This window comes from Pseudozobellia sp. WGM2 (genome assembly GCF_017810075.1).
GTDB lineage: Bacteria > Bacteroidota > Bacteroidia > Flavobacteriales > Flavobacteriaceae > JADNYK01.
This window is the reverse complement of the sequence record NZ_JADNYK010000001.1, coordinates 403,699-634,384: the sequence shown is the minus strand read 5'-3', so window position 1 is coordinate 634,384 and position 230,686 is coordinate 403,699. Positions and strand designations below refer to the sequence as shown.

At 38.2% G+C, this 230,686-nt stretch carries 221 protein-coding genes and 1 pseudogene (2 of these 222 running past the window's edge); 97 read left to right on the top strand and 125 right to left on the bottom strand.

Annotated elements, in window-relative coordinates:
- Positions 1 to 1,194, top strand: the 3' portion of a protein-coding gene (locus tag IV512_RS02820) for a DUF3526 domain-containing protein (RefSeq protein WP_209400399.1). Its footprint begins 147 nt before the window's first position; 1,194 of the gene's 1,341 nt are visible here — the last part of the coding sequence; its start codon lies off the left edge, out of view; the stop codon is at positions 1,192 to 1,194.
- A 119-nt stretch (positions 1,195 to 1,313) separates the two neighbouring features.
- Here IV512_RS02820 and IV512_RS02815 read toward each other — a convergent pair whose 3' ends face one another.
- Entirely contained in the window at positions 1,314 to 2,786 is a 1,473-nt protein-coding gene (locus IV512_RS02815; protein ID WP_209400397.1) for a VWA domain-containing protein, read from the bottom strand.
- Between the two features lie 335 nt (positions 2,787 to 3,121).
- Here IV512_RS02815 and IV512_RS02810 point away from each other — a divergent pair, with 335 nt between their 5' ends.
- On the top strand, positions 3,122 to 3,682 hold the full coding sequence (locus IV512_RS02810) for a DUF4494 domain-containing protein (protein WP_209400395.1): 561 nt from the start codon (positions 3,122 to 3,124) through the stop codon (positions 3,680 to 3,682).
- Between the two features lie 175 nt (positions 3,683 to 3,857).
- Positions 3,858 to 4,220, top strand: a complete 363-nt coding sequence (locus IV512_RS02805) for a hypothetical protein (RefSeq protein WP_209400392.1) — start codon at positions 3,858 to 3,860, stop codon at positions 4,218 to 4,220.
- Positions 4,221 to 4,323: 103 nt separating this feature from the next.
- Here the strand turns inward: IV512_RS02805 and IV512_RS02800 are convergent, their stop codons facing one another.
- Complete coding sequence (locus IV512_RS02800) at positions 4,324 to 5,538, bottom strand: patatin-like phospholipase family protein (protein WP_209400390.1); 1,215 nt, start codon at positions 5,536 to 5,538, stop codon at positions 4,324 to 4,326.
- Positions 5,539 to 5,765: 227 nt separating this feature from the next.
- Here IV512_RS02800 and IV512_RS02795 point away from each other — a divergent pair, with 227 nt between their 5' ends.
- Positions 5,766 to 6,665, top strand: a complete 900-nt coding sequence (locus IV512_RS02795; RefSeq protein ID WP_209400389.1) for a DMT family transporter — start codon at positions 5,766 to 5,768, stop codon at positions 6,663 to 6,665.
- A gap of 10 nt (positions 6,666 to 6,675) precedes the next feature.
- On the opposite strand, the gene IV512_RS02790 is transcribed toward IV512_RS02795, so the two are convergent.
- From IV512_RS02790 to IV512_RS02770, 5 genes are all read right to left on the bottom strand, one after another.
- A complete protein-coding gene (locus IV512_RS02790) occupies positions 6,676 to 7,521 on the bottom strand; it encodes a universal stress protein (protein ID WP_209400387.1) in 846 nt (281 codons plus the stop codon).
- 444 nt (positions 7,522 to 7,965) lie between these two features.
- Positions 7,966 to 8,997: a phosphotriesterase gene (locus IV512_RS02785; protein ID WP_209400385.1), complete on the bottom strand. Its 1,032-nt coding sequence runs from the start codon at positions 8,995 to 8,997 to the stop codon at positions 7,966 to 7,968.
- Positions 8,998 to 9,122: 125 nt separating this feature from the next.
- Entirely contained in the window at positions 9,123 to 10,238 is a 1,116-nt protein-coding gene (locus IV512_RS02780; RefSeq protein ID WP_209400383.1) for a DUF2914 domain-containing protein, read from the bottom strand.
- A gap of 192 nt (positions 10,239 to 10,430) precedes the next feature.
- Positions 10,431 to 10,883 carry a PA2169 family four-helix-bundle protein gene (locus tag IV512_RS02775; protein ID WP_209400381.1) on the bottom strand — a complete coding sequence of 151 codons (453 nt, stop codon included), beginning with the start codon at positions 10,881 to 10,883 and terminating at the stop codon, positions 10,431 to 10,433.
- 106 nt (positions 10,884 to 10,989) lie between these two features.
- Positions 10,990 to 11,856, bottom strand: coding sequence for a helix-turn-helix transcriptional regulator (locus IV512_RS02770; protein ID WP_209400380.1), 867 nt, complete (start codon positions 11,854 to 11,856; stop codon positions 10,990 to 10,992).
- Positions 11,857 to 12,074: 218 nt separating this feature from the next.
- Between IV512_RS02770 and IV512_RS02765 the strand changes: the two genes are divergently transcribed.
- Both IV512_RS02765 and IV512_RS02760 read left to right on the top strand, forming a co-directional pair.
- Positions 12,075 to 14,495 carry a carboxypeptidase-like regulatory domain-containing protein gene (locus tag IV512_RS02765; protein WP_371743249.1) on the top strand — a complete coding sequence of 807 codons (2,421 nt, stop codon included), beginning with the start codon at positions 12,075 to 12,077 and terminating at the stop codon, positions 14,493 to 14,495.
- Between the two features lie 20 nt (positions 14,496 to 14,515).
- Positions 14,516 to 15,940: a hypothetical protein gene (locus IV512_RS02760; RefSeq protein ID WP_209400378.1), complete on the top strand. Its 1,425-nt coding sequence runs from the start codon at positions 14,516 to 14,518 to the stop codon at positions 15,938 to 15,940.
- A 309-nt stretch (positions 15,941 to 16,249) separates the two neighbouring features.
- Here IV512_RS02760 and IV512_RS02755 read toward each other — a convergent pair whose 3' ends face one another.
- On the bottom strand, positions 16,250 to 16,924 hold the full coding sequence (locus tag IV512_RS02755; RefSeq protein ID WP_209400377.1) for an NAD(P)H-dependent oxidoreductase: 675 nt from the start codon (positions 16,922 to 16,924) through the stop codon (positions 16,250 to 16,252).
- Between the two features lie 166 nt (positions 16,925 to 17,090).
- Between IV512_RS02755 and IV512_RS02750 the strand changes: the two genes are divergently transcribed.
- From IV512_RS02750 to IV512_RS02740, 3 genes are all read left to right on the top strand, one after another.
- Positions 17,091 to 17,975: an AraC family transcriptional regulator gene (locus IV512_RS02750; RefSeq protein ID WP_209400375.1), complete on the top strand. Its 885-nt coding sequence runs from the start codon at positions 17,091 to 17,093 to the stop codon at positions 17,973 to 17,975.
- Positions 17,976 to 18,150: 175 nt separating this feature from the next.
- Positions 18,151 to 18,837: a guanitoxin biosynthesis heme-dependent pre-guanitoxin N-hydroxylase GntA gene (gntA, locus tag IV512_RS02745; RefSeq protein ID WP_209400373.1), complete on the top strand. Its 687-nt coding sequence runs from the start codon at positions 18,151 to 18,153 to the stop codon at positions 18,835 to 18,837.
- 2 nt (positions 18,838 to 18,839) lie between these two features.
- Positions 18,840 to 19,427 carry a DUF1989 domain-containing protein gene (locus tag IV512_RS02740; RefSeq protein WP_209400370.1) on the top strand — a complete coding sequence of 196 codons (588 nt, stop codon included), beginning with the start codon at positions 18,840 to 18,842 and terminating at the stop codon, positions 19,425 to 19,427.
- 85 nt (positions 19,428 to 19,512) lie between these two features.
- Here IV512_RS02740 and IV512_RS02735 read toward each other — a convergent pair whose 3' ends face one another.
- The 4 genes from IV512_RS02735 to IV512_RS02720 all read right to left on the bottom strand — a co-directional run bounded on the left by IV512_RS02735 (position 19,513) and on the right by IV512_RS02720 (position 24,213).
- Positions 19,513 to 20,361 carry a hypothetical protein gene (locus IV512_RS02735; protein WP_209400368.1) on the bottom strand — a complete coding sequence of 283 codons (849 nt, stop codon included), beginning with the start codon at positions 20,359 to 20,361 and terminating at the stop codon, positions 19,513 to 19,515.
- Positions 20,362 to 20,393: 32 nt separating this feature from the next.
- Positions 20,394 to 21,224 carry a DUF2490 domain-containing protein gene (locus tag IV512_RS02730; RefSeq protein WP_209400366.1) on the bottom strand — a complete coding sequence of 277 codons (831 nt, stop codon included), beginning with the start codon at positions 21,222 to 21,224 and terminating at the stop codon, positions 20,394 to 20,396.
- Positions 21,214 to 23,160 (bottom strand): hypothetical protein, encoded by a 1,947-nt coding sequence (locus IV512_RS02725; RefSeq protein ID WP_209400364.1) that lies wholly within the window; start codon positions 23,158 to 23,160, stop codon positions 21,214 to 21,216. Before IV512_RS02725 ends, IV512_RS02730 begins: the two co-directional genes overlap by 11 nt.
- Positions 23,161 to 23,271: 111 nt before the next feature.
- Positions 23,272 to 24,213, bottom strand: a complete 942-nt coding sequence (locus IV512_RS02720; protein ID WP_209400362.1) for an AraC family transcriptional regulator — start codon at positions 24,211 to 24,213, stop codon at positions 23,272 to 23,274.
- A 200-nt stretch (positions 24,214 to 24,413) separates the two neighbouring features.
- Between IV512_RS02720 and IV512_RS02715 the strand changes: the two genes are divergently transcribed.
- The 5 genes from IV512_RS02715 to IV512_RS02695 all read left to right on the top strand — a co-directional run bounded on the left by IV512_RS02715 (position 24,414) and on the right by IV512_RS02695 (position 28,943).
- Positions 24,414 to 25,937, top strand: a complete 1,524-nt coding sequence (locus IV512_RS02715; protein ID WP_209400360.1) for an aldehyde dehydrogenase family protein — start codon at positions 24,414 to 24,416, stop codon at positions 25,935 to 25,937.
- Positions 25,938 to 25,940: 3 nt separating this feature from the next.
- Positions 25,941 to 26,309, top strand: a complete 369-nt coding sequence (locus IV512_RS02710; protein WP_209400358.1) for a DUF779 domain-containing protein — start codon at positions 25,941 to 25,943, stop codon at positions 26,307 to 26,309.
- 164 nt (positions 26,310 to 26,473) lie between these two features.
- A complete protein-coding gene (locus IV512_RS02705; RefSeq protein ID WP_209400356.1) occupies positions 26,474 to 27,052 on the top strand; it encodes a TetR/AcrR family transcriptional regulator in 579 nt (192 codons plus the stop codon).
- A 176-nt stretch (positions 27,053 to 27,228) separates the two neighbouring features.
- Positions 27,229 to 28,227: an NADP-dependent oxidoreductase gene (locus IV512_RS02700; RefSeq protein ID WP_209400354.1), complete on the top strand. Its 999-nt coding sequence runs from the start codon at positions 27,229 to 27,231 to the stop codon at positions 28,225 to 28,227.
- A gap of 38 nt (positions 28,228 to 28,265) precedes the next feature.
- On the top strand, positions 28,266 to 28,943 hold the full coding sequence (locus IV512_RS02695) for a type 1 glutamine amidotransferase domain-containing protein (protein ID WP_209400352.1): 678 nt from the start codon (positions 28,266 to 28,268) through the stop codon (positions 28,941 to 28,943).
- 70 nt (positions 28,944 to 29,013) lie between these two features.
- On the opposite strand, the gene IV512_RS02690 is transcribed toward IV512_RS02695, so the two are convergent.
- The 5 genes from IV512_RS02690 to IV512_RS02670 form a co-directional block, all read right to left on the bottom strand.
- Complete coding sequence (locus tag IV512_RS02690; protein WP_209400350.1) at positions 29,014 to 29,694, bottom strand: metal-dependent hydrolase; 681 nt, start codon at positions 29,692 to 29,694, stop codon at positions 29,014 to 29,016.
- A gap of 151 nt (positions 29,695 to 29,845) precedes the next feature.
- The gene (locus IV512_RS02685) at positions 29,846 to 31,237 is read right to left on the bottom strand and encodes an NAD-dependent succinate-semialdehyde dehydrogenase (protein ID WP_209400348.1); all 1,392 of its coding nucleotides are present in this window, start codon (positions 31,235 to 31,237) and stop codon (positions 29,846 to 29,848) included.
- Positions 31,238 to 31,278: 41 nt separating this feature from the next.
- On the bottom strand, positions 31,279 to 32,397 hold the full coding sequence (locus IV512_RS02680) for an alkene reductase (RefSeq protein ID WP_209400346.1): 1,119 nt from the start codon (positions 32,395 to 32,397) through the stop codon (positions 31,279 to 31,281).
- A 128-nt stretch (positions 32,398 to 32,525) separates the two neighbouring features.
- Positions 32,526 to 33,098, bottom strand: a complete 573-nt coding sequence (locus IV512_RS02675) for a DUF4251 domain-containing protein (protein ID WP_209400344.1) — start codon at positions 33,096 to 33,098, stop codon at positions 32,526 to 32,528.
- 63 nt (positions 33,099 to 33,161) lie between these two features.
- On the bottom strand, positions 33,162 to 33,788 hold the full coding sequence (locus IV512_RS02670) for an SDR family oxidoreductase (RefSeq protein ID WP_209400342.1): 627 nt from the start codon (positions 33,786 to 33,788) through the stop codon (positions 33,162 to 33,164).
- A gap of 174 nt (positions 33,789 to 33,962) precedes the next feature.
- On the opposite strand from IV512_RS02670, the gene IV512_RS02665 reads away from it, so the two are divergent.
- Both IV512_RS02665 and IV512_RS02660 read left to right on the top strand, forming a co-directional pair.
- Positions 33,963 to 34,700: a phytanoyl-CoA dioxygenase family protein gene (locus tag IV512_RS02665; RefSeq protein WP_209400339.1), complete on the top strand. Its 738-nt coding sequence runs from the start codon at positions 33,963 to 33,965 to the stop codon at positions 34,698 to 34,700.
- 26 nt (positions 34,701 to 34,726) lie between these two features.
- Positions 34,727 to 35,320, top strand: a complete 594-nt coding sequence (locus IV512_RS02660) for a pseudouridine synthase (protein ID WP_209400337.1) — start codon at positions 34,727 to 34,729, stop codon at positions 35,318 to 35,320.
- A gap of 3 nt (positions 35,321 to 35,323) precedes the next feature.
- On the opposite strand, the gene IV512_RS02655 is transcribed toward IV512_RS02660, so the two are convergent.
- Complete coding sequence (locus IV512_RS02655; protein WP_209400335.1) at positions 35,324 to 35,776, bottom strand: cold-shock protein; 453 nt, start codon at positions 35,774 to 35,776, stop codon at positions 35,324 to 35,326.
- 188 nt (positions 35,777 to 35,964) lie between these two features.
- Positions 35,965 to 36,180 carry a hypothetical protein gene (locus tag IV512_RS02650; protein ID WP_100868627.1) on the bottom strand — a complete coding sequence of 72 codons (216 nt, stop codon included), beginning with the start codon at positions 36,178 to 36,180 and terminating at the stop codon, positions 35,965 to 35,967.
- Positions 36,181 to 36,525: 345 nt separating this feature from the next.
- Between IV512_RS02650 and IV512_RS02645 the strand changes: the two genes are divergently transcribed.
- Entirely contained in the window at positions 36,526 to 37,956 is a 1,431-nt protein-coding gene (locus IV512_RS02645; RefSeq protein WP_209400333.1) for a c-type cytochrome, read from the top strand.
- Positions 37,957 to 38,045: 89 nt separating this feature from the next.
- Here IV512_RS02645 and IV512_RS02640 read toward each other — a convergent pair whose 3' ends face one another.
- A complete protein-coding gene (locus IV512_RS02640) occupies positions 38,046 to 38,855 on the bottom strand; it encodes a hypothetical protein (protein WP_209400331.1) in 810 nt (269 codons plus the stop codon).
- Between the two features lie 232 nt (positions 38,856 to 39,087).
- Between IV512_RS02640 and IV512_RS02635 the strand changes: the two genes are divergently transcribed.
- Together IV512_RS02635 and IV512_RS02630 are read left to right on the top strand one after the other, a co-directional pair.
- Positions 39,088 to 39,711 carry a GntR family transcriptional regulator gene (locus tag IV512_RS02635; RefSeq protein ID WP_100868630.1) on the top strand — a complete coding sequence of 208 codons (624 nt, stop codon included), beginning with the start codon at positions 39,088 to 39,090 and terminating at the stop codon, positions 39,709 to 39,711.
- Positions 39,712 to 39,917: 206 nt separating this feature from the next.
- Positions 39,918 to 40,067: a hypothetical protein gene (locus IV512_RS02630; protein WP_209400329.1), complete on the top strand. Its 150-nt coding sequence runs from the start codon at positions 39,918 to 39,920 to the stop codon at positions 40,065 to 40,067.
- A 22-nt stretch (positions 40,068 to 40,089) separates the two neighbouring features.
- Here the strand turns inward: IV512_RS02630 and IV512_RS02625 are convergent, their stop codons facing one another.
- The 5 genes from IV512_RS02625 to IV512_RS02605 all read right to left on the bottom strand — a co-directional run bounded on the left by IV512_RS02625 (position 40,090) and on the right by IV512_RS02605 (position 44,184).
- Positions 40,090 to 40,350, bottom strand: coding sequence for a protealysin inhibitor emfourin (locus IV512_RS02625; protein ID WP_209400327.1), 261 nt, complete (start codon positions 40,348 to 40,350; stop codon positions 40,090 to 40,092).
- Between the two features lies 1 nt (position 40,351).
- Complete coding sequence (locus IV512_RS02620; RefSeq protein WP_100868632.1) at positions 40,352 to 41,365, bottom strand: M4 family metallopeptidase; 1,014 nt, start codon at positions 41,363 to 41,365, stop codon at positions 40,352 to 40,354.
- Between the two features lie 95 nt (positions 41,366 to 41,460).
- A complete protein-coding gene (locus IV512_RS02615) occupies positions 41,461 to 42,573 on the bottom strand; it encodes an amidohydrolase family protein (protein ID WP_209400325.1) in 1,113 nt (370 codons plus the stop codon).
- Positions 42,566 to 43,174, bottom strand: coding sequence for an NTP transferase domain-containing protein (locus IV512_RS02610; RefSeq protein ID WP_209400323.1), 609 nt, complete (start codon positions 43,172 to 43,174; stop codon positions 42,566 to 42,568). The genes IV512_RS02615 and IV512_RS02610 overlap by 8 nt, the downstream gene beginning before the upstream one ends.
- A complete protein-coding gene (locus IV512_RS02605) occupies positions 43,174 to 44,184 on the bottom strand; it encodes an XdhC family protein (RefSeq protein WP_209400321.1) in 1,011 nt (336 codons plus the stop codon). Before IV512_RS02605 ends, IV512_RS02610 begins: the two co-directional genes overlap by 1 nt.
- A gap of 270 nt (positions 44,185 to 44,454) precedes the next feature.
- Here IV512_RS02605 and IV512_RS02600 point away from each other — a divergent pair, with 270 nt between their 5' ends.
- The 3 genes from IV512_RS02600 (at position 44,455) to IV512_RS02590 (ending at position 46,986) form a co-directional block, all read left to right on the top strand.
- Positions 44,455 to 45,546 (top strand): VWA domain-containing protein, encoded by a 1,092-nt coding sequence (locus IV512_RS02600; RefSeq protein ID WP_209400318.1) that lies wholly within the window; start codon positions 44,455 to 44,457, stop codon positions 45,544 to 45,546.
- Positions 45,547 to 45,772: 226 nt separating this feature from the next.
- The gene (locus tag IV512_RS02595) at positions 45,773 to 46,600 is read left to right on the top strand and encodes an OmpA family protein (protein WP_209400316.1); all 828 of its coding nucleotides are present in this window, start codon (positions 45,773 to 45,775) and stop codon (positions 46,598 to 46,600) included.
- 218 nt (positions 46,601 to 46,818) lie between these two features.
- Positions 46,819 to 46,986 carry a hypothetical protein gene (locus IV512_RS02590; protein ID WP_209400314.1) on the top strand — a complete coding sequence of 56 codons (168 nt, stop codon included), beginning with the start codon at positions 46,819 to 46,821 and terminating at the stop codon, positions 46,984 to 46,986.
- A gap of 19 nt (positions 46,987 to 47,005) precedes the next feature.
- On the opposite strand, the gene IV512_RS02585 is transcribed toward IV512_RS02590, so the two are convergent.
- The 4 genes from IV512_RS02585 to IV512_RS02570 form a co-directional block, all read right to left on the bottom strand.
- Complete coding sequence (locus tag IV512_RS02585; protein WP_209400312.1) at positions 47,006 to 48,472, bottom strand: M14 metallopeptidase family protein; 1,467 nt, start codon at positions 48,470 to 48,472, stop codon at positions 47,006 to 47,008.
- Positions 48,473 to 48,484: 12 nt separating this feature from the next.
- Positions 48,485 to 49,141 (bottom strand): peptidoglycan recognition family protein, encoded by a 657-nt coding sequence (locus IV512_RS02580; RefSeq protein ID WP_209400310.1) that lies wholly within the window; start codon positions 49,139 to 49,141, stop codon positions 48,485 to 48,487.
- Between the two features lie 5 nt (positions 49,142 to 49,146).
- The gene (locus IV512_RS02575; protein WP_209400308.1) at positions 49,147 to 49,563 is read right to left on the bottom strand and encodes a 3D domain-containing protein; all 417 of its coding nucleotides are present in this window, start codon (positions 49,561 to 49,563) and stop codon (positions 49,147 to 49,149) included.
- A 95-nt stretch (positions 49,564 to 49,658) separates the two neighbouring features.
- On the bottom strand, positions 49,659 to 50,636 hold the full coding sequence (locus IV512_RS02570) for a D-glycerate dehydrogenase (protein WP_209400305.1): 978 nt from the start codon (positions 50,634 to 50,636) through the stop codon (positions 49,659 to 49,661).
- A gap of 82 nt (positions 50,637 to 50,718) precedes the next feature.
- On the opposite strand from IV512_RS02570, the gene IV512_RS02565 reads away from it, so the two are divergent.
- The gene (locus tag IV512_RS02565) at positions 50,719 to 52,047 is read left to right on the top strand and encodes a serine hydrolase (protein WP_209400303.1); all 1,329 of its coding nucleotides are present in this window, start codon (positions 50,719 to 50,721) and stop codon (positions 52,045 to 52,047) included.
- Between the two features lie 234 nt (positions 52,048 to 52,281).
- On the opposite strand, the gene IV512_RS02560 is transcribed toward IV512_RS02565, so the two are convergent.
- Positions 52,282 to 53,127 carry a 1,4-dihydroxy-2-naphthoyl-CoA synthase gene (locus IV512_RS02560; protein ID WP_209400301.1) on the bottom strand — a complete coding sequence of 282 codons (846 nt, stop codon included), beginning with the start codon at positions 53,125 to 53,127 and terminating at the stop codon, positions 52,282 to 52,284.
- Positions 53,128 to 53,507: 380 nt separating this feature from the next.
- Here IV512_RS02560 and IV512_RS02555 point away from each other — a divergent pair, with 380 nt between their 5' ends.
- Complete coding sequence (locus IV512_RS02555; protein ID WP_209400299.1) at positions 53,508 to 55,760, top strand: PAS domain S-box protein; 2,253 nt, start codon at positions 53,508 to 53,510, stop codon at positions 55,758 to 55,760.
- Positions 55,761 to 55,801: 41 nt separating this feature from the next.
- Here the strand turns inward: IV512_RS02555 and IV512_RS02550 are convergent, their stop codons facing one another.
- From IV512_RS02550 to IV512_RS02535, 4 genes are all read right to left on the bottom strand, one after another.
- Positions 55,802 to 56,341: a hypothetical protein gene (locus tag IV512_RS02550; protein WP_209400297.1), complete on the bottom strand. Its 540-nt coding sequence runs from the start codon at positions 56,339 to 56,341 to the stop codon at positions 55,802 to 55,804.
- Positions 56,342 to 56,466: 125 nt separating this feature from the next.
- A complete protein-coding gene (locus IV512_RS02545) occupies positions 56,467 to 57,648 on the bottom strand; it encodes a glycosyltransferase (protein WP_371743248.1) in 1,182 nt (393 codons plus the stop codon).
- Positions 57,649 to 57,763: 115 nt separating this feature from the next.
- The gene (locus IV512_RS02540) at positions 57,764 to 59,275 is read right to left on the bottom strand and encodes a DEAD/DEAH box helicase (RefSeq protein ID WP_209400293.1); all 1,512 of its coding nucleotides are present in this window, start codon (positions 59,273 to 59,275) and stop codon (positions 57,764 to 57,766) included.
- A gap of 202 nt (positions 59,276 to 59,477) precedes the next feature.
- Positions 59,478 to 59,987, bottom strand: a complete 510-nt coding sequence (locus IV512_RS02535; protein ID WP_209400292.1) for a DUF6155 family protein — start codon at positions 59,985 to 59,987, stop codon at positions 59,478 to 59,480.
- A gap of 175 nt (positions 59,988 to 60,162) precedes the next feature.
- On the opposite strand from IV512_RS02535, the gene IV512_RS02530 reads away from it, so the two are divergent.
- Together IV512_RS02530 and IV512_RS02525 are read left to right on the top strand one after the other, a co-directional pair.
- Entirely contained in the window at positions 60,163 to 61,026 is an 864-nt protein-coding gene (locus IV512_RS02530; protein ID WP_100868648.1) for an RNA polymerase sigma factor RpoD/SigA, read from the top strand.
- A 717-nt stretch (positions 61,027 to 61,743) separates the two neighbouring features.
- Positions 61,744 to 63,039, top strand: coding sequence for a hypothetical protein (locus tag IV512_RS02525; protein ID WP_209400291.1), 1,296 nt, complete (start codon positions 61,744 to 61,746; stop codon positions 63,037 to 63,039).
- An 81-nt stretch (positions 63,040 to 63,120) separates the two neighbouring features.
- On the opposite strand, the gene IV512_RS02520 is transcribed toward IV512_RS02525, so the two are convergent.
- Genes IV512_RS02520 through IV512_RS02495 form a run of 6 tightly spaced genes read right to left on the bottom strand, consistent with a single transcriptional unit; the run spans position 63,121 to position 72,359 of the window.
- Complete coding sequence (locus IV512_RS02520) at positions 63,121 to 64,437, bottom strand: YaiO family outer membrane beta-barrel protein (RefSeq protein WP_209400290.1); 1,317 nt, start codon at positions 64,435 to 64,437, stop codon at positions 63,121 to 63,123.
- Positions 64,437 to 66,809, bottom strand: a complete 2,373-nt coding sequence (locus tag IV512_RS02515) for a sulfatase-like hydrolase/transferase (RefSeq protein ID WP_209400289.1) — start codon at positions 66,807 to 66,809, stop codon at positions 64,437 to 64,439. The genes IV512_RS02520 and IV512_RS02515 overlap by 1 nt, the downstream gene beginning before the upstream one ends.
- 8 nt (positions 66,810 to 66,817) lie before the next feature.
- On the bottom strand, positions 66,818 to 68,248 hold the full coding sequence (locus IV512_RS02510) for a glycosyltransferase (protein ID WP_209400288.1): 1,431 nt from the start codon (positions 68,246 to 68,248) through the stop codon (positions 66,818 to 66,820).
- Positions 68,241 to 71,225 (bottom strand): HEAT repeat domain-containing protein, encoded by a 2,985-nt coding sequence (locus IV512_RS02505; protein ID WP_209400286.1) that lies wholly within the window; start codon positions 71,223 to 71,225, stop codon positions 68,241 to 68,243. Before IV512_RS02505 ends, IV512_RS02510 begins: the two co-directional genes overlap by 8 nt.
- Position 71,226: 1 nt before the next feature.
- Positions 71,227 to 71,598: a PleD family two-component system response regulator gene (locus tag IV512_RS02500; protein ID WP_209400284.1), complete on the bottom strand. Its 372-nt coding sequence runs from the start codon at positions 71,596 to 71,598 to the stop codon at positions 71,227 to 71,229.
- 2 nt (positions 71,599 to 71,600) lie between these two features.
- Positions 71,601 to 72,359 (bottom strand): hypothetical protein, encoded by a 759-nt coding sequence (locus IV512_RS02495; RefSeq protein ID WP_209400281.1) that lies wholly within the window; start codon positions 72,357 to 72,359, stop codon positions 71,601 to 71,603.
- Positions 72,360 to 72,556: 197 nt separating this feature from the next.
- On the opposite strand from IV512_RS02495, the gene IV512_RS02490 reads away from it, so the two are divergent.
- Entirely contained in the window at positions 72,557 to 73,837 is a 1,281-nt protein-coding gene (locus IV512_RS02490) for a dipeptidase (RefSeq protein ID WP_209400279.1), read from the top strand.
- Position 73,838: 1 nt separating this feature from the next.
- On the opposite strand, the gene IV512_RS02485 is transcribed toward IV512_RS02490, so the two are convergent.
- From IV512_RS02485 to IV512_RS02475, 3 genes are read right to left on the bottom strand one after another with little or no spacing between them, the layout of a single operon-like run.
- Positions 73,839 to 74,237 carry an acyl-CoA thioesterase gene (locus IV512_RS02485; protein ID WP_209400277.1) on the bottom strand — a complete coding sequence of 133 codons (399 nt, stop codon included), beginning with the start codon at positions 74,235 to 74,237 and terminating at the stop codon, positions 73,839 to 73,841.
- A gap of 56 nt (positions 74,238 to 74,293) precedes the next feature.
- Positions 74,294 to 75,190, bottom strand: a complete 897-nt coding sequence (locus tag IV512_RS02480) for a DUF72 domain-containing protein (protein WP_209400276.1) — start codon at positions 75,188 to 75,190, stop codon at positions 74,294 to 74,296.
- A 54-nt stretch (positions 75,191 to 75,244) separates the two neighbouring features.
- Positions 75,245 to 76,600, bottom strand: coding sequence for an NAD-dependent succinate-semialdehyde dehydrogenase (locus IV512_RS02475; protein WP_209400275.1), 1,356 nt, complete (start codon positions 76,598 to 76,600; stop codon positions 75,245 to 75,247).
- Positions 76,601 to 76,822: 222 nt separating this feature from the next.
- Here IV512_RS02475 and IV512_RS02470 point away from each other — a divergent pair, with 222 nt between their 5' ends.
- Entirely contained in the window at positions 76,823 to 77,230 is a 408-nt protein-coding gene (locus IV512_RS02470) for a glyoxalase (protein ID WP_209400274.1), read from the top strand.
- Here the strand turns inward: IV512_RS02470 and IV512_RS02465 are convergent.
- Entirely contained in the window at positions 77,222 to 77,902 is a 681-nt protein-coding gene (locus IV512_RS02465; RefSeq protein WP_209400273.1) for a DUF2461 domain-containing protein, read from the bottom strand. The genes IV512_RS02470 and IV512_RS02465 overlap by 9 nt on opposite strands.
- Positions 77,903 to 77,996: 94 nt before the next feature.
- Here IV512_RS02465 and epsC point away from each other — a divergent pair, with 94 nt between their 5' ends.
- Together epsC and cysM are read left to right on the top strand one after the other, a co-directional pair.
- Entirely contained in the window at positions 77,997 to 78,791 is a 795-nt protein-coding gene (epsC, locus tag IV512_RS02460; protein WP_209400272.1) for a serine O-acetyltransferase EpsC, read from the top strand.
- Complete coding sequence (cysM, locus tag IV512_RS02455) at positions 78,781 to 79,665, top strand: cysteine synthase CysM (protein WP_209400270.1); 885 nt, start codon at positions 78,781 to 78,783, stop codon at positions 79,663 to 79,665. The genes epsC and cysM overlap by 11 nt, the downstream gene beginning before the upstream one ends.
- A 10-nt stretch (positions 79,666 to 79,675) precedes the next feature.
- Here cysM and IV512_RS02450 read toward each other — a convergent pair whose 3' ends face one another.
- From IV512_RS02450 to IV512_RS02435, 4 genes are all read right to left on the bottom strand, one after another.
- Positions 79,676 to 80,473, bottom strand: coding sequence for an alpha/beta hydrolase (locus IV512_RS02450; protein ID WP_209400268.1), 798 nt, complete (start codon positions 80,471 to 80,473; stop codon positions 79,676 to 79,678).
- Positions 80,474 to 80,584: 111 nt separating this feature from the next.
- Entirely contained in the window at positions 80,585 to 81,088 is a 504-nt protein-coding gene (locus IV512_RS02445) for a hypothetical protein (protein WP_209400266.1), read from the bottom strand.
- A 100-nt stretch (positions 81,089 to 81,188) separates the two neighbouring features.
- The gene (gene corA, locus IV512_RS02440) at positions 81,189 to 82,292 is read right to left on the bottom strand and encodes a magnesium/cobalt transporter CorA (protein WP_209400264.1); all 1,104 of its coding nucleotides are present in this window, start codon (positions 82,290 to 82,292) and stop codon (positions 81,189 to 81,191) included.
- Positions 82,293 to 82,337: 45 nt separating this feature from the next.
- Positions 82,338 to 83,129, bottom strand: a complete 792-nt coding sequence (locus IV512_RS02435) for a tRNA pseudouridine(38-40) synthase TruA (RefSeq protein WP_209400262.1) — start codon at positions 83,127 to 83,129, stop codon at positions 82,338 to 82,340.
- Positions 83,130 to 83,197: 68 nt separating this feature from the next.
- On the opposite strand from IV512_RS02435, the gene IV512_RS02430 reads away from it, so the two are divergent.
- Complete coding sequence (locus IV512_RS02430) at positions 83,198 to 83,632, top strand: hypothetical protein (RefSeq protein WP_209400260.1); 435 nt, start codon at positions 83,198 to 83,200, stop codon at positions 83,630 to 83,632.
- A 193-nt stretch (positions 83,633 to 83,825) separates the two neighbouring features.
- Complete coding sequence (locus IV512_RS02425; RefSeq protein ID WP_209400258.1) at positions 83,826 to 84,308, top strand: hypothetical protein; 483 nt, start codon at positions 83,826 to 83,828, stop codon at positions 84,306 to 84,308.
- Between the two features lie 69 nt (positions 84,309 to 84,377).
- Here IV512_RS02425 and IV512_RS02420 read toward each other — a convergent pair whose 3' ends face one another.
- Positions 84,378 to 85,877: a spondin domain-containing protein gene (locus tag IV512_RS02420; protein WP_245224647.1), complete on the bottom strand. Its 1,500-nt coding sequence runs from the start codon at positions 85,875 to 85,877 to the stop codon at positions 84,378 to 84,380.
- A 234-nt stretch (positions 85,878 to 86,111) separates the two neighbouring features.
- Between IV512_RS02420 and IV512_RS02415 the strand changes: the two genes are divergently transcribed.
- From IV512_RS02415 to IV512_RS02405, 3 genes are all read left to right on the top strand, one after another.
- A complete protein-coding gene (locus tag IV512_RS02415; RefSeq protein ID WP_209400256.1) occupies positions 86,112 to 86,810 on the top strand; it encodes a response regulator transcription factor in 699 nt (232 codons plus the stop codon).
- The gene (locus tag IV512_RS02410) at positions 86,807 to 88,300 is read left to right on the top strand and encodes a HAMP domain-containing sensor histidine kinase (RefSeq protein ID WP_209400253.1); all 1,494 of its coding nucleotides are present in this window, start codon (positions 86,807 to 86,809) and stop codon (positions 88,298 to 88,300) included. Before IV512_RS02415 ends, IV512_RS02410 begins: the two co-directional genes overlap by 4 nt.
- Before the next feature lie 109 nt (positions 88,301 to 88,409).
- Positions 88,410 to 89,780, top strand: coding sequence for a kelch repeat-containing protein (locus IV512_RS02405; protein ID WP_209400251.1), 1,371 nt, complete (start codon positions 88,410 to 88,412; stop codon positions 89,778 to 89,780).
- Between the two features lie 66 nt (positions 89,781 to 89,846).
- Here IV512_RS02405 and IV512_RS02400 read toward each other — a convergent pair whose 3' ends face one another.
- From IV512_RS02400 to IV512_RS02385, 4 genes are all read right to left on the bottom strand, one after another.
- Positions 89,847 to 91,316 carry a magnesium chelatase gene (locus IV512_RS02400; RefSeq protein WP_209400249.1) on the bottom strand — a complete coding sequence of 490 codons (1,470 nt, stop codon included), beginning with the start codon at positions 91,314 to 91,316 and terminating at the stop codon, positions 89,847 to 89,849.
- Between the two features lie 16 nt (positions 91,317 to 91,332).
- Positions 91,333 to 91,773: a hypothetical protein gene (locus tag IV512_RS02395; RefSeq protein WP_209400247.1), complete on the bottom strand. Its 441-nt coding sequence runs from the start codon at positions 91,771 to 91,773 to the stop codon at positions 91,333 to 91,335.
- A gap of 47 nt (positions 91,774 to 91,820) precedes the next feature.
- Positions 91,821 to 92,987, bottom strand: coding sequence for a VWA domain-containing protein (locus IV512_RS02390; protein WP_209400246.1), 1,167 nt, complete (start codon positions 92,985 to 92,987; stop codon positions 91,821 to 91,823).
- A gap of 116 nt (positions 92,988 to 93,103) precedes the next feature.
- Positions 93,104 to 94,501 (bottom strand): Gfo/Idh/MocA family protein, encoded by a 1,398-nt coding sequence (locus tag IV512_RS02385; RefSeq protein WP_209400245.1) that lies wholly within the window; start codon positions 94,499 to 94,501, stop codon positions 93,104 to 93,106.
- A gap of 145 nt (positions 94,502 to 94,646) precedes the next feature.
- Between IV512_RS02385 and IV512_RS02380 the strand changes: the two genes are divergently transcribed.
- A complete protein-coding gene (locus IV512_RS02380; RefSeq protein ID WP_209400244.1) occupies positions 94,647 to 95,453 on the top strand; it encodes a DUF1853 family protein in 807 nt (268 codons plus the stop codon).
- A 53-nt stretch (positions 95,454 to 95,506) separates the two neighbouring features.
- Here IV512_RS02380 and IV512_RS02375 read toward each other — a convergent pair whose 3' ends face one another.
- Both IV512_RS02375 and IV512_RS02370 read right to left on the bottom strand, forming a co-directional pair.
- Complete coding sequence (locus IV512_RS02375) at positions 95,507 to 96,355, bottom strand: DUF4249 family protein (RefSeq protein WP_209400243.1); 849 nt, start codon at positions 96,353 to 96,355, stop codon at positions 95,507 to 95,509.
- A gap of 4 nt (positions 96,356 to 96,359) precedes the next feature.
- Positions 96,360 to 98,768 carry a TonB-dependent receptor gene (locus IV512_RS02370; protein ID WP_209400242.1) on the bottom strand — a complete coding sequence of 803 codons (2,409 nt, stop codon included), beginning with the start codon at positions 98,766 to 98,768 and terminating at the stop codon, positions 96,360 to 96,362.
- Positions 98,769 to 99,003: 235 nt separating this feature from the next.
- Here IV512_RS02370 and IV512_RS02365 point away from each other — a divergent pair, with 235 nt between their 5' ends.
- The 3 genes from IV512_RS02365 to IV512_RS02355 are packed head-to-tail and all read left to right on the top strand — an operon-like array spanning position 99,004 to position 101,160.
- A complete protein-coding gene (locus tag IV512_RS02365; protein WP_245224646.1) occupies positions 99,004 to 99,546 on the top strand; it encodes an RNA polymerase sigma factor in 543 nt (180 codons plus the stop codon).
- Positions 99,546 to 100,088: a hypothetical protein gene (locus IV512_RS02360; protein WP_209400241.1), complete on the top strand. Its 543-nt coding sequence runs from the start codon at positions 99,546 to 99,548 to the stop codon at positions 100,086 to 100,088. Before IV512_RS02365 ends, IV512_RS02360 begins: the two co-directional genes overlap by 1 nt.
- Positions 100,072 to 101,160 carry a hypothetical protein gene (locus IV512_RS02355; RefSeq protein ID WP_209400239.1) on the top strand — a complete coding sequence of 363 codons (1,089 nt, stop codon included), beginning with the start codon at positions 100,072 to 100,074 and terminating at the stop codon, positions 101,158 to 101,160. The genes IV512_RS02360 and IV512_RS02355 overlap by 17 nt, the downstream gene beginning before the upstream one ends.
- Before the next feature lie 51 nt (positions 101,161 to 101,211).
- Here the strand turns inward: IV512_RS02355 and IV512_RS02350 are convergent, their stop codons facing one another.
- From IV512_RS02350 to IV512_RS02340, 3 genes are all read right to left on the bottom strand, one after another.
- On the bottom strand, positions 101,212 to 101,664 hold the full coding sequence (locus IV512_RS02350; RefSeq protein WP_209400238.1) for a hypothetical protein: 453 nt from the start codon (positions 101,662 to 101,664) through the stop codon (positions 101,212 to 101,214).
- A gap of 55 nt (positions 101,665 to 101,719) precedes the next feature.
- Positions 101,720 to 102,286: a Crp/Fnr family transcriptional regulator gene (locus IV512_RS02345; RefSeq protein ID WP_209400237.1), complete on the bottom strand. Its 567-nt coding sequence runs from the start codon at positions 102,284 to 102,286 to the stop codon at positions 101,720 to 101,722.
- Positions 102,287 to 102,485: 199 nt separating this feature from the next.
- Complete coding sequence (locus IV512_RS02340) at positions 102,486 to 103,010, bottom strand: ester cyclase (RefSeq protein WP_209400236.1); 525 nt, start codon at positions 103,008 to 103,010, stop codon at positions 102,486 to 102,488.
- A gap of 408 nt (positions 103,011 to 103,418) precedes the next feature.
- On the opposite strand from IV512_RS02340, the gene IV512_RS02335 reads away from it, so the two are divergent.
- Both IV512_RS02335 and IV512_RS02330 read left to right on the top strand, forming a co-directional pair.
- Positions 103,419 to 104,078 (top strand): hypothetical protein, encoded by a 660-nt coding sequence (locus IV512_RS02335; RefSeq protein ID WP_209400234.1) that lies wholly within the window; start codon positions 103,419 to 103,421, stop codon positions 104,076 to 104,078.
- Between the two features lie 238 nt (positions 104,079 to 104,316).
- A complete protein-coding gene (locus tag IV512_RS02330; RefSeq protein ID WP_209400232.1) occupies positions 104,317 to 105,036 on the top strand; it encodes a head GIN domain-containing protein in 720 nt (239 codons plus the stop codon).
- Between the two features lie 2 nt (positions 105,037 to 105,038).
- Here IV512_RS02330 and hisIE read toward each other — a convergent pair whose 3' ends face one another.
- The 20 genes from hisIE to IV512_RS02230 form a co-directional block, all read right to left on the bottom strand.
- Positions 105,039 to 105,638 (bottom strand): bifunctional phosphoribosyl-AMP cyclohydrolase/phosphoribosyl-ATP diphosphatase HisIE, encoded by a 600-nt coding sequence (gene hisIE, locus IV512_RS02325; protein ID WP_209400230.1) that lies wholly within the window; start codon positions 105,636 to 105,638, stop codon positions 105,039 to 105,041.
- Positions 105,639 to 105,656: 18 nt separating this feature from the next.
- Complete coding sequence (locus IV512_RS02320) at positions 105,657 to 106,262, bottom strand: GNAT family N-acetyltransferase (protein WP_209400228.1); 606 nt, start codon at positions 106,260 to 106,262, stop codon at positions 105,657 to 105,659.
- Between the two features lie 14 nt (positions 106,263 to 106,276).
- Complete coding sequence (gene hisF / locus IV512_RS02315) at positions 106,277 to 107,032, bottom strand: imidazole glycerol phosphate synthase subunit HisF (protein WP_209400226.1); 756 nt, start codon at positions 107,030 to 107,032, stop codon at positions 106,277 to 106,279.
- A 140-nt stretch (positions 107,033 to 107,172) separates the two neighbouring features.
- Positions 107,173 to 107,904, bottom strand: a complete 732-nt coding sequence (hisA, locus tag IV512_RS02310) for a 1-(5-phosphoribosyl)-5-[(5-phosphoribosylamino)methylideneamino]imidazole-4-carboxamide isomerase (RefSeq protein ID WP_209400224.1) — start codon at positions 107,902 to 107,904, stop codon at positions 107,173 to 107,175.
- Between the two features lie 52 nt (positions 107,905 to 107,956).
- Positions 107,957 to 108,541: an imidazole glycerol phosphate synthase subunit HisH gene (hisH, locus tag IV512_RS02305; RefSeq protein ID WP_209400222.1), complete on the bottom strand. Its 585-nt coding sequence runs from the start codon at positions 108,539 to 108,541 to the stop codon at positions 107,957 to 107,959.
- Between the two features lie 12 nt (positions 108,542 to 108,553).
- Entirely contained in the window at positions 108,554 to 109,690 is a 1,137-nt protein-coding gene (hisB, locus tag IV512_RS02300; protein ID WP_209400220.1) for a bifunctional histidinol-phosphatase/imidazoleglycerol-phosphate dehydratase HisB, read from the bottom strand.
- Positions 109,687 to 110,733, bottom strand: coding sequence for a histidinol-phosphate transaminase (gene hisC, locus IV512_RS02295; RefSeq protein WP_209400218.1), 1,047 nt, complete (start codon positions 110,731 to 110,733; stop codon positions 109,687 to 109,689). Before hisC ends, hisB begins: the two co-directional genes overlap by 4 nt.
- Positions 110,734 to 110,744: 11 nt before the next feature.
- Positions 110,745 to 112,031 (bottom strand): histidinol dehydrogenase, encoded by a 1,287-nt coding sequence (hisD, locus tag IV512_RS02290; protein WP_209400216.1) that lies wholly within the window; start codon positions 112,029 to 112,031, stop codon positions 110,745 to 110,747.
- A gap of 4 nt (positions 112,032 to 112,035) precedes the next feature.
- Positions 112,036 to 112,473, bottom strand: a complete 438-nt coding sequence (locus IV512_RS02285) for a GNAT family N-acetyltransferase (RefSeq protein ID WP_209400214.1) — start codon at positions 112,471 to 112,473, stop codon at positions 112,036 to 112,038.
- 9 nt (positions 112,474 to 112,482) lie between these two features.
- Positions 112,483 to 113,340 (bottom strand): ATP phosphoribosyltransferase, encoded by an 858-nt coding sequence (gene hisG / locus IV512_RS02280; RefSeq protein ID WP_209400212.1) that lies wholly within the window; start codon positions 113,338 to 113,340, stop codon positions 112,483 to 112,485.
- Positions 113,341 to 113,588: 248 nt separating this feature from the next.
- Positions 113,589 to 114,404 carry a prohibitin family protein gene (locus IV512_RS02275; protein WP_100868695.1) on the bottom strand — a complete coding sequence of 272 codons (816 nt, stop codon included), beginning with the start codon at positions 114,402 to 114,404 and terminating at the stop codon, positions 113,589 to 113,591.
- A 13-nt stretch (positions 114,405 to 114,417) separates the two neighbouring features.
- On the bottom strand, positions 114,418 to 116,442 hold the full coding sequence (locus IV512_RS02270; protein WP_209400211.1) for a VWA domain-containing protein: 2,025 nt from the start codon (positions 116,440 to 116,442) through the stop codon (positions 114,418 to 114,420).
- Positions 116,443 to 116,531: 89 nt separating this feature from the next.
- Positions 116,532 to 117,278, bottom strand: coding sequence for a 3-oxoacyl-[acyl-carrier-protein] reductase (gene fabG, locus IV512_RS02265; protein WP_209400210.1), 747 nt, complete (start codon positions 117,276 to 117,278; stop codon positions 116,532 to 116,534).
- 115 nt (positions 117,279 to 117,393) lie between these two features.
- A complete protein-coding gene (sucD, locus tag IV512_RS02260) occupies positions 117,394 to 118,266 on the bottom strand; it encodes a succinate--CoA ligase subunit alpha (protein ID WP_209400209.1) in 873 nt (290 codons plus the stop codon).
- A 103-nt stretch (positions 118,267 to 118,369) separates the two neighbouring features.
- Positions 118,370 to 119,302, bottom strand: a complete 933-nt coding sequence (locus tag IV512_RS02255; RefSeq protein WP_209400208.1) for a UDP-3-O-(3-hydroxymyristoyl)glucosamine N-acyltransferase — start codon at positions 119,300 to 119,302, stop codon at positions 118,370 to 118,372.
- 46 nt (positions 119,303 to 119,348) lie between these two features.
- The gene (efp, locus tag IV512_RS02250) at positions 119,349 to 119,915 is read right to left on the bottom strand and encodes an elongation factor P (protein ID WP_100868700.1); all 567 of its coding nucleotides are present in this window, start codon (positions 119,913 to 119,915) and stop codon (positions 119,349 to 119,351) included.
- 86 nt (positions 119,916 to 120,001) lie between these two features.
- Positions 120,002 to 120,787 (bottom strand): acyl-ACP--UDP-N-acetylglucosamine O-acyltransferase, encoded by a 786-nt coding sequence (lpxA, locus tag IV512_RS02245; RefSeq protein ID WP_100868701.1) that lies wholly within the window; start codon positions 120,785 to 120,787, stop codon positions 120,002 to 120,004.
- Between the two features lie 5 nt (positions 120,788 to 120,792).
- Positions 120,793 to 122,178: a bifunctional UDP-3-O-[3-hydroxymyristoyl] N-acetylglucosamine deacetylase/3-hydroxyacyl-ACP dehydratase gene (locus IV512_RS02240; protein ID WP_209400207.1), complete on the bottom strand. Its 1,386-nt coding sequence runs from the start codon at positions 122,176 to 122,178 to the stop codon at positions 120,793 to 120,795.
- Positions 122,159 to 123,208 carry a UDP-3-O-(3-hydroxymyristoyl)glucosamine N-acyltransferase gene (gene lpxD, locus IV512_RS02235; RefSeq protein ID WP_209400697.1) on the bottom strand — a complete coding sequence of 350 codons (1,050 nt, stop codon included), beginning with the start codon at positions 123,206 to 123,208 and terminating at the stop codon, positions 122,159 to 122,161. Before lpxD ends, IV512_RS02240 begins: the two co-directional genes overlap by 20 nt.
- A gap of 23 nt (positions 123,209 to 123,231) precedes the next feature.
- Positions 123,232 to 124,461 (bottom strand): HD domain-containing protein, encoded by a 1,230-nt coding sequence (locus IV512_RS02230; RefSeq protein ID WP_209400206.1) that lies wholly within the window; start codon positions 124,459 to 124,461, stop codon positions 123,232 to 123,234.
- A gap of 161 nt (positions 124,462 to 124,622) precedes the next feature.
- Between IV512_RS02230 and IV512_RS02225 the strand changes: the two genes are divergently transcribed.
- From IV512_RS02225 to IV512_RS02205, 6 genes are all read left to right on the top strand, one after another.
- Entirely contained in the window at positions 124,623 to 126,164 is a 1,542-nt protein-coding gene (locus tag IV512_RS02225) for a bifunctional response regulator/alkaline phosphatase family protein (RefSeq protein WP_209400204.1), read from the top strand.
- A 13-nt stretch (positions 126,165 to 126,177) separates the two neighbouring features.
- The gene (tsaE, locus tag IV512_RS02220) at positions 126,178 to 126,588 is read left to right on the top strand and encodes a tRNA (adenosine(37)-N6)-threonylcarbamoyltransferase complex ATPase subunit type 1 TsaE (RefSeq protein ID WP_209400202.1); all 411 of its coding nucleotides are present in this window, start codon (positions 126,178 to 126,180) and stop codon (positions 126,586 to 126,588) included.
- 201 nt (positions 126,589 to 126,789) lie between these two features.
- Positions 126,790 to 126,924 (top strand): hypothetical protein, encoded by a 135-nt coding sequence (locus IV512_RS19945; RefSeq protein WP_256439252.1) that lies wholly within the window; start codon positions 126,790 to 126,792, stop codon positions 126,922 to 126,924.
- Between the two features lie 80 nt (positions 126,925 to 127,004).
- Positions 127,005 to 127,643 carry a hypothetical protein gene (locus tag IV512_RS02215; RefSeq protein ID WP_209400200.1) on the top strand — a complete coding sequence of 213 codons (639 nt, stop codon included), beginning with the start codon at positions 127,005 to 127,007 and terminating at the stop codon, positions 127,641 to 127,643.
- A gap of 135 nt (positions 127,644 to 127,778) precedes the next feature.
- Positions 127,779 to 128,978: an alanine dehydrogenase gene (locus IV512_RS02210; protein WP_209400198.1), complete on the top strand. Its 1,200-nt coding sequence runs from the start codon at positions 127,779 to 127,781 to the stop codon at positions 128,976 to 128,978.
- A gap of 119 nt (positions 128,979 to 129,097) precedes the next feature.
- Entirely contained in the window at positions 129,098 to 129,478 is a 381-nt protein-coding gene (locus IV512_RS02205; RefSeq protein ID WP_209400196.1) for a DUF4258 domain-containing protein, read from the top strand.
- 5 nt (positions 129,479 to 129,483) lie between these two features.
- Here the strand turns inward: IV512_RS02205 and IV512_RS02200 are convergent, their stop codons facing one another.
- Complete coding sequence (locus tag IV512_RS02200) at positions 129,484 to 130,650, bottom strand: proline dehydrogenase family protein (protein WP_209400195.1); 1,167 nt, start codon at positions 130,648 to 130,650, stop codon at positions 129,484 to 129,486.
- 129 nt (positions 130,651 to 130,779) lie between these two features.
- Here IV512_RS02200 and aroB point away from each other — a divergent pair, with 129 nt between their 5' ends.
- Positions 130,780 to 131,844, top strand: coding sequence for a 3-dehydroquinate synthase (aroB, locus tag IV512_RS02195; protein ID WP_209400194.1), 1,065 nt, complete (start codon positions 130,780 to 130,782; stop codon positions 131,842 to 131,844).
- A 128-nt stretch (positions 131,845 to 131,972) separates the two neighbouring features.
- Positions 131,973 to 132,302 carry a hypothetical protein gene (locus IV512_RS02190; RefSeq protein WP_209400193.1) on the top strand — a complete coding sequence of 110 codons (330 nt, stop codon included), beginning with the start codon at positions 131,973 to 131,975 and terminating at the stop codon, positions 132,300 to 132,302.
- 11 nt (positions 132,303 to 132,313) lie between these two features.
- On the opposite strand, the gene IV512_RS02185 is transcribed toward IV512_RS02190, so the two are convergent.
- From IV512_RS02185 to IV512_RS02170, 4 genes are all read right to left on the bottom strand, one after another.
- The gene (locus IV512_RS02185; protein ID WP_209400192.1) at positions 132,314 to 133,201 is read right to left on the bottom strand and encodes a YihY/virulence factor BrkB family protein; all 888 of its coding nucleotides are present in this window, start codon (positions 133,199 to 133,201) and stop codon (positions 132,314 to 132,316) included.
- A complete protein-coding gene (locus tag IV512_RS02180; protein ID WP_371743244.1) occupies positions 133,198 to 133,707 on the bottom strand; it encodes a DinB family protein in 510 nt (169 codons plus the stop codon). Before IV512_RS02180 ends, IV512_RS02185 begins: the two co-directional genes overlap by 4 nt.
- 76 nt (positions 133,708 to 133,783) lie before the next feature.
- The gene (locus IV512_RS02175; protein WP_100868714.1) at positions 133,784 to 134,263 is read right to left on the bottom strand and encodes an Lrp/AsnC family transcriptional regulator; all 480 of its coding nucleotides are present in this window, start codon (positions 134,261 to 134,263) and stop codon (positions 133,784 to 133,786) included.
- 92 nt (positions 134,264 to 134,355) lie between these two features.
- The gene (locus IV512_RS02170) at positions 134,356 to 135,483 is read right to left on the bottom strand and encodes a M14 metallopeptidase family protein (RefSeq protein ID WP_209400189.1); all 1,128 of its coding nucleotides are present in this window, start codon (positions 135,481 to 135,483) and stop codon (positions 134,356 to 134,358) included.
- Between the two features lie 288 nt (positions 135,484 to 135,771).
- Between IV512_RS02170 and IV512_RS02165 the strand changes: the two genes are divergently transcribed.
- From IV512_RS02165 to IV512_RS02155, 3 genes are all read left to right on the top strand, one after another.
- The gene (locus IV512_RS02165; protein ID WP_209400187.1) at positions 135,772 to 136,176 is read left to right on the top strand and encodes a helix-turn-helix transcriptional regulator; all 405 of its coding nucleotides are present in this window, start codon (positions 135,772 to 135,774) and stop codon (positions 136,174 to 136,176) included.
- Between the two features lie 65 nt (positions 136,177 to 136,241).
- The gene (locus IV512_RS02160) at positions 136,242 to 136,619 is read left to right on the top strand and encodes a DNA topoisomerase IV (RefSeq protein ID WP_209400185.1); all 378 of its coding nucleotides are present in this window, start codon (positions 136,242 to 136,244) and stop codon (positions 136,617 to 136,619) included.
- A 10-nt stretch (positions 136,620 to 136,629) separates the two neighbouring features.
- Positions 136,630 to 137,445, top strand: a complete 816-nt coding sequence (locus tag IV512_RS02155) for a TerC family protein (protein WP_209400183.1) — start codon at positions 136,630 to 136,632, stop codon at positions 137,443 to 137,445.
- A 75-nt stretch (positions 137,446 to 137,520) separates the two neighbouring features.
- Here the strand turns inward: IV512_RS02155 and IV512_RS02150 are convergent, their stop codons facing one another.
- The 6 genes and pseudogenes from IV512_RS02150 to IV512_RS02125 form a co-directional block, all read right to left on the bottom strand.
- Complete coding sequence (locus tag IV512_RS02150) at positions 137,521 to 138,477, bottom strand: sterol desaturase family protein (protein ID WP_209400181.1); 957 nt, start codon at positions 138,475 to 138,477, stop codon at positions 137,521 to 137,523.
- Positions 138,478 to 138,587: 110 nt separating this feature from the next.
- Entirely contained in the window at positions 138,588 to 139,019 is a 432-nt protein-coding gene (mscL, locus tag IV512_RS02145) for a large conductance mechanosensitive channel protein MscL (protein ID WP_209400179.1), read from the bottom strand.
- A gap of 3 nt (positions 139,020 to 139,022) precedes the next feature.
- Positions 139,023 to 141,755 carry a DNA gyrase/topoisomerase IV subunit A gene (locus IV512_RS02140; protein WP_209400177.1) on the bottom strand — a complete coding sequence of 911 codons (2,733 nt, stop codon included), beginning with the start codon at positions 141,753 to 141,755 and terminating at the stop codon, positions 139,023 to 139,025.
- A gap of 25 nt (positions 141,756 to 141,780) precedes the next feature.
- Entirely contained in the window at positions 141,781 to 143,643 is a 1,863-nt protein-coding gene (locus tag IV512_RS02135) for a DNA topoisomerase IV subunit B (protein WP_209400175.1), read from the bottom strand.
- Between the two features lie 156 nt (positions 143,644 to 143,799).
- Positions 143,800 to 144,693, bottom strand: coding sequence for a DMT family transporter (locus IV512_RS02130; protein WP_209400173.1), 894 nt, complete (start codon positions 144,691 to 144,693; stop codon positions 143,800 to 143,802).
- Positions 144,694 to 144,772: 79 nt separating this feature from the next.
- Positions 144,773 to 144,886: pseudogene (locus tag IV512_RS02125) on the bottom strand (DUF933 domain-containing protein); the annotation flags it as partial.
- A 107-nt stretch (positions 144,887 to 144,993) separates the two neighbouring features.
- Between IV512_RS02125 and IV512_RS02120 the strand changes: the two are divergent.
- Positions 144,994 to 145,287 carry a chaperone modulator CbpM gene (locus IV512_RS02120; protein ID WP_209400171.1) on the top strand — a complete coding sequence of 98 codons (294 nt, stop codon included), beginning with the start codon at positions 144,994 to 144,996 and terminating at the stop codon, positions 145,285 to 145,287.
- A gap of 63 nt (positions 145,288 to 145,350) precedes the next feature.
- Here the strand turns inward: IV512_RS02120 and IV512_RS02115 are convergent, their stop codons facing one another.
- Both IV512_RS02115 and ychF read right to left on the bottom strand, forming a co-directional pair.
- On the bottom strand, positions 145,351 to 146,955 hold the full coding sequence (locus IV512_RS02115) for a hypothetical protein (protein ID WP_209400169.1): 1,605 nt from the start codon (positions 146,953 to 146,955) through the stop codon (positions 145,351 to 145,353).
- A gap of 172 nt (positions 146,956 to 147,127) precedes the next feature.
- Positions 147,128 to 148,222: a redox-regulated ATPase YchF gene (gene ychF, locus IV512_RS02110; protein ID WP_209400167.1), complete on the bottom strand. Its 1,095-nt coding sequence runs from the start codon at positions 148,220 to 148,222 to the stop codon at positions 147,128 to 147,130.
- Positions 148,223 to 148,352: 130 nt separating this feature from the next.
- Here ychF and IV512_RS02105 point away from each other — a divergent pair, with 130 nt between their 5' ends.
- Positions 148,353 to 151,025 carry a TonB-dependent receptor gene (locus IV512_RS02105; RefSeq protein WP_209400695.1) on the top strand — a complete coding sequence of 891 codons (2,673 nt, stop codon included), beginning with the start codon at positions 148,353 to 148,355 and terminating at the stop codon, positions 151,023 to 151,025.
- A gap of 69 nt (positions 151,026 to 151,094) precedes the next feature.
- Here IV512_RS02105 and IV512_RS02100 read toward each other — a convergent pair whose 3' ends face one another.
- Positions 151,095 to 151,448, bottom strand: a complete 354-nt coding sequence (locus IV512_RS02100) for a 4Fe-4S dicluster domain-containing protein (protein WP_209400165.1) — start codon at positions 151,446 to 151,448, stop codon at positions 151,095 to 151,097.
- A gap of 111 nt (positions 151,449 to 151,559) precedes the next feature.
- On the opposite strand from IV512_RS02100, the gene IV512_RS02095 reads away from it, so the two are divergent.
- From IV512_RS02095 to IV512_RS02070, 6 genes are all read left to right on the top strand, one after another.
- Complete coding sequence (locus IV512_RS02095) at positions 151,560 to 152,600, top strand: acyl-CoA reductase (protein WP_209400163.1); 1,041 nt, start codon at positions 151,560 to 151,562, stop codon at positions 152,598 to 152,600.
- A 225-nt stretch (positions 152,601 to 152,825) separates the two neighbouring features.
- Complete coding sequence (gene serC / locus IV512_RS02090) at positions 152,826 to 153,890, top strand: 3-phosphoserine/phosphohydroxythreonine transaminase (protein ID WP_209400161.1); 1,065 nt, start codon at positions 152,826 to 152,828, stop codon at positions 153,888 to 153,890.
- A 59-nt stretch (positions 153,891 to 153,949) separates the two neighbouring features.
- Entirely contained in the window at positions 153,950 to 154,900 is a 951-nt protein-coding gene (locus tag IV512_RS02085; RefSeq protein ID WP_209400160.1) for a D-2-hydroxyacid dehydrogenase, read from the top strand.
- Positions 154,901 to 155,043: 143 nt separating this feature from the next.
- Complete coding sequence (locus IV512_RS02080) at positions 155,044 to 155,664, top strand: DUF937 domain-containing protein (protein ID WP_209400159.1); 621 nt, start codon at positions 155,044 to 155,046, stop codon at positions 155,662 to 155,664.
- Between the two features lie 102 nt (positions 155,665 to 155,766).
- Complete coding sequence (locus tag IV512_RS02075; RefSeq protein ID WP_209400157.1) at positions 155,767 to 156,225, top strand: DUF6146 family protein; 459 nt, start codon at positions 155,767 to 155,769, stop codon at positions 156,223 to 156,225.
- Between the two features lie 28 nt (positions 156,226 to 156,253).
- Positions 156,254 to 156,556: a DUF6787 family protein gene (locus tag IV512_RS02070; protein ID WP_209400156.1), complete on the top strand. Its 303-nt coding sequence runs from the start codon at positions 156,254 to 156,256 to the stop codon at positions 156,554 to 156,556.
- Between the two features lie 2 nt (positions 156,557 to 156,558).
- Here the strand turns inward: IV512_RS02070 and IV512_RS02065 are convergent, their stop codons facing one another.
- The 5 genes from IV512_RS02065 to folE form a co-directional block, all read right to left on the bottom strand.
- Positions 156,559 to 157,434, bottom strand: a complete 876-nt coding sequence (locus tag IV512_RS02065) for a sterol desaturase family protein (protein ID WP_209400155.1) — start codon at positions 157,432 to 157,434, stop codon at positions 156,559 to 156,561.
- 38 nt (positions 157,435 to 157,472) lie between these two features.
- Entirely contained in the window at positions 157,473 to 157,955 is a 483-nt protein-coding gene (locus IV512_RS02060; RefSeq protein WP_209400154.1) for a monoheme cytochrome C, read from the bottom strand.
- Positions 157,956 to 159,176 (bottom strand): sulfite oxidase, encoded by a 1,221-nt coding sequence (locus tag IV512_RS02055; RefSeq protein WP_209400153.1) that lies wholly within the window; start codon positions 159,174 to 159,176, stop codon positions 157,956 to 157,958.
- A gap of 161 nt (positions 159,177 to 159,337) precedes the next feature.
- Positions 159,338 to 159,637 (bottom strand): hypothetical protein, encoded by a 300-nt coding sequence (locus IV512_RS02050; protein WP_209400152.1) that lies wholly within the window; start codon positions 159,635 to 159,637, stop codon positions 159,338 to 159,340.
- A 102-nt stretch (positions 159,638 to 159,739) separates the two neighbouring features.
- Positions 159,740 to 160,339, bottom strand: a complete 600-nt coding sequence (gene folE / locus IV512_RS02045) for a GTP cyclohydrolase I FolE (RefSeq protein WP_100868734.1) — start codon at positions 160,337 to 160,339, stop codon at positions 159,740 to 159,742.
- A gap of 173 nt (positions 160,340 to 160,512) precedes the next feature.
- Here folE and IV512_RS02040 point away from each other — a divergent pair, with 173 nt between their 5' ends.
- The 10 genes from IV512_RS02040 (at position 160,513) to IV512_RS01995 (ending at position 167,251) form a co-directional block, all read left to right on the top strand.
- Positions 160,513 to 161,190 (top strand): ABC transporter ATP-binding protein, encoded by a 678-nt coding sequence (locus IV512_RS02040; RefSeq protein WP_209400151.1) that lies wholly within the window; start codon positions 160,513 to 160,515, stop codon positions 161,188 to 161,190.
- Between the two features lie 14 nt (positions 161,191 to 161,204).
- The gene (locus tag IV512_RS02035; protein WP_209400150.1) at positions 161,205 to 161,759 is read left to right on the top strand and encodes a CPBP family intramembrane glutamic endopeptidase; all 555 of its coding nucleotides are present in this window, start codon (positions 161,205 to 161,207) and stop codon (positions 161,757 to 161,759) included.
- Positions 161,756 to 162,520, top strand: coding sequence for a TIGR02757 family protein (locus IV512_RS02030; RefSeq protein ID WP_209400147.1), 765 nt, complete (start codon positions 161,756 to 161,758; stop codon positions 162,518 to 162,520). The genes IV512_RS02035 and IV512_RS02030 overlap by 4 nt, the downstream gene beginning before the upstream one ends.
- Positions 162,521 to 162,587: 67 nt before the next feature.
- On the top strand, positions 162,588 to 163,055 hold the full coding sequence (locus IV512_RS02025) for a GyrI-like domain-containing protein (protein WP_209400145.1): 468 nt from the start codon (positions 162,588 to 162,590) through the stop codon (positions 163,053 to 163,055).
- 3 nt (positions 163,056 to 163,058) lie between these two features.
- Positions 163,059 to 163,490 (top strand): DUF1801 domain-containing protein, encoded by a 432-nt coding sequence (locus IV512_RS02020; RefSeq protein ID WP_209400143.1) that lies wholly within the window; start codon positions 163,059 to 163,061, stop codon positions 163,488 to 163,490.
- A gap of 78 nt (positions 163,491 to 163,568) precedes the next feature.
- A complete protein-coding gene (locus IV512_RS02015) occupies positions 163,569 to 164,330 on the top strand; it encodes an SDR family NAD(P)-dependent oxidoreductase (RefSeq protein ID WP_209400141.1) in 762 nt (253 codons plus the stop codon).
- Between the two features lie 9 nt (positions 164,331 to 164,339).
- Positions 164,340 to 165,071: a carbon-nitrogen hydrolase family protein gene (locus IV512_RS02010; RefSeq protein ID WP_209400139.1), complete on the top strand. Its 732-nt coding sequence runs from the start codon at positions 164,340 to 164,342 to the stop codon at positions 165,069 to 165,071.
- A 2-nt stretch (positions 165,072 to 165,073) separates the two neighbouring features.
- Positions 165,074 to 165,409 (top strand): n-acetylglutamate synthase, encoded by a 336-nt coding sequence (locus IV512_RS02005; protein WP_245224645.1) that lies wholly within the window; start codon positions 165,074 to 165,076, stop codon positions 165,407 to 165,409.
- 152 nt (positions 165,410 to 165,561) lie between these two features.
- Positions 165,562 to 166,557 (top strand): YhdH/YhfP family quinone oxidoreductase, encoded by a 996-nt coding sequence (locus IV512_RS02000; protein WP_209400137.1) that lies wholly within the window; start codon positions 165,562 to 165,564, stop codon positions 166,555 to 166,557.
- Between the two features lie 52 nt (positions 166,558 to 166,609).
- Positions 166,610 to 167,251: a DUF1801 domain-containing protein gene (locus tag IV512_RS01995; RefSeq protein WP_209400135.1), complete on the top strand. Its 642-nt coding sequence runs from the start codon at positions 166,610 to 166,612 to the stop codon at positions 167,249 to 167,251.
- 16 nt (positions 167,252 to 167,267) lie between these two features.
- Here IV512_RS01995 and IV512_RS01990 read toward each other — a convergent pair whose 3' ends face one another.
- The 3 genes from IV512_RS01990 to IV512_RS01980 form a co-directional block, all read right to left on the bottom strand.
- Positions 167,268 to 168,371, bottom strand: coding sequence for a fasciclin domain-containing protein (locus IV512_RS01990; protein WP_209400133.1), 1,104 nt, complete (start codon positions 168,369 to 168,371; stop codon positions 167,268 to 167,270).
- Positions 168,372 to 168,461: 90 nt separating this feature from the next.
- Positions 168,462 to 170,339, bottom strand: coding sequence for a cytochrome-c peroxidase (locus IV512_RS01985; protein ID WP_245224644.1), 1,878 nt, complete (start codon positions 170,337 to 170,339; stop codon positions 168,462 to 168,464).
- An 86-nt stretch (positions 170,340 to 170,425) separates the two neighbouring features.
- Positions 170,426 to 171,967, bottom strand: a complete 1,542-nt coding sequence (locus IV512_RS01980) for a hypothetical protein (protein WP_209400131.1) — start codon at positions 171,965 to 171,967, stop codon at positions 170,426 to 170,428.
- 301 nt (positions 171,968 to 172,268) lie between these two features.
- Here IV512_RS01980 and IV512_RS01975 point away from each other — a divergent pair, with 301 nt between their 5' ends.
- From IV512_RS01975 to IV512_RS01960, 4 genes are read left to right on the top strand one after another with little or no spacing between them, the layout of a single operon-like run.
- Entirely contained in the window at positions 172,269 to 172,682 is a 414-nt protein-coding gene (locus tag IV512_RS01975; protein ID WP_209400129.1) for a hypothetical protein, read from the top strand.
- Between the two features lie 48 nt (positions 172,683 to 172,730).
- Entirely contained in the window at positions 172,731 to 173,378 is a 648-nt protein-coding gene (locus IV512_RS01970; RefSeq protein ID WP_209400127.1) for an SGNH/GDSL hydrolase family protein, read from the top strand.
- 4 nt (positions 173,379 to 173,382) lie between these two features.
- The gene (locus IV512_RS01965; RefSeq protein ID WP_209400125.1) at positions 173,383 to 174,510 is read left to right on the top strand and encodes a Gfo/Idh/MocA family protein; all 1,128 of its coding nucleotides are present in this window, start codon (positions 173,383 to 173,385) and stop codon (positions 174,508 to 174,510) included.
- A 55-nt stretch (positions 174,511 to 174,565) separates the two neighbouring features.
- Positions 174,566 to 176,320, top strand: coding sequence for an NAD(P)/FAD-dependent oxidoreductase (locus IV512_RS01960; RefSeq protein ID WP_245224643.1), 1,755 nt, complete (start codon positions 174,566 to 174,568; stop codon positions 176,318 to 176,320).
- 79 nt (positions 176,321 to 176,399) lie between these two features.
- Here IV512_RS01960 and IV512_RS01955 read toward each other — a convergent pair whose 3' ends face one another.
- The 4 genes from IV512_RS01955 to IV512_RS01940 all read right to left on the bottom strand — a co-directional run bounded on the left by IV512_RS01955 (position 176,400) and on the right by IV512_RS01940 (position 179,496).
- Positions 176,400 to 177,164, bottom strand: a complete 765-nt coding sequence (locus IV512_RS01955; protein WP_209400686.1) for an SDR family oxidoreductase — start codon at positions 177,162 to 177,164, stop codon at positions 176,400 to 176,402.
- 42 nt (positions 177,165 to 177,206) lie between these two features.
- A complete protein-coding gene (locus tag IV512_RS01950; protein ID WP_209400123.1) occupies positions 177,207 to 178,223 on the bottom strand; it encodes a zinc-binding dehydrogenase in 1,017 nt (338 codons plus the stop codon).
- 31 nt (positions 178,224 to 178,254) lie between these two features.
- A complete protein-coding gene (locus IV512_RS01945) occupies positions 178,255 to 178,395 on the bottom strand; it encodes a hypothetical protein (protein WP_209400121.1) in 141 nt (46 codons plus the stop codon).
- Between the two features lie 216 nt (positions 178,396 to 178,611).
- Positions 178,612 to 179,496 carry a phytanoyl-CoA dioxygenase family protein gene (locus tag IV512_RS01940; protein ID WP_209400119.1) on the bottom strand — a complete coding sequence of 295 codons (885 nt, stop codon included), beginning with the start codon at positions 179,494 to 179,496 and terminating at the stop codon, positions 178,612 to 178,614.
- Positions 179,497 to 179,620: 124 nt separating this feature from the next.
- Between IV512_RS01940 and IV512_RS01935 the strand changes: the two genes are divergently transcribed.
- Genes IV512_RS01935 through IV512_RS01915 form a run of 5 tightly spaced genes read left to right on the top strand, consistent with a single transcriptional unit; the run spans position 179,621 to position 184,025 of the window.
- Positions 179,621 to 180,634 (top strand): zinc-binding alcohol dehydrogenase family protein, encoded by a 1,014-nt coding sequence (locus tag IV512_RS01935; protein ID WP_209400117.1) that lies wholly within the window; start codon positions 179,621 to 179,623, stop codon positions 180,632 to 180,634.
- A gap of 16 nt (positions 180,635 to 180,650) precedes the next feature.
- On the top strand, positions 180,651 to 181,484 hold the full coding sequence (locus tag IV512_RS01930; protein ID WP_209400115.1) for an amidohydrolase: 834 nt from the start codon (positions 180,651 to 180,653) through the stop codon (positions 181,482 to 181,484).
- 46 nt (positions 181,485 to 181,530) lie between these two features.
- Positions 181,531 to 182,325 (top strand): SDR family oxidoreductase, encoded by a 795-nt coding sequence (locus tag IV512_RS01925; RefSeq protein WP_209400113.1) that lies wholly within the window; start codon positions 181,531 to 181,533, stop codon positions 182,323 to 182,325.
- A gap of 25 nt (positions 182,326 to 182,350) precedes the next feature.
- Entirely contained in the window at positions 182,351 to 183,685 is a 1,335-nt protein-coding gene (fucP, locus tag IV512_RS01920; RefSeq protein ID WP_209400111.1) for an L-fucose:H+ symporter permease, read from the top strand.
- Positions 183,678 to 184,025, top strand: a complete 348-nt coding sequence (locus IV512_RS01915; protein ID WP_209400109.1) for an L-rhamnose mutarotase — start codon at positions 183,678 to 183,680, stop codon at positions 184,023 to 184,025. The genes fucP and IV512_RS01915 overlap by 8 nt, the downstream gene beginning before the upstream one ends.
- A 10-nt stretch (positions 184,026 to 184,035) precedes the next feature.
- Here IV512_RS01915 and IV512_RS01910 read toward each other — a convergent pair whose 3' ends face one another.
- Entirely contained in the window at positions 184,036 to 184,866 is an 831-nt protein-coding gene (locus IV512_RS01910) for a fumarylacetoacetate hydrolase family protein (protein ID WP_209400107.1), read from the bottom strand.
- Between the two features lie 133 nt (positions 184,867 to 184,999).
- On the opposite strand from IV512_RS01910, the gene IV512_RS01905 reads away from it, so the two are divergent.
- Positions 185,000 to 185,806: an SDR family oxidoreductase gene (locus tag IV512_RS01905; RefSeq protein ID WP_209400105.1), complete on the top strand. Its 807-nt coding sequence runs from the start codon at positions 185,000 to 185,002 to the stop codon at positions 185,804 to 185,806.
- Between the two features lie 42 nt (positions 185,807 to 185,848).
- The gene (gene uxuA, locus IV512_RS01900) at positions 185,849 to 187,054 is read left to right on the top strand and encodes a mannonate dehydratase (RefSeq protein ID WP_209400103.1); all 1,206 of its coding nucleotides are present in this window, start codon (positions 185,849 to 185,851) and stop codon (positions 187,052 to 187,054) included.
- Here uxuA and IV512_RS01895 read toward each other — a convergent pair.
- The 9 genes from IV512_RS01895 to IV512_RS01855 form a co-directional block, all read right to left on the bottom strand.
- A complete protein-coding gene (locus IV512_RS01895; protein WP_100868760.1) occupies positions 187,051 to 187,719 on the bottom strand; it encodes a bifunctional 4-hydroxy-2-oxoglutarate aldolase/2-dehydro-3-deoxy-phosphogluconate aldolase in 669 nt (222 codons plus the stop codon). The genes uxuA and IV512_RS01895 overlap by 4 nt on opposite strands.
- Positions 187,720 to 187,765: 46 nt before the next feature.
- Complete coding sequence (locus tag IV512_RS01890) at positions 187,766 to 188,806, bottom strand: sugar kinase (protein WP_209400101.1); 1,041 nt, start codon at positions 188,804 to 188,806, stop codon at positions 187,766 to 187,768.
- A gap of 198 nt (positions 188,807 to 189,004) precedes the next feature.
- Entirely contained in the window at positions 189,005 to 190,105 is a 1,101-nt protein-coding gene (locus tag IV512_RS01885) for a bile acid:sodium symporter family protein (RefSeq protein WP_245224642.1), read from the bottom strand.
- Between the two features lie 15 nt (positions 190,106 to 190,120).
- The gene (locus IV512_RS01880) at positions 190,121 to 190,552 is read right to left on the bottom strand and encodes a nuclear transport factor 2 family protein (RefSeq protein ID WP_209400099.1); all 432 of its coding nucleotides are present in this window, start codon (positions 190,550 to 190,552) and stop codon (positions 190,121 to 190,123) included.
- Between the two features lie 29 nt (positions 190,553 to 190,581).
- Positions 190,582 to 191,517, bottom strand: a complete 936-nt coding sequence (locus IV512_RS01875) for an RraA family protein (RefSeq protein WP_209400097.1) — start codon at positions 191,515 to 191,517, stop codon at positions 190,582 to 190,584.
- 197 nt (positions 191,518 to 191,714) lie between these two features.
- Positions 191,715 to 193,214: a mandelate racemase/muconate lactonizing enzyme family protein gene (locus IV512_RS01870; protein WP_209400095.1), complete on the bottom strand. Its 1,500-nt coding sequence runs from the start codon at positions 193,212 to 193,214 to the stop codon at positions 191,715 to 191,717.
- A gap of 33 nt (positions 193,215 to 193,247) precedes the next feature.
- Positions 193,248 to 194,780, bottom strand: coding sequence for a SusD/RagB family nutrient-binding outer membrane lipoprotein (locus tag IV512_RS01865; RefSeq protein WP_209400093.1), 1,533 nt, complete (start codon positions 194,778 to 194,780; stop codon positions 193,248 to 193,250).
- 11 nt (positions 194,781 to 194,791) lie between these two features.
- Positions 194,792 to 198,280 carry a SusC/RagA family TonB-linked outer membrane protein gene (locus tag IV512_RS01860; protein ID WP_209400090.1) on the bottom strand — a complete coding sequence of 1,163 codons (3,489 nt, stop codon included), beginning with the start codon at positions 198,278 to 198,280 and terminating at the stop codon, positions 194,792 to 194,794.
- Positions 198,281 to 198,416: 136 nt separating this feature from the next.
- Positions 198,417 to 199,577, bottom strand: a complete 1,161-nt coding sequence (locus tag IV512_RS01855; RefSeq protein ID WP_209400088.1) for a FecR family protein — start codon at positions 199,575 to 199,577, stop codon at positions 198,417 to 198,419.
- Positions 199,578 to 199,688: 111 nt separating this feature from the next.
- Between IV512_RS01855 and IV512_RS01850 the strand changes: the two genes are divergently transcribed.
- Positions 199,689 to 200,288: an RNA polymerase sigma factor gene (locus tag IV512_RS01850; protein ID WP_209400086.1), complete on the top strand. Its 600-nt coding sequence runs from the start codon at positions 199,689 to 199,691 to the stop codon at positions 200,286 to 200,288.
- 11 nt (positions 200,289 to 200,299) lie between these two features.
- Here the strand turns inward: IV512_RS01850 and IV512_RS01845 are convergent, their stop codons facing one another.
- Positions 200,300 to 201,871: a sulfatase gene (locus IV512_RS01845; RefSeq protein WP_209400084.1), complete on the bottom strand. Its 1,572-nt coding sequence runs from the start codon at positions 201,869 to 201,871 to the stop codon at positions 200,300 to 200,302.
- Positions 201,872 to 202,005: 134 nt separating this feature from the next.
- On the opposite strand from IV512_RS01845, the gene IV512_RS01840 reads away from it, so the two are divergent.
- A complete protein-coding gene (locus IV512_RS01840) occupies positions 202,006 to 202,434 on the top strand; it encodes a DUF4440 domain-containing protein (protein ID WP_209400082.1) in 429 nt (142 codons plus the stop codon).
- 1 nt (position 202,435) lies between these two features.
- On the opposite strand, the gene IV512_RS01835 is transcribed toward IV512_RS01840, so the two are convergent.
- Positions 202,436 to 203,371 carry a hypothetical protein gene (locus IV512_RS01835; RefSeq protein ID WP_209400080.1) on the bottom strand — a complete coding sequence of 312 codons (936 nt, stop codon included), beginning with the start codon at positions 203,369 to 203,371 and terminating at the stop codon, positions 202,436 to 202,438.
- Positions 203,372 to 203,497: 126 nt separating this feature from the next.
- Positions 203,498 to 205,408 (bottom strand): molecular chaperone DnaK, encoded by a 1,911-nt coding sequence (gene dnaK, locus IV512_RS01830; protein ID WP_209400078.1) that lies wholly within the window; start codon positions 205,406 to 205,408, stop codon positions 203,498 to 203,500.
- A gap of 210 nt (positions 205,409 to 205,618) precedes the next feature.
- Between dnaK and IV512_RS01825 the strand changes: the two genes are divergently transcribed.
- From IV512_RS01825 to IV512_RS01810, 4 genes are all read left to right on the top strand, one after another.
- On the top strand, positions 205,619 to 206,788 hold the full coding sequence (locus IV512_RS01825) for a Gfo/Idh/MocA family protein (protein WP_209400077.1): 1,170 nt from the start codon (positions 205,619 to 205,621) through the stop codon (positions 206,786 to 206,788).
- 67 nt (positions 206,789 to 206,855) lie between these two features.
- Positions 206,856 to 208,226 carry a glycoside hydrolase family 28 protein gene (locus IV512_RS01820; RefSeq protein ID WP_209400076.1) on the top strand — a complete coding sequence of 457 codons (1,371 nt, stop codon included), beginning with the start codon at positions 206,856 to 206,858 and terminating at the stop codon, positions 208,224 to 208,226.
- A 128-nt stretch (positions 208,227 to 208,354) separates the two neighbouring features.
- A complete protein-coding gene (locus IV512_RS01815) occupies positions 208,355 to 209,593 on the top strand; it encodes a hypothetical protein (RefSeq protein WP_209400074.1) in 1,239 nt (412 codons plus the stop codon).
- Positions 209,594 to 209,656: 63 nt separating this feature from the next.
- Positions 209,657 to 211,087, top strand: coding sequence for an L-serine ammonia-lyase (locus IV512_RS01810; RefSeq protein WP_209400072.1), 1,431 nt, complete (start codon positions 209,657 to 209,659; stop codon positions 211,085 to 211,087).
- 1 nt (position 211,088) lies between these two features.
- On the opposite strand, the gene IV512_RS01805 is transcribed toward IV512_RS01810, so the two are convergent.
- Positions 211,089 to 212,018, bottom strand: a complete 930-nt coding sequence (locus IV512_RS01805) for a DUF1080 domain-containing protein (protein ID WP_209400070.1) — start codon at positions 212,016 to 212,018, stop codon at positions 211,089 to 211,091.
- Positions 212,019 to 212,185: 167 nt separating this feature from the next.
- Between IV512_RS01805 and IV512_RS01800 the strand changes: the two genes are divergently transcribed.
- Entirely contained in the window at positions 212,186 to 213,652 is a 1,467-nt protein-coding gene (locus IV512_RS01800) for a Gfo/Idh/MocA family protein (protein WP_209400067.1), read from the top strand.
- A gap of 50 nt (positions 213,653 to 213,702) precedes the next feature.
- Here IV512_RS01800 and IV512_RS01795 read toward each other — a convergent pair whose 3' ends face one another.
- Positions 213,703 to 214,161 carry a nuclear transport factor 2 family protein gene (locus IV512_RS01795; RefSeq protein WP_209400065.1) on the bottom strand — a complete coding sequence of 153 codons (459 nt, stop codon included), beginning with the start codon at positions 214,159 to 214,161 and terminating at the stop codon, positions 213,703 to 213,705.
- Positions 214,162 to 214,296: 135 nt separating this feature from the next.
- On the opposite strand from IV512_RS01795, the gene panB reads away from it, so the two are divergent.
- From panB to IV512_RS01775, 4 genes are read left to right on the top strand one after another with little or no spacing between them, the layout of a single operon-like run.
- Entirely contained in the window at positions 214,297 to 215,115 is an 819-nt protein-coding gene (gene panB, locus IV512_RS01790; protein WP_209400063.1) for a 3-methyl-2-oxobutanoate hydroxymethyltransferase, read from the top strand.
- An 18-nt stretch (positions 215,116 to 215,133) separates the two neighbouring features.
- The gene (lspA, locus tag IV512_RS01785; RefSeq protein WP_209400061.1) at positions 215,134 to 215,628 is read left to right on the top strand and encodes a signal peptidase II; all 495 of its coding nucleotides are present in this window, start codon (positions 215,134 to 215,136) and stop codon (positions 215,626 to 215,628) included.
- Entirely contained in the window at positions 215,628 to 216,326 is a 699-nt protein-coding gene (locus IV512_RS01780) for an RNA pseudouridine synthase (RefSeq protein WP_209400059.1), read from the top strand. The genes lspA and IV512_RS01780 overlap by 1 nt, the downstream gene beginning before the upstream one ends.
- 33 nt (positions 216,327 to 216,359) lie before the next feature.
- Complete coding sequence (locus tag IV512_RS01775) at positions 216,360 to 216,908, top strand: DUF4252 domain-containing protein (RefSeq protein WP_209400057.1); 549 nt, start codon at positions 216,360 to 216,362, stop codon at positions 216,906 to 216,908.
- A 5-nt stretch (positions 216,909 to 216,913) separates the two neighbouring features.
- Here IV512_RS01775 and IV512_RS01770 read toward each other — a convergent pair whose 3' ends face one another.
- Positions 216,914 to 217,771: a DMT family transporter gene (locus IV512_RS01770; RefSeq protein WP_209400055.1), complete on the bottom strand. Its 858-nt coding sequence runs from the start codon at positions 217,769 to 217,771 to the stop codon at positions 216,914 to 216,916.
- 8 nt (positions 217,772 to 217,779) lie between these two features.
- Positions 217,780 to 219,324, bottom strand: coding sequence for a hypothetical protein (locus tag IV512_RS01765; RefSeq protein WP_209400053.1), 1,545 nt, complete (start codon positions 219,322 to 219,324; stop codon positions 217,780 to 217,782).
- Between the two features lie 147 nt (positions 219,325 to 219,471).
- On the opposite strand from IV512_RS01765, the gene IV512_RS01760 reads away from it, so the two are divergent.
- The 3 genes from IV512_RS01760 to pheT all read left to right on the top strand — a co-directional run bounded on the left by IV512_RS01760 (position 219,472) and on the right by pheT (position 224,473).
- Positions 219,472 to 220,644, top strand: a complete 1,173-nt coding sequence (locus tag IV512_RS01760; protein WP_209400051.1) for a 2-isopropylmalate synthase — start codon at positions 219,472 to 219,474, stop codon at positions 220,642 to 220,644.
- Between the two features lie 150 nt (positions 220,645 to 220,794).
- A complete protein-coding gene (gene leuB, locus IV512_RS01755; protein WP_209400049.1) occupies positions 220,795 to 221,913 on the top strand; it encodes a 3-isopropylmalate dehydrogenase in 1,119 nt (372 codons plus the stop codon).
- A 133-nt stretch (positions 221,914 to 222,046) separates the two neighbouring features.
- Complete coding sequence (gene pheT / locus IV512_RS01750) at positions 222,047 to 224,473, top strand: phenylalanine--tRNA ligase subunit beta (RefSeq protein WP_209400047.1); 2,427 nt, start codon at positions 222,047 to 222,049, stop codon at positions 224,471 to 224,473.
- On the opposite strand, the gene IV512_RS01745 is transcribed toward pheT, so the two are convergent.
- Positions 224,470 to 225,015 carry a fasciclin domain-containing protein gene (locus tag IV512_RS01745; protein WP_209400044.1) on the bottom strand — a complete coding sequence of 182 codons (546 nt, stop codon included), beginning with the start codon at positions 225,013 to 225,015 and terminating at the stop codon, positions 224,470 to 224,472. The two genes, pheT and IV512_RS01745, sit on opposite strands and share 4 nt — an antisense overlap.
- Before the next feature lie 197 nt (positions 225,016 to 225,212).
- Here IV512_RS01745 and IV512_RS01740 point away from each other — a divergent pair, with 197 nt between their 5' ends.
- Complete coding sequence (locus IV512_RS01740; protein WP_209400042.1) at positions 225,213 to 225,929, top strand: hypothetical protein; 717 nt, start codon at positions 225,213 to 225,215, stop codon at positions 225,927 to 225,929.
- A gap of 42 nt (positions 225,930 to 225,971) precedes the next feature.
- Here the strand turns inward: IV512_RS01740 and IV512_RS01735 are convergent, their stop codons facing one another.
- Both IV512_RS01735 and IV512_RS01730 read right to left on the bottom strand, forming a co-directional pair.
- The gene (locus IV512_RS01735) at positions 225,972 to 227,102 is read right to left on the bottom strand and encodes a hypothetical protein (protein WP_209400040.1); all 1,131 of its coding nucleotides are present in this window, start codon (positions 227,100 to 227,102) and stop codon (positions 225,972 to 225,974) included.
- Between the two features lie 27 nt (positions 227,103 to 227,129).
- Positions 227,130 to 228,758, bottom strand: a complete 1,629-nt coding sequence (locus IV512_RS01730) for an ABC-F family ATP-binding cassette domain-containing protein (protein ID WP_209400038.1) — start codon at positions 228,756 to 228,758, stop codon at positions 227,130 to 227,132.
- Positions 228,759 to 228,936: 178 nt separating this feature from the next.
- Between IV512_RS01730 and IV512_RS01725 the strand changes: the two genes are divergently transcribed.
- Complete coding sequence (locus tag IV512_RS01725; RefSeq protein WP_209400036.1) at positions 228,937 to 230,319, top strand: transaldolase; 1,383 nt, start codon at positions 228,937 to 228,939, stop codon at positions 230,317 to 230,319.
- Positions 230,320 to 230,378: 59 nt separating this feature from the next.
- Here the strand turns inward: IV512_RS01725 and fsa are convergent, their stop codons facing one another.
- Positions 230,379 to 230,686 carry the final stretch of a fructose-6-phosphate aldolase gene (gene fsa, locus IV512_RS01720; RefSeq protein WP_100868789.1) on the bottom strand. Its footprint extends 349 nt past the window's final position, so the window shows 308 of its 657 coding nt (coding positions 350–657); its start codon lies off the right edge, out of view; the stop codon is at positions 230,379 to 230,381.

Here is a 230,686-nt window from a genome sequence, read left to right as displayed (position 1 = left end):
TATCAAGAAGAAAGCATTGAAAAGAATGTTGCGTATCACAGAGAAGACTTAGGGTTGCTTCTCTACTATTTACGTTTTACCCTAATAAAGAGACCTCAAAACATAAACGCTATTTCCATTGGGCAGAGCGATGTTAATCCGCTATTGCAGGCCGTAACCATTCGTGCTTTAGAGGCACAGAAATATGATACCGATTTTGAGAATCCGTCATTATTGATGTCCGGTAACCTAGATTTAGGGTTCGTAATTATTTACCTGTTTCCGTTGGTGCTGATCGCCATGACCTTCAATTTATATTCTGAAGAAAAGGAGTTGGGTACCTGGCGTATTTTGGCGGCACAAACATCGGCTAAAGCAGGTTTTTTGTTTAAAAAGCTATTGGTGAGAATTCTTTTTGTTTTTGTTGTTTTGGTGTTCCTCCTGTTTCTGGCAAGTGCTATATTACAAATTCCCATGAATACTAATTTCTGGGCCATTTTTGTACAGAGTGTTCTATATGTGCTGTTTTGGAGTGCCCTCTGTCTTTGGATGGTTTCCCTGTTGAGAAACTCCAGTTTTAATGCCTTGGCTCTAATTTCTATTTGGGTGGTATTGACCATATTGATACCGGCGTTGGTCAACAACTACGTAATTAATGCCTTCCAAGTGCCGGAAGCTTTAGATGCCATGGTAGAGCAAAGAGATGGCTACCATGAAAAGTGGGATTTGGAAAAGGATGCAACCATGACGGAGTTTATAAAAGCCTATCCGCAATATAAAAACTACCCAGTGCCAGAAGATGAATTCAGTTGGATCTGGTATTATGGTATGCAATACATGGGAGACTTTGCGGCAAAGGATACAAGTGCCGAAATGACCGAAAAAATCATGTTACGTAATACAGTGAGTGAGAAGATAGCGCTTTTCGTGCCTACAATGCATGCTCAACTAAGCCTAAATAGTCTGGCGGGCACCGATGTGCTTAGTCATTTGGATTTCTTGAAATCATTGACCGAATTCCATAAGAATTTACGCGAAGGCTTTTACACCAAAATTTTTGATCATAAATCTGCCGATGCGGTGGATTGGAAAAATCATGAAGCTAAATTTTATGAACAGGATTATAGTTTTAGTTGGCTGAAATTGTTACTACCCACTTTATTGATAACGCTTATAATAGCTGTTTTAGCAGGATTAAATCTTCGGAAATTATAATATAGAAGGGCTTGATATGGCTTCAAGCCCTTTAGTATTTCAGTAGATATTGATTTTTAGCTGAAGTCTGGTAAAAGATCAGGTTTGTCTAGCTGATAGCCCCTCGTAGTTTTGAAAATTTAATTGCTATTAGTAACTAGCGTGCGAAATTCCGTTCGATAACCAAATTCATCGGTACCTATTGCATTTTCGGTCAGGTCTAAAATCATTTCTTTTGAGGCTGTGCCGCTAAATTCGGATTGTTTCATCAATAAACCAAAAGCGGTAACCCCAGCTGCAAAACGCATGTTTTCTGAACTACTTTCAATCGACGATGGCGTATTGGCAATATCAAGTGATAACGGACGACTTTCTTCGGTATCGGGCTTTTTATATCTGAAATCGAAAGTCCCTAGAGGCCCATTAGGGGTATTCTCGGTCAATACAATTTCATAAAGCGCGGTAATGGTTTGTGCCGAACCGATTTCACCGGCATCGACCGTATCATCTTCAAAATCATCTTCGTTTAAAGAGCGGTTTTCATACCCGATCAGTCGATACGACTGCACGACATCGGCGTTGAAAGTCACCTGTATTTTTGAATCTTTGGCTACGGCATAGAATTTTCCCCTTTCATGAATAAAGACCTTTTTTAGCTGTGCTATGTTGTCGATGTATTCATAATTTCCATTTCCTTTATTGGCAATTTGTTCCATCGAAGCATCATTAAGGTTACCGGTACCTACTCCGAGAACGGTCAAATAAACACCATTATCCCTTTTGTCCTCAATCAGTTCAACCAGTTCTTCGGTGGATGATGGCCCGACATTAAAATCTCCATCGGAACCCAAAATGATTCGATTGTTACCCTGGGGAATGAAGTTCTTTTCTGCAATTTCATAGGCCGTTAATATACCCTCCGCCCCAGCGGTAGAACCTCCGGCACCCAATTGGTCTATGGCGGCCTTGATCTGGTCTTTCTCGTCTCCAAAGGTCGACTCAAGCAAAACGCCTGCCTCACCCGCATAGGTGACGATGGCCATTTTATCGGTATCGCGCATTTCATCGACCATAAGCTTAAATCCGGTCTTTAAAAGTTCCAGCTTTTCGGGACTAGACATGGAGCCTGATACGTCGATAAGAAAAACATAATTGGCATCGGGAATTTCAGAAGCGGCGATAGTTTTGCCTTTCATGCCCAAACGCATCAAATAGTGATCATCGGCCCAAGGGCAATCGGCAATCTCACCATTAATCGAAACGGTTTCCTCCCCCAGTGGTTCTTCATAATCAAAGGTGAAATAATTTAAAAACTCCTCGATTCGTACCGCAGCAGGGGGCGGATTTTGCCCTAATTCTAAAAAGCGCCTGGTATTGGAGTAAGATGCCCCATCGGCATCGACAGAAAATGTAGAAACGGACTCATCAGAGGTGTTGATAAAAGCATTTTCTCCGTACTCTGTATATTTTTCAACCTGCGGTAACTCTTTAAATGATGGGGATGGCGCAAAATTCTCTGAAAAGGTACTATCGAGCAAAACATCGCCTTCGGAGTCTTCCTCACAACCTATGACTAATAAAAATACAACTAGATACCCTGCTAACTTTCTCATAATGTTTTTCTTATCAGATAGAGAATCTTGAAAAACGTTGCTTATTTTAATGTTATGAAAATGTTTTCCTGTGAGAATATTTAATTTTTTAATAAGTTTTAGCGCTTTTTCCAACGCTCTTAACCCCAAAAGTATTTACTTAATTTTTCTCTATCGAAATTGATTTCTTCCTTTAATGTTAAACCTCTTAGTACACTACTTCAAAAATAAAAGTATAACTATCTGAGGCTCAAAAGTGAGCATTCGGCAGCTCTGAATTGTGAATATCTATTGCGGTATTTAGTTGTTCGGGGCTAAAGGTTAGAAGTATATTTGGCACCCCAAAAACAATAGATATGAGTGCAACTTGGTATGAGTGTAAAGTAAAATATAGAAAGCTTGATGAGGCATCTGGCATGCAAAAGGTAAAAACGGAACCCTTTCTCGTCGATGCGATTTCGTATACGGAGGCCGAAAGTAGAATTACAGAAGAAATGCAGGCGTATTTAAGCGATAGCGAAGAAATTAAGATTACCAATATTAAGGTGGCCAATTATGCGGAAATCCATCCGTTCGAGAATTCCGATCGCTGGTTCAAATCAAAAGTTTCGTTGATTGCTTTTGACGAAGAAAGTGGAAAAGAACGTAAAACAAACCAGTATTTATTGGTTCAGGCCAACGATGTAAAAGAAGCCTATGACAATACCGTCGGTGTTATGAAAGATACTATGGGCGAATACACGATACCTGCCATTGCAGAATCTCCCGTGATGGATGTGTTCCCCTATTTTTCAGGTGAGGAAGACGAGCTGGAACGTTTGGAAAAATTCAATGCCGCAAAAGAATCGGTACCGGTGAATTTAGAATATGATGAAGATTTAGAAATGGCCGATGCCATGGCTACCGAAGAAGAATAGAATATTTTACAAACACTTGAAAAAAGGCTATCTAACTACTTGTTTGATAGCCTTTTTTGTTTCATCCAATTCTTGAAAGGATTACAAAATTCTCTGAATGAGCCGCTAGTTGTGAGGACTAAATTCTATTTTCTCACAGATTTAAGCGATATAACATTCACGTTAAAACCAAGATATGACTAGAGACGATTTATTAGGAAAAGAGATGAGCAACCTCTACGCCATTGCAAAACAAGTGAACCACTATTTTAATGATAGTGATATCAGCTTTTTAAAGAAGAGAATGCAAAATCTATTGAGCAATTATGTAAAGTTTAGCTGTAATCATGAGGAACAGACCGCTGAGATGCTAAGAAACTTACAGGTAAACCCGGGTAATACGACAGATTCCATTGTAAACGAAATGACCGAAAACCTTGATCAGATAGTCAAAAGCGACCTTAGTGATTCATTAAAGCAATTAAGCTATGAACTATCGTTAAATCGATTAATTTCATATCATAAAGCCAATATTGAAAATATTGAGCATTTATTGTAAAATTCAATCAGAATTATGAGACTTGGTCTAAACAAAATTTGGACATTTCTTATCTATTCGAACCATATAAATATTACTCAAAAATAACCTTCTTTCTTGGGTATTATATTTTCGGCCGCCCATTCTCTCCACTTATCCATTCATCTTGGTAACATAGGTCGATCAAGCGAAATAACTGGTCATTGTTTCGTTCTACTTCGAACTCAATAGGTTGATTATAGATTTTGCCAGCTTTCCAGGCGTTAAAACATTGTAAAAGCAAGTCTATCTGGGCGTCTTTGGTCAGATCCATCTCCAACGCATACAGTTGTTTTATTAGTGGTTCGGCTTCCGTAGAAAGCTTATCATCAAAATGAATCAAAGGCGATAAGCGTATGATGTTGTCGTTCAATTCTTTGCCCGTTGTGGCTTTAAAAAACATCATAGCCATATAGTTGGCAGTGTCGGGCGGTTGGTATAAAATGGTCTTGGCTTGGTTGAAAACGGTTTCCCCAAAGAAGCTCAGCTGAGATTTCATTCTGTGAAAAGCCAGTTTCTTTCTTCTATATTTTTGTGCGGTAAGTTTCCAATCCCAAAATTTTTCTTTGCTATCGGAAGACATTAAGGGGTTGCTGGTACCTAAGGAAACGATTTGTAGGTCCTTCAGGTCCACCTTCAATTTATAGGCTTCGATGATACCCGCTAAAATGGGATTGTTAAAGCCGCCAAGGGCACCATCCCACAACTCAAAGTACACATCGCTTTCTTTCGCCTTAAATCTTGCAGGAAAATCGAAATACTGCACCGGCGCATTTGAAGAGCCATTGATGGCCTGCGTCAATCGTACCGAATCATAACGCGCTGGGTTCAAAGCATACGACTTAAAGAATTTGGCCCGATTGTTCAGCGCATCGTAGGTACAAACCACAATTTTCAACGATTCTTTTCCAATAATTTTGGGCAGTTCGCTCATCTGTACCTTATCCATTTCAGGAAACAGGTATTCAAAAGCTTCCCTTTTTTTTAGGGCACTGTATTTTGGACCGAACCCGATACCGAACGCCCGTAAATAATCTACGGGGAAAAAACGGTCACGAAACGAATTCTTATAAAAAATACGTTCCCGATTTTCCTTATCCTTAAACAGGCTTATCGCTTTATCAATGGAATAATTCTCGGCCAAAGCGGCCAAAACAATACTGCCCCCAGAATTGGCAATCACCAGATCAAATTTACGCAGTACTTTGTGACCGTTCATGTTTCCATAACGGTCTCTTAAGGTGAGTAATTGAATGATTGCCCAACTACCGCCGCCATCGAGTGATAAAATTTTATACATTTTACGATTCAAAAGTTCTAGGAAATACTGCTTTGAAGTGAATAAATATATTAAAATTTAACTAGTAAAAATTACAGGAAGACATAACGAAGACCGAAAAAGAATGTCCGCATCGGTTTGATTATATGTAGGTAAAACCTATTTCTTGTTCTCTAGTTTTACTTTTTTTAAATCTGCTGAAATCCATAGTTAGCAAACCCTAAAAAACCAATATCTTCGCGCCCGCTATGTGGATGTATCTCGGGCTTCTAGCCGCTTTATTCTTAGGATTACACAACCTACTTAAAAAACATGCCGTTCAGGGCAACGAAGTTTTTCCGGTGCTTTTGGGTACTATTTCAGCTGGTTTCCTGTTGCTCCTTCCATTATACTTGGGTTCTACTTGGTACCCTGACCGAATGATGGAGCTACAGCTGTATGTGACGGACATCCCCCTAAAAAAACATGGCTATATTCTTATCAAATCCGCCATCATGGCGGGCTCTTGGTTATTGGCCTATCAGGCTTTAAAACATTTGCCGATTACCATTGTGACGCCCATACGCTCGGCAGGCCCCTTTTTCACCTTTATCGGGGCGATACTCATCTATCAAGAAAGGCCGAATTTTGCGCAGTGGATTGGTTTCTTTCTCATCATATTTTCGGTATTGCTCTATTCTCGAATCGGAAAAAGGGAAGGCATTCATTTTAAAAGCAATAAATGGATATTCGCCATTATCGGAGCCACTTTTTTAGGGGCTTCGAGCGGACTCTACGATAAGTTTTTGATTCAGAATTTGAGCCTGAATCCGCAAACTTTACAATTTTGGTTTTGTTTTTATACCATTCTTATTCTTTTGGTAATACTAAGTATAACCTGGTTTCCGAATACGGAAAAACGAAAAGCGTTCAAATGGCGTTGGTCTATACCAATGGTGGGCATACTGTTGCAGATTGCCGATTACTTTTATTTTAAGGCCTTACAAGACCCAGATGCATTGATTATGTTGCTTTCGGCGATCAAACGCAGCCAAATTATCATTGCGGTTGTCGTAGGCGGACTCATCTTTAAAGAACAGAACAAACGCAAGAAACTCGTGCCCTTGGCCGGCATTTTGATCGGTGTATTCTTGATTCTATACAGTTGATTAGCGCTAATCAGCCGTGCAATGCCAATACGGGCACATCTTTAAAAAAGCCCAATTTGCCAAGACTAGAACTGCCTAGGCCCAGCCATTCGAGCAAAGACGGTTTCTTGTCGATATAACTGATCATACCACTATGCCTGATTTCGACAAAACAACTAAGGGCCGCTTTCATCTTCACATTATGCAACACTCTAAACCGGTATTCGATATTCTTGAAATTTTGACGTAACAGCATCTTGTTTTCTTTTTGATGTGCGGTAAGATCACAATTGTCGATAGTGCTTACCACCTCTATACTAGCCTTAGTGATTTGAGCAATATCAGCTAGGTGCTTTACTTCGGCGATATTAAAATCTCTATCAAAATTGGTTACCAATACGATTTCTTTCGGATGGTTGAACGTAACATTTGTAGGAACTACCAAAATGGGGCAATGTCGAACATTCTCGATAACGTCTAAGGTATTCTTACCATATTGTTTTGCTCGATTGAGGTTGGTACCCTTCGCCCCCATTACGATTAAATCGAATTGCATGTCTTCGACGACTTTTTTTACCGTAGATAAAAACATCGTAGAATAGGAAAGTACAAAAAATCGATGTTTCGAATTTTCATTTAGAAAGGTTAACCGAACCATAATATCTCCCAGGCCCTCTTTCGACCTTTTTTCCGAAGATTTATTGAAAAGATGATCAGGATCTAAAATCTCATAGCTATCTAAACCATAGACTTCTTTGGCATAGGTGTTCAAAATATAAAAGTCACAAGGCTCATTCTCGTAAAGATTGATCGCGTATTGAATAGCGTTCCAAGAATTTTTAGAAAAATCGGTAGGTAACAAGATTTTTTTGTTCATGACGTGCTGTTTTTAGATTCTATATTTCTATTGCTGCTGACTTTTTTATAATGTGCTAAAGCTGTTATAAGGGTAAAAATCGAAAGTACTAGGTAATCTTTGCCATTTTCGGGCGACGATGATATGATTTAAAACGCGCAATTAAAATCGGTACAAAGGAGATGACAGGTAACGGAACTATCCGCCGTATATGCATGTGGTATAAGTCTCTTGTAGGTGCTTATAACCCAAAAATTGTAGATTTGGGAACCTATCAATCTTATCTTATTAAAGTAATAGCAAAAGATGTGCCTAAGATACTCTTTAGTGTTTAGAACTATCTTAAATAACTGTATATAAACTACTTAGTTAAATGTCGGGAAATTAGCAAACTTTTAAATGGGTAAAAATTACCCGATTTAATTGAAAAGGCTAGATTTTATAACGCCTGTAAACTTTCAAAAATTAATTTTGAACTTTCTTTATTCTTAGCATATATGCCTCTTTAGGGTTTTCGACCAACAGCATATCGATATCTTTTTGCGAAAACCCATGTTTTTTAAGCGCAGGAATCAATTCGGTAAAGAGGTTTGTATACCCCCTAAAATCACCACCATTAGTTTCTCCTACCGTGTACCAGCCGGCATCGTGCGAAACAAGCACCTGCTGAAGTATGTTTTTATCTTTTAGTTTAGTTAGGGTAGCTACGTACCAATCAATATTTCCATTTTTCTCAGGATTATTGAGGTCTCCGGCATTGACATGATCTAATGAAATCCATGCGCCGTATTTTGCGGCTTCTATATAACCATCGATAGTTCCGTTTTGGGCATGGGCCCACACAAAAGAACGAGGTGAAACCCCCATGTTTTTTAGTACTTCAATTTGGGCCATGGCTGCTTCATCTCCCCCTGTATGTGACACAATGGTCATTCCAGTTGCCAAGTGGGTCAATCCCGCAGCCGTGATAAGTTTTTCATGTACTTCGGAAAGTGTGCCGCTGTTATTTACCGAAATTTTGATAAATCCTGGCTTGATCCCAGAACCATCTATTCCTCTTTTAAATTCTTCGGTCCAATGGGAAGCCATTTTTTGTGCACTGGCCTTTTGCAGTTCAAGAGGAATATACTTATTGTCATGTACTCCATAGTAACCGGTATTCGTTAAAATCTGTATGCCTGAAAGATGCGAAAGCTCTTTTAAGATGTAGGGGTCACGACCGAGGTAGGCTGGTGTACAATCTACAAGGGTTGTTACGCCATGCTTCTTTAAGTCTTCTAAAAATGGTAAGACACGTTGTACCACTTCCCTCCTATTCCATCTATGGTAGCCTGTACTATCGGCCCCGATCCAATCGACCATGATGTGTTCGTGAATGAGCGAGATACCCATTTCGTCATCAGAAATCTCACCGTTGACCGTTAAAATCTGGGCAGAGGCGAGTGTGCTAAAGAGAAGCGTTAAGGTTATAAAAAAACATTTGAAGTCTTTTATCATGTCTTATCTTGTCGAATCTTTTATAACGGTCTACCTAAGATAGCGAATCTGTTGTCTCTGTGTTTATAAATAATGAAATTAGAAAAATATAAGGTGTGCTAATCGACATAAATTTTGATTGGGCATCAGAACTTTTTGTCAACCATTCGAATATGTTGTAGATTTTCTTTCATTATAATTTCAAAGTCTATAACCCCCAATAAAAGTTCATCGTCGGTTAGAACTTCTACCTGCCAAAGCCCTGGTTTAACATTTTGTTTATAGGTGTAACCCCGAAACCCGCCATCTCTACCTCCCGTAATATCGAATGGAATATCTTCGACGACCGACCATTCATTTGTACTATCATTGTACCAAGACCAGCGATGTAGCATTGTTTCTTTCAAATCGGTCGGAGCAAATATGGAAGAAAAAACATAAACCCTTTCTTCTGGCACAAAGGCAAATTTTAACCTATGGTCTCGCCAAAAGATAAAACCGTCATCTGCTTCATAACTCACAATATAGTCATTGTTGACCTGTTTAATATTATGGGCAACGATACCCTCTTCAAGTGCAAGCGGTACGGGCGGTATAAGTTTAAGAAAGTAGAACGCATTGATAAGCGCATAAACCCCCAAAATCAGGGTCAATAGTTTCGCAAGTTTTATTTCGTGCCTTGTAGAGGCGCTTCGGGCATAAATAAATGTTATTAAACCAATGGTACAACCGAGGCTGACCAACCCCGAATAAAGAAATATTCGAACGCTCATTTCTTTTGCGAAAACCGGTATCATAAAGGTGAAAAAGGTAAAACTCAAGAAGAAATAGACGCTGAACTGTAAGTATTTATTTGAAATTCGACGTTTAAGATGTTCGTTGGCCACGAGCATTGCTATTAGAATAAAAAAGAAAGCAGCGGTCTTTGACAACGATACGCTTCTTGAGAAGTAAATAACATAGGCACTTGAAAGTCCGCCAAAGAAAAATTGAATCGCCAAGGGAAAATACTCTTCGACGCGTTCTAAAATTGTGTTCTTCCATTTGCCATCTTCCGTCAAATTGTACAAGTAAATAGTTAGTGTTAGAAACGACATGTGAAGGCAGAGCACAATAAGATCGTAAAGTCGGTCAATTCGGCCCAGGGTTAACGTATCAAAAATAAAACCACCCATAAAGAAAATTATAGGTGCATACTTCTCATACCTTCTTATAACCTTTCTGAACTTACTATTTCTATATCTGACCAGACTTCTTTTCATTTTCTGTCTCCCTTGCTTTCAAAAAAAAAGCGGATTTCTTTTAATTAGGCTTAAATATATGGATGTTCTAACAGAGCATAAGAGTAAGCGCTGAGTAGATTGACTTTTTCTATTGTGATATACCTATTGGATAAAATAAATACAAACAAAAACCCCCTTAAAAAGGGGGTTGGTTATTTTAAAAATGATTTTCTATCTAAAATCTTCTAAAATGTCTGATGTCTCTAAATCATTTTGAATAGTACTCCGTTGTTCCCTGAGAATTTCTTTCACTCTTGCAGGCACCTGCGTTTCAGCAATAACTTCGCTGTATTCCTTTATAGCCGATTTATCACCTCTTACCGCTTCTTCTAACATCGATTCGTCGTTATCGCCTGAGAAAAATGCTTTGACATCCATCCAAGTGCGGTGTGCAGCTCCTGCAGTGGTACCTTCAATTTTTTCATTGCCCAACTGTAATTCTGGCACTGCATTCTTCAATTGTTTTAAAAACGATTTTCTGTTTTCTATCCTTCCCAAGAAATAGTTTTTAGTACTAACCTCTTTAGAATTTTCGGCAGCTTTCTCAAAACCTTTTACAGCATCTTCGTTTTTATCGATTACATCTTGCAACTTCTTTTCTATACTTTTTACATCTGCGTTCATAGTCTCTATTTTGTGTCATTAATTTATAATTCGAAAATAACCATAGTTCGCCGGTGCTATGAACGCTTATAAAGTAATCACTGACTGTATTGCCCTGAATTGAAATCTAGACAACCTCTCTGGGCAGATAACCGTAAAATTTTTTAAATGCAACGGTAAAATGTTGCGGATTTTTATACCCGACCGTTTGTGAAATGTGGGCAATGGTCAGCTCTTTAGCTTTTAATAAATCGTGGGCCTCAGTCATTCTCATGGCTGTCAAGTGCTTAAAAATAGTTTTACCGTAGACCTGCTTATAATCTTGCTTTAATTTAGAGGTATTAATGCCGGCAAATTGGGCGAGCTGAGGTATCGTAATGTTCTTGTTTAAATTCTTATGTAAGTAGGTATGAACCTTATGAATTACCGTGTCTTCAATCTGCGGAGGTCTCGCCGGAATAACACCCAGAGAAATGCATTTTGGCTTTTTAATAAAAAGAAGTTCTATCAATTCTATCACTTTGGTTTCTAAAAATGATTTTTTCAATACTCCATCAAGAGTACAAGTTTTAATCTCATTAATAAGATTACAGCTTTTTTCATCAAGGGGTTGATTGTTTTCCCAAAATGAAATCGGTTCTTTATTGCTCTTCAATTTTAGGAAGTCCGTCAATCTGCTGTTTAGATTGCCCACCACAGTTTTTAAAAACTTTTCATGAAATAAAACTTCCAGCGAATGACAAATAGAACCTTGGTAATTTAAACCAGTTTCCGTTTTAGGCATTCGGAACATATTAAAGTAGCCTTGTTCAATTACGCGGGGTGTTTTTGCTATTTCGTGAGCACAACTACCTAGCAACTGAAAATGTATTTTCACCAATCCTTTATCGTGGTTAGATACTGAATTGAATGAAGTTTGAAGGTTATATTGCGTTTCTAAAATCGTGCATCCGTTCAGTTCGTGAAGCAAAGAAGAACCTTTAACTCCTTTCAAATCAATTACTTTGCTTTCACTTAAAAATGGTGAATTAGAATATAGGGGTGCCCTAAGCGGTATAGGCAGTGGTTTGGTTGTTACCGACATGTTTGTTGTTGATGAATAATTCTTCCGAATACGTTATACAAACTTCCTTTTGCGTTGTAAAGAACAAATATGACACATATATTTTTGCAATCCAATTTATTCTTAATCATTCTAAATAAAAATAGATAGTGAGATACTGGTTCCTCACCTTTTTACTTTTCAATCTTCATACAGAGGTGTTTTCTCAGCAACCGACTAATAGAATAAGCGGCCAAGTGATAACAGTAACCGGTGAACCTCTTTTCGGTGCTACGGTATTTATCGCGAATACCAGTACCGGTTCTCAAACCGATGAAAATGGAAACTACCTTATCAAGAACATACGCAATGGTGAATATGTAATCACCGCATCATATATAGGCCTCAAAACAATATCAAAAAAGGTTAATATCGAGGGGAGCGAGAAAAATATTAAAATCGATTTTAAGCTTTCGGAAAACACTGAAGAACTTGACGAAGTAACTGTTAATGGTAAATCGAAGGAAACCGAAATCGAGACCAAAGGTTTTGCCGTAAACGTAATAGAGACCAAAGAGGCTAGTATTAGAAATGTACAGACCAACGAGTTATTAAATACTACCGTTGGTGTAAAAATTCGTCAAAACGGTGGTTTAGGTTCTAACGTAGAGTACTCCTTAAACGGTTTATCAGGTAATTCGGTACGTATTTTTATTGACGGAATTCCCATTTCGATGTACGGTTCGTCTTTTAATCTAAACAGCATTCCACCTTCTATGATTGAGAATATAGAAGTATACAAAGGAGTGGTTCCTGGGCATTTGGCCGATGATGCATTAGGTGGGGCTATAAATATTGTGATGAAAAATGGTGTGAGAAGCAATTTTAACGCCTCTGCATCATACGGCTCATTCAATACGGTACAGGCTAGTCTTAACGGTTTATATCGTTTTGATACATCTGGTTTTACGGTAAAAGCTTCTGTGTTTCATAATTATTCTGACAACGATTATGAAATAAGCGGTAGAAACATTGTCGATAAGGGTCTAGGAGGAGTAGAAACGCTTATAACCACTAAAAGATTCAATGATGCCTATAGATCAACCGGAGGAACGATTCAAATAGGTTATACCGATGTAAAATGGGCCGATCAATTTTTAATCGGTGTTACAGGTTCTGATGATTATAAGGAAGTACAGCACGGTGCCTTTGTAACCAAAATACCCTACAAAGGAAGGTTTTTAGAGTCTGATGCCTTGTTGGCTAATTTGACATACCTCAAAAAAGATTTCTTTGTAAAAGGATTGGATGTAAACGTCACTGGATTATTCGGTGAGCGAAATCGCATTGTTAATGATACTACAGGTGCGGCTTATAGTTGGACAGGGAAGAGGGCCATCGATTATAAAGGAGACGAGTACGAATATTCTTGGGGTGCTCAGCAAGAAGGCAATCCGACATTACTTAACATCAATAGAAAAGTAGCTTCGATAAGATCGGGACTCTCTTACGAACTGAACAAGAACCATAAAGTTTTTTTAAATCACGTGTACAGTGGGCTTGACCGGCAAGATAGCGATGAGATGATTTCGCTATTAGAAAACACTTTTCAACAAACGAGCGATATTTACAAGAATATTTACTCTCTCAGTTACGAACTGAATACTTTTAATGATCGATTGAAAGTAAACCTATTCGGAAAGCATTATCGCCAAAAAGTATTAAATACCTTACCCAAGTTCAATAGTGATGCCACTGAGGTAATTGATGAGGTTTACGATAGTAGCAAAGAATATAATGGTTATGGCTATGCGGTTTCTTTTGCGCTTCTAAAAAACATCACCTTGCTGACCTCTGCTGAAAAAGCTATTCGCCTGCCAAATGAAAACGAAGTGTTCGGTGATGCCGGAGACAATATTGAACCCAATCTAACCATTAAACCGGAGATAAGCGATAATTACAATTTGGGGTTCAGATTAGGAAAATTCAACATTCAGAAACACGGACTTATCATTTCTACGAATCTTTTTTCTAGAAAAATTCAAGATTTAATCGGTTTTCCAGGAGACGCACAAGACAATCAAGAACTTGGTGAAACCATTCAATACGGAAATTTTGATAGGGAAACTACTTCTAAAGGCATTGAAGCAGAAATCAACTATAGCTACAACAATAACCTCGGCTTTAACTTTAACTTATCACGTTTAAGTTTACAAAGAAAAAATCTTCAAGATAACATTGTAAACTCACCGAACGTTCCTTTGTTCACCATGAACGGATCGCTGCGTTACTCATTAAATAACATTATACAAAATCAAGCACGTCTAAACCTATTCTACAACGCCTATTTTACTGATGAGTTCTCTTATAAAGAAGAACAAGGCACTAATGTAGCAGGGTTAGAAGAGTTTTTAATACCCACCCAATTGGTTCAAGATTTTGGCTGTAGTTATATATTCCCAAACAAAAAATTTGCATTGAGCCTTGATGTCAAAAACATTTTCGACAAAGTCGCTTATGACAATTTACGTGTACAGAAACCAGGTAGGGCTTTTTACCTAAAATTGAATTATACAATCAATAATTTTTAAATATCTAAATAGAATATAGTATGAAACGACCCGTATTAAATTTGAAATCATTTGCCATTACCGTACTTGCCGCTGGTTTTATGGTCGCGTGCAGTAGTGATGATAATTCGATAACACCAGATCCTGATCAAGAAGAACAGGAAGAGGTAGAAGAAGAAGAGGAAGTAGATGAGTCGAGATGGATTACCATTGCAGGAGCAAAAATGGGAGAGGAACCAGGCGATGGTAATGGCGGAACTTTAATTTATTCCGTGACCAGTGAAGAAGCCAAAGACCCATCGGTAGAAATTGATCCATTTAACAATGGTTTTATTGCGCCTTCAAACAGAACGGCAAGATTACAGGCTTCAGAAGATGGTAACACCATTTTTAACATCAGTTATGCCGGTGATACTGGAGGAAATTATACCAAATACACTGTGAACGGCGGACAGGATTTTGAAAAAACAGGTTCTGAAATCAGCATTGCGGAATACGTAGGTACAGCCCCAAGATGGATTAAATTATTTGACGGAGATCAAACAGGTTGCGCGGTACGAGTTGATATTGAACACATCGTTGATGATAAAGGTACCCCAAATGATGTTACAGACGATACTTATGTACGTACAAGCCAAACCGTTGGTATCGTGACTTTAAATTTGGTTGATTCGCAAATCAACAAATACCAAAAAATTGATTTGTCTTTAGATGAAGAGCTAGAATCTCAAGGGTATTACATTGGCAGAATTGACATGCCTACCTTAAACGCTGCTGGTGACAAGTTATATATTGGTGCTCGTATGAATAAAATCGACCCATCAACGTTGACCAGAGATGAAGAAAATGCAGCGGATCTTGAAAGTGATAGCGATTATGAAATCTTAGGTTCTAAGACCATTGTAGTAGACTATCCTTCATTGGAAAACCCTGCAATCATTACTTCTACAGTTAGTCATGGTAATACAAATGGTTACCGTAGCATCAATTCTTTTGAATATGGTGGAAGTGTTTACCAAGCTAACCAAGGCGATCCAGAAGGCTCTCATATTTTGAAAATAGGAGCTGATAATCAGTACGATGATTCGTATGATTTTAATTTGGACGATGCATTAGGTGTTACTGGCGCATATGTTTTGGCTTGGAGACCTGCTGCTAATGGTAAAGCAGTTTTGGCTTACCGTCACGAAGGATCTGAAGAAGGCGTTGCCGGGCCACAAGGCTTTTTTGCCCTTGTAGACCTTAATGCTCAAACCGCCACTAAAATAGACGAGATTCCTTATGACACGGATTTCTATTTGTTCCAGTACCAAAGTTTTGCGGTAGACGGAAACGAAATCTACCTTACCGAAGCCCCTGTTGGGAAAGACGGAAACATTTATATTGTAGATACAGAGACCGGCGCAGTTACCAAAGGTGCTAAATTGGTCAATACTACAGGCAGTCACTTTATCGGTGCGTGGTAAAATATATATAATCATTCTTATTTAAGAATAATCCTGTATTTGAATAAGAAAGGGTTCTTTTAAGCTATTGCTTTTAAGAACCCTTTTCTATTTCTGTCAGTTAACAAATTTGTAATGAGTTGAGGCAACAATTTTTGATTCTATTTTTTCAAGTCCCATACTTTTCTTGCTGCCGTGCTATAATTACTAGGTAATGGGTTTAATTATTGACTGTTACAACTTAATATCGTCTGTTGTTGGTGTTTGTGCGACTGAGATAACGCTAGCTATAAGTATAAACAGTATTGTTAATGATGTTTTCATTGTGTTTTATTTCCAAGTTACGATGTCATCAAAATCTCTTCTAGATTTAGGAAACTCTGGGTCCGCCTTTCTGTACCCAAAGGCTGCCATAAAAGCCAATCCGTATTTATCGGTATTAATTCCAAATTTCTCTTGTAATAAAGCCTCTGCTTTTTCTTGATGAAATCCTTCAATTGGGCAAGAATCTATGCCTGTTAATGCTGCTGATGTCATCATATTACCCAATGCGATATAGGTTTGCTTAGAAGACCAGTCGAATAGCTTTTTATCGGTATCCAGGTTAAAATCACGCTCCTGAAATTCTCTGTAAAATTTAGAATACATTTCTATAACTTCGGCAGGCATTTGTTTTACCTCTTTCATCATATGTTCTATATAAGGTGCATTGTGCTTTACCATTGGTGCTTTCATTGCCAAACCTAAAATAAAGTGACTGGCAGTATCTAATTTTAAAGGCGCACCCCAAGCAACAGGTTTTAAAAGCTCTCTTAACTCTTTATCTTGTACCACCACAAAATGCCAAGGCTCAAAACCAAATGAACTAGGCGATAAATGTGCCGTTTTTAAGATAAATTTCATATCGCCGTCAGAAATGGTCTTTGTAGCATCAAATTCCTTTGTGGCGTGTCTGTAATTAAAAGCGTTTAAAATATCTTCTTTTGCAATGTTTGGTGTGCTCATGATTTTTTTTAAAAATTATTTTATGAATTTGATACAAATGTACTGGCAATTCGAAAACCTAATTATGTATATAAAAAGGGTTTATTAGTATAAATCAAGGTTTATTTGATTCTTCTTGTGGAATATTGAAGTAAATACTATAGTTTCACACCGTAATACGATAAATATGGAAGTTTTAGAAGCTTATAAACCTTTTGAAATACAAGAATTAACTTTAAGTGATTGGAAACAGCGCCCTCAAAAAAACAACTTTTTTGAGCTTGTGCTTATCAAAGCTGGTAGTGGTTCACAATGTATTAATTACAATGAATATGATTATAACAAAGGTGATATATTCTTATTGCCTCCTTTAAAGTGTCACTCATTTACCGTAGAAGCCCCTACAACATTTATTTTTTTAAAATTCGCCGATTCGTTCTTCAAAAACATTGGCCGAACGTCAATAGACCGTAATGAATGGTTTAAAGAGGCTTCATACATCTTATCGAATTACAATCAGCTACCTGGCGATATTATAAGAAGTGAGATGGATCGCCAGTTTATCGGCAATCTTGTTGATATGATTTTAAATGAATCGCACAATTATGGTTCTGAGTCCGTAAACCTGATTAGCAGTCTTATGACGAGTATTCTAGAATTATTGATGCGAAACATTAAGAAGAGTAGTTATTTCGGAATACCCAACAAAACTGGTGATCAACGTATAACACCTATGCTGAATTATATTAATGAACATCTCGATAACTCGGAAAAGCTTAAAATAGAAAACCTTGCCGGTGTTTTTATGATGTCGCCCACCTATGTGAGTGAGTTTTTCAAAAAACAGGTACAACAATCTCTGAGAGAATATATTATCAAAGCCAAATTGAAACAGGTAGAAATCAGACTGTTGAATAGTGACCATACCCTTACTGAAATCGCTGATGAATTAGGGTTTACCGATGTTAGCCACCTGTCAAAAACTTTTAAACGTTATGTGGGTATGTCTATTAGAGATTTTAAAAATAAAGGGGAGTATATGATGCTTACCCGAAATGCCTGTACAGCGTAATTGATAACGCAGCTATGCACTCAAAAGCTATCTAATTGAGCTCATTCAATTTTAATACCGTTCATTGTTTTTGAGGGATAATAATTATCGCTTTTGCATACTTCATTGCTTGTTTCGAAATTTAGCTTTGCTTTTAAATGTCAAATAATTTAAAGCTAATTTGAATTTAAAGGCTATGAAGATTAAAGTGGATACATCTGATGCTTCGATTGATATTACGAAAACATCAGTTAAAGAGAAAATAGAAAACTTTCTAATTACCGATGACCACCCGTGCGTCATGGCACAGTCACTTTTTAAACAAGAGCGCATCGTTTTCGATAGCTACGGTGCAATGCAGAAAAACCATACCGCCTCACTTCTACTAAAAAATATTGAGCATTACTTATCTGAGTATAATTTTGATAACAATCGCTACCAAAGTTATCTAGCGGTCTTTCCGAAAGATACTTTTAAATCGGAACAAGAATTTGAAGATGCTCTTTGGGTTCTTTTACAGAATTTGCATATTCAAGATGATATGCCGTGGGACAAAAGCGTTTCTAGCGATAGTAATGATGAAAATTTTAGTTTTAGCATCAAGGGTAAAGCGTTTTATATTGTGGGCATGCATCCGGAAAGCTCAAGAAATGCTAGAAAAAGCCCCTACCCTATGATAGCGTTCAATTTACATTGGCAATTCGAACAACTTAGAGAACATGAATTATATGGCAATGTTAGAGATACAATTCGGGAGCGGGATAAAGAGAGAAATGGCAGTATTAACCCCGTACTGAGAGATTTTGGAACCGCTAGTGAAGCCTTGCAATATTCGGGTAAAAGAAATAATGAGAATTGGAAATGTCCATTTCATAAAGTATAATAATGAATATAATTCAACCAAGATCCGGAGCGGCGTTCACGCTCCAAAAAAACCAATACCTGTTGGTAGAAGATCTTAAAGGAATGCAGGTTTCCGATATGGTTTTGTTTTCTCAAAATGACATCGGGGAAAAATTATCTTCTGGAAAGACTTTGGATTTTGAGGAGACGATTAATCTGACCACAGGTAATCACCTTTGGAGTAACAGAAGCAATAAGTTAATGTATATCGTACATGATGATGTGAGTTCTCATGATATGCTATTGGCACCATGCAGCAAAGAAACCTTTGAAATTATGTACGATTCTCATGAAACCACACATAGTTGCTTAGATAACTTGAACAATAACTTAAAAACGTTTGGTATCGAGAGAGACCAAATTCCTGGGGCTTTTAATATTTTCATGAACGTGCAAGTTGACGCAGAGGGAAAAATAGCAGTACTTCCGCCAAAGAGCAAAGCGAACGATACCATAGTATTTAAGGCACTGACAGATTTGATCGTAGGCCTAACAGCCTGCTCGGCCAAAGACAGTAATGGAGGTTCTTTTAAGCCTATTGGCTATAAAATATTAGAAAGTTGGGCATGAAAGCTTTTCTAGCGAATGAAAGGTTAACAGTTAATAGAAAACATACTACCAGTCATCAAATACCTTGAGTTTAACCTAGAACAGACTATTTGTCGTTGATTTCGACAAGCTTATCATCGTTCCATTCGCCCCCAGCAACTAAATCTCCTTGGGAGTCAAAAAATTTACCGGTCCCAGAGCGTTTGTCCTCTTTCCATTGTCCGGCATATTTTTCTCCATTTGGCCAATAATACGTTCCGAAACCACTTCGTTTATCGCTGGCATAAGTGCCAACGTAGTATTCTCCATCAGGCCAATAAAACGTTCCTTCACCTTCACGTTGGTTTTCTCTCCATTGCCCTTCGTAACGACTGCCGCTATCTAAAACTGCAATTCCATATCCGTTAGCTTTACCGTTTTTAACTTGGCCCACATAATGCATGAAATTTCCTTTCTTGCTTTTGAACTTTAGGTATTCGCCGAAAGATTTTTGCTGTAATTGCTTTTTTAAACGTGCCAACTGTACTTTGGTTTTCTCCAAAGAAAAATTTAGCGAATCAAATTTTCGTACTTGCTCGGCAGTAGCGGCCAATGGCTGCAATGTGCTATCTATTTTGGTTTTAATCGTATCTTCTTTAACTCGTGGCGAGTTATACGCTTGCGATAACTTTTCGGCCAGGGCGATACGTAAAGGTATGCCCATTTTATTTTCTTCTTTTACCTTAAGCGAAGTAGCATTATAAGATTGAATTGCGGTATCGTAATTACCTTCGAGCAGCATAGAGTCTATACGCGACAACTGCTCATAATCATTAAGCTTTTCTTCGATTTGGCCTTGTTCGATCTCTACTTCTTGAAGTTGATTTTGTAAGTTATTTACCTTAATGCCAAAAAACAGGGCACCAATGGTGGTAAGCGCTAAGACCAAAAAGAGTACAGATTTTTTAAATTTCATGGTAGTCTGGGTTTTACGTTCTTACATACGAATCAATCGTCAAAATGGATTTCTGGCAACTTGTTTTTCACCCTTCTGAAATCTGGCGAATAATACATGTGAAATCTCATGGTCCAAGATTGTTTGTAATTGCCCCCGTTCACCAAATCTTGACCTTGAGAATACATAAGGCCTCCGGCAACCGTTAATCTTGGTGTTAAAATATACCCCAAAGTAGTGGTAAGCCTTAGGTCTTCCATAGGGCTAGCGACCACAGCTTTACCACTCTGCATGATCAATTCTGCTTCAGGAGAAACATATAAGGTCTTCGGCTTAAGTTTATGGTCGTTCAACGGTATTTTGGCCCTGAACATATAACGCCAACGATTTCTAAAAATATAATCACTGTTTTCTGCAAAACCTTGGGTCCAACGGTGCTCTATTCGTATGCGATGATAGATCATAGCACTATACAGGGGCATGGCAAATTGGTACTGGTGCCAAATACGCCATTCGGGCACAACATTTCTATCAATAGAATCTTCGTCTGTGTTAAAGTTAATACGAACGACCCCACCCAAACTAAAATTGACCTTTTTAGAGTAAATATAGCCTAAGGCATGCCTATTGTATATTTGGGCTATTTGCCCAACAAATGGGGTCTCTTCGGTTTCCTGAAAACGAAAGTGGGTCTGTGCATCCCAAAAAAATCGCTTTCCAACTCGAATTTTACCATATGTATTGACCCATACCTTGGTAGTCGGGTCTTTATATTTCGAGTAAGGTGGTAACTCTATTTTTTCTCCTTCTTGGGCCGTAACATAGTTAGAGATAACCAACACCGAAAGTACGAGCCAAATAAAATCGCCTGTTCTATTTCTCATGCTTACTTTCTTTGGCGGTTGATTGCTCATGTAGCAGTTTTATCACTTCTTCTGCATTTTTTTCACGACGTAATTTTCTTTCTAATTTTTTAGTGTCAACTTCTCGCAACTCTACCATTCGTTTATTGGTATGTTCTATTTGTTCAGCTATTTTTTTGGCTTTCTCACAGCTAACCTCATTCGCAGATTTCAAAAAATACGGTATAAGTATTTCAGAATACGCCGTGGTTATCCGCTTTTTTACATCTTCTTCCATAACGGTGGCCATAAACGGATTCCATACTGAATCTTGATATAGCGCCTTTATTTCAGTAGATTTTTCAGGAAGGTGTCCAAGAAGGTCGGTTAGCTGATGTAAATCGACCAAGCATTTTTTCAAAACATTACCAAAAGCCAATTTTTCTTCCGGATTCTTAAGCGATGCATATTCACTTAAAGAATTATCCGCTAGAGATTTTATCCTTTTTAATGGCGCATTATATTTTGTAGAGAGTTTCGGTAATATCGAGTCAACTTTTGCCACCAAAGAATCGTTCTCGGCAATAAGGTCTTTCTCTAACCCATTCAGGGCCTGTAATCGGGCCTCATTCGTCAAGCGATCCGACAATGATTCTTTGATATCTTTCAAGCTAAGTTTTGCATAGTTGGCCAGTGCTAACAATGTCTTCGTATCGAAACCCTCGAATGAAAAAGTATCGGCTTTGTCAAATACAAATGATTGCGTCGTTTGGTTACTATCTACAACTACTTCGATAGTTTTGTTCGGCTTTCCGTTTGGCCATAACCTTTTAACCAAAGAAGTAAGCTCAAAATATTCTAAAATTTCTTCGTTCTTGTAAATGGAAAAAGTCTCCAGCGGTTTTAGGAAATCTTTTGTAATTCTATTGACAACCTGAAACTTGAACTGAGCGTCTTTGTCAGAGCGTTTGACAATGTTTAAATGACTATTATTTAAAAGAGTATCACTAATTGCCTTTGCCAATAAATAATCTTCCACTATTTCGTTCACCTCAGAAATCTGAGTTGAATCAAGTGGATAATGTGGCACTTTAACCTTAATTTCAGGACTAAAGTTTGAGGGACCTAACTGTTTAAGTATATTATTAATTTTCTGATAATACTTAAAGTTTTGGTTTAACAATTCGGACACTCCATTTTCTAAACCGCTGGCCTTTTCACCAACTGTTGCTTTAATTAATTCTAAATATCCCTGATTGAGATTTACAGTTCTGCTACTACCCAGCTTCTTGTTGAAGACCGGTATTTTAATGGTTACATCATTTTGCCTTAAACTGATTGTCTTTAAAAACCCGTCTTCAAAAATCCAGTTTTCAGTATTCTCAATATCTTCCGACTTGTATGATGACCATTCATCATGAGCTAATCCATTACGTAAAAAACGCCCAACTAGAACGGTACTGTCGTTTTCAATTTGAAAATTCTGCTGTGGTATGCCCCTTTCAAAATTAATAGTGCTCTTGAACAGGTTTTTTTCAACTTCAGATGATTTTATCTGATCTATAGTATAAACCCACTTTCCATTAGGCTTACCATTAATGAGTTCACCCTTGGCATCTTCTTGTCTACCACTGATGAGCACGCGATATTCGTAGCCTACCAGCTTGCTTTCACTCTCTGATTGAAATTCTCCGAACTGAAAATGCCAATTGCCGTTTGGCATGCCATTTTTGAAGTTTCCATCTAAAAGAAAAGAAGTGTCCTCGGTGCTAAGTAAGTTGCCAAGGTTAGAATTCTGTAATTGAAAGGCACCGTCATAGACAGTGTCTTTTAGGTTGATAACGTAGTCAAATGTTCCTTGTCCTGTATAATCACCAACCGTGAGCGGGCCATTATACTGTAGTTTTTCCTGACCATAAGATTGCCACAAAAAACCTAAGGAAACAAAAATGACTAGCCGTTTTTTAAAATGAGTCATCCGGCAAAAAATAAATAATTGGTTTAGTCTTCGTGGTAAGTACGATTACCGATACTTTATGGATGTTTTATGCTACAGTTTTATGACCTACGTAAGCATTCTCCGCTTTTTTTAAGAATTTAATGAGGGGTTTAATGGTTTGGCCAACGGTTGCATAAAATGCTTTTGGTATCTACCAGGGCTGGTGCCTGTAAGGCGTTTGAACATTCTATTGAAGTAAGAACGATTTTTAAACCCGCAAGAAAGAAACACATCGGTAAGGTTGTATTCTTTATTTTCTAAAAGTTTCGTTGCCAGCGCAATACGCTCTTCATTTATAAAATCTATAGGCGATTGACCTAACTCTTGCTTGAAGACCCTGTAAAAATTGCTTTCACTCATATACGCCTTTTCACTGAGTTCTTTTACGGTTAAAGAACGAGCCAAATTCTGCCTTATGTACTCAATTATATAGGCAAAACGGTTGTTTCCAGAAATTTCTTGAGTGTTTTCTACATACATTTTTTTACTATTGGCCTGTAAAATACGTATAATCAATTCTTGTAACATATTTGAGACAAACAGGTCTTTTGAAGGATGATTTTCTGTGTAGAGGTATACAATTCTTTGTATAATTTTATAAAGACCGGCATCGTTGGTAAAATGAAAATTATAGTCCATAAGACTCCACTCGTCTCCCTCTACTTTGCCCATAATCTCATTCATTAATTGCACCACCCGTTCGATTCGTTCTTCACCTATCTCAAGGGCCAGACAACGTGTTGGAGTGTTTTTGCTCGAATCGGGAAAATCAATTGACATAAGCTCATTGCTGGGTAATATCAAGGACTCCCCAGGTAGAAAATCAAATGATTTTTGATTGTTTAGATGCATTACCTTTTTCCCTTGAAGCATGCTCGCCAATACTGGTAACCGAAACTGCAACTGTACCCATTTTGCCTGTGCATGGGTTTCAAATATGTGCATGGCAGAGTCTTGAAGTTCGTAGGTGGTTTGATTTTCGACGATGTTGACCAGCTTACGGGAACTGTAAAAGGAATCAGGTAAATACATAAATGGAATATTATAATATCTCTTCAAACTAACGACAAAATTTAAGACAACACTTGTTTTAACTTAAATTTTTGAGAATATAGCAATATTTAATAGAATGGTTCACTTGATTGATAGAATTGTACTAAAAGTCACTGATTGATTCCTGTACATTGCTGTTCAATAAAAAGTTATTGTTCAACGATTAAATTTCAAATATAATGAGTGATGTAAGTACCACAGAAAAACAAGAACTGGTCATGCCTAGTTTCAAAAACAAGTATGATAATTATATCGGCGGCAAATGGGTGGCCCCGATAAAGGGCCAATACTTTGAGAATATATCTCCCGTTGACGGAAACAGCTTTACAAAAGTAGCTCGATCGACTGATGAAGATGTTAACTTGGCCATTGATGCTGCTTGGAAAGCCGCTCCCTCATGGAACAATAGCTCTGCCACAGAACGTAGCAATATGCTATTAAAGATTGCAGATGTTATTGAAAAAAATCTTGAAACCCTAGCTCGCGCAGAAACTTGGGACAATGGCAAGGCACTAAGGGAAACCCTGGCCGCCGACCTACCTTTGGCAGTTGACCATTTTAGATATTTTGCCGGTGTTATAAGAGCTGAAGAAGGTTCTGTAAGTGAACTGGATTCCACCACCATATCTATGAATATTAAAGAACCTCTTGGTGTTGTAGGCCAGATAATTCCTTGGAATTTTCCTTTGTTAATGGCTACTTGGAAAATAGCTCCTGCCCTAGCTGCTGGAAATTGTGTGGTATTAAAACCTGCGGAACAGACACCGGTAGGCATAATGATATTAATGGAACTTATTGACGGCATTCTACCTGAAGGTGTTCTTAATGTGATTAATGGTTTTGGTGTTGAAGCCGGGAAACCCTTGGCATCGAGCTCTAGAATAAATAAAGTGGCTTTTACGGGTGAAACCACTACGGGGCAATTAATAATGCAATATGCCTCTAAGAACGTAATACCTGTAACTTTGGAATTGGGAGGTAAAAGTCCGAACATATTCTTCGAAAGTATCATGAACGCTGACGATGCATTTTTTGATAAATGTCTTGAGGGCGCGGCGATGTTCGCTTTAAATCAAGGCGAGGTATGCACTTGCCCTTCGCGCATCTTGATTCAAGAGAGTATTTATGATGAATTTATCGAGAGGGTAATAGAACGGGTTAAAGCCATAAAGATGGGACATCCATTAGACCCTGCTACAATGATGGGAGCCCAAGCTTCCAATGACCAATATGAAAAAATATTGAACTATATCGCTATAGGTAAAGATGAAGGCTGCGAAGTTTTAACGGGTGGTGATGCCGCTTATAACGAAGGGCTTGAAGGTGGTTACTATGTTCAGCCTACGTTACTTAAAGGAAATAATAAAATGCGGGTATTTCAAGAAGAAATCTTCGGACCCGTGGCTTGCGTGACAACTTTTAAAGATGAAGAGGAAGCTATTGCCATTGCCAACGATACTCTTTACGGACTTGGAGCCGGGGTATGGACACGTGATACGCATCAAGCATATCAAATCTCTAGAGCCGTCGAAGCAGGGCGTGTTTGGGTAAATTGCTACCACCTTTATCCGGCACATGCACCGTTCGGGGGCTATAAAAAATCGGGCATTGGAAGGGAAAACCATAAAATGATGCTCGACCATTACAGGCAAAATAAGAACATGTTGATTTCCCATGACAAGAATGCCTTAGGTTTCTTTTAATTTATGGTAGCGCGTATACTTGTAACCGATAAAGCTCGAGAGGTAATCAAGGGCTTAAAAAAGCAACATGGCCCCCTGATTTTTTATCAAAGCGGCGGTTGTTGTGATGGTTCTGCACCAATGTGCTATCCCGACGGGGAACTCATGCTGAACGAAAGTGATGTGAAATTAGGCAGTATAGAAGAATGTAATTTTTATATGTCTAAAGATCAATTTACCTATTGGAAGCATACTCAACTTCAGGTTGATATTGTGGAAGGCAGAGGTGCTAGTTTTTCTTTAGAAATACCTCTAGGTATTCGATTTATAATCAAGTCGAGAATCTTCAATGAAAAAGAGCTTGACGAACTGGCTTCTTTAAAAGACGCTTAATTAATCATAGCATTGTTTATAAGCCCACAAAGCAGATATTGTGGGCTTATACTATGCTTAATGTACTATCAAATGCCCCCCTATCCCCATAGAAAATCTAAACCTTTGTTAAAAAATGAATGTTCATTCTTTTTTATTATATCTTTGTATCCACAATAAGAGATATGGCAAAACTTCAGAAAAGTATCGATAAACGTAATGCCCTGGTTGGCGCAACCATCGAGCTTGTAAACAACAATGGTTTTCACGCAGCACCAATGTCGAAAATAGCGAAAATGGCCAATGTATCACCGGCAACTATCTACCTCTACTTTGAAAACAAGCAAGATTTAGTCAACAAAGTTTATCTAGAAGTCAAATCATCATTTACAGATTATGCGTTCAAAACTTATACCGATGATATGTCTGTAAAAGATGGTTTTGAACTTATTTGGAAACGCATTGCCGATTTCAAATTAAAAGAACGTGAGGAAGCCATGTTCTTGGCACAATGTGACAACACTCCTATGATAGATGAGCCGAGCAGAAATGAAGGCATAAAACATTTGCAGCCCCTACTGGAACTTTGGGAACGTGGCAAGAAAGAGGGAGTCATTAAAAAATTCTCGAATTACATTTTATATGCCTATACCATCAATCCTCTCTCATTTTTAATGTTGATGCAGAACAGGGGCGTATTCCAGCTTACTGAAAATCACATACAGGAGGCCTATAAATCGGCCTGGAACAGTATTAAAGTATAAGTACAACTGAAAATTATAATCAATAATATAACAAATAGTTACTGAATAAATTAAACTATAGAAATGCTACCAAGACAAATAGGCTAAAGAGATAAAGATTTGACTGTTGCACGGTCAGCTTATAGTAAAAAAAGTACCGAAAAGTTATTTTCGGTTGTAGATTAAAAATTGAAATTATGATTGAGACAATTTTATTAAAAAAGAGACCTGTAGGTGAACCTACATTAGACAATTTCGAGTTTGAAAAAGAAACAGATACACCTGCCCCTTCTGAGGGTGAGTTGTTACTTGAAACCAAATATGTTTCAGTAGACCCTTATATACGCGGTAGAATGAGTGCGGCTAAATCTTACGTGGCGCCCTATGAAGTTGGTCAACCTCTTAGCTCTGGAGTTGTGGCCAAAGTTTTGGTTTCCAAAAACGACAATTTTGAAGAAGGTGAGTTTGTTTCGGGTTTATTGGAATGGAAGTCGCAACAGGTGAATAACGGAGAGGGCCTTCAAAAAGTTTCTGAAGATAAAGCACCCTTAAGTGCATACTTGGGTATTGTAGGTATGACGGGCCTAACTGCTTTCTTGGGCCTACATGAAATCGGAAAGCCTAAAAAAGGGGAAACTTTGGTCGTATCAGGTGCTGCCGGAGCGGTAGGAAGTGTAGTTGGTCAAATCGGTAAAATATTGGGCCTCAATGTTATCGGTATTGCCGGTAGCGATGAGAAAACGGAGATGCTTACCTCTGAATTCGGATTTGATCATGCCATTAATTATAAAACCACTGAAGACATGAAAGCTGCCATTGAAGAAGCAGCGCCTAATGGAGTCGATATTTACTTTGATAATGTAGGAGGACCCATTTCTGATGCGGTATTGTACAGTATCAATAGATTTGCACGCATTATTATCTGTGGAGCTATCTCTGTTTATAATAAAACGGAAACACCAAAGGGTCTTGCCGTGCAACCATTTTTGGTAAAGAACAGTGCCTTGATGCAAGGGTTTATAGTTTCGAACTATGCAGAAAAATTTCCGGAAGCTATAAATCAATTGGCTTCTTGGCTTCAAGATGGAAAATTAAAATACAAAGAAACAATCGTCGAAGGTTTTGAAAACACTCCACAAGCCTTCTTAGATTTAATGAACGGAAAAAATAAAGGTAAGATGATAGTTAAGGCTTAAGAACCGATATACTATCTTAATTTTTAAAAATTGGAATTATGAAAATATTATTTGTTTTAACATCACACGATAAACTCGGAGAAACGGGCAAGAAAACCGGATTTTGGGTAGAAGAATTTGCCAATCCGTATTATACCTTATTGGATAAAGGAGCGAAAATTACGATTGCTACCCCTAAGGGGGGTGCGGCACCCATTGATCCAAGCAGTGATTCACCTGATGCCAGCACGGAAGATACCGAGCGATTTAATACGGACAGCGTTGCCCAAGAATTGATTGCCAATACACAAAAATTGGCCGATATCAATTCTGATGATTACGATGCGGTGTTCTATCCTGGTGGTCACGGCCCATTATGGGATTTGGCCAATGATTCTGTTTCTATAGAGTTGATAGAGGCCTTCAATAAACAAGAAAAACCGATTGCTTTTGTTTGTCATGCACCTGCTGCCTTAAAAAAGGTCAAAAAGCAAGATGGTACACCTTTGGTAAGCGGTAAGAAAGTTACGGGCTTCACCAATACTGAAGAAGATGCAGTGCAACTTACAGACGTAGTGCCCTTCTTGGTAGAAGATATGCTGAAAGAAAACGGAGGTACATACTCCAAAGCTGCAGATTGGGCTCCCTATGCTATTAAAGATGGTAATCTGATTACGGGCCAAAACCCTGCTTCATCAGAATTGGTCGCTGAAAAACTTTTAGCTTCTTTAAACTAGTATCTCATTGAGTAAGTATAAAAGAGCCTGAAACAGTTGTTTCAGGCTCTTTTAGTATATAATAGTTTGGTTAAACGTTTATTGAATGGCCCACATCTAAAAGAATAAGTTCTTTTCCGGCTTTATTAAATTTTGCCTTAGCTTCTTCATGGTCAATTTTGGTGAAGGGCAAAGCATCGTAATGAACGCCTAAAACACGATTGCATTCGACAAAATCACTCGCAATAATAGCATCGTCTACCCCCATGGTTACAACATCTCCAACAGGCAAAATGGCCAAATCAATTTTGGTTTGCATGGGAATCAATTTCATATCCATAGTCAGGGCGGTATCACCAGATATATAGATGCTTTTCTCTTCGGCGGTTATAACAAAACCACCGGGATTTCCGCCATAACTACCATCGGGAAAACTGCTCGTATGTATCGCATTTACATATTTGACCCTGCCAAACTCGAAATCTCGTACTCCGCCATGATTCATTGGCATAGCTTCCAGACCTTTTTCAGCATAATGGTTGTAAATCTCAAAATTACTTACGATGGTAGCACCCGTGTTCTTTGCAATAGCCTCTGCATCTAAGGTATGGTCAAAATGAGCGTGGGTTAGAAATATATAATCCGCTTTGAGTTGCATGATATCGACCTTGTCTTTTGAAAGCTCATTTTGGGTAATAAACGGGTCGATTAAAATATTAAAGCTTCCTATCTCTATGGACAATGTATTCTGCCCGTAATGTGTAATTTTCATTTCCTTAATTTTAAAATTGTTTGAAAATACTAATGGAAATGCATTTTTCCAATAGCATTTCACGTATAAGACAATATGGTAAAGAGAAAGGTCAAAAGTTCATTTCGAAAATCCCTTTTGACCTCTTTCATTTAATATTAAATATCAGTACTTACATATTTACTTTCATGATAGACTTTACGTTTACAAATTCCCGTATTCCAAAGCCACCGTGTTCACGGCCATATCCTGAATTTTTTACTCCGCCAAATGGCATATTAGGCTGGGCCAGTCCGAAAGAATTGATAAATACCATTCCCGTATCAAAATACTTCTTTGCCAAATCGAAAGCTTTCTCCTCATCCTTGGAAAAAATTCCTCCACCTAGCCCAAAGCGACTATCGTTGGCAATTCTAAGGGCATCTTTGTTATCTTTTGCCCGAATTAGAGAAGCCACAGGGCCGAATAGCTCATCATCATAAGCCGGCTGACCAGGTTCAAGGTTCTCTAAAATAGTTGCGGGATAATAGAACCCTTTACCCTCGGGCATTTTGCCACCTAGCAATACATTGGCACCTTTGTGAACACTTTGTTGTACCTGTTCATGTAAGGTCTCACGCAAATCTTCTCGAGCCATAGGTCCTAAGTCAGAGTCTTCAATTGTAGGGTCACCAAGTTTTACCTCTTTCATCGCCTTTACAAAAGCATCGCGAAATTCATCGTAAACCTTATCAGCTACTACAAAACGCTTTGCAGCAACACAGGTCTCACCATTATTATAGATTCGGCCTTGTACACTGGTTTTGGCCGCCAATTCTATATCGGCATCATCAAATACCAGATAGGCATCGTTACTACCCAACTCTAGCACCGTCTTTTTAAGCTCTGCACCAGCTTTTTCAGCAATAATTTTCCCTGCATCTGGGCTTCCTGTAAGTGTTACGCCCCGAACCAATTCGTGTTCAATTATTTTGTCTGACTGCTCATGCTCGATTAATAGCACGGTAAACAAATCTTTGGGTAACCCTGCTGCCTCATATATTTCTTTTAATAAAAGCGCTGATCCGGTTACACCACTTGAATGCTTTAAAAGAACCCCGTTACCTGCCATTAAATTGGCAATGGAATAACGAACGGCTTGATATGCCGGAAAATTCCAGGGCTGAATACCGTATACGATACCTATTGGAGAATAGGTAATTAGGCCCTTGCCCCCGTTCGGCAATTCTCTTTCTTCATCTTGTAGTTCTTTGATGCCCTGAGTAGCGGTATAATCGCAAATAGCACTGCAAAGGTCTATTTCCTGTCCGCTTTGTTTCAATACTTTACCCATTTCTTGGGTCATAAGGCTAACGAACTTTTCTTTGTTTTTTTTCAGTTCTTCACCGATCGCTTTAATCACCTTCGCACGCTCATCAAGCGATTTTAAGCGCCATTCTTTAAATGCTTTGTGACACTTTTCAACTGCACCGATAGCTTCATCGGTAGTCATATATTCATATTCCTTGATTTCCTCGCCCGTCGCCGGGTTTATTGTAGAAAATCCGTTTACTAAAGTTTCCATATTCAATTCAAATTTTTTTAGATTAAAATTATATTCCTGGCTTATTGGTTGGGGATCAGTTCTCTTGTTTTTGCCTCATAGTCAAGGTAGCCTTCCTTTCCTGGGGTATAAAATGTGCTTTCATCCCAATCGGAGGTTTCAACACCTTCCTTAAAACGACCTACTAAATCAGGATTGGAGATAAAAAGTTTTGCAAAAGCCACTAAATCGGCATTACCTTCTTCCAAAACTTGATTTGCCTTTTCTTGGTCAAATCCGCTATTGATCATTAAGGTTCCGCTATATTTTGGTCGGTAGCGTTTGGCAATATGCTGCTCTGCAAATTCGATATCTGAAACATCATTGAAGGGTTCGGACAGATGGATGTATGCCAAATCATATTCCTTATCCAATTTTTCAATTATGTAGTCAAATGTTGGTATGGTTTCTTCATCCATGGTCATTCCGAAAATATTATGGAGTGAAGGATTGAAACGTGCACCAATTTGATTTTGTGGTAACACCTCTTTGATGGCGTCTAGTACCTCGAAGAAAAATCGAGTTCTATTTTCAATGCTTCCACCATATTGATCTTCTCTAATATTACTTGTACCATTGAAGAACTGATGAAATAGATATCCGTTCGACGAATGTATTTCAATACCATCGAAACCGGCAGCTATTGCATTTTTGGCGGCTTGCACAAACTCGTTCTTTGTAGTTTCAATATCTTCCAATGTCATTGCTTTCGGAGTAACGGTTTTTTTACTGCCTTCAGGTGTGAAGACATCAGTTTCGGGGTTTAATGCAGAAGGCGCCCACGGCAATTCACCGTTATGAAAATCTGGATGGGAAATTCTCCCCACATGCCATAATTGTGCAAATATTCTTCCTCCCGCTTCGTGAACCGATTGTGTAACTTTCTTCCAGCCATCTACTTGTGGTTGAGAATGGATGCCAGGGGTGTTTATATAACCGACAGCTCTTTTCGACACCTGCGTTCCTTCGCTAATTATAAGCCCAGCAGTGGCCCGTTGCGTGTAATATGGTACATGCAATTCTTCAGTTGGTGCATTTTGCTCGTTATCTGCGCGACTTCGCGTCATAGGTGCCATGATTACGCGATTCGGCAATTCAATATTACCTAGGGTATAAGGTTTTAATATATGTTGTACTTTCATTTTTTTACTTTTATAATTATTATGATAAAATTGTCAGTGCCTTGTGAAGTTAAGTAAGGTACATACCTTTAAAGACCGCAATCAAAACTGATTTTAGCTTTTTTGTAAATCGATATGTAAAGAGATGGTTATTCTGCGGGAAGCGGTTTTATTATACCACCATACCTGATTGGAAATCTTTGAGAGCTCGTTACTTGAACAGAAGCTGAACCACTTTTAAAAACTGAGATATAGACCTGAAAACTTTCAATCTTATTCCTGATTTTAAAGTTAAATTCATATCTACCCCTCTTGGAATCTTTAGTTTCTTCCCAACTGTCGGCAATTCCTTTGAATTTAATTCCAGAGTCCTCATTATTGTATCCACCACCTATTTGTCGTTCGCCAAAATAAGGAAGGTCTGCAGAGACACTATCTTTCGTGACCTTTAAAAAGCTTCCATTGCCTGAAATATTAATTTGGCTTCCTGACGTACCAGGCGGAAAAAGATTTGAATTCACGACGCTTTGCATGCTACTAGTCATCATCGGTAATGCCTTGTCTGCATTAAAAATGAAATTTTTAGCATCTATTAAACTATCAACACCACTAATAGAATTGCTTTTAGCGGCTGATTTTAAAGAAGAGCCACAGTTAGAGCATAGCACAATTAAAAATAGTGCTATGCCATGAACTAAATATTGCTGACTCCTGTGCTTCATTAGTAAAAGATACTAAAAATTAATCTGCTGGCTTTTCAAATGGAAACCCGCAAAAAATCCAAATTATGCCTGCTCTAAAGCCTCACCGATTAATATTTCTCCTGAAATAATTTCAAAAGTTGAGTCAATTGCGGTATCGTCATGCAAAGCTCTTACCAACGTTTGTGCGACGTCACTTCTAGGTATTTCTCCTCTCTTATCAAGACTTTGGGCCAGTTCTATTTTACCATTGCCCGACTCATTATTAAGCGTGCCCGGTCTTACAATGGCATAGGCCAACCCTGACTCCTTAAGATATTCATCAGCGTTGTGTTTTGCTTTTAAATAGTCTTGAAGCTGATTCGACTCCTCAGGGTTTTCCGCACCTAATGAACTGAGCATTACAAATTTTTTAATGTCGGCTTTTTTCGAAGCGTCAATCAATCTCTTTGCACCTTCTTGGTCGACTGCAACCACATTCTTACCCCCTGAGCCTGCGGCAAAAACAACCTTGTCTATATTTTGTACCGCATGATCAAGATTTTCTTCTAGATCGGCCAATACCGTTTCAATACCTTTACTCTTAAAACGCTCGACCTGATTTTCATTTCTTACCATTGCGACAGGAATGAAATATTGAGATTCATTTACTAAATCAACGACTTTCTGACCTGTTGTACCGTGTGCACCGGCTATTAATATCTTTTCCATCTTATGTATTTTATGTTTTGTACAAAAGTATTGAGATTGAATACGTACTTCTGATGCAGAAAAACTAATTATTGACTGGACTACCTACAGATTTTTATTAATTATATTCATAGTACCCTATAAATTAAATCATTTATATATTTAGGATAAATAATGAACCAAACCCAATTGGACATGTTATCTAATTCAGAAAAGGAATTCTTAGAAGTAAATGGATATCTTAATCTCGGACAGTTACTAACTGGGGCAGAGGTATCTGCTATCAATGAAAAACTAAAAAAACTTCTGGAGGCTGAAGGTGAAAATGCGGGTTCTGAATTGGCCGAATCGAAATACATTCGCCATCCGAAAGAAGAAGGTGCCGACCGTTTAGCCGATTTGGTGAACAAAGGATCAATTTTCGACCAATTCTATACACATCCAAGGGTTTTAGCGGGTATATCTGCGGTACTTGGTGATTCGTATAAATTGTCATCATTGAACTATCGAGCCGCTAAGCCCGGTAAAGGCTTACAAAAACTACATGTCGATTATAAAAATGCGGTGGTTGCCAATGACTACAAGGTATGCAATTCGATTTGGTTATTGGATGATTTTACTACGGATAATGGGGCCACCCGAATTGTACCGGGCACCCATAAGTCAGACAGATTACCTGATGAGGTCATGAAAGATCCTAACCTTTCGCATCCTGAAGAGATTTTAATAAATGCCCCCGCCGGATCGGTGTTTATATTTAATTCACATGTATGGCATGGCGGAACCGAAAATCGCACCTCAAATATAAGACGCAGTATACACAGCTACTTCTGCACTAGAGACCAACCCCAACAAATTGACCAAAGAAAGTATCTAACTCAGGAAACCAGCAATAGACTAAGTGTCAGAGCCAAGGAGATACTTGATGTATAATATTTTCACTAGTGCATAGTTATAGTATGACCGACCACATACACTACAAACTTTACAAACCTTTTGGAATGCTCAGCCAGTTGAGTTCCAATGACCCTAAGCAAATCAGAAAAAAAAGATTTCTTAGCGAGCTATTTAAATTTCCAAAGGCCATTATGCCTATCGGACGCTTGGATGAGAAGTCAGAAGGATTATTATTAATGACAACCGACGGCGTATTGAGTGATACGATCAATCGATCTGGAATTGAAAAAGAGTATTATGCCCAGGTTGATGGCCTAATTTCCGATGAAGCAATAGAAAAAATAAAATCTGGAGTTGTTATCGGTATTGGAGGAGACAAATACATGACAAAACCTTGCATAATTCAAAAGATACCATCGCCAGAACTGCCAAAACCAAGCATTAAACTACGAATTGGAGTTCATCGACCGACTTCTTGGGTGAGTATTACCCTCAGGGAAGGCAAATTTAGACAAGTACGAAAAATGACCGCAGCAGTGGGGTATCCCACTGTGCGGTTAATTCGTATTCGAATAGGTGCTGTTAATCTAGAAGGATTACTACCGGGTCAAATAGAGAAATTCGACCATTTACCGGAAGTAATTCAGAAAAAGTAAATTCTATATCTTTTTAACACGAACAGCGTTCATGCCTTTCATTCCTTTTTCAAGTTCAAAAGAAACTTTATCATCAATATCGACTTCATCTATCAGTCCACTTACGTGAACAAAATATTTCTCTTGATCTTCTGAATCGATTATAAAACCGAAGCCTTTTGAAAAATCGAAATAGGATACTTTACCTTTTCGTACCGGGTCGAATTCTTCTTCATCACCCTCTTCCTTTTTGGGGATACCCAACACAATACTTTCGGCATCAACTTTAACTTTTTCAGATGGATCTGGTGGAGTATCCACCAAGTTGCCATTGTGGTCAACGTATGCAAACGGAATTCCACTAGTTTCTTTAGATTCAGCCTTTCTAGCCTCTTTTTTCTTTTGTTTTTCTTCTCTTTTTTTAAGACGTTTTTTTTCTTTTTCCGTCTTGTTGTAAGTCTGTTGCGATCTTGCCATTCTTTAATTTTGCTTTACGCCCATAAGGTATGCAAATAATTTGATCCTTTTGTACAATTTAGGCAAAGAAATATTGGGCATAACATCGTGCTGTGCGATGAGATGCTAAAACGAACGAAAGTGCCTGATAAAGGGAGAAATTGTTTGTGTCTCTGAAAAAGATATTGTTTTCAACTAAAAATAAACACCTACATTTTGGTGTTTAGACGCTTTTCAATTTTCTTTTTAATTACGGTAAGTCTTTTCATAACATCCATAAGAGTTTCGTCTTTGGTAGTTTTGTAAACTTCGTTAATAGAAAGAATAAGTTCTTTGGCTTCACGAGATGCGTTGATTCTATCACTTGTTGTCATACCTGACCACTTTCTATTTTCAAAATCAGCAGCTCTATGTAGTAAGTCCATATGTTTATGATTAAATGTTAACACTCCCATTTAAGGAGCGCTGCGTTCGGAACGCAAGGTACAAATTGTGTTTTTTCTGCATATTGGCTTTAACAAATGTTTAAATTAAGGGTGAAATTTTATAATATCCAAAAATATGAACTGTTGATAAGAAAGATTTGAGGTGCAGATGAAACCTATAAACGAATAAATACAGCTCCTACCCCCTATTCTGTAAGGTCGAACAATTAATTTGTAAATTTGATTTTTGTGATTATCCTCCAAAAAATTTAGTAAAACATTTATATTCAAAATAGCATGCAACTTAAGCACTACACATTTTTTTGGTTCGTTTTAACATTTTGCATGATTAGTTCTTGTTCAAGTGATGGTGATGTACCCATGACACCGAATCCCGAACCAGAGTCTCCCACACCGAGTCCAGATTCTCAACCTGAACCCGAACCCGAAGAATCCATTATTGAAGTTAATGCCATACCCTCTTCACCGCAAAGACTAGGCGATGCAACCGTTGGATACGAATATTTGATATCAGGTGAATATATGAGTAGCGGGGTGCCATATGAGGCCTATATAGCTGCTAATGGAGAAGATGACCGCAACCTGTTAAATAGGTCAGGTGATAATGCTAAAATAATATACGATTATACGGTAGCTACCGCTTCAAATGGTGTTCGGGTTGTTTCACCCAACTGCATGTCTTGCCACGCCGGTTTTTTAAATGATGAACTTATCGTAGGACTGGGCAATCATTCTGGGGATTTCACCGTAAATCGGGCCAATAATATTCAAGTGGTAAGTTCGGCGATTTCGGCAATTTATGGTCAGAATAGCGATGAGTGGGAAGCTTATGATCAATTTAGAAAGGGCATAACAGCAATTGGCCCAAAGACGATTACCGAAACACGGGGTTCAAATCCTGCCGATAAAATAACACAGGTTTTAGTGTCGCATCGTGATAAGAATACCTTAGAGTGGTCCGATGAACCTTTTGTTGAACTTGATAATGAAGTGATACCCACAGATGTGCCCGCTTGGTGGTTGTTGAAAAAAAAGAATGCCATGTTCTATCATGGTTTAGGCAGAAAAGATTTTTGTAAATCATTCATTGGATCTTCACTTTTAACCTTGACAGAAATTGAAAAAGCGGAGGAAGTAGATGAAAAGATGCCTGATCTATTGGCATATATCTATAATCTAGAAGCGCCATCTTACCCCTATGCCATTGATGCAGATCTAGCGGCCGAAGGTAAACCGATTTTTGAAGAGAACTGCGTAAAATGTCATGGTTCATATAGTGAAGATGAAAGCTACCCTAATTTAATGGTCTCTCTCAACACCATCGGTACAGATGCTGAACTTTCGAAAAGATACACGAGCCCGTCGGAACTCAATACTTATTTTATGGATTGGTTCAATAATGGATGGTTCGGTACATATTCGGTTCCGCTTGAATTTCTGGCAGAAGATGGGTATATCGCCCCTCCATTGGATGGTGTTTGGGCCACGGCACCCTATTTTCATAACGGTTCTGTACCTAATATTGCTGAAGTACTGAACAGTGAAGACAGAAGTACGTACTGGAGTCGCAACTATGATAGCAGCGACTACGATGATGTAAACTTAGGATGGAACTATACCGTAGAAACCAGCAAAAGAGATAAAAATACTTACGACACCACGATAAAAGGTTATAGTAACAGCGGTCATACCTTTGGAGATATCTTAACGGATACTGAACGTTTGGCACTTCTCGAATACCTAAAAACTTTGTAATACGCTTACCTTACTAGAGGATAAAGAAAAAAGGGTCGAATGTATGCACATTCGACCCTTTCTGTTTTTCTAAGATTGAAAACTAACGGTCAATCCTTCAAAGAAACTTCGTCCTCGGTTCCATCAGGATAGATTACTGTTGCTACGGCATCACATTCACCTTCACCGAAATCAACATCGACTTCGAGCCCGTTTTTATTCAAATTCATCATACCTTTTCCGAAATGCTCACATCCGAACTCAGCTTCTAATATATCGGTTATATCTACAATGTAGGTATTGCCGTTGGCTTTCAATATCCATTCTCCATCTACGGTAAATGACCCATCTTCGAAATCTTCACTAAAAACAAGAGCAACAGTTTTAGTTCCTTCTTCATCTACCTTTGAACCATCTTCAAGAGTTATGGCCAAATCACTTTCTACCGTCCAACTAACGGATTGGCTTTCATCATTGCCATGAACGATAAAGCTTCTTGTTCCATCGATGGCAAACTCACCTACCATTAAATTATCATAGGTAATACTAAAAGCATATTCATCTTCATCACCTCCATAAACTATAGACATGGCACCATTTAAAATTGCCCCGTCTTCTTCTATTTTACAATTATCGAAGACTAGGTTGAAACCAGTATCAGAATAGGTGGCTGTATAACAATCATCATCGGTTTTTGCTGTTTTACCACTTTTACCTGAATTGTATAGATTAGTAACCAACAGATCGGCTGCACTAGATACATCGTCAGTCTCAAGAATTGTTTTTAATTCGGTTTTTGAAACTTTGCTTTCATTTTCATAATCCAGTGCTTCTTCGGCGTCATCAGAACAACTAAAAAGTACCAGAGCTGCTGCAGAAGCAGTAAGAAGTCCTTTGGTATTCATAAATAAGTGTCGCATATTCAAAATATTAGGTTTATACTCTTAGAACGAGACACTTTCTTTGTTTAGTGTTCGAAACCATATAAATTGGACGAAATGCTCAATATTCAGATAGAAACATACTTGTTTATAAGAATATCTATCAACAATTTCTCAAAGAATCTTCAACAAATCTACTTTCCGATTAACATGGCATACTAATTTTGGTTTTCTTTACGTTTACATATCGTATACGATAAATGATATAGATATGGTAAACTATAGGGACAAGGTAAGAGAGTATTTACTTAAAGAAATGCAAAAAGGAACTTTACAGCCCGGTCAAAATATAAACTTAGCAGCTGTTTCAAGAACCATTGGGGTAAGCGTAACCCCGATTCGTGAGGCACTCACGCAGTTGCAACAATCTCATATTGTTAAAGCCATACCCTATCGCGGTTTTGTAATCGCAAAAGTGAGCCCTGAAGAGGCAAAAAATCTATATGAATTAGTAGCTCACTTAGAGGTTTTGGCTTTGGAGGAGTCACAATTTGATAATAAAGCCGTAGAGCAGTTAAAATTACAAAGAGATAACATTGCTCAAGCCGAAACTTCATTGAATCGGGTAATCGCCTATATGGAGTTTCACAGATTACTGACCAAAAATTACAATAACAGCGTTTTTCAACAGATATTAAAAGATTTAAAAACACGTGTATTCTTCTATGAGCGAGCGTTTATGGCCAATGATTCTTTTCATTATAACTCAAACGACCAACATGATGCCATCATCTCCGCTATTGAAGATGACAATATACCGTCGGCTGCGTTAGTTTTAAAAATGAACTGGATGATGATACAGAACTATCTGGAAAAGCAATTAGTGACCTTGTAAAGTGCTGTAAGGTCTGTAAATACTAGGTGTTTCGACATTTCATCATATAAAGAAAATGATATTGAATCACAAAATTTTCGTAAAGTGTTATAAAATCATATAATCTCGGCATAATTTTACTCCAAAATTCTGACTGTACATCGAAAGAAAACAACAATTTGATATTGTGGTCGTTAAATTGTAATTCAATTAAATTTTAAAAGATTATGGGCTATTTATCACCTCAAATCGAAGTTTTGGCTAAAAAGAAAAAGCAAGAAGTAAAATCTTTGGTAAAAAAAGAATACTCTTGCGGAATTTTTCAAGATTATGGAAATTTAGAGAATGGAGTGGCTTCGAAAGAGATAAGGAATTAATCTAGAGGTTTGCCGACCCTGTTTAACCCCCTTTTAAACTGCTGATTAAATTCATTAGGTCTTGTGGTATCTCTTGTTCCGTAAATTCTAGCGTATATACTTGTTCATTATCAGTGAGCGTAAGGTTATACTGCTGCCCATCCCTAAAAACCTTCTTGTCGCGCAAATTTGATTTCGAGATACGCTGAAGCGCCTTCAATTGCGTTAGGCTTATATCCGTTTCGCCTTCATATGTTCTCGCAAAACCTACGAACCCTCCTGTTATTTTAATTTTATAGTGCATCTCAAACGACAATTGGAGCAAGCCCTACTTCAGAAAAGCTTTTTGAAACCGCTTCCACTGCCCTATCTGAAATTCTTGAATCACTTGCCAAATCTCGGGCAACACTCACCAGAGTCTCGACCATATCATTGAAATTAGCAGTTCTCCATAGAGATTTTAAGGTTTCAAACCATATCAGGGCACAGTCATCTATACCAATCTCCAAACAGCTTAGGTAAAATGCCTTATTGGGAATGCCTGAATTGATGTGTACACCCTGGTTATCGGCCGTACCATTGTAATAATTGTCCATATGGTCGGGTTGCGTATCAAACTCATTTGCGGTACCAGGGGCTTTCATAGAGCGTATGGCGACTCCGGGGAATTCATCGGTTACCACAGAGTCACCAATCAACCAATCTGCCTCTGACAGGTCTTGATTGAGGTATTTCTGCTTTATAACAGTTCCAAAAACATCGGAAAAATGCTCGTTCAAAGCGCCTGATTGACTCTGATACTCTAGGTTGGCCAAGAATTGGGTAACACCGTGTGCCAACTCGTGCGCAACAACATCAATTGCACTTGCAAAATCAGTGAATTCTTTACCATCTCCATCTCCATACGTCATTTCATCTCCGTCCCAAAAGGCATTGTTGTAATTTTCGCCATAATGAATATTAGAAATGATATCCAGACCATTATCATCTATAGAATTCAATCCGAAAGTTTCTCTAAAGTAGTCACGAACAAAACCAGATGTGTCATAGGCTTTATCGGCCGTTACATCGCCTGTCACTTCTCCATTTTCTTTACGAACAAGGGTTACCCGCTGTTCATATTTGTTCTCGCAATCATATACGAAACGGTCGCCATCCCCTAGAATAGGGTTTCTAAGCAAAAGATGATTTAATGCAGTCTGTCGGCGCTCCGCTATTCTACCCGTATCGTTCAATGTCTTCTTGCAACTTACATTTCCTCGTTTTGCAAGCTCTTCTAGAATATGGGGAGGAATGATTTGACATTTTGTCTTACACATGGTAAATGATTTAGGAAATTACATATCTAATTTCGCACCTTTTATTACTAATGCAAAATAAAACTCGTTAACGCTTTCCTAAAAAGTTGCTTGATTTAATTATGGTGGAAAAGACTTGGGTCGAGATTTGGCATAAGCTTTAATGCATTTTTAAAATATACTTTCTCCAAGACTTCATCAGGTAAATCAAGACCATACATGGCCCAAAAAGCATGGTACTTTTTATAGTATGGAAAATATTCGTCATCAGTTTCCAAAACTCTAAAATAGGTTGGGAATTCTTCGGGTTTCCAGCTGTCTTTACCAAATAAAATACGGTCTTGGTATTTTATAAAAAAGGCCCTGGCATTCTTTGGTTGTCGCCCCAGTTCAGCAATTACGGCCGCAATACCAACATTCATGTTGGGTATATCATCGAGCAGAGCGGCCAGTTTTTCCAAATTATTCGCGTACCAGCCCATGTGGGCATTAATAAAATTCGTTTTCGGGTGTTTTTTAAACATTCGATGTTGTTCATCAATAATTTGTTGCCAAGGTGCAGGATCGGTGTCGGAACGCTTTCTTCGAGAATGTGTCTTTAGTTCAAGCCATCTTTCATTCTCCCCATTCATATCGTCCCAAAAAGATTTGGGGTCAGCGGAATGAATTAGAACAGGTATACCCAACTCACCACATTTAGCCCAAATTGGATCTAATCTTTTATCATCAACAGCGACCCTGTTGCCATCAACATCAGTATAGCGAAGGCCTAAGCTCTTGAAAATTTTCAGACCTTTAGCGCCGTTTTTTACGTCTTTTTCAAGCTGTGTGACAGCATTTGTCGTCCAATTGGGTTGCCCCACCCCCTCAAAGTCTATATTAGCAAAGACTACGAAACGATTAGGGAAACTTTCATTGATATTCTGTATTGAGTTTTTTAGACTTTCTCCCGAACCACCACTTAAGTTTACCATTACGGCTTCGTTAAGCATATCCATCTCGGCAACTAGCTGCGTCAGCTTATTCAATGACATATCGCGCTGGTGGCTATGTATATCGACAAACGGATATTTAGCTCGTTCTACCTTATGCTCCGGAACCACCAGAGTCGATTTCGGATTGTATTCTTCAAAGCCCATATCCTGGCTATACAGTATGGTACAAGAAGTCGAAATAAACAAAATAAAAAATTTTAATTCATTGTTTTTAAACGATTTAAATCTACTCATTTAATCTTTTGGTTAATTTTTTATAATCCACCTCGGTATCGATATCGGTTGCTTTTTTGCCCGGGTCTAATGAAAGAACTTCATGCCCAAATTGTTCAATAATCAACTTGGCACCATTGTCCTCTCCCAAATCACATAAACTTTCAAAGAATTTTTTATCAAAAAGCGCTGGAACACCAGCTCGTTTTGAGTATGCGGTAGCAATAATGAAATATGAAGTGGTATAAAAAGATTCTATCAAAAGGTTTAAATAAGCAGAATCTATTAAGGGTTGGTCGGCAAGCATCACCAAAATTCCGTCAAAAGTTTCCAATTCGATTAAGTGCTTGACTCCTTTGGCGAGCGAGCTTCCTAAGCCCGATTTCCAATTTTCGTTTTCGACAAAATCAACTTCCCACCTACTTATATTATCTTTAATCAATTGCGCATTGGCCCCAAGTACAACTATAATTTTATCAGACCGGCTATTTTTAGCTTGCTCAATAGCGTTTCCGATAAGATCAGACTTACCCCAAGATAATAACTGCTTAGGTCTACCCATGCGAGAAGAAGAGCCAGCAGCCAAAATTATTATGGCGATATTATTTACACTATGCAACATTAGCTATGAATTCTACCCGACTTGTCTTTAAGCATCATCGGTTCTTTCTGCCGGGTGACCGAAAGTATTTCAGAGATTATTGATATTGCAATTTCCTGAGCAGTCTCAGCACCAATATTAAGTCCCGAAGGACCGTAAATTATATCAAAAAAGGCATCGGTAACTTCAGGATAATGTTCTATGAACTCATCGAGAAGCTTCTCTCTTCTGCTGCTTGGCCCCAATAGGCCTAAGTACGCGGGACTACTTTCTTTAATTGCTAAAAAATACTTCAAGTCGCGCACATAACTATGTGTCATTAAGATAACTGCAGTTTGCTTGTCAATTGATTTTATTGACAACATTTCAGGTTCTACAGAAAGAAAATGTTCCGCTCCCGGAAAATCTTCAATAGTCTTTTCTTCGGATGCAGAAGCAACGATTGTTACTTCCCAACCCGCTAAAGATGCAAAAGAACACAATTGTACCGCGTCGTGTTCGGCACCAATTATCACTAATTTGAAACAGGGTACCATTTGCTGCTCAAACTTTTCTATATCTGAAGGTTCAACGAAGTTCGGTCTAAATGGGAATAGGTTATGCCCAAGAATAACACAAGAACCCAAGCTTTTGTCTTCACCGTCATTTTTTGTAAATGATGAACATACTTGAAATAGTTTACGGTTACTCAAAACCTCTTTAAACTTCTTTATAAATCTGTCTTCAGGTTTAAACGGTTCGATAAGAATATAAAGAACACCTTCACAGCCTAAACGGTACCTGCCATCGTAGGTCATCATTTTGGCTACATTACCTTCAAAAACACTCTGAGCCTGCCTCACTATTTCCTTTTCAACACAACCGCCGCTAACAGCACCTACCATTTTACCGTCGTGCCGAATAAGCATTCTCACCCCTGGTCTGCGATACGATGAGCCGTCTAATGCAACCACGGTGGCTAAGACGCACTTGACACCATCTTCTTTAGCTGTCAAATAGGCATTTATAATTTTTTTAAGTTCATGAGTCATTGCCAAAAGTTACGTAAATAACTAATAATAGCTTCATGCTAAATGTATTTTAATGATATCTAACATGAAACTATCTACGTCGTCAAGTCACGTCATATACCTATACATCTGACAAGAATTAATATAACCAGTCATTTCTTTCTCTACTAATATTTCATAATCGATTATAAATCTTAACCGAATTAACAATGTTTAACACTAAGTTTTATATAACCTTATACTTTAAATCTGTTTTCGCCGTTGTGAAGGTTGAACCATAAAATTTAGAAAATGAAATTTTCCTCCCAATTAGTCCTACTTTTTTTATCGATTCTTACTCTGGTTTCTTGTGGAAATGCAGATGATGATGTGAATTTCGCCCTTAATACCGGTGACGGACTTGGTAAGGGTGAACCTGTAGATGAATGCCTTGACCTCGGCGAAAATGATTTAACACTATCGATTCAAGATGAATACACGACCGCACCAGGCAAAGTTTCTATATTTTTCAAAGTCTCCGATAGTGAAGGAAACCCCGTTCCAGGATTAAGTGCCGATCAATTTACCATTTATGAGCAAGGGCGAAATGATGAGTGTTTCAATACGATTTCCACTTCGGAGTCTAAGGCCCGTATATCTCCGAATTCACAAATATTCAGTAATAATACCTTATTGGTACTTGACTTAAGTAATAGTGTTTTGAGCACAAGTCTCGAAGAGCTTAAAACGGCAAGTTTGAGTTTTGTAAACAATGTGATGCCAGAAACGACCCAAGAATCTTTTAAAATGGCAATCTATTATTTTGATGGTGAAGATGAATTACATGAGTTAAATGCCTTAACAGCCTCTAGAGAAGAGTTGACCGAATCGATTCAGGGTATTACCGACGACATTAGCCAAGATGTATCTACAGATCTCTATGGCGCAGTTATCAAATCATCGGATATCGCTTCAAACTTATTGATCGAAAGCACTAAGGGAGAAAAAATCGGTGCCGCCTCTGTTGTGATATTTACAGATGGTACGGATCAGGCATCAAGATATACTCAAGAAGATGCCCAGAAAAAAGTTGATAATGCCGACCCCAACATTTCATATTTTACGATTGGGCTTGGAGCCGAGATTGATGAACAAGTTTTGACCGATCTAGGTAAGACCTCTAGTGTTTTTGCCGGTAATAAAGATGAACTCGAAGATACGTTCAACGATATATCAGACTTGGTATCACAACGTGCGAACAGTTTTTATCTTTTTGAATACTGTAGTCCGAAACGTGATGGAAGCGGCAACAACAACCTGGCCATTCAAGTTAAGAACGGTAGCCTGCAAGGTGCCGTGCAGACTAAATTTAGTGCCAATGGTTTCACAGGTGGCTGTGAGTAATTGATTGAATTAAGTGCTAAAACTATTAAAGTGCCCATTTTTTGGGCACTTTTTTTATATCTACATATAGATAGTTTAATATTTCATTTTCAATGTTTTACATGGTTAAATCCTGTCATTTCTTTAATAGAACGATGGGGTCTTATGAGGTTCTTAACATCTGAAACGACTTGTCATGCGTATTTTATCAAGAATCATAACCATATTAAATATTAAAATTTACAAAATGAAGAAATCAATTATCTTAAGTGCACTTTCCATAGCCTTTTTGGCTTCTTGTGTTTCAAAGAAAAAGTATACCGCTTTAGAAACAAATCTTTCAGAAACCCAAAGTGCCTTAACTAAGACTCAAGTAGAAAAAGAAGAGTTGGAAGGTAAAATGGAAAAAATCGAAGCTAGAGTTACAGAATACAATGAGAAAATAAGCTCTTTGAAAGAGGTTAACGATAGCCAATATACAAGTGTTGACGATGTTGCTGTAATGAGCAACAACACAAAAGAGAAAATGAGAGCTACCTTATCTAAGGTCGATGCCGATAAATTGGCCGGCGCTCAAACTCTACAAGATTCGATGAACTTGGCTATTTCTTATAACCTTAAGCAGTCAATTTCCGATGAGGAAGATGATATCGATGTTAATATCGAGAAGACTGTCGTTATGATCAATATCTCTGATAAATTACTTTTTAACAGCGGTAGTTACAGAGTAAGTAGCAAAGCTGATAAAATCTTAAGCAAACTTGCCGAAGTAATCAATTCTGAGCCAAGTATGGAAGTTATGGTAGAAGGTCACACCGATTCTAGAAGTATTAATACGGCTATGTTTCGTAACAACTGGGATTTGAGTGTCAAAAGGGCTACCTCTGTAGTAGATATTCTTCAGAGCAAGTATAATGTGGACCCAGCTAAGCTTATTGCAGCTGGTAGAAGTAGCTATATGCCTTTAGTTGAAAACGATTCAAAAGATAATATGGCAAAAAATCGCCGTACTAGAATTGTGATTATTCCAAATTTGGACAAATTCTTTGCGCTTTTAGACGCAGAAACCTTATAATTGCACAATCAGGAGTTTGGTACCTGGTTAATAATCTGAAAAAAGGGAGAACTTTAGAGTTCTCCCTTTCTTTTTTCTGCAGTTCGTCGAAAATGTAGTACCAGAGGTAGGGATTGTTCTCATTTATTTGTTTCTTATAATAAGAACGCCCCAATTCTTATTCTTGTAAAACCTACATCCTAAAAGAGAAGCTATGCTTAATCTTAAAATTTGTTATTATGGATGTTCTGAACACTATTATTGAAAACAGTTCGCTAAACGGCATGCCCAAGTGGTATCAGGCACTAACCCTGAGTTTATTTATTTTTATAGCATCCATTGTGATGACGACTTATTATTTTTTGGTCACTAATGGATCTGACATGATTATACGATTTTCGTACTAGATGAAACTACATCTGCTCCTTAACGATAAATCATGGCATTTTTTACATCGCTTATCTTATCTTTTGAAAGGTCGATGAGGAAACCATTTACCACCGCATAGGAAATCTTTCCATTTTTTTCTAATATGAATGTTGGGTTTACCCCAACCTCAATATTAAAATCAGGTAATTCAAATTTTTCAGAAACGACATGAAATGGCATAGGAGACGAAAGTTTGTCTTTAGGTATATTGCGTACACGAACATACGTATAGCCCGATTTGAGTAATGACAATGGATCAAGGCTAGTGAGGGCTGCAAAATCATTTACAGTCATTGGGTACACTTTACCCGCCATAATTGTATAACCCGTTGCATCAAGTGTATCATAACCATAATACGTAGATAGGTCTCCGACATCTAAAATTCTGCTGCTATACCAGAAATCTTTATGTTTTTCTTTATCTACTTCAAGACGGTTTGCACCCACATCTATTTTATAGGTTTTTCCCAAGAGTTCGTAAGAAGCATTTGCAACTTTTAAATCAAAGAGTTTTCGGTCATTCTCAGGTATACTTTCATATTTTTCAAGAGATATATCTTTGTATGTTCCCTTGGCAATCGTATAAATTGCCGAAAGGATCGAAACATAATTCAATTTTCGTATTTCCTGTTTCTCAACATCTTGGGAATATCCGCCAGATTCAATTAAGATAGCACTGGTACCCCACTTTTGAATATTATCACCAAAAGCTCTGGGTTCAAAATCATCATTATATTTACCCACTTGCCCCGGTGCATATTTTTGAATGATATCGTTCATAAATGCAATAACCTTCATCGCATTCGCTCGAACTTCATTTATATCTTTTTCATAGTTATAAGCAGGCGCCAAATATGAGATGGTAGCGGGTTTATCGGTGCGTTCTGCATTATAATAAGTGCTTTGGTCATGTAGATTGAATCCGAAATCGGCATCAAGACTATCGCGAACTCTTTTAAGAGTCTTCCCCTCAGGCGATTGCAGACGAAGGGCATCGCGATTGATATCTATACCCAAACGATTTCTTCGTTGAAATACTTCGGCACCGTCAGGGTTGAGCATGGGTAGAAAGTGTAACGTACAGTTTTCAAGAATCTCTTTTTTCTCATTCTTAAAATCATCGCTGGCCAAAAAATTAAATATATCAAAGATAGCTTGCGTCGCGGTAGGCTCATCGCCATGCATTTGAGACCAAAGAAAGATCGATGTTTCCCCACTTCCTGTACTAATCAGAGACAAATCACGACCTTCTATCGATTCACCGACCTTGGCTACCGTAAACAAATCATTTTGACGGTAGTTTTCTATAAGTGGCTTTATCTGTGCATGTTTAATTCTACGTTTAGCGAGTTTAGGTTCTTTATATTTTTCATAGGTCTCATAAAGTGTAGAGGTGATGTCGCTATTTTGCGCATTACAAATCGATAAAGTAAACAAGAGAACTAGGCTGATTTTGATATTCATTGAACTTTTGAATTAATTTGGTACGGGTTGAAAATTAAGATTTTTGGTCGCTTTTCTTATCTTTTGCATAAAATCGCTACCGGGATCGGTCTTCTGCGTGCGATATCCATCATCTTTTTCTAACCAAAGCGGGTGGTCTTCAAAATTGGTATACTCATAATGCCCGATAAGATAATCGATATCATATTTATCCGATAGATATTTTACCAACCAAATATTCGATTCGAGTTGTGCATCTGTCAGAGGGGTTTCATCTGTGCCTCCCACATTTTCAATGCCTAATGCTGTGTGATTTAAGCCTATGACATGCCTGCCCATAAGGTGTTCAGGCATAAGACGATATATTTTTCCGTCTTGATCTATCAAGAAATGTGTAGAAACGTTCAAACCGCTCACCCCTTTAATATCAGGGCGCCAATTGGGCAATGTAGACTTTTCAAAAGCTTCAAACGAACCCTCCAACGTGGGAATGGCCGTCCAATGAATTACGATCATCTTGGGATTGATAATGGGCTCTTCCTTTACTATACCGTATCTCTCACTCATATATTCAGAGGTCAATTGAATTCTAGCTTCGTCAAATACAATCGGTTTATCTATAATGGTTTTAGAACTAGCGCAAGAAATGAGAGTAAAGCACAATATGAGTTGAACGATTAATATCTTCATGATTATTACTTGCTGTTTGTTACAGAGTCTTTTTTGACCCGATAATATATTTTCACCTTTTTTCTGCCCCACTCTCGAGCTTTTTCTACATTCAGACCCATATAAATATCAATTTTATTTCGCCACCGATAGTGCATTTTATCTTTGACCAAATAGATACCATCAAGACCTTCGATTCTCACTTGGGTATTGCGCTCAATACCTAATCGCATCAAATCTCTAGAAACAGCTATCGCTTTTAACTCTGGTAATAGGGTATCTCCCCATGCAGCTATACTAGGTTGCCCATCGGTTTGAGCTACCGTAGAATTATAAGCTGATGCGGTTACTGTTCTCTCTTTCCAAATATAATTACGATCTGTCGTACTACAGCCTAGATTAAGTATCAAAACCAGCAAAAGCAATGACCCTATTCGGTTCATAATCTATTTTATAAGATTCTCAAGTAGCAAGATATCTAAATTTTCATTATTCCATCTTTCTTGTATTACTGTGAATATGAGATGCCTTAACGAATTTATTTTTTCAGCACCTCGTTATTTACCAGATACGGTATGGGCTCTCCTTTATATTTGGCAATAATATTCTGCGCTGCATAAACCGACATTCTATTTCTTGCTTCTTCAGTTGCAGAACCTATATGCGGTGTGACCGCAACATTTTCCATATCAAGAAGCGGATTATTTGGAAGCATCGGTTCAGGATCAGTTACATCTAAGCCTGCACCCCAAATTTCCCCATTCTTTAAGGCACGTATCAGATCGTCTTCTTTGTGTACTGCACCACGGGCCGTATTTATAAATATAGAAGTATTTCTCATTTTATTGAATGCCGACCGGTCGAAAGTATATTTTGTTTCATCGGTCAACGCACAATGTGCCGAAACAATATCACTTTCATTTAAAAGCTCATCAAAACTTACTTTTTTCGCACTCAACAAATTTTCTGCCTGCCGATTTTTACTTCTATTACAATATATAATGTTCATATCATAAGCACCTTTACAACGTTTGGCGAATTCTAGACCTATACGCCCCAAACCGAAGATACCCAATGTTTTCCCCTTCAACTCGACACCTAAATGGCCTTGCGGCTTAAAATGCTTCCATTCTCCTTTGGCTATCGTCTTATGCAAGTAAAACATGTTCTTTGAGGCTGCTAACAATAGGGCTAGAGCGGTATCGGCGGTAGCATCTGTCATCGAGTTGGGAGCATTTGCAAATGGTATGCCCAAGTTCGTTGCCGTTTCAACATCAATATTGTCATAACCTACGGCAAATTGTGATATAATTTGAAGATGAGAATTGGCCTTTAGAAAATCTGCATCCAATTTATAATTCATGGTACTCAAAAGTGCATCATACTTTTGGGTTTTCTGAAGAAGCTCATCTTGGGGCATAGGGTAATCTTCCGTCCATTTGGTTACGGAAATCCCTTCTTCTTTCATCATTTCAATTCCGATATCGGGTATGTTCAAACTAACTAATACATTCATACTCTACTAAATATTTCTACAGATTCACCTAAATTTTTTTCAGCTATTTTTACCATCACTCATTCAATTCTGACTAAGCCCTATGAAAGTAGTAAAAAGAATAATACTTCTCTTATTCGTAATAATTGCAATTGTCGCTTACACCCAATACCCAAAACTCAATATAATTTCGGGCTACGCCTCAAAAAATATGGCGTCGACCCTATTTCTGACAGACAGAAACGCTGAATCTGTAACACTTAATGATAATGATGTTCCATTGATTAAGCTAGCCGATGTCGAAACTACCAATGAAGAGGCCGAGGCTTCCGTTTTTGGGCTAATGAAACGTAAGTCGGTTTGTTTAGATGGTCTTGGATGTATTTTGATTAATGAGGATTATGATTCTAAAAATATAATACCTAAGCCAAATAGAAAAAGTTCTAAGTCTAATCTGCCTTTTCCGTATGGTGATAAGAATGTGAAAGATACCGTGTTTCAGAATGTAAACTATAATCTACTAGAGTCAGCATTGGATAAGGCATTTTCATCTCCTGAAATACAAAAAACCAGAACCGTATTAGTTGTACATAAGAATCACATTATCGCCGAACGCTATATAGACGGGTTTACTGAGCAGACGCCTGTACTCGGTTGGAGTATGACCAAAAGCGTTTTGGCCACCCTGTACGGTATTTTAGAATACCAAGGTCGAATAGATTTGAACAAACCTGCACCTATTAAAGAATGGCAAGGCGATAGTCGAAAGAACATCACAATCAACCACCTTTTGCGCATGCAAAGCGGTTTGGCTTGGGACGAAGATTATACTTCAATGTCTGATGTGACCCGAATGTTATTTTTAGACTCTGATATGACTGCGGGTCAAGCGGAAAAGGAAGCATTGGCGGAACCAACTGAAATATGGAATTACTCTTCTGGCACTTCAAATCTCCTATCCGGTATTTTACGAGATCAATTTGATAGCCATCAAGAGTATATCGATTTTCCGTACGCTGCTCTAATAGATAAAATTGGCATGCACTCAATGTTGATGGAAACGGATCAAGCGGGCAATTATGTTGGTTCTTCGTATGCCTGGGCCAATACTAGAGATTGGGCAAAATTCGGCTTACTATACCTAAACAACGGCAATTGGAACGGTCAGCAGCTTTTCGACGAAAATTGGGTATCGTATGTAACGAAACCCACTGCACATTCTGATGGTACTTATGGAGGTCATTTTTGGCTAAATGCCAACGGGAAATTTCCTGATGCCCCAAGGGACATGTACTCGGCCAACGGGTATCAAGGCCAACGGGTATTCATTATACCTTCTAAAGAATTAGTAATCGTTCGTACGGGTTTGGCCGAAGAACCGGATTTCAGTATCAACAATTTTTTGAAAAATATTTTGGCCGCGATCGACTAAACTCTTAGAAAAGTATACGAAAAAGTCGAGCTGAAACCGTTAAAAGAACAGTTTACAACATGTTTTGTCTAATCTCTCAACATAATTTTTCAAACCTTGAGCCGACTGGCTAAGTTTACTTCATAAATAAGAAGTGTTATTTTTTCATTTTCATATAGTGTGTTCTCAAAAAAAGAGCCTTCCATTATCGGGAGGCTCTTTTTGATTATATCGGTTAAACTTCATTCTTTAGATTTAAGGTATCCATTTGTCTTTACCAAAGTCGGGCTTTCTTTTTTCTAAAAATGCATTTCGGCCTTCTTTGGCTTCATCGGTACCATAGGCCAATCTTGTTGCTTCTCCAGCGAAAACTTGTTGCCCTACCATACCATCATCCGTCAGGTTCATCGCAAATTTTAGCATTTTGATTGAAGTAGGTGATTTTTCTAAAATTTCTTGGGCCCACTGATAAGCTGTATCTTCTAATTCTTCATGGGGTACGACTGCATTTACCATTCCCATTTCATAAGCTTCTTGTGCAGAATAGTTGCGACCTAAAAAAAATATTTCACGAGCTTTTTTTTGCCCGACCATTTTTGCTAAATACGCAGAACCGTAACCTGCATCAAAACTAGTGACATCGGCATCGGTCTGTTTGAAAATAGCATGTTCTTTGCTGGCCAGCGTCATATCGCAAACCACGTGCAAACTATGCCCGCCGCCCACGGCCCAACCGGGAACGACTGCTATAACTACCTTGGGCATAAAGCGAATCTGTCTCTGAACTTCGAGAATGTTCAAGCGGTGCATACCATCTTCACCAACGTAACCCTGGTCACCCCTAGCCTTTTGATCGCCCCCGCTACAAAATGAATAAATACCATCTTTTGTAGAAGGCCCTTCGGCAGAAAGTAATACCACACCTATCGAAGTATCTTCTTGAGCATCATAAAAAGCTTTATAAAGTTCGCTTGTTGTCTTAGGTCTAAAGGCGTTTCGAACATTTGGTCGATTAAAGGCAATTCTGGCTACCCCATGACTTTTTTTATAGGTTATATCTTCGAATTCTATGGCCGTTCTCCAATTAGGTTGATTCTTCATCTAAGCGTATTTATGACTTTGCAAAATACCATAATTGCCCATAATTATACTATACATTAACAAAGAATTTTCATAAACATGTTTTAGAAATCGATTATAGCAAAAAATTTAGAGGTTGATTTTAACAAAGAAGAAAGATTAACAATCTATTTTTCATGTATTTACAAAAAAACTTATTTTGGTTTTAGTAAATAATTAACAGGTGATCACTTACTCATCTAATTGTGTAAAATCAAACAATCAACGGTACTGAAATTGAGAACTATTAAATTATTTTGCACTATATTAGTGGTACACATTACACTTATTAAATTTGACTTGTTTGAAATCGGAGGAAAATCTTGCCCCACCCCTCTCTTCTCTTTAAATATGGATAGATAGTGGAAAACAACTGTGCCGGACCAAATTTATCTTCAAATGAAATTTATGCCTTAGCTAGAATAGGTCATTGGCAGTTGAATGTTGAAACAAGAATTTCAATATTAGATGATGTATCTTGCCTTATTCTCGGCGTACCTAAGGGCAGTCGACTATCTGACGTTGAAAGTGAACTTTATTATCAAACTAAAACAGATAGGGAAAAAGTAAGTGTACTGATAGAAAACCTAATCAAAACGGGAAAATCTTTTAAGGTAGAAGTACAGCTAAAAAAACCGGACGGTAAATTCATTTGGGTACTTATAGCGGGATCAAGCGTAATCGAAAATGATAATTGTGTTCGAATAGATGGCCTTCTTCAAGATTTGACACAAATAAAAGATCTTGAGAAAAGTTTAAGACAAAAAAATCAAATAATGAACGTTGCGCAACAAAAGGCCCAATTAGGGCATTGGCAGTGGGATTATAATACCAATCTGGCCACTTGTTCAGAAAACATGTCTCAATTGTTAGGTCTTGAAAAAAATTCTGAATTGACCCTAAGCTCACTCTTAAAAGATGTACACCCTGAAGATTTAGAAAGTGTTTACGCGTCTTTGGATAAGACGATGAAATTAAAATCTTATCAAAGTTTTACCCATCGCTTATTAATTGATGATGAGGTCCGCTATATCAGAGTAATCGGAGAAGTGAATACCGATAATAATGGAAATATTACATCTATATTAGGTATTTCACAAGATATTACAGAACAACAGCAATTTGAAGGTACCTTACTTAAAAAGAATCATCTTCTTAACTTGGCTGAACAAAAGGCCTCAATGGGCCATTGGTATTGGCAATCGGGCACCAAAGATCTTATGGGTTCGAAAAACTTATTTCGACTCTTTGGCCTAGACTTTCAAAATGAGCGGATTAGAATAAAAAAACTTTTAAATTTTGTTCACCCCGAAGACGTAGACCAGGTTAAGCGATTCACTTTAAATGCTATAAAAAATAAGAGGGTCGATAGTTTGGTCTTTCGCATAGTATTAGATAATGATCAAGTTAAAATTGTAAGGGCTACTGGTGAAGTTTACGTTAGTAGAGATAATGAAATAGATGAAATACTAGGCATTTTTCAAGACATAACGGCACAACGTGCCCAAGAAACGAAATTTAAAAATCTTTTAGATTCTGCACCTAACCCTACCTTTATCGTCAGACATGATCGAACCATTGACATGATCAATGACGAAGCTCAGAAGTTATTTGGTTACCAACCAGAAGAGATTGTGGGTCAATCAATGCGTAAGCTCTTTCCAAAAAGGTTTCATTCAATGGGAAACGCTCTGAGAAAAAATTTTTTCAACAATCCAAAAGTTCAAGTGGTAGACCTAGGGAAAGATTTAATGATGATTACCAACAAAGGTGAAGAAATACCGATTCACATAACTATCGGCCCAGTTTTTACCGATAATGAAGTGTTCGTCTCAATAGTGGCCAGAGATATTACCAAAGAGAAACGTGCAAAACGAAAATTGTTAGAGGCAAAGGAAAGTCTAGAAGTCTTGGCCAAAGAGTTAAAATCTCAAAATCAACAGCTTGAAGATTTTTCGCACATTACGACGCATAATCTCAGGGCACCGGTCAATAATTTGAACGCCCTTTTAAAATTACTTAAAGTGGCCAAGAATGAAGAAGACAAAGCAGTCTTATTCGAAAAGCAAGAAAAGGTAGTTAATCACTTAACCTTGACATTGAATACACTAGTAGATTCTTTAAAGGTAAAAACCTTAGAATCTATACATCTAGAAAAACTATGCCTAAAAGAGGTCTTAGAAAAAACACTTGAATTATTAACTGCAGAAATTGAAAGAACGGGTACCGTTATCAAGGGTGAATTCTCAGCAATAGATTATGTTGTTTACAATAAAATCTATTTGGAAAGTCTGTTCTTGAATTTAATAAGCAACTCCATTAAATACAAACACCCGGATAGAACACCAGAAATTCTGATAACCTCGCAAGTATCTAACAGCGGACAAGTAAAGTTACATTTTACCGATAATGGACTGGGAATGGATTTGGATAGATACGGTAGTAAACTCTTTAAAATGAACAAGGTATTTCATAATCATCCCGAAGCGAAAGGTATCGGACTTTATATGACCAAAACTCAACTAGAAGCTTTAGGTGGCACGATTACCGCCGAAAGTGAGGTCGGTAAAGGCACCACCTTTGAAATTATATTTAAGAACCAAAAAGAAAACTGAGCTTCACAGGTTCGTTAAGCATGCCTGTTTTATGAGCAAACTTAGAATGTAATATTAACGAATGGTATAACCGGGCTGGTGTAAACACTCTCGTCTTCTTTATATAGCACATTATATTTAACCCCTAAGGCTATTTTATTGGTGATATTTAGCCCTGCACCCACAAATAAAATCGATTCCCAAAAATTATCTTTTATATCGCCAGTAACGGTTTCTTGTTTTGTATTAACGTTTAGTTCCGCAAACTCGAGCAAGGTCGTTAATTTAGGTGTCGGAGAATATTGGCCTATAATATTGGCCCCAATAGTTGTTGTGCTCTGAACATCTTTAATCGCAGTATAATTGCCTTGCAGCCCCGCTCCAATACTCATTTTATTACTCACAGCATACATTAAATTGGGTGAAAGGCCAATATTAGTACCACCAACAAAACTCAGTCCGAACCCGCAACCGAATTTCAAACGTTTGTTTACCACATTGGCGCTATCTTTTACAGCAATTTCCGTTACTTGTGAATAGCTAACATCGCACAAAAAAACAAATAATAGTGATAGGGATACTTTAAGTAAAAACTTCTTCATTTTCAAATAAATTAATGGTTTATAAATTGGTTATTAGTGTTCTGGGGTCAAGATATAGTTTTTCTAGTAAAAAATTGAGTTCTAATAATTTGTAATGAAGAAAATGAATATTAAATGTGATTGTTTTAATTATGGTTGTCAGATTTCCTATTTTTTTCTTCAATCCATTTGGCCATATATTTAGTGGCTAATGAACTATGATGCTGCAGCAATACACCCGTTAAGTTTCGACTTCGGTGCTGCTCTAAATCGGCTTGAAGTTCATGTATTTTGAGCATCAATAAGCTTTTATGATATTGATTGTCAAATACCTCATTGATTATAGAAATACCATTTGATTGGGCTTTTAACCATTCTTGCTTGTCTGTATAGAGCTTGAATGCTGCATTTGCTATGTTCTCCGCCGATTCACAAATTAGACCGCCCCAAGGTAAGTTTGAATGCATGCCTTCCGCGCCTATGGGTGTAGTTACGCTCGGTGTTCCCGTTTGCATGCCCAAAAGTAGTTTTCCTTTGATGCCCGCACCAAATCTTAGTGGAGCTAGATTTACTCTAGCCAACGCCATTTCAGATTCGGCATCAGCCACCCACCCCTTAACTAAAAAACCTTCATTAGAGTTGTGCATCTGCTCTATTTGTTGTGGTAGGTAGGCACCGTAAACTGATAATTGAGCTTTAGGTAAAACAGTTCTAATTTTAGGCCATATTTCATTTTTGAGCCATCGCAGTGCGTCTAGATTGGGTTTATGTTTACCATTGCCTATACTGATAAAATTATGTCTTTTATAATATGGGGTCCAATTTGCTAAATCAGATTCTTTAATCGGGTTTACGAAAAAAGGTAAATGATGAAGCAAGCTTTTATCAATGTTGATTTCTTGTAACAGTTTCATTTCATAACTGGAAATAATCAAAGACAGATCACACCGGTAAATACTGGCTATTTCGCGTTTGGCAACGTCTTCTCTAAGCCAGTTTTCAATAGAAAATGATTGACTTGATTTTAAATTTTTCTCCCTTATATACCTTAATGAATGTAAATCTTCAGTATCTAACACACGTAAAGCTTTAGGGACAAATTCGGCTACACGCCAACCAAACTGTTCTTCTGTGAGAAATCGATCAAAAATGACGATATCTGGTCGAAGTTGGGTCAAAAATTCATCAAAACTAGAATTATTTAAAAGTATATTCTCGGTATCGACCCCCATATTCTTCAATTCTAAAGAACGCTCTGATTCTTTAGCGGTACTACCGAATACAATTCGATAATTTTGATTTAGAAAAAAGGAAAGTAACTGTAACATACGGTTTCCCGCAGCAGTTGAGGTTGGCTCTGGCCAAGTAAAGCCAATAATAAAAATGCAACCTTCTCGCATTAGAAATTAAAAGACTGGTTAGAAAGCAAACAATACTTTTGAATTACATTTTCTCTGCAAAGCGCCTAGAGATGCTCGAGCGCAATTTACGCTCATAATCTTCTTCGAGCCACTCTTTATAATTTTTAGTGTTGTTCATGATACAATACGAATATTGGCGAACGCGATAGGCAATTTCATCTTTTAATTCTTTTGCTAGAATACGCGCATCAAAAACATCTTCTGCATTTTCAACACAAATTTTGGCATGCTGCTCAATACTGCGTTCAATGACAATTTTTGATTTTAGGCCCTGAGCAAAAACTTTTTTGTACTCTTCTTTGATGTTATAACTAATATCGGTCGAGTTACTGAACTTTTGACGTAGTTCATCAGGCATTTCATAAACAAACTCTCGCTCAATTTCTTCATCATTCTTGATATTCTCTAGGTAAAAATCAGGAAAATGGAATATCTCTTGCCAATCCATTGGTGCATCCCACAAACCGAAACGAGCGACATTGTTACCTAAATCGACTACTGTAAATTGGTCTTTCTTAGGTAAGATACGGCTGCCACGACCTATCATCTGAAAATAAAGAGTGAGAGACCTTGTAGCCCTATTCAAAATAATTGTCTCTACCGAAGGTTCGTCAAAACCGGTGGTAAGAATACTTACAGAGGTTAAAATCGCATCAGGTGTATTCGAAAACCATTCGAGAATATCTTTTCGTTCTGAAGCCGTGTTCTTATTGTCTAGATGCCGAACATTGTACCCTGCCTTTTTAAACGTTTCATACACATAATGAGAGGTATTTATTCCGTTATTGAATATTAGGGTCTTGGTACCTTCGGCTATTTCTTTATAGGCAGAAAGTAATTTACCCAACATATTATGATTACCATAGAGCTCGTCTGATGACTTTACTGTATAGTCGCCACTAATACCCAATTTCAAGCTTTGCAAGCTTACATCATAATTATAGACATTGGCCTTTGCCAAAAATTTCTTCTTGATTAACGATGATATAGATTCACCCACGATCAACTTTTGGTAGTTGTCTTTCATGGGCAATTTGATGTTCGAGCTTAACGGAGTTGCCGTAACACCTAATATGGTAGATTTGTCAAAATATTTAAAGAGCTTTCGAAATGAGTTGTAGTGTGCCTCATCGATAATTACCAGACCAATATTATTTATTTCTACTTTTTCTTCTTGTAGCCTGTTGTTCAAGGTTTCGACCATAGCTACGAAACACATAAACTCATCTTGGTCGCTTAACTCTTTTACTTCGCTATTGATAATTTTATTACGAACCCCAAAACCTTTTAGCATTTTTGAGGTCTGAAGACTCAACTCTATCCGGTGGGTAAGAACAACAACTTTTTTACCGGTTTTCTCAATATAACGTCGAGCTATTTCAGAAAATACGACTGTTTTACCTCCACCGGTAGGCAATTGATATAATAAATTACCCTTAGCCGTATCACTTTCTAGATGTTCAAAAATCTTATGTAGATCTTGAATCTGGTAGTCGTAAAGCTTTTTTTCCGTTTTGTCTGTTTTTACTTCCAAGTAGGTGGTCGTATTTAGATTTTTATACGTTTTAGTCTTAAGAAATGGCTAAAAATCTTAATTTGCAAAACTAAAGGAAAATTGTAGTAGATTGAAATTAATCTTCTGGAAAAGCCAAATTTTAATGAACACGTCTCATTATCATTACATTACAAACGAAGCAAAAATCAGGTGTTTATTTAAAATGGACTCTAATACGTATTCAGTCAATTATATCTAGAGCTCTGGAAAAGCCTTCGGCATATGCCCAATTTTGCTCTTGGGTCTCTGCATAAATTTTAACTATTCGTTCTTTAAAATCTGGTAAAAGAGCGTTGATGGAAACAAATTGTAAGGCTTCATTAAATGAATTGAGCATACTTTTATAAAATGCTTCGGGTACATTTCGTTCTTTGGCGAAAAGTTGTGCAATTTCAATATTGTACAACATGGTATCGGCTACCAGGTGTGGGGCTACACCCAATTTAACAAAGTGCTTTATAAATTTATGTGCAACCGATCTTCGAGCCTTAGGTCTTCTCCTTTTGACCGGAAAATACTCGTTACTAATTTTGGCCTTTGCATCTTGAACCAATTTATCCTCCTTGGGGTTGAAAATAAAATCATAATACTCTTTCACCACTGGAAAACGCTGATAGAGGTCCATCATTTGTTCTTCAATAGCTTCTTTAGGTAATTCAGAAAGGTATTTCTTTAAGGCCCTCTTGCTCATATAATTTTTTTTGAAAGGTTAAAAATAGCGGAATGCCTGAAATTTAAAGCGGTATAACGAACAAAATCTTAAACTTCTCATAAATTATGTATAAGATTACTGACAAGTCTTTGGAAAAGACGTAATAAAAATGTATAATGAGAACTTGTAGTAATTATAAACATAAGCAATATATATGAGGCAACTTAAGATTATCAAGCAGGTAACCAACCGGGAATCAAAATCATTGGACAAATACTTGCAAGATATCAGTAAAATAGACCTGATCAATGCGGCCGAAGAGGTTGAATTAGCACAGAGAATACGTGCCGGAGACCAAGTGGCATTAGAGAGGTTGACCACTGCAAACTTACGATTTGTAGTTTCTGTTGCAAAACAATATCAAAATCAAGGTCTAAAATTACCCGATTTAATTAATGAAGGTAATTTAGGTCTAGTCAAAGCTGCGAAACGTTTCGACGAAACTAGGGGGTTCAAGTTCATCTCTTATGCCGTCTGGTGGATCCGTCAATCTATACTTCAGGCACTTGCCGAACAATCTCGTGTAGTTAGACTTCCTTTGAACAAGATTGGTTCGATCAACAAAATCAAAAAGACCTTTTCTTATTTAGAGCAAGCTCATGAGCGCCCGCCTTCCGCCGAGGAAATTGCCAAAGAATTGGAGATGACCGTAAGCGAGGTAAAACAATCGATAAAGAATTCAGGGAGACATGTCTCTATGGATGCGCCATTACGCGAGGGTGAAGACTCTAACTTATACGATGTTCTGCGTTCAGGTGAATCTCCGCGGCCCGATAAGATTTTAATGCAACAGTCTCTGAATACGGAAATTAACCGCGCGCTAGAAACATTATCACCGCGAGAGGCTGACGTAGTTAAACTTTATTACGGTATTGGTGACCAACAATCGATGACGTTAGCTGAAATAGGTCAGACTTTTGACTTGACAAGAGAACGTGTCAGACAGATTCGTGAAAAGGCAATTCGTAAATTGAGACATAATTCAAGAAGTAAACTGCTGAAGACCTATTTAGGATAACCCAGTTTGTTATTAATATTTAAAAAGGCCTCAACATTTGATGTTGAGGCCTTTTTATGTACAACTAATTAACTAAAAACACTAAGAATAATTTAATTTGCTTATTTCTTGACTTTTAAGAATCTCATTTAGACTTTCGATAAAAATCATGTAAGCAGCATTGTCTGGATTATGATTTGCCATAGTAGTAGGTTTTAAAAAATTAAGATTGGGGACTTTTCGATAGCGGATTACATATAATCCAATTCTACCAATTCGTTTACACTTAAAATTTCGTTTAGCTCTTGTAAGAAAGAAAGGTACTCTTCTCCGTAAGTATCGTAAAGCATGATGATATAGGTTAAGTTAGACTTTTTTATACGTTAGCGATTTGGGTCGCTTTATTTATATAGTAAAACTATTGATATACTTTTGGGGCGACAACAAATTGTGGTGTAAGCAGCTTTTTTTGTTGTAAAACCTAGAAATTATGTAAAGGTGTATGCTTAATCTTCTTTGAATGTGCTCTTTACCGGTTAATTCGTCTTCTACCACGATTAATACTAGAGAACAGTATTATACATTATAGTGGTGACTGAAAATATTCACGTGTTGAAAGTTGAATCAAATTCGTCGATTACTTATAGCTTTCAAATAGGAGACTCTAACAATAACGAGTAGCCTGGGCCGTTTTATAACTACTTGCCTGTAATGTAAAAGGCATAAAACCGGTTAACGATGAAAACTCATTCCAGACTATCATTAAAAACCTTATTAAAAAGGTTTACTAATGTATTTGCACTACTAATGACCTTACATGTGTTGGGGGCACCAGTACCTATAACTGAAGACATAAATAATACCATAGAACTGAAAAGCTATAGTTTCAATGCAAAAAAACGAAGTGCGTTCGTTATATCTGGTGTTTCTGAACAAATAGAAAGAGGTCTAACAATTATCCACTTCAATACTTCTCTGAAATATGAATATAAAACCTTCGATACCTATTCAAGTACAGAGGCTTGCGAACAGGCAATTGATGTGATTGAAAGTCTGATAGAAAAAAAAGCATTCTTTACCATTTTGGCGCATGACTCCGCCGCAAATACTTTACTAAATAGCTCTAAAGAATTAAAAGGTAGTGGATTACCCCTATTAACAGGTATTAAAGGAAGACAAGCGTATATCATGCATAATTTTAATGGTGATATTTTTGAAAGTATTGATGATGTTGAAGTTACCTTGACGCTTTCCATCCCTCAGAATATATCAGATTCGAATATTTTCTTTCCCAAAGTGAGGTATGAGTTCGAACCGAACAACAATAGATACATCGCTCACGCAGGTGGAGAAATCAACGGTGTGAAATCAACAAATTCTAAAGACGCCCTAGATTTAAATTACAAAAATGGGTTTCGATTATTTGAGCTTGATATTATCGAAACAGCTGATAAAAAACTTGTGGCGGCACACGACTGGAAAATGTGGGCACGTTTCACTGATTATAGTGGAGCTTTGCCCCCTACTCTAGCTGAATTTAAAAAACATAAGATTTATGGTGATTACCATACTTTAGATATGGATGGAATAAATACATGGTTTCAGAACCATCCCGATGCTATTTTGGTTACCGACAAAGTCAATGACCCTATTGCTTTTGCGGAAGCATTCGTAGATAAGACCAGATTGATTATGGAACTGTTTAGTCAAATGGCCATTGAGGAAGCTGCTGCCCATGGTATTCAGACCATGATATCTCAAGACCCATTATTGCAAATTAAAGGTGATAAAATAGATTACTTGGCTATTAACAATATAAAATATGTGGCGGTTTCTCGTCGCATTATTTCAGGCAAGACCAAACTAATGCTACGGCTTAAAGAACAGGGTATAAAGGTTTATGTATACAATGTTAATTTTGATCCTGGCAAAGATGAAAAATACGTGTACGATAATGAATTGGGCCTAGTTTATGGTATGTATGCCGATAAATGGGTGTTTGATGAATTTGAAGCTTCTAAATCATCAAGATAGTTATCTATTCCTTTAAATGCTTATTCCATATCATAGTAGTGACATGAAAGTATAACGGGGCAGAAAATTAATTCTGCTGCTTTAAAATTTCACTTGATAAGTAATACCCGCCGAGATGCCGTAGAAAAAACTTCCTGCAGAGAAAGCGAGCTCTTGTCTTGTAGCTCCAATATTTGCGCGATAAGCGTTTTGACTGTTCTTTCCGGTGAATTGATATTCTAAACTTAACCTTTGTGATTCAACATAAAGTAAGGTTTCCGCAAGTAACTCATCCCCAGAAATAATCTGTCGCAGCTCTGGTGAATACCCCATACCAACGTTCACACCGAAATAGTTTTCAGCATCCTTAAGATATTTACGTACCAAAAGATTTCCTGAAAATCGCGTGAGGTTATCAGGTTGTGGTGTAATATAAGAACGAAGAGAAAAATAATAATTACCCCTATAATGCCCTATCGAGTTAGTGATGACAGACACATTTTTAGTGTCTAACACGATGTGCCTTCCGCCCGCAGAAAATTCAATAGCCCCAGGTAGGTTGGCGTAAAGGTCACCGCCGAATTTATGCTTCGGGTAAATACTCGAGTCAGAGTATCCGTAATTCAAGTAGGCATAAAAGCGTTTAGAGAATTTCGGATAAAAGTCTAAGTCGTATTGGAGTCCGTTCTTACCCAATCGATTACTATAGTTCAATCTAGGAATAATGCTACCGGCAAGGGTCTGACGTTTATAAGAGATGCTTGAATAAATCATGGGATCGTAACGCTGATCGAATACGGTTACCGCATTTCTCACATCTACCCTATTATTTGAGACCTCTGTATCTACAGGACTTTTGGGTTTAATATCTACCTTATCATTTTCTTCGGCTATCGCTACTTCTGTATTGCGCTCTGAACTTTTAGTCGAACTTGGGCCGCCTGTTTCTTGATTATACCAACCCTCATCAGAGTAGTTCTTTCCATTGATTCGATCGAATGCAATTTTCTTCAAGCGTTCAATTTCGCTATCAGAATCGATATATGACAATGCCTTGTTAGCGAGACCCAAAGCCAAGCTATTATTCTTGGCATATAATTCATTTTTTATCGCTGCTGCCCAAATTTTTCTATCGGTTCGTTCTTTAGAAGTAATGGTATTGAATTCATTTCTAGCCTGAACATATCGACCCTCCCAACTATACGTATTCGCTAATAAAGACCTAGCATCTATATGATCGGGCCTATTATCGACAAGCCCCAATAATAAAGTCTTGGCCGAAGAGTGTTTGCCTTGGTAAACAAGATCATAGGCTTTTTGATAAGTAGACTCAAAACCGTCGTTATGAGCCATGTCTTGACCTCTACCAAAACTGGTCAGAAACAAAAAAACCAATGATATGTAATATTTATTTACCATTATTCTCTGGTGGCAGCAGCAAGACCATTTTTAGATTTTCTGGTATTTATAACCAAGCCCACTTTACGAGCCTCACTTTTTGCCCTATCGATTTTGTCATTAATTTCATGGGCGCTAGAGCTATTTTCCTGTACTTGATGAACCAATTCCAATGCTTCTTTTGTTCTACCAGACCAGAAATACACATCGAAAAGAGCCGAATAAGAATCAATATAATTGGGGTTCATTTTAATACAATCTTTCAAAATCTCGATAGCACTTGGGTAATCACCGCTCCATACACTGGTTCGGCCCATTAACACCTTAGTATCGATATGGCTCGGAGATTCAGATAAAATATACCTGCATAACAGAATAGCCTTATCGTATTCTTTTTTAAACGCTAAAGCTCTGGCTTTCATATATACCTTATCAAAATTTTCACCGCTATAGACACTATTTATCCAAATAATTTCACTGTCAGTAAATTTCTCTTTTTGAACGCTGTATATCGCCAAGCTATCAGGTATAATTTTGTTGTTGGCCGTTACATAAGCGTTCATAGATTTAAACGATTGTAGTTTTGATTCGACCGAAGAACCCGTAAAGCTCGAGCTTAAATTCATATTTTCATCAATCTCATAAATCTCCCCGTCCGAATACAGCTTATCTCCACTTATATATTCTTTCAATTCGTTTTTATTACGCATTAGAGGAATGTCTTTTTCGGCCCTAAAAGCAACGTTCATATCGAGACCATCGCCCAGCCAAGCCACTTTTTTGGGCATTTTCAATTCATATTTGGTCTCAAGCAAGGCCAACAAACTTGGTGTTACATCGTAATGGGAATTAAGGGCACTCATTTTTCGAGATTCTTTGAGCATCGGGCTATAAACAATCAAGGGCACATGAAAACGGCTCAAATCATTACGTTGCGGTATAGGTATAAGGCGGTGGTCTCCGGTAATTATAAAAATGGTGTTCTCATAACCGGGTTGTTTCTTATAAGCTTCAAAAGCATATTCAATAGCCTCGTCGGTATACATCAATGTGGCAAAAACATTACTGTTCTTTTCTATAATTTTCTTTGTTTTGCCTTCATGAACACCGGTTGCCAATACTGTACTTACTTTCTTCTCGTATACTTCCGGTTTAGGTGGAATAAAGGGTTCATGGGTACTGATGGTCATATAAACTTCCATTCGCGGTTTCGTATTATCTCTAGGAAGACTCATACTTTTTTTGAAAAGTTCTTTATCAGGATAGCCCCAAGAAGAACCTGCGGCATCTTCGGCCTGCATGGTATATTTACTGCCAAAACCCGATTTGTCGAGAATAAAATCGACATTCTCACTATTCAAAAATCGATCTACATTATCAAAAGCACTATTGGTACCTTGATAAAAGGAAGTATGGTAGTCATTATTTTTTAAAATTCCGTAAAGGGTTAATTTATTCGGATACTTTTCCAATTCCATAAATCCGCTTTTACCAAAAGGTAACGAACCCATTAAAGAGGGAAGTACTCCAAAAGTTCGACCGGTATTGCTCAAACAATTTTCCCAGTACAGCGATCTAGTGGTCAACTCATCTAAAAATGGAGTGAAACCACCGAATTCGGCACCTTCACCGACAAAATCTCTACCCAAACCTTCTACCATAATAAATACGATATTGGGTTTTTCTTCTTTCAAATTAAAGTACGGCGCAAGAACATTTTCCGTCTTTTGTGTTTTAATTAACGGAAACTCTATACTAGAATCATAGGATGTATCTTCGGTAGAGGTGTCATAAATATTTAATGCTAAATACTGGGTTTTGTTGTGGTTGATGGGCTTACCCTCTATGAACATGGTCATAATGAACATGCTGAAAAGTATGATGGTAAACGGGTACATCTTACTGATATAATGGTAATGTTTTGAGGTTACTTTATAAAGACCATAAAAAAGTGATATGATTACGAAAAAGCCAATAAAAATGGAGTATGAAATTCCCCCAGAATTGGTAATGGTGATCTTTATGTCTTCTAAACTGTAGCCCAATAAATCTGACCCAAGCGGAACGAGAGCGGTACAGAAGTAGCTGATCAGCATAGCTTCTATAATCAATAACACAATTAAAAAAACGAAGATCAAATTGAAGCCATATTTAGGTCTTAAGTTCTCCCAAAAATTAAATGGAAAAACCAGTAAAACCCCAACTAAAGAGGCGAAACCGATTTGATGAACGGCAGCAATAAGAAAACTAGTACCAAATATGATGTCGACTACACCCTTGAAATAAAGGGTTACATATTGATAGGTAGTCAGCACTAAAAGACTACCGAAGAAAGAGATAATCAATCGGGTGTAATGCTTTAAGCTATAACGATCTATCGTACTGGTATTCATTTTTAATTTTAGGTGGCTTTGGCAAATCCTTTTCTGACCTGCGATCCCCAACCAGACTTTATCTTGAATAATTTTTTATAGTTTCCTCGAACTGCGGACCATACTACAATTGGGTGAAACGCCAATGGCTCTATAATCGCACAGAACATTAGAATCAAAATATCCTTTGTTTTTTTATATTCATTGTAACTGTACACATCCCAAAGAATGGCATAAAAGGAAAACATGACCGAAAACACGTAAACCATTGTAGTAATAGCTATGAAGAAATCCCAGTTCAATATGCCCAAATAGATGAACAAAACAATTGTGAAGAAGCCAAAAAACTCCATTAGGGGCGCTAGCCATTCATAAAAGAACCAATAGGGATAGCTTAACAAGCCGAGACGACCATATTTTGAATTAAAGAACATGTCTTTGTGCTTAAACAGGGTCTCTAAGTTGCCCCTAGCCCATCGATCACGTTGATTGACCAAAATCTTTAAATCTTCTGGTACTTCCGTCCAACACAAGGGATCTGGTATGTATTCGATGGTGTAGGGCTCGCGCAAATCGTGCATGTGCCGTCGCATCTTAAAAACAATTTCCATGTCCTCCCCTACCGTACCGGTGTCATATCCACCTACTGCAAGGGCAATTTCGCGATCAAAAAAGCCAAAAGCTCCTGAAATAATCAAGAGACTGTCTATACGGCCCCAGGCCATTCGCCCCAAGATGAAAGACCGAGTATATTCCAATAACTGAAACCGAGCCAACCAATTCTTAGGTAGTCTAATTTCCTCAAGTTGTCCACCTTCAATAATGCATGAATTTGCTACCCGAATTACACCTCCAACAGCAATAACCCTCTTTTCTGAACGCTGGTAAAATGACTTGACCACATGCAAAAGCGCGTCAGGTAACAATAGACAATCAACATCGATACACCCAACATACCGGCTGGTAGAGAGTGACATGCCCGTATTAAGAGCATCTGACTTGCCCCCGTTTTCTTTATCGATCACAGTTAGCTTAGAAAAGGCCCGATGTGGTGATTTATAAACCCCTCGTATCGGTTTGCTTCTCCAATCCGGGTCGATTTCAAAATCTATTTTTATAAGATCATAAGCATCGATCATTTTTTGCAACGTATCGTCTTTGCTTCCATCGTTTACTACCATCACCTCATAATTCACATAGCGAAGTGACATGAGAGATCTTATATTTTCAACTATGGTAAGCCCCTCGTTATAGGCTGGGGCAATAATTGTAATACTTGGAGATAATGGAGACGCCATGATTTTTGACAAGTCGCCAAAACTATTTTTCTTTCTGTAGTGAAGGGAATTTCGAGTAGATAAATACCCCATAATTGTAAATAGCGTAAACAGCACTACCGTAAACACTAGAAAAACAATGTTTATGTATTCAAGAATGATATCGAATAATGTGCTATCCATTCAATTTTCCGAAGATGTTTTTAGGAAAATTGTAGAGCTGAAATAAGAAGGAAGCACCGTTCGGTGATACTTCAGTAGCGATGACCGGTAAATTCAATACCTCTTTATCGTAGGTCTTATCCAAAACTTCCGATAGTTCAAAATCGATGTCAAATATTTCGGGGTCTAGCGAAGGTTCTATATCAACCTCATTCAAAAGTTGATGAAACTCATCTTCAGTATACTGAACCTCAGGATTCTCTTTGGCCATTTGATCGTCAAAAAGTGCTTTGGTCAATTTAGTGTCGTCTTCTTTTTTTTTATCTTTTTTAGTCTCTTCATTTTCTGCAACCTTGGCCACCAACAATTTTAACGCACTTTGAGCTTTTATTCTTATTTCGGTATCGGGGTCTTCGAGCAGACCATCTAAAAATTGAATTTCTTTTTCATCGCCTACAATCACAATTTCTTCAAGAAGTATTAGCTTAGATTCACGATCGATACTCTTAAACAGGTCGGCAAAAACGCTAAAACTCGGTAGGTCTAATTCTTCAATGTGACTTTTGCGAAGTGCAATATGACCATCTCGTTGTTTAGAAAAAATTTCTATCATATGTAGTATTCTATCTTTGATGAAACCTTTGTTTTCCGCCTCTAGTAACTCTTCTAACAATGCAATTTCCCTATGATCACCCATTTCTTCTAAATCATCAAGAAGCCCCATCATATATGCTTCATGTTCATTGTAATAGACCGGTTCTGGAATCAAGTCCTCTATATTTTCTGAATCTTTTGAAACTTCCTCAAATTCCACCTCAATTTCTTCAACACCGTTTTGTGTCAATAACCAAGTAATCACATCTTCACCATAACCCTCTCCATCAACATTTACAAATGCTTCGTCATCGAGTTCAAACTCTATATTTTCTTGGCTGACCGTATTTTCAGTTCTTTCAAAATCGACTTCGAAATCATTTAAAACAAAGCCTTCTAATTCTTCGATAACATCAGATTCACCGGACTCATCATTAGCGCCAACATCTTCAATTTTTCTTTCAGCATCTGTTACTATTGGTAAAAAACCTAATTCTTCAATATCACTTACTAATCGGCAATCATCAACATCAGGGCCAAATTCCTGCTTTTCTTCACCTTCTGTTACCACAGGTAAGAAACCTATCTTTTGGATATCGAACAAGGGTGGTTCTTTTTTTGAATCATAAACTATAGGCACCTTTACTTCTTCAAATTCTACTTCCATTTTAAGTATGCCAGGGTCAGGAGCTTTAGAGTCTTTCATGGTATTTACGTTTTTTGGCTGTGGATGTTTCTTCCCATTATTTAGAATTACTAACGGTAAGAACTCTATATATAAAGGCGGTTGAGCTTTGGTAGATGCCAAAACTGCATCCGCATCAATGTGGGATTTAATTTTAAATAGGTTTTCGACAGTTTCACAAGGCTTTTCAGCCTCCCCTTGAACACTGAGAAAGGAAATATTGGGCAAAACCTCTTCAGATAATTTCTCTGTCAAGGGTATTTCGTTTGCAACGAATGCAGCCAAATTATCAAATAATGATTGGCTCTCTATAGTAGCGTCGGCACTCACATCTTCGTTAACATCTAAAATTTCACAAGTCTCTAAATCAACCTGCTCTTCTTTTACTTCAGTATTATGAGCTTCTTCTTCATTATGTATTTTGTTGGTTTCTTGAACTATGGGGTCAGAATCATCTTCTATAGGTTTAGGTGTCTCACCCATGGTTTCCTTTTCTTCTGGTAAGACCTCTTGTTCATTACTCGTATTAATGAATATATCTATATCACTTTCTACTGAATTTTCAACAGAACCATTTTCAGAAATCTCAACAATGGGTTCTGTAATTTGTTTTTGTATCTGAACCTCTTCTATTTCAATGCCCCTATTGTCAATACCTTCGGTAGGCATCACAGTCTCAGGAACAATCATGTTCATAGCGGCCATAGCTTTACTTTTTACTGCAAAATTGCCCTCACGTTGTGCTACACTATTTAAAAAATCAATATCCTTCTCCTCTCCCAATTCACCGATGACGTCTAAGATTGCAATCTTAATATCGACATTGCATTTTGCCAGAACCTGCTTTAAAACGGGCAGGGCCTCGACAACGTAGAATTCTTTGATACAACCGATGGCCTCAAGTTTGATATGATTGTTTTTGTGTTTCACAAGTTCGATCAATGAAGTGTTAGCATCGTTCTGATTGTAATATTTTATAAGACGAAGAGCGAATAAAACCACATGTTTATTGGTAGATGTCAACCAGAACTTAAACCGCGGAGGGTCGAATGCTTCACGATTTCTTAGTACATCGAGCAATTTTAACTGTTGCCATTCCGATATTTTATACCTCGTAGTATCTAAAAAATAATTGATTCCTTCTGACTTCAAAGTGACCGTAGCAATCTCTGCTTGCTTTCGAACCGTAGACCTTCTATCGTTGATAAATTTTGTTATGAAGCCGTACGCAGGCTCTACGTGCATTTGCGTTAGTTGTGAAATCCCTTTCGAAACAACTTCCCATCGCCAACTATCTAATTTATCAAAGGCATCTTTTTCTAAACCTAAATCTTGATATAGCTTAAACAACCTTTGCTTGGTGTCTCCTGATACATCTTTGCGCAAGTCTAATAACACCTCGGTCAGTACCTTGCGATTAAACTTATCTTTGATGAGTTCACGAATTTGAATCTTCAAATCGATATAGTTCGATTTTTCCGATTTATCTGAATTTTCATCATAGAACAAAAATTCGCTCACCATGGGCGATAATTCTTTCTTTCTATTTTTTGTTTTGGCAGATGTAGAGGATATATTATTTCTAAACACGAACACAGAGATCAAGTATATTACCGCCAACCCAATAAAAACAAAGGTCAACATCCACAGTAAATCAATATCGATTCTTGGTGCGGTTATCAATGGGGGCATTTTATATTTAATACTTGCTATCAGCACATTAGTTTTTGTTTAACTCTCTACCTACCCTAACCAATAATTCTGTAGGGTTTACTGGTTTAGAGATAAAATCGTTGGCACCTAATTCAAAGGCATTTAGTACGTTCTCTTCATTGCCTGCCGAAGAAATTATTATAATGGGCACATTAGAATTAAGCTCCTTTCTTACATAAGATATTAGCTCTATTCCTGAGAAATAAGGCATCATTATATCGCTAACAATAATATCAGGCATGGTTTGTGACAAAAATTCTTTAACCTGTTTACCATCGCTGCTGTGAGTAACTTCATACCCGCCTTTTTTCAATCTAAAATTGAGGAGGGCAGCCAACAAATCATCATCTTCCGCTAATAAAAGTTTTGCTTTGCCCATGGCTATAAATCGTTTGTATTTTTCAATTTGTCGAAAGCTAATTTCAATGTTTCTTTTACTATAGGATATTCTTGCGCAAAGCAATCACACAGAAATTGCAGATGTTTCGGGTCTTTATCCGTAATACAAACTTGTTCTATCTGTAAAATAATCGAATGCAGGTCATTCGTATCTAACATAGCAAGGCCTGTCTTAATTTTATGAGCCACAAAGGCTAATTCAGCATAATTCTCATTTTGAATATGTAGCTTGGCCATGCCAATAAATTCTAATGCGTTTCTTTCATAAATGAATAACAGTTCTTCTAAAAGTTCTATTTCTCCGGTACATTCGTCATCTAACAACAATTGAAGATTCAAAATTTGTTTTTCAACTGTTGCAGTCGAAGTAGTATTCTCAAATAATGTAGAGGTATAAAGTTGGCTTTTCATGGCAGGTTCTATGTTTAAAGATTTGAGCAGCGTATCATATGATTCATGATGATCAATAACTTCATCGTAGATTTTAATATAGCTATCGGCTATGAACCAATTTTCACCTAAAGCATATTTCTCTGAGTTTTGTGATCTACACTTTTTTCCTCTGACAAATTGTGGATCACTTGATTTTTCAAGCGACATTATTTCTAGAAGATTCGCTTTAAACGAGAGAAAAGAGCATTTAAGAAATTCCGCTTCATCAGCATTTAGTTTATTAAATGAAAATTCTGTCAATTTTTTTTCGAAGTCTGTCAATTGACTTAGTAGGTCTTTAGGTTTCAATTTGGGATTGATTTTAAATATTCCTGATTTGTAATAACGAACAGGTATTTTGCCTGAGTTTATTTTGTCATTTCGGCAATCTTATCTGTTTACAATTATAAAATTCCCTATAATTCGAGGTACGGACAATTAAATGTTACCTAGGGTTCTATATATGTTGTCAAAATGCTTTATTTGTAGGTATAAATTCTTACAACATGCGCTATTTCATCTATCTTTTTTGCCTTGCAACGATACTTTCTTGTGGAAAAACCAAGAAAGAAGAACAGAAATCACTTCGAGTACAAGCTCAACAAATACATGAAAGTATTCTTAAGATAGACACTCATAACGACATCAATATCAATAACTTTACTGCAGAAAAAAATTACACACAACGTCTCGAGACCCAAATTAATTTGCCAAAGATGCAAGAAGGAGGTCTTGATGTGACTTGGTTGATCGTATATACGGGCCAAGACTCATTAACAAGTAAAGCCTACGATAAAGCCGAGCATAATGCTTTAAGTAAGTTTGAAGCCATTCATAAATTATGTGAAGAATTTGCACCTGAGCAAATTGAACTTGCGCTCACATCAGAAGATGTTCGACGCATTCATAAAGCCGGAAAGAAAGTAGCTATGATAGGCGTTGAGAACGCTTACCCCATGAAAGACAATCTTTCAAATTTCAAAAAATATCATGAAATGGGAGCCCGTTACGTTTCTCTAGCCCATAACGGTCATAATCAATTTAGTGATTCACATACAGGCGAAGAAGATGACAAATGGCTTAATAATGGTTTAAGTAACTTAGGTGAAGAAGCTGTGAAAGAGATGAATAGACTAGGTATAATGATTGATGTATCTCATCCTTCGAGAGAAGCCATGTTGCAGATGTTGAGTCTCTCAAAAACTCCGATAATTGCTTCCCATTCTTCGGCTAGAGCCCTGTGCGATCATAGTAGAAACCTTGACGATCAACAACTAAAACTTATACAAAAAAATGGTGGTGTGGTTCAGACCGTTGCATTTAGTTCTTACCTAAATAGCAAAAAAGATTCTATACGTAGTAATTTTATGAAAACCTACCGTAAAAAAATAGCTGACTCTTTAAACATACCTTGGTACGAACGCCAACAGTTTTCTTCAATGACCGATCAAGAAAAAAAGAAAGCATTCGAGAATTATAGAAAAGTGGTCAAAATAGCCCGAGAAACGGTTGCTGACTTAGCTAGTGCTCCACCTGCCGTTAATGTTTCGGATTTTATAGACCATATCGACTATATGGTCGACCTGATAGGAATCGACCACGTGGGCATCAGCTCTGATTTCGATGGCGGCGGTGGAATTGAAGGTTGGCGAGATGCCTCTGAAACCTTCAATGTAACCCTTGAACTCGTAAAAAGAGGATATACCGAAGAAGAAATCGCGAAATTATGGGGCGAAAACCTGTTAAGAGTTCTCGACGAAGTTCAAGCCTTTGCCCAAGCCAATTGATTTAGTCATCGGCATTAGCCAATCGGTCTCTCACAAATTCGACTTTTTTCTTGCCGTGAGGTTTAGGTTTACCGTTATCACCCAAGTTGACCATAATTATGTTATCAACAGTTACAATGGTCTCTCTTGTCATCTTATTTCTAACCTCGCAATTGAGGTTTAATGATGATTTACCGAATTTTACCACCTCAATACCAATTTCTACAACATCGCCTTGCACTGCCGTACTCATGAAATTGATTTCTGACATATATTTGGTAACCACCTTTTTGTTCTCTAATTGTATAATACTGTACAAGGCTGCCTCTTCATCGATCCAAGCTAAAACACGCCCGCCAAACAAGGTTTCGTTGGCATTTAAATCTTCCGGTTTTACCCATTTTCTTGTATGAAATCTCATAAGTTACTTTTTTAAGGGGAATTTTTTACACTACAAAATTAATTAAGATAACGCCCTTAGAATAGTTTACCATTTGTTTTGTTCAGCGTTTTCGGAATATTAAGATTTGTATCCAATTTTTTATTCAACTTCTCAATAAATCGAGCTGAAATTAACGGAGATTCCAATTCTAAATTCTGATGTACAAAAAAATGAATGTTTCGTAAACCTTGATTTTTCCAGTCCTCTAATCTATCGATCCATTCATCGATCCGATCATAATCATTCTCATGATTAGCACCCACATAACGAACAAAGGCCTCATTATTGGTCAATCTCATATGCATCAAATCTCTACGACCGGCGGTATCGACTAAAATATTCGCTATACCGTTCTCTTCTAGCAAATGATATAGCTCTTGGGCAACATTTTCATCGTTGAACCAGTCGGTATGTCGAAACTCCATGGCAAGTGAAAACTCTTTCGGCCAATACTCCACAAACTTTACTACCCTATCCCAGTTTTTGGGTCCAAAGTTATTGTGCATCTGAAGAAAAATAGTTCCCAACTTGTCTTTTAAGTTCGATGTAACATCTAAATAGCTATCAATTATGGGGTATATCGCATCATTCAAACGCCGCAAATGACTAATGTCATTGGCTACCTTTGGAAAAAATTTAAAATTATCAGGGGTTTTATCATACCATTTCTCATACTGTTCTGCGGGGAAAATGCGATAAAACGTTGCATTTAACTCAATTGAATTAAACTGGCTCGAATAGTAGACGAGTTCATCTTTGGTACCTCTTGGATAGAAATTTTTCAGGTCTTGACGATTCCATTTAGCACAACCTACATATACATTCAAGGGAGTTTTTTTATCACTCTTCGCCAATACTACCGAAGTATCAGGGTGATCTATAGGTATTGTAAAATCAATATTCTCCGGGTTATCTACCTTTCCGAATTTCATGAATTCTATTTTAGATTTTGAGGAAGTTTAGCTTTAAAAATAACGCTCTTTTATTCAAATATTGATGTAAACCGTTTTTTTGTTCATAAACTCTTTAATACCATGGGCTGAAAGCTCTCTACCATAACCTGATATTTTTACTCCGCCAAAGGGAAGCCTTGGATCACTCTTCACTAGCTCATTGACAAAAAGGGCGCCCTCATCAAATTCATTTACCAATTTGTTTACCCTATCCATTCTTTGGGTAAATATCGAAACACCTAAGCCGAATTCTGAGCTGTTCGATAATCTTACGGCCTCATCGTCTGTCTTAAAAGTAGTTATACCAATTGCAGGGCCAAAAGTTTCCTCTTTAAAAACTGGCATATCTGAAGTAACCCCTGTTAAAATTGTAGGTTCGAAATAATTACCGTTTCTCTTACCTCCTAAGATAATCTCAGCACCCATTTTCACCGATTCGTTAACTTGTTTCTCTAAATCTTCTGCGAGGTCCTCTCTAGCTAATACTCCAATGTAAGAGTCCTCGTTCATCGGGTCACCACTTTTTAGCTCCTGAACTTTAAGAGTAAATTTTTCTATAAATTCATTTGCAATTTTTTCATGAACCAATAATCGCTTACCTGCAATACAACTTTGCCCGGTGTTTTGAAAACGTGCCTGAACACAAGTATCTACACAGCTATCGATGTTTGCATCATCAAAAACGACAAGGGCATTGCTACCCCCAAGTTCTAAGACGGTCTTTTTTATTTCTTTTCCGGCAATCGATGCAACCGATGCTCCGGCTGGAGTGCTACCAGTTAGTGTAGCTGCCTTTACCAAAGGATTTTGAAGAACATATTCTATTTTTTCACTACCAATCACCAAATTTTGAAAACAACCTTTGGGAAAACCTGCATTGATAAATACCTGCTCTAATAACTCTGCCGATTTCATGACATTTGAGGCATGTTTTAGAATACCTACATTGCCCGCCATCAAATTCGGTGCGGCAAATCGAAATACTTGCCAAAAAGGATAATTCCATGGCATCACCGCCAAAATAACACCAATAGGTTCAAAACTGACATAGCTTTCATTTGCATCGGTCTTAATTTCTTCATTTTGTAACTGGTCTTTAGAATTTTCGGCATAATACTCGCAGACCCAAGCACATTTTTCAACTTCGGCCATCGCCTGGCTGATGGGTTTACCCATTTCTTGCGTAATCGTTTCTGCGTAAAGTTTCTGGTTGGTTCTAAGCTCTTTCGCTGCCTTTAACATTAAATCGGAGCGGTGCTCAAACGAAGTCTGCCTCCATTTCAAGTAACATTCGTCGGCAAATTTGATTTTATCACCTAACTCTCTTTTAGTCAACTCTTTAAATTTATAAATATGCTCTCCTGTGTAAGGATTGATAGATTCTTTCATCTCAATTCATCATTTTAATAAAACTAAGCATATATGAGTAGAGCTAAAAGATTTATAAGACGATATTAATCTTTCGCATTAACATTTTTGTCTTTTGAAGTCACCGGAGCTCTCCTTCTTATACATTGTAGTTTAACTAAATGTTCATAACCCAGTTAAAAAGTAATGTCTTGATAACTGTAGGTATTACCCTTAATCGCTATCTTTATAAAAACCTGTAAGATGAGCGATAGATCTCAGAGTCTTCTCCGTATTCGCCCTGAAATACCCTCTGCACGTATTAATAATGAAATGAGCAGCGAAGAGCACTTTCAAAACAGTACCCTTCGGCCGGTCATCAAAATGCAGAACGATTTAATTCTAGCGGCATTTAAAAATTATATTACAAAACATAAAAACTCATTCTACGATCTTTCACACTCCAAACGCTTTGAGTATGTCGAGAATGCCATTCAAAAAGATATTAAGTTCAGAAATTCACTAAAAGGTATGGTCATCGGCCAATTTACCGTTGAAGAATATGAGACCTACATTCTTAACTCATCGGCATTGAATAAGCGTATGATGAATATGGTAGTGAATCGACTTAAAGATCAAATTCAGCTTTTTGAAGAACCTATTTTAGTTTAAGAGCGATTCTCCATTGAGATTGGTGGTGAGTACATCGCTCATATAATCAAAGTAAGGGCGTATGGCCTTAAATGAAAGGTCGACTTCATCAATAAAGTTTGATGACAGTACCTGTTTGTCAGTAAATTTACGAGTGAAAATATACTGCTTGTATTTAATCAAGTCTATATTTTCGTGGGTTTTATCAAACCCTTTTGGGGCGGTCTTTACCCTATCACCTTGTAAGTTTCCCCAAACATTTTGAAAAGTGGTATCTTCGATAATCTCACGCATTTCAGATGCATCTTGTTCGAATTCTTTGCGAATACGCAACAGGTCTTCTTTATTAGGGTTCCAAAAACCAGTAGCGATAAAAGAGTCCCCTGGTTTAATGTGTAAATAATAACCACCTCTATGCTGAGCCCCAAATCTAGAAAAAGAGCCGGCAAAATGTGATTTGTAGGGTGTTTTATCATGAGAGAATCGCACATCCCTATAAATTCTGAACATTTTCATTTTTTCGATTTCATCGTGAACCTCAAGCCTTTCTTGAACTTTAGTGAAAAAACTTTTGACCTCTTTTTCATGTACTTTGAATTCGGTTTTGTGTTCGGTAAACCATTCCCGATTATTATTTTTTTCTAAGCGTTTTAAAAATTCTAAGTTAAGCTTAGTAATTGTAGATTGTAACATACGACCAAAAGGTTGTTATTTATGCTAAAGTTAACCTTTTTCGGAAATCGGACTTTTGTAATAATGAGTATTTTTGAACAATAGTAGCTTCTTTATGGATAAGAAATCGATCATCGACCAGATCAAAACACACAAAAAGCAACCCAATTTACGATATAAGTTAAAGGAGAAGGTAGAGGTTTTCACCAACCTTTTATTTTATACCCTATTTGATATCGACACCCCTGTTGCCAAGAATTTAGATAAGTTAGAGGAACAGTTCGACGGACTGGTAGAGCTTGCCTGTTGGGACGTTGATAAATCGTGCAAGACGGTTTGGAACAATTATGTTTCTAAGCTTCCTAATATTCTTGAACGTTTGAATTTAGATGCCGAAGCGACCGTGAACTGTGATCCGGCCTCATTATCGATTGAGGAAGTTTATATGGCCTACCCCGGTTTTTATGCAATAGCTATTTACAGACTCTCTCACGAACTGTATTCAGAAGGTTTTCCGTTAGTACCAAGATTAATGACAGAATATGCCCATCGACAAACGGGTGTCGATATTAACCCAGGTGCACAAATCGGTGATTCTTTTCATATCGATCATGGTACAGGTATCGTTATCGGTGAAACTGCCATAATTAAAGACCACGTTAAAATTTATCAGGGAGTCACCCTGGGTGGATTATATGTGGCCAAACATTTGCAAAAAACGAAACGCCACCCTACCATAGAAAACAATGTGACCATATATGCCAATGCAACTATTCTCGGGGGCGATACCGTAATCGGCGAAAATTCTATTATTGGTGGTAATGCGTGGTTAACGGCCTCTGTCGCACCCAACTCAACCGTATTTCACACTCCAGAAATTAAAATAAAAACATTACCGCATGTCTCATAACTTACTAGATTTAATTGGTAACACGCCTTTGGTTGAATCTCGTGTATTGAACACAAACCCAAACATAAAATTATATTTCAAATTAGAAGGCCACAACCCGGGTGGCAGCGTTAAAGATCGTGCGGCTTTTAATATGATAAAAAGTGCTTTGGACCGCGGGGAAATCAATTCGGAATCTAAACTGATTGAGGCTACGAGTGGGAACACAGGTATTGCCCTAGCCATGATTGCAGGTATTTACGGTCTTAACATTGAATTGGTCATGCCCGAAAATGCTACGAAAGAACGTGTTCAAACTATGAAAGCCTATGGTGCAAAGGTTACCTTGACCTCTTCAGATGTCGGAATCGAAGGCGCTCGCGACTATGCAGAAGCAAAGGTGGAGAACGAAGGGTATACGATGATCAACCAATTTTCCAACGATGATAATTGGAAAGCTCATTATAAAACAACGGGGCCCGAAATTTGGAAAGATACCGAGAACAAAATAACCCACTTTGTATCTGCCATGGGAACCACAGGCACCATTATGGGTACTTCTACCTATTTAAAAGAGCAGAATAAAGCTATTCAAATTGTTGGGGTACAACCTACCGATAATTCGAGTATACCGGGTATTAGAAAATGGCCGCAAGAATATTTGCCTAAAATATTTGACTCCAGTAAAGTGGATCAAGTAATTGAAGTTAGCCAAGAAGAGGCAAAAGAAATGGCGCGCAAACTGGCCAAAGAAGAAGGTATCTTTTCTGGTATGAGCAGTGGCGGAGCTGCTGCTGCTGCACTTCGTTTGGCCGAAACTCTTGAGAGTGGGGTAATCGTATCGATTGTTTGTGATCGTGGGGATCGCTATTTGTCTTCAGACATGTTCGATTAATAAGATTCTTCTAGTTTAGGGCTTCCTGAATCCCATTTTTAAAAGCTTTGTAATCTTGCAAATAGTTATGACCTGCATTTTCTATGGAAATGAAATGCTTGTTTTTATTTGGAATGACCTCGTAAAGCCTTTCCGCAGACTCAAACGGTATTACACCATCTTCTTTACCATGAAATAAATAAATCTCACATGCAACATTTTTTATATATTCATTTGTTGGAAATCTAAATTTCGAAAGCCAATCGACCGCTAAAAAAGGAAATCGATGTTTACCCAAGTCGACTGCACTATAAAAAGGTGATTCTAGCATCAATTTTTTCGGCTTATTTTTAGAAGCGAGCCAAGTAGCAATACCTGTACCAAAAGAGCGGCCATATACAATGACCTGATTTTCATTGTACCTATTTACAGCGTATTCATAAAATTGTTGTGCGTCAGTATATAGAGCTTCTTCACTAAGTTTACCTGTACTTTTCCCATAGGTTCGATAATCGACCAAAATAGATTCGTAGCCATTTCTAGAGAACATATTTGCTACGTGAATTAAATGCGAAATATTACCCGAATTACCATGAAAATATAGAATAATGCCTTTAGGATTATCTTGTTTTATATGTACCGCATTTAGTTTTGCACCATCGTCGGTGTTGATGAAAAACTCCTCATAAGGTTGACAAAAATCATAGCTATGGTTCATGGGCATTGTAGAAGGAAAAAATATCAACCGTTCTTGATATATATAAGCCAATACCGAAATTGACAAATAAATTAATATAAAGACGGCCGCCCATTTTATAAGTTTACGCATGGCTAAAGAAAAATTGAACTATTGAGTACAATAATAAGTAGTAAAGATGAAAAAAAATGAAAGCGCCTTACAGCGCTCTCTTGTAATAATATTATTAAGTGTTCTCGAATTTTACATTTCACTATGTTTTTCCAAAACTAACTCAACTACTTCGCCATTGTCATCGGTTATGACGATTAAAGAGTTCAAACTCTTTTCAGACATATTTTCACTCTTTTTAATATTCAAATACTTACTATTCTCAAGGGCTTTAAATATTTCATCGTCATTAGTTCCGAAAACAAAATCTTTATTGGCATCTGAAGTATAACTAAACTTTATAATTTCATCAAAATCTTCATCAGCATCGTTATCTATGCTTACGATTTTAGAAATTTTCTTCGGAGTTATAATTCTTCTAGCGTCGATTTTTTCTTCATCTTCTTCGGCGAACTTGATATCTTGTCTTACTATGGTATGAATTTTAACCGATTTCTTCACCAGAGTACCATCTTCATACATTTCATATTTCTTTTGAGTAGTCTCTTCAGAAATTTCACGATCTACACCTTGGGCATATATCGATCCGCTTAGCATTAAAAGACAAAGTAAAAGTGCTTGTTTTGTATTTTTCATCATTTCTAATTTTAAATATTACGCAATATAGAACCTACTAGGGCCCTAGATCAGCTCAAATAAAGCGAATGATGAACCATAAACCAATGCCTAACCAATCTTATAACCACTTCTTAATTTTAAAATAGATCAACAAACCTATGAAGAGTGCAATCATAAGTCCCCAAGCCATGGGGTAACCATATTTCCAATGTAGTTCGGGCATATGGTCGAAATTCATACCGTAGATACCGGCAATAAAGGTCAAGGGAATAAATATCGAGGCCATTATAGTCAGTACTTTCATCACCTCGTTCATTTTATTGCTCATGTTGCTCATATACATCTCCATAAGACTCATAGACATTTCACGATAGATTTGAAGACTTTCGTTGATTTCAAGGGAATGATCTAACACATCTCTCAAGAATACTTTGGTATCTTTAGAGATTAACGGGTTTTCAGAATCGATCAAACGACCCACCAACTCACGTACAGGCGATATCCACCTGCGAACTTTTAGTACTTCTTTTTTTACATTCTGTATCTCTTGGGCAACCTCATTTGTTGGGTTCGCATATACCAATTCTTCAAGGTGCTCTATCTTTTCATTTAAGTACTCCAAAACCACAAAGTAGTTATCTACAATAGCATCGAGCAATGCAAAAAATAAATAATCGGCTCCCCTACTTCGAATTCTTCCCGACTTGTTGCGCACTCGATTTCTAACCCCTGTAAATACATCATCTTCCAATTCTTGAAAAACAAGCACACAATTTTCAAGAAGTACCATAGCTACATGTTCACATACGAGCTCTTGAGTTTCATCATCTACATAAAGCATTTTAAAAACACCGAAAATGTAATCTTCGTATTCATCCACTTTTGGTCTTTGATGGGTATTCACGGTATCTTCCATCACCAATGAATTTAACCCGAAACGTTTGCCGACCTTCTCTATAAAATCCTCATCACTAATGCCTATAATGTCGATCCAAGAAGTAAGAGGTGGGTCTTTATGAGCAACAATGGAGTCAATATTACCTGGGTTAATGGTATTCAGCTCCTCATTGTTATACTCGAGAATATTGACAACACTTTCTTTGCCTTCTCTTCGGCCCATATAGGTAATGGTACCAGGGGCTTTACCCATTTTACCCTCAAATCTCGATTTTTTCTTAGGTCTAAGTTTACTTAGAATTTTCTTTCTTTTTGGCTTTCCCATGAACGGAACTATTTCTATAAATATAGTTAGAAGCGGATTTTATTTTTAACTTTTTTGAAAATCTATTTTGTTAAGTAACAATCCAGATGCAGGAGCAACGTATGTCAACTTAACTTCATTTTTATTCTCTAAAGATTTTTTAATTTCAGAAATAGAGAGTTCTCCTTTTCCCACTTGAATCAGCGCCCCCATAATCATACGAACCTGATAGCGCATAAAACCGGAAGCTTTAATATAAAGAGCATAGCTTTTCTCAGGGAAAAAATTAGCTGTCAATAAATCATTTTTTTTCAATTCACAAGACAGAACAGATCTAATCGTATTCGTGCCTTCACGCAATCTAGCGGTGTATGAAGAAAAGTCGTGTATGCCTTCAAAATAACAAGCGGCATTTTTCATGAGTTCAATATCAAGTGGCTCTATAATATTCGCTAAGAAAGGTGCACAAAAGGGGTGGTTCTTTTCTCCGAAAGAAAATAAGTAGATATACTCTTTCAACTTGGCATCTTTAATTACATTGAAAGAATTATCAACCTCTTTCATACCAATAGCTTTTATATCGGGTGGTAGGTTGAAATTAAGTAGCTGTAAAAATGAGTCATTATCGTTTAGGGCCCGGTCTTCAAGAAATAACTCGAAATTCATTTCTAGTGCAGAAACCTTGGCATCGGTACGGCCCGCCCCCAATATTTTAAACTTCTGGTCGGGTAATACAAACTTCAAAGTTTTCACCAACATAGATTCTAAAGTCTTTTGACCAGGTTGATTTTGCCAACCGCTATACCGAAAACCCAAATATTGTAGGCTTATTAAATAATAAAATCGCTTTCTATGCATGAATTTCATTTGAAGCCAAACTAGCCATTTTTTTGTATTTTGTAAAGACAACCTTTAAATATTAAGTTATGACCACCACTCTAAAAAAACCACCGACTTGGTTCTGGGTAATTTCTGTTATCGCCTTATTATGGAATATTATTGGTGTTATGGCCTATCTGGCCGATGCCTATATGAGTGTAGAGACTTTGGCTGAGCTTAGTCAAGAACAACGTATGTTGTACGAGTCTAGACCAGCTTGGGCAACAGGGGCCTTTGCCTTAGCGGTTTGGGGAGGGTTAATTGGTAGTATCGGATTATTACTAAGAAAAAAGTGGGCGTACATACTGTTCATCATTTCGTTGATTGCCGTTCTTGCACAAAATGTATATCAATTTTTTCTGAGTAATACTTTTGACGTATTGGGAACAGCAGCAATGGCCTTTCCAATACTTATCATCATTATAGGTATTCTTCTAATTCTATTTTCAAATTGGGCCAAGAAAAACGAATTTATAGGATAAACGACGATTTTTTTTTCATTTTTAACTCATAAAGACATAATTTGTTCTCGACTAACATCTTACGGTGTAAGTAGTTCCCCCGCCTTTCATAGCTAAATCTATGGAAATAGCGGTTTGTTGAATTTTTAAATAAAAAAGCTCAAGGTTCGTTAGTATTTAAATTGTCCTATAACTAATCTTGTCATTGACCGCTATGAGATTTATTGAAAAACTGTTTTCGTGGAACAAAACGATACAAATTACTGTAGCCCTACTCTTAACACTAATAGTTTTTAGTTTTTACGGACTTTACACGAATACCTTTCCAGTATTAAAACCAGAGAACTTTGTATTTCCGATACTCAGCTTGATTCATTTTGTATTCTTGTATGTACTTTGGTTTAAAATCAAGGAAGAAGAAGGCACTGACCCACAAATGAAAGTTATTGAGTTTTTAATGTATGGTGTATGTGTGGTTTACGCCTTCAATGTCTATATGACTATTAGTACTTTGACAACCTATTTTGAATTCTCCAACCATGTTATACCTGCTACATTTTTTCCCATGGGTATATTAATATTAGTAATGCAATTAACATTAATCGGGCTTACCTTATTGGCTTTTAAGTACAGAAAGAACATCGTGGGCAATTATAATTTTGATGATATGAATCAACACATTGATTCTTGGGAATAAGAAAGCAACGTTAATAAAACAAAAAGGCCCGAACGAGAGTTCGGGCCTTTTATTTTGCCACCTTAGCTATTAATTAGCCTCAATTGTAACCTTAATTACATTGATGGCACTTGGCACATTTGATGTATCATCAGGGTCAATAAACCTAACATTCGTATCTTCGTCAGCATCTCCAGCATCTGAAGCTGATTGTCTAATTACCTGTGCTAAACCTGCACCTGGGTACTCGTCGGCCTCTGTACCCGCATCATAGAGAAAAACAAACTCTGTTACATCACCTGATACCGCAGCACCATCTTCAAATAAAGGTAATCCATCAGGTTTAAAGCTGTAAAACCAATCATTACTTTGAACGAACATAGTCGCAAGAGATAAACTGCTTCCTTCTTCAGCGGTAAAAGAAAATTGATATTGTCCGCCTGGGCCAATTGCTCCCGGCTCAGTGGCTCCGACAGCAGTATCAAAACCTCCTGAAGCAAAAACATTTTCTTTGTTCATAAGCGATTCTACCAACATAGTAGGTATACCATCTTCGGCGATAGCCTCTAATCCTTCCCCAAAATCGATCATATCATTTTCATAAATCGGCTTGATATCTTGGCTGTGCACGGCCCAAGCACCAGGAGACAATGGTACAATAAGACCCGTAGATGCCTCAGAATCCATCAAAAGAGCATCAAAAAAACCATCTTCAGCGATATCTTCAACTCCTGTTTCACTCGCTACAAGTCCTGCTTCTGAAGCAGCTTCACCTTCTACAAAGAAAGGAGCGGGCATAGTATGAACAGCGTAGACACCCGGAGAAATAGGCACTGCAGCTCTTGCATCTTCACCTTGTGCAGGTACGGCAATGGTATTGGCATCGGAAACGTTCATAATATTCACCTTGAACCTGGCCGGAGAAACAAGTTCGATCGTAACCTTGATCACATCACTAACATCCGGTATCTCGTTACCGAAAGAATCAGTATTATCTGTTATTTCAGTGACTACACCATTTTCATCTTCCCCTTGATCCATAGCATCAGCAGCTTGTTGTGGTTTTTGATTTGACGATCCCGTTTCTTCATTGACCTCGGTACCTGCATCCCATAATAAGACTTGATCTGTGACATCTACCATACCATCACCACCAATCGGCGCTCCGTCTTCTTGATATAATGCAATACCTTCTTCGCTTGGGGCAAAAAATAAATCATTTGACTGAACGAACATGGTCACGAAAGAAAGTCTGGTTCCTCCATCTCCGGGCAATACGTTAGGGCCGGCATCAACTTCAAATGAATAGGCATCTCCAGGAAATAATGGAGCTGGTTCAGAACCCCCTTCAGGTATAGCGAAAAATCCCGTTTGAAATAGGGGTTGTGGAGTCACAACATTTTCAATAGTTACCGTAAAATCTGCCATGACAGGTTCAGAATCTTCCATTTCATCCGGTTCTGGGTCTGGAGTCGGTGTTTCCATTTCATCCATATCGTCAATCACAGGTGTATTATCGTCGTCTTCACATGCTGTAAAGGCGAGAAAAAAGATACCTATCATTAATACTAAAAGTTTTTTTGTTTTCATAATAATGCTGTTTTTAGATTATGTACAAACTAACTACTACCGAATCATAGGAAAATCACGAAACCTTAAACTTTTTCGTAAATTCCGTTATAATTCTGTGATATTTTAGCTGCAATTCATTAATAATTTATCAGAACGTCTAAACATATCACCCCCTAAGACGAAGGAATCGCGCATTAATCGGTACTGTGATATTTGTGTGATACTTTTTAGCTTCATTCGTAACCTACTATTATGAAAGAAATATTGATTATTGAAGATGATTTAGAAATCATCAAACTGTTAGAAATACATCTAACCGACCTTATCTATAATACATCTAAGGCCACAGACGGCGCAGAAGGCCTGAAAATGGCGTTGGAAAAGGACTATGACCTCATATTGCTAGACCTTACCTTACCGACAATGGATGGTGTTGAAATATGCAAAAGGTTACGAAGCACGAAACAGACACCGGTTATTATGCTTACCGCTAAATCTGAAGAAATAGATAGGGTTCTAGGCCTTGAAATTGGCGCAGATGACTACATTACCAAACCTTTTAGCATAAGGGAGTTGCTAGCCAGAATCAAAGCTGTTCTTCGTAGAACCAATAAAATTATCGATAGTAAAGAAGAATCGTCAGCCATGGCTTTTGAAGGACTTCGAATAGATGTCGACAAACGAAAGGTACTTTTGCGCGATAATAAGATAGAACTTTCGCCCAAAGAATTTGAATTATTGGTTTTAATGGCGGCCAACCCCGGTAGAAATTATTCTAGAACCGAACTTTTGAATATCATCTGGGGCTATAATTTTGATGGTTACGAGCATACCGTGAATTCACATATAAACCGCCTTAGGGCCAAAATTGAATCTGATATGGCCAACCCGACCTATATACTGACCACTTGGGGCGTAGGCTATAAGTTTAACGAAGATATTGCAGTATGACCAAGACCGAAAAAACCCTTACGCCCAAACTCATCAAAAAATTATGGATGGCATTCATACTTCTGGTGCTTTTGATGGGTGCTTCCTATATATTCATCACAGGATATTTTGCCAATAAATACAGTCAAGAGACCACCCAAAGGTTGAATGCCGATGTCGCTAACCACGTTATTGCCGAAAAATTCAATGGAGCTTCGCCATTTATGGAAGATGGCAGTGTTAACAGTGCTCTGTTCGGCGATTTAATGCATGATATGATGGCCGTGAACCAAAGTATCGAAGTTTATCTTCTCGGTCAATCAGGCGAAATTCTCTATTCGGTAGTTCTTGACCCTGATGATAAAGATGCCGCCAAATCGGTTGACCTGGCACCAATTAAATCTTTTATTGCTGACGAAGGCACAAATTTTATTCTGGGCGATGATCCTAGAAATCCGGGTGAGAAGAAAATATTTTCAGCTGCCCCTTATAAGGTCGACAATCATCAAGGCTTCATATATATTGTGTTAGCCGGTAAAAAATTTCAAGAGGTTAGTGACAACCTCATGAGTCAGTATTTTACGAGATTGGGTATTGGTGCTACATTGTTAACTATGGTATTCTCGGCCATAATCGGCTTATTGGCCATTTGGTTCTTGACCAAAAATCTTCGTTTAATTACCCAGACGGTGAGAAGTTTTCATGACGGAGATTTGGAAGCAAGAATACCGAATCCTGAAAAATCAGACATTGAAGTGTTTGCGAAATCATTTAATGATATGGCCGATAACATCGTTGGCAATATGGATAAAATGAAATCAATAGATTTATTGAGAAGGGAATTAATTGCGAACGTTTCTCACGATTTAAGAACTCCTTTAGCCATTTTGAAAGGGTATATAGAAACCTTGCAAATGAAACGAGATACCTTATCGGAGATCGAGAAAGACGAATATTTACAGATTACTCACGACAATGTCGATAAGCTCTCAAATTTAATCAATCAACTCTTCGAATATTCAAAACTCGAAGCCGAACAAGTCGTGCCGGTAAAAGAACCTTTTTCGATAACGGAACTGTCTCATGACCTAATCGCCAAATTCAATGTGTTGGCCAAACAAAAAGAGATTGAGCTAGAGCTTGACAACCCACAAGAAAATTGTTTGGTATATGCCGACGTTAGCCTAGTGGAAAGGGCTCTTCAGAACTTAATTGAAAATGCTATAAAGTACACCGAACCTATGGGAAAGGTGACTCTTTCGCTACAAAAGAAAGGGCAAAATGTAGAGATAAACATTACCGACACGGGTACGGGAATTCCCGTAAATGAACAACCTTTTATTTTCGATCGGTACAAACAAGTGGATAAGAGTACCAAAAAACAAGGCTACGGATTGGGTTTGGCCATTGTCAAAAAAATTATGGATTTGCATGATACTACCATCACGGTTTTGAGCAAACCGAAGCAAGGAAGCTCGTTTATTTTCAATTTACCGGCATATCAAGTTTAATTTTTTAAACCTTAAGTTTTTGAACTTCAGTCACATTTAACAAGGTGTTTAAAACGCTGCAATATATAAAAGGGTAAAAAGTTATATAACCAACTTAAATTCCCTTTTTATGAAGTTCACAAATTTATTTTTGATTAGTATTTCTTTAGTTCTCTTCCAATCATGTTCCGATGATAACAGCCCCATTGAGATTCCCGAACCTGATAGTGAACAGTCTGAAGAACCCCAGGTAGAAGAGGAAGTAGATGAAGAAGAACCCATAAATATCTCACCTGATTCTTTTAGCTTATTATCATTGGAAGATGGCGAAGAGGATAGTGATCTAAACCCACAATTAAAATGGGGCGCCGCCAATGATCAAGATGGTGATACCGTTACTTATCAACTGATTTTAGACTACAACGAATCACCGGAGAATGTACTGGTAGAAAATCTAACCGAGACCCAGTTTACTATCACTGAAAGTTTAGAGCGCAATACTTTATATTTTTGGAAGGTCATAGCATCTGATAATAATGGTAATGAAACCGAAAGTTCTGAAACGTATAGCTTTAGTACAAAAGGTATTTCCTTTTCAGAAACAGCCTTAACTGCGAATACCGAATTTACGGCAAGAAGAAATCATAGTATTACAGAATTTAATGGAAAGTTATGGATGATAGGTGGCCAAGATGACAACGAATCATATGATAACGTCTATTCTTCTGCTGATGGAAGTTCTTGGGAATTAGAAGCTGAAAACCCTTTTGATGTTTTTAATAAAAGTAACCATACTACGGTTGTTTTTAAAAATAAACTTTGGGCAATTGGAGGCTGGTATAGCGATATTTGGTCTTCAACTAACGGCAAAGATTGGACTATGGAAACGGCTACTCCGAACTTTGGGGCCCGTGAAGGACATTCAACGGTTGTTTTCAATAATAAAATATGGGTAATAGGTGGTAGCGAGGGACCAGATCAATTCAATGATGTGTGGTATTCAGACGATGGAATCACGTGGTCATTAGCTATTGAAAATGCTCAATTCTCACCCCGTATGGATCATACTACTGTTGTTCATGACAACAAGATGTATTTGATAGGAGGTACTTCAGTAACAAACTTTTCTCCATCTTTTTATAATGATATTTATGTATCAACAGATGGAATCACTTGGACACAAATTTCTGCTGAATCTAGCTTCGAAGTACGTTCTGATCACACCTCTTTGGTATTCGATAATAAAATTTGGGTAATTGGCGGTTGGTCAGCTGTGAACAATGAGGAAACTTTCGAACAAGATGTAGCAAGTTTTGATGATGTGTGGTACTCCGAGAATGGAATTCAATGGAGTAACCTAAATGTTAGCGAATCTTATTCTCCAAGAATGGGGCATGCTTCAGCGGTGTTTGACGGTAAAATAATCATCTCTGGCGGATTAAATATTAAACAAGCCGATAATAGTAGAACGCATTATAATGATGTATGGGTTGTGGAATAGCATATAGCCTATGAACAAGAAAAGCCATTTCAGATTGAAATGGCTTTTAAATTTTATAAAGAATGTTTACAGACCACTGATAAAACTACCATAGAGATCTTTAAACTGATACCCTTCCGAAAATCGGTTTTTACTTAGTTTATTATAGGATACGAGCCCCCAAAGAACCAATTCTTTTAAGAAGTAAACATCTTCTTTAGCAAAATCCGGTTGATGTTCTTTAATCAACTGATTCAACGGTGGAATACTATCCAAAGCCCGTTTATATTCTTCATCGGTGAAATCGTCAAGCAGTTCGAAGCCCTCCCCCTGAAAAAACCAACTAACAAGTTCGTCATAAGGGGTAATCGCATCTTTCTTTTCCAACTTATTAATTTTTGGAAAGTAATTGGGGAATAGAGATTTTACGGCATCATCTATCAGTATTTCGGCAACACCATCAGCCCCCTCTTGCTCACCTTCATACACCAATTCAATCTTACCTGTAATTGCAGGAATCACTCCTAAGAAGTCGCTCAAGCGTACCATGGTATTTTCAGCACCGGTTTGCAAGGCTCGCCTTTCAGCAGTACTCAACAAATTCTCATAAGCCGTAATACTGGTACGGGCACTCACACCACTTTTAGCATCTACATATTCACTATTTCTTGCCTCAAAACCAATTTGTTCTAACAAATCTTTGGCCATATCAGGAATATATACCGATTCGGACTGGCGCTCATCAAGGTCGGCTTCTTGCGCGGTTATCTTACGGGCAATTTCAACAGATTTAGGGTAATGGGTCAAAATTTGAGACCCTATTCTATCTTTCAACGGCGTTACAATGCTTCCCCGATTGGTATAATCTTCTGGGTTTGCCGTAAACACAAACTGAATATCTAATGGCAGTCTCAACTTAAAACCACGAATTTGTATATCGCCTTCCTCCAAAATATTAAAGAGTGAAACTTGAATTCGTGCCTGCAGATCGGGCAATTCATTGATAACAAAAATACAGCGGTTCGCTCGGGGAATCATACCAAAGTGAATGACCCTATCATCGGCATAAGATAGTTTAAGATTAGCAGCTTTTATAGGATCTACATCACCTATTAAATCGGCCACCGTTACATCAGGGGTAGCCAATTTTTCAGCAAAACGCTCGCTACGGTGTAGCCATGAAATAGGGGTCTTATCCCCTTTCTCTTTAATTAATTCAGAAGCATAACGAGACATCGGTTGCAATGGATCGTCATTAATTTCAGAACCAGAAACAACGGGAATATATTCATCGAGCAAGTTGACCATTAATCTAGCCAACCTTGTTTTCGCTTGACCGCGTAAGCCCAGGAGATTGATATTGTGACGGGATAGGATAGCTCTTTCCAGTTCGGGAATTACAGAATTTTCGTAACCCCAAACTCCCGTAAATGTCTCTTCTCCTTTCTTAATTTTTTCACGAAGGTTATCCCTTAATTCATCCTTTATGCTCTTACTTTTATACCCTGCCGCCTTCAGCTGCGCCAAGGTGGTAATTTTATTATGATTTAGACTCATTTTCTCTTTTTCAGTTTCAATTATTCAATATTGGTATTGTCTCTTTATCTTCAATTGGTTTTTTAATGCGAATTTGAATTTTGTAGTATTCCCAGGTAGAATTGCTCTTTGTTGCAAAAACATCCATTTTTGAACGTAATTCTTCCCTCCTATTTCCATTTACATTGACCGTAATAGCCACTGAGTCAGCTTTTTTTGAATAGACCACATAACCTTCAAAAAGTGCCATTTTACCAACTGGCTGCAAAACTCCAAAAACCTCTTTGACCCTATTATTCTTTTTGGCTATTTCTAGAGCACCCTCACAAATTTCAGGATTGGTATAAGCCCTAGCCGTATCGACAATCAAGTCATTTACCCGAGACGGCAAACTCCATATAAATAGAACAAAAAGTACACAGGATACAATCAGTAACCAAATTCTTTTTCTTTGCCACCACTTTCTACTTTCCTTCATTGCAATGGCCTTCAAATTTAATATGCCTATCTATAGGCTTCAATATCTTATTTCAGTCTCTTTCTTCTGTTCGATTCATAATCTTCAAAAATCATTTCACCCAAACCTTTGAGTCCGGTAAAAAATGCCTTTCCCTTATTTGCTTCAGTAAAATGACGAATAAACTGCATCAAATACGGGTCTTGCGCAATCATAAATGTAGTTATCGGAATATGCAATTTTCTAGCCTGGCGTGCCATATTATAGCATTTCTCTACAATATAATCGTCAAGACCAACGCTATTTTTATAATAATTACCATCGGGAAGACGCAAACAACTTGGCTTACCGTCGGTTATCATAAAAATCTGCTTGTTCGTATTTCGTTTTCTACGAAGCATATCCATCGCCAAACGAAGACCTGCAACCGTATTCGTGTGATATGGTCCTACCTTTAAATAGGGAAGTTCTTTTATTGAAATGGGCCAAGCATCATTACCGAACACCAAAATATCTAAAGTGTCCTTTGGGTAGCGCGTAGTTATCAATTCTGCCAAGGCCATGGCTACCTTCTTCGCAGGCGTGATTCTATCTTCCCCATACAAAATCATACTATGACTGATATCGATCATTAGCACGGTACTCATTTGCGCTTTGAACTGGGTATCTTCTACAACTAAATCTTCTTCATTTAAAGAAAAACTGCCAATACCATGATTTATTTGGGCGTTCTTAAGGCTTTCGGTCATCGAAATATGTTCTAAACCGTCACCATAACGGTACTCTCTAAAATCTCCGGTGTGTTCGTCACCTTGCCCCGACTTGCCCGTTTTATGGTTTCCGGAACCTGAGCGTTTGAGTTTACCAAAAATTTGGTCAAGCGCCCTTTGCCTTATTATCCGTTCCATTTTTGCGGTAATGGAAATATTTCCTTTACCATCGCCATCACCCTCTTCACCTTCTTCGCCCTCACCTATGTCTCCACCACCATCTTCGAACTCTTCTCGAATATAGCCCTTGGCCTTTAAATCTTCAATAAAGTCATCAATAGTATAATCGTCATCGGTAAGCTCATATTCCTTATCCAATTCACGAAGCCAATCGATGGCCTCATCAAAATCACCGGAAGTGTGCGTAATGAGTTCTTGAAAAATATCGAAAAGTTTTTCAAAGGGAGATTGTTCGGGTGCTTCATACGGTGAGAAGCGAAATCCGTTTCTTGTATTCATAGCCATTACATAAAAATAATATAATTAGCCGTGAACACCTCTATTTTTAGGAAATGTTAACGATGTAGAATAAGGGAAAGGATGTATCGAACAACAACCTTTCCCTTTAAATTTAAAATGTTCTACCCAATGATTGCCAAAGCCTCGGTATCTTTCCAAGCACCTCTGGTAAAATCTGGGAATTCTTGTGGCGCACCGTTGGCCGCAACCGATGCTTCACTTAGCGGACCTACTGCACTCCATAAACAACCCTCATAAAGGTTCTGATCCAAGGGTTCGCCATTTCTAAGACATTCCACGATACGATAAAGCATCATAAAATCCATTCCGCCATGGCCACCCATTTTAACCGCGAGTTCACCAAGACGTTTATATAAAGGATGCTCATATTTTTCATAAATCTTGTCGAGGCCTTCACCTTCTGCCCATTCATGGTGATTTTCCGTTACACCTTCTACCCCACCTTCTAGTGCGATTCTAGTCGGGAACCCGGCCAAAGTACCTTTGGTACCTTGAATTAAGTTGTGACGGCTATATGGTCGAGGGCTCGTTTCATCCCACTGCACCATAATAGTTCTTCCCAGAGTAGTTTTAATGATTGAGGTGCTCATATCACCACCTTTATAATCTAACTTGTTCCATTTGTGGTCTGCATCAAAATTCTTTTCTGCATATAGTTTTCTTCCTTTTGCTGGGGATGAAAAAGAATTGATAAACTTAAAATTGTCATCGCTTCGACCTACATTCATGTACTGGGCAACGGGGCCAAGACCATGGGTAGGATAAAGGTTTCCGTTTCTATGGGCATAGTGCGGGGTTCTCCAGGATCCCGTGCCCCTATCTACTTCGTTCATTTGGCCACGTAACTCGTGTATATAAGAAGCTTCGCCGTGAAGCAGCTCTCCTATTGCGCCCTGTCGACACATGTTCAAGTATAGAAGTTCTTCACGACCATAGTTTACATTTTCCATCATCATGCAGTGCTTCTTGGTCTTTTCAGAGGTGTCTACCAATTGCCACATCTCTTCTATCGTCAGGGCCAAGGGTACCTCTACAAAAGCGTGTGCACCTGAATTCATGGCTTCTATTGCCATTGGGGCGTGTAGTTTCCATGGGGTTGCGATTATAACTGCATCAGGTTTTTGCTCTTTCAGCATCTTTTTCCAATCATTCTCACCATCGGTGTACAACTTAATTTTCTTGTGGCGATTACCCTTACCTTGTTCTTTACAGGCCTCTGCAGATTTTTTGGCCAAGTCTTCGTACAAATCAGATATTGCAATGACCTCTGTACCTTCGATTGCAGCAATTTGTTTGGCATGCCCTGAACCTCTCGCACCTACACCAATAAAAGCAAAACGTACTTTGTCTAATTTAGGGGCCGCAAAACCACCCATATATTTAGCTTCTAAAGCTCTTTTTGGGCTAAAAATATTAGCTTTTGCCAACGAGGGCGCCAAGGTAATACCGGCACCGACCATTGATGTTTTTTTAATAAAGTTTCTTCTGTTCGAGTTCATTTTTTGTTCAATTTAATTTTTGGTAGTAATAGTTTGGATTAAAAGGAACCTACAAGATATAGAATTCTATTCTAAAAGAATTATTTAGAATAAAACCATTACACCATAAATATAAAATTGCATTCATATAAACTACCTTAGATTTATGGTTTTAGAACAATGTATAGGATTTTACAATACAGCTCCCCTTTGGTTGAACAAACAATTCGGAATTCAACAGTTTAAATTTCCATTCGTGGACTTATCCACATTAACAACCAAAAAAATACCGACTAATCGTCGCCTCGGTCATCAAATGGAGTTTGTTTTTCAACAATTAATGTCGCATTCGGAGCGGTATAACATCATCTTATATAATTTACCGGTAGAAGATGATAAACGCACAGTTGGTGAAATTGATTTTATTTTAAAAAATATGGAAAATGAAGAACTTATACATATTGAACTCACCTATAAGTTCTATATAATCGACACCTCAATAAGCGAACCTATACACAGACTCATGGGGCCCAATCGTCGTGATATGTTTTTCACCAAAATGGAAAAAATCAAGAATCATCAATTTGAACTTTTGCATAGTCCTGCAGGAAAAAAGGCCCTTCAATCAAAGAATATAAATCCTGAAGAACTAGAACACCAATGTTGTTTTAAGGCACAATTATTCGTTCCATATCAGATTACAGATGTACATATTAGACCTTTAAATAAAGATTGCGTTACAGGATTCTGGATACGTTTTGATGATTTTAATTCTTCAGATTTCAAACAACATAAATATTATATACCTACCAAATCGCAATGGGTCGTTTCTCCCAGCGACAAGGTTACCTATAAATCACATTTCGAGATTCTAATGGATATCAATCTTAGAATGCTTAATAAAAATGCCCCTATGTTATGGATGAAAAAAGACGACGGTGCCTACGAAAAACTATTTGTAGTGTGGTGGTGAATTAATGGTACACCATACGTTTTTTAGTTACAGCTTCATCTTACATTTTCTTCTTATTCAAACGTATAACTAATCTTCACCACTTCGGTAACCCTAAAATAGCCGTGTGCATAATTTTCAGAATTTGTGAGGTTTACGCAATTTCCTTTTACAGCGACGGGTATCGACTCGAATAGACCAACACCGCCAATTTGATTCACAAGTATCTGCAAATATTCTTTGTAAGCTGGTGAAATAGCATAAAACTCAATATCAACGGTATCGCCCGGTTGAAAAGCTTCTTTCTTTTCGGTCTCATCGTCTTCCCCTATTTCTAAGTACCAATCAACTTCATTACCATTAATAAATTCATCATCAAACTCTTCAAAAATAGGCAGTAGTTCGCCTTGCTTTTGAAATTTAAAAAAATAATTGTTTCCTTCTTCCTCTGGGTCAACCAGGGTGAGGTTGACCTCTAAATCGTCTTCGCTAAAACCATCTTCCCTTGATTGCCCTAAAACCGTAAGATCCGTTACCGGATACAAAGTTTCAGTGGCTTCATAGATTTCGCCCTCGTTGATAACTTCTAAAGTATAAGAAGCCCCTATGATGGGCTCGAAATCTGTGGTACTATACTCCCCCGTTCCTAAATCTTCAAAGACATATTCAGAGTTGTTCGAATTATTGGTGACCACAACCGAGGCGCCAGTAATTGAAGTATTTGAATCTGTATTAAAAAAGGGAGTAGAAGTTCTTATAAAAATTGATTGTTCGTTACCTGAAGTTCCTTTTTCCCAGTCTAAAGATGCTTCGATTACCAAACGTGTAGGTGCATCTTGCACATCGACATCGATGACGTCTTCACAAGAAAATAGAATTTGACTAAGAGATGTAATAAGGAGTATTTGATTGATTTTTTTCATTTCTTTAAAATTTGAAATTATAGGTTATTGATGGCACGATACCGAAAATAGCTGTGCGAGTTGCCTCATTGGCACCTGTCTCTCTGTTCTGACCAAATGAAATGGACGCTGCGTTCTTGCGGTTATACGCATTATAAACACTGAGCACCCATTCGCCCTTCCATCGTTTGTTAGGTTTTTTGTTTGGCTTGTAATTAAGAGAAAGGTCCAATCGATGATAAGCGGGCAATCGGTCCGAATTTCTATCCGCGTAACTAGCCACCGATATACCTTCATATTCATACTGACCGTTCGGGTAAGTTACCGGCCTGCCTGTTTGAAAAACTAGATTTCCACCAAAACTCCATTTGTCATTGAGTCTGTAAGATCCCGCTATTGAAATATCATGGGTTCTATCGTATGGAGTATTGTACCAGTCTCCATTATTAATGCCCAAGCCTCCCGCATTTCCCCCAGGGGTTCGCTGCTCCGATTTAGATAAAGTGTAAGCAATCCATCCTGTGAGCTTTCCTTCATTCTTTCTTAACAATAACTCTAAGCCATATGCCCTTGACTCTCCGTTCAATATTTCGGTTTCGATGGTTTCTTGACCTATTAAATCGGAACCATCAATATAATCGATTCGATTATCTACGGTCTTATAATACGTTTCGATTTCCATAGAATATTTACGGTCCATAAAATTCTTAAAATAGCCTAACGAATACTGGTTAGAGAGTTGCGGATCAATATACTTACCACTGGGCGCCCAAACATCTACCGGGGTTACCGATGTTGTATTCGAGAGCAAATGAACATATTGGGCCACTCTAGAAAACCCTGCCTTAACCGAAGAAGCATCGTTCAGCTGATAGGCAAGGGAAGCTCGAGGTTCGAAATTGCCAAAAGTTTTTATTGAAGAACTATTATCATAATCGGTTTCACCGATAGGCATACCCCTTTCATAAATACCCAGGTTATTATTGTAAACGACGGGCCGGTCGCTCAAATAATTGGTCATGGGTTGCCCACCTAATCGAACAAAATTACTGTACCGAAGGCCATATTGCGCTGAAAATTTGTCGGTTAACTTATGTTCCGCATTTACATAAACACCACTTTCAACAGCTTTTTTAATGTCTAGTTTAAGTGGATTTATTGACGAGGTGTCAGAACTCGGGTTCACTTGACCCGGATCAAATTCATAAAATATTCCACTCGCCCCGAAATCAAGTTTGAACTTATCGCTGAAATAATATTTAAGGTCGTATTTGAGATTGTAGTTGTTGATGGAAGCCAACCATTCAAACTCTTCTGTAGTAAAGCCCAAGTCATAGTCATAGCGACTAACGATGGCCGACATATTTGAAAATAACCTTTCATTGAAAATGTGGTTCCAGCGCAGGTTACCCGATACATTACCATAACTACTATTAAAAATTTCACCAAATTTCAAAACATCTCTGCCAAAGTATCCGGAAAGGTATAGCTTGTTATTATCATCGATAGCATAATTGGTTTTAAGGTTAAGGTCATAAAAACTCGCAGTATTCTCTTCTCCTGCCAGTTTTAAGAATAGGTGTGCATAAGAACTTCGCCCCGCAACCAAAAAAGAGCCCTTATCTTTAAATAATGGCCCTTCAGCGGCTAATCGGCTCGAAATGAGACCCACCCCACCGTTCAGTTCGAAATTCTTATTGTTACCGTCTTTCTGTCTAACATCAAGTACTGACGAGACCCTGCCCCCAAACTTAGCGGGAATACCTCCTTTGTACAATTTCATATCTCTTATGGCATCGGCATTGAATACAGAGAAAAAACCAAAGAGATGTGAGGTATTATAGATTATGGCCTCATCGAGTAAAATAAGGTTTTGGTCTTGGGCCCCACCCCTCACATGAAAACCGCCTGATCCTTCTCCGTTGTTGGTGACCCCTGGTAACATTTGAAGCGATTTAAGAATATCTACTTCCCCTAGCACTACCGGCATTTGTTTAACGGTTGAAATATTCATTTTTGCGACGCTCATTTCAGGCTTTCGCAATACGGCCATTTCAGACTCTTCTGCAGTAACAACAACTTCATCTAATTCGGTAGATTCTTCTGAAATTTCAAAATCGAGTTTTTGATTTTGATCTAGTACTACTTCTTGATATTTGTTGGTATAGCCCATATATGAAATAAGCAATCGATATTCACCTTTAGGTGCCGTTAGGGAGTAAAAACCATATTCATTGGTAATTACCCCAATGCTTGTTCCTTCTAAAAATACCGAAGCTCCGAAAAGGCTCTCTCCATTTGCGTTGTCCGTTATTTTCCCGCTCAGCGTATAGCTCTCTTGCGCTATCAGATTTAGAGATGAAAAGAGGAACAAAAAAAAACATACATTACCGATTGGTGCTATCGGAACGCTTTCTTTCAACTGTTTTATCATAATTTCATTTGTATTTTGATTAATGAACATAACTATTGACACATCAAAACTTGAAAGGTTGCATTTAGAGTAAAAAACTCGAAAAAAAACCTTTACCATATGTTATAAAATGAATACCGTCAGATATTTATACATTAGTTGTCAAATAATACTTCGCAGATGCAACCTTGATAAATTTGGGTTGTCTTTATTTTTATAAATGTGATTTAGTATACGAACAGCCATCTCATTTTAATTGGAAACCGATATCCGTTTTAGACATAAAGAACTTGTTGAAAAAAGCAAGTCTGGTGATAGAAGCTCTCAGTATCAACTTTATGAGCTCTATGTCGATGCCATGTATAATATCGGTATGCGCTTTTTACGTATTAAAGAAGATGCTGAAGATGTGGTACAAGATAGTTTTGTCGATGCCTTTAAAAATTTGGGGAACTTTAAATACGACAGTACGTTCGGAGCTTGGCTAAAACGTATCGTTATAAATAAGTGCATTAATCGCTTGAAATTAAAACGGGTAGCAATTACCCCAATTGAAGAACATGAATATCATCTTTCGAACGAAACAGTTGAAATAAAGTTTGAAGCTACTGATATTATTAAGGTCAAGAGAGGAATTGATTTACTCCCCAGTGGTTATAAAGAAATACTCAACCTTTATTTACTTGAAGGTTATGACCATATGGAAATTGGAGAGGTTCTAGGTATTACAACCTCTACCTCGAAATCACAATATCACAGAGCCAAAAAGAAACTAGTTGAAATCGTAAAAAATTTATAATGGACAATCTTGAAAAACATATTACAGACAATCAAGAGGTCTTCAACGACCATCGGGCCGACCGTGCCAAAATGTGGGCCGAAATCGAATCTCGTTTAGATGAAGAAAAGACAAAAGTTATACCCTTGTGGAAAAAACCGATATTCAAAGTGGCCGCCACAGTAGCTGTGCTCTTAGGGCTTTCAACATTTATAGGAATTAACTTTTTTGATAATACTACAGATACCGAAGACGGTTTTGTATCTCAAGAGTTACAAGATATAGATATGCATTATCGTAGCCTGGTATCTTATCAAGTGAAATTAGTTGAGCAAAACGACAAGCTTTCAGAAGACGATAAACAAGAGTTTCTTTCATTTATGAATGAACTCGATAAAGAATATGAAGAATTACGGTTAGAGATGCGAAATAATTTAGACAATCAACTGGTATTAGAAGCTATTGTCAGTAATTATAAAAAGCGAATAGAGCTTATCGAAAATTTATTGCATCACTTAAAAGAACCGCAAATCAAAGACGAAAACTATGGCTACACTTTATAGAAAACTACTGCTTTTAATAGTGGTATTTAGTCTAGGCCTGCCTACGGTAGCACAAGAAAAAGTAACCAAAAAGTTGGTCAAGAGCTATATTCTGACCAATGCGGGCGAGCTGCATTTAGACAATAAATATGGCAATGTCAATATCTACGGATGGAACAAAGAAGAACTTTCTTTGACCGTAACCATTACAGTTACCCATAAGAAGAAAGATAATGCACAAGAACTACTGAATCGTATAAAACCAATTTTGAGAAGCAGTGAGAACTTCGTTTCGTTGAGCTATGAAATTGGTGAGAACAGTTCGGGTTTCTTTTCGCAATTGTTCGAGAAGGCCAATCCGTTCGATTTTGACCGTAGTAATGTGCAGATTGACTATAAGGTATATCTGCCCCAAAAAGCAGAAATAGAGGTTACCAACAAATTCGGTGATGTTTTTATAGAAGATTGGAAAGGTGCCCTTCAAGCCAATATTGAACATGGTCATATGTGGGTTAGTGAAAACTTGAACAAAGCCGATATAACTATGAAGTATGGTGAACTTAGAGCTCTTAATATAAATTATGGCACTATCGATTTAAAAAATGGAGAGCTCGATATGCAAGATTCGAAAAATTTACGGATCAACAGCAGCGGAAGCGACATAGAGATAAAAAAGATTACTTCTCTTGAATTTTATTCCAATAAGGATGAAGTGAATTTAGAAGAAGTTGGCAGTATATACGGCAGCTTGAAATTTACCAATCTACAATTGAACCGACTAAGTTCTGATATTGATATGAACATGAAAATCGCCGAGTTTAACTTAGATGGTATTGTTAATTTTGAAACTTCGATCAGCATTGAGCAAGAATCTTCTGAAATCAGCATTAATATAACCGACTTTCCACATGAATTCAATGCTGTTCTTGAAGAGGGTCTGGTTCGATTGCCAAAGTCTTTTCAGAATGTAGATTCAAAACTTATTAATAAAAGCAAAAAGCTTAGGGAAATCAGGGCAACCTATGGTAGTAACTATAATGGAAAAATTTCAATAAGCGGAAAAAAAGGCATTGTTTTAATAAAAGAGTTGTAACAATTTCGCAAGAAAAACATTCCTAATTTACATTTCTAATCTACTGCGTATTCAAAATCGGATTGCAGATAAATAGACCCAAACTATATATAAAAGTTGAACTGGCGCACGAAACCAAAGATAAGCTGGGCCAGCACCGTTAAAATTACCCGTTTCGTAGTTTAGATATTTGAAAGAAGCTTGTACGTTCGCCATAAATATTACAAGCAAAAAAATTATTAAGAACCAGCCGGTTGTAGTTACGAATTTGGGAATGAGCAAACCAATCGCTGCCATTATTTCAATTACTGCAGTCAAGTACACCACTTCTCTTTTGAACGGTATGGGCGACGGAATCATCAAAGTCATTCCTTCTGTAAAGATGAAATGCCCCATTGCGGTAAAAACCAACATGAATGCCATACCGATACGACCTGCCCGTGGAAAATCATCTACACCATAAATCATTTTCAAAATAAGCAGCGATACAATAAAAACCGATAAAAGTACGATGAGAGGTTTCATGTAGTTTTTGACGTCAAATTTCGTCAGATAGATGCTTCAAAACAATGAACCTAGGTTAAGAAATTCGCTTACGTATTCTACTTAAAGCTTGTGGAGTTACCCCTATATAAGAAGCTAAATACTTTAAAGGCACACGTTTTAAAAGCTCTGGGCGTTTGTCGAAAATATCTAAATAACGCTCTTCTGCAGTTTGGTTTAAAAATGATAGCTCCCTATCCCACTTTAAGACCAGCGTTTGTTCGGCTATAATTCGGCCAATAAGATTACCCACCGATGTTTGTCTATAGATACGTTGAAGGTTGTTGTAACTAATGGACCAAAGAACACAATCTTCCATAGCCTGTAAACTGTATATACTCGGTTTTTGAGTCAAAAAAGAATCATAGGCGCTTGAAAACTCGTCTTCACATCGAAATCCAAAAGTAATATCATCTTCTTTCTTAGGGATAAAATAGCGAATAGCACCTTTTTCAACGAAAGAAAAATAATTTTCGGTTTCACCACTTTTTAAAAGAGTTTCTTTCTTGGCATACTCTTTCATTTCGAGATTATCTGTGAAAAAAGCCCAATCGCTATCCGGTATCGTAATTATTCGTTCAAAATGATGTTTAATCCTATCCATGACAATTTTATAATTCTTTAATTATAAGTGATTTACAACTTACCAAATCATTAAAGAATTTATAAAGATGACAAAACCTCGTTCTTCTTGAACAAAGCTTTAGCCAAGTCGCTAAATTATTCGGTAAAAGCAGATTTGAATCAAAAATTCCTCAGAAAAAAACTTTCATATCAATATTAAAGGGAACTGCTATAAATTTTCATCCTTTATTCGGAGGTACAAGCTTATATCCCCATGATAAATAAATATTTATGGAATCGTAGAATGCTTCCTCCTTTACAATTTTGCCCTGTTTGTTAAATGTAAGTATTGCAAAACCGTTAGAATTACTTTCTATTCCAGTGCCTCGAGTGCTTCCTAAATAACCGCTATTTGTTCCTTCACTTTCCCAATAATAGTAAGCTTTGTTACCATGAATGACGATATCCTTTAGTTTAGTACTAAAATCAGGTATGGCGAGATGCCAATTATTCAAAATATTAATTAGCTCTTCATGACTTTCCGTCTCAAGCTTACCATTGGCATAGCGTTTAAAATTTTCGGAAAGTATTGGGGCCAATACTTCAGGATCATTACTGTTCCAGAACTTTTCATAGATATTAACCGCCTCTTCTAAATCTTCTGCGATTAAGACTTGATTTTTAGAAACGGTTTCCTCAATCTTTTCCTTACATGAAAAAATTAATAAAGATAGAATACAATAAAAAAATACTATTGGTTTCATATTCGTTGGTTTGAGTGGTGGTCAGCTATAGCGTGTTTTAAATCGTGGAGGAAGTCGGCGTCGATTCAAAACGCTATTTAAGCAATTTCGAAGATAAAAATAAAAATTCTTTTTAGTTCAGTTTGGTTTGTTTTCAATTGATTTTTAACGAATTAGATTTTTAAATATGTAAAATTGCAGTTACCAATTAAATATAATTTCAAGTAAATAACGAACTAGAATATTTAGAAGTTAATGTAGAATTGTGAACTATAGAACCATTACAATAGATATAAATCAACTCAATTTGTACGAAAAATAATCGATTACCAGTAAAAGAGTAGTTGTTTTTAAAAATTTTCTGCTTTTCGTGCAACTATTTTGAATCACCGTTGTCTATTATAATAGTCTATCAGACAACGAATAGTAATGAAACGATTTACACCCACTTTCTTGTTCCTAATACTAGGAAATATTTTAACAATCTACGCTCAAGACGAACCTAAAGATTATCTTGAGTTCAATGACCGAAATAATGTTGTTCATGGTGTTTACCTAGGTTTGACTTTGGGAGCTGGCGAAATCGAGGGCGAACCAAGTTATATGTCTGGGCTCAAATTAGCTTATGTAGCCAATCAACAATTTGAGGTTGGTTTCGCTGCCAATTTTCTTTATTCCCAGCAAGACCTCTATATTGCTCCGTCTACTAGAAACCAAGACTTGATCGCCATTTACGGTGGCCTTCACCTAGAGCCGATTTTCTTTAGTAAAAAACTAGTAAGCCTTTCCTTTCCCCTTTTAATCGGTGGTGGCGCTGTAGGTTATATTGAAGACGATTATGACGAACGTTTCGACCCTGAACCTACTGAAGACGATTTTGATGCGGTATTTATAATAGAACCAGGTATAAGCGCTCAATTCAATCTTAGCAGGTATTTACAAATTGAGGCTGGTGTCACCTATCGGTTCAGTAGTGAAATTGAACTTCGACCCAGCCCTATTAAACGAATAAATGGTTTTACCGCAGGTGTGGGCATTAAAGTAGGAGTTTTTAATATGGGTCGAAACCGCTATAAAAAGAAATTGTAATGAAAAAACGATGCACCTTCTACCGTGAATTTATAGAAACCCAACATGTTTTTACAGAGAATCAACAGGTATACCTCAAAAACAAAACCTTCAAAAATGGTACAATATTAGAAGAATGGTCTCCCATAAATTTTCAGTGGGTTACTGTTGTACAACTATAAAAAACTTTAGAATACCATTAATGTAATAATCATCAACCTGATTACAACCCATGATTAGAAATCAATCAATAATGCGAATGAAGTCCGTCTACCTAGTTTTGGCCTCAATTTGTGGTCTGCTATCATCTTGCGATTATGAACATGTAAGTGCCAAAGGTGAAGTTACCACCAAAGATTTTTCCCTTTCAGGTTATAACGGACTCAAAGTTTCAAATGCATTTGATGTTTACTTGACCTTTTCAGAAACCGAAGAACACATCAGTATCGAAGCAAACGATAATCTTCATGACCGTATCGTTGTCGCCCGCGAAGGTGACAATTTAATCATTAAACTTAAGAGATATACAACTATAAAGGGCAAACCCATACTAAAGGCATATATTTCGACCAAAACTATCAAAGATTTTGATCTTTCAGGAGCTTCTACGGTTACCCTACGTGACATGTGGGATACCCATAAAGGAAAAATCGAACTATCCGGTTCTTCTGAATTCTCAGGTGAAATCAAAGCTACCCATTTAGACATAAATATGGGCGGTGCCTCTAAAGCCGATATCTACGGAAATGTTGAATCATTATATGCCGACCTATCGGGTGCCAGCGATTTACGCGACTATGATTTGATCAGCGAAAGACTGAACATCGAACTTTCCGGTGCTAGCGAAGCCTTTCTTTCGGCACAAAAGTCAATTGATATCGATGCTTCGGGAGCGAGCGTATTGAACTATAAGGGTGATGCCGTTATTAACCACAAAAAACTAAATGGGTCTTCTAGATTGAAAAATCGCAACCCATAAGACTACTTGTGCCGCTTTTGCAATTCTTTCTCAATATCTTTTAAGGTGAAGCCCTTCGCCTGTAACAATATCAAATAGTGGAACAATAAATCGGCACTTTCATATAAGAAAAGGTCATCATTATCGTCTTTGGCCTCAATGACTGTTTCAACAGCTTCTTCACCTACCTTTTGTGCAATATTATTGATTCCCTTTTCAAATAGTGAAGCTACATATGATTTGCTTGCATCCGAAGCTGTTCTTCGTTGTTCGATAACTCGCTCAAGCTCAGAAATAAATCCGAAGTTTGAAGTATTATTTTCGTTCCAACAGGTATCACTACCAGTATGACAGGTTGGCCCTACGGGTTCTACATAAACCAAAAGAGTGTCGTTATCGCAATCAACCTTGATATCGATTAAATTCAAAAAGTTGCCACTCTCTTCCCCTTTCGTCCATAAACGTTGTTTGCTGCGGCTATAAAAGGTAACCTTCTCGGTCTCCTGGGTTTTCTTTAGGGCTTCCTCATTCATATACCCTAACATGAGTACATTTTTGGTTTTTGCATCTTGAATGATGGCAGGCACTAATCCGTCGGCATTTTTATTGAAATCTACTGTCATTTTTTCTTTTCTATATATTTAGGAAGCTTTCTTCTGGGGCACACCGTGCATTTTCATTAAATAGATAGGAAAACCAAGGCCATTTTCAGTATTAAAAATTTCCAATCCGAATTTTTGATACAACTTAACGTTCTGTTCAGATGCAGCATCGACTATAACGGGTAATTTATTGTCTCTGAATGCATCGTACACTTGCAATACCAATCTAGGCGCCGTTACACCACCTTTAAACTCTTGTTTCACGGCAAAAATCATGGGTCGTATATACGCTGTCTTTGGATAGTTTCTTTGAATTATTTTTTGTCTTCTAAGTACTTTGGCCACTCGAAAAATGCCTATGCATTTGAAAGCCAGTCGTAAGGTGGAATAAAGCTTAGAAAACGAAAAATTATCTTTATTCGAATAGGTTATCAAAAGGCAACTGGCCCTATTGTCTGAAATATAAATCGCCCCTGTACGAAACGATTTGTCAAAAAGGTACTCCATCAAAACACGCATGCGCTGATGCCTTTTATGGTCTTGTTTAACCACGAAATTGATGGAGTTATCTTCCCGTATGGGCTCGAAGGCCTCCACCAAAATATCAACCACTAAATCTCTGTCCGCTTTTGTCGCTTTAATCAATTTCTAAGACTTTTCTATAACCTTACTGGAATACCCTTATCCCGTAATTCATTTTTTAAATCACCAATGCCTATTTCTTTAAAATGAAAAACACTGGCTGCCAAGGCCGCATCGGCCTTACCTTTTTCAAAGGTATCAGTAAAATGGTGTACTTTACCCGCACCACCTGATGCTATTATGGGTATGTTCAATTCTGTTGATAATTTCGCTAGTGCCTCATTGGCAAAGCCATCTTTGGTACCGTCGTGATCCATAGAGGTAAATAAAATTTCACCGGCGCCTCGTTCTTCGACCTCTTTGGCCCACTCGAACAATTTACGTTCGGTAGGTACCTTGCCCCCTACCAAATGTACGATCCATTCGCCATCTATTTGTTTGGCATCAATAGCCACAACGATGCACTGAGAACCAAATTTGGCCGCTAAATCGTTTATCAATTGCGGATTTTTCACTGCCGAAGAATTGATGGAAACCTTATCGGCCCCGTTTTGAAGTAATACATCTACATCTTCAATCGAAGAAATTCCTCCACCGACGGTAAACGGAATATTTACTTTTTCGGCAACGCGATAAACCAATTCTGCCAAGGTCTTTCGCTTTTGTTCCGTTGCAGAAATATCGAGAAAAACAAGTTCATCAGCACCCTCTTTACTATAAATTTCGGCCAACTCAACAGGATCTCCGGCATCACGCAAATCTATAAAATTCACGCCTTTGACCGTACGGCCATCTTTAATATCAAGACAAGGTATTATTCTTTTTGCTAACATAAGTTTAAGCTAAAACCCTATTATCAATAGAAGGTACTAAACCTTCTACTACGCTCTTAAATGCCATGCCCCAAATTAAAAACAAATTTAACATTTTGGCAGTGGAGCTTCCTATTTTTTCAGTCGTTTTAATGTTTTGTCTATGCATCATGCTCCAATACAAATTGCTCCAGCTGTTTCATACTGATTCTATTTTCATAGATTGCTTTTCCGATAATAGTTCCTTCACAACCCATTTTGGCTAATTTTGGAAGCTCATCGTAAGTTGAAATGCCACCGGAAGCTATCAGCTTTAAACCTTCACATTGTTCTAAAATACGCTGGTACAATTCAAAAGAGGGGCCTTCGAGCATGCCGTCTTTTGATATGTCGGTACAGATAACATATTCGATACCATTCGCTTGATATGCCGAAATAAAAGGAACAAGTTCTTCGGTAGACTCTTCTTGCCAACCGGAAACGGCCACTTTCTCATCCATGGCATCAGCCCCCAAAATTATTTTTTTCGCACCATAAACTTTTATCCAGCTTTGAAAAGTCTCTTTATCCTTTACCGCAATACTGCCACCCGTAACTTGACTAGCACCGCTCTCAAAGGCAATTCGTAAGTCTTCATCCGTTTTGAGACCACCACCAAAATCAATTTTCAGTTGGGTTTTAGATGCAATTTGCTCCAACACCTTATGATTGACGATATGTTTTGATTTCGCACCATCTAAATCTACCAAATGCAAGAATTCAATACCGTGGGCCTCAAACTCTTTTGCAACTTCTAAAGGGTTTTCATTATATATTTTCTTGGTCTCGTAATCACCTTTAGAGAGTCTTACGCACTTCCCGTCGATGATATCTATTGCAGGTATGATTCTCATTTTTATATTTTTGTTATTCGGAATTACCAACGACTTTATAATCCACCGATTCTTAACTCATTTTTAGAAAATTCAATAAAATCTGCGCCCCGACCTTACTACTTTTCTCTGGGTGAAATTGGGTGCCGTAAAAATTATTCTTTTGCAGGGCAGCACTATATTTTACATCATATTCAGATTCAGCAATAGTTTCGTCGCATATGGGAGCATAATAACTATGCACCAAATAGATATGTTCTTTCGGTGAGATATTATTGAATAAGTGCGACTTTAAATTGTCGATTTGGTTCCAACCTATTTGTGGCACTTTTACCTGATTAGAGAATTTAACAACATTCACATCAAATATGCCAAGACCTTTGGTGTTGCCTTCTTCAGAAGAATTACACATTAACTGCATGCCCAGGCAAATGCCTAAAACAGGTTGCTTCAGTTGCGGAACGACCGTTTCCAGGCCACTTTCCAACAGCTTTTTCATAGCACTACTGGCCTCGCCCACACCAGGGAAAATAACCTTATCGGCAGATTTGATTTCGTCTGCATCTTCACTTAAAACCGCTTCATAGCCCAAACGTTCGATTGCGAACTTGATGCTTTGAATATTTCCGGCTCCGTAATTTATAATTACAATCTTCATTCTTGGTAAACTCTATAAAACGCCCTTTGTACTAGGCAAAACCATTTTTGCGGTATCTCTTTTGACCGCCATTTTAATAGACTTTGCAAAGGCCTTGAAAATGGCCTCAATCTTATGGTGTTCATTAGTGCCTTCGGCCTTGATGTTCAAATTGGCCTTGGCACCATCGGTAAATGATTTGAAAAAATGATGAAACATTTCCGTGGGCATATCGCCAACCATTTCTCGATTGAATTCGGCTTCCCAAACCAACCAATTTCTACCTCCGAAATCAATTGCCGCTTGCGCAAGGCAGTCATCCATCGGTAAACAAAATCCGTATCGTTCGATACCTAATTTGTTACCCAAAGCCTGACCGAACACTTCGCCCAGAGCGATGCCCGTATCTTCGATGGTATGGTGCTCATCTACTTCTAGATCACCATCCACCTTAATTTCTAAATCCATTTGACCGTGACGCGCCAGTTGATCTAGCATATGATCAAAAAAAGCTAGCCCGGTCTTGATATCACTCTTACCGGTACCGTCAAGGTTCAAATTGATATAAATATCGGTCTCATTTGTTTTTCTATGAGTTTCGGCCGTTCTATCGTTCAACTTTAAAAACTCATAGATTTTCTCCCAATCGTTGCTTTCCAAAGCAATAAAATTTTCAAGATCATCACGTTTAACGGTGATTTCACCTGTACCTAAGTTGGTGTTGTCATTTATAAAAATGCCTTTTGCGCCTAGGTTTTTGGCCAGCTCGATATCCGTCAGCCTATCACCGATAACAAAAGAATTTGCCAAGTCATAGTCGTCGCAGAAGTAATCTTTCAATAGACCTGTGCCTGGTTTTCTGGTATCTGCATTTTCATGGGGAAAGGTCTTATCGATAAATACTTTATCGAAAACAACACCTTCATTTTCGAATGATTTCATAATAAAATTATGAACGGGCCAGAAGGTATCTTCAGGAAAAGCTTCCGTACCAAGGCCATCTTGATTGGTAATCATTGCCAATTCATAATCTAATTCTTTAGCGATTTTACCTAAGTAAGTAAAAGACTTCGGATAGAATATCATCTTTTCAAAGGCATCTATCTGCTCATCGACAGTTTCTTTTATTATCGTGCCATCACGATCTATAAAAAGTACTTTTTTCTTCATTTGGTCAAGCTTTTTAAAGCAGTAACTAGTTTAATGTTTTCATCTTTCGTGCCTATAGTTAGGCGTAAGGTGTTGTTACATAAGGGCTGCGAACTTCTATTTCTTACCACTACGCCCAAGCCTAAAAGTTCACTATATCGCTTATCGGCGTCATCTACCTTTACCAGTAGAAAATTGGCATCGGAAGGATATATTTCTTTAATAAATTCGATTTGGGGCAACACTTTCAAGAGCAATTCTTTTTGCTCGATAATTTCCCTCACTTCAGATTTTATACGAGGCATGTCTGAAACCCTTCGTAGTGCATGAGACTGTGTAAGCTCGTTAACGTTGTATGGAGGTTTGATCTTATTGAGAATAGTGATGATTTCTTTGGATGCGATACAAATACCCAGACGAATACCCGCCATACCGTAGGCTTTTGATAAGGTTTGGGTCACCACTAAATTCGGAAATTCAGATAATCGAGAAACCCAAGAGGCCTTATTTGAAAAATCGATATACGCTTCATCAACAACAACCAAACCATCAAAATCCTCTAAAAGTGTAACGATGCGCTCCGAATCAAAACTATTGGCCGTAGGGTTGTTGGGCGAACAAATAAACATCATTTTTGTTCGAGCATCTACCATTTCTAAAATTTCTCCAACATTGGGTTGAAAGTCATCGGTTAGAAGAACTTCTCTATTATCTATCGTATTGATATCGGCCAACACTTTGTACATACCATACGTGGGCGGCAAGGTGATAACATTATCAGCCCCAGGTTCGCAGAATGCCCGAAATAATAAATCTAATACTTCGTCACTACCATTGCCCAGTAGTAAATTTTCAATTTGAATCTCTTTTTGATTTGCTAAAACGGACTTTAAGTTACGTTGTTGCGGATCAGGATACCGATTTACCCCATTATTATAAGGGTTTTCATTCGCATCAAGAAAGACCATCGAAGAACCATCGGAAACATATTCATCACGTGCCGAAGAATAAGGTTTTAGGCCTTTCACATTTTCTCTGGTTATTTTATCTAAATCGAAACCCATGATATTACAAATTAGTTGTTCAGACTTTTCAATCGTAAAGTAACCGCATTTTTGTGCGCCTGCAATCCTTCAGCTTCTGCCATAATTTCAATTGCCTCGCCAATTTCTTGAATTCCCCGTTCAGATATCTTCTGAAAGGTCATACTTTTCATAAAACTATCGAGGTTCACCCCACTGTACTGCTTAGAATAGCCATTGGTAGGCAGCGTATGATTGGTTCCCGAGGCATAATCTCCAGCACTCTCAGGTGTATAATTACCAATAAACACAGAGCCTGCATTTTGAACATTGCTCACAAAGAATTCTTCGTTTTCTACACAAATAATGTAATGTTCCGGACCGTATTCATTAATTAGCTCAGCCGCTATAGCATCATTTTCGACAAGAATCAACTTGCTATTTTCGATTGCCTTCTTGGCAATGTCTTTTCTAGGTAATTCATCTAATTGGCGTTCAACTTCTTTCTCGACGGCATTGATCAATTTTTCGGAAGTCGAAACCAAAATAACTTGGCTATCTACACCGTGCTCCGCCTGACTTAATAAATCAGAAGCTACAAAAGCAGGGTTAGCAGAATCATCTGCTAAAACCAAAAGTTCACTTGGGCCCGCAGGCATATCAATTGAAATACCATATTTAGTTGCAATCTGCTTGGCAACCGTTACGTATTGGTTACCAGGACCAAAGATTTTATACACTCCAGGAATACTTTCTGTACCAAAAGTCATAGCGGCAATAGCCTGAATACCGCCCACTTTAAATATTTTCTTTACACCACATAAATTTGCGGTATACAGAATCGCAGGGTTTATTTTCCCCTCATTATTTGGCGGAGAACACAACACCAATTCTTCGCAACCGGCTATGGTAGCAGGCACAGCAAGCATTAGAATTGTGGAGAATAAAGGCGCAGTACCTCCTGGAATATAGAGACCTACCTTTTGAATCGGTCTTTTCTCTTGCCAACACTGAACACCACTAGCAGTTTCGACTTCAACTTTATCTGTTTTCTGTGCTTTGTGAAAAACTTCGATATTGTTTTTCGCCAATTGAATAGCATCCTTTAGTTGTTGAGAAACCTGGCTTGTTGCTTCCTCTATTTCTTGTTCAGAGGTTATAATACTATCAAGGGAAACACCATCAAATTTTTCAGTATACTTTTTGAGTGTGGTATTGCCATTGCTTTGCACTTCTTTAAAAATAGTCTCAACTGTTTCTTCTATATCCGCAACGGTCTGTGTTGGTCGCTCCAAAACTGAACTCCAATCCGACTTATTGGGATTATATATCTTTTTCATTTTGTTACACTAAATTCTTGATCATGTGATACCCTAAAGGCTCAAAATCATGTCGTTGCCAAAACTTTATTCCTTTCTCATTTGCTACATAAGAATTGAGTTCGATACTATTGCAATCTTTACTTTTTGCATAGTCTACGAGCCAATCCATCATGAGTTTACCTACTCCTCTACTTCTATATTCCGCACTCACAAACACATTATCTAGTTCTATATGTTTGCCCTTGTACAGCTTGTGTAAAAACCAAACACCACAACAGGCGATTAAACTTTTATTATCGTATACGCCCAGACATTCATAGCCGCCCATAATCTTCATCGATTCTAATCTGGATTTCAAGATTTCTTCGGAAATCTTTCCCTCATTCAAATCGTAAACTAAGGGTAAAATCAATTCCAGTTTTTCATAAGGAATCAATTCTAGTTTCAATTCGCCCTTCATTTCTGAAACTTAAAGTACCATTTTCTCAATTGGGCAAACTAAAATACCTTCTGCCCCAGCGACCTTCAATTCGTCAATCACTTCCCAGAACTTATCTTTGTTAATCACGGTGTGGACGGAACTCCACCCTTCTTCAGCCAAAGGTAAAACAGTTGGGCTACGCATACCTGGTAACAACTTTAATATATTGTCTAATTTGTCGTTAGGAGCATTTAACAGAACATATTTCGATTGTCTCGCTTGTAATACGGACTGTATTCTGAATTGTAATTTCTTCAAAAGCTCTTTGCGCTCATCAGAAATTTGAGGTGACACTGCCAATACAGCTTCACTGGTCAACATTACTTCAACTTCTTTCAAATTATTTTTGAACAGCGTACTTCCACTAGAAACAATATCACATATTGCATCTGCAAGTCCGATATTAGGTGCAATTTCCACAGAACCGTTAATAATATGCAAATCGGCTTTTACACCATGTTTATCTAAATACATTTGAACCGTATTCGGATAAGAAGTAGCTATACGCTTGCCCTCAAAATCATGAACCGAGTTATATTTCACCGACTTTGGCACGGCCAAGGAAACCTTACACTTTGAAAAACCAAGTTTTTCAGCAATGGAGATATCCTCCCCTTTTTCAATCAGAACATTCTCTCCAATAATCGCAATATCTACGACACCGTCTCTTAAATATTGAGGTATATCACCATTTCGTAGATAAAAAACTTCCATTGGAAAATTTCGGGAAGAGGCCTTTAGCTGATCTTTACCGTTGTCTATAGAAATACCACAATTTTTTAGAATCAGTAAAGAGTCTTCATTTAGACGTCCTGATTTCTGAATAGCAATTCTAATTTTTGTCATTTCACTTTTAATTATGTTCAAGCCACCAAAAGAGCTCTAAAAATAAAACCCGCTTGATTGCTCAAACGGGTTTTTAATATTTTTGTAATACTACAATACATATTTACCTCGCCTGAGAGCCAGTGTAAAAATGATGATGTGTATTTCTGTTTTTCATTATGCCGTAAATGTAAAATCTATTTTTCATTTCTCAAAAGAATAGTTGTAAAATAAACAAAAACTCTACAACTCCTTTTAACTAAAACAGATTAGTTATTTCCCAAGATTAAAGGTAAGCCTGATTCTCCGCTACCTACTACCACAACCTTCGCATTCGCCGATTGTGCTAACTTTAAAGTTGCATCAATACCTTTGTCTTGAAGAATTTTATCGGTCAACGAGGCACTTAATATTCTATTCGCATCTGCCTTGCCTTGAGCCTCAATAGTTACCTTTTCAGCCTCTTTTTTAGCCGTCACCAATCTAAACTCATACTCCAAAGACTCTTGCTCTTGTTTTAATTTACGCTCGATAGCGTCTTTAATCGTTGGCGGCAAAGTAACATCTCTGACCAATATTTCATTTAACTGAATATATTGTCCTGATACAATTTTTTGAGTCTCATCAAAAATTTCTTGCTGAATGGCATCTCTTTTACTTGAATACAATTGTTCTGGCGTATAACGCCCTACAACTGAACGAGCGGCAGACCTAATGGTTGGCAGCAAAACCCTCTGTACATACGCCTCTCCTTTTTCTTGGTGCAACTTTCCTAAATCACTGCGTATAGGCTCAAACCATGCTGAAGCCTCTAGTTTAATATCCAGACCATTGCTAGATAAGACATTCATTTTTTCAAGTACTTCTTGCTGTCTAACTTCATAAACAAAAACCTTGTTCCAAGGCGCAACTATATGGAAACCTTCCCCCAAAGGTGGCTCATCGGTAACTACCCCCCCACCAAATGTTTTATACAGAACACCAGCCTCACCGGAACCTATGGTAACAGCTGATTTTGATATTAAAATAACGAGTACAATAAAACCGAATATGACCGGTAAAGCAATTTTAGGTAATTTATCCATATATAAAATAATATTAAGTTAGCCCGATATATTTTCTAATGAACCATTCACTTGCCAAGGCTAGGGCAATGATGGCCAACAATACTTCGAAATCTATCAAAGATACGATATTTTGGTCGCTTAACTGGGTAGGCACATAACGTTGATCGGTATTTAAGGTGTCAAGCATTGCGTCTATGTCATCACTATAAAAAAGTCGACCTCCAGTATTTTCTGCCACACGATCGAGCTTTCTAAAATCAGTTGAAAAAAATTGTTTCTCAATATCGAAATCTAGTATACTTAAGCGCCCTGATTTTGAAATACCTTCTGATTTAACAGCTACCGTAAAGTCGTATTTCCCCGGTATTAAATTGCTAAGGTCAGCCTCATAATAACTGCCTTTTAAAAGCATCGGAATTTCTGAACTAGCTTGCGATTCAATGTTTTTAATTGTTAAAGTGATGTTCGCATTGGAATCAAAAACAAAGGCGTTGTCGAAATAGGTTGCCGATATTTTGGCATCTTGGCTTCCCGTAAATACTGATTCGTAATCTAACGTCAGGCGATCTCTACTTTTGTTGCTCGTCAAGTATAGAACTATCTTTCCTAGAAAATCATCAAAATTCTTGAAATTTTGGTCACTTCGATAAGATTGCATTCTCCATTTCCAAATATCCTCGCCAAAAAAAACGGCTTCCTTCTGGACCGCGTTATTTATGATAGCCAATAAAGGTTGATTTAATTCAACACCCTTTATACGCTGACTCAAAGCGATATCAGCCTCAACTCTTAACTGAATTTCGCCTAAATTGCTTGTTACCGGTGGAAAATCGGTTACAGTAAAATCTTCGACATTGAATAGACCGAAACCAGTATTCAAAGTAGCACTTACTTCTTCTGTCTGCTCGTAGCTTTTTTTAGCAAACGAATTTTGTGCGTTATTGAGAAAATTCCAGTTGGTCTGACTTCCTGTAATTGTAAAAACACTCGTTTTACTTTGACTCAAATAATCATAAATCGATTTAAAGGAAACGTCAGGTTGATAAAAAATAAATAGGTCGGTTTCCTCTAATTTTTTACGATCAGTGTTAGGTTTCATTATAGAAACGGAACGCTGCTGGTTACTTTCAATAGCTTTTTTTAGCGCACCGATATCTGGGTGGCTCAAATTAGAAATTATTGAGATATTCGTCTTCTCGTCAATAACCTCTACAGCCAACTCACGGCTATTGTTCGCTTCATTACGTTCATTTGCAAGCGCGTCAATCGTAACTACTATGTTCTTAAGCCCTACAGAGCCTGCATCGAGCAAGGTACTGACCACTTTGGTTGTATTTGAATTAGATAACGATACCCTCTCTTGATAAACCTGTTCACCGTCTTCAAGAACTCTTAGTTGCGCCTGAGCTTGAGAAGCACCACTATAAGAAACAAAGATTTCTAAAGGGTATTTATTTTTAAGAAAAGCATAGCGATTGGCATTGACTTGACTAATCGAAATATCTTCATAACTTGTAGTGTCGCCTATGGCTATGGGGTAGATAGGCGTTTCTTGGTTACGGCCATAAAATTCATAGTCTTGCCCTACCGTCTGATTGCCATCGGTAAGCATTGCGATTACGGCATTTGAATTTGAATATATCTCTTCAAGTGCCTTCAATGCACGTGTGATATTCGTTTGACTTTCAGAAAGCGAAAGACTATCGCTACTTAACGACTTCCCGAAGTTGTAGGATTGAACATTAAACCGTTGCCCAATATCGCTATCACCGTGGATTTTATCAAGAACCGACCTTATATCATCTTCATATTCTGCCATAGAAGAAGAATTATCCGTTAGCAGAATTAGGTTTGCCTTTTCTGTAGTGTATTGATATTTGGTGAACTTCGGATTGATCAATAATAGAAAAGCACCAAAGAAAGTAAGAAAACGTAAAAAAGAGAGCAAATAACCTATTTGCCCTCTTTTTTTAGTCTTATAATAGTATTGAAACAGAACGATTACCAAGGCCACAACAGCGGCTAAAATAATCAGAAGAACTGTTTGAATTTGCATTGATTGAAATCAATTTCAGGTTTTAGTTCGCTAGGCATTTATTTTTCAATGGACACGCCATTTACGTAGTCTTGCCCATGAACGGAACTCTAGGTAAGCATGCCACCATCTACATTCAGTACCTGACCGGTTACATAGTCAGAAAGGTCTGAAGCAAAGAACAAACAAGCATTGGCAATATCTTCGGTGCTACCACCACGTTTCATTGGAATACCATCTCTCCAACCTTGTACCGTCTTTTCATCAAGTTTATCGGTCATTTCAGTTTCTATAAAACCAGGAGCGATAGCATTACAACGTATGTTTCGTGATCCCAATTCTAAAGCGACCGATTTGGTAAAACCGATCATACCAGCTTTAGAGGCCGCATAATTAGTTTGCCCAGCGTTACCTTTGACCCCTACCACACTACTCATATTGATAATAGAACCCTTACGCTGTTTCAACATAGTACGTTGCACCGCTTTGGTCATGTTAAATACCGACTTAAGGTTAATTTCGATAACACTGTCAAAATCAGACTCAGACATTCTCATCAATAAATTATCTTTAGTAATTCCGGCATTGTTCACTAAGACATCGATTCCGCCAAAATCTTCAAGCACCTGAGCAATAAGTTTTTCTGATTCTTCAAAACTAGCTGCATTACTCTTATAAGCTTTTGCTTTTACTCCAAGGGCATTCAACTCTTTTTCAAGTGCCAAAGCAGGTGCTTCACTAGAACTATAGGTAAAAGCTACATTTGCACCTTGTTGTGCAAAAACTTTTGCTATTCCAGTACCTATTCCTCTACTCGCTCCAGTAATTATCACATTTTTATCCTCTAACAATTTCATGCTCTAAAATTTTTCTAAGTCTTACTTTCAAATATAAGTTTTGTTTTACACAACGGCGATAAAAAAATCCCGTTTCCGAAAGCTCGAAAACGGGACTATATACTGTTATGGACAATTAACCCATTACTTCTTTTACCTTCAAACCGATTTCGGCAGGTGAGTCTACCACATGAATACCGTGTTCCCTCATGATTTTTTTCTTCGCTTGTGCCGTATCATCACTTCCACCAACAATAGCTCCAGCGTGCCCCATAGTTCTACCAGCTGGGGCAGTTTCTCCTGCGATAAAACCGACTACCGGTTTCTTGCTAAGACTTTCTTTATACCATTTGGCGGCATCGGCCTCTAACTGACCTCCGATTTCCCCAATCATAACAACACAATCTGTCTCTGGATCGTTGATCAAAAGTTCTACTGCTTCTTTTGTGGTCGTACCTATAATAGGATCACCACCAATACCAATTGCAGTCGTAATACCCAACCCTTGACGAACTACCTGATCGGCAGCTTCATAGGTAAGCGTTCCTGATTTTGAAACGATACCAACGTTACCTTTCTTAAAAACAAAACCTGGCATAATACCAACTTTCGCTTCACCGGGAGTAATTACCCCTGGGCAGTTAGGTCCGACCAAGCGGCAATCTTTACTTTTAATATAGTTGGATGCCTTGACCATATCGGCAACCGGAATACCTTCAGTAATAGTAATAATCACTTTTATTCCAGCATCAGCAGCTTCCATAATGGCATCTGCGGCAAATGCCGGTGGAACAAAGATAATAGTAGTATCTGCGCCCACTTTTTCTACAGCTTCTGCGACAGTGTTAAAAACAGGCTTACCCAAATGTTCTTGGCCACCTTTACCAGGTGTTACCCCACCGACTACGTTTGTACCGTAATCAATCATTTGTCCGGCATGGAAGGTGCCTTCACTACCTGTAAAACCCTGTACTATGATTTTGGAATCTTTATTTACTAAAACGCTCATGTTTTATGGTATTCGTTAATCGTTATTTATATCGTTTTGTCTTTTCAGCAATTAGAACAAAAATATGGGATTGCCATCGATTTCTAAAGGATTCGCCCCGTAATTATTTCTCTAATTTCTTCAAGATGTCCGGAATCTTTTTAACATAGGCCAATTGCCTCAATTTTTCACGTGATTCTTCTATTGGTGTACCGAAATAACTCTTACCGCCTTCTACGGATTTGGTTACACCCGTCTGCCCCATGATTACCGCTTTCTTTCCTATAGTTATACCGCTATTGGTACCGACCTGGCCCCATAAGGTAACTTCATCTTCAATAACAACGCAACCAGCTATACCCGTTTGGGAAGCTATTAGACACATTTCCCCAATCACGGTGTCATGGCCGACATGCACCTGATTATCTAGTTTAGTTCCTTTTTTGATGGTAGTGTCTCCAGTAACTCCCTTGTCGATGGTACACAATGATCCTATTTCTACATCATCTTCTAAAACGACCCTACCGCCAGAAACTAATTTATCAAAACCTGTTTCCCTTTTTTTATAGTAAAAAGCATCAGAACCTAAAACCGAACCTGAATGAATGATAACATTGTTTCCAATGACGCAATTATCATAGATAGAAACATTGGAGTGAATCAAGCAATCATTTCCGATTTTGACATGGTTACCAATAAATACATTAGGCTGAATCACAGTATTTTGACCAATTCTAGCTGTTGTAGCTATTGAATTAATGGCTCTCTCAAAAGGTTTGAAATAATTGGTGAGTTTATTGAAATCAGAAAAGGGATCTTCTGAAATCAATAAAGCTTTTCCCGCGGGACAATCGACTTGCTTGTTGATCAGAACAATTGTCGCCTTGCTTGATAGGGCTTTATCATAATATTTAGGGTGATCTACAAAAACGATATCACCGGCTTCGACGACATGAATTTCGTTCATACCCAATACAGGAAAATCTTCTGCACCCACAAATTGACAATCAATCAATGCAGCAATTTGCTTTAAGGTATGAGGTATCGGAAATTTCAATGGAAGCGTTTAAATGTACCTAATTCTACTAAACCGTTCAACAGAATTACTCTTTGACACGCTCCATATACGTGCCTTTATCTGTCTCTATTTTTATTTTATCGCCTTCATTTATGAACAGTGGTACGTTAACTTCGGCCCCTGTTTCAACCTTTGCCGGCTTTGTCGCGTTGGTTGCGGTGTTACCTTTTACACCTGGCTCGGTATAGGTAACTTCTAAAACTACACTTGCAGGCATTTCTACAGATAATGGCATACTGTCCTCTGTATTAAAAAGAATCTTAACCACTTCACCTTCTTTCAATAACCCAGGAGAATCCAATGCGCTTTCTTGAAGAGTGATTTGATTGTAATCATCGGTATTCATGAAGTGGAACGTCTCTCCTTCAGGATACAAAAATTGGTAGGAACGCGTCTCTACACGAACATCTTCTATTTTATGACCTGCAGAAAAGGTGTTATCCAATACCTTACCCGACGAGACGCTTTTCAATTTGGTTCGTACAAAAGCAGGGCCTTTACCTGGTTTTACATGTAAAAATTCAATGATTTTATAAATATCGTTATTGTAACGAATGCAAAGTCCTTTTCTAATATCTGATGTTGAAGCCATTTTTGGTCTACTGTTTATTTACTATTTATAAGAATGGATGCTGCCGTATTCAAAACAGCTTTATATATCATCCTAAAAAAAATGAATTAGTTATTACTGAAATATCCTTTCATGATTCCTCGTTGGGAATCTCTGATGAACTGTAGAATCTCATCCCTTTCAGGAGTAGCTTCCATTTCAGCCTCTATAATCTGTGTTGCCTGCGAATTGTTATAATGTCTTTGGTAAAGAATACGATATATATTCTGTATTTCACGTATTTTTTCAGATTGAAAACCGCGTCTACGCAATCCTACGGAGTTAATACCAACATATGAAAGTGGTTCACGAGCCGCTTTTACGAAGGGAGGAACATCTTTTCTCACCAAAGAACCACCGGTAACAAAAGCATGTTGCCCTACAGAAACAAATTGATGCACTGCTACAAGACCAGCTAATATAACATTATCGCCAATGGTTACATGTCCGGCCAAGGTCGAATTGTTAGAAAATATACAGTTATCACCCACCAAACAGTCATGGGCTACATGGCAATAGGCCATTATCAAACAATTTTTACCGATAACGGTCTTATTACGGTCAGAAGTACCCTTATGAATGGTCGCGCATTCTCGAATGGTAGTACCATCACCAATGCTTACAGTAGTATCTTCACCATTATATTTTAAATCTTGCGGAGGAGCTGAAATTACCGCCCCTGGAAAAATATTACAATTCTTACCGATACGGGCGCCCTCCATAATGGTTACATTAGACCCAATCCACGTGCCATCGCCAATTGTGACGTTGTTGTGTATGGTCGTAAACGGCTCTACCACAACATTTTTAGCAATTTTCGCTCCTGGATGAATGTAGGCAAGGGGTTGGTTCATACTATTTATTTGTTTTTTACAATTTGGGCCATTAATTCTGCCTCACAAACCAATTTATTGTTGGCATACGCATAAGCCTGCATATGACAAATTCCTCTTCGAATAGGAGATATCAAACTGCATTGAAAAATTAAAGTATCACCCGGAAGCACCTTTTGTTTGAACTTTACATTATCTATTTTCATGAAGAAAGTAAGGTAATTTTCGGGGTCAGGCACCGTACTCAGAACTAAAATACCGCCAGTTTGCGCCATAGCCTCTACTTGCAAAACCCCTGGCATTACAGGAGCCCCCGGAAAGTGACCTACAAAAAAAGGCTCGTTCATAGTAACGTTCTTCATACCCACTACGTGGTTATCGGAAAGTTCTATAATACGATCAATCAATAAGAAAGGTGGTCTATGGGGCAACATGGCCATTATTTGATGAATATCCATCAACGGTGGCTGGTCCAAGTCATATTTTGGTACGCGGTTGCGCTTTTCAACCTTGATTATCTTCGCTAATTTTTTAGCAAACTGGGTATTCACGTAATGCCCAGGCTTGTTCGCTATTATTTTACCTCGAATTCGAGTTCCGGCAAGGGCCAAATCACCTATAACATCTAACAATTTATGTCTTGCAGCTTCATTGGGCTGATGCAAAGTAAGATTGTCTAAGATACCATTGGGCTTTACCGAAAGCTTCTTTTTATCAAAGGCTTTTTCAAGCTTCTCCATAGTCTCTTCAGAAATTTCCTTATCGACATAAACTATGGCATTATTAAGATCACCCCCTTTTATAAGTCCGTTTTCCAAGAGCATTTCCAGCTCGTGGAGAAAACTAAAGGTTCTTGCGTCTGCAATTTCCTCTTTAAAGTCTGAAAGTCTTTCAAGGGTTGCATTCTGGGTGCCCAATACTTTGGTGCCAAAATCGACCATTGTAGTTACTTGGTAGCTATCTGATGGTATTACGGTAATTTCGCTACCCGTTGCTTCATCCTTATAAGAAATAACATCTTTTACGACATACTCTTCTCGTTCAGCCTCTTGCTCTTCGGCGCCTGCGGTCTCAAGTGCTTCAACAAAAAACTTTGCCGAACCATCCATAATCGGTGGTTCTGGAGCATCTAGCTCTATTAGAACATTATCGATTTCCATGCCTACCAATGCGGCCAACACGTGTTCTGAAGTTTGAATTTTAACCCCTCTTTTTTCAAGGTTCGTTCCTCTCTGTGTGTTTACCACATAGTTGGAATCGGCCTCTACAATAGGTTCTCCCTCTAAGTCAACTCTTTTAAATGCGTATCCGTGATTTTCCGGTGCCGGTAAAAATTTCATGGTCACCTCGGCGCCCGTATGAAGTCCGACACCTGTGAGAATCACCTCTTTTTTAATGGTTCTCTGTTTCATTCTTGTATTGCTCGCTGTATTTTTTTTCCAGTTCGTCAATTCTATTTGAAAATTTAGGTAAATTTTTAAAGTAGACGTATGATTTGTTATAATCGCCATAGTTCAGTGCAGGTGATCCCTGTAGGGTTTCATTATTCTGAACATTTCTACCGATACCTGACTGGGCTTGAATTTTCACATTATCGCCAATCGTAATATGGCCCACTATACCGACTTGCCCACCAATCATACAGTGTTTACCGATTTTGGTAGAACCTGCAATGCCAGTTTGCGCGGCGATTACAGTATGTTCACCAATTTCAACATTATGCGCTATTTGTATCTGATTGTCTAATTTGACCCCTCTACGTAAAATAGTAGAACCTAAAGTCGCACGGTCGATAGTGGTACCGGCACCAACATCTACATTATCTTCTAAAATCACATTGCCAGTTTGGGGCACTTTTTGAAATTCACCGTCTTTATTAGGACTAAACCCAAAACCATCTGCGCCGATAATAACACCACTATTTATAACACAATTCTTGCCGATTATGGACTCTGAATACACCTTGGCCCCAGCAAAAATGGTAACATTATCCGCAATTTTCACATTGTCGCCTATATATACATTGGGGTAAATCTTCACATTGTCACCAATAGTAATGTTACTTCCCAAATAAGAAAAAGCGCCTAAATAGAAACCCTCACCATAAGTTGCGCTATCTGATATATATACGGGTTCTTCTATACCTGTCTTATTATTCTTTACCTGGTTATAAAACTCCAGCACTTTTGAAAAAGCTTCATATGCATCATTCACTTTTATAAGAGTCGTGTCAAGCTTTTGTTCGGGCACGAAGTCTTTATTTACAATGGTTATCGAAGCCTTTGTAGTATAGATGTGGGATGTATATTTTGGATTTGCCAAGAAGGTTAAAGAACCCTTTTCCCCTTCTTCTATTTTAGCGAGTCTATGAACAGCTATCTCTGGATTTCCCTCGAGTTCGCCCTCTAAAATTCCCGCAATTTGACCTGCCGTGAATACCATGGGCACAAAAGTAAGAAAAATTGTCAAACAGAATCTTTGGGGTAACAGATATAATATTTCGTTACTGTGTTTGACAGTGCTTTTAGATTTAATTGATCGGAAGCTTTAGCGACATCTATTAACTTACCGTTCTTCTTCAAAATATTTATATGTTGCCTATTTTGATTATAAGCCCTGTTCTCTATTTCACCGGTGAACACAAAATAAGAGGCTTCATGGTCAGAAAGAGAATAATTCTCTTTGACCTCTATTATATATCTTTCGAATTTTGCATTATCGATAGGCTTATTTTTTAATTTGACTTTCAACAACCTACGGTTCAAAAGCATTTCGGAAAGATTTGACAACACGAAATCATCATTTTTACGCCAAGTCTTAATCGCAGAAAGAATATCTATATCATCTAATTGGGCAAAAGTATCAAGCACATTCTTGTCAAAATCTTCTCGTTCTATTCTATTTTTCATAAAAAAACGTAAGGGTTCGCTGCAAACCTGCAGTTGTTCATCGTCAAGAATTTCTTTTGCTCGTTTTAAAACCCTAATCAGTAGCTGCTCGGCAACAATACCCGTTTTATGAAGATATACCTGCCAATACATGAACCGACGGGCAATTAAAAATTTTTCCACGGAATAAATAGCCTTTTCTTCTACGACCAAGTGACCGTCAATCACATTTAGCATAGATATCAACCGCTCAGAATTTATATTGCCTTCGGCAACACCTGTATAAAAGCTATCTCGTTTCAAATAGTCCAACCGATCCATATCCAACTGGCTCGAAACTAACTGGATAAGAAAAGGTTTTTGATGTAGGCCCTTAAAAATGGAAATGGCCGTATTTAAACTCCCGTTAAAAGTACGATTCAAGGTTTCCATAAATTGAAGCGAAATATATTCGTGATTTGTACTTTCTACAATACTATGTTCCATGGCATGTGAGAAAGGCCCGTGCCCTATATCGTGCAACAAAATGGCACAGTACAAACCATTTTCTTCTTCATTAGTGATCTCAACACCCTTAAAACGTAAAACTTGTACCGCTTTTTGCATCAGATGCATACTACCAAGCGCATGATGAAACCGCGTATGATGTGCCCCCGGATAGACCAAATATGATAATCCCATTTGCGAGATCCGTCTTAATCTTTGAAAATAAGGGTGTGCTATAAGATCAAATACAAGAGGACTGGGTATAGTTATAAATCCGTAAATTGGATCATTGAAGATCTTTAACTTTTTTGATGTTGTCAAAGTAAATTGGTTTACCATATTTTGGAGCCAAAGTTAACCAAAAGCACTACGAATCGACTGAAAGAAAAAGGCATTTTCAAGATTTCACTTAAGTTTGATCTAATCTCATATCTCGAAGCGTAAATAATATCAGCGCCTAAATAATAATTGAAAAGAACAGAATGAATAAAATCTCCATTCTTTGGGTAGATGATGAAATAGACCTATTAAAGCCTCACATTATATTTTTAGAAGGTAAGAATTACAAAGTAGTGACCTGCAAAAGTGGCCAAGAAGCCCTCGAAGAACTACAGAAAACCAGCGTCGACATTGTGTTTTTAGACGAAAACATGCCAGGTATCTCAGGGTTGGAAACATTAAATGAAATCAAGATCATAGATTCCTCGCTGCCCGTAGTCATGATAACAAAAAGTGAAGAAGAATTTATTATGGAAGAGGCTATCGGTTCAAAAATTGCCGATTATCTCATTAAACCGGTAAACCCACATCAAATACTTCTATCTCTTAAAAAGAACCTTGATCATTCTCGTTTGGTTTCAGAAAAAACGACCGCCAATTACCAACAAGAATTTCGAAAAATCGCCATGGATTTATCTATGGTCAATTCAATAGAAGAATGGATCGATTTATATAAAAAATTGATTTATTGGGAAATGCGACTTGAAGATATTGAAGACAATAGTATGTTTGAAATATTGGAGTCACAAAAAACCGAGGCCAACAATCATTTCGGAAAATTTGTAGATCGCAATTATGTCGATTGGTTCAATGGTAATGGCCCAGTGATGTCGCACACTCTTTTTAAAGAATGGATACAACCTGAAATCAAAGACGCTCCCACTCTATTGCTGGTAATAGATAATTTGAGATATGACCAATGGTATGCTTTTGAAGACAGTGTAAGCTCTTTCTATAAAAAGAACAGAGAAGATTCATATGTAAGTATTCTACCCACGGCTACGCAATACGCCCGTAATTCCATATTCTCAGGGTTAACACCTTTGGATATGGAAAAAAAATATCCCCAATGGTGGAAGAACGATACCGACGAAGGAGGGAAAAACCTTCATGAGGCTGATTTTTTAGGTACACAAATCAAACGCCTAGGTCTAGACCTTAAGTGGGAATATCATAAAATTAGCAGTTTAAAGCAAGGGAAACATCTTTCTCAAAACTTTAAATCACAAAAGGACAACGACCTTACCGTAATCGTTTATAATTTTGTCGATATGCTTTCCCATTCAAAAACCGAAATGGAAGTAATAAAAGAATTGGCAGGCAACGATAAAGCATATCGTTCATTGACCCAAAGTTGGTTTAAGAATTCTCCCCTTTTAGAGATTATTCAACAAGCGCAGCAATTGGGCATGAAATTGATTATTACTACCGACCATGGTACAATAAATGTAAAGCAACCTTCTAAAGTAATCGGTGATAAAGAAACAAGTTTGAATCTTCGTTATAAAACTGGTCGTAGTTTAACTTTTGAAGATAAAGAGGTGCTCGCAGCGAAAGATCCCGAAAAAATTCATCTACCTCGTATCAATGTAAGCAGCTCATTTATCTTTGCAAAGAACGATTTGTTTTTTGCATACCCCAACAATTACAACCATTACGTAAGTTATTATCGAAACACTTACCAGCATGGTGGGGTTTCTCTAGAAGAAATGATTATTCCGTTTATAGTGCTTTCACCCAAATAATTATAGTATTTCTATGAATGTAGTTTACAAAGAGTCACAATTACCAAACATTGCCCGTCAACTTTTAAACGAATCGAAATCTAAAACAATAACTTTCTTTGCACCTATGGGTGCTGGTAAAACCACTCTAATTAAGAGCCTCGTACAAGAATTGGGCGGAAAAGATACTGGTAGCAGCCCTACATTCGGCATAGTTAATGAATATCATAATGAACAAGATAAATTATTGGCTTACCATTTTGATTTTTACCGACTTAATGATGAAATGGAAGCCTTAGATCTGGGGTTGGAAGATTACCTAAATCAAGACTGCTATGTGTTCATCGAGTGGCCCGAAAAAATAGAGAATCTCATACCCGCTGATTGTCAAAAAGTTATCATTGAAGTTATGGATACGCACACAAGAAGAATTAGATTGATTTAATAAACCTTGACTCTTTAAAAACAGGCAGCCCACGTTTTTTTAGCGTTAATAAATTATTGCTTTGAGATAGTTAAAATCGATGAGATGTCAAATTATAACGATTAAATGTAATTTTTCTGGGATTAATAACATTTTATTAGTGGTTTTTTTCCTACTTTTGAAGTGTTGAACTTAATAAATATATAACCAAAACCCTCGGAAATGAAAAGAATCGTATTTGGCCTTTTGGCATGTGTAACATTGTTAGCCGTATCTTGTGAAACCAATTCTACTGCGGAAGATGATAGTATTTATGAAGTTGGAATAGAAAAGAAGCATCTTAGACCAGTAAACTAACCTGAATTAAGATTAATGAGGTGTAAAGAGCAATAATATTGCTCTTTTTTTGTTTGACATTGTGAAGACCAAAAATTACAATGCGATTAAACAATAACAATAAGAAGTTTAAGAATAGAATAGCTATTGAATCAGTTATAATCTTCTTCGTAGCTATTTCACCCATTCTTTTTAAGCTGTATGATTATCTTCCGGATGATCCAGAGGCCAAATTTGATTTTTTGGGATTTACAATAGAAAATAATGGGTTTCATAGTGTGTCTGTATATTTTTGGTTTTTAATGAGCAAAATCATTCCATTATATCTTTTGATTTTCTGGTTTTTCACTTCTAAAAATTGGTGGTACCATATTATTATTATCCCTATAGCAATGTATGCTTTTCAGGTTTTTGAGGTGCTTTTTGATTCTGATGATAATATAGATACCGAAAATATTTGGTGGTTGCTTCCAATTTGTATGTTAGTTATTCCATTTGTTTACTTCATTAGAATCAAACTTTACGATAAATATGTTCATGGCATAGACCTTGAAGCCATGGAGGCCGAACTAAAAGAGCTAAAGCAAAAACAGGCCAACGAGACAGCAAAAAAAATGAATAAAGGGATCAGTGAAAGCGAAGAAACTATGATACCCAATTCGATTTCAGAAGAAATTAATGAAAAATTATCTACGCATAATTTAAGTTCTAAACTAAAAAAAATATTCAACTTCAACTAAGTCCACCAGTTTCGTCTGAAGTCATAGTACAAGTCTTCATCGGACCCTACATCTACCTCTAGTTTTCCTTTTACATTTCACAAAATGTCGTATTTTTACTGTTAATCGAAACCATTGCGATTAGTAGCTTAAACTATGAACCAACCATCCTCTCCATTTAGTAAGCAACAACTGCTTCCTCAAGAAGAAACTTTAGAAGTGCTACGCCAAAAAAGAGAACTTTACATTGGCATTCCGAAAGAGAATCAATATCAAGAACAACGAATTTGTCTAACGCCCGATGCAGTTAATGCCATAACCTCTAACGGACATAGAGTATTAGTCGAATCAGGTGCCGGAGAAGGTGCCGATTATACCGACCTAGATTTTACAAATGCCGGCGCTGAAATCACAAGAGATACCAAAAAGGTATTTTCTTGTCCACTTCTTTTGAAAGTAGAACCTCCTACTCTATCAGAGATTGAAATGCTTAACCCCCAAACGACCGTCATTTCAGCTTTGCAGTTAAAGACCCAAACCAAGGGTTATTTTGAAAAACTGGCGAAAAAACGAGTCACCGCCATTGCCTTTGAATACATTAGAGATGATGATGGAAAATACCCAGCAGTTCGTTCTTTAAGTGAAATTGCCGGTATCTCATCAGTGCTCATCGCTTCTGAAATTATGGCGGCTACCAATGACGGAAATGGGTTAATGTTCGGTAACATTAGTGGCGTACCACCTGTAGAGGTCGTAATTATTGGTGCTGGAACAGTGGGTGAATTTGCCGCCCGGTCAGCTATTGGGTTAGGGGCTAATGTGAAAATATTCGACAATTCTATTACCAAATTACGTAATATTCAAGCCAACCTTAGACAGACGGTATACACCTCTACTATTCAACCAAAGAATCTATTGAAATCTTTAAAACGATGCGATGTAGCAATAGGAGCTACGCGCGGTAAAGACAGAACACCGGTCGTTGTATCAAGCAACATGGTCGAACACATGAAAAAAGGCGCCGTAATTATCGATGTTAGCATCGATATGGGCGGTTGTTTTGAAACTAGCGAGGTAACCAATCATGCCAAGCCTACGATAGAAAAATTTGGGGTTATACACTATGGTGTACCGAACATACCTTCTCGCTACCCCAAAACCGCTACCATTTCTATAAGTAATATTTTTACGCCTTATTTGTTGGAACTGGGTGAAAATGGAGGAATGGAAAATTCATTAAGATTCAATAAAGGTCTTAGAAACGGACTTTACATGTATCATGGAATTTTAACGAATAAATCGGTAGGTGAATGGTTTGACCTTCAATATAGCGATATTAATTTTTTGATTTTCTAAAGTCACTCACTCCTCTAAAAACTACAATCACTATTTACCTTCAAGTTCTCTAGGTATTCGTATTTTTGTGCCCTCAAATAATCTAGGGCATTTTTAGAGCTCTTACCTGTATCATCTATATGGCTTTTTTAAAACGTTTGGGGTTTTACCTCGTCGGCTTATCTATCGGAATAGTTTTTCTCACCTTTTTTCTAAAAAAAAAGTCTGAGGATACCGGTGCTGAATTTTGCTACTTCCCAAATTGCAGGGCGTTAAAAGATTTACGCTCAAAACCCATTAGCTTTTCAGACAATGTGAGCCAATTGATGAAAACAAAAAAATTGGACACTTTGGATATTACCCGATTCTTAAAAGAAGGGAGTGTTGATTTTGGACAAAGTGATACGAAATCAAACCCATGCAAAATATATATTGTAGAGGGCGATTTAAAAAACAATCATGCCACCCTACAATTTAAAAATTGCCGAGATAGGGTTGTCCTCGAAGAAATCAACAACTAAGATTTCTATATTTTTCTTCTTTTACGTTCTTTCTCAAGTAAATTCAACTCTCTGGTCGTTTGCCCCGCCACCGAAGTGTTTTCGTCAGCTCTGCGTATAAGATAGGGCATTACATCTCTTACCGGACCGAACGGAAGATATTTTGCCACCTTGTACCCTTTGTCGGCAAGATTAAACGAAATATGGTCACTCATACCGTACAGTTGACCGAACCATATGCGACTATCATTATTTTTAACGCCCTTTTCGGCCATTAGTTCCATCAAACGGTAACAACTATTTTCATTATGGGTGCCAGCAAAAATCTCTATAGTATCTAGATAATCTATCATATAGGTAATAGCATCATCAAAATTGGTGTCGGTTTCCTTCTTTGAGGCACAAATCGGGGTGGCATACCCTTTTTCTTCAGCCCTTTCATTCTCCTTTTCCATATAAGCGCCGCGCACGACCTTAAATCCAATTTTGAAATTTTCTTCCTCGGCTTTTTTATGTAACCTTTTCAGGTAGTCCATCCTATCCCAACGGTACATTTGCAAAGTGTTGTAGACTATAGCCTTTTCTTTATTATACTTGCGCATCATATCTTCTACCAAAAGATCAGCGGCATCTTGAATCCAACTCTCTTCAGCATCGATCAATAAAGAAACGCCTAGGTCATGTGCCTTTTTACATGTTTTATCAAAGCGATTGACTACTCTTTGCCATTCTGCTTTCTCCTCATTTGTTAGTGTTTTCCCCTCATTAACTTTATGAAATAACGAAAAACGACCGTAACCCGTGGGCTTGAAAACAGCATAAGGTATCGCCTCTTTTTCCTTTACGAAATCGAGCACTTTCAATATCATTTCCAATGCATCGTCTAGAGGGTCTTCGGTATCTTTACCTTCTACCGAATAATCCAATACCGAACATACATTTTTCTCATACATTCTATCGACAGTAGGCAAACAATCAAATTCGTTTACACCTCCACAAAAATGGTCGAAAACAGTAGCCCTTATTAATTTCTCAACTGGCAAATGAGTTTTTATTGCAAAATTGGTCAATGTCTTACCAATGCGCACCAAAGGTTCGTTTGCAATCATTTTAAATAAAAAGTATGCACGCTCCAACTCTGAATCGGTCTTCAAGGCAAATGCGGTTGCGGTATCTTCAAATATTCTTTTCATTACAGCAAGTTAAAAATGGGGGCAAATATAAAGACACAAAATCTATTCTTAGCCCAAAAAATATCCTTTATTTTGTACTTAACATTTTATAAAGATTTAAGCCCTCGGGCAGTACTAATTTGAGTTCTAATGCAATCAATTATTTCTTCTTCATACGCCGTACATTTTAATCAAAGAGCTTACGATGCGCTTAACGAACATTTGTCAAACAAATCATACTCTAAAATATTCATCATTGTAGATGAAAACACCCATGAGCACTGCCTTGCAGGATTTATGACCTATATTCAAGGGGATTATAATTTTGAAATCATCGAACTTGAATCGGGCGAAGAGAATAAAAATATTGACACGTGTACTCAAGTATGGAATGTTCTTTCAGAATTGGATGGTGACCGCAAGAGTCTAATTATAAATTTAGGAGGAGGGGTAATTACCGACTTAGGCGGGTTTGTTGCTTCAACCTTTAAAAGGGGCATTGCTTTCATAAACGTACCTACCACCCTACTCTCGATGGTCGATGCGTCAGTTGGAGGCAAAACGGGGGTAGATCTCGGAGCCCTAAAAAATCAAATAGGTGTTATCAACCAACCGGAGATGGTGCTAGTGGTCTCTGATTTCTTGAAAACCTTGGAAGAGCGCCAATTGCTGAGCGGTTTTGCAGAAATGCTCAAGCACGGCCTTATTCAGAGCGATACGTACTGGAACGATCTTAAAGAGGTTTCTAATTTCTCATTGATCGATGAACTAATATATGAATCGGTAATGATTAAGAACAAGGTGGTTCTTGAAGACCCTACAGAACAAAACCTGAGAAAAATACTTAATTACGGCCATACGCTCGGTCACGCCATAGAATCTTATTTTTTAGAAGATGTAACGAAAGAAAGTTTGCTTCATGGTGAAGCCATTGCTATCGGCATGATACTAGAGGCATATTTATCAAAGGAGTTGACAGGCTTATCAGACAAAACACTAACCGATATAAAGTCTACCTTCTTAGAAAGATATAAAAAGGTTGAATTTTCAAAAGATGATATCAAAGCAATTCTGTCACTCTTAAAATTCGACAAGAAAAACTCTCACGGCAATGTCAACTTTGTGCTTCTTAAAAGCTTGGGCGAACCCGCAATCGATATTACTGTTCCCGATAATTTATTTCTCGAAGCATTTGCATACTACGCCGAAGACTAACTTCATATACTTAAACTCACGGTTTACAACTCTTTGGTTTATAGCTAGGTAAAATTGCATAGATTAGGTTAGAATTAAAAACAACCTTTTATCTATCTCGATTTTTATCGAACAAAACTTATTTAGCCATGCTCCGAAAATTAATTGATTACAAGAAATTAGACCACGCTTTAGCCGCCTTATTAATTGAAAGCTATCCCGATGGGTATGGTGATGATGATATCATCATATTTAAAAATCTGAAGGGTGATACCGTTGAAGCGGTTGAAATTAAGACCGATGATACTATCTACTTGGTGAAAATCAGCAAAAGTTTGGCGAAATTTATTTCCGATTTTGACGACAATATAGAAAAAGAACTGAAATCAAAACCAGAAGGAATCTTAGAAGAAAGTGAGACTCAAACTTATGATACGGAAATGGAGACCGATATGGAGTTTGAAGAAGACTTAGAATAATTACAATTCTTTCACTTGCCTTTTGGCAGGGCATTTTCATTGGGTTCTACCTTCTCTTCAATATAGTTGGCATATTGAAAAGTAAATTCCGAGCCGAAAAACATAATTAAGCAGGTATAGTAAACCCAAAGTAGTATCAAAACTACCGAAGAAGCTCCGCCATACACAGAAGTGGGGTCACTGGTAGAAAAATAATACCCTAACATATATTCCCCCAATAGGAAGAGAACGGTAGTAAGTGCCGCACCCAAAAATGTCGTTTTCCACCGTATATGAATATCGGGCAATAATCTGAACAAGGCAGCGAAAAGACCAGTTATCACGCAAAAAGGAAGTAACAGACTAAAGAATGTAGCAATAACAACGGCAATATCTGGCGCAAAAGCACTAATATAAGTACTCAAAGCTTTTAAAACCACCGATAACACTAGGGAGATAAGAAACAAAAAACCCAAAACCAGAACCATACCGAACGAAATAACCCGATCGCGCAACATCTGCAGCCAGACCGTTTTTTTTGATTCTACATTCCAAATATCGTTCATAGCCTTTTTTAACCGCACGAATACACCCGTAGCACCAAAAAGAAGCATACCCACACCAATAACTACGGTAATTGTCGAACCTTCGTTTAGAGATGCATTGGCAATCATACCTTCAATCGCCTCAGACACCCCTTCACCGATCAGCCCACCAATTTTATCAACAATCTTACCCCTTACCGCCTCTACACCATAAATAGAACCCGCGATCCAGGCAACCAACATTAATAGAGAAGGCAAAGAAAATAGAGCATAGTAGGCTACAATCGCGCTATTACCGAATGGATCATTATCAACCCAAGAAAGACCGGTTTTTTTCAATAAGGACCAAAATAACTTTAACTTTTCTAAAATCATAGATAACGTTCACGAAGTATATTTCTGTGGTGTCTTTGATGTCCACATATCGCAAAACCAACAGCACCAACACTCCAGTCCAAATTACTTGCCATACCCTTTAGCCTCAACCCTTCTTCATCTAGGTTTTCAAAGAGCTGTATCGTAGAATTTCTGACCGCTTTGTATTCTTCTACTATGCTTTCTTTAGAACGAAGATTGGCATTTGAGTAGGGTACATAATCATCTTGCTCGAAACCAGGCAATGAAGTTTTATCTCCTCTGGAAAATCGTAAAGCACGGTACTGGAATACACGTTCTGAATCGATAATGTGTACTAATACTTCCGCTATAGACCATTTACCTTCAGCATATCTGTAAGACATCTTATCATCGGATATACTCGCAATAAAATTGGGGAAATTTTTCAATTGACGCTTTAGCATATCCAGCAAATCGACGTCATCCAAAAGATCGATATAGTTTTTATAGAATGGATACGGGGCATCAAATTTTAATTCGGACATTCTCATACCCACGAAGCTAAAAAAAAATCCCAAGCGATATGCTCGGGATTGAATAAATTAAAAACGTTATTGCTATTTACAATTCGTTAAAGATCATGTGCATTAAACGTTTCTTATCATTTATGCTTTCCTCTAACGAAATCATCGTCTCAGTTCTGCTAATACCATCTATATCATCTATCTTGAATATAATATTCTTAGCATGATTGGTATCTTTTGCCCTGATTTTACAGAAAATATTAAATTTTCCGGTAGTGATATGAGCAACCGTAACGTTTGGAATTTCCTCTAAGCGCTCCAAAACGAATTTTGTCTGGTGGGTTTTTTCCAAAAAGATACCCACATATGCGATAAATGCGTAACCGAGTTTAACATAATCTAAAGTCAAAGAAGAGCCCTTTATAATACCGGCTTCTTCCATTTTTTTAACCCTCACATGCACAGTACCCGCAGAAATCAATAGCTTTTTTGCAATGTCTGTAAAGGGAGTTCTGGTATTGTCTATCAACATATCCAGAATCTGATGGTCAATTTCGTCTAATTTTACTTTTCCCATAATGGTTAGAATTTCAGCAAAAATAAAAAATTATAAAATAAAACGCATCAAAACTTCATTTTTTATAACAAAACCGTAACGAAAACGTTTTTTTAAGATAAACTATCAAAAATTGGATTCAATTCAGAGTAATAAAATTGCTCTTTAAGTTTCTGTAAATCACTCTCAATAGCACAATCAAAAACTTGATGGGCATAGTATTTTTGTCCGAATTCAAACTCGAATAAAATAGGTTTAAAATGAACTGTTTCATCTTGTAAAACTTCTTTAAACAAAAATCCTATACCACTATAGGTTTCTAATTTAGGCCAATTTACCTGTGGATTTTTAACAAGAATATCAACAAACGACTTTTGATTTTCAGGTATTTCAAAATAATCGTTCACCTCGTATTGAACCACTTTATTATCAGATATAACAGATAATGCGGTTAAGAGAGCGTAAAAAATATACTGTCTGGTTTCTTCTCTTTGATAGTCGTTAGGGCTATGTCCTGATTCGAACAAAATTGTAGGTACATCTAGCATTTGAAATGTGTCGCCAACACAATTGGCATTAAAACTGTCATCATAGCGACCCACTCTATTCGGTATCACTCTCTGCAAAACCTCATTCATGGCTACAATTAATTTCATACTTGTGGCTCTTGAATTCGAGATAGAACGTTCTTCGTCATGGGCGGGAGCCAAAAAAGATACTGTTGCAGGTTCTGAAGTTTGCCCCACATTAAATATGGTACGCTGATCATGTAAATTAAAACAAAAATCAGGTTTGACCCTTTTGAAGGCATTTCTTAAAACTAAGCTTTCGGGTTGGGTTTTTTTTTGAGCATCTCTGTTCAAATCTATTTCATTGGCATTAACCCTTGTATATACTTCTGCCCCATCAGGGTTGAGCATGGGTATAATCGAAATAGTACAGTTTTCTAGAAATTTTCTGGAAATTTCAGGTCTCTCGACCACCAAATTAATCAGGTCAAAGACAGCTTTAGTTGTTGTTGATTCATTACCGTGCATTTGAGACCACATTAAAACTTTGATTGGGCCAGAGCCAAATGTTATCATTTCAATGGAACGATTTTGAACGGACTTCCCAATTTTATCAACTTTAAAATCATCGTTCAGCTTCTTGATTGAACGTACTATTTTATCATGGGTAATATATCTGCCGTGTAAATCGGTATTCTTAATAGAGCTGTACTCTTTAAAGGAAAGGTTCATGTTTTTCATCTTTAGTTTACAAAAGTAACTTCTTAATATTTTACAACCGTAACCTCTTTTTTATACATTTGTAAACAAATGTTTGCGTTATCTTATCTCATTATTACATTTGTGAAAACATTTTACGAATGACATAAGCAGGTGATTTATATTTAACATTATAGTATTTTAAATCAATATTTTAAATACATCTATTTATAGTATTACATTTAATATTTAGCATTTGTTTATTCTATATATCAATTTGAATTTAGTCTTTTTTCATAAATACATACATATTATTTTACAGTGGTAAACACATCCGATTTTATAGAGCGACTTGAACAGCTATTGAAATATTATGGTATGACTTCCTCTGGATTTGCGGACCGAGTCGAAGTGCAACGGTCAAGTATTTCGCATCTTTTATCAGGTAGAAACAAGCCCAGTTTAGATTTTGTATTAAAAGTGGTAAAAGCATTTCCTGAAGTAAATCTTTACTGGCTTTTAAATGGCAAGGGAACATTTCCATCGGATAATAACACCAATTCGCCTAATCCCCCCAATTCAAATCAAGCAGCAAATTTGAAATCAACAAAACAGGAATTAGATAATATTGCTTCTTTCGAAAATGATTTGAACAAAAACATCGATAAAATCGTAATCTTTTACTCAGACGGCAGTTTTAAGGCCTATTCACATCACGACAAGTAGAACATTTAATCTTAAAACCTACAAATCATTCCCACATCTATCCCTTATTTATTTATTTTGCACCAATGACTAAAAAACACCTTTTAATATCGGCAGTGCTCTGCACCTTGACATCATGTTACCAGCCCGAAAGGAACTGCAAACCTTTCAAAAATGGTAAATTCTCTTTTACCACAACCATCGATGGTGAAGAAAAGACTACTACCTTCACTAGGGAAGGCAATCTAGAGATAGATTTTTTTGATGGAAAATCAGATTCGTCATCGATAAGATGGATAAACGATTGTGAATACATCCTCAAAAAAATTAACCCAAAAAACAAGGCTGAAATGAAATCCATTCACATGAAAATATTGTCCACCACAGATAATTCGTATACATTTGAGTATAACACCGTAGGTCAAAGCCAAAAGTTGCGTGGCGAGGCAATAAAAACCGATTAACCACATAGTTATGTTTGAAATTTTTGCTAGCCCCGATGCTTGGATAGCTCTTCTCACCCTAACCTTTCTAGAAATAGTCTTGGGCATAGACAACATTATCTTTATTTCAATAGCGGCCGGCAAGCTAGATCCCAGCCAACGGAAAAAGGCAACTAACATTGGCTTGGTATTGGCCATGGCAATGCGAATCGTACTGCTTTTCGGCATCACTTTGTTGACCACGATGAAGAAACCTTTTTGGGTAATCGAGAGCAGTTGGATCTCTGGTGGCGTCAGTGGTCAAGCCCTTATACTTTTTGCCGGCGGATTGTTTCTACTCTATAAAAGTACCCGTGAAATTCATGAAAAAGTTGAACATAAAGGTCACGATGAAGTAGAAGTGAAAAAAGGTCGAGCGACTACCCTTACCAAGGCTATTATTCAAATTACACTTATTAATATAGTGTTCTCTTTTGACTCTATACTCACAGCTATCGGAATGACCAACGGCATATCACCAAACCCTAATGATGCTTTGGTATTGATGGTTGTAGCTGTGGTAATATCGGTAATTATCATGATGCTTTTCGCTAACCCTGTGGGCGAGTTCGTCAACAAACACCCTTCAATTCAAATTTTGGGATTGTCCTTTTTAATTCTAATCGGATTTATGCTGATTGCAGAGGCAGCCCATATCGGACACCTTATCGTTTTTGGCAATGAAGTGGGAACCATACCAAAAGGATACCTTTACTTCTCGATTGCCTTCTCGCTACTAGTTGAATTCTTTGACCTGAGAATGAAAAAGAATACCCGTTCAGAGATAAAGGAGGTCGTTAAAGAATAGCTTATAATATTTATTTTGATATACAAAAGAGCCTCGTATTTAATCAATACGAGGCTCTTTTGCATGTTTTAAAATTTAATTAGGCCTGCTAAAAACCGCTTCAGGGTTATTTGCCTTCTGCTTCTTGAACAAACGTTGCTGTTGTTTTACTGTCATCGTACTCCCATCGTGACTCCATCCTGGAGGGCCAAATATATACATCAGTTTGTGTGAAAATTTATCGACCTTCTTCACATCTGCCCAAATGTCTTTAAACTCATGTGTAAGTATGACAATAGGATTGTAAGAATCTGGAGCATGAATCACTCCAAATTTAACCTCTACATCATCGTCAAGCTCTTTCCAAGTACCGAATATCTTATCGAAGATATTTAAGAAACCCCCATGGTTCTTATCTAGATATTCTACATTTTGAGAATGATGCACTTGATGCATCGTGTGGGTGTTGAATATTTTTTCTATAAAACCCATTTTGGGAACGTAAAGGGAGTGTAGTTGAAATTGCCAAAAAGATTCAATCGCTAAACAGACCACCACCATTTCGACCGGAAAGCCGATTGCAGGCATCCACATATAAAAGAACGGCTTATACAATAAGGTGAACCACCCATTACGAACGGCTGTTCCTAAATTAAAATTATCAGAAGAGTGATGCACAATGTGTGCAGCCCATAGAATACGTATTTCATGGTTCGCCCTATGAAACCAATAATAAGTAAAGTCATCGGCCAATTGACATAGCAACCAAACGTACCAGGCATAACCAAAAGATTCATAGCCCATTATGTTGGTTCTAACCCCATCTACCATAGGATTAAAAAATTCGTAAGTAACCTCAAAAACCACAATCAATACCGTAATCTTGATTAACGGACCTAAAATCGCGGACCCTATTCCCATGGCTCCACTGGCCATAAGGTCTTTCCATACATAAAGGTCGTCATGACCGTGCGTTTTGCTGTAAGTTAACTCTAGTAAAATAAAGGCAATGAAACAAGGGACCCCATAAACTAAGGGATTAGTAAACTCCATATAATTTTTAGTGTTTGCGCTAAGATAGTGATATTACGAGTTTGTAGACAATTTGCTAACCAATTATAGCTCGATAATGCGATAATTAAAATCGATTGCTAAAGCCGCAATTACTTTTTTGATTCTCGCAATAAATCATTCTGTTCTTTCATCAATCTTTCTAAATTTGACAAAAGCTCTATATTTTTCGGGGTTTCAACCGCTTGGTCCTCAGGGTCTTCAGCTCTTGATTTAAACCTATTTATACCCCTGACCACTATAAATATCGTGAGGGCAATGATTAAAAAGTCAATTAATACTTCAAACATCTCCCCGTAACCGATGGCTACTTCCTCTAAGTCTTCAGAGGCCTCCCGAAGAATATATTTTCTATTTGACAAGTTAACATCGTCGGTCAACATAGAAAGCGGAGGCATAATCACTTTCTTTACCAAAGTATTTATGACATTGTTAAAGGCCGTACCAATAATGATACCTATGGCCATATCAATCATATTTCCTTTGATTGCAAAATTCTTGAACTCTTGGTAAAAATTTCTCATTCTTTAATCAAATAAGGTAGTTTGACCTTCACTATCGTCATCTTCGGCTGAAAAATTGTTATTTGGTGTATTGTCGGAAGTTTTTGGAGTTTCGCTTGATGTTGAATCTGACGTACCGATTTTTTGGCCATCCACCACTTCTATGTCTTCCGGCTCTATTGGATCGGGCTCGTTGTAGGGAAGCGATTCCAATAAATTGATTTCGAGAACCTTCTCCTTTGTGAGTTGATTTCCCATAGCAGTAATACCCTTAACTGAAATGAATTCTTCTAAATCGATGATCCAATTCTCTTTTCTGTCTTGCCCTCGCTTCTTGGCAAACACCACTTCAACCTGTGGCCTATAATCGGTTGATATGATTTCTATGTGAGATTTTGCATGGTCGGTAAGAACATTTTCTTCTTTATCCGCATTATCTATCAAGAAGCGCTTTACGTAGTACAACTCTTTCTCACCTTCCCAATAAATCAATGATAACGGTTTTTTGGGTATCCATTTCTCAAGAACGATAATATCATCATCAAAATGCAAAGTAAGTTCAGGGATAACCGTTTTCACTTGACCTTTCTGGTTTACGATCAACAGTCGGTCTTCACTGGTAAACTCACCCATAAACTCACCCCTGTCGTCAATATTCAAACGCCTTACAGTCTCATCGAACCAAAGTTTTCGCGGTTTTAAGGTAGAAAGCCCTTTTTCCTTTAATTCTACACGCTTTACGGAATATTTGGTAACAATATTGCCCTTTGTGCCCCGCCCTTTAATTAAGACATCCGCAAAATCAATATCCCACTTAAGCTTTTTAATACTGCCGACATGCCTCAGGTTCACCGTGACCACCTCGGCCTCGCCATTGGGGTTGCCAGAAAAATAATAAACCATTGCACCGGCCTTTCCTTGCCCTATATCGTATAATTTATCTCTGGTAATGCTCGTTACGCTAAAGCGCTTGATATAGGTCGCACCCCCTTTACCATCACGATAAATCATATTATAGACGGTACGTTTATCTTTCTTCTTGAAGACCGCCACATAAATGATTCCTTTACCAACAAAAGTTTTTGAATCGACCTTAAAAACCATCATTTTGCCTTCTCTGGTAAAGGCTATAATATCGTCGATATCACTACAATCGGTTACATACTCATCGCGCTTTAAAGAGGTACCCACAAAACCTTCTTCACGATTAACGTAAAGCTTCGTATTACGAATCACAACTTTCGTAGCCTCAATGTCTTCGAACAATCGAATCTCTGATTTTCGCTCTCTCCCCTTCCCGTATTTATCTTTTAGATTTTTAAAGTAATCTATAGCATACGCAACCAGATTTTCAAGGTGGTATTTTACTTCTGCGATCTTCTTCTCTAGGTTATCTAAATGCTCCTGAGCTTTATCTAAATCAAATTTTGAAATTCGTTTGATACGAATCTCCGTCAGGCGCACAATATCATCTTCAGTTACAGCTCTTCTCAAATGCTTGGTAAAAGGCTTTAGTCCTTTATCAATCGCATCAATAACACCTTCCCAGGTCTCTTGCTCCTCTATATCGCGATAAATTCTATTTTCAATGAAAATTCGCTCCAATGAAGCAAAATGCCATTGTTCTTCCAGCTCACCCAACTGTATTTCAAGCTCTTGCTTCAATAACTCAACAGTAGCATCGGTCGAACGGCGAAGCATTTCGCTGACACCTATGAAAAGAGGTTTGTTATCTTCAATGATACAGCCCAAAGGAGAAATAGAGGTTTCACATGCCGTAAAGGCGTAAAGCGCATCAATCGTTTTATCTGGAGAAATACCGGGTGGTAGGTGGACTAAAATCTCAACTTCTGCAGCTGTATTATCCTCAATTTTCTTGATTTTTATCTTCCCTTTATCATTAGCCTTGAGAATTGAATCTATTAAAGAAGAAGTATTGGTACCATAAGGTATCTCTGTGATAACCAAGGTCGATTTACTGTGTTGGGATATTCTTGCCCTTGCACGAATCTTACCGCCTCGAAGACCATCGTTATAATTGGATACATCAATAATGCCCGCTGTCGGAAAATCAGGAAACAGCTTAAACCGCTTTCCCTCCAAATGCTTGATAGAGGCTTCAATCAATTCAATAAAGTTGTGCGGCATTACTTTGGTAGAAAGCCCTACAGCGATACCCTCTGCCCCTTGTGCTAAGAGTAACGGGAATTTAACCGGAAGATTTACAGGTTCTTTCTTTCTACCGTCGTAGGACAGTTGCCATTCGGTGATTTTAGGACTAAAAACGACTTCCAACGCAAATTTTGAGAGCCTAGCCTCTATATATCGCGATGCCGCTGCACTGTCACCTGTTAGTATATTACCCCAGTTACCTTGGGTATCTATCAATAAATCTTTTTGACCGATTTGCACCATGGCGTCGGCAATACTGGCATCACCATGTGGGTGATACTGCATAGTATGCCCGACCACATTAGCAACTTTGTTATAACGCCCGTCATCTAAATCTTTTAGCGAATGCATGATACGCCTTTGAACCGGCTTAAAACCGTCTTCAATGGCGGGCACCGCCCGCTCAAGAATAACATAGGAAGCATAATCTAAAAACCAATCTTTGTACATGCCCGTTACTCGGGTCAGGGCTTCATCTTGAGGTGATTCTTCGCTATTTTGTTCTGGCTCATTTTCTGAAAGACCTTGCCCATCTTGTGGTAAATTCTGGTCTTCAGCTTCGTTCAAGTCGTCATTTTCTTCCATTCAGAAATATACGTATCTCTATGGTTTATAATTGGTTTTCTTCTACTAAGTCTACTTCTACTTTAAGGTTTTCAATAATGAATTCCTGCCTATCAGGGGTGTTTTTTCCCATATAAAATTTAAGCAATTGCTCTATAGACATTGCCTTATCAAGCATTACCGGCTCAAGTCTAATATCATCGCCGATAAAGTGTTGAAACTCGTCAGGGGAAATTTCACCCAATCCCTTAAATCGAGTTATTTCCGGTTTGCCCGTCAGCTTTTGAATGGCGCGCCGGCGTTCCTCATCACTATAACAATAGATAGTCTCCTTTTTATTTCGCACCCTGAATAATGGAGTTTGCAAAATGTAAAGGTGTCCTTCTTTGATCAACTCCGGAAAAAACTGCAAAAAGAAAGTAATTAGTAATAGGCGAATATGCATACCATCAACATCGGCATCTGTGGCTATTACAATATTGTTATATCGCAAATCTTCCATCGACTCTTCGATATTCAACGCAGCCTGAAGCAAATTGAATTCTTCGTTTTCATAAACGATTTTTTTACTCATACCGTACGAATTCAACGGCTTACCTCTAAGACTGAATACGGCCTGGGTGTTAACATCGCGTGATTTGGTAATCGAACCAGAGGCGGAGTCACCCTCAGTAATGAACAAGGTGCTCTCTAAGCGCCTATCATTTTTCATATCACCTAGATGCACTCGACAATCGCGTAATTTTTTGTTGTGCAAATTAGCCTTCTTGGCACGGTCGCGAGCGAGTTTACGTATACCGGACAATTCTTTTCGCTCTTTTTCGGCCATGATAACCTTACGCTGTAATTTATCTGCCGTTTCCTGATTTTTATGCAAATAATTATCAAGATGTTTACCTACGAAATCATTGATATAAGTTCGAACCGTAGGAAAATCTCCCCCCATATCGGTCGAACCGAGTTTAGTCTTTGTCTGACTTTCAAAAACAGGCTCCATCACCTTTATAGAAATGGCCGAAATTATCGATTTTCTAATATCGGAAGCATCATAGTTTTTATTGTAAAAATCACGTACCGTTTTAACGATAGCTTCTCGAAAAGCGGCTTGATGTGTACCGCCCTGTGTGGTGTGCTGACCGTTAACGAAAGAATGGTATTCTTCGCTATACTGTGTCTTACTGTGAGTTAGAGCTACTTCTATGTCTTCTCCTTTTAAGTGGATAACCGGATAAAGCAGGTCTTCTGCATTATTGTTATCCTCCAGTAAATCTTTGAGTCCGTTTTCAGAATAGAACTTTTCCCCGTTAAAAACTATGGTCAATCCCGGGTTGAGATACACATAGTTCTTTAACATTCGTTCTATATACTCATTGCGAAACTTATATTTTTTAAAAATAGCCTCGTCTGGAATAAAGGAAACCTTAGTTCCCCTTCGACGAGTGGTTTCTTCCAAAAACTCTTCATTTACAAGCTCGCCCGTCTCAAACTCTGCCGATTTCGATTTTCCATCACGTGTACTTTCTACTCGAAAATAACTGGAAAGTGCGTTTACTGCCTTGGTACCGACACCATTCAGACCCACCGACTTTTTAAATGCCCGGGTATCATATTTACCACCGGTATTCATTTTCGAGACCACATCGACCACTTTACCGAGCGGAATACCTCGACCATAATCACGAACGATGACACGTTCGCCCTGAATTGAAATTTCGATGGTCTTACCTGCACCCATGACGAACTCATCGATACAGTTATCCAATGTTTCTTTTAATAGGATATAAATACCATCATCTGCAGAGGAACCATCACCTAATTTACCGATATACATACCAGGCCTAAGTCTAATATGTTCCTTCCAATCTAATGAGCGGATGTTATCTTCGGTATATTGAGAGTTGGTGGACATAAAATGGGGTTTAATCGAATAGTACCGCTAAAGATAATACGACATTTAAAAAGATAAAACACCAAATTGTTAAAGTAATTAACAAATAGGTTAACAGTGGCGGCAGATACAGCCAAGACTCCATTAAAATCCTGCTGCAATAAATAACCTATAATATCATTTCTTTTTTGACACCAACATTACACCAAAAATCACGATTACCATTCCGAAAATCTGTAAGTAGGTAATGCGTTCATCTAAAAAGAAAAATGCCAAAACAATTGTGGAAATAGGGCCAAGACTTCCGAATATAGAAAATGTGGACGCACCCAATCTATTTATTGCTTCTGAGACTAGAAATGAAGGCAACAGAGTTGAGAATAGCGCCATGGCCAATCCTAAATAATACACCTCTTTAGGATAGTTAAACAAGTCACCATCAGAGACTAAAAAGTAGTGAAGCAGCACACATACAGTTGAAACTATCATAGCAAACGAAGTAAAGCGAAGCACCCCAAATTTGGGAATCAACCATCCGCTACCCACCAAATACGCTGCATAAGTCAAGGCGCTCATAAAAATCAGAAAACCGCCCAGATAAACAGCTTCTCCAGAAAGCCCGATTTCGTCCCAAAAAGTAACCAACACACCTAGGTAAGTAATAAGAATGGCCAAAAACTGATTTCGAGTGAGTTTCTTTTTAAAGAAAATGAACGAAAGCAACACAACTATCGTGGGGTATATGAAAAGAATAATTCGTTCTAACCCAGCTTTTATGTATTGCAGGCCCATAAAATCGAACAGACTTGCTAAATAATAGCCTAAAAACCCAAAGAGAATGAGCCACAGATAATCTTTGAGACTGGCTTTTTCAGATGACTTTGGTTTTGTGAACAAAGCTATCAGAGCATAGAAGGGCAATGCAAACAGCATTCGAAATAACAGCAAGGTCAAATAATCCACATTATAGGTATAGGCCAATTTGACCATGACGGCTTTTGCAGAAAATAGAATTACCCCTAAAACCGCAAATACTACACCGATACCTTTTGCTGATGTGTTTTGAAACATCTAACTAAAGTACCATTCCACACCGTAAAGAAAATTCGTTTTTAGAATTTAATACGAAGTTCAACCCGTTATTTAAGGCTTACACATTAAACCTAAAATGCATAACATCACCATCTTTTACAATATACTCCTTTCCCTCAACGCGCATTTTACCCGCTTCTTTCACCTTGGCCTCACTGCCAAAGTATAAAAAAAAGGATGCGTTTGGTGATCTTTATATACCCTACAAAGTAAATCTACCTAAAAATCTTACTAAAAAAGAGAAAGATCTTATAACCGAGCTTTCAAAACTAAGATAATATGAACTCTGATAAATACATGTTGGTCCGTCAATTTTGTGAGCAAACTGAAATTGAAATTTCATTTATTGGTATACTTCAAGAATATAATCTAATTGCATGCATACAAATTGAAACTGAAACGTATATTCGAAGGGATGACATCTCGGAAATAGAAAGAATTAATCGTCTATATCATGAGCTTGGCATCAATTTAGAAGGAATCGATGCCCTAAACTATATGCTGCAAAGAATTAGTAAAACGGAGAGTAAAATGCGTTTGTTACGAAATAAGCTAAGCATCTACGAAAAATAAATTTTAGATGTTTCAAATTCGTTACATTCAAAATGCATGGTATCATTCTCGGGTTTCGCAGTTTTAGGGTTTACAATTGCCATCACGAATATCTTGAGCTGATGGATTATATGCATTTTCCGAAATATCAAAAGAATTATTTAAATCAGAATTTAACAGTAATTGAAGTCCACAAAAATCATCTAATTTTTCGTTTTCTGAAATTAAGATTTCACCTGAAACACTTCTAAGTTCAGATAAACTATTCAAATTTTTCAGTCCGCTATTCCCATAAATAAACAACTCTCCTTTAATGGTGTGTATATTTTCTAATCCTTTCAATTCAATGAGTTTATTATTACTACTAATATTCACACCGCCTTGTGACTGTTCACCTCCAATTTCTGCGATGTTCTCTAGTGCAGAAATATCCTCTAAATTATCGTTAGATGAAATGCGTAATTCATCACTTATTGCGGTAATAAATTGCAACCCATTTAGAGAAACCAATGATGCATTTCTAAAGATTTCAATATTATTTACAGTAAAACCACTTGTATTAAAACCGTTTAAAGAGTTCAATTCAGCGTTATCTGAAATGTGTAATGTTTCTATAAAACCTATATTTTCGAGTCCTGATAAATTCATAAGTTTTGGGTTTCCTCCAATCGAAAGCTCACCTCTAACCGATTTAATTTCTGCTGAAAGACCTGACATGTTCTCAAGATTTTCATTCTGCCATAAATGAAAATGCCAATTAAAGCTGTTAATTTTGGGGATAAAAGACAGGTCTACTATATTTTGAATGTACTCTATCAGTATTTTACTTTCAACCGTCTCAAGCTCAAAAAATGTTCCGGTATTCAAAATTCTTGACAGGGTAAACTCCCCACTTATCGATTGCAACTTTTTAAATGCCTCTATATTTAAATGGTTCTCAAGTGTTTCAACATTGTAATTACCCAATATTCTAAAGCTTTTCCCCACTTCTCGAATATTGTCGAATCCAGATATTGATTTTAGGTTTATGTTATCTAAAATTAAAAAATCTCCTAAAACAGAAGTCATTTCAGAGAATTGAACGATATTTACTAAAGCGTCATTATTTACTATATGGAAATTTAACGTAATCTCTTTAATTGAATTTAACGGCGATAAATCTTGTATTGTCGTAGGTGAATTGCTGTCTCTAATCCCCAAAGAACCTATTATTTTGGTGTAATTTTCAGCGCCAAATTCATCAACCTCCTTCTGAGATGTTAAAACTACATCTCCTTCAAATACCTTAGCATCCACTTCAGGATTCAACGTTTTGAAAATTAATTCATTACCATAAGAAGTGCCTTGACTATTAGTTGCATAAGAGCGCACAAAGTATTCTTCACCGGCCTCTAGGCTAACAATAGCGCTATCAAATTCACCATCACCTGAACCATCAGAGGTCTTTAGGTCAGAAATTGTGGGGTTCGCAGTCTTGCTCCAGCATACACCTTTTGAAGTAATTTCCGCTCCACCGTCGTCGGTAATCTTTCCGCCGGAAGTGGCTGTAGTCTGTGTTATTTCAGAAATAGTGGCTGTAGTAAGAATTGGAAGATGTATTGCCCGCTCATTTTCTATTACATGGGTATCTGATTGTGAACAACTAAAAATTAAAAGAAAAGCAACAGTACATCTTACAATATTTCTCATGCAGTCTATTTAAGATAATTGAAATTGCAATTAATTTACCAATATCGAATAAAGTAAATTACTACAACAGCCTCAATTAAAACAAATAAAATACATAGGTATTCGTTAAAATACATTTTCCAACTAGTCGGTAATTCAAAATTTACGTCAATGGTTTAAAAATATAAAAGATTTACACATTAAACCTAAAATGCATAACATCACCATCTTTTACAATATACTCCTTTCCCTCAACGCGCATTTTACCCGCTTCTTTCACCTTGGCCTCACTGCCTAATTTGGTATAATCATCGTAAGCGATGACCTCTGCACGAATAAAGCCCTTTTCAAAATCGGTATGAATTACCCCTGCCGCCTGAGGAGCGGTTGCCCCTACCGGAATCGTCCAAGCACGAACTTCTTTTTCACCAGCGGTAAAATAGGTATCTAAATTCAATAATCGATAAGCACCGCGAATCAATTTGGCAGATCCAGGCTCTTCTAAACCAAGGTCTTCCAAAAACATTTGACGCTCTTCATACGTCTCCAATTCTGTAATATCGGCCTCGGTACCGACAGCAAGCACAACAACTTCTGCATTTTCATCAGCAACCGCAGCCTTTACTTTTTCAACATATTCATTTCCGGAAACGGCAGCGCCCTCGTCAACATTACATACATACATCACTGGCTTATCGGTAATGAACTGTAACGGCTTAACATATTCAGCCCTGTCGTCTTTTGAAATCGATATTGCCCTGACCGAATTACCTGCTTCAAGTCCGTTTTTAATGGCCAACAAAACAGCTTCCTCTTTTTGGGCTTCCTTATTTCCTGTTTTTGCCGCCCTTTTTACTTTATCAAGCTTCTTCTCGACCGTTTCCAAGTCCTTCAGCTGCAACTCCATATCGATTGTTTCTTTATCTCGAATGGGGTCTACACTTCCATCTACATGAACTATATTTTCATTGTCAAAGCAACGCAAAACATGCAAAATGGCATCGGTCTCCCTGATATTGCCCAAAAATTGATTTCCTAGGCCTTCACCTTTACTGGCTCCTTTTACAAGCCCGGCAATATCGACTATTTCGACCGTAGCCGGTATCACCTTTTCAGGATTGACCAATTCCTCTAATTTCTCTAGTCTCGGATCGGGCACATTGACCACTCCGATATTAGGTTCTATAGTACAAAATGGAAAGTTGGCGCTCTGCGCCTTTGCATTCGAGAGACAATTAAAGAGAGTTGATTTTCCAACATTGGGCAATCCTACGATACCTGCTTTCATAACGGTGTGTTTGAGACTTTTTCAATTTGGGCGCAAAGATAGTATTTATAAGTTTTTAAATTCGCTATACTTTTTTTAACATGAATAATATTACCTTAGGGTATTAACCTAAAACTCAAAGACTATGAAAATGACATTGCTCTTGGCCTTTAGCTTCTTGGCCAATTTCACATTAACCTATGCACAAAACACTGTTAGCGGTACAGTTAGCGATGACTCAGGAGAGCCATTAGCAGGAGTGAATATTATCGAAAAGGGCACCAGGAACGGTACCGTAACCGATTTTGATGGTAATTACTCGATTGAAGTTACCGATGGGGCCACACTCGTATTAAGCTATATTGGTTTTAATACAGAGGAAATAAATACTGATGGTCAAAGCACCATAAACGTAACCCTTTCAGAAGGGGTTCAGTTAGATGAAGTGATGCTGGTAGGCTCGAGAAGCCCTAAACGAACTTCGACTGATACTGCGGTACCTGTTGACGTTATCGACATTGCAGAAGTTACGACCCAAAGTGGAAAAATAGAGGTAAACGAACTGTTGCAGTACGCCGCCCCCTCTTTCAACGCCAACAAACAATCGGGTTCTGATGGTGCCGACCATATAACCCCGGCTACTTTACGTGGTCTCGGCCCTGATCAAACCTTGGTATTGATTAATGGTAAAAGACGCCACCAATCATCGCTCATCAATATTTTCGGAACCAAAGGGCGAGGTAATACCGGTACCGACTTAAATACTATTCCCGTAGCTGCCATTAAAAGAATTGAAATCTTGCGCGATGGTGCCGCGGCCCAATATGGCTCAGATGCCATTGCAGGGGTAATTAATATCGTTCTAAAAGGAAATACCGACGGAGTTACTGGAACATTAAGCTACGGAGCTTATAGCACAAATGCCCAAGGTGACTTTCCTGATGGTACGCCGAATACCGATGGAAATCGATTAGATACTGACAGAGACGGAAACCAAATCGGTGATGACCAAAGCTTTGACGGCGGATCGGTGAAAGCAGCCGTTAATTACGGTGTCGGTCTAGGTGAGACCGGTTATGTAAACTTTACAACCGAATACATCAACAAAAACAAAACCCTCAGACCAGGTTTCGATTTTAGAAGAGGTTTCGGCGAAGCGGCTATCGAAGGCTTTAATTTTATGGTCAATGCCTCTTACCCCATATCTGAAAATACCGAAATTTATGCTTTTGGAGGTAGAAACTACCGAGATACCGATGCTTATGCCTTTACCAGAAACGGTGGCGAGCGTGTAGTCTCTTCTATTTACCCTAATGGATTTACACCGAGAATCACTTCGAACATCATCGATAACTCAATTTCGGCCGGAATACGCACTGAGCTGGATAGTGGCTGGAAAGTAGATGTGAGTAATACCTATGGTAAAAACAACTTCCACTATTTTATCAAAGGAACGCTCAACGCCTCTCTTGAAGAAGCCTCACCTACCGATTTTGATGCAGGTGGGCACAGTTTGAGTCAGAATACGGTCAATCTAGATTTTTCTAAGTATTACGACGATGTGCTTGAAGGCATGAACTTGGCCTTCGGTGCCGAATATCGTACAGAGAACTTTATCATTTTTTCCGGGGAAGCAGGTTCGTACGGCACTTTTGATGAAAACGGGCTGTTGATTACAGATCCTTCGACACAATCGCAACCGACCATTAATATAGATGGTGAGGATGTGCCCAGACCCGGAGGGTCACAAGGTTTCCCTGGCTATGGCCCATCGAATGAAGTAGATCGTAGTCGATCTAATTTTTCATTGTATGCAGATGGGGAGTTCGACCTATCCGAATCATTTTTATTAAGTGCGGCCGCACGTTTTGAAAACTATAGTGATTTCGGCGGAACCATCAATGGTAAACTTGCCGCAAGACTCAAGGCTTCTGAAAACATTAATATAAGAGGTTCTGTAAGCACAGGTTTTAGAGCCCCTTCTTTAGCCCAAATTTATTACAACTTAAGATTTACCAATTTTATTGGAGGTGATGCAATCGACCAGTTACTTAGCCCCAATAATAGCCCAGTCACGGCTTCTTTTGGTATTGACCAGCTTAATGAAGAGAAAGCGGTAAATGCAGGTCTGGGTTTTACCGGAACTTTTGGAAATTTCACCACGACTATTGACGGATACTACATTAGTGTAAAAGATAGAATAGTGTTAACAGGAAATTTTGATACGGATGCCATACCGGGCGTTTCAGCGGCACAATTTTTTGTCAACGGAGTGGATACCGAAACCACCGGTCTTGACATTATTTTGGCTTGGAAAAAGAATATAGATGACGGAAGCCTTTCGGCCACATTCACCGGAAACTTGAACAACATGAAAATTAAAGAGGTAAACAATGGCAGCTTAGATGCTGAAACATTTTTCGGAGAGCGTGACATTGCATTTTTGCTGGCTTCTGCACCTGAGAGTAAGTTGACCCTAAATCTTAATTATGCAAAAAATAAGTTTGATGCCGGGTTAGGTTTTACTAGGTTCAGCAGTATTCAACTTCTAGATTTTCAAATGTTCGAGCCCAATGCCGATTATGGTGGCTTTGCCAATAAGTTAGCAGCAGCTACCGATAGTTACAATCCGAAGATCGTTACCGATATTGTCTTAGGCTATCAATTATGCGAAGACCTTAAATTAAACATAGGGGCCAATAACATATTTAACGAATATCCTGACCAACAAGATGATTGGGTTGAAGGCGGTGGCTATTGGGATTCTGTTCAAATGGGGTTTGGAGGGGCCTATTACTACGCTCGTTTAGGTTTTACTTTTTAAATCAACAAAACTTACAAAAACAAAAAACCGGACAATTGTCCGGTTTTTTCATTTAAAAGATTAGTTTTTTTATCCTCCGGGATGCATGAAAGCTTGTTTGCTCAACAATGTCTCTTCACTTTCTACATGGTCCTCATCAGGCACACAACAATCTACGGGGCAGACCGCCGCACATTGTGGTTCTTCATGAAAGCCCATACATTCGGTACATTTATCGGGTGATATATAATAGATTTCGTCGCTAATCGGCTCCTGTGGTTCTTCTGCATTTACAGCTTTACCATCAGGCAACACTACATCACCTTCTAACGAGGTGCCATCTGCATAGCGCCATTCATCTGCTCCTTCGTAAATTGCGGTGTTCGGGCATTCTGGCTCACAAGCCCCGCAATTGATACATTCATCAGTTATAACTATTGCCATACTTTTCTAATTCTACTGGTTAACTTCGGCATACCTTTTTAAGTTAGTATGCTTACTTTTGCAATCGATTTAAATACAAAGGTACAGTCTATACCTAATTATCACAAATATATGAACGACCATCACAAAACATTTATTGCTTTCGTTAAACTTGGTGAGTTTTTACGCGAATATTGCAGCTCTCAACAATTGAAAAATGAATGGTCTGAAAAATTAGATGGGGCCGTTGCACTTTCAAATCACAAAAATGGCTGGTTCACTAAAGAAAACGTTCTACATGCGCTCAAAAATTGGGGAGAACTTCTTACCAAAGAGTACCTCTCAGAGTGGCTCAGTACATACGATTTAGACCAAAATCGACCAAAAACTGTTGCTTTAATTTTGGCGGGCAATATTCCCTTAGTTGGTTTTCATGACTTTTTATCAGTGCTGATAACAGGCAATACAGCGCTAGTAAAACTATCTTCAAATGACAATGTACTTATCACATTTACAAAAGAATATCTAATTTCAATTGAACCATTACTTAAGGATAAAATAGTTTTTGAGAAAGAAAAATTAGAAAATTTCGATGCTGTGATCGCAACGGGCAGCAACAACACCTCTCGTTATTTTGAGCACTATTTTGGCAAGGGGCCTCATATTATACGAAAAAACAGAAATTCAGTTGCCGTACTCACCGGACAAGAAACCACCATACAATTGGAAAATCTTGGAGAAGACATTTTCAGATACTATGGTCTAGGCTGTAGAAGTGTTTCGAAAATGTTTGTACCGAAAGGCTATGACTTTGACATTTTCTTCAAGTCGATTTTCAAATACAGTGACATTATCAATCAAAACAAATATTCGAATAACTACGATTATAACAAAGCGGTGTATTTAATGTCAGAATTCAAAATTCTCGATAATGGATTCTTGATTCTGAAAGAAGATGAAAGCTACGCCTCCCCTATAGCTTCCCTTTTCTATGAGTATTATGAAACCCTATCTGAACTTAAAAACAGGCTCGAACGAGATAAGGAAAATTTGCAATGCATTGTTTCACAAGGTATTATTAAAAATGAAATCAATTTTGGCCAAACCCAACAACCTTCACTTAGCGATTATGCCGATGGTGTCGACACTGTTGATTTCCTGTTAAAAACCTAGCCGATTTTTCTAAAGTCAAATAGTTCATAATTCCTTGAAATTCCTGACCTTTAACCTCCTAATTTCAAACCTATCAAATTCATGGTGCTATTGGGTACACCATCCTAAATAAAAATCACGAACAGCATCTTATGAAATGGGCAACGACCATGCTTGATGCCAGTGGTGAAGATTATTAGTTAGCAAATTACCCCTGACCTATATAAAAACAATAAAATTAAAACGATGAAAAAACATAATTTCAGTGCAGGCCCATGTGTTTTACCTCAAGAAGTATTTTTAAAAGCTTCTGAAGCTGTAATGGATTTCAATGGTTCAGGGCTTTCATTAATTGAAATTTCGCACCGAAGCAAAGATTTTGTTGAGGTTATGGAAAAGGCAAGAAGCCTGGCTTTAGAACTACTTGGCCTAGAGAACAAAGGGTATAAGGCACTGTTCTTACAAGGAGGCGCCAGCATGCAATTCTTGATGGCAGCTTACAACCTTTTAGAAAACAAAGCGGGTTATTTAAATACGGGTACCTGGAGCAGCAAAGCGGTAAAAGAAGCCAAGATGTTCGGAGATGTTATCGAAGTCGGATCATCAAAAGATGAAAATTTCAACTATATACCAAAGGGCTACAATATACCTGATGGCTTAGATTATCTACACCTTACCTCTAACAATACCATTTTCGGTACTCAAATTAAAAAGTTTCCTAAAACCGAAGCTCCATTGGTTTGTGACATGAGTTCCGATATTTTCTCAAGACAATTAGATTTTACGCAATTCGACTTGATTTATGCAGGTGCTCAGAAAAACATGGGTCCAGCAGGAACGACCTTGGTAGTAATTAAAGAGGACATTTTGGGCAAAGTGACCCGACAGATACCGTCTATGCTCGATTATCAAGTTCATATTTCTAAAGACAGCATGTTCAACACCCCTCCGGTGTTCGCCGTTTACACCTCTATGTTGACTTTAGAATGGTTAAAGAATCTCGGTGGCATTTCAGCGATTGAAGAGACCAATGATAAAAAGGCGCAATTGGTATATTCTGAAGTAGACCTGAACCCTTTATTCGAGGGTTTTGCCAAAAAAGAAGATCGTTCTAACATGAACGCTACTTTTAACCTTACCGATGAGAAACTGAAAGAAACTTTTGAGTCTATGGTTAAGGATGCCGGCATAAACGGCATAAACGGTCACAGATCAGTTGGCGGTTACCGTGCTTCAATGTACAATGCCCTAAGTCTAGAAAGCGTAGGAATACTAGTTGATGTAATGAGCGAGTTAGAGCGAACGGCATAGTAAGTCTTAAAATTTGAGGGGCGTTAATCGCCCCTCTTTATTAAATTAAACACAGTCGCATGAAAATATTAGCGAATGACGGTATAGCCCAGTCGGGAATCGACGCTTTGGAAAAATCAGGTTTCGAAGTTCTGACCACTACCGTTGCCCAAAACCAGTTACAAAATTTTATCAACGAGAATAATATTGATGGTCTACTGGTACGAAGCGCCACCAAGGTAAGAAAAGAGTTGATCGATAGCTGCCCCTCATTAAAACTGATAGGCCGTGGCGGTGTGGGTATGGACAATATTGATGTGGAATATGCAAAACAAAAGGGGTTGCATGTAATTAACACACCGGCCGCATCTTCAAGTTCGGTCGCAGAATTGGTTTTCGCCCACTTATATGGTGGAGTCCGTTTTCTTTACGATGCCAACAGAAATATGCCTTTAGAAGGCGATAGCAAATTTAAGCAATTAAAAAAATCGTACGCCTCTGGTTCCGAATTAAGAGGTAAAACCCTTGGTGTAATCGGCTTTGGCCGCATAGGTCGTGCAACCGCTAAAATAGCCTTGGGCGTAGGAATGAAGGTTGTATTTTACGATCCGTATTTAGAAGATGCCAAGATAGCTATTGATTTTTTTGATGGCCAGTCCGTTTCATTCCAGCTTAAATCACAGGCTAAGGACGAAGTTATATCTTCAGCCGATTTTATAACCTTGCACGTTCCGGCCCAAAAGGAATATGTAATCGGAAAAAAGGAATTTGACTTAATGAAACATGGTGTTGGTATCGTAAATGCCGCACGTGGCGGTGTTCTCGACGAAGTGGCGTTAATTGATGCCTTAGAGGAAGGTAAAATCAACTTTGCCGGGCTCGATGTTTTCGAATCGGAACCGACCCCGGAAATCAAAATCTTGATGCACCCGAATATTTCGTTAACGCCTCATATTGGTGCAGCAACCGATGAGGCACAAAATCGAATTGGCACTGAATTGGCGGAACAAATTATTGCTCTGCTGAAATAAGCCGCTTCGTCTCTAAGGTTTTCGTTGTTCTTATTACGCACAGAAGCCCTTGAACAGCAAGTTTTAAGGTATTAATTCACACCTGCACTAATCTTTTTTTGTACATTGTAAAACATCTACATTAATTATAAAACACTAAACACATGTCTGGATTATTAGACTTACTAAGCAGCCCAATGGGCAAACAATTAATTAGCGGCGCTGCCCAACAATCAGGTCAATCTACCGATCAAACAGGTAGTGTATTGAGCATGGCTTTACCCGTACTAATGGGGGCCATGAAAAAAAATGCATCTACACCAGAGGGTGCCCAAGGTTTGATGGGCGCTCTTAGCGGTAAGCACGATGGGGGCATTTTAGATAACCTCGGCGGATTATTAGGCGGTGGCGTGGACGAATCTGTAATGAACGATGGCGCAGGAATTCTTGGCCATGTTCTAGGAGGAAAACAATCTCAGGTAGAATCTGCCTTGAGTGCCAAATCAGGTATGGATGCCGGGTCTGTAGCCACAATCTTAAAGGTTGCGGCCCCAATTTTAATGGGCTTTCTGGGCAAACAAACCAAACAACAAAATGTTAGTGATTCGAACGGTATCGGAGACCTTTTAGGCGGATTAATGGGGGGAGACCAACAACAATCATTAATTGAGTCTTTCTTAGATTCTGATGGGGATGGAAGTATTCTCGACGATGTCGCATCTATGGCCCTTGGAGGCAAGAAAGGTGGAATCGGAGGCCTTCTAGGAGGTCTATTCGGAAAATAAACTTTAGAATTTGCTTGATAACAGAAAGCCGTTTGTATTTGCAAACGGCTTTTTTGTATCTTAAACGGTATGGAAATTGTACCCAATATATAAATCACGTTTATGAAAAAGATAATTTTATACCTTGGCGGGTTATTTTTCCTTCTCTGTTTGGTCGCATCTAGCTGTACAAGCTCAAAGTCTACGGTAAACATTTCTGATGATGAAAAAACAGCTTTTAACCAAAAGTTAGGAGATACAGTTAAAATTGCCAACGACAGTACCGAATATGAAATAATCATAATCGAACCTGGTTTTAACTTATGGCTACAGAGCATAGCGAAACCAGAAGGCTATTATTCTCAATCGTTTCTGGAAAATCGCAATCAAATATTTGTAATCAACTACAACCAAAGGGTGCAACAACCGCTGAGATATTCATCTAGTCTTTATGAATGGCAAATCGATTACGATTCGGGCATTGACTATGGCTACGATGTTAATTATAAGCTTTATAATTATTTCATCTATTTTCAGCGAAAATACAATCAACGCCTTGGACCTTTTGTTCCAAGAATTTGATTAACTATATTTGTTGCATTAAAGCACTATGGAAAAACTAAAAAAACGTTGGGGTATCAACTCCAATCTTCAAATTGCAGTTATTTTCTTGGTTTTTGCCATTACCGGCTCAACAGCTGCAAAGTTAGCGGAACCTATAACCGAAATGGTCGGGCTCGGCAGGGAAACAACTACGGCTTGGGTATATTGGGCAGCTAGAATTCTACTTATTTTTCCTATTTATCAAGTTCTGCTCGTTCTCTTTGGGTGGGTATTCGGTCAGTTTCAGTTCTTTTGGAACTTTGAAAAAAAGATGCTTAATCGCCTTGGACTCGGTTTTTTGTTCAAATAACACTACTTTTTAGGTTTTCGAAATCCGTAGAAAAGCTGACCCACAAAATATCTGGGCACATCATCATCACCTTCGAAACCTAACGGAACTTTACCGCTATTTTCTGGTATGTAATTGGTCTTGAATAAATAATCCCACATACTCAAACTGATTCCAAAATTCACTCCGTACCGACCTTCAGGCAAAGTATAGGCGTGATGGTACAAGTGCATTACCGGATTATTGAAAATATACTTTAATGGCCCCCAAGTTATTTTAATATTGGAATGATTAAAGTGACCTATTGCAATAGCCATAAAATGAACGACATAGGCCTGTTCTGGCTCAAAACCACCCAAAATAATAACTCCGAAAGTTTTTAAGGGTTTGTACAGTACATTTTCCATCCAATGATAACGCATGTGAGCGGCAAAGCCCATTTCTTTTACACTGTGATGAATCTTATGAAATTGCCATAAGAACTCATACCTATGAAGTAGAATATGAGTAACCCACTGTACAAAATCCAAGACTAGAAAAAAGATAAGTAATTGCACCCATGAAGGTAAAGATTCGAGGTTTATAATTGATAAACTTTCTATTGAAATACCAACTTCTAAAAATATCAATTCCAATATTTTATACACTCCACTGATAGCAATAGCGAAAATGAAGAAGTTGAAAAAAATATAAAATCCATCCAACCAAAAATCTTTTCTAAAAACAGCTTGATTTTTACGCCAAGGAAAAAGAACTTCAAGAATAAATACCGACAGCGACAAGAAAATTATACCCCAAAAATAATTGTTATACCAAGGCACTTCAAAGATGATGGATTTCCATGTCCAACTTATCGTGCCATTGAAAGCCCGTAAAAAAGCATCTACATATTTCTGCAAAACTGAAAGTTTGATGGGTACGTAGTCGAAAATATAATTTATTCCTTAAGCGTATACCACTCAATATCGCCCAACCCCTCTCTTCTACCCTTCTTTTTGGGTGGGTAGTTGGTTACGAGATAGTTAATAATAACTTCTTCATTTTTACCTAAATCCCACAAATTTTGTGTCTCCTGCATCCATTGAATAGTAGCTTTCCACCTTTCGGCATTCATGCGATTTTGAATGACCAGCTTAGAAGAGTGACAATTGGTACAGTTTTGAACGGTTTCAATCATGCCCGGGGCGTCAACAAAACCAGTACGAACGTGAATGCCATTTTCAATTGTATCATTGTTGTCATTGTCTAAGGGAATGTCGACCATTTCAGATTGTGGTGCAGCATTTTTAAAAGCGGATAGCCTTGGGTCGATTATTAGATAAATCAATAGTAATGAAGACAGAACCACCACCGTACATGCCAAAATCACTACTCTGCGCGCCCTTTCAAAATCATTTTTTAAATTATCAAAATTCTTCATTTAAGTGACTTTAACAGCGATTCTATGACAGGCGTTGTTGAGATACCCTTTAGGGTTCCACCCAGGCAATAACATAGGCTGAGCCACTCCTTGAGAGTCCGTTGCCTTTGCCCAGATTTCATAATAGCCTTTCTTGGGAAAATCAACTTCTGCCGAAAAATGTTGCCAAGCCAAACGGTTAACCGGTTTTTCAATAGAGCATATTTGCCATGTAGCACCAAAATCAATCGAGTATTCCATTTGGGTGACTTCAAGTTCGCCGGCCCATGCATGCCCGCGAATATTAAGCTTTTTACCTTCTGGAAGCATGGCTCCGGATTTTGGATACGTAATCAATGATTTTACCGGCATTGACTCTATAATACACATATCTTCATCTGCTACCTTTTCACCCGGTGCAACGGTATTGCAGGGTACACGGTACGAAGTACCTCCCATTTTGGCTCCATCATGTACCTTGTTTCGAATGCTAATTCGATTGACCCATTTACCTGAAACCGAAGCAGGCCAGCCCCCTGCGATTAATCGCAAGGGGTAACCGTGTGCCAAAGGAATATCTTTACCGTTCATTTGAAAGGCGAGCAAGGTTTCATCTTGCAATGCTTTTGCCATAGGCGCCCCTCTTGAAATAGATTCTTTATCAGGGTTTCGGCTTAAATGAATATCGGCACCGTGATAACCAATGTATACGGCATCATCTTTAATTCCCGCATCTTCCAATACATCCCGTAGTCGTACACCCGTCCATTTTGCACAAGATACGGCACCTATAGTCCATTGGTTCCCTTTTGCGGGGGGATCAAATTCACTTCTGCCATTTCCCCCACATTCTAAGGTAAGCTGGTAGGTAAACACTTTAAAATTCGCCTTTAGCTCTTGAATCGTATATGATTTTTTTGCTACAACCGATTCCCCGTCTATCGTCAATGTCCACTTCTGGGCATCGATATTCTCAGGCACTAATCCGTTATTGCGAAGGAACATTTTAGCGTTAGGCGTAACCCTATCATCTAAGAGATAAGCCTGGGCTTCCATATTCCATGGTTTATCGTTCAGCACCACCATCTCAGCATCTTTACCGAACAATTTAAAGGGGTCGGGCTCTTGCAGAGCCAATGGCCGATAGCCTTGAGGAATATTTAAACCGTATACGATTTCGGAACCGATAATTCCAGAAAAAGTGGCCAAAGTTGCTCTTTTAATGAATTTTCTACGCTGCATAAATTATAATCTAAAGAAGTAAAGTTAGAATTATTTAATGCTTAAAAAAGAAACTTGAATCGTCAAAAAAGGATGTTCTTGAAAAATTATGATGACCTTAACAAATAAATAAGCACCCCAATAAAGGGTGCTATTAATTTATATTTCTAGCAATCAATTATTTAAACCTCAATTGTAGTTTTCTGAGCTGATTTTTTGAAAACGTAGGTATAGAACCACATTATCGTAAAAGTGGGAATGACATCTAAACCCGGTATTATTTCCTCCAAAAAAGTTATTATTCCTGCTCCCTGCCCTACTTTACCCTTGTACATACGGGTCATGAGCCAAGCTGCTAGTGGCGCCCAAATAATATCTGAAAAGTCTCCTATTAGAGGTATAGCGAAAGAGAGCATTCCGATACCATCGAAAAGCAACCCCATAAAGAGTTTTTTATATTTATTATCCGTTGTTTTTGACATGATAAATGTTTAATGGTTTACATGGTCATAGAGCAAGAAAAGTGCCAAAGTCAATACTAACGGTACGCTAGCTACTTTATCAACCAAAAACTAAAAAAAAATTTATGACAGATCTGAACTGATCAGCTTTAGAAACTCATTTCTAGTCTCTATTTTTTCAAATTGCCCTCTGAAACCTGATGTAGTGGTGACCGAGTTCTGTTTTTGAACTCCTCGCATCATCATACACATATGGGATGCTTCAATAACTACGGCCACCCCTTGAGGCTTTAGAGTGTTGTTGATACATTCGAGAATATCGTGTGTCAGCCGTTCTTGTACCTGCAGCCTACGTGCAAAAACATCAACTACTCTAGGTATTTTGCTCAGCCCTACAATATGGCCGTTAGGTATGTACGCCACATGAGCCTTCCCAAAAAAAGGTAGCATATGATGCTCGCATAATGAATAGAGCTCAATATCCTTAATAATGACCATGTCATCATAATCCTCTTTGAACATAGCTCCTTTTAGTATCTCTACCGCATCTTGTTTATAGCCCTGCGTTAAAAAAAGCATGGCCTTTGCTGCTCGTTCAGGAGTTTTTATCAATCCTTCTCGGGAAACATCCTCCCCTATTTCACTTATAATTTTTGAATAACGGTCTTTAACTTCCGTAGTCACTTCAAGATTGTATTCTTCTAAATTTCTATAGGGGGCCATATTAAACGGATTTGTTAATCAATACTATCAAACAAAAGTAAACCAATTGATTCAATTGCTTTTCTCAATAAATCTGCAAATTTAGGGTTTTCGTATACTTTGTTCGCTAAACTTCAAATTTCCTTACTTTTACTGGGTGAACAGGGCGATAAAACCGCTTAAAAATTGAACCTATGATAAAAACTTCGAATATTCAGAAGTTTTATGGAGACCTGCAAGTGCTGAAAGGGGTTGACCTGCATATAAAAAAGGAAGAAATTATATCTATAGTTGGTGCTTCTGGGGCCGGTAAAACGACCCTGCTCCAGATTTTAGGAACTTTGGACACCCAAAGTAACCCGAACGAGAGTGAACTTCTAATCAATGGCACGGAGGTTACCCAGTTATCTGAAAAGCAGTTGGCCAAATTTCGTAACGAGCATATTGGTTTTATTTTCCAGTTTCATCAACTGCTACCTGAGTTTACCGCGCTTGAAAATGTTTGTATTCCTGCCTTTATTAAAAACACGCCTAAAGCCCAAGCAGATAAGAGAGCAAAAGAACTTTTAGATTTTTTAGGGCTCTCTTCGCGCTACAAACATAAGCCTAATGAACTATCAGGTGGAGAACAGCAAAGGGTGGCCGTAGCGCGTGCACTTATCAATGAACCATCGATTGTATTCGCTGATGAACCTAGTGGCAACCTTGACTCTGAAAGTGCTGACAACCTGCATAAATTATTTTTTGATTTGCGTGATCAATTCGGCCAGACATTCGTAATCGTGACCCACAACCAACAATTAGCCGATATGGCCGACAGAAAATTGACCATGGTCGATGGTCTTATAGTTACCAAAGAGGTTGTCGCCTAATTACGATATCGCCTATGTTGAAAAGTATTTTTGTTTTTTTGAAAAATCCTATATATCAAGAAGATGAGAACATAGACTTCAACTATCGATATAAAGTATTATTTCAGCTTTTACTTTATGCTTTATTAATCAGTTATGCCTTAGGTGTATTAAATCAAGGGCTTGATTCCGTTTTTGATTTAGATATAGGCAAACATGCCAGTGAAGAATTTTTGAAGGGCTCGCCTTGGTTACTTTTTCTTATGGCCGTAATCTTGGCTCCTTTACTTGAAGAGTTTTTCTTTAGAGGACCATTAATCTTCTTTAAGAATAAGCGCTTTTTTTCGTATGCCTTTTATCTGGTTACCCTAATATTTGCGTTTTACCATATTTTGAATTTCGAATTCACCCCTACTACCCTTTGGCTTTCTCCTTTGTTGGTAGCCCCTCAGCTTTGTATAGGTGTATTTCTGGGTTACATAAGGGTTCGCTTTGGATTAGTATGGTCAATCGCATTACATGCTGCTTACAATCTAATTTTAATAGGCCCTTTCATGTTGTTTAAATTTTTAGACCTACCTATAAAATGAAACGTTCAGAACTCAAAGAATTTTTAGATGCCAAGGTATTGCAATATGAGAACCCTAAGTTTTTAGATTCAGATCCCATTCAAATACCTCATAGATTCACTAAAATAGAGGATATTGAAATCAGCGCCTTTCTAACGGCCACTATCGCTTGGGGAAACAGGAAGAGTATTATCACCAATGCCAATCGCATGATGGAATTGATGGATGGCTCTCCCTATGATTTTATAATGCAACATAAAGAAAAAGACATTGACCACCTACAGTCTTTTGTACATCGAACCTTCAACGGTCAAGACTTAAGCTATTTTATTTTAAGCTTGAGAAATATCTATCGAAAAAAAGGCGGTCTAGAAAAAGTGTTTGCTCAAAATTTAAATAAAATAAACCTACAAGAGTCTATTTCTAATTTTAAGAAGGTTTTCTTTGAGCTACCCCATCCACTTCGAACCACAAAACATGTTAGCGACCCCTTGAAAGGCTCGGCAGCAAAAAGAATAAATATGTTTTTACGATGGATGGTAAGACCGGACACTACTCACGTAGATTTCGGACTTTGGAAAAGCATACACCCCAGTCAACTCTCATGCCCATTAGATGTTCATTCTGGCAATGTTGCACGTAAACTTAAACTGCTTAAACGAAAACAGAACGATGCGAAGGCTTTGGCCGAACTCGATAAAAGTCTCAGAAGATTAGACCCTAATGATCCTGTGAAGTATGATTTTGCACTATTCGGTCTTGGGGTTTTTGAAAAGTTTTAAAATTATTTTATCACCCCTGACATAATCTGACGTTAAGACCGATTAATATTATGCCTAAATAGAAATCATGAACATGACAAAAGAAATTATAGAGTCATTCGATATTGTAGGTATAGAGGTTAGAACATCAAATATTGAGGGTCAAGGCATTAAGGATATTGGTGATTTATGGAATACTTTTATAAGTATGGAAGTGCTTAAGAAAATTCCTTTTAAAACAAGCAACACCATATATGCCCTTTACACGGAATACGAGGGCGACCACAACCAACCTTACACTACAGTTATTGGTTGCCGAGTTAACAAGGTAATTTCGCTACCTGAGGGTATGGTTTCAAAAAATATCGAGGAAGGAACTTATTTAAAATCCACCGCAAAGGGAAATATACTTCAAGGCCTAATAGGTAACCATTGGAATCATATATGGAGGCAAAATTTAGACCGGAATTATAAAACGGACTATGAAGTATATGACAATAGGGCTAGCGACCCCGCTAATGCGACAGTCGAATTTTATATAGGTGTCAATAAATAAAAGATGAAAGTTTCTACTGATCCAAGAATCGAAGAAATATTTGACCACTACCCTGAAGCAATTAAGAACAAAATGAAGTTTCTTAGGCAATTGGTACTAGAAACAGCTGAAGAATGCGATAGTGTTCATCACTTAAAAGAAACCCTGAAATGGGGCGAACCAAGTTTTATCACCAATTGCGGTAGCACGTTGCGAATGGATTGGAAAACCAAAACCCCCGATCAATACGCCTTATATTTTCAGTGTAACAGTCGACTGGTCGACACTTTTAAAATTGTTTTCGAACACACCTTACAGTACGAAGGCAAACGAGCCATTATCTTGCCCATCGACCAAGAAAAAATTTCCATTGAAGAATTAAAAGAATGTATTAAAGCTACCCTTTGCTATCATATAGTCAAGCATTTACCATTGCTTGGAATACAAAGAGCATGAAATTAATAAAGAATGTATTTGACATTACAATATATATTCTAAATATTTATCTTGAACTTTACCTAAAAAGATGAACGTATGAGTACGACAAAAATAGCGGTAATTACAGGTGGTAGTAGAGGTCTCGGGCGCGACATGGCACTTAAAATTGCCGAAAAAGAAATTGATATTGTTTTCACTTATCATTCTAACCTAGAAGCGGCCAGCGAAGTGGTCAAGACTATAGAAAATATAGGGCGAAAAGCTAAGGCCTTTCAATTAGACACCAGTAACATCAAAGAGTTTGATAGCTTCTATCAAAAGCTAACGACCTATTTAATCAATGATTACGGCACAGAACATTTTGATTTCTTGATAAACAATGCCGGTACAGGCATTTACAAACCTTTTACCGAAACTACCGAAGACGACTTTGACGATATGCTGAACATTCACCTCAAGGGGGTGTATTTTTTATCACAAAAGGCTATACCTTACTTAAACGAAGGTGGGCGTATCATAAATATTTCTTCGGGATTAGCCCGGTTTTCATTACCGAACTCGTCGGCCTACGCCTCTGCAAAAGGCGGTGTTGAGGTCTTTACACGGTACTTGGCAAAAGAATTGGCCTCTAAAAAAATTACGGCAAATGTAGTGGCACCCGGGGCGGTAGGTACCGATTTTGGTGGGGGAGAAAATAGAACCAATGAGAAAAAAGTAAATACCATATCAAACCTGACCGCTTTAGGTCGTGTTGGAGAACCGGAAGATTTAGGTGGTGTTGTCGCTTTCTTATGTACCGAAGAAGCACGATGGATAAATGGCCAGCGCATTGAAGTTTCAGGCGGTATATTCTTATAATATGTTGAAATGAAAATTGTTCTTGCGCAAATACGGCAGATAAGGGGAAATATTGAAAAAAATATTGACCTTCATAAACGCTTTATTTCTTTAGCCATTGAAAACGAAGCAGATGCTGTCTTTTTCCCAGAACTTTCAATAACGGGTTATGAACCAACACTTGCCAATGAATTGAAGATTGGCCTTTCCGGAAAATTAGTTTCTGATTTTCAAGAGTTGAGTAATTCCAATCAGATGGTTGTCGGATTGGGAGCACCTCTAGAATTAAAAAAGGGTTTATTTATTTCAATGCTTATTTTTCAACCCAGTAGGCCCCTAGAGACCTATTGTAAACAACAATTACATGACGATGAAAAGCCTTATTTTAGTGAAGGCGCTTCCGCAAAAATCTTAAACCTAAAAGATGGAAAAATTGGCTTGGCCATTTGCTATGAAAGCCTTAGAGAATCTCATCTTAACCAGAATTTAGACTTAGGGGCCAATTTATATTTGGCAAGTGTCGCCAAATCTCAAAAAGGTATAGAAAATGCCTGTTCCTATTTTCCTGATAAAGCTAAAGCGAATAAAATTCCGATTTTGCTGGTTAACAGTGTTGGATATTGCGATAACTTTGAAATTGCAGGACAGTCCGCTATTTGGAACAGTGAAGGAAAATTGATTGCCCAATTGCCCCAAACGCAAGAAGGCTTGTTGATATATGACACAACAAGAGGTTCAGCACAAATTAAGCTATTTCCCTAATTATGAATTATAACAATAAAAGGTTCAGACCGGTAAGTAATACTGATAACGGAGAAACCTCGGAAGAAACTATATTTCATTATCGGCAAGAAGAAAACATTCTCTTTTGCAATTACTCGGGAGGTCAAATACAGAAAGGGCATTTGATAGGTAAGGTAGACGAACAAGGCCGTATCGATATGCGATACCATCAGATTAACCAAAATGGTGACCTTATGATGGGTATATGTCATTCTGAGCCCGAAATTATGGCTAATGGAAAAATTCGTCTTCACGAAAATTGGCAATGGACATCTGGTGATAAATCTACAGGCCACTCGATTATCGAAGAAATCTGATAACCTCTGACTACCAAAGTTCAGAAACCTTTAACACTATTTCAAAGTGTTTCTGACCTTCAACCTTTAATTTCGAAATAAATTTAAACGAAAATACCTGCTGAAATTTCAAATTTAACCCGTATTTCAGAAGGAGCAATTTATTGTGATTTATGTCTCATAAAACATTTAAAACGCTAATTGTTGAAGAACAGGGCGAATCCTTTACAAGAAGTATTCGAATGAAATCGTTGAAGGAACTGCCTGACAACGATATGTTGGTTCAAGTTCACTATTCTTCGCTCAACTATAAAGATGCGCTATCGGCAATAGGCAACAAAGGTGTAACCAGAAAATATCCACACACCCCGGGCATAGATGCCGTAGGTATCGTAGTTGATACCAAATCTGATACTTTTAGCGTCGGAGATAAAGTTATTGTTACCAGTTTTGATTTAGGGATGAATACTGATGGCGGCTTTGGTCAATACATTCAAGTACCCGAAGATTGGGCCCTTTTACTACCAGATAACTTAAGCATGAAAGAAGCCATGATTATTGGCACAGCTGGTTTGACGGCAGGTATGTCGGTTCTTAAGTTAAATGAAATAGTCAAACCCGGAAAGGGCGAAATTATAGTTTCTGGAGCTACCGGTGGCGTGGGTGCTATGAGTATAGCACTACTAAAAAAACTCGGTTACCAAATTGCTGCCCTAACGGGAAAAGATTCAGAACATGATTTTCTACGTCAATTGGGTGCGGACCGGATTATTTCACGACAAGAATTCGAAAATATGGATGACAAACCTATCTTAAAATCCGAATTTGCGGGTGCCATCGATACGGTAGGAGGTGTAATTCTTGAAAATATCATAAAATCGGTGCAACCCATGGGCGCAGTTACATGTTGTGGCAACGTGGCTTCACCTAAATTAAACTTAACCGTTTTCCCATTTATTCTTAGAGGCATTACCTTAATTGGTATTGACTCTCAAAACTACCCCATGTGGCTTAGAGAAAAGGTCTGGCTCAAACTGGCCAATGAATGGAAACCCAATAACCTTGAGGAGACAAGCACGGAAATAAGCCTTGACGAATTAGACGAGAAAATAGATTTAATATTAGAGGGAAAGTTAAAAGGTAGAACCGTCGTAAACCTACAGGCTTAGTTTTGCCGTTTGGTCGAATTTCTATATTTTAAGTAGATAAATTCCACAAATTATGAATACCCAGGTGGATGCCTATTTAGAGAATATTTCGAGTTGGAAGCCCGAACTGAAGCTTCTAAGAAAATTAGCTTTGGATTGTGGCCTGGAAGAAAGGTTGAAATGGGGAGTGCCCTGCTACACCATTAACAACGGCAATGTTCTTTTACTTGGCAACTTCAAGCAATTCTGCAATATCAGTTTCTTTAAAGGCAGCCTTCTAAATGACCATATGGGCATTCTTGAAAAGGCCGGTGAAAACTCACGAATCGCAAGAATAATAAAATTCACCCATGTTCAAGAAATCGATAAGCAATGGGATTTTCTGAAGTCCTATATTTTTGAAGCTATTGAGGTTGAAAAAGCAGGATTGAAAGTTCAACCAACAAAAAAAGCTAAAACAGATTTTGTAACGGAACTGCAAGAAAAGCTGAATACAGACCCTAAATTTAAGGAAGCCTTTTACAACCTTACCCCAGGTCGACAGAGAGGCTATAACATCTATTTTTCCGGTGCCAAACAAGTCAAAACACGAGAAGCGAGAATAGACAAGTATACCGAAAGAATTTTAAAAGGCAAGGGCTTTCATGATTGTGTTTGTGGCCTGTCTAAAAAAATGCCCACCTGCGATGGTTCGCATAAGCAGTTAGATGGCTGAAAGTGGTATAATTAGACTATTCTACAAAATCGAGCAATTTTTGAGGTAACAATATCTTGTCGATAATATGTACTGTACCGTTCGAAGCTTCTATATCCTTAAGAACGAATTTTGCCCTAATTTCAGAGGCATCTTTGATTACAAACACATCATTTTCAATCACCAACTCAATCGAATCGTTAGGTAAGAGCGTCGTTATGGTGCCCTCTTCAAAATTCGCTGAAGTAATATTCTCATCTACTAAATGACCCAGAAGAATTTCGTTCAGCACCTGAAGTTCCAGAAAATTTTGAAAATCATCAAAACTGTTATAAGAATCACCTAAGATTTCGAAAAGTAGTTCAACCGCTTCATTGTTGGGAGCAAAAACCGTGAACGGACCATCACCTTCAATAGTACCAAACGAATCTGCCTTTAAAAAAGCCTGTTCAAACTGTTCAAGTTCTTCAGTATCCGTGATGATTTCTACGATTGTTGGTTTTGGAAACAAGGTATTTAAAACCGATTCTGGCAACAACACCTCGTCTATACCGTGAACTATCCCATTGGAAACCTCATTATCAGCCTGAATCACTAACGCCTGTATGTTTTGTGCCTCATTTTGAATGAACACGCCCTCATCGACCAGCACATTTAGTACACCAGACTGCGTAGATGTTAGCTCTGCTCCATCCATAAGGGCATTTTCAAGTAGTAGATTATCTTCTAAAATGTGATATTTCAGTATTTCGTTCAACAGCTCTATTTCAGCTTCTTCTTCGAAATCTGCCAAAGCCGAAAATTCCGTTAGAGATTTAAAGAAGCCTTCAAAAGCGGTATCGGTCGGAGCAAAAACAGTTATATTATCCTCATCAGAAAGAATATCTGAGATACTAGGGTCCACAGTTTCTAAAGCAGATTTTAAAATACTATAACCTCCGGAAGACAATATATATTCTAAAGCATTCGGCGCCAATTCCTCTTCGACTTCCTCTTCACCCTCCTCCTCTTCTTGCTCAGGGGTATCGATAACTTCATCGTTACGGTCAATAGCATCTCCGTTATCACTCGAGCAGCCAAATAGTAAACTGAACGATATGCATAAGAAGAGCTGAAGGTTTAATTTAAAGACACGTTTCATAGGTTTCATTTTCAAGTTCTAACAAGCGATAATATAGGACAATTCACCCACAAACAATCGAAACATCCAAATATAACTAAGATATCGAGCTTATGGTTGTGCATCTGCAACAAGAGCATTTTCGTTTTCTTCGGTGCTATCAACATTCGTATCGGAAAGCGTTTTCATAAATGCTATAATCGCTTTCTGTTCTTTATCGGTCAAATTCAGTTCATCGAATGGTAAGGTCTGGTGCTCCAGTTCAAAACCCATTCCACCACCACCTTGGTTATAAAAATCCATCACCTGTTCTAAAGTACCATAAACACCGTTATGCATATATGGTGCAGTAAACTCAACGTTACGTACCGTTGGCGTCTTAAACATACCACGATGAACCTCTTTGTTGTATCGCCAGAAAAACCCTAAATCATCGTCTATTTGATTTTTGGCTACAGTTTCAGGTACGCCGATAACTTCTTTCTCCGTTTCGGTATAGAAAGGCGGTACGGTACCATTGGTCAGAGGCATAAAATGGCAAGTGGCACACAAAGCCTTGCCCATAAACAGGTTCATTCCTAATTTTTCCTGTTCAGTGAAATTCTCTTCTTCACCCCTCATGTTACGGTCAAATTTTGAATCGAACCCATTTAATGTTGATATATAAGATGATATGGCCCTGATCACATCAGTGTTTCGAGTAGAAATCTTTCCGTAGGCTTCCCTAAATAATTGCATATAGGTAGAATCTTGCAAAATTTCGGTCGAAAACTGATGAACCCCGGTTGCGAATTCTTGTTCGTTATTAAAAACCATAGAAATTTGATCCAACAGATTTTCGGCCCTACCATCCCAAAAGAAAGCTTTTTGAAAGGCTACATTAATTAGCGTTGGAGTATTTCGCTGTAACGGATTTCCTGTATTGTCTAAATTAACGACCTTGCCATCGGCATAGGCCTTTTCGGGTATATGGCAAGTGGCACAGGCCATAACGCCATCTTTGGCCAATTTAGGTTCGAAAAAAAGCTTTTTCCCAAGCGCAATGCGTTTGTCGGTTGAATTTCTGTTTACGGGAGGAGTAAAATAATTGAGGTTGAACGCATCTTTCTCAAAAAAGGTGGGGGCATCAAAATTAAAGGGCTTATTATTTACTCCTTCCCAAAGGCCACTTTCTTTTCTAATGGCTACCCAATTTCGGGTAATAGGGTTCATATAATCGCGAATGAAGGTGTAGCGATCAAAAGAATCAAAATCAGTATGCTCTTTCAAGTATTGTATGGCTCGGTCAATATTTTTATCAAACTTAGAATCTAAATCTTCGTTTTTCTCTAGTATGATATTACGAATAGATAATGAATATACCTTTCTTAAACTAGATAAGGAGACGATGCTTTCTGCAAGGCCCAATTGACTTACAGGCGTGTCGAAACCTGAGATGGCCAAGCTGATGATTCGAAGTAATTGTTGATGCGTAGCAATAAAAAATCGCTCGGGCGTTAAAGATCGTTCCCCCACATTTTCCATTAAATTAATCAAGAGGCCTTTTGTGAGGTTTGTTTCTCTTTTAAAAACGGCAGGGTCTTCTCCCCCCTCATATATAGACTCTTCGATTTTTTGTAAGCCCAGAGGTGGCAGAACTCTTTCAGTATCTTCCGCAAAAATCGGTAGTGCAGGCCCGTTTGCCCTATGGCCAACAGCAGGATTCAAATAAGAAGCATAAGGCTCGGCCTTTTTAAACGAGACCCTTAACTTTTTGAATAAGTGTTTTGCAAATTCACTTTCCGCATCGACGCGAGACAGAGAATCGATTAATTCTACCGCTTTGGTAATGTGTTCGTGATAGAATTGTTGAGCAGGTACCCAGTCAACTTCTGAAATTTCCGTTTTAACAACTGCCAATTGACTTGAACTCTCTTTATTTTTTCCTTCTTTACATGAAAAGGCTAACGTTAGTACCAACGAACAAATAAGGCTTCTGAACATCATCATTACAAATAATTAATCTTTATTAATTAAATAGATAAAAAGACCTCCGTTATACGAAGGCCTTTTAAACAATAGAGCATATACTATTATTATCTTGGTAATCCTTTCAAAATAATGATTTGACCACCTTGATCATCTTCACGCGCACCGGAAGCTATAGCATCAGGTCTATCCGATTCCATATCATGACCGTCAACACCTTTAAAATCTTCGCTTTCCCAGTAATGAGGTTGAAGGTTCAATATGAAAGTGTTAGGTTCTCCAATTTTTTCAGAAATATCTTCTAACGCACCGAACTCACCACTAAAACCTGAACTTCCAGATGGGTCAAGATCATTTCTAACTATAAGTTCTAAAACCACTTTCGCATTGTTACCGTTAAGGTCTGTTTGATAAATGTATGCGCCATGATTACGATCAAAAGAATTCGGGTCTTCTTGAAGGTAGACGAAGTTTTCGGTAACGGTTATGTTGTCAGGGCTTTGCAATTCAGGAAGATTCCCGTCCATATTGTTAGTATTGGTATTACCACTAACGATTTGAGTTAATTTACCGGTCATTGGCGAATCTTCATCCAGCTCTAATCGGTAAGCCGTTCCCCAATCATTATAAGTACCGGCATCAGGGCCTCTACCCGTAACGACAACAAAAACATTTCTGTTATTGGCAGCTGATCCTTTTTGGTAATCGACATCTTCAACACGCATAAAGGCGGAAGCTTGTACGGCTACACAGGCATCTTCCATTTCATCTTTGGTCATGGCCGCACCGTTCTCGATTTCTACGAACTCAAATTCGTAAGTTTCTCCGAAAGCAAGATCACCTTCATTATAGATTACACCAGGCTCGACAGCTACAGCGTTGATAGGGTTGCCATCAGCATCGGTAGAACCTGAAGCCACCTCTTTCAAACGTAATACATATATCTTACCATTGTTAAGATCAGCATTTCCGTTTTCAGACATATATAATGTAATCTGACCTTCTGAACCACTAGAATCATCATCACCTCCAATAATTACTGTTTTGCCAGGATAGGCGTCACGGGGAAGCGGAACAGCATTTTCCCAAGAAAATTCACCCAACGCATCTAGTCCGAAATCAGCTGTTGGTGTCGGAGTTTCAATATGAGGGTCTATTCCCTTTACATCATAATTAAAGCTTTCCGATGCCGACAGAAATATATCTTTAGAACCCCCATGAATACTGGCTTCCCACATAGTACCGGAACACTGTCTGGCAAAATCGGCAACTCCAGAATTCAATAGCCATTCACCACCTGTCGGGTTCATGTATTTATCGAAATGTATTCTACTCACTGCATAATCATCTTCGGCATTAACGATATATTTATAACCGTCTCCTTCTTTTAAGAATCCAGCACCATCTTGGGCACCGACCAAACGAAATCCGTCTTCTAGAATATCGGTAGAACTGATCAACGAATAAGGTTTCACATAATTAAACTGTGATTTAATATCTACCAAAGGCTCGAGCTCTGACTTGTTCTCGAAAATGGTTCCCTTTTCTTCAACAGGGCCGCCCTGACCAAGAAAATCATCAAGCTTGTCGCAAGATGTGGCCGTTGCAACCAAGCCTGCACAGATAAGCAAATTTTTAAGTGTTCTCATTTTGTTTCTAGATTTAGAATTTAAATTTTCTTTAACAAAAGTATTTATCCAGGTGCTTAGAAATATTATCTCAGTATGGTCATAAATTAAAGTAAGCTTCAATTTTATGTTAATTTGTTAGTTTAGTGTTACCATTTAGTTTCGTTCTAAATAAAACTCTCATTTTAACCAAATGTGAGAAAGCACCCTCAAATCATAAGAATTCTTATCTTAGGCATGTTTTGTGCGAAGAAATCATATCCCAAATTATTGAATGAACTCTAAACCTCTTATTTTCTTAAAAACCTTAATCACTATTCACATGGCCTTATTTATAGGCCTAACCCTATTTGCCATTTTTGTATATAGCCAAAATGGAAATTTTGAAGCGGACTTGAGGGGCGATAATGTTTTTATATACATGGTTCCAATAGCTGCTGCCTTGGGGTATTTCTCTAGTCAGTTTATATTCAGAAAACAGGTAGGAAGTATTAAAAGGGAGTCAACTTTAAATTCTAAACTGAATAGATATCAAACGGCTTCTATAGTCAGATACGCCTTAATTGAAGCTCCTGCCTTCTTGGCGTTGATCGCCTATTTTCTGAGTGGTAATGCCATGCACTTGGTAATTGCCATTGCCTTGCTTTTATATTTCTTTTCCCTAAGGCCTACCAGCCTTAAAATGATGAACCAAATACCATTTACCTCAGAGGAGGAACAACATTTTAACACTTAATTTACAATGTATACTTTTAAAAAATTTTTAGTAATACTGGCAATTCTAATGAGTTTACCCAAAGATCTTCAAGCACAAGATTGGCCTAATTTAAAGCAATTTCAAGAGGCTAATGCAGAGGTAGGGCCTCCCTCATCAAATGAAAATCGAGTTGTGTTTATGGGAAATTCGATTACTATCGGCTGGTTGAATAAAAGACCGGAGTTTTTTGCAGGTAAACCTTATATCAATCGTGGAATCAGTGGGCAAACGACCCCACAAATGCTATTACGTTTCAGGCAAGACGTAATCGACCTGAAACCAAAGGTTGTGGTCATACTTGCCGGTACCAATGATATTGCGGGTAATACCGGGCCATCGACCCTCGATATGATTATGGATAATATTATTTCCATGACCGAACTTGCCCAAGCAAACGATATTAAGGTTATTCTATCTTCTACCCTACCTGCTTATAAATATTCATGGAAGCCAGAGGTAAAGCCCGCCGACAAAATTGTGGCGTTGAATAAAAAAATAAAAGCCTATGCGGCGTATACAGGACATATTTACTTGGATTATTTTTCAGTAATGGCAGATGAACGCAACGGATTACCGAAAGAGTATGCCAATGATGAGGTGCACCCCACCCCGGAAGGGTATATGGTTATGGAACCTTTGGTAGAAAAAGCAATCGCGGAAGCCCTTGAAAAATAATCCGATGAAAAACTTACTCCTTCTATCACTCATAATTTCTCAATTTGCTCAAGCTATGGTTCAAGACAGTGCTGAGAATCGCCCTTTGAAAGTAGGCGTGGTGGGTCTGGTACATGGCCATGTACATTGGATTTTAGCCAATAAAGAAAAAAGTAACATCGAGATAGTAGGTATCGCTGAACCCAATCGAGAACTGGCCAAAAGACTTACAGAACAATATGGACTGTCTATGGATATTGTTTTCGACACCATTGAAGAAATGGTCGAAAATACGCAACCAGAGGCCGTAAACGCTTTTAATAGTACTTACGACCATTTAGAAACAGTTCGATATTGTGCCCCGAAAGGAATTCATGTAATGGTAGAAAAACCACTTGCCGTAAGTTGGGACCATGCCCAAGAAATGGTAGCACTTGCCCAAAAGCACAAAATTCATTTGCTGACCAATTATGAAACTTCTTGGTACGGAAGTAATAAAGAGGCTTATGAACTAATTCATGCTGAAAATGCAATAGGGGCCATGCGAAGAATTGTTTTTCATACCGGCCACATGGGGCCTGTAGAAATCGGCTGTAATGATGAGTTTTTAGAGTGGCTGACAGACCCTGTTCTAAATGGAGGTGGTACCTTGACCGATTTTGGTTGCTATGGCGCCAATTTGACAACATGGTTAATGAAGGGAAAAAAGCCAGAATCGGTCACATGTATAACCCAACAATTGAAACCGGAATTGTACCCAAAGGTCGATGATGATGCAACGATTATTTTAAAATATCCAGAAACGGAAGTAATCATTCAGGCCTCTTGGAACTGGCCCCATCATGTGAAAGATATGGAAGTTTTTGGTACTACAGGTTATGTGAAATGCAAGAACGGTTTGGATATGGAAGTGATGCTCGATGAGAAAAAAGGGCCTGAATCTCTTACCGCAAAAGCCTTGTCTAAAGGCGAAAATGACCCTTTTGCTTTATATAGAAAAGTGGTTTTAGAAGATTATCAATTAAAACCTTACGATGTTACTTCTTTAGAAAATGCGAAAATTGTGGTGCAAATTTTAGAAGCAGCAAAAAAATCCGCCAATACGGGAAAAACCGTGCTCTGGAAAGACTTATATCCTTCAAAAACCAATTAAGTTAAATTTCTTGGACTGCAAGTTCATTAATATTGAACTACAGAACGAGATACATATGAAACTTGCCCTATCTTTGAGCAACATGCAAGAATCGGTATCCTCCAATGGATTGAAAGAAAACAATGGCATACAAGGCCAAAATAACTATGACACTATAGTTATTGGCTCAGGGGCAGGTGGCTTAGCCTGTGCTATTTCTTTAAGCCAGCGCGGCCAAAAAGTACTGGTGCTAGAACAACATGATGTTCCTGGAGGTTGGTGTCACAGCTTTTACCTTAACGGACACCGATTTACACCGGGAGTTCATTATGTGGGGCTGCTAGGAGAAGGTGAAACGACCAGTGACCTGTACAAGGGGCTGGGTATCGCCAACGAATTGGTATTCTTTCGCATGAACCCCGAAGGGTATGAGCATATTCGGATTGGTGATACCAGATTCGACTATCCCGCGAATTTTGATGAATTGGTGGCTCGCCTATCGGCACGTTTTCCAAAAGAAAAGAAGAATATCTCCGATTATCTGAACATGACTCAAAGGGTAAGTCGAGAATTATACTCTATCCCATATTTCAAAGGGTTTTGGCAAAAATTGATTATGCCCTACAAAACCCGATATTTTGGTAAATATTCACTCTTTAGCCTCAGTCGCGTCATTGGTTGGTTCATTAAAGACCCCTTATTAAAAAAAATACTGAACATTCAATGTGGTGATCATGGGGTGGCACCTAACCGGGTTCCTTTTTTGTTGCACAGTGCGTTAATGTACCATTATTACAAAGGAGGCTATTACCCAATGGGTGGTGGCGGAGCACTCATTAAATCAATGACTAATGAAATAAAGAGAAATCATGGTGAAATACGCACTTCATCTGGTGTCGCAAAAATTATTTTAGACGGCAATAAAAAGAAGAAAGCGGTCGGGGTTATTCTAAAGGATGGTCAAAAAATATACGCCGAAAATATTGTTTCTAATGCAGATGTTGGTATTACCTATAATAAACTGGTAGGGCGCGAAAACTTGAGCAGCCGGCTTCAACGTAAATTGGCTAAAACCAAGTATTCATGTACCTCGCTTATGCTGTTTTTGACGGTGGATATGGACCTGAAAAAAGCTGGAGTCGATTCCGGAAACATTTGGCAAATGCCCAATCGGGGTGCCAATGATTTCTATGAAGAAATATTTGCCGAGAATATAGAAGAAGGCCATGCATTCGAAGGTATGTTCATCAGTTGCACTACCCTAAAAGACCCCTCTAGTTTTGACGGAAAGCACCATAGTATCGAAGCCATAACTTTTGTTGATTATAAAACCTTTGAGCAGTTTGAAAATGGAGAAAAAGAACGTTCTCCATCTTACTTGAAGATGAAAGAACGGCTTACCAAAAAGATGGTAAATGGCGTCGAAAAAGCTATACCGGGCGTTCGCAACCATATCGTACACCAAGAATTAGGTACCCCGCTGACCAATAAATACTATATCAACACCACACGGGGTAATGTTTATGGTACCGAGAAGAGCCTGTTTCATATAGGGCCCTTTGCCTATCGGGCAATAAGTGAAATAGAAAACCTTTACCTCTGTGGCGCCAGCATCATTTCACATGGTGTGGCAGGGGCATCCCATTCCGGGGTTGATACGGCAGCACGAATTTTGGGCTGTTCTTCTGATGAGTTAAAAGCCCCAAAAGAAGGTCAAGAACTTCGAATTTATGAAGCAGAAGATTCTTCGGAATACCCAGATTGGTTGATAAAGAAAATGGAAGTCAAAAAAGCTAGGGCTGAAGCTAAAGCCGAAAAGAGTTCGATTTAATATCGTGCCAACTAGTTCATAATTTAAAAATAAAAAGCAAGCGGATAAAGCTATGCCCCTACCCGCTTGATCTTAAAATTTATCTGCCCATCCAGCCACCATCGACTAGCATGGTTCCGCCGTTCATATAGCTAGAAGCTTCTGAACAAAGAAAGACGATCGGCCCTTTGAAGTCTTCTGGTTGGCCCCATCTACCTGCCGGTATTCTAGCTAAGATAGAATCTGCCCGCTCAGGGTTGTTTCGTAAGGCTTCAGTATTATCGGTACTGATATAACCCGGAGCGATAGCATTCACATTCACGCCCTTTCCTGCCCATTCGTTGGCAAAGGCCATAGTCATCTGACCGATAGCACCTTTACTGGCGGCATATCCCGGTACGGTGATACCTCCTTGAAAAGTTAACAATGAAGCGGTAAAAACTATCTTGCCCTCACCTCTTTTCACCATTTCTTTTCCGATTTCTCGAGTCAATACAAATTGAGCGGTCTGATTTACTTCGATAACTTTATCCCAATACTCATCGGAATGCTCAACAGCGGGTGCCCTTAAAATTGTTCCTGCATTATTCACCAAAATATCAATCTTCGGAAAATCGTCTTTAACCTGTTCAATGAACTCATAAAGTGATTCACGATTACCAAAATCACAGGTATATGCCTTGAATTTTCTACCGATGCCCTCGACCTCTTGTTCTATCATACTGCCGTGCTTCTCTAAAGAGGCACTTACTCCGATAATATCTGCACCAGCTTCTGCCAGACCAATGGCCATCGCCTTACCGATACCACGTTTGCATCCTGTGACCAAAGCAGTTTTTCCTTCAAGACTAAAATTGTTTAGAATACTCATTTCTATTTAATTATTTATTGATGTTGAAATTTATAATTATTGTTGACAATCCATTAGTACCTTCATACCATCAGGATTTTCATCGATTTTTTCAAATACTTGTTGAATGTTACTTAAAGGTTCAACATCGGTAATCAGTTGCTCAAACCCTAAGGTGTTTTCGGTAACTAAAGCTATAGCCTTTTCGTAATCTTCACGTTCATAAACCCGTGCCCCAATTAATTTCAGTTCTTTCCAGAAAAATTTGAACAAATCAATTTCTTTCTTTTGACCGTGAATGGCCACCATAACTATACGCCCCCTAATGCCGGCAACCTCGGTCATTACATCTAAGGCAGGTTGTACACCGGCCACCTCGAAAACGACATCGGCCTTTTTTCCTTCGGTTTTGTTCGAAACATAGTCGACCAAATCTTCTTTAGTGGGGTTGACCACCGTAAGACCTAATTCTTGAGCTTTGGCAATACGTCTTTCATTAATCTCAGAGACGATGACCTGTGCACCTGTATGTTGCGCTACTAATGCGACGAGGAGTCCGATTGGTCCGCCACCAAGCACTACAGCGGTTTCTGAAGCAGCCAGTCCGCTCAAACGAACATCATGTACCGCGACCGCCAAAGGTTCTATTAAGGCAGCCAGTTTTAAATCGGTTTCAGGGCGAAGTTTATGTAAAGTAAATGCCGGAACGTTCCAAAACTGCTGCATAGAACCCGGGCTATCGATACCGATAAATTTTAAATCTTCACATATATGGTTAAAACCCTTATCGGAAGGTTTTACCCCACGGTCGTCGAGTGGTCGTACGACTACTTTCTCTCCTTTAGCGAAACCGACAACTTCTTCTCCGATAGCATCTATAGTGCCCGACATCTCATGGCCTATAGTTTGGGGAATATCAACTCGTTTGTCCATCATGCCATGGTATATGTGTACGTCTGTACCACAAACACCGCTATAGGCCACTTTTATACGAACGTCATTAGGCTGTGGAGGCTCTACTTCTTTATCTATTAATGCAAAGGTTTTATCACCTTTATATATGGTTGCTTTCATTTTGCGTAATCGATTGTATTTCTAAATCATGCTATAAAAATACTTGCAATCTTTTAATTACCCATGCAGCTTTCCATATTTTAATGTGAAGATTTTCAATAAACAGTGAATATTTAAGTTCAAACGCTTCCACACTACCTACATCTATCCCTTTAATTACTTCATCGCCCATATCTATATCAGAGCATTTACTGCTTCCCCTCCTAATTATAAATCCAATACGGGGTGTTCCTTTAATTTTTTTCTGCGCCCATGATACCATTTCATCTTAAGAAAATCAGAATTGTTTTTTTCTGTTGGCTACCCTGAAAAATTTGATGTGTAATTTACAGTAATAAGGACATTGGCTGAGTATTTCAGTCTATATGATAAGGACGATTTGTTAAAACTAATTATTCTCAAAGAGTAATGGAAAGAATTTGCCTTCCATTTTTTCACCTTTGGGAACGGGCGGAACTCCCTTTAAAAGTTCATCATTAGTATTACTTACCGTACCATCAGCAAAAACATTGAGCACAAATGCCCGCCTACTTCTATTTGATTTGTTTTCATAAGACCCGTGAACCATAAGCGGATGATGAAATGTGGCATACCCTTTTTTCAATTCAATGGCAATGGATTTTTTGAATTGTTCTTTTTGGTCTTCGTTCAAATAATTCATCAAACCGTTCATATCACCCGCTAATGAGGGCGCGTTTAACAATCCCCATTTATGACTTTTCGGTATATAATGTAGACATCCATTTTCTGTAGAGGCATCGTCCAATCCCGTCCAACAGGTTAGATGCTGCATGGCAATAGTTCTCGTCCAATACGAGTAATCTTGATGCCAGGCCACTACGCCACCATGTTTGGCAGGCTTACAGAAAAGTTGATCGTGCCAAAAGCGAACGGGTTTTTGTTCAAGCAGTTGGTGCGCTGCCATAACGAAAGCAGGGTTATATAGCACATCATGAAAACCACGGGTAATTCTCCAATGCCCTAACGAATGGAAAAGCACGGCATTTGGGTCTTCCGATTCATTACTATGAAACTCATAAAACAGATGGTGTAAAGGATGGTTTGGATCTAATATTTCATCAAGTTCTTTACGTAAAACATTGATTTGATGATCATTTAAAAGGTTAATTCCTGAAACATAACCCTCTTCATGAAAGTGATTTATCTGCTCATCGGTTAGTTTATATTGTTTCCATTCTTCTTTCGATTTGGGCCAACTGAACAAATCACTAATTAAATGATGTACTTCTGCCAAATCTTCTACTTCACCCATAGCATTATTACATTTGATTTAATAAATATACCAAATGGTTAAATTAATTTATAATTCTTTAAAAATATAAGTGTTGAAATAGTTTTTTATAATTTAGGACCTTGTCCAAAATAAAATTTTAGAAATGAAATATATTGTCTGCGAAAAACCTGGTGAATTTTTAATGAAGGAAAAGGAAGAGCCTCAAAGAAAACAAGGGGAAGCTCTTTTGAAAATCACCAAAGTTGGTATCTGCGGCACAGACTTGCACGCCTATGCCGGTAATCAGGCTTTCTTCACATACCCTAGAATTTTAGGCCACGAACTGGCAGCTGAAGTCGTCGAAATAGATGAAAACTCAAAAGGAATAAAAGCTGGTGACAAGGTTGTTATTATGCCTTATCTCAGTTGTGGCAAATGTGTTGCCTGCCGAGATGGTAAGACAAATTGTTGCACTAATATAGCGGTTTTAGGGGTACACACCGATGGAGGTATGCAAGAACGAATTACGGTACCCTCAGATATTCTATTGCCTGCCAATGGCTTAGCCGATAGTGAAATTGCAATTGTAGAATGTTTGGCAATCGGGGCACATGCCATTCGAAGGTCGAGCATCAAATCTGGAGAAACGGTGGTGGTTGTAGGCTGTGGCCCTATTGGTATTGGTATCATGAAATTTGCTCAGATTGAAGGTGCCAAAGTTATCGCCATAGATATGAATGCCCAGAGATTGGAATATGTTAAAAACGAAATCGGCATCGAATATACGGTTCTTGGTGGCAGCGATGCTGTTAAAGAAGTTTCTAAATTGACCGGTGGGGATATGGCCACTGCTGTTTACGACGCTACGGGTCATAAAGGTGCCCTAGAGAATGGTGTTGATTATATGGCACACGGGGGCCGTTATATTTTGGTCGGGCTCTCAAAGGGCGAATTGGTATTTACCCATCCGAAGATACATGCGAAAGAAACTTCGATATTATGTAGCCGTAATGCCACAATTCAAGATTTTGAATACGTAATGAACGTAATGCAACAAGGTAAATTTCCGACGGATAGCTTTATAACCCATACGGTACCTTACACTGAGATGATATCGAACTTTGATAGTTGGCTCGATCCTGCCAATGGAGTAATAAAAGCCACTGTTAATTTTTGAAATTGTGGCGCAGAAAATGAAAATTGACAGTCATCAGCATTTTTGGGTTCACGATAAGGAAAAGCATGCTTGGATAGATGATTCTATGTCCCAAATTCGCCGTGATTTTCTACCGGCAGACCTTAAACCTATCTACGAAACCCATAATATTGATGGTTGTGTAGCCGTTCAAGCTGATCAGTCTTTAGAAGAAACCGATTTCTTGATAAACCTTGCCGGCGCAAACGATTTCGTTAAAGGGGTTGTAGGTTGGGTCGACCTTAAGTCTAAAAAGATAGCGGCCGATTTAGACCGTTATTCACACCATAAAATATTAAAAGGATGGCGACATATCGTTCAGGGCGAAAAAGACCATAATTTTCTACTGAGACCCGATTTTTTAAACGGTATTTCACTCTTGAAGAATTACGATTACACCTATGACATTTTGGTGTTTCCACATCAATTGGGTGCAGTGCTTGAATTTGTCAAAAAATTTCCTAATCAAAAGTTTGTTATCGACCACATGGCGAAACCTTATATAAAAGATGGTTTTTTCGATGGATGGGCGGTCCTGATGAAAGAAATAGGTAAACATGAAAATGTCTTTTGTAAACTATCAGGAATGATTACGGAAGCTGATTACAACACATGGTCGGTAGAACAGCTAGAACCCTATATAAACTTGGTGATGCAAGCCTTCGGTACCAGTCGGGTCATGTTTGGTTCCGATTGGCCAGTGTGTATGGTCGCCGGTACATATACTCAAGTACTAAAAATTATAACTGACTATATCTCCACTTACAATGCAGAAGAGCAAATTAGGATTATGGGAGAAAATGCAATCGAATTTTACAATTTAGAAATGTAGGAATAAAGACCACGGACGGACGTTGGCACTTTAAAATTAAAAAGTAATGGATTTAAAACTAAAAGATAAAGTAGTAGTAATCTGCGGGGCTGCCGGAAAGGAAGGTAGTATCGGTGAAACCATTCTAAGCCGTTTGGTCGACGAAGGAGCGATACCCGCTATTATCGATAGAAATGACCGCGGATATCAATATGCAGAAAAAATACAGAAGAAAGGTATTGATGCCCTTTTCTGTAAGACAGATGTCACCAAACCCGAGGAAATTGAAAACGCTATACGAACGATTGCCGAAAAATACGGGAGAATTGATGTTGTACTTAACAACGTAGGTGTAAATGACGGAGTCGGCCTAGATGCCTCATATGAAGAGTTTATGCAATCGCTGAAACTCAATATGGTCAGCTATTTTTTAATCGTCAAACACGCACTCCCATTTTTGAAAAAATCAAAAGGAAACATTTTAAACATTGGTTCTAAGGTTGCGTTGACCGGACAAGGCAGAACCTCGGGTTATGCAGCCTCAAAAGGTGGTGTATTAGCTTTAACTCGTGAGTGGGCGGTCGATTTAGTTCCGTTTGGCATACGTTCAAACGCCATTATTATTGCTGAAAGCTGGACCCCATCTTACGATAGTTGGATCAAAACATTGCCGAACGGCGAAGCGAAATTAAAATCTATCGTAAAGAAAATTCCGCTAGAAAATCGCATGACCGAAACTTTAGAAATCGCCGACACTTGCTTATTTACTATCTCAGAAAGGTCGTCTCATACTACAGGACAGTTTATATTTGTAGACGGAGGTTACGTTCATTTAGACCGTGCTCTCTTGACCGAACAATAAAATCGTTACCAACCAAATACAGCATATGATTAAAGATGTGAAGTCCCCTGTGGTCTCAAAATCCGTATTACTACCATTTATACTTATTACCTCACTTTTCGCACTTTGGGGCCTGGCGAACGACATGACCAACCCCATGGTTCGTGGTTTTCAAAAAGTTTTAGAGCTTAGCAATACCCAAGCATCTTTGGTACAACTTGCATTTTATGGCGGGTATTTTACCATGGCGCTACCTGCTGCCTTGTTTGTAAATAAATACTCTTATAAAAAAGGAGTTTTGCTCGGTCTTGCGCTCTATGCCACCGGTGCCCTATTGTTCTGGCCTGCGGCTGCGAACGAAAGTTATGGCTTCTTTCTTGCGGCACTTTATATTTTGACTTTTGGGCTCGCCTTTTTAGAGACTACGGCCAACCCCTATATTCTGTCAATGGGTTCTGATGAAACCGCGACTAGACGGTTGAACTTCGCTCAAATGTTCAACCCCATGGGTTCGATAATCGGGCTCTTGATCGCTCAGAACTTTGTATTGGGTGCCTTACGTTCCGATGATGTGTCTGAAGAGGGCATTCCCATTTACGATACGCTCAACGAAGCAGGTAAAAGTATTATAAGAACCAGTGACCTTGAAATTATTAGAAATCCCTATGTCATATTAGGGGTCGTCGTGTTACTTTTCTTTCTAATTATAAGTTTGGTGAAAATGCCTCAGAATAAAAACCAAGAGGCCAAAGTTAAGTTTTCAGAGTCGGTCAAAAGACTTTGGAAACAACCAAGATTCGTTTTTGGCGTGGTGGCCCAAATATTTTATGTGGGAGCGCAAATCATGTGTTGGACCTATGTTTACCAATACGCAGAAACGCTGGGTATAGACGCTCAGTCTGCTGTGTGGTATGGGCTGGCGGGTTATATCGTATTTTTGGTCGGCAGAACTATTGGTACAGCACTGTTGGCTAAAATAGATTCTGGTAAATTATTAATGTACTTCGGCCTAGGAGCCATGCTTACCCTATTAGGTGCCATATTTTTACCTGGAATGTTAGGTATTTACGCCCTAATTTTTACCTCGTTCTTTATGTCCATTATGTTTCCTACGATCTATGGTATTGCACTCGAAGGGCAAGGTGAAGATGCTAAATTTGGGGCAGCCTTCTTGGTCATGGCCATTGTCGGTGGGGCCCTGCTCCCCTACCTACAAGGGTATATGCTCGATTTCGGAGGAGTTGGTTATGAAGATGTGACCTTTTTAGGAGTTTCAGAAATGCGATTCTCGTTTATACTCTCCTTACTCTGTTTTCTGGTAGTGGTTCTCTATGGAAAAAATGTATATCAGAAATACCATAAAACCCCAATCGATGAGTAATACAAAACGCTTTTGCTATTCTTGTGATTTAAAGGATGATAAAGAATTGATTGAAGAGTATAAGGCCCATCATGCACCTGGCTCGGTACCCAAAGAAATAATCGAAAGTATAAAAGATGCGGGGGTCGTTGCTATGGAAATCTATTTGACCGGAAATCGCATGTTTATGATTATGGAGGTCGATGAAACTTTTGACCCCATTAAAAAGGCCGAGATGGATGCTAACAACCCGGCCGTTCAAAATTGGGAAAAATTAATGTGGAAATTTCAACAAGCCCTACCTTGGGCCAACAATGGCGAAAAGTGGATTTCTCTAGACAAAATTTTCAAACTTGATTAGGCTTAAAGGCCTAGCCTACAAAATTTACAAGCGTTCCAATTTCGTCAATACTTATTCGAACTTCATCACCTGATTTGAGTGTAAATTCGTCCGGTGGTATAATGCCCGTGCCCGTCATAAGAAAACATCCGTTCGGGAAATTACATTCCCTGAATAAATATTCCACCAAATCAGTATGCTTACGTTTCATTTGACTGATCGGAATCTTATCGTTAAAAACTTGGTTTCCATTTCTCAAAATTTCCAGTTCTATTGTGGTCTCAGGGGCAATAGGCTCTTCTGGTACGTAAATACATGGTCCGAGCCCGGCACAACCTTCATATGTTTTGGCCTGGGGCAAGTACAAAGGGTTTTCGCCTTCTATACTTCGCGAGCTCATGTCATTGCCGATGGTGTACCCTTCAATACTACCTTGTGAACTTATAAATAGGGTCAACTCAGGTTCTGGAACATCCCAACCGGAATCTTTACGAATTCTTACGGTTCCTCCCTGGCCTACAGTTCGTTGCGGTGTAGCCTTGAAGAAAAGTTCGGGGCGATCTGCGTCATAGACCCTATCGTAAAAAGTGTCACCGCCTGCTTTTTTAGACTCCTCCATTCTTGCTGTTCTACTGCGCATATAGGTCACCCCCGATGCCCATATTTCATGACTGCCCATAGGTTTCTCCAAGTTTTCATTCTCTATATCTCCATTGAAATCTTCAAAGTGCACTAAATCATTTTTTAAAGCTTGAAATAAATTTTTTCGATTTAAAAAGACATCCCAATTATCGACACTTTTAAAATAGAATTTTGATTCATGTTCAATAATCGCACCTGTTGAAATTTTGTAGATTTTCATAAAATAGCCTTTGCTCGTTTTGTTTCTCTAAATGTAAAGTTTTTTTGTTGCTTTTTTAAGTATAAACCATACACTTTTAGGTTTTAATAGATATTGTTTTATCTTCGGCTTTCAATCTTAAAAACTATAAAACATGTTCGGCATCAAAGACAAGATTGCCATTATAACAGGTGCAAGTGGATCTCTTGCGGGCAGTATAGCAAAGAGTTTTGCTGAAGCCGGTGTTAAATTGGCATTACTGAGCAGAAAAGAATCTTCACTTACTGAATTAATCGAAGAAATCAATGCTATTGGAGGTTCTGCAAAAGCGTATGAAGCAGATATTCTTGATGAAAAAAGTTTAGAAACCGTAAAAGATCAAATACTTTCAGATTTTGGCAGAATTGATATTCTCTTGAACATCGCGGGAGGTAACTTACCAGGTGCGACTATTGGCGTCGATAAAACTATTTTCGATTTATCTATCGATGCTTTCAAAACAGTTACCGATCTAAATCTTAATGGTACCGTAATACCTTCGATAGTATTCGGTAAAGCCATGTCTGAACAAAAAGAGGGTGTAATTATCAATTACTCTTCTATGGCGGTGGAACGTGTAATTACAAGAGTTGCGGGATATTCCGCATCAAAAGCGGCCATGGAAAATTTCACCCGTTGGATGGCCGTTGAAATGGCCCTTAAATTTGGTGAAGGCGTACGTGTGAATGCTATCGCACCAGGATTTTTTATTGGAAAGCAGAACAGGGCTCTTTTGACCAATGAAGATGGGTCATATACCCAGAGAGGTGAAGACATTATTAGAAATACGCCCATGAAACGTTTCGGTGAAGTAGAAGAATTAAATGGCGCCGTGCAGTTTCTAAGTAGTGATGCCGCTAAGTTTATTACTGGCATTGTTTTACCTATAGATGGTGGATTTAGTGCATTCAGCGGTGTATAGACACCTAAAATTTAAGAACAACTTAATACCCTTACGATAATTATGGAACAAACATGGCGTTGGTACGGGCCTAGTGACCCGGTGAGCCTACAAGATATTAAGCAAGCTGGAGCTACCGGTATTGTTACCGCTTTACATCATATACCCAATGGTGAAGTATGGTCCGTTGATGAAATCAATAAAAGAAAAAACCATTTAGAGGAAAATGGTTTGGTTTGGTCTGTGGTAGAATCTTTGCCCATTCATGAAAATATAAAAACACAACAGGGCAATTATAAACAGCATATTGAAAACTACAAGGTGAGTCTAAAAAACTTAGCTTCTTGCGGGGTTACCACTGTATGCTATAATTTCATGCCGGTTTTAGATTGGACGCGTACAAGCCTTGATCTAGAAATGAAAGACGGCTCAAAAGCCTTATCCTTTGAATTTATTGCCTTGGCAGCCTTTGATCTTTTTATATTAAAAAGACCGAATGCAGAAGCCACCTATACTCAAGAACAGATTGATACCGCCAAAAAAAGGCATGAAGAAATGTCTGAAAATGATATCTGGGAGTTGGTAAAAACCATTATTGCCGGTTTACCCGGTTCTTCAGAAGGTTATCCGGTTCCCGAAAAAGGATTCGATTTGTCTAAATTTCAGACTATTTTGGACACTTATGAAAACATTGGTGAAGATGAAATGCGAAACAGCATTGTGTACTTTCTGGAGCAGGTAGTGCCTATTGCCGAAGAGGTTGGAGTTATGCTCTGTATTCATCCAGATGATCCACCATTCTCTATCTTGGGATTGCCTAGAATTATGGGAACGGAAGCAGATTATGCTTATATCTTTGATAAAGTACCTTCCATTCACAACGGAATTACCTTTTGTACCGGTTCATTAGGTGCAAGGGAAGACAACAATATTCCACAAATGTTCGAAAGATTCGCTGATCGGGTTCACTTTTTACATTTAAGAAGTACCCAAAGAGACGGCAAAGGAAATTTTTACGAGGCAAACCATTTGGAGGGAGATGTGCCTATGTACGATCTCATCAAATTAATCCTCAAAGAGGAAAAGAGAAGAAAAGAGGAAGGCAGAAAGGATAGTCTGATACCAATGAGGCCCGATCACGGACATCAAATGTTAGACGATCTGCATAAAAAAACCAATCCCGGTTATTCCGCTATTGGCCGCTTACGCGGTTTGGCAGAATTACGAGGATTGGAATTAGGTATTAGAAAATCTTACTTCGAAAATTAACTTCGAATGTTCTTGATCAAGGCCAAGGTATCTTTTACCTTGGCTTCAAGACCAGCATAGTCTTTACTCGCAAGAATGTCTTTACTTATAAGCTGTGAGCCCATACCCACACAGGTAACACCGGCGCCGAACCAACCTTTAAGGTTATCTTCTTCGGTACTTACCCCTCCTGTTGGCATAATGCTCGTCCACGGTTGAGGGCCTTTTATAGCTTTAACAAAGCCAGGACCATAGGTAGAACCTGGGAACAACTTGATGATTTCGCACCCTAGTTCTTCTGCTCTATTAATTTCTGTTAAAGTACCACAACCTGGTGACCAAAGCACTTTTCTACGGTTACAAACAATCGCGATATCTTCGCGAAGAGTCGGTGTTACAATGAAGTTAGCACCCATCTGCATAAACATACTAGCTGCCCCGGCATCGGTAATAGAGCCAACGCCCATAATCATGCCCGGCAATTCTTTAAGAGCAAACTTGTTCAATTCTAGAAAAACTTCGTAAGCGAAATCTCCTCGGGCGGTAAACTCAATTAAACGGGCACCCCCATCGAAACATGCCTTTAGCACTTTTTTACCCAATTCAATATCGGGGTGATAGAACAAAGGAACCATTCCTGTTTCCTTCATTACCTGAGCTACTTCAATTCTTGAATATTTAGCCATCTATATTTATTAAAATTTATGTTGTAGTTATTAAGTAGAGTTATTTTTATCGAGCCACCCTTCCGGATGCATCGCCGCCCATTAGTTTTTCAACTTCAGAAACAGTTACTAGGTTGGCATCACCTTTAATGGTATGCTTTAAGCAGGAAGCTGCCACTGCAAAATCGAGTGCGTTCTGATCGTCTTCGGGGTATTTCAACAAGCCATAAATTAAGCCGCCCATAAAAGAATCGCCTCCCCCCACTCTATCAACGATATCGGTAATTTGATATTGACGGGTCTCATACATTTTCTCGCCATCCCAAAGTACACCTGCCCATGTATTGTGTGATGCTGAAATAGAACCTCGAAGTGTAGTAATTACTTTTTTTGCCTTTGGAAATTTCTTCATCATTTGCTTACAAACCGATAAAAATGCTTCTGCCTTCACATCTGCACCATCTTTATGTACATCTAATCCTTCAGGGTGAATACCAAAGTGCTTTTCGGCATCCTCTTCATTTCCTAAGATAATATCGCAATACGAAGTCAGTTCGGTCATAATGGCTTCCCTATCTCCCCCATAATTCCAGAGTTTTGCCCTGTAATTTAAGTCGGTAGATATAGTGATACCCTTTTCGCTAGCCGCTTTTACCGCTTCTAAGCATACATCTGCAGCCCCTTGTGAAATGGCCGGTGTTATACCCGTCCAATGAAACCATTCTACACCTTCGAAGACGGCATCCCAATCAATCATTCCTTTTTCAATCTCCGCTATAGCGGAATGAGCCCTATCGTAAACGACCTTACTACCACGACTTACCGCGCCTGTTTCTAAAAAGTAGATGCTCAAGCGGTCACCACCATATACAATCTTATCGGTACCGACACCTCGTTTCCTCATTTCCATAAGGGCACATTCGCCTATATCATTTTTTGGAAGTCGAGTAACGAAATCTACCGGAACCCCGTAATTGGCCAAGGAAACCGCCACATTACTTTCACCACCGCCATAGACTACGTCGAAACTTGCCGTTTGAGAAAATCTTAAAAACCCAGGAGGGGACAATCGCAACATAATCTCCCCAAAAGTCACTACTTTTTTCATTATTTATTGATTAGTTAAATTCACTTTTTACGAATATAATGGATATTCTTGACAGCCCGAAAATAAAGATTTATGCCAAAAAAATGAGGCTATGATACTTATAAAAGTATGAATCGATATTCGTATAACAATAAATAAATCAAATGAGATATTTCTCTATTACATAGAGGTTTGAAAAGAAAAATTAGCTAGTGCATGTTATTCGATAACCACGTTCTCTAATTCTGTTTTAGGCGGTCTTTTATGCCAGTAAGAAGCTAAAATCGAACCTGTAATATTCATTAGCGGACCGAAAACTGCGGGGGCAAGCCCCATAGTTGCTATTTTGCCTAAGGAATTCGCTATGCCAGAAGCTAGTCCTCCATTTTGCATACCTACCTCAATGGCAATAGTACGTGCATCTTGTTCTGGCATTTTAAAGAGTTTGGCAAAGCCATAACCCAGACTATAGCCGAAAAGATTGTGAATCAATACGAGTAGCATCAAAATGCCGCCAATATCCAAGAGACTATCTCTACCTGCCGCGGTAATTATGGTTATAATAATACCGATGGCGAGCATCGACACAATGGGCATAGCTTTATCTAACCATTTGGTATTGAATAATTTGTTGAAAATAAGTCCAGCGCCAATAGGTAGAATAATCATCTTGGTAATGCTCCACATCATATCGAGAACATTAATTTCTATAAACTCACCTGCCAATAATTTCATCAAAAGTGGAGTGAGAAAAGGGGCCAATAAGGTCGCAATTGAAGTAATGGTAATCGAAAGTGCCAAATTCGCCTTCGCCAAGTAAGCCATAACGTTTGAGGCAACTCCGCTAGGTGAACAACCGATCAATACGATACCTGCCGCTATTTCTGGAGGAAATTCGCTCATCTTGGCCAAGCCGAAACCAACGATAGGCATAATCAATAACTGGGCGGCTACGCCTATCACCACACCTTTTGGAGTCTTGAACACCGAGGCAAAATCTTTGATACTCATAGAAGTACCCATACCGAACATTATTATCTGGATCAAAGGTATAATTAGCGCTGTAAGCTTAAAATCGCCGATATAGGTAAATAGATCAGGATAATAAAGTGCAACGGAAACCCCGGCGAAAATCATAGTGGTAAAAACGAGACCGTTCAATGACTGGTAGCCGCTAAAGCCGAGGGCCAAAAAAGCAAAAAACAATAAAAATGGTATACCGGCTTGCTGAATATTGCCAGAGACGATCATTGCGATAATCAATATCAATAAAACAGCCGAAATGCCTAAGCTAATGGAGTAAAGGTTGATTTTTTTCAAGGTATGGTATTTACACTAAAGTTTATAGGCTTGACGGGCAAGTAGTAGCCATTTATTTTTAATTTTTTGCCATGTCATCATAACACCGATACGAACGTCTGCAGGTTCCCCATTATTGGTTCCCTTAGCGACAAAAAGATGACGAGAGATACCGGTATCACCAGAAATTATCACACTATGATCTTCCGGAATTATAGAAGAAAAATCGAAAGAACCGGTCATTATAGCCTCTATATATTCTTTCTTATTCTCTATCGTTCCGCTCGAATGACCATAGGTAAGGTCTGTCATGGTCAGTTTATCAAGCTTTGTCTTGTTTTGGGTTACCATGGCTTCATAGAGCTCTGTTACCCCTTTTTCAATTTGTGATTTGGGGTATTCAGACTGGGCATTACCTACAAGGGTAACCAGCCCGAGCAAAGCATAGAACAATATCTTATTTTTCATTTCAATAATATGTAAATGTTTATTAGGTACTAGTAGTCGTTATCTTTCATATACCAGTCTAGTTCTTTTCGAGTCATGGGCAATTCGTTATCATCAATTTTCTTCAACCATTTTACAAAGTCAGCTTTAATATTATCCGTCCATTTGGTATCAATTTGCCCAGGCGTATATTTTTTCTCCCTTAATCTTTGAAATCCAAATTGATCTCTAAGCCCAACTATTTCAGAAGAAAGTACCAGTTCTGCAACGAGATGCGCCGGAATAAATATGGTACCATGTCGATTGGCTAGAACTACATCACCGGGCAATACCAGTACCCTACCTATACGTATGGGTTTGTTTATGCTTGCCAACATCTGCTCGGTCAAATACGATGGATCTTCGCCTCTATACCACCCATTGAATCCCTCGATATCTAATAGGCCCGCTACATCACGTACGCCTCCATCAAAAATAAATCCGTTTTGAGAGTTGGTATAAATAGCATTGCCCAAGTTTGAACCGATTAAAGTACCGTCGATTATTCGACCGTATCCATCGGCGACATATATGTCACCAGGTCTTAAAATTTCTATCGGCCAAGAATTACTACCCCCGATAGTATCTCGACTTTCTTTGCCTCCGGTAACCTTTATTAATTTTTCGTAATCGGGGCGCAATGGAGTATACTGTGCAGTCAACACACGCCCGGTCATTACATTTTCAGGATGCAAAATTTTCCATTCGCCCTCAAACTGGTTATTATACCCCTTTCGACGTAAATACCCCCAAGCTTCTTCTATTTGGATGTTTTTAAGACGTTTAAGTAGTGCGTCGGAAACATTAGGTCTACCGTCATCGAAACGATCACCAGACCAATTGGAAGTCAATTGTTTTATATATTCTGCTGAGGCGGCTACTTCTTGCGCCGAAATTGCAAGTGTGGATAAAGCAAAAAAAGCTACTATAAAAAATCTTATTTTCATTTTTTGTGATTTGGTATTACGAAGTTTACTTGGTTTTTTATAAATATTGATCAATGTAATAAATTTTAAGTTCGGAAGCTAAAGTTGTTGAACATCCCCGATTAAAATTAATCGGGGAGCCCAACGGCAACCAAACCAACTCAAACAAAATTCTAGCAACTTAATGTGCTATGGTTTGCTCTTTAACTCATCAAAGATTAGCTATACGTACGATCGTGTGACATAAGCGCATCCCACTTATCAGTTGGGGCAAAATAACTTTTGTCTTTAGGATGTATATGTTTTTTCAGCACCTCTTCATTAAGCTCTATACCTAATCCAGGAGCCGTCAAGGGTACGGTAGCAAAGCCTTTATCAATCATTTTGAAGCCGCCTACGGTAGTGACCAAATCTTCCCACCATGGCAAATCGACAGAATGGTGTTCTAATGCCAAAAAGTTCTGCGAAGCTGCGGCACAATGTACATTGGCCATAAAAGATACTGGTGTTCCCGCTTGATGCATAGCCATTGCTATACCAAATTCTTCGGCATAATCGGCAATGCGCTTTGTTTCTAAAAGACCACCGGAAGATGCCAAATCAGGGTGTACGATATCTACCGCTCTTTGATGGATCAATGGAATAAAATCTTTCAAAAGATAAATATCCTCTCCTGTCGTTGTAGGAGTTTCAATAGACCGAGTAATCTCTTTCCATTGTTCGGTATACTGCCATGGTACCATATCTTCGAACCAGGCCAAACGGTATTTTTCAAGCGCCTTGGCCAAACGAATATTGTTGTTCATATCGAAATGCCCGTAATGGTCTGTTGAAATAGGAATTTCATAACCCACCATATTTCTAACATCTTCTACAACTTGTTGAAGATGCTCCAATCCCTTTTCAGTAATCTGAATTTGCGTAAAAGGATGCATGGTATTACCATATGACATATAATTTCTCTGGTCGCCCCATTGGTTCAGGCTTCCTTTCGAATCTTCCCAAAATTTACCGTTGACTACGGTATCTTTTTTTCCTTTTAATTCGCCTATCGAGACATCCATCTTTAACCAAGTATATCCCTGTTCCTTTACCCTAAAATCAATGAGTCGCTGCTGCTCTTCAGGCGAATTAGCTTCAGGGGTATCGGCATAAAGTCTTACTTTATCGCGATATCGCCCACCCATAAGTTGCCAAGCTGGAACATTGTAAGCTTTTCCGCATAGATCCCACAAGGCCATCTCTACGGCGCATACACCACCGGCTTGTCGAGATGGCCCGCCAAATTGCTTAATGCTTTTAAAGATTTTCTCAACGTTACAAGGGTTCATACCAAGAATTCGACTTTTGAGCATTAGGGCATACTTTACATCGGCCGCATCTCTAACTTCGCCTAGACCATGAATACCCTGATTGGTCTCTATTTTGATAATTGGTGTGCCTCCCATAACATTGGTCACCACATAGCGCATATCGGTAATCTTCAACTCTGATGGTGCCGATGCACGATTTACTTTTGAAGTTGTCTCGGCGACCCTATCTTCGAACGAATAGCCCATAAAACTTGAAAGCGCTATGCCTCCCAAGGCCGTTTTCTTTAGAAAGTTTCTTCGGTCATCGCTGGTCTTCGGACTTTTAATTTCTGCCTGTAAAGAATCGGCATAGGCCTTTTCTTCCACTTTATTTTGATCTATTATCTTTTGTAGTGTATTCTTCATTTTCGGTATTGTTGTTTTGGATTAATTATTATGCTATTGGTCCCACCAAACTTCGGTTTCTAAATTGTCGGCACCCATTCTAGAAACAGCGGCATTCAGATTTTCGCTATTGGTCGCTACCTCTGAATTGGGGTAGGTCAAACGATTAATGAAATCTGCAGAAATATCTTGTGCTGGGTAAGGATTGCTCTCTATGTCGGGAAAACCTGTTCTTCGAAAATTCGCAAATGCCTCAGGACCGTTTAAGAAGCAAGACACCCAATACTGGGTATTGATTTGTTCCATCGCATTGGTAGCATCGTATGGATTTTCAGTTAGATAGGCCTGAATATCCTCCGATGGTATCGCCACAGATTCATCATACTCTGCCATGAGTTGCATGTGAGCACTGACGCCTTCGTTATAATAATCTTCAGCATTACCGGCAACCCAACCGCGTACCGTAGCTTCTGCCAACAATAATTGGGTCTGGCTATGGGTAACAATGTACATCGGGGCGGTTTGCTTGGCTATTCTAAAACGATCTACCTGTGTAAAATCATAGAAGCTTGCCAAACCTGAATTATCGGCAACCGCTCCAATAGTACCATTATCAAAGCCCATAGGCATACCCACCTGGTCGGCCGGATCTTTAGAGCCTGCCTCAATAACCTGTTCTGGCCCAGAGGTTGCCCCCACAAATCGTAAGGCTAATGACATTAGCCTCGGATCATTGGAATCGGAGAGAAAATCAACGAAAGTGTCAACCATATAAAAATTATTGGCTTCGGTAGAATTCAATAATGAGCCGGCATTGTTCGTGAAATTACTATCGTGCCGAACTACATAATTATCATCGTTCGATTGCATGATACCTCCATTAAATGCATCGGTAACAGTTTGCTCTGCCAGTGCAGGATTTACTTCAGTTAGGTGCATACCCAATCTCAACAGCAGAGAGTTACCAAATCGCTTCCACTTGGCGATATCGCCAGAATACAAAACTTCCCCGTTTTCGGCAGGCGCACTTTCACTTAGGCCACTGGTTGCCTCTTTTACCTCTTTGATCAAATCGGTATAAATTGCTTCTTGAGTGTCATAAATCGGCAGAACGATTTGCTCGGTTATGCCTTTACCCGCTTCCGAATAGGGTATATCACCATACTCATCAGTCAGAATCATAAATGCTAGCGCCTGTACCAATCTGGTCATGTGAAGCAGGTTAGGCCGGTCGGGGGCATCTTCGGCCTGTAACTGCCCAATAATATCTCCTGTATTCTTAATGACGTTTTCATAATACTTCACCCAATGATCATCGGTAACATCTCGGTTATCTTGGTTGTAATTGGCACCGGTAAGTACACCAGAGTTCGGTGAAATTATTTGCTGCACTACTCCCATATCATAAATCAATTGCGCATTTGAAAAGGAAGTATTTATAATAGCATTGTTCAATAAAAAAATGGGGTCTACACTATCACTGGTAGGGTCTACCGTATTGGTATTGATTTCGTCAAAATTCTTATCGCATGATATGACCACAAACAAAAAAGTGAGGGTCAAAAATCTATTCCATATATTTTTCATGATGTTCTCCTTTAAAATTTGCAATTAAGGTTCAATCCTATACTTCTGGTGGTCGGTACACCAGTAGATTCAAGCCCAGACACATTATCGGAACTGTACCCGAAAGAGTCGGGATCAATGTTCGGAACCCATTTTTTGATAATGAAAACATTATTCGCAAACAAACTCATAGTTACACCACTGAAAAAGCTGTTATCTGATAGTAGGTCGCCAAAGTCATAACCTATATTCAACTGTCTGAATTTCCAATAACCACTATCATAAACTATAGGTTCTATAAGCTGCTGTGATCTAACTACCTCCCAGTATGTCTGAGCAGGTGTAGCTACAGTGTTGGTTTCACCAGCTTGGTTTACTCCATCTCCAACAACTCCTCCTTCCCTGCCTTCCAAAGTCATTTTATGAAGTCCGTGACGTGTTGCATTGAAATTGGTTCCGGAAATCATTTTTCCTCCCAATTTAAAATCTATCAAGAAAGAGGCATTGAAGTTTTTATACTTGAAACTGTTGGTGATACCGCCCACCCATTTTGGCAAAGCGCTTCCGAAGAAAACGATATCATCTGAACGTAGAGGCCTACCATCATCAGCAAAAATCTGCCTTCCTTGGTCGTCAAACTTATATCCGAAACCAGCCAATTGACCAATTTCTTCACCCACAACCTGATAAAGGAAACCGTTAAACGCATGAGTACCTACAACAATGCTCTCCCCTGCTGTGTCAGAAAGCAAACTGATTACCTTTGTTTTATTGTAAGATGTATTTAAGGTCAAATCCCATTGAAAATCTTCTGTTCGTACAGGAACCAAGCTCAATAAAGCCTCGACACCATCACTTCTACTCTCTCCACTATTGATTAGCGTACTTACAAAACCGGAAGAATTTGATATTTGTGCTGGAATGATTTGATCAAATGTGGACTTTCGATACACACTTAAATCTAGATTCACCCTTGAATCGAACATTCTTAGGTCTAGGCCAATTTCTGTCTCTTTGACCCGCATAGGCTTCAAATCAGGATTGGGCAAAGTATTGGTGTTAGGTGCCGCCACAGGCTGCAATTGCCCTTCAGAATTCGAAAAGAGATTAGTGTTGATACTATAAAATAATGCATCGGAATACGGAGGTACGTCAGTATCACTGCCAACCTCAGCATAAGCTGCACGTAGTTTACCGAAAGTTAACCAGTTCGATTCTCCAATAGTATTTGAAAATACATAACTAGCAGATACCGATGGATAAAGTATACTTCTATTCTCGGGAGCTAGAGTTGAAAACCAGTCGTTTCGCATAGTACCACTCAAATAGTAAGTATCTTTGAAAGAAAGGTCTACAGATCCATACAACGAGTTTACCAATCTTTCAGATAAGTTATAAATGGGGTCTTTAACACGACCATTTTGTACGGTATACAAATCTCGAATAACGAAATCGGTAACGTTTACGCGATTCAATTTCGATGTTCTTTTCAATTTATTGCCACCGAAGTTCACACCAAGTCCGAAATCTTCACCAAACTCCTTAGAGGCCGATAAAAGAAAGTCAACATTGGTTTCACGAAATCTTCGTACTTCTTGAGTATATGTTCCGTTTACAAAGCCTTCGGGGGCAGGTGGTCTTGAAGCCTGACCTGTAGGAAACCCATTATAATCCTGATCACGAGACCAATAATCTTGACCTGCCCTTACCTGACCAAAAAGCCAGGGTAAAAAATTATATTTTAAAGAGGCATTACCGAAAATACGATCCCGCTCAATGTTATTAAATTGTTCGCTAAGCGTGAAATAAGGGTTCGTTCTATTTCTAAACCGAGAATACACAAACTCGTTACCATCTTCGTCGAATTTATTTTCATTCAAAAGGTCGAGCGGCATCGAATTTGCCATGTTGAACAAGGCTACCGGAATGGTATTGTCTTGTTGCCCTACATTGGGTGGATTGGTATTTTTTTCGTTGGAATAGTTAATATTGGTAGTAAACGATAGTTTATTCGACAAAATGTAACTCGCGCCTAAACCAACATTTATTCTTTGAAACTCGTTATTCGGGGTAATACCTTTACTTTCCAAATTAGAAATTGAAAGGTTATATCCACCTTTCTCACTATTACCTGAAAGCCCTATGGAATTAGTTATGTCCAATCCGTGCCGATAAAAGTCTTTTATTCTATCATAAACCGGTTCGTAGGGTACCTCTATACCATCGAACAATACCTGAGTCATACCCGGTTGAAACCGCTCTCCAAAAGACCATTGGCCCGATGTAGGATTCGCTGATGTGGGTCTTACCCCGTTCTCACCTTGACCATATTGGTACTGATAATCAGTGAAATCTAGCGGGGTATGGTCTGCAATACTTAGATTATAAGTGACTCCAATACCTTGACCCGTGCCCCTTGTTTTTGTAGTGATCATGATTACCCCGTCTTTGGCACGAGAACCGTATAGAGCGGCACCTGTCGCCCCTTTTAATATGGTCATACTCTCAATATCATCGGGGTTAATACTTGAGAAACCATCTCCACCATCGGAATAAACACCTCCATCGCTTGTACCGAGTTCACTACTGCCCCCGCTACTACCTATATTGGTGCCGAAACTGGTATTATCAATAGGAACACCATTTACTACAATCAGAGGGTTATTTGTGCCTGAAATAGAAGATTGTCCGCGAATACGCACCTTAGATGAACCACCGGGCCCTGTGCCCAAGGCGGAAACGTTGACCCCCGCAACCTTACCTTGTAAACTATTCATAAAGTTTGATGAACGGTTTACATTTACATCTTCTGCATCGACCTTGGCGACAGAGTAACCCAGTTTTCGGGTTTCTTGTTTGATACCAAGCGCTGTAACTACAACTTCCTCTAAAGCTTCGGAATCTTCCGCCAATTGAACATTAAGTTCTGTTGACTGCCCCACCGGTATTTCTTTAGAAGCGAAGCCCAACGAACTGAATAGAAGTACTGCATTGGCCCCTTGGGTAGTAATAGAATACTTACCGTCAAAATCAGTGGCGGTACCATTTGTGGTTCCTTTTTCAACGACGGAAACACCAGGCAAAGGCATGCCCTCACTATCTGATACTATTCCTGATATTTCTTGCTGAATTACATTTTTAGTGTTGAGTTGGGAAGTAGCTGCTTTTGTTAAGATAATCTGAGTGTCTAATATTTCAAACGATATAGTAGTTCCTTCAAATAAATCAGATAATACACCGATCAAAGGAGCTTTTACATATTTGACACTAACTTTTCTATTATAGTTTACTTGATTGTCGTTGTATAAGACTTTGAAATCGGTTAACGATTCAATCTCATGCAATACTTTTTCTACGGTTACATTTCGCAATTGCATGGTTATTTCAGTATCGGCCGAGGACGGATTTCCTTGCGCCTGAAAAAATATAATGGCAAAAAGACAAATACTGAATTTCATTTTTTGCTGTAACTTCAATGGATAAGGGATGTTCTCCCTCAACCATATGGTTGGGTTTTTCATATCTTTGTTCAAATTTAGGTGGTTAACGTAAGTGTAAATCAACTCTAAATCCGAATCGGGAAATGTGCCAGCATTTCTCGATTTTTTGATTTAAAGTATTGGTAATCACAGCATCTTTATATCATAGGCTTTTATTTTAGGGTTTAGAAATTATTACTTCATTTTCATTTACTTGAAATTTCATTGGATAGTTTTTACTGAAAGCTTCAAAAACCTGGGTAATGGTTTCAGTATCAAAACTTGCGTTGAATCGAACTTGGCCGAGCTCTTCATACGTATTGTTTATATGAACATTATAATTTCGCTCCAGTTTTTTAAGTATATCTTCAAATGGCATATGACTGAAAATAATTTTACCATCCATCCATCCCGTATGTAAATCAGTATCGGCCTCTTTGAATTCGAGGGTTTTATCTTGTTTTTCCCATACCGCCATATGCCCCGGAACCAAACGTTCTGAACTCTCATCGAATTCTGATGAGGTGTCATAAAAAGCTACCGACCCTTCAATAAGTACCGTTGTTATCTGCTCATCTTCAGGATATGCAGATAAATTGAACTTCGTACCCAAAACTTGAATATTCAATTCGTTGGCATTAATTACAAAGGGATGTGATTTATCTTCTGTAACATCAAAATATCCTTCGCCGTTTAAAAATACTTTTCTACTATGGCCCTTAATGAACTCCACAGGGTATTTTAATGAACTTCCTGCATTCAAATGTGCTCTGGTACCATCTGAAAGTATGAGAACAAATCTTTTTCCATAAGGTACTTTAACAGTATTAAATACAAGCTCTTTGGCTTTATTGCCTTTATGGTAGATAAGCTGGTTGCCCTGTTGCAGACCTACACGCTTACCATTTTTATTGTGTACCGAAACGTTACCCATTTCTGAAATGGTTTTGACCGTGCCATCGGAAAGTTCTAAGGTAATCTGTTCGATATTCTTAGCAACAACTTGACTTTTGCCCTGACGAAAATTATGGTCCCAATACAAGTAACCTAAGCCAAAAAATACAACTACTAGTGCAGCATACTTACCGAACCTATATAAGTTCAACCTTCTAATGCTTCGCTTATCTTGACGAATTTTATTTAACAATTGCTGTTTGGCCTTATCGGCGTTGTATCGACTCATAATATGCCTGGTGGTATAATCTATTTCTATTTGGGACCTAAATACCTTATGATAAACCTCATCTTTCAACTTTAGATTCAAATCATCAAGCTCTTCCGATGAAATAGAATGGGTTAAAAACTTAGCTACTTTATTATCGAAGCCAGATTCTTTCATATTATGATATATATCACTAATACGTGCATAATTTATGTAACCCTAAATTTTTTAATGATTTTTTTCATAAATTTAAATTCTAACAGCTTTAAAACTTCCTTTCCCTAAATTATGAAAACTGATTTCAGTGACAACGAATTTTTTATTCAGCACTTAAAAAACGGAAATGAGCATGCCTATGAATACTTAGTCGAAAAATATCACCATAGGCTTTGTGTCTATGCCAATAGTTTGGTTAACGATAAAGATCAAGCAGAAGATATTGTTCAAAATGTTCTTATTAGAACATGGGAGCGAAGACATAATTTAAAAACTGATTTTACGATTAAAAGTTTTCTATATAAATCGGTTCACAATGAGTTCATCGATCAATACCGTAAACAGAAATCGGTTACCGCCCTTGAGAAAAAATATATAGAAGAGCTTGAAAGATTTACAGAAAAAGATGAAGTGTTTTTCGAAAAGCTCTTATCTATAGTTCAGAAAGAGATTCAAAACCTGCCTCCAAAGTGCAAAAAAATATTCTTGATGAGCAAGCAAGAAGGTTTTAGCAATGTTGAAATTGCGGAGCATTTGAATCTTTCGAAGAAAGCTATCGAATATCATATAACCAAAGCCTTCGCGATTTTAAGAAAGAAAGCTAATAGTGATGTCGAACCTATTCTATTTTTGCTATATGGGTTTAGAAAAGCTAAAACGATTCGGGCTTAATATGATTAACGCTACCTTAAGTTGGCTTCAGATAGTATAGGTTTCATTTCAGGATAATCTAAATCATTATCCTTATATTTTTTTCTTTCTTCGACCAAAGCCTTTTTCATTTCTTTAATTATAGCGGTATAGGCAGGATCGTCAAAGGCATTTCGAAGTTCTTTAGGATCGCTCTCTAAATCGTAAAATTCCCAAGTGGGTGCCGTTATTTCTTTTGAGGTTCCTTTTTTACCCAAGGGTTGGCCGTAAAAAAACGCAAGCTTATACCGTTCATTGCGTATACCGAAATGGGCCGGTCTATTTGGGTGGTGCAACCAATAGCGATAGTACATTTGCTTTCTCCAGTTTTCAGGTGTATTGCCTGCTAAGTTTGACCTAAAACTGGTGCCCTGTAGAAATGCAGGATGTTCAATACCTGCATAATCGGCTAAAAGAGCCGGAAAGTCAATATTTAAGATAATATCGTCGATACGTTGGCCTCCTCTTATTTCCTTTGGATATCTGATCACAAAAGGCATACGTAGCGATTCTTCGTAAATCATTCGCTTATCAAAGAAACCGTGCTCACCTAAGAAGTACCCTTGGTCGGCGGTATACACCACAACTGTATTATCGGCGATACCCTCCTCTTCTAAAAAATCCAATAATTTGCCGATATTATCGTCGATGGCGGCTCCACATCGCATAAAGTCTTTTACCAACTTCTGATATATTTTTTTTCGTTTCTGAATGCTATCCATTCCGTCTAATGGATAAGGTAGACCAGGATATGTTGTCCACCAATTTTCGGGGTCTTTTGTAGCACTGTCCCATCTATTGCCTAGATTTTCGAGTTTTTGGCCAACGAAGGTGCGCCCAGTGGTCGCTGGACCGAAATCGTATAGAGAACTCGGCTCGGGTATTTCTTCGTTCTCATATAACGATGCGAATCTTTCCGGATAATCGAAAGGTTCGTGCGTGGCTTTAAAATTACAGAACATAAGAAAAGGTTTCTCATCATCTCGCTGCTTTAAATGTTCTATGGTCAAATCTGTAATTATATCCGTAGAAAAACCCTTGTATTCTTTTCCTATTGAACCATCATGGCCATCTTTCCAGGTTTCTTTGGTCTTTAAAATAGGATTCCAGTAACGCCCTTGACCTGGTAGCACATTAAAGTAATCGAACCCTTGTGGTTGCCCGACTAAATGCCATTTACCAATAATAGCGGTCTGATACCCTTTTTGAGAAAGTGTTCGAGCGATGTTCGGGTGACCATCTGGTATGGGTTCGTTCAAGGTATATACTTGATTTATATGACTGTATTGACCGGTAAGTATACTACCACGGCTTGGTGTACAAATACTATTGGTGCAAAACGCATTGTTCAATACCGCCCCTTCAGAAGCCAATCGTTTTATATTTTTATTCTTGACATAATCTTTTAAAATTCCACCATAGATTCCCCATGCTTGCGAAGTGTGATCATCAGAAAGTATAAACAGAATGTTAGGACGCTCAGCATCTATTTTTTCTTGAGCATTGTTGAAATATGGATAGATAAATAAAACGAATAAAAGCAGGTAGTACACTTGTTTGGTCATGGTAAAAAGGTTGGTTCAATTTCCGTTTGAAGATAGTAAAGAATAGATACAAAGGGCAAATTTACCCTTGACTATATCACAAAGCGGATAACTATTCTTATTTTCATAAAAAATCTGGTCAAATCGTAATTTTTATGAAAACTACCGTTCTATTCTTTCTTTCCTTTTTATTTACCTTAAACTCTATTCTGGCCCAAAACGATGACGAAAAGGCTATTTTAGACATTATCAAAAAACAAAAAATAGCATGGACGAATGGTGACCTTGAAGGTTTTATGCAAGGCTATTGGCAATCTGACTCCCTAACCTATTACAGCGGTGGGAAAATAACACGAGGTTGGCAAACCACACTAGAGAACTATAAAAAAGGATATCCTAACGATGATTACATAGGCAGTCTTGAATTTACAATCGACCAAATAACTAAAATCAACGAAGGTGCCTATTATGTAATGGGGCAGTATCATTTGACGCGAAAAGTAGGTGACGCCAATGGAACGTTTATGATAATATTTAAAAAGATTGATGGTCAATGGAAGATAATTGCCGATTCTTCTTGCTAGATCACTCCTCTATCTCTGTAACCACCAATTTAGGGTAATACTTAATTTTTCGGGTCTTATAGGTATTATCAGGTGTAATAATTTCTTTTACCCAGTTGTTCGCTTCACTACTGTCGAATTGATAGATGTACCCCTTGGTCGATGCCAAACCTTGTTTTTTAATTTTTAACTCAGACAACACCCCGCTGGCATCATAGACATAGGTATTCTCTAACTGTACGATCCATTTGTCGGTGGCAGTATCGTATATAGATGAACTATAGAACAATGGTTTTTTATCTACATCGACTATCTCGATCTCTTTACTATTGAATTCCCCATCAATATATTCTTGGGTTATAATCGTCTTTTTTCTTAACGAGTCGCTTTCGGAACCCGAAAAAGTAGTTTGAACTGTTTTGGCCAAGACCCCGTTCTTGGTTTCGGTCACAAGTTCAAGAGAATCGTCAGTTTCGTACGAAAAAGTACTCTGATCGATACCATCGGTATCTACGCTTTCAATACTCCACAATTTTCCATCATCTCCATATCTGTATATATTCTTTTCTATTAGCTCCTTTTCGTAAGTTACTATTTTCTCGGTCACTTTTCGCTCGGGCACCGAGTCATAGGAGTAGAAATTAGCAATTGACGTGGCGCTATCGAAGGTGTTGTCATGATAATTCTCAACCCGTTTCTCTATCAGTTCTTGATTTTCATATTTATAGTAGGTTGTTACATAATCACTTTCACTAAACTTGGTTACAGACTTGGTCAATCTACCTGATTCGTCAAAATGATATTCTTCTTTACCATAATCAGTAATGACCAAACTTGATTTTACCTTTCCGTTCAAATCAAAATCTTCGACCCTGAAGGTTTCTATTTCTTGTGCAGTAGCTGAGATAGAAACCAGTATGAAAAAAACGTAAAGATGAACTGGCAGTTTTTTAGTCATGGTACAAATTTACTTGTATTTAATTCAACTGAAAACAAAAGCCGTACCATTTCGACAAAATGAAAAAACCCGCTAGGTTCAATTACCTAACGGGTCTTAACTAGTTATAATGAGAAGTTAAACTTATTATTTAACCTCTTCGAAATCTACGTCTTCAACGTTATCGCCTTCACTTGCCTCAGAACTTGCGGTGTCTTCACCATTAGCCGATGGGCCACCTGGTTGTTGCCCTTCCGCTTGAGCTTTGTACATTTCTTCAGAAGCTGCTTTCCAGGCTTCATTGATTTTGTCCAATGCCGGGGTAATTACCGCCAAATCTTTGCTCTCGTAGGCTTTCTTCAATTCTTCCAAACTATCTTCAATCGGCTTTTTCTTGTCATCGGAAAGTTTTTCTCCGAATTCTTTCAATTGCTTTTCTGTTTGAAAAATCATTCCGTCAGCTTCGTTAAGCTTATCAGCTGTCTCTTTAGCTTTCTTATCAGATTCTGCATTCGCTTCCGCCTCAGCTTTCATCTTTTGAATCTCCTCATCGGTCAAACCTGAAGAAGCTTCAATTCTGATGTCTTGAGATTTACCGGTCGCTTTATCAGTTGCAGAAACCTTAATGATTCCGTTCGCATCGATGTCAAAGGTCACTTCTACTTGAGGTGTACCTCTTGGCGCTGGTGGAATACCATCTAAATGGAATCTACCGATAGTTTTATTATCTCCTGCCATTGGGCGCTCACCTTGCAATACGTGAATCTCCACTGATGGCTGATTATCTGCCGCTGTAGAGAACACCTGCGATTTCTTTGTTGGTATCGTAGTGTTTGCTTCGATCAACTTGGTCATCACACTTCCCATAGTTTCTATACCCAAAGAAAGAGGAGTAACATCTAACAGCAATACATCTTTTACATCACCCGTAAGAACACCTCCTTGAATACCAGCTCCGACAGCTACTACTTCATCAGGGTTTACACCTTTTGATGGTTTCTTGCCGAAAAACTTTTCAACAGCTTCTTGTACAGCAGGTATTCTCGTAGAACCACCTACCAATATAATTTCATCGATATCACTTTTTGAAAGACCGGCCGCCTTTAAGGCTGCCTGACAAGGCTCGATAGTTCTTTTCACCAAATCTTCGATCAATTGCTCGAATTTTGAACGGCTCAATGAACGCACCAAGTGCTTTGGGCCTGATGATGTAGCTGTTACATATGGCAAATTGATTTCAGTCTGTGCCGAAGAAGACAATTCAATTTTTGCTTTTTCGGCAGCTTCCCTTAGGCGCTGAAGTGCCATGGCATCTTCACGTAGGTCAATACCTTCTTCACTTTTGAACTCTTCGGCCAACCAATCGATAATCTTCTGATCAACATCGTCACCACCTAAGTGAGTATCACCATCAGTAGCCAATACTTCAAATACACCGTCTCCTAATTCTAAGATAGAAACATCATGAGTACCACCACCAAAGTCAAAAACCACGATTTTCTGATCAGTATCTTTTTTATCAAGACCATATGCCAAAGAAGCGGCAGTAGGTTCATTGATAATTCTTTCAACGGTAAGTCCGGCAATTTCTCCGGCCTCTTTTGTAGCTTGACGTTGCGCATCGTTAAAATAAGCCGGTACGGTGATTACCGCACGTGTAACATCTTGACCCAAATAGTCTTCAGCCGTTTTCTTCATTTTCTGAAGAATCATAGCTGAAAGCTCTTGAGGTGTATATAAACGACCTTCGATATCGACACGAGGTGTATCATTATCACCTTTCACTACTTTATAAGGTACTCTTCCGGCCTCTTTACTAGACTCGGAATATTTATTCCCCATAAAACGCTTAATAGAGTATATGGTCTTGTTAGGGTTGGTCACCGCTTGCCTTTTGGCCGGGTCTCCAACTTTAATTTCACCACCTTCTACGAAAGCGATAACGGACGGGGTTGTTCGTTTTCCTTCTGCATTAGGGATTACGACGGGCTCATTACCTTCCATTACGGAGACACAGGAGTTGGTCGTACCCAAATCTATACCTATAATTTTGCTCATTCTATATGTTATTAAATATTAGTGCTTGTTTTTCTAAATCGCTAACTAAATGACAAACAATATGCCAAGCGACAACAACATGACATGATGTCATTTTGATATACACTTCATATTTATTTTTGGAAAGCCCTACTCTACTAATTTAAATGCTAAAGACAGATTACTGCATTAATTTTTCTATTTTGCAGGGTATGACAATTCAACACAATTATGAAATTTAATAGAAGAGATTTTTTAAGAAAAGGGGCTACTTCGGCGGCCGGATTGGCCGCAGCATCGATGATTCCCCTTGATATATGTGGCAGTAATATTCAAGGTGGCGATGTTAGAGAGATTGTATTACCCGAAACAAAAAGGCCGATCATAAAAGATACCATTCGCTTTTCGGTAATCGGTATCAACCACGGCCATATCTACGGAATGGTAGACTCATTGTTAGGTGGTGGTGGAAAATTGGTAGCCGTCTATGCCAAAGAGCCAGAGCTTTTGAAAAATTTCACCAAGAAATATCCCAATGTGAAGGTGGCCAAGAGTGAAACGGAAATTATAGAGGATAACTCCATACAGCTCGTAGCGAGTGCTGCTATACCCATAGAGCGAGCACCGATCGGTATTCGAGTTATGAAGTCGGGTAAAGATTATATGACCGATAAACCAGGTATTCTGACCTTTGATCAATTTAACGAGGTCAAAAAAGTACAGAAAGAAACGGGGCGCATATATTCGATTGTTTATAGCGAGCGTTTAGCCAACCCAGCATCCGTAATGGCCGGTAAACTGGTCAAAGAAGGCGCTATTGGCAAGGTGATCCAAACCATTGGGTTGGGTCCACATAACATGCGCCCTGAAAGTCGAGCAGAATGGTTCTTTTACCCCGAAAAAGCAGGCGGTATACTTTGCGATATCGGTTCGCATCAGTGCGACCAGTTTTTATATTACACAAATTCTAAACAAGCTGAAGTCAGTACTTCACAAGTAGGTAATTTCGGTACTCCCGACTATCCCAATTATCAAGATTTTGGTGATATGATGGTTCGAAGTGGTCATGCTACGGGTTATATACGAATCGATTGGTTTACGCCAAAAGGCCTAGGCACTTGGGGCGATGGCAGAACATTTATATTGGGCACCGAGGGTTATATTGAAATGCGCAAGTACATTGATATCGCCGGAAGACCCAAAGGAAACCACCTATTTTTAGTAGACCAAAAAGAAACTAAGTACTTCGATTGCAATAATGTACATATGCCGTTCGGCGAACAATTGGTCAGCGATGTGGTCAACCGTACAGAAACTGCCATGAGCCAAGACCACTGTTTTTTGGCTACCGAATTGGCGCTGACAGCGCAGAAAAATGCGTTTCAGTTGAATGTGCAGTAAATTAATTTACATCAGTTTACAGATTTTCTAGAATTTCTATTTCCTTAAACCCTTAAATTAAAATTCCATGGCCTTATCTAAACAGATATGTCTAATTTTTACCGTATGCCTAATATTTACTGCTTGCACCAAAGAGAAACCTCAAATCACCTATACTGAGACAAAAGTGGAAGCTCCATTCAATATGCCAATGATAAAAGCACCAGAATTCTCTGAATGCCCCACCATATCAATCGTTGATAAGGGAGCCAAAAAGGGAGATCAAAAAAGCATAGAAAATGCGCTAAAGTCGGCCATTGATGAAGCAAATTCTGGAGGGTGCGGTACGGTATTAGTTCCGAAAGGAGAATGGATATCGGGTAAAATTCACCTCAAAAGCAATGTAAACCTTCATTTAGAAGAAGGTGCTGTTCTCCTGTTCTCAGATAATCCTAAAGACTATTTACCTCCTGTGCACACCACTTGGGAAGGTATGGAATGTTACAATTACTCTCCATTAATCTATGCCTATGAATGTGAAAATATAGCAATCACCGGCGAGGGTGAACTTAGGGCCAAGATGGATACCTGGAAAAAGTGGTTTGGTAGACCACCAGGCCATATGAACAGTCTTAAACGTTTATACAACCTTGCTGCCAAAAGTGATAATGTAGAAGAAAGGCAAATGGTAAACGATAGCGCCAACCTACGTCCTCATTTTATACAATTCAACAGAAGCAGTAATATTTTACTAGAAGATGTCACTATTACCAATAGTCCATTTTGGGTTATTCATCCTTATTTATCCAACGACATAACTATAAGAAGAGTAAAGGTTAAGGCCCACGGCCATAACAATGATGGTGTTGACCCTGAAATGAGCCAGAATGTACTTATAGAAGATTGTGTTTTTGACCAAGGCGATGATGCCATTGCCGTAAAATCGGGCAGAAATCAAGATGCTTGGCGTTTAAATACTCCGTCAAAAAACATGGTCATTAGAAACTGTACGGTAAAAAACGGACATCAATTATTGGCCATAGGTAGCGAACTTTCAGGAGGAATAGAAAATATACTAATTGATAATTGTGTTGTTGAAGACAACGCATCTTTATTTCATTTGCTTTTTATTAAAACCAACGAGCGCCGTGGTGGCTACGTGAAAAACATAATTATGAACAATATCAAGGCGAACGAGGTTCGAAATGGGGTTTTGGGTATTGAAACCGATGTGCTCTATCAATGGAAAGATTTGGTGCCCACCTACGAAAAAAGGCTAACGCCTATTTCAGACATTAGACTCAATAATATTCAGCTTAAAAAAGGTGATTTTATATCTAAAATTATGGGTCAAGAGGAGCAACCTGTTAAAAATATATCCTTGGAAAATGTAAAGGTTAATTCTCTTTTAGGAGAACAGATGATTCATGAAAATGTGATTGGTTTTAAGATGGATTGACGAAATTAATCATTAAAAACTATAAATCTCCCTCTAATTCAATCACCGAATTAAATGACCATTGAACAATTTAGTTGAACTATATCGTTTTCATAACAATATTTTTGGGTAGCTCAACTTTATTTTTCATGAAAAACTATTACTGGTGGCTACCATGTCTATTTTTGTCCCTAAGTGCTTATTCTCAGTCTGATTTTAGAAAAGGCTATATCGTAAAGGTAAATCAAGATACTATATCAGGCTTTGTTGATTATAGAAGTAATACATCTAATTCGAAAAAATGTATTTTCAAGAAAAGTTTAGATACTAAATCTAAAACCTACACTCCTTCGAATCTTATTTCTTTTCAATTTGAAAATGGAAAAAATTATAAGTCTGAAGAAGTCTCTATTAAAGGATTAAGTGAAAAACTATTTCTAGAGCACCTATTTGATGGGAATACAAATATTTTCATTTCAAGTCAAAATGGCAAAGAGCATTTCTATATAACAGATGAAAAGGGAAAATTCCATGAACTTAAAAACGACGAAAAGGAAGTGCTAAGAAATGGTAAAACCTATGTTTTTGACAGCCACGAATACCGCACTACATTAACCTTGGTTTTTTATAAAAGTAAAAACATTCTAAATGAACTATCGACATTAGCTTTTAATAGAAAAGCACTAATTAAAATAGCCAAGAATTACCATATAGAAATTACAAAAAATGAATCTTATAAAGTGTATGGTGAAAAAGCCTCAAAACCTCATCAATCTTTTGGGCCGATAATTGGTCTCAGCCACATTACTGTTTCTGCAAATAACGAATTACAGAATCAATTTTATTATTTTAAGGAAAGCCCTACCAAAAATACTCCCTCGCCATTAGTCGGTTTTTTTTATAAGACCAATTTCCCAAAGTTGAATGAGAGAATATTTTTACAATGGTCTACCTATATATCGTTCTCAAATGTGGAATGGGCCCATCGTAGACAAGAAAGCCTTTACCATTTTACCGAAAAAAATAATATTAATCTAAAAAGAACTCTTTGGTCAAATAATTTTTCAGTGAAGTATGAATTTCCCAAAAGAAAAATTAAACCGACTTTTCAAGTCGGAGCATTCAATAATTTAGAGATATCCTCTGAATATCAACACGATTATGAATTAAAAGATACAAATGGCGTAACCACAAGAACTGACCAAACTACTGAAAGTCCATTTTCTAAACTGAATCTTGGCTTTTTGTTGGGAACCGGTTTTCAAACTGAAATTATCGATAAGGAAATTTATTTTGATTTTCTTTATCAGAGGTCTGGTCTACTAGATAAATTTGAAGGACTCAACCAAAATATTTTCTCTCTTGTGATTGGAGTTCCCATCAATTAAGTTAAGAATAAAACATTATTAGCTTCTAAATATTAAATTATAACTTTACCCAAAACAGGGTAAATGGAGTGCATCAGCGTTTTTGATATGCTTAAGATTGGTATCGGCCCCTCAAGCTCACATACGTTAGGGCCGTGGCGTGCTGCGGAAAGATGGATTAAAGAACTGAAATCGGCTCACCTTTTCGAAGAAGTTGATAAAATTGATGTACACATCTATGGCTCCCTTTCCTTGACCGGAAAAGGTCATGCAACTGACTATGCGGTGATGCTCGGGTTATCTGGTGAAGACCCTGTTGAAGTGCCGATAGAGAATATTCACACCACAGTTCAGCAAATTCAAGAACAGAAAACTATTAACTTCGGAGGCGAACGTAATCTACCTTTTGTACCCGAAACCAATATTCATTTTCATAAAAAATTTTTAGAATTTCACGCTAACGGAATTAAGTTTGAAGCTCAATTAAAATCAGGTATTAAAAAATCAAACACCTATTATTCCATTGGAGGTGGTTTTGTGGTAGTCAAGGAGCGCAAAAATGCCAAACAAAAAATTGCCAATTTTCATAGCTTCCCCTTCCCTATTGAAAATGGGAAACAACTTCTTCAGTATTGTACAGAACAAAATACATCTATTTCTAAAATTGTGCTTAAAAACGAACTTTCCCTAAACAGCAAAAGTGAAATAGACCATAAAACTCGCGAAGTTTGGAAAACGATGTTGCAATGTATGTACACGGGCTGTCATACCCAAGGTAAACTGCCAGGCGGTCTAAATGTACATCGTAGGGCTTTCGATATTAATAAAAATCTTTTAGGAGTAAATTTTGAATCCTATAGTTCACCCGAAGAGTGGCTTAATACCATCAGAAATACCGAAGTAAAGTTTCGACAAATCTTAAAATGGGTGAGTTGTTTTGCTCTGGCCGTAAACGAAGTGAACGCTTCGTTAGGGCGTGTGGTCACAGCCCCTACAAATGGCAGTGCTGGGGTTATACCTGCAGTTTTAATGTATTATCTGGTAATTGAAAATCACAAAGCGGATTTTGAAGATATTCAACAATTTTTGTTCGTAGCCGGTGAAATCGGAAGTATTTTCAAAAAAGGAGCTACCATTTCTGCTGCAATGGGTGGTTGTCAGGCTGAAATCGGTGTTTCATCTGCTATGGCTGCCGGAGCATTGACCGAACTTTTAGGTGGTACTCCCGAACAGGTTTTAATGGCTGCCGAAATTGCCATGGAACATCATCTAGGTCTCACATGCGACCCTATCGGTGGTTTAGTTCAGATACCCTGTATCGAACGCAATTCGATGGGAGCCATCAAAGCGATAAATGCCGCTGAACTGTCATTGGGCTCAGACCCTCAAGATGCTAAAGTACCTTTAGATAAAGTCGTTGAAACCATGTGGGCCACGGCTAAAGACATGAGCTCTAAATACAAGGAAACCTCCGAAGGAGGTCTCGCTGTAGGCATTAATATGAGTGATTGTTAGATTATTCTACTCTAGGAGTAACTACGAACTTTCTAAAAGAAATAGGGCCATGATCCCCTTGAATATAAAATGGTCCCGGTTCCCCTTCTTTACTATCTAAAGCACCGCCTGTAATACCAGGTATATTCTGTTCACTGATAATCGTCTTTCCATTGGCCACCACGGTCACTCTTCTACCGATTAAGGTGATATCGTAAGTTTGCCATTCACTGGCCGGGTTTGCAGCCATTTCGTTTGGAGTTAGAAAACCATAAACTCCTCCGAAAAGTACATTGCTAGGGTCGCTTCCGTGGTCATCGGTAATCTGAACTTCATAGCGACCTCTAAGATAAATACCACTGTTACTTCCGGGTGGCACCTTGAACTCAACATGCAATTTGAAATCTTCGAATTTATCTTCCGTAACCAAGTTGGCACCTGATTTCGGACTTTTTAAAATACCATCTTCGACTACCCATTGGTTCTCTCCCTTGGCTTTCCATCCTGACAAATCTTTACCATTGAAAATTTCCTGTGGTTCACCCCATTTCGGATTCTCTACAGTTGACAGCTTTGGCGCCCTCTCAGCAGTCCAATTATAAGTTTCTCCTTGGGCAAAAGCTAACGTTCCTTTGAGTCCATCTCCATCTTTTTCTCCCTTAACCGTTACATCACCCAAATCAGGTGACCATTGTGGCGGTATGGTAAAAGCAAATTTTCCTCCGTCAACTTTCACCTCTGAAATAGGCCTTGCACTGCCCGATGCATAGACAAAACGCCCCACTAAGGTTTTTACGCCTGAATGTTTGATCTCTAGCCAAGAAGGTAGCTTTTCCCCTTTTTTATCAATTTCAATATTCCATTTACCTTCAAAGAATTTTTCCTCTTGGGCATTAACGAACGGGGTTAAACAAAAAGCAACTAGATAAAGAAGTAATTTTATTTTTTTCATTATAGTGTTATTAAATAAGCCTCAAATATAGGTATTGCGACCAAATATGAACAAATATCATGACGAAGTTTAGAAAATGATTATTAAAGGCTTAGTTCATTATACATTTCACATATTTTACTAACTTTAGAAGCTAATTCTTTTACTAAACTATATCCAAAAAGAAAATGAAAAACAAGAAGACAAAATCTTCGACGAACTCCAGACGTTCTTTTATCAAAAAAGGAGCGGCAGCCTCATCTATCTTTATCGTTCCTCGCCATGTATTGGGAGGCGTAGGCTATCTTGCCCCTAGTGATAAATTGAACCTTGCCGCTATTGGTGCGGGTGGAAAAGGCTCGAGCGATATCGCAAACGCTTCCGTGAACGGTCGCGAAAACGTTGTAGCTCTCTGTGATGTCGATTTTAAAGGATCTGCAAAGAGGTCTGTTGAAAGATTTCCGAAAGCAAAATTATATGCCGATTACCGTGAGATGTTGGACAAGGAGAAGGGCATTGATGCCGTTACCATTTCGACTCCAGACCATGTTCATGGTCCGGCCGCTTCCTATGCCATGAACCGAGGTGTTCATGTGTATGTGCAGAAGCCGATGACACATAATATTAGTGAGGCGCGTACGCTTACCCAAATGGCCCGCGATAAAAAGATTGTGACCCAAATGGGCAACCAAGGCGGTTCTAACCCACTTCTGGGAATGGTTCAGAAATGGATCGATGATGGTGCAATCGGTGCGGTATCTAAAGTACAGGTTTGGACCAACAGACCCGTCTGGCCACAAGGTGGTGCGATGCCAGAACCAGACCCATCTTCTAAACCAGATAGCTTGAATTGGAATCAGTGGTTGGGTCCTGCACCTGAAAAACCGTATACTCCAAACTTGCATCCATTTAGTTGGAGGGGCTGGTGGGATTATGGTACCGGAGCACTTGGTGATGTAGGTTGCCATTTAATCGACATACCTTTTAGAACTTTAGGATTAAAATATCCTACGGATGCGGAATGCAGTGTTGGTTCGGTATTTTCTCAAATGTGGAATGCAGATTATCACCCTGAAGGGTGCCCTGCATCCTCATTTATTACTTTACATTTTGGAGCCACAGAAAAGTCGAAATCACCTATTGAAATGACTTGGAGCGATGGCGGAATCAGACCTTCACACCCAGAAATTATTCCTGCCAATAACGATATCGGAGGGCCGGGAAGTAATAACGGTGTTCTGATTATTGGTGAAAAAGGTATTATTTCTACCAATATTAACGATAGTAGTCCATTGACTCCCAAATTATACTTGAACGATGGCACTACAGATTTCGGACCGGAAACCGAGCCCAATGATGAGCCGGAATACGGTCACCAACGCTTATGGGTCGATGCATGTAAAGCTGGTTTTGGCAGCAAAGAACATAAAGGCTTAACTTCTTCTTTCGATTATGCCGGCCCTATGACAGAAACCGTATTGATGGGTAATTTGGCCATTCGCAGTTATATGCTAAGAAAAGAAGATAGCGAAGGTAAGATGGACTTCTACGCTCGTAAAAAGTTATTATGGGATGGTGAGAACATGCGAATTACTAACTTAGAGGAAGCGAATCAATTCGTGGGTAGAACCTACCGCGAGGGCTTTGAGCTCTAATTAATAGTTATTTTACTAGGCATAACGGGGAGCTATTTCAGCTCCCCGTTTTATTTACAATTCGTTTTTCTTCGGGTGTCGATGATGTAAATAATCTGCCAACCTTTTTCGAGGTCTCTGATCAACTGAAACGAATTGACCCCGCAGTGATGAAATTTACCATCAAAATAAAATTTATAATCCGTCCAAGCATTGGCCATAGGCCCGTCAATTTGAATGGAATAATTGGTTATCGCTTCTTCAAATTTTGTGCTTTTCGGAATAGCTACTATTAATTTTAAAAATTCGTTCAAGTCTTTTGATTTCACCATAGGATTATCCATATTATCCATTGCTATAGTTTGGATGATAATAGAATCTGAAACCGTTTGTTTTATTTGAACCGAGTCTTGTACATGAAAGCCATCGAAGAATTTCTCGATAGTTTTCTGCACCTCCATAGCTTCCGAATCTTGCGACCAAGAGCTTGCTGAAACCAGAATGAAGGAAAGAACTAGCAGTATTCTCATGATTTTATGGTTGAATCATTATTTTCTTCTCTAAGGTATCTAATTAAGCCCAAATATTAAAACTACCCTAAACGAGGGGCCATTATTTTCCACAAAACTATTTCCTTACATTTATCCCTCCAAAACCAAAAATAAATGTCAACTGCAAAAAAGGAATATAAACGAGTTACGGTAAAGTCTCTAGTGGACATGAAAAAGAACGGCGAGAAAATATCTATGCTCACGGCATATGATTATTCGATGGCCAAAATTGTAGATTCTGCCAATGTAGACGTTATTCTTGTAGGTGATTCTGCGAGTAACGTAATGGCCGGTCATGAAACCACACTGCCTATAACCCTTGACCAAATGATTTACCACGCCACTTCGGTAATCAGGGCTGTTGAGAGGGCTCTGGTGGTAGTCGATATTCCTTTCGGAAGTTATCAAAGCGACCCCAAAGAAGCTTTGCGTTCTGCTATTCGAATTATGAAAGAGAGTGGTGCCCATGCCGTTAAATTAGAGGGAGGTATTGAAATAAAAGAATCGGTGAAGCGAATTTTGAACGCCGGTATTCCTGTTATGGGGCATTTGGGGCTTACTCCACAGTCCATTTACAAGTTCGGCACCTACACCGTTCGGGCAAAAGAAGAACAGGAAGCAGAGAAACTAATGGAAGATGCCAAGCTTTTAGAACGATTAGGGTGTTTTAGCGTTGTTCTAGAAAAAATACCGGCCGAACTTACTCAAAAGGTTTCTGAAAGTATCTCTATACCTACTATCGGTATCGGTGGTGGTAAGCACGCCGATGGGCAAGTATTGGTCATTCATGATCTCTTAGGTATGACCCATGAGTTTAATCCTAGATTTCTGCGCAGGTATATGAACCTATATGAAGATATGGGCAATGCTATTTCTCAATATGTAAACGATGTGAAAAGTAGAGATTTCCCTAACAATCAAGAACAATATTAGGGTTTAAAAGAAAGTTGCATGAGCAGCACAAGAATTAGAAGGTGGGGCATTATTGTTTTGGTCATATTGAATTTTGGGTGCGACCAAATTTCAAAGAATGTTGTGCGCAAAGAGGTCTCACCGAATGATTATATTCAGGTTGTTGGAGATAGTTTCATACTCACGAATGTCGAAAACTCTGGGGCAATGTTGGGGTTCGGGCAGAACTTCCCTCCTATTTTAAAAATAGCTTTATTTCAGGTTCTACCCATTATGGTATTGCTTGTTCTACTTTACAGGATACTCAAGAAAAAAGAGATGAACCTTTGGCTTATAGTCGGTTTTGCTTTTGTCATAGGCGGAGGAATAGGAAATCTTGTAGATCGTATTGCCTATGGTTCGGTGACCGATTTCTTTCAAATAAAATTGGGCTTTTTAAAAACCGGTATTTTTAATATGGCAGATGTATCGGTTACTTCGGGAGTGTTGCTTCTTTTACTTCTTTCCTTTCGAAAAGATAAACCGGTTATATAGTGGCGAACAAAATACTTTCAAACCCCCAGAACCTTCAGGTTCTGTACGAAGACAATCATTTGATTGCCATCAATAAACGCCCTGGAGATATCGTACAAGGTGATAAAACGGGTGATATGCCCTTGAGCGAAGTCGTAAAATTATACCTTAAAACAAAGTACAATAAACCGGGCAATGTCTATCTTGGGGTGGCACATCGACTAGATCGGCCAACATCAGGTATCGTGGTTTTTGCGAAAACCTCGAAGGCTCTACCAAGGCTCAACAAGTTGTTCGCTGAGAAAAGTGCTAAAAAAACCTATTGGGCCGTTGTCAAAAATAGTCCAGAAAGACCGGAAGCAACTTTAGAACATTGGTTAAAACGAAATACCAAACAGAATAAGTCGTACGCCCACATCAAAGAGGTTACCGATAGCAAAAAAGCTATTCTTGATTACCGTACGCTAAAAAAACTTGATAATTACGATCTATTGGAAGTTGATTTAAAAACCGGTCGCCATCATCAGATCAGGGTACAGTTGTCAGCAATCGGTTGCCCGATCAAAGGTGATCTGAAATATGGTTTCGACCGGAGCAATAAAGATGCGAGTATACATCTTCACGCTAGAAAGCTTTCATTCATTCACCCTGTCAAGAAAGAGCCCCTAATAATCTGTGCCGACCCACCCAACGACCCGATTTGGAACGCTTGTTGTTAAATACTTTATATTTAACATACAAAACACTACACCATGATCAAAAGAATAATTTTCATTTTCTGCCTTGTTCTATTCTGCAGCTGTGGCACTTATAATTCTATAGATACATTTTATAATGCACATAAAGAAGATGATCAAGTAACGGCTATAAGAGTACCTCGATTTATGCTATCAATGATCGGTAATATTTCTCCTGAAATGAAATCGTTGGTGGGCAATACAAAAGATTTACGCTATATGCAATTTCCTAGCGCAACTGCCGAACGCACCCAATTTTTGAACAAGCAAATGAACGGTATTACTGGAAGTTCTTTCATTGAAGTTTATAGGAAGAATGATAACTTGAAAAGGAATATTGTTAGCATAAGGGAAAAAAGAGACGCTGTAAAGGAAATTCTTATTTACAACAACAATAACCTCAATGGTTCTTTTCTTTATTTTAATGGGAACTTCGACCCCGTAAAGGTTAGGCAGATGGCACAAAATGAAGAATTTCAAAAATTAGGCAATGGACTCATAAACCAATACAACATGGGGGCCACACCCGGTATTTCTTCCGAAGAAATTAATAGTAATCAGTAAATATATTATCGGTAAGACCTGCGGCTTTCAAGAACAACCGATGCCAATATCAAGCAACCGCCGATTACAGTCGACCAACCTGGCATTTCAGAAAGAAAAATCGCGCCAATAATAATACCATAGACCGGCTGTATGCAACTTAATATACTTACAGTGGTCAATGAAAAATATTTGAAACAGTTGATAAACATTGAATGCCCGATTACTGTGGTGATCAATGCTAAACCTAGTAAAGCAGGAGTGAATTGAACAACTTCTTCAATATTATAAAAAAAGAAGGTCGGAATCAGTAAGGCTGCTACCACTCCCATTTGATAGGTCATTAAAACAGAACCTTCGTATTTATCAACTTTGGTCTTCAAAATCAAATTTCTAATGGCATAAGTGAACGCGGAAAAGAGACCAAAACCAATAGCGACCGTACTGGAATTTTCTAAACTGAAATCAGGAACCAAAAGATAAATACCAATGAGAACCATCAAGCCGAGCAGTAAGTGAAGTTTTTGAAATTTAGTTTTTAGAAATAAAGGTTCGAGAAAGGCCGTCATGACCGGGTATGTAAATAGTGATAGCATACCAATGGCTACATTTGATAATTGTAAGGCATGAAAATAGCTCACCAAATGCACTCCCATCAAAAGACAGCATATAAAAATGGGCCAACGGTCTCGACTGTTCAAATTCAAGGAAATTCCTCTTAGTTTACAGTAAATGGCCAGAAATATAAAGGCAAGAAGCGCTCGCATTTCAATGGTCAAAGGAGCTGGTAGTACGATGAATTTACCAAAAGGCCCAGAAGTGCTCAAAAAAAGCATGGCCAAGTTTATTTCTAGAAAATTACGGGTGTGGTTCCGTTCGGTCATTTAAAGGGCTATCTTCTAACGGCTAGAGCTTTCTCACGAATAATTTCGGCTACCGGTCGGTTTTCTAAATGACTTTCTAACCATGAAATAATATCAAGATATAAAAAGGCTCTTTTTTCATAAGGGTGGTCTTCGTATTTCTTCAGTTCGGTATGCAATTTTTGGAACTCGTTTCTCAGTTCATTAGGGTAAATATTTCCTAGATTTCGTAAAAACTTGATCATCTCTTGCTGAACGGCATGTAAATCATCCATCTTTAAAAGAAACTTATAGGTGCTTTTCAATTGGATCTCTAAATGATAGTCCATACCAGCCTCGTAATGGGCCACCAAACTTAATACTCTCGCGAAGCACATTAAATCTTCGCGCATCTTGAGGTTTTTATTATTGATGATTTTTTTAAGATATTGGATACAGGTTTTATTATCTCCGATTCCGAAGTACAAACAAGCAATTTTATAGTACAGTACCATAATATGGTGTGCATCGATACGGTCTTTGTGCTTGTTAATGCCGTACTCTACAATTTTAACTAGATAAAGACCCTGTTGAAAGTTTCCCTCTAGAAAATGAAGATTCAATTTATTGGCATTAATATATAAGAATGCCAACGATGCGATATTATCATTTTTAGGGAAATTTTTACTCCCCACAACTTCCTCTAAACGTTCAAGGGTTGTTCTAAACTGAGAACTATATTTTACATAAAAGAGAGATTCTAACAAGTAATGATTGCCCTTCAGAAAGAAAACTGGGTTCAATGCTATTTGTTCTTCATGTTCATAGAACAAATCGACCCATTTACTGGCATACTTATAGGTAGACAAAAAATCTTGAATTAAAAAGCTATACCAAAGATGCGCCTTGTACAACCAAAGTTTTTCCCTAAAACCCAACATTTCTATTCTATGTTTGGGAAGATGTCTATCAAAATATTCTTTGACCCTTTGGTAGTCTTCATCGCTGCGTACATACCCTACCTTCAACATAATACCATAAAGTTGTAGTGATAGGTTTGATAACTTACTTGTCATCACATTTTGGGCCGAGAGTTCTTTGGCCTGAACGGCCAATTCATTGGCCCTATCGGGTATACTACGCGTAATGTACTGGGTTTCAATAATTTTTTCAAGCTCTACAATTTCGTAGGCTATGTTTTTTTCCTCATTTTCTATCGCCGTGGACTTAGCCTTATCCAGAATCTTGAGACTCTGCTTGTACAACCCTTTTTGATAAAGGATGGTGGCAAAATCTAATTGCTCTCGAATCTGTACTCGAATAGTTTGATTTACAGGATTAAGTCTAAGACTGACCAAAATTTGCTTGTATAGATGAGCCTTAAGATTTGACAGTTGCGCTTTTTTTACAATGCCTGATTCAAGAATGGTCTTTTCGTCATATTTTCTTAAGCGGTCAAGCAAATTAAAGAGTGCTAGAAATTTGGCATCGGTATTTACCCCTAATCGACCAACATACAACTTGAATTGACGTTTTTCTGATTTCGATAGCGATTTAACGAGCACGAACAAAGCATCTCTGTGCACATTTGTCATCGTAAAAAGTATGGTTTAATGTTCTGTAATTCAGTAAATTAATCTACTGAAAAACTAATTTAACGTTGTACTATTCTTGTTCACCCTTAGGTGTTTTCACCTAAATGGTTATATATTCGTATTGGTTAGCTAAACTACATAAATATAATGAGTAAAGATAAGGTACAGATTTTTGACACTACACTTCGAGATGGCGAACAGGTGCCCGGCTGTAAATTAGACGCCGAGCAAAAATTGGTCATTGCGGAACGACTGGATCATTTGGGTGTGGATATTATTGAGGCGGGATTTCCTATTTCAAGTCCCGGAGACTTTAAATCTGTTGCCGAAATATCCGATTTGGTAAAAAATGCTACGGTTTGCGGACTTACCCGTGCGGTAAAAAAAGATATCGAAGTAGCTGCCGAAGCTCTTAAAACAGCAAAAAAACCAAGAATACACACGGGTATAGGAACTTCCGATTCGCATATAAAATTTAAGTTCAATTCGAATAGAGATGCAATAATCGAAAGGGCCGTTAGTGCCGTTAGCTATGCAAAAACATTTGTTGAAGATGTTGAGTTCTATGCCGAAGATGCAGGTCGAACCGATAATGAATTCTTGGCCAAAGTTTGTGAGGCGGTAGTTAAAGCCGGAGCCACAGTATTGAATATTCCCGATACGACAGGTTATTGCCTACCGGAAGAATATGGTGCGAAAATTAAATATCTTAAGGAAAACGTAAAAGGCATTCATAAGGCTACACTTTCATGTCATTGTCACAACGACCTAGGTCTGGCAACGGCAAATTCGATTGCCGGTGTCATCAACGGTGCCAGACAGATTGAATGCACCATTAATGGTATTGGAGAGCGCGCAGGTAATACCTCTTTAGAGGAAGTGGTGATGATATTACGCCAACACCCAAGCTTAAATCTTGATACAAACATTAACAGTAAACTGTTATACGATACCAGCCAAATGGTTTCTCAAAAAATGGGAATGATGGTTCAGCCCAATAAAGCCATCGTTGGGGCCAATGCTTTTGCCCATAGCTCAGGCATTCATCAAGACGGGGTAATTAAAAATAGGGAAACTTACGAAATTATTGACCCTGCCGATGTAGGTGTAAATGAATCGTCAATTGTTCTTACCGCTAGAAGTGGCAGGGCTGCTTTAGCGTATCGTGCAAAAATTGTGGGCTTTGAATTGACCAAAATTCAACTTGACCATGCCTATCAAGAATTCTTGAAATTTGCCGATTTGCACAAAGAAATTACAGATGAGGATATTCCAAAAATCATGAAGGCAGCTAACTTAAACATAGTAGGTGTTTCTTAGTGGATTTTAATCTTTTCTGAACAAACAACAAATTTCCTTTTCATTTCTCTGAAATGTCAACAAAATTTTTAACCTTAGCCACTTGCTATGTTAGAAATTTTGTTTGCAAGCTTATGAATTATTTGCGGCAAACAGTCAAAATGTATCTGTATGCAGTTAAAAATCGCTCTTCTTGGTGGAGATGGTATTGGGCCTGAAGTTCTAGCCCAATCGGTGAAATGTTTAAAGGCGATCGAAGAAACCTTCAATCACAACTTCGAGTATATAGAAGCCTCTGTGGGCGCCATTGCAATTACTGATACCGGTAAACCCCTACCCGATGCCACTTTAAAGCTATGCCGGGAGGCAGATGCTATTCTATTCGGTGCAATTGGGGGTTTAGAGTATGACAATAACCCTGAAGCTAAAGTTAGGCCCGAACAAGGTCTGTTGAGATTGAGAAAAGAATTGGGACTTTTTGCCAACATAAGGCCGGTGAAAATGTTCAATTCGCTTATAAAAAATTCACCCCTTAAAGAACATATTGTACGCGGGACCGATATGGTGATTTTTCGAGAATTGACCGGAGGAATATATTTTGGACAAAAAAGCATCAGTGAAGATGGAACTCGAGCCTCTGATGTATGTGAATATACAGAGCAAGAAATTAGTAGGGTCGCGCACCTGGCGTTTAAAGCGGCCAAAAAAAGAAAAAAGAAATTAACCCTTGTAGATAAAGCCAATGTATTGGAATCATCACGTCTCTGGCGTAAGACCGTTACAGAAATAAGCAAGTCTTACCCTGATGTCGAGCTTCAAACTATGTTTATTGATAATGCCGCGGTTCAAATGATGTTAAAACCCTCACAGTTCGATGTTATTTTGACCGATAATATGTTCGGAGACATTCTTTCTGACCAAGGTAGCGTTATTATCGGTTCAGTAGGTTTATTGCCCTCAGCTTCTATCGGTGTCGATAACGCCATGTTCGAACCTTTTCATGGTTCTTATCCGCAGGCGAAGGGAAAGAATATTGCCAACCCAGTCGCTTCTATATTAAGCACGGCCATGTTGTTACAGCATTACGGGCTTGATGAGGAAGCGAATTCAATTGTATCGGCAGTACATGAATCTTTTGTCAAAAATGTGGTAACCCCAGATGTCTTGGGAAGCAGTAAATACGGTACTGATTACGTAGGTGATTTTATTTCTGAGCATATTGTTGATTCTGATGAGATTCTCAACATTAATGATGAGAATATAGGTTTAGGTAAATCGACCATAATTTAGTTTAAGCATATTATTCGAAAATAAATAGATTCTCTCCTCTAAATCTTTATTCAAAAAATAGAAGAATTCGGCCCAAAAGGTTATTGAATGTCTTAGCGCATTGTTTTATCTTAGCGGCCACTAAAAATAGCGCATGCAGATTTCGTACAATTGGTTGAAACAATTTTTAAAGCTTGACTGGGAAGCTGACAAAACCGCAGAACTTCTTACCGACTTAGGTCTTGAAGTTGAGGGTATTAGCAACTTTGAATCTGTAAAAGGTGGCTTGAATGGTATTGTGGTGGGCGAAGTTTTAACCTGTGAAAAACACCCCAATGCCGACAAATTGAAAGTAACTACAGTCGCTATTGGAACAGATACCCCTCTTCAAATAGTTTGTGGTGCACCAAATGTTGCAACTGGTCAAAAAGTACCAGTGGCCACCATAGGCACTACCCTCTACACCCCAGAGGGTGAAGCTTGGAAAATAAAAAAAGGGAAAATTCGTGGTGAAGTTAGCGAAGGTATGATTTGTGCAGAAGACGAGTTAGGTCTTGGTAGCAGTCACGACGGTATTATGGTTCTTAACGAAAGACTCAAACCTGGCACCCTATGCTCAGAAGTCTTTACTATAGAAAATGATCAAGTTTTTGACATTGGCCTCACTCCCAATCGTGCCGATGCGATGAGCCACTACGGGGTAGCAAGAGATTTGAAAGCCGGTCTGGTACAAAAAGAGATAAACAAAGAACTAATCACACCATCGGTTAGCAATTTTAATGTTGATAATCGCTCATTGAAAATGTTGGTCGAAGTGGAAGATAGTAAATTGGCACCCCGATATTGCGGGGTGACCATGAGCAATCTCATTGTGCAACCATCACCTGATTGGTTAAAAAACAGGTTGTTGGCCATTGGTCTAAAACCCATTAATAATGTGGTCGATGCCACGAACTACGTATTACACGAGCTTGGCCAGCCCCTACATGCGTTCGATGCAGACCGTATTCATGGTAAGAAAATTAAGGTAAAAACATTGCCAGCGGGTACAAAATTTATGACTCTTGACGGTCATGAGAGAGAATTACACGAAGATGATTTAATGATTTGTGACTCTGAGAAACCGATGTGCCTGGCAGGTATTTTCGGCGGTATTAATACTGGAGTAACAGAGTCTACCACCTCTATATTTTTAGAAAGTGCCTATTTTGACCCCGTTAATATCCGTAAAACTGCTAAAAGACACGGTTTGAATACAGATGCCTCGTTCCGTTTCGAGAGAGGAATCGATATTGAATATGTTGAGTATGCACTGAAAAGGGCAGCCCTTTTAATCAAAGAAATTGCTGGGGGAGATATTACTTCTGATATAGAAGATTTCTATCCTAAAAAAATAGAAGAGCACCAAGTTTTTTTAACCTTTGAAAAGACTTACTCTCTAATTGGTCAAGAAATCTCTCAAGATACCATAAAATCAATTTTGGCTTCTTTAGATATAAAAGTAAAAAGTGTTACCGAAGCCGGTCTTGGTCTTTCCATTCCCTCATATCGTGTAGATGTTCATCGTGAAGTTGATGTGATAGAAGAAATCTTAAGGGTCTATGGCTACAACAATATCAATTTTAAAAATAAAATAAACGCTTCGATAGCTCCGGTTTCAAAATTCGACGATTATAATTTACAATCGAAAATTGGTGATCAACTGGCTTCTTTAGGTTTTTATGAGATAATGACCAATAGTCTCAGTTCACCTAAATATGCTACACTGCTCGAAGTTGAACAAGTTGGTAAACCGGTAGAAATGTTGAACCCCTTAAGCAATGACCTATCTGTAATGAGACAATCGATGCTTTTTTCGGGCTTAGAGGCATTGTCCTATAACATTAACAGAAAAAAACAAAATCTTAAATTCTTTGAATTTGGAAAGACCTATCATCTGAACGATTCTAAAAGAACTGAAAATAAACACTTAAGTCTTCTCGTCACCGGAAACCGTAATGGAGATAGTTGGATTGGAAGCGAGAATAATATAGACTTCTTTTATTTAAAGTCTGTTGTACTCAATATACTTGAACGATTAGGCATCTCTCAATTGCGACCATCACCTGTCATTGATTCGGTATATGCTGAGGGTTTAACTCTTTCCCAAAAGTCAAAGCCATTAGTAACTATCGGTATCGTAAAGAAAAACTTGTTGAAAGAATCGGGCATTAAGCAGGAAGTGTTGTATGCTGATTTTAATTGGGACAATGTTATATCTCTTGCCAGTAAGAACAGTATATCCTATAACGAAATACCAAAACACCCCGAAGTTAAACGTGATTTTGCACTGCTATTAGACGATAATATCTCTTTTCAAGAAATTCATGAACTTGGTTTTAAAACGGAAAGGAAACTTCTAAAACATATTAATCTTTTCGATGTATATACAGGTAAGAATCTGCCTGAAGGTAAAAAATCTTATGCTGTCGGCTTTACGCTACAAGATGCTAACCGTACGTTGACCGACAAGCAAATTGATAAGATTATGAATAAGATGCAAAAACGCCTTGAAGAAGAGCTTGGTGCAGAATTACGTTAAGACCTAACCTCACGGGGCTGAATGACCTGATCTATTTCATGGATCACACCATTACGTTGGTTAGAATCGGCAACTACAATTGTCGCTTGATTACCCTGTCCATCAGTTAAAATAATATCGAGCCCTTTCATTGTTGCGGTTATGTCATCACCATGAACGGTCATAAACGTTGCGGTACCTCCGCCCCTGCACATTGCTTTTAAAATTTTTGAGGCCGATAGTTTTCCCGCTACAATATGGTACGTCAAAAGGGCTTTCAATTCTTTCTTGTTTTCCGGGCTTAATAAATCATCTACAGATTTACCAGTAATATTTTCAAAAGCTAAATCGGATGGAGCAAATACTGTAAATGGACCGGATCGGTCAAGTAATTCTTCTAAATCGGTAGCCTTCATTACCGCTAATAAAGTCTTATGATTTTCAGATATGGCCGTAGAACGAACAATTGATTTTCTAGCCTCTATGGTTGATTTCTTCTGAGCACTTACTTCGGAAGAAAAAAATAATATCAGTATAAAAAGCAAAGCGGAAGAAATCCTCATGCAAATTGATTAAAAATTGGTTATAGATCCGACCAACGGTCAATCTTACCGACAAATTACGATCAATGTAAAATATTAACAAAAAAAACCTACGGTTTTATTTGTTTTTTAACAACTTGTTAACACTTAGAGCTCAGTATTGAAATCTAATCATTCTGAGAATTCGTTAAATTTGAGTGAATTGCTAAATCAAGAGAATGATACGAAGAACTAATATTCAGGAAAAACTGAATCGAGAACGGAATCGAACTACATCTAAAACATCTTTATTCCGGCAAATAGAGGAGATTTTGAAGCTTAATCAGAGTGAACGCGAAAGAATTTTAAATACTATTAGCAATGGAGTACCTAAGACATCAAATGAATTCGATTTCGATATACTGAAAACCGAAAATATTTATCATATCGACCAAATTCAAAAAATTTGCATCGATTACCGTTTGAGGTTTTTAAACTCTTCATTTTTTAAAGGAGAAATACCTGCCGAGGCAATCTCTAAAATTAGAAGGCTTGAAAAAACTCATGATACAACAATAGATGGGTTGAAAATATTAGCCCCTTCCAAATTATTCAAACTAGAAGATAAAGATGACCCATTGCTATTTGCTCCAATAGGCAATGATTACTTTTATCTAATTCACAAATGGGGAAACGACCTTCATCCTCTTAGAAAACTACTGATGTGGCCTTTTAAAAGTGTGGTCAACCTAACCTTGGTCGTCGTACTCTGTAGTTACTTAATGACTTTGATGGTACCAAACGGTTTGTTTTCAAAGAATAGTACTACCGCCCAATTTTGGATTATTTTCTTTTTCATGTTCAAATGTATGGCATCGGTAGTCATCTTTTATGGCTTTGCCCTGGGAAAGAACTTTACTCCGGCCATTTGGAACAGCAAGTATTTCAACAGCTAGATTTTCAAGGATAAATATTTTGAAGATGAAGTTTGCTCGTCGTTATTCCACAAAAATGGAATGAGGCACACCATCTACATCTAAATTGTCGATAAGTGCAGGATTGGGAGCGGGTTTGATTCTTAATAACCCACCACGGTTATTACTGCCTATTTTTTTATATCCTATCAATATAAAATCATTTTTCTCATCGTAAGAAACCATTGTAGTACTTTCTATCTCAAACTCAAATTTACGTTGTGCCTCAGATAGAAAATTCTCATAAGCATACAGTATAGCAGAATTTTTCTCAAAATCGTAAACTGCTGATATCACCGGATAAATACTATGCGTCCCACCTGGCATATCGTAATATAATCTACCGGAAGCGTCAAATTTCATGGTACTTGCAGATTTAAAATTCGGTTCAGTTCCTACTCCGTATTTTGTAGTGGAAACTGCTAACGAATTGTTGTCAATAGTCATGTGTAAATCATCAAAACTGACAATAATATTATCATTAGGCCCCTTAAAAATGCGTCGAGCACCAAAAGTGAGTAAATCATAATAAATCAGGAGGTTTATCTGAGCGTCAATGACATTTATACCATATTTACCCGATAGTTTTTCATCAAGTGTAAGCACAAAAAGTCTATCATTCGCAAAGGCCATTTCAACCGGCTTATGACCCAATGCTATATCGGTAAAAACAACTTCTTCTGAAGAAGTGTCAATTGCCCTTACATAGTAATCGCTTATTTTTTTTGAAGTTTTAATTTCATAAGCTATGTAGAGACTGTTTTCCGTTCTAAGGATAGCATTTGATTTGAGATTGCAAGCACCTAAATCTTCAAATACAATTTCTGAAGCCACATTTTTCCTCTCAAAATCGTAAACAGTTATCTCACCATTGCAATCACCGCTTTGATGATAATAACTGAAAAAATCATCTTCAACATAAGTTATTTTTGGAGTAGAGTTCAGTGTAAAAGCACTTTCTGTGGCAGTTGCTACACTAAGTTCACCAGTTACATTAATAGCTATTGAAGAAAGTTTTTCTTTATCCTGCACCAAAAGGGTATAGGCAGAGTTTACTCCATTGGTTTTGTCGGTCGAATTGCCATCACCATCTGATTTAGTACAACCGATGACCACCATTGCCAATGAGGCAAATAGCAGATTGTAGGTTTTCATGATGTAAGAGTTTGGATCGATAAAACCTTAAACAGGTACAGCGTACATTTTCTCGCGCTGCTCTTTCAAAGCTTTATCAGACATATACTCTTCAAACGATAAATATCTATCAATGTTGCCTTTAGGTGTTAGTTCTACAATTCTATTGGCAACCGTTTGGGCAAATTCATGATCATGGGTCGTAAATAACACTGTACCCTTAAAGTTTTTAAGTGAATTGTTAAATGCAGTAATGCTCTCTAAGTCTAAATGGTTCGTAGGTTCGTCTAACATAACTACATTCGCCCTCATCATCATCATTCTACTTAACATACATCTCACCTTCTCACCTCCAGAAAGTACGGTACACTTTTTTAGAGCTTCTTCTCCACTAAAAAGCATTTTTCCTAAAAAGCCTCTGATGTATACTTCTTCTCGCTCTTCTTCGGTTTTTGCCCACTGCCTTAACCAATCTACGAGACTGATATTTTCGGTAAAGAAATCAGAATTATCGGCAGGCAAATATGATTGATTTGTGGTTACACCCCATTGAAAAGAGCCTTTATCAGCTTTGCGCTTGTCATTTATTATATCATAAAAAGCGGTAGTAGCACGTGAATCTTTTGATATAACGGCAACCTTATCACCTTTAGCCAAGTTTAAGTTTACGTTGTTAAAAAGAACATCACCCTCTTCAGTAGAAGCTGATAAACCTTCAACATTCAATATTTGATCACCGGCCTCACGCTCTCTTTCAAAAATTATTGCAGGGTACCTTCTACTCGAAGGCTTAATATCTTCTACCTTAAGTTTAGACAGCATTTTCTTTCGAGATGTTGCCTGTTTACTTTTGGCAACATTGGCGCTGAAACGCATAATAAATTCTTGAAGTTCTTTAGCCTTTTCTTCTGCCTTTTTATTTTGTTGGGCTCTTTGACGTGCTGCCAATTGACTACTCTCGTACCAAAAGGTATAATTACCCGAATACAGGTTTAATTTACCAAAGTCGATATCTGCTATACTGGTACAAACCGAGTCTAAAAAGTGTCTATCGTGAGATACTACTATTACCGTGTTCTCGTAATTGGCCAAAAAGTTCTCTAACCAATGAATGGTTTCGTAGTCCAAATCGTTGGTAGGCTCATCCATAATCAAAACATCAGGGTTTCCAAAAAGAGCCTGCGCCAGTAAGACACGAACCTTGAGTTTAGAATCTATATCTGCCATTACCGTAAAATGATGGTCTTCAGAGATGCCTAAATTAGAAAGTAATGCCGCCGCATCACTATCGGCATTCCACCCATTCATTTCTTCAAATTGCACCTGAAGCTCACCTATCTTGTCTGCGTTTTCATCACTGTAATCGGCATATAGTGCATCTATTTCTTTCTTTATTGCGAAAAGTGGTTTATTACCCATAACAACTGTCTCAAGTACAGTTGCTTCATCATAAGCGTTATGATTTTGTTCCAAAATAGACATTCGCTTACCCGGCTCAAGCGAAACATGACCCGAAGTAGGGTCTATTTGACCTGATAAAATCTTTAAAAAGGTCGATTTACCTGCACCATTGGCACCTATAACTCCATAACAATTTCCTTCGGTGAAAGTAACATTGACTTCATCGAATAAAACTCTTTTTCCGAACTGAACAGATAAATTTGATACCGATAACATAGCGCATATTTTTTAAAATCGGTGCAAAAGTACTGAATTATAAATGCCTTACCAATAATCTTATTATCTAAACTACTTGTCGAAATCATTAACGTAACGCGCTAATATTTAACTCGCTATTAACAGCATAGGTTATGGGGTTGATTAATTTTGTTTATTGTCTAGCTGATAACGTTATATGAATAAACATTTACTCTATCTTTTTCTTTTCTTATTGGCGGCCTGCGGGGCAGAAGAAGAAATTTCTCAGAACGTTTTTTTTGCCGGTGAAATCGTAAACCCGACAACTACACATGTCGTTCTTTATAAAGGAGATGTAGTAGTCGATTCTGCAAAATTAGATGAAAGAAGCCGATTTTCTTTTCAACTTGATTCGATTACGGAGGGGCTTTATCATTTTAACCACGATCCCGAGGTACAGTATATATATTTACAAAAGGGAGATAGTATTGTCATACGTCTCAACACGGTCGATTTTGATGAGTCGCTTATCTTCACCGGAAGGGGTGAAGAAATAAATAATTTTTTATTGGAACTTTTCTTGGCCAATGAAGAGGAAGCTGAAAGAATTAGGTCATACTACACTTTAGAACCCAAAGAGTTCGCCACCAAGATAGATTCTTTGAAACAAGAAAAACTGGATATTTTAGACGGTTTGACCGTTGAGGCCGACTTATCTGACAAAGAGGAAAAAATTGCAAAAACCAGTGTTTTCTACAATTATAATATGTACAAAGAAGTTTACCCCTTTAGGCATAAAAGACGAACGAACAATAGTGTTATCAATGACTTGCCCGACGACTTTTACGATTACCGGTCAGAACTTACCTTTGACGACCAAGACCTTACCTATCTTCGCCCATACTATAATTTTGTGAAATATCATGTGGGAAACCTTTCTTACATGACCTGTGTCAATTCTTGTGATATTGAAACAAGTGTAATTCGAAACCAACTGCATTTCAACAAACACAAATTACATATTATAGATAGTTTGGTTGAAGAGAAAGAATTGAAAGACAACCTCTTCCGGAATGTTGCTTTTGACTACTTACTTAAAGTGCACGATACGGAAAAAAACAATGAATCTTTTATCGAAGGATTTCATGAGCTTTCCAGTAACAATCGGCACATTAATGAAATCAATACTTTATATGAAGGCATTAAGAATATTCAACCTAACAAAAAAATACCCAGCATACAGGTCTTAGATTTAGAGGGGAATACTATTTCATTGCCGGAAATCGCTAAAAACCAAAATACCGTATTCTATTTTTGGTCCGGTACCGATAGAACCCATTTCGAAAACATTAAGCGTCGAATAGCTAAACTCACCTCTGAGAAACCCGACTATTCGTATGTAGGCATCAACATCAAAACCGAGCAGGGCCATTGGAAAGCGTTATTGGAAAGTTCCAATTTGGATCCTGAAAATCAATTTAGGGCTCCTGATTTTGAAGCACTTACCAAAGCCTTGATTATTTACCCTCTAAACAAATGCATCGTTACCAAAAATGATGTTATCGTAGATGCTTTTGCCAATGTTTACGGGCCTTTGTAAATAAAAAAAAGGAGGATTACCACATCCTCCTTTTATAACATCATGTTCTAAATAAAGAACTATTTATTGCCTTTTTGGTAATCTGCCAAAAACTTCTCTAATCCACTATCGGTTAGAGGGTGTTTTAAAAGCCCTGTAATTGAATCAAGGCCACCTGTCATGACATCCGCGCCTATTTTAGCACATTCAAGCACGTGCATGGTGTGACGAATGGAAGCTGCCAAAATCTGAGTTTCAAATCCGAAATTATCATAAATAAGACGAATTTCTGCAATTAGGTTAAGACCATCTGTAGATATATCATCTAATCTACCGATGAAAGGCGATACATAAGTTGCACCTGCTTTGGCTGCCAAAAGAGCTTGAC

Excerpts from the sequence above, each read along its gene's own strand:
- IV512_RS02685 (WP_209400348.1), bottom strand. The coding sequence starts at position 31,237 with ATGGAAACTTTAGTAAACGGATTTTCTACAATAAACCCGGCGACGGGC.
- IV512_RS02795 (WP_209400389.1), top strand. The coding sequence starts at position 5,766 with ATGTGGATGTATCTCGGGCTTCTAGCCGCTTTATTCTTAGGATTACAC.
- IV512_RS02400 (WP_209400249.1), bottom strand. The coding sequence starts at position 91,316 with ATGAGTCTAAATCATAATAAAATTACCACCTTGGCGCAGCTGAAGGCG.
- IV512_RS02430 (WP_209400260.1), top strand. The coding sequence starts at position 83,198 with ATGACCACCACTCTAAAAAAACCACCGACTTGGTTCTGGGTAATTTCT.
- IV512_RS02640 (WP_209400331.1), bottom strand. The coding sequence starts at position 38,855 with ATGCGACACTTATTTATGAATACCAAAGGACTTCTTACTGCTTCTGCA.
- IV512_RS01995 (WP_209400135.1), top strand. The coding sequence starts at position 166,610 with ATGAATACCCAGGTGGATGCCTATTTAGAGAATATTTCGAGTTGGAAG.
- IV512_RS02520 (WP_209400290.1), bottom strand. The coding sequence starts at position 64,437 with ATGGTAAATAAATATTACATATCATTGGTTTTTTTGTTTCTGACCAGT.
- IV512_RS02650 (WP_100868627.1), bottom strand. The coding sequence starts at position 36,180 with ATGGACTTACTACATAGAGCTGCTGATTTTGAAAATAGAAAGTGGTCA.
- IV512_RS02735 (WP_209400368.1), bottom strand. The coding sequence starts at position 20,361 with ATGAAATTTAAAAAATCTGTACTCTTTTTGGTCTTAGCGCTTACCACC.
- IV512_RS01835 (WP_209400080.1), bottom strand. The coding sequence starts at position 203,371 with ATGACTAAAAAACTGCCAGTTCATCTTTACGTTTTTTTCATACTGGTT.
- IV512_RS02610 (WP_209400323.1), bottom strand. The coding sequence starts at position 43,174 with ATGTTGCATAGTGTAAATAATATCGCCATAATAATTTTGGCTGCTGGC.
- IV512_RS02185 (WP_209400192.1), bottom strand. The coding sequence starts at position 133,201 with ATGATTTTAGAAAAGTTAAAGTTATTTTGGTCCTTATTGAAAAAAACC.
- IV512_RS02270 (WP_209400211.1), bottom strand. The coding sequence starts at position 116,442 with ATGCAAATTCAAACAGTTCTTCTGATTATTTTAGCCGCTGTTGTGGCC.
- IV512_RS02760 (WP_209400378.1), top strand. The coding sequence starts at position 14,516 with ATGAAACGACCCGTATTAAATTTGAAATCATTTGCCATTACCGTACTT.
- hisA (WP_209400224.1), bottom strand. The coding sequence starts at position 107,904 with ATGAGAATCATACCTGCAATAGATATCATCGACGGGAAGTGCGTAAGA.
- IV512_RS02805 (WP_209400392.1), top strand. The coding sequence starts at position 3,858 with ATGACTAGAGACGATTTATTAGGAAAAGAGATGAGCAACCTCTACGCC.
- IV512_RS02545 (WP_371743248.1), bottom strand. The coding sequence starts at position 57,648 with ATGTTACAGTTACTTTCCTTTTTTCTAAATCAAAATTATCGAATTGTA.
- IV512_RS02475 (WP_209400275.1), bottom strand. The coding sequence starts at position 76,600 with ATGAAAGAATCTATCAATCCTTACACAGGAGAGCATATTTATAAATTT.
- IV512_RS02410 (WP_209400253.1), top strand. The coding sequence starts at position 86,807 with ATGACCAAGACCGAAAAAACCCTTACGCCCAAACTCATCAAAAAATTA.
- cysM (WP_209400270.1), top strand. The coding sequence starts at position 78,781 with ATGTCTCATAACTTACTAGATTTAATTGGTAACACGCCTTTGGTTGAA.
- IV512_RS02215 (WP_209400200.1), top strand. The coding sequence starts at position 127,005 with ATGCGATTAAACAATAACAATAAGAAGTTTAAGAATAGAATAGCTATT.
- IV512_RS02590 (WP_209400314.1), top strand. The coding sequence starts at position 46,819 with ATGGATGTTCTGAACACTATTATTGAAAACAGTTCGCTAAACGGCATG.
- IV512_RS02190 (WP_209400193.1), top strand. The coding sequence starts at position 131,973 with ATGCTCCGAAAATTAATTGATTACAAGAAATTAGACCACGCTTTAGCC.
- IV512_RS02240 (WP_209400207.1), bottom strand. The coding sequence starts at position 122,178 with ATGAAACAGAGAACCATTAAAAAAGAGGTGATTCTCACAGGTGTCGGA.
- IV512_RS01990 (WP_209400133.1), bottom strand. The coding sequence starts at position 168,371 with ATGAAACGTGTCTTTAAATTAAACCTTCAGCTCTTCTTATGCATATCG.
- IV512_RS02600 (WP_209400318.1), top strand. The coding sequence starts at position 44,455 with ATGAAATTTTCCTCCCAATTAGTCCTACTTTTTTTATCGATTCTTACT.
- IV512_RS01905 (WP_209400105.1), top strand. The coding sequence starts at position 185,000 with ATGTTCGGCATCAAAGACAAGATTGCCATTATAACAGGTGCAAGTGGA.
- IV512_RS02015 (WP_209400141.1), top strand. The coding sequence starts at position 163,569 with ATGAGTACGACAAAAATAGCGGTAATTACAGGTGGTAGTAGAGGTCTC.
- IV512_RS02670 (WP_209400342.1), bottom strand. The coding sequence starts at position 33,788 with ATGGAAAAGATATTAATAGCCGGTGCACACGGTACAACAGGTCAGAAA.
- IV512_RS02675 (WP_209400344.1), bottom strand. The coding sequence starts at position 33,098 with ATGAAGCACAGGAGTCAGCAATATTTAGTTCATGGCATAGCACTATTT.
- IV512_RS01880 (WP_209400099.1), bottom strand. The coding sequence starts at position 190,552 with ATGAAAAATAAGATATTGTTCTATGCTTTGCTCGGGCTGGTTACCCTT.
- IV512_RS01860 (WP_209400090.1), bottom strand. The coding sequence starts at position 198,280 with ATGAAAAACCCAACCATATGGTTGAGGGAGAACATCCCTTATCCATTG.
- panB (WP_209400063.1), top strand. The coding sequence starts at position 214,297 with ATGTCAACTGCAAAAAAGGAATATAAACGAGTTACGGTAAAGTCTCTA.
- serC (WP_209400161.1), top strand. The coding sequence starts at position 152,826 with ATGAAAAAACATAATTTCAGTGCAGGCCCATGTGTTTTACCTCAAGAA.
- gntA (WP_209400373.1), top strand. The coding sequence starts at position 18,151 with ATGAAGATTAAAGTGGATACATCTGATGCTTCGATTGATATTACGAAA.
- IV512_RS02035 (WP_209400150.1), top strand. The coding sequence starts at position 161,205 with ATGTTGAAAAGTATTTTTGTTTTTTTGAAAAATCCTATATATCAAGAA.
- IV512_RS02275 (WP_100868695.1), bottom strand. The coding sequence starts at position 114,404 with ATGGATAAATTACCTAAAATTGCTTTACCGGTCATATTCGGTTTTATT.
- IV512_RS01775 (WP_209400057.1), top strand. The coding sequence starts at position 216,360 with ATGATCAAAAGAATAATTTTCATTTTCTGCCTTGTTCTATTCTGCAGC.
- IV512_RS02150 (WP_209400181.1), bottom strand. The coding sequence starts at position 138,477 with ATGGAGTTTACTAATCCCTTAGTTTATGGGGTCCCTTGTTTCATTGCC.
- IV512_RS02055 (WP_209400153.1), bottom strand. The coding sequence starts at position 159,176 with ATGCAGCGTAGAAAATTCATTAAAAGAGCAACTTTGGCCACTTTTTCT.
- IV512_RS02645 (WP_209400333.1), top strand. The coding sequence starts at position 36,526 with ATGATTAGTTCTTGTTCAAGTGATGGTGATGTACCCATGACACCGAAT.
- IV512_RS01845 (WP_209400084.1), bottom strand. The coding sequence starts at position 201,871 with ATGACCAAACAAGTGTACTACCTGCTTTTATTCGTTTTATTTATCTAT.
- IV512_RS02385 (WP_209400245.1), bottom strand. The coding sequence starts at position 94,501 with ATGAACTCGAACAGAAGAAACTTTATTAAAAAAACATCAATGGTCGGT.
- IV512_RS01950 (WP_209400123.1), bottom strand. The coding sequence starts at position 178,223 with ATGAAAGCAACCATATATAAAGGTGATAAAACCTTTGCATTAATAGAT.
- IV512_RS01910 (WP_209400107.1), bottom strand. The coding sequence starts at position 184,866 with ATGAAAATCTACAAAATTTCAACAGGTGCGATTATTGAACATGAATCA.
- IV512_RS02405 (WP_209400251.1), top strand. The coding sequence starts at position 88,410 with ATGAAGTTCACAAATTTATTTTTGATTAGTATTTCTTTAGTTCTCTTC.
- IV512_RS02020 (WP_209400143.1), top strand. The coding sequence starts at position 163,059 with ATGAAAGTTTCTACTGATCCAAGAATCGAAGAAATATTTGACCACTAC.
- hisB (WP_209400220.1), bottom strand. The coding sequence starts at position 109,690 with ATGAAGAAAAAAGTACTTTTTATAGATCGTGATGGCACGATAATAAAA.
- IV512_RS01925 (WP_209400113.1), top strand. The coding sequence starts at position 181,531 with ATGGATTTAAAACTAAAAGATAAAGTAGTAGTAATCTGCGGGGCTGCC.
- IV512_RS02550 (WP_209400297.1), bottom strand. The coding sequence starts at position 56,341 with ATGAAGAAGTTTTTACTTAAAGTATCCCTATCACTATTATTTGTTTTT.
- hisF (WP_209400226.1), bottom strand. The coding sequence starts at position 107,032 with ATGTTAGCAAAAAGAATAATACCTTGTCTTGATATTAAAGATGGCCGT.
- IV512_RS02340 (WP_209400236.1), bottom strand. The coding sequence starts at position 103,010 with ATGAAACCAATAGTATTTTTTTATTGTATTCTATCTTTATTAATTTTT.
- IV512_RS02625 (WP_209400327.1), bottom strand. The coding sequence starts at position 40,350 with ATGCACTATAAAATTAAAATAACAGGAGGGTTCGTAGGTTTTGCGAGA.
- IV512_RS01815 (WP_209400074.1), top strand. The coding sequence starts at position 208,355 with ATGAAAAACTATTACTGGTGGCTACCATGTCTATTTTTGTCCCTAAGT.
- IV512_RS02200 (WP_209400195.1), bottom strand. The coding sequence starts at position 130,650 with ATGAAAAGAATATTTGAAGATACCGCAACCGCATTTGCCTTGAAGACC.
- IV512_RS02565 (WP_209400303.1), top strand. The coding sequence starts at position 50,719 with ATGAAAGTAGTAAAAAGAATAATACTTCTCTTATTCGTAATAATTGCA.
- hisD (WP_209400216.1), bottom strand. The coding sequence starts at position 112,031 with ATGAAAAAGATATATAATCCCAATAAGTCGGATTGGAGTTCAGTTTTG.
- IV512_RS02205 (WP_209400196.1), top strand. The coding sequence starts at position 129,098 with ATGGCTTTTTTAAAACGTTTGGGGTTTTACCTCGTCGGCTTATCTATC.
- IV512_RS01805 (WP_209400070.1), bottom strand. The coding sequence starts at position 212,018 with ATGAAAAAAATAAAATTACTTCTTTATCTAGTTGCTTTTTGTTTAACC.
- hisH (WP_209400222.1), bottom strand. The coding sequence starts at position 108,541 with ATGAAGATTGTAATTATAAATTACGGAGCCGGAAATATTCAAAGCATC.
- IV512_RS02100 (WP_209400165.1), bottom strand. The coding sequence starts at position 151,448 with ATGGCAATAGTTATAACTGATGAATGTATCAATTGCGGGGCTTGTGAG.
- IV512_RS02010 (WP_209400139.1), top strand. The coding sequence starts at position 164,340 with ATGAAAATTGTTCTTGCGCAAATACGGCAGATAAGGGGAAATATTGAA.
- lspA (WP_209400061.1), top strand. The coding sequence starts at position 215,134 with ATGAGCAGCACAAGAATTAGAAGGTGGGGCATTATTGTTTTGGTCATA.
- leuB (WP_209400049.1), top strand. The coding sequence starts at position 220,795 with ATGCAGTTAAAAATCGCTCTTCTTGGTGGAGATGGTATTGGGCCTGAA.
- IV512_RS02435 (WP_209400262.1), bottom strand. The coding sequence starts at position 83,129 with ATGCATAGAAAGCGATTTTATTATTTAATAAGCCTACAATATTTGGGT.
- IV512_RS02060 (WP_209400154.1), bottom strand. The coding sequence starts at position 157,955 with ATGAAGAATTTTGATAATTTAAAAAATGATTTTGAAAGGGCGCGCAGA.
- IV512_RS01735 (WP_209400040.1), bottom strand. The coding sequence starts at position 227,102 with ATGAAAACCTACAATCTGCTATTTGCCTCATTGGCAATGGTGGTCATC.
- IV512_RS01745 (WP_209400044.1), bottom strand. The coding sequence starts at position 225,015 with ATGAGGATTTCTTCCGCTTTGCTTTTTATACTGATATTATTTTTTTCT.
- IV512_RS01840 (WP_209400082.1), top strand. The coding sequence starts at position 202,006 with ATGAAAACTACCGTTCTATTCTTTCTTTCCTTTTTATTTACCTTAAAC.
- sucD (WP_209400209.1), bottom strand. The coding sequence starts at position 118,266 with ATGAGCGTTTTAGTAAATAAAGATTCCAAAATCATAGTACAGGGTTTT.
- IV512_RS02490 (WP_209400279.1), top strand. The coding sequence starts at position 72,557 with ATGCGCTATTTCATCTATCTTTTTTGCCTTGCAACGATACTTTCTTGT.
- IV512_RS02210 (WP_209400198.1), top strand. The coding sequence starts at position 127,779 with ATGAACCAACCATCCTCTCCATTTAGTAAGCAACAACTGCTTCCTCAA.
- IV512_RS02335 (WP_209400234.1), top strand. The coding sequence starts at position 103,419 with ATGAAACGATTTACACCCACTTTCTTGTTCCTAATACTAGGAAATATT.
- lpxA (WP_100868701.1), bottom strand. The coding sequence starts at position 120,787 with ATGAACCAACCCCTTGCCTACATTCATCCAGGAGCGAAAATTGCTAAA.
- IV512_RS02030 (WP_209400147.1), top strand. The coding sequence starts at position 161,756 with ATGAAACGTTCAGAACTCAAAGAATTTTTAGATGCCAAGGTATTGCAA.
- IV512_RS02755 (WP_209400377.1), bottom strand. The coding sequence starts at position 16,924 with ATGAGCACACCAAACATTGCAAAAGAAGATATTTTAAACGCTTTTAAT.
- IV512_RS02420 (WP_245224647.1), bottom strand. The coding sequence starts at position 85,877 with ATGAAAACAAAAAAACTTTTAGTATTAATGATAGGTATCTTTTTTCTC.
- IV512_RS01800 (WP_209400067.1), top strand. The coding sequence starts at position 212,186 with ATGAAAAACAAGAAGACAAAATCTTCGACGAACTCCAGACGTTCTTTT.
- IV512_RS01915 (WP_209400109.1), top strand. The coding sequence starts at position 183,678 with ATGAGTAATACAAAACGCTTTTGCTATTCTTGTGATTTAAAGGATGAT.
- IV512_RS02025 (WP_209400145.1), top strand. The coding sequence starts at position 162,588 with ATGAACATGACAAAAGAAATTATAGAGTCATTCGATATTGTAGGTATA.
- IV512_RS01945 (WP_209400121.1), bottom strand. The coding sequence starts at position 178,395 with ATGGGCGATGAAGTAATTAAAGGGATAGATGTAGGTAGTGTGGAAGCG.
- IV512_RS02375 (WP_209400243.1), bottom strand. The coding sequence starts at position 96,355 with ATGAAAAAAATCAATCAAATACTCCTTATTACATCTCTTAGTCAAATT.
- IV512_RS02135 (WP_209400175.1), bottom strand. The coding sequence starts at position 143,643 with ATGTCCACCAACTCTCAATATACCGAAGATAACATCCGCTCATTAGAT.
- aroB (WP_209400194.1), top strand. The coding sequence starts at position 130,780 with ATGCAATCAATTATTTCTTCTTCATACGCCGTACATTTTAATCAAAGA.
- IV512_RS02815 (WP_209400397.1), bottom strand. The coding sequence starts at position 2,786 with ATGAGAAAGTTAGCAGGGTATCTAGTTGTATTTTTATTAGTCATAGGT.
- IV512_RS01890 (WP_209400101.1), bottom strand. The coding sequence starts at position 188,806 with ATGAAAAAAGTAGTGACTTTTGGGGAGATTATGTTGCGATTGTCCCCT.
- IV512_RS02155 (WP_209400183.1), top strand. The coding sequence starts at position 136,630 with ATGTTTGAAATTTTTGCTAGCCCCGATGCTTGGATAGCTCTTCTCACC.
- IV512_RS02665 (WP_209400339.1), top strand. The coding sequence starts at position 33,963 with ATGTTATCTAATTCAGAAAAGGAATTCTTAGAAGTAAATGGATATCTT.
- IV512_RS02730 (WP_209400366.1), bottom strand. The coding sequence starts at position 21,224 with ATGAGAAATAGAACAGGCGATTTTATTTGGCTCGTACTTTCGGTGTTG.
- IV512_RS02725 (WP_209400364.1), bottom strand. The coding sequence starts at position 23,160 with ATGACTCATTTTAAAAAACGGCTAGTCATTTTTGTTTCCTTAGGTTTT.
- IV512_RS02790 (WP_209400387.1), bottom strand. The coding sequence starts at position 7,521 with ATGAACAAAAAAATCTTGTTACCTACCGATTTTTCTAAAAATTCTTGG.
- IV512_RS02700 (WP_209400354.1), top strand. The coding sequence starts at position 27,229 with ATGATTGAGACAATTTTATTAAAAAAGAGACCTGTAGGTGAACCTACA.
- IV512_RS02005 (WP_245224645.1), top strand. The coding sequence starts at position 165,074 with ATGAATTATAACAATAAAAGGTTCAGACCGGTAAGTAATACTGATAAC.
- IV512_RS02500 (WP_209400284.1), bottom strand. The coding sequence starts at position 71,598 with ATGGGCAAAGCAAAACTTTTATTAGCGGAAGATGATGATTTGTTGGCT.
- IV512_RS01965 (WP_209400125.1), top strand. The coding sequence starts at position 173,383 with ATGAAAAACTTACTCCTTCTATCACTCATAATTTCTCAATTTGCTCAA.
- IV512_RS02450 (WP_209400268.1), bottom strand. The coding sequence starts at position 80,473 with ATGCGTAAACTTATAAAATGGGCGGCCGTCTTTATATTAATTTATTTG.
- IV512_RS02180 (WP_371743244.1), bottom strand. The coding sequence starts at position 133,707 with ATGTCCGAATTAAAATTTGATGCCCCGTATCCATTCTATAAAAACTAT.
- IV512_RS02485 (WP_209400277.1), bottom strand. The coding sequence starts at position 74,237 with ATGAGATTTCATACAAGAAAATGGGTAAAACCGGAAGATTTAAATGCC.
- IV512_RS02635 (WP_100868630.1), top strand. The coding sequence starts at position 39,088 with ATGGTAAACTATAGGGACAAGGTAAGAGAGTATTTACTTAAAGAAATG.
- IV512_RS02800 (WP_209400390.1), bottom strand. The coding sequence starts at position 5,538 with ATGTATAAAATTTTATCACTCGATGGCGGCGGTAGTTGGGCAATCATT.
- IV512_RS01855 (WP_209400088.1), bottom strand. The coding sequence starts at position 199,577 with ATGAAAGAATCTGGCTTCGATAATAAAGTAGCTAAGTTTTTAACCCAT.
- IV512_RS01970 (WP_209400127.1), top strand. The coding sequence starts at position 172,731 with ATGAGTTTACCCAAAGATCTTCAAGCACAAGATTGGCCTAATTTAAAG.
- IV512_RS01850 (WP_209400086.1), top strand. The coding sequence starts at position 199,689 with ATGAAAACTGATTTCAGTGACAACGAATTTTTTATTCAGCACTTAAAA.
- IV512_RS02345 (WP_209400237.1), bottom strand. The coding sequence starts at position 102,286 with ATGGATAGGATTAAACATCATTTTGAACGAATAATTACGATACCGGAT.
- IV512_RS01765 (WP_209400053.1), bottom strand. The coding sequence starts at position 219,324 with ATGACAAATGTGCACAGAGATGCTTTGTTCGTGCTCGTTAAATCGCTA.
- IV512_RS02445 (WP_209400266.1), bottom strand. The coding sequence starts at position 81,088 with ATGAAAAATACAAAACAAGCACTTTTACTTTGTCTTTTAATGCTAAGC.
- hisC (WP_209400218.1), bottom strand. The coding sequence starts at position 110,733 with ATGGGTTTCGATTTAGATAAAATAACCAGAGAAAATGTGAAAGGCCTA.
- IV512_RS02620 (WP_100868632.1), bottom strand. The coding sequence starts at position 41,365 with ATGTGTAAGACAAAATGTCAAATCATTCCTCCCCATATTCTAGAAGAG.
- IV512_RS01865 (WP_209400093.1), bottom strand. The coding sequence starts at position 194,780 with ATGAAAAATATATGGAATAGATTTTTGACCCTCACTTTTTTGTTTGTG.
- IV512_RS02390 (WP_209400246.1), bottom strand. The coding sequence starts at position 92,987 with ATGGCTATGAATACAAGAAACGGATTTCGCTTCTCACCGTATGAAGCA.
- IV512_RS02355 (WP_209400239.1), top strand. The coding sequence starts at position 100,072 with ATGGCTACACTTTATAGAAAACTACTGCTTTTAATAGTGGTATTTAGT.
- ychF (WP_209400167.1), bottom strand. The coding sequence starts at position 148,222 with ATGAAAGCAGGTATCGTAGGATTGCCCAATGTTGGAAAATCAACTCTC.
- IV512_RS02570 (WP_209400305.1), bottom strand. The coding sequence starts at position 50,636 with ATGAATGTATTAGTTAGTTTGAACATACCCGATATCGGAATTGAAATG.
- IV512_RS02810 (WP_209400395.1), top strand. The coding sequence starts at position 3,122 with ATGAGTGCAACTTGGTATGAGTGTAAAGTAAAATATAGAAAGCTTGAT.
- IV512_RS02585 (WP_209400312.1), bottom strand. The coding sequence starts at position 48,472 with ATGAATATCAAAATCAGCCTAGTTCTCTTGTTTACTTTATCGATTTGT.
- hisIE (WP_209400230.1), bottom strand. The coding sequence starts at position 105,638 with ATGACAGTAGATTTCAATAAAAATGCCGACGGATTAGTGCCTGCCATC.
- IV512_RS02630 (WP_209400329.1), top strand. The coding sequence starts at position 39,918 with ATGGGCTATTTATCACCTCAAATCGAAGTTTTGGCTAAAAAGAAAAAG.
- IV512_RS01895 (WP_100868760.1), bottom strand. The coding sequence starts at position 187,719 with ATGGCTAAATATTCAAGAATTGAAGTAGCTCAGGTAATGAAGGAAACA.
- IV512_RS02710 (WP_209400358.1), top strand. The coding sequence starts at position 25,941 with ATGGTAGCGCGTATACTTGTAACCGATAAAGCTCGAGAGGTAATCAAG.
- IV512_RS02655 (WP_209400335.1), bottom strand. The coding sequence starts at position 35,776 with ATGGCAAGATCGCAACAGACTTACAACAAGACGGAAAAAGAAAAAAAA.
- fabG (WP_209400210.1), bottom strand. The coding sequence starts at position 117,278 with ATGAAATTGTTAGAGGATAAAAATGTGATAATTACTGGAGCGAGTAGA.
- IV512_RS01940 (WP_209400119.1), bottom strand. The coding sequence starts at position 179,496 with ATGGGTGAAGTAGAAGATTTGGCAGAAGTACATCATTTAATTAGTGAT.
- IV512_RS01985 (WP_245224644.1), bottom strand. The coding sequence starts at position 170,339 with ATGATGATGTTCAGAAGCCTTATTTGTTCGTTGGTACTAACGTTAGCC.
- IV512_RS02595 (WP_209400316.1), top strand. The coding sequence starts at position 45,773 with ATGAAGAAATCAATTATCTTAAGTGCACTTTCCATAGCCTTTTTGGCT.
- IV512_RS02095 (WP_209400163.1), top strand. The coding sequence starts at position 151,560 with ATGAACGACCATCACAAAACATTTATTGCTTTCGTTAAACTTGGTGAG.
- IV512_RS02605 (WP_209400321.1), bottom strand. The coding sequence starts at position 44,184 with ATGACTCATGAACTTAAAAAAATTATAAATGCCTATTTGACAGCTAAA.
- IV512_RS01980 (WP_209400131.1), bottom strand. The coding sequence starts at position 171,967 with ATGAGAACACTTAAAAATTTGCTTATCTGTGCAGGCTTGGTTGCAACG.
- efp (WP_100868700.1), bottom strand. The coding sequence starts at position 119,915 with ATGGCTTCAACATCAGATATTAGAAAAGGACTTTGCATTCGTTACAAT.
- IV512_RS02715 (WP_209400360.1), top strand. The coding sequence starts at position 24,414 with ATGAGTGATGTAAGTACCACAGAAAAACAAGAACTGGTCATGCCTAGT.
- IV512_RS01795 (WP_209400065.1), bottom strand. The coding sequence starts at position 214,161 with ATGAGAATACTGCTAGTTCTTTCCTTCATTCTGGTTTCAGCAAGCTCT.
- IV512_RS01770 (WP_209400055.1), bottom strand. The coding sequence starts at position 217,771 with ATGACCGAACGGAACCACACCCGTAATTTTCTAGAAATAAACTTGGCC.
- IV512_RS02380 (WP_209400244.1), top strand. The coding sequence starts at position 94,647 with ATGGTTTTAGAACAATGTATAGGATTTTACAATACAGCTCCCCTTTGG.
- IV512_RS02560 (WP_209400301.1), bottom strand. The coding sequence starts at position 53,127 with ATGAAGAATCAACCTAATTGGAGAACGGCCATAGAATTCGAAGATATA.
- dnaK (WP_209400078.1), bottom strand. The coding sequence starts at position 205,408 with ATGAGCAAAATTATAGGTATAGATTTGGGTACGACCAACTCCTGTGTC.
- hisG (WP_209400212.1), bottom strand. The coding sequence starts at position 113,340 with ATGACAAAAATTAGAATTGCTATTCAGAAATCAGGACGTCTAAATGAA.
- IV512_RS02510 (WP_209400288.1), bottom strand. The coding sequence starts at position 68,248 with ATGGATAGCACATTATTCGATATCATTCTTGAATACATAAACATTGTT.
- IV512_RS02350 (WP_209400238.1), bottom strand. The coding sequence starts at position 101,664 with ATGAAACCTCTCATCGTACTTTTATCGGTTTTTATTGTATCGCTGCTT.
- IV512_RS02075 (WP_209400157.1), top strand. The coding sequence starts at position 155,767 with ATGAAAAAGATAATTTTATACCTTGGCGGGTTATTTTTCCTTCTCTGT.
- IV512_RS01760 (WP_209400051.1), top strand. The coding sequence starts at position 219,472 with ATGAGTAAAGATAAGGTACAGATTTTTGACACTACACTTCGAGATGGC.
- IV512_RS02480 (WP_209400276.1), bottom strand. The coding sequence starts at position 75,190 with ATGAAATTCGGAAAGGTAGATAACCCGGAGAATATTGATTTTACAATA.
- IV512_RS02575 (WP_209400308.1), bottom strand. The coding sequence starts at position 49,563 with ATGAACCGAATAGGGTCATTGCTTTTGCTGGTTTTGATACTTAATCTA.
- IV512_RS02370 (WP_209400242.1), bottom strand. The coding sequence starts at position 98,768 with ATGATAAAACAGTTGAAAGAAAGCGTTCCGATAGCACCAATCGGTAAT.
- IV512_RS19945 (WP_256439252.1), top strand. The coding sequence starts at position 126,790 with ATGAAAAGAATCGTATTTGGCCTTTTGGCATGTGTAACATTGTTAGCC.
- IV512_RS01825 (WP_209400077.1), top strand. The coding sequence starts at position 205,619 with ATGAAATTTAATAGAAGAGATTTTTTAAGAAAAGGGGCTACTTCGGCG.
- tsaE (WP_209400202.1), top strand. The coding sequence starts at position 126,178 with ATGAATGTAGTTTACAAAGAGTCACAATTACCAAACATTGCCCGTCAA.
- IV512_RS02615 (WP_209400325.1), bottom strand. The coding sequence starts at position 42,573 with ATGAGTAGATTTAAATCGTTTAAAAACAATGAATTAAAATTTTTTATT.
- IV512_RS02115 (WP_209400169.1), bottom strand. The coding sequence starts at position 146,955 with ATGAGAAATATTGTAAGATGTACTGTTGCTTTTCTTTTAATTTTTAGT.
- IV512_RS02750 (WP_209400375.1), top strand. The coding sequence starts at position 17,091 with ATGGAAGTTTTAGAAGCTTATAAACCTTTTGAAATACAAGAATTAACT.
- IV512_RS02330 (WP_209400232.1), top strand. The coding sequence starts at position 104,317 with ATGAAGTCCGTCTACCTAGTTTTGGCCTCAATTTGTGGTCTGCTATCA.
- IV512_RS02780 (WP_209400383.1), bottom strand. The coding sequence starts at position 10,238 with ATGAAAAGAAGTCTGGTCAGATATAGAAATAGTAAGTTCAGAAAGGTT.
- fucP (WP_209400111.1), top strand. The coding sequence starts at position 182,351 with ATGATTAAAGATGTGAAGTCCCCTGTGGTCTCAAAATCCGTATTACTA.
- IV512_RS02050 (WP_209400152.1), bottom strand. The coding sequence starts at position 159,637 with ATGTCAAAAACAACGGATAATAAATATAAAAAACTCTTTATGGGGTTG.
- IV512_RS02080 (WP_209400159.1), top strand. The coding sequence starts at position 155,044 with ATGTCTGGATTATTAGACTTACTAAGCAGCCCAATGGGCAAACAATTA.
- IV512_RS02415 (WP_209400256.1), top strand. The coding sequence starts at position 86,112 with ATGAAAGAAATATTGATTATTGAAGATGATTTAGAAATCATCAAACTG.
- IV512_RS02785 (WP_209400385.1), bottom strand. The coding sequence starts at position 8,997 with ATGATAAAAGACTTCAAATGTTTTTTTATAACCTTAACGCTTCTCTTT.
- IV512_RS02140 (WP_209400177.1), bottom strand. The coding sequence starts at position 141,755 with ATGGAAGAAAATGACGACTTGAACGAAGCTGAAGACCAGAATTTACCA.
- epsC (WP_209400272.1), top strand. The coding sequence starts at position 77,997 with ATGGATAAGAAATCGATCATCGACCAGATCAAAACACACAAAAAGCAA.
- IV512_RS02660 (WP_209400337.1), top strand. The coding sequence starts at position 34,727 with ATGACCGACCACATACACTACAAACTTTACAAACCTTTTGGAATGCTC.
- IV512_RS02705 (WP_209400356.1), top strand. The coding sequence starts at position 26,474 with ATGGCAAAACTTCAGAAAAGTATCGATAAACGTAATGCCCTGGTTGGC.
- IV512_RS02580 (WP_209400310.1), bottom strand. The coding sequence starts at position 49,141 with ATGAAGATATTAATCGTTCAACTCATATTGTGCTTTACTCTCATTTCT.
- IV512_RS02465 (WP_209400273.1), bottom strand. The coding sequence starts at position 77,902 with ATGTTACAATCTACAATTACTAAGCTTAACTTAGAATTTTTAAAACGC.
- IV512_RS01725 (WP_209400036.1), top strand. The coding sequence starts at position 228,937 with ATGAATAAACATTTACTCTATCTTTTTCTTTTCTTATTGGCGGCCTGC.
- IV512_RS02690 (WP_209400350.1), bottom strand. The coding sequence starts at position 29,694 with ATGAAAATTACACATTACGGGCAGAATACATTGTCCATAGAGATAGGA.
- IV512_RS02515 (WP_209400289.1), bottom strand. The coding sequence starts at position 66,809 with ATGAATACCAGTACGATAGATCGTTATAGCTTAAAGCATTACACCCGA.
- IV512_RS01730 (WP_209400038.1), bottom strand. The coding sequence starts at position 228,758 with ATGTTATCGGTATCAAATTTATCTGTTCAGTTCGGAAAAAGAGTTTTA.
- IV512_RS02740 (WP_209400370.1), top strand. The coding sequence starts at position 18,840 with ATGAATATAATTCAACCAAGATCCGGAGCGGCGTTCACGCTCCAAAAA.
- IV512_RS02225 (WP_209400204.1), top strand. The coding sequence starts at position 124,623 with ATGAATAAAATCTCCATTCTTTGGGTAGATGATGAAATAGACCTATTA.
- uxuA (WP_209400103.1), top strand. The coding sequence starts at position 185,849 with ATGGAACAAACATGGCGTTGGTACGGGCCTAGTGACCCGGTGAGCCTA.
- IV512_RS02130 (WP_209400173.1), bottom strand. The coding sequence starts at position 144,693 with ATGTTTCAAAACACATCAGCAAAAGGTATCGGTGTAGTATTTGCGGTT.
- folE (WP_100868734.1), bottom strand. The coding sequence starts at position 160,339 with ATGGCCCCCTATAGAAATTTAGAAGAATACAATCTTGAAGTGACTACG.
- IV512_RS01870 (WP_209400095.1), bottom strand. The coding sequence starts at position 193,214 with ATGAAGAATACACTACAAAAGATAATAGATCAAAATAAAGTGGAAGAA.
- IV512_RS02105 (WP_209400695.1), top strand. The coding sequence starts at position 148,353 with ATGACATTGCTCTTGGCCTTTAGCTTCTTGGCCAATTTCACATTAACC.
- IV512_RS02070 (WP_209400156.1), top strand. The coding sequence starts at position 156,254 with ATGGAAAAACTAAAAAAACGTTGGGGTATCAACTCCAATCTTCAAATT.
- IV512_RS02285 (WP_209400214.1), bottom strand. The coding sequence starts at position 112,473 with ATGAAGGGCGAATTGAAACTAGAATTGATTCCTTATGAAAAACTGGAA.
- IV512_RS02000 (WP_209400137.1), top strand. The coding sequence starts at position 165,562 with ATGTCTCATAAAACATTTAAAACGCTAATTGTTGAAGAACAGGGCGAA.
- IV512_RS02040 (WP_209400151.1), top strand. The coding sequence starts at position 160,513 with ATGATAAAAACTTCGAATATTCAGAAGTTTTATGGAGACCTGCAAGTG.
- IV512_RS01935 (WP_209400117.1), top strand. The coding sequence starts at position 179,621 with ATGAAATATATTGTCTGCGAAAAACCTGGTGAATTTTTAATGAAGGAA.
- IV512_RS02695 (WP_209400352.1), top strand. The coding sequence starts at position 28,266 with ATGAAAATATTATTTGTTTTAACATCACACGATAAACTCGGAGAAACG.
- IV512_RS01975 (WP_209400129.1), top strand. The coding sequence starts at position 172,269 with ATGGCCTTATTTATAGGCCTAACCCTATTTGCCATTTTTGTATATAGC.
- IV512_RS02530 (WP_100868648.1), top strand. The coding sequence starts at position 60,163 with ATGAGGCAACTTAAGATTATCAAGCAGGTAACCAACCGGGAATCAAAA.
- IV512_RS01810 (WP_209400072.1), top strand. The coding sequence starts at position 209,657 with ATGGAGTGCATCAGCGTTTTTGATATGCTTAAGATTGGTATCGGCCCC.
- IV512_RS01820 (WP_209400076.1), top strand. The coding sequence starts at position 206,856 with ATGGCCTTATCTAAACAGATATGTCTAATTTTTACCGTATGCCTAATA.
- IV512_RS02525 (WP_209400291.1), top strand. The coding sequence starts at position 61,744 with ATGAAAACTCATTCCAGACTATCATTAAAAACCTTATTAAAAAGGTTT.
- IV512_RS01930 (WP_209400115.1), top strand. The coding sequence starts at position 180,651 with ATGAAAATTGACAGTCATCAGCATTTTTGGGTTCACGATAAGGAAAAG.
- IV512_RS02160 (WP_209400185.1), top strand. The coding sequence starts at position 136,242 with ATGACTAAAAAACACCTTTTAATATCGGCAGTGCTCTGCACCTTGACA.
- IV512_RS02120 (WP_209400171.1), top strand. The coding sequence starts at position 144,994 with ATGAACTCTGATAAATACATGTTGGTCCGTCAATTTTGTGAGCAAACT.
- IV512_RS02425 (WP_209400258.1), top strand. The coding sequence starts at position 83,826 with ATGAGATTTATTGAAAAACTGTTTTCGTGGAACAAAACGATACAAATT.
- IV512_RS02775 (WP_209400381.1), bottom strand. The coding sequence starts at position 10,883 with ATGAACGCAGATGTAAAAAGTATAGAAAAGAAGTTGCAAGATGTAATC.
- IV512_RS02470 (WP_209400274.1), top strand. The coding sequence starts at position 76,823 with ATGAGCGATAGATCTCAGAGTCTTCTCCGTATTCGCCCTGAAATACCC.
- IV512_RS02360 (WP_209400241.1), top strand. The coding sequence starts at position 99,546 with ATGGACAATCTTGAAAAACATATTACAGACAATCAAGAGGTCTTCAAC.
- IV512_RS02085 (WP_209400160.1), top strand. The coding sequence starts at position 153,950 with ATGAAAATATTAGCGAATGACGGTATAGCCCAGTCGGGAATCGACGCT.
- mscL (WP_209400179.1), bottom strand. The coding sequence starts at position 139,019 with ATGAGAAATTTTTACCAAGAGTTCAAGAATTTTGCAATCAAAGGAAAT.
- IV512_RS02680 (WP_209400346.1), bottom strand. The coding sequence starts at position 32,397 with ATGAAAGTACAACATATATTAAAACCTTATACCCTAGGTAATATTGAA.
- pheT (WP_209400047.1), top strand. The coding sequence starts at position 222,047 with ATGCAGATTTCGTACAATTGGTTGAAACAATTTTTAAAGCTTGACTGG.
- IV512_RS02175 (WP_100868714.1), bottom strand. The coding sequence starts at position 134,263 with ATGGGAAAAGTAAAATTAGACGAAATTGACCATCAGATTCTGGATATG.
- IV512_RS01960 (WP_245224643.1), top strand. The coding sequence starts at position 174,566 with ATGAAACTTGCCCTATCTTTGAGCAACATGCAAGAATCGGTATCCTCC.
- IV512_RS02720 (WP_209400362.1), bottom strand. The coding sequence starts at position 24,213 with ATGTATTTACCTGATTCCTTTTACAGTTCCCGTAAGCTGGTCAACATC.
- IV512_RS01740 (WP_209400042.1), top strand. The coding sequence starts at position 225,213 with ATGATACGAAGAACTAATATTCAGGAAAAACTGAATCGAGAACGGAAT.
- lpxD (WP_209400697.1), bottom strand. The coding sequence starts at position 123,208 with ATGGTATTCACGGCAGGTCAAATTGCGGGAATTTTAGAGGGCGAACTC.
- IV512_RS02170 (WP_209400189.1), bottom strand. The coding sequence starts at position 135,483 with ATGAACCTTTCCTTTAAAGAGTACAGCTCTATTAAGAATACCGATTTA.
- corA (WP_209400264.1), bottom strand. The coding sequence starts at position 82,292 with ATGGGAAAGCCAAAAAGAAAGAAAATTCTAAGTAAACTTAGACCTAAG.
- IV512_RS02535 (WP_209400292.1), bottom strand. The coding sequence starts at position 59,987 with ATGAGCAAGAGGGCCTTAAAGAAATACCTTTCTGAATTACCTAAAGAA.
- IV512_RS02395 (WP_209400247.1), bottom strand. The coding sequence starts at position 91,773 with ATGAAGGAAAGTAGAAAGTGGTGGCAAAGAAAAAGAATTTGGTTACTG.
- IV512_RS01875 (WP_209400097.1), bottom strand. The coding sequence starts at position 191,517 with ATGAAAATAAGATTTTTTATAGTAGCTTTTTTTGCTTTATCCACACTT.